Raw genomic sequence first — 228666 nt, forward strand, 5'->3', positions numbered from 1 at the left:
TCACGTCTGCGTCGTGGACGTCAGACCCGCATCAAGATCTCGCAGCTGGGCGTGAACCGTTTGTCGGTTCATCGCACCAACCTGCATATCTATGCGAACCTGATCAGCCCGGACGCAAAAGTACTGGTGTCGGCTTCGACTCTGGAAGCTGAAGTGCGCGCCGAGCTGGCAGGTCAGACTGGCGCCGGCGGCAACGCTGCAGCAGCCGCTCTGGTCGGCAAGCGCGTCGCAGAAAAAGCACTGCAAGCTGGAATCACCGAAGTCGCGTTCGATCGCTCCGGTTTCCGTTACCACGGTCGGGTGAAGGCGCTGGCTGAAGCCGCGCGTGAAGCCGGTCTGAAGTTCTAAGGAAGAATCGTCATGGCAAAAATGCAAGCGAAAATGGCAAGCGACAAGCCGGATGATGGCATGCGCGAGAAAATGATCGCGATCAACCGCGTGACCAAAGTGGTCAAGGGTGGTCGTATCATGGGTTTTGCAGCGCTGACCGTTGTCGGTGACGGCGATGGCCGCATCGGCATGGGCAAAGGCAAGTCGAAGGAAGTTCCAGTCGGCGTGCAAAAAGCGATGGAAGAAGCCCGCCGCAACCTGATCAAGGTGCCACTCAAGAACGGTACCCTGCATCACACCGTGTCCGGTCGTCACGGCGCCTCGCGCGTCATGATGATGCCAGCTAAGCCTGGTACCGGCGTGATCGCTGGTGGCGCAATGCGCGCTATCTTCGAAGTGATGGGTGTGACGGACGTGGTCGCGAAATCGACCGGCTCGTCGAATCCATACAACCTGGTGCGCGCAACTCTCGACGGTCTGTCGAAAATGAGCACTGCTTCCGACATCGCCGCCAAGCGTGGCAAGTCGGTCGAAGACATCCTGGGTTAAGGGGAAATCACATGGCTAACACCGTTAAAGTTCAGCTCGTCAAGGGCCTGATCGGTACCCGTCAGGATCACCGTGCCACCGTGCGCGGTCTGGGTCTGCGTCGCGTCAACTCGGTCTCCGAGTTGCAAGACACCCCGTCCGTGCGTGGCATGATCAACAAAGTATCGTACCTCGTGAAAGTGGTTTCGTAAGCCCTCGGGCTTGCGAACGGAGAAATCAATGGAACTCAATACCATTCAACCAGCTGACGGCGCCAAGCACTACAAGCGTCGCGTCGGCCGCGGTATCGGCTCCGGCATCGGCAAAACTGCCGGCCGTGGTCACAAGGGTCAAAAGTCGCGTTCGGGCGGCTTCCACAAAGTCGGCTTCGAAGGCGGTCAAATGCCTCTGCAGCGTCGTCTGCCAAAGCGTGGTTTCAAATCGCTGAACGCAACGTTCAAGGCTGAAGTGCGTCTGTCCGATCTGAACAACCTGGCCGTCGGCGAAGTCGACATCCTGGTGCTCAAAGCGGCTGGCGTCCTGTCGGTTCTGGCACGTGACGTGCGCGTCATCCTGTCCGGCGAGATCACCAAAGCGGTGAACCTCAAAGGCCTGAAAGTGAGCGCCGGCGCTAAAGCGGCAATCGAAGCAGCTGGCGGCTCGGTCGCGTAAAGCGATCGCTGCCTGATCGGAGCAAAAATTGGCGACTAATTCACAACTTGGTAAAAGCGCCGCTTCCGGATTCCCATGGGCCCGGCTGTGGTTTTTGCTTGGCGCGTTGGTCGTGTACCGCATCGGTGCTCATATTCCGGTCCCCGGGATTGACCCGGTGCAGCTCGCTGCGCTGTTCAAGCAGAACGAAGGCGGCATCCTGGGCATGTTCAACATGTTCTCGGGTGGCGCCTTGTCCCGCTTTACCGTGTTCGCGCTCGGCATCATGCCTTATATTTCGGCTTCGATCATCATGCAGCTCGCATCGATCGTTTCGCCGCAACTCGAGGCGTTGAAGAAAGAGGGCGAGTCCGGCCGTCGCAAGATTACCCAGTACACCCGTTATTTCACGGTTGCGCTGGCACTCTTCCAGGCGTTCGGTATCGCTGTCGCGCTCGAAGCGCAGCCTGGCCTGGTCATTGACCCTGGTCTCGGCTTCCGTTTCGTCACCATCGTGACCCTCTTGACCGGCACCATGTTCCTGATGTGGCTGGGCGAGCAAATTACCGAGCGTGGTCTTGGCAATGGCATTTCGATCATCATCTTTGCCGGCATCGCAGCAGGTTTGCCGTCGGCACTGGGTGGCTTGTTCACCCTGGTGTCAAACGGTTCGATCGGCAGCTTCTCGGCCATCCTGATCGTTCTGCTGATCGCTGCGGTGACGTATGCGGTGGTGTTCGTGGAACGCGGACAGCGCAAGATTCTGGTTAATTACGCGAAACGCCAGGTCGGCAACAAGATCTACGGTGGCCAAACCAGCCACCTGCCCTTGAAGCTGAACATGGCAGGCGTGATCCCGCCGATCTTCGCGTCGTCGATCATTCTGTTCCCGGCGACGATTGTCGACTGGTTCACCCGTGGCAAGGATTCCAGCGGCCCGGTGATCGGGTTCCTGAAGGATCTGGCGGCGTCGATGGCGCCGGGCGAACCAATCCACGCGTTGCTGTATGCGGTGGCGATCGTGTTCTTCTGCTTCTTCTATACCGCGCTGGTATTTAACAGCAAGGAAACGGCGGACAACTTGAAGAAAAGTGGCGCGTTTGTACCGGGCATCCGTCCGGGTGATCAGACCGCTCGCTATATCGACAAGATCCTGATGCGCCTGACCCTGGCTGGTGCTGTCTACATCACCCTGGTGTGCCTGGTGCCGGAGTTCATGACCGCCCAGTGGAAGGTTCCCTTCTACTTCGGTGGCACGTCGCTCCTGATCATCGTTGTGGTGACGATGGACTTCATGGCACAAGTACAGAACTACGTCATGTCGCAGCAATATGATTCACTGCTGCGCAAGGCGAACTTCAAGGGTGGTGTCCCGACGCGATAAGTAGTCGGGTGCATGGCGCGAATGGCAGAAGACGATGTCATCCGAATGCAAGGGGAGGGTCGAAAGACTCTCCCAAACGCGACGTTCCGCGTGAAGCTGGAAAACGAAATGTGAGCCTGGGGTCGATCTCGGGTAGAATGCGTGTTCGCTTCTGCCTGCGTGACCCGGTAATGGTGAAGTTGACCCCGTTATCGTGGTCCCGGGCCCGCATCGTATTCGGCACCAAGTAAAAACACATCATCAAGTAAACGAACCGAAGAGAGTGCAAAATGAAAGTTAACGCTTCAGTCAAGCGGATCTGCCGCAACTGCAAGATCATCAAGCGCAAGGGCGTGGTCCGTGTGATCTGCGTCGAGCCGCGTCACAAGCAGCGTCAAGGTTAATTTCGAGGAATAACGAATGGCACGTATTGCAGGGGTTAACATCCCAAATCATCAGCACACTGTTATCGGCCTGACGGCGATCTACGGTGTTGGCCGTCCGCGTTCGCAGAAAATCTGCGACGCAACCGGTATCGCGACCACCAAAAAAGTCAAGGACCTGGACGATAACGAACTCGAGAAGCTGCGTGACGAAGTCGCGAAGTTTGTCGTGGAAGGCGATCTTCGCCGCGAACTGTCCATGAACATCAAGCGTCTGATGGACTTGGGCTGCTACCGCGGCATGCGTCACCGTAAGGGCCTGCCGGTCCGCGGTCAGCGTACCCGCACCAACGCGCGTACCCGTAAGGGCCCGCGTAAGGCAGCTCAATCGCTCAAGAAATAATCTAGGAACCGACTATGGCCAAGCAACAAAGCAGCGCGGCAGCAGCGCGCGTCCGCAAGAAAGTCAAGAAGAACGTTGCCGAGGGCATCGCCCACGTGCACGCGTCCTTCAACAACACGATCATTACGATCACCGATCGTCAGGGCAATGCTCTGTCGTGGGCAACTTCCGGCGGCGCCGGCTTCAAGGGTTCGCGCAAATCGACCCCGTTCGCAGCGCAGGTTGCTGCCGAAGCTGCTGGCAAGGTCGCTCAGGAATCGGGCGTGAAGAATCTGGAAGTGCGTATCAAGGGCCCAGGCCCAGGCCGTGAATCGGCTGTGCGCGCACTGAACAACCTCGGCATCAAGATCACCGAGATCCAGGACGTCACCCCAGTTCCACACAACGGTTGCCGTCCACCAAAGCGTCGCCGTATCTAAGTTGCAGGGGAGGGCGGCTTGCCGCCAGCCCATGTACTTGGTAATCGATGCTCGGGGCGCATAGCCCCGTTGTGTTTTCAAGAAAAGCCGGTGCAGTTGCCCGTAAATGGGATATACTGCCCGGCTCTTGTCGCCTGCTGATCTAGCGGTGGGTGATGCAAGCCACGTCCGGCCTGACTTTCCAGAGCTGGACTAGCGCCTGGGTGCTTCTGCACTCTGGGGCGTGATTAATTATTAAAGGAATCTAACGTGGCACGTTATATCGGACCAAAAGCAAAACTGTCGCGCCGTGAAGGCACTGACCTGTTCCTCAAGAGCGCACGTCGCTCGCTCGACTCGAAGTGCAAACTGGACATCAAGCCAGGCCAGCACGGTGTCAAGTCGGGTGCCCGCACCTCGGACTACGGCAACCAACTGCGCGAAAAGCAAAAAGTCAAGCGCATGTACGGCATCCTGGAACGCCAGTTCCGCCGCTACTTCGCAGAAGCGTCGCGTCGCAAGGGTAACACCGGCGAAACGCTGCTGAAGCTGCTGGAAGCGCGTCTGGACAACGTGACGTACCGCATGGGTTTCGGTTCGACCCGCGCTGAAGCACGTCAGCTGGTCAGCCACAAAGCCTTCACCGTCAACGGCCAGGTCGTGAACATTGCTTCGTACCAGGTCAAGACCGGCGACGTCGTCGCTGTGCGCGAAAAAGCCAAGAAGCAAGTACGTATCGCTGAAGCCCTGTCGCTGGCTGAGCAAATCGGTTTCCCAAGCTGGGTGTCGGTCGATGCCAAGAAGCTGGAAGGCACCTTCCGTTCGTTCCCAGAGCGTAACGAAATCGCTGCTGACGTCAACGAAGCGCTGATCGTCGAACTGTACTCGCGTTAATCGACCGCGTCAGAGCCGACTTTGTCGGCTCCCAGCGGTCGTCCCCGCGCAGGCGGGGATCCAAGTTTTGCATTAGAAGTCGCAAACTTGGTTCCCGCCTACGCGGGAACGACGGAGTGGTTGTGCAAGCGCAGCGATCCCGGATCGGCACTTGCAAAGAACAGCGAATTCTCTGGAATCAAAGTTTCCTCTTCACCGTCGTAACCCAATTCGTTTTACCGCCTGCTCCGGCAGGCGTTTTCCATCAAGCCATCAGCCTTATCGGTGTAACGAGCCGAGGGTATTGAAAAGGACTACGTTCATGCAAAATAGTTTGTTGAAGCCACGTATCATCGACGTCGAAGCACTGGGCGCCGGCCACGCGAAAGTCGTGATGGAGCCGTTCGAGCGTGGCTATGGCCACACCCTCGGCAACGCACTGCGTCGCGTGCTGCTGTCGTCGATGGTTGGCTACGCGCCGACCGAAGTGACGATCGCTGGTGTCGTGCATGAATACTCGTCGCTCGATGGCGTTCAGGAAGACGTCGTCGACCTGCTGCTGAACCTGAAGGGCGTGGTCTTCAAAGTCCACAACCGTGACTCGGTGAACCTGACCCTGAAAAAGGAAGGCGAAGGCGCCGTCCTGGCATCGGACATCGACCTGCCGCACGACGTCGAGCTGGTCAACCCGGATCACGTGATTGCTCACCTGACCGCCGGTGGCAAGCTGGACATGCAGATCAAGGTCGAAAAAGGCCGTGGCTATGTGCCAGGTAACGTCCGTCGTCTGTCGGAAGACACCAACAAGACCATCGGCCGCATCATCCTGGACGCTTCGTTCTCGCCAGTGCGCCGCGTGTCGTACGCTGTTGAATCGGCCCGTGTCGAACAGCGTACCGACCTGGACAAGCTGATCATCAACATCGAAACGAACGGCGTCATCACGCCAGAAGAAGCGATCCGCCAGTCGGCCCGCGTTCTGGTCGATCAGCTGAACGTGTTCGCTGCTCTGGAAGGCACCGAAGCTGCCGCGGAAGCGCCATCGCGCGCACCGCTGGTCGATCCGATCCTGCTGCGTCCAGTCGACGACCTGGAACTGACCGTCCGTTCGGCCAACTGCCTGAAAGCAGAAAACATCTACTACATCGGCGACCTGATCCAGCGTTCGGAAAACGAACTGCTCAAGACGCCAAACCTGGGCCGCAAGTCGCTCAACGAAATCAAGGAAGTCCTTGCTTCGCGTGGCTTGACCCTGGGCATGAAGCTCGAGAACTGGCCACCTGCCGGTCTGGAGAAGTAAGAATATTCACCCGAAAGTACACCCCTACTTTCGGGTGGAACAGCCAAAAAAGACTGGCAGAGCCAGATCCTTTTGGATGAAAAAGCGTAGTAAAACAACCCTAACTGAACCGGTCCGCGGACGTGCCCTGAAAACAGGGCATGAACGATCGAAGAACTGGCATTGAAAACACCCGAAAGGAATTACCATGCGTCACCGTCACGGCCTTCGTAAGCTGAATCGTACCTCGTCCCACCGTCTGGCAATGCTGCGCAACATGACTGTTTCGCTGCTGCGTCATGAAGCCATCAAGACCACCGTCCCAAAAGCCAAGGAACTGCGTCGCGTCATCGAACCGATCCTGACCCTGGGCAAGACTGACACCCTGGCAAACAAGCGCCTGGCCTTCGCTCGCCTGCGCGACCGCGAAATGGTCCTGAAGCTGTTCGCTGAGCTGGGTCCACGCTACGCAAACCGCAACGGCGGCTACCTGCGTATCCTGAAGATGGGTTTCCGCGTTGGCGACAATGCACCAATGGCTTACGTTGAACTGCTGGATCGTCCAGAAGTGACTTCGGAAGAAGAAGCACCGACCGCCGAGTAATCGACTGTCGTTGAAAAGACCAGGCTTCGGCCTGGTTTTTTTTCGCCTGTCGATCGAGCCTCTTCTGCGCACCTTTGGCAGCCGGTGTACCATGCCCGTGCCTTATTACAACTGACTCGACCTCCATGCTCCGATTCCCTGCACGGCACTGGCTTGCCGCCTGCCTGACGCTGTTCGCCTTCTTCACGCTGTTCGCCGCCGCGCCAGGCCGTGCCGCCGAGGAATTTCTCGATCCTGCCATCGCCTTCAAGTTCGAAGCGCGCATGGCCGATCCGCAGACGGCCGAAGTCACGTACACGATCGCGCCAAAGTACTACATGTACCGCGAGCGCTTTGCTTTCAAGTCGAGCAACCCGGCGGTCAAGCTTGGCGCGCCGGCCATTCCGCCGGGTACCGTGAAGTACGACCAGACGTTCGAGAAGGACGTGGAAACCTACAAGGGAACACTGACGATCCGCATCCCGGTCGAGGGCGACGGCGCGTTCACATTGACGGCCACCGGCCAGGGCTGTGCCGACGCCGGCCTGTGCTACCCGCCGCAGGATCACACCGCCAGCCTGAGCGCAGGGGAGGGCGGCGCCGCCTCACCGGTGCTGCCAATTGGCGCCGCAGCGTCGCAGGGCGGCATGTCGACACCGTTGTCGGCCACGCCAATGGCCGAGAGCGCGCCGACCGCGCCAGCCACCACCGCCACCCCGCCAGCCCAGGCAGCAGCAGCACCAGCAGCACCAGCACAATCCGACCTCTCCAACATCGCCGGCATCCTCGGCGGCGGCAGCCTGCTGGCCATCATCCCCGCATTCATTCTGCTGGGCCTGGGCCTGGCATTCACGCCATGCGTGCTGCCGATGGTGCCGATCCTGTCGTCGATCATCGTGGGCGAAGGCAAGAACGTCAGCCGTGCACGCGGCTTCCTGCTGTCGGTGACGTACTCGCTGGGCATGGCGATTGTCTACACGCTGCTGGGCGTTGGCGCAGGTCTGGCCGGCGAGGGGCTGGCCGCAGCGTTGCAGAATCCGTGGGTGCTGGGCACCTTCGCGCTGCTGATCGTGGCGATGTCGCTGTCGATGTTCGGTTTCTATCAGTTACAACTTCCAGGCGCATTGCAGACCAGTCTGAGCAATGTGTCGAACCGCCAGCAGTCGGGCAAGCTGGCCGGCGTGTTTGCAATGGGCGCCATTTCGGCGCTGATCGTCGGTCCGTGCGTGGCCGCGCCACTGGCCGGCGCTCTCGTCTACATCAGCCAGACGCGCGACGTGTTCCTGGGGGGCGCGGCGCTGTTCTCGATGGCCGTGGGCATGAGCATTCCGCTGCTGCTGGTGGGCGTGTCGGCCGGCTCGCTGCTGCCGCGCGTGGGTGCCTGGATGGAGTCGGTCAAGCGCCTGTTCGGCGTCCTGATGCTGGCGATGGCGATCTGGCTTGTTTCGCCCGTCATCCCGCCGGTCGCGCAGATGCTGCTGTGGGCCGCGCTGCTGCTGGGTTATGGCTTTTATCTGCTGCGTCACACGCGCCACTGGGCCTCGATGGCCTTTGGCGCCGCGTTCGCGTTGATGGGCGGCATGCAACTGGTGGGCGTGGCCAGCGGCGGACGCGATGCATTCGCACCCCTGGCGCACCTGAGCGGCACGCCGCAACACCACGGGCTGGTGTTCACCCGCATCAAGACGGTGGATCAGCTCGACGCCGCACTGGCCGCAAATGCCGGCAAGACCGTCATGCTCGACTTTTATGCGGACTGGTGCGTGTCTTGCAAGGAGATGGAAAAGTTCACCTTCGTCGATCCGAAGGTGCAGGCCAAGCTGGCCAATACCGCGCTGCTGCAGGTCGACGTGACCGCCAACGATGCGGCCGACAAGGCGATGCTCAAGCGCTTTGGCTTGTTTGGGCCGCCGGGCATCATCCTGTTTGACGATCAAGGCAAGGAAATCGCCGATAGCCGGGTGATCGGCTACCAGAATGCAGAGAAGTTTTCGACGTCGCTGGAACGTCTGGGCAAATAAACGCCGGCGGCGTGGGCCGCCGGCTTCAAGTGAGGCAAGCGCTTATGCGTTGGCGCGATGGTGTTGCTGATGACGTCCGCCGTTGCGCTGCTGGGCCTGCGCATCGAACGTCTTGCGCTGCTCTGGCGTGAGCACCGCGTAGAAGCTGTTCAGGGCCGTGAGGCGCGATTCCATCTGCGCAGTGCGCGCTTTCTGCATCGCGATCTGCTTTTCCATGCGCTGCGGCGCGCTCAGGCTGGCCCAGGCGGCGCGGTCGCCGCGGCCGGCGCGCTCACCGTGTTTCACGGGCGCGCGGCTGGCCACGAAGGCATCCCAGGCCGGTTTTTGCTGGGCCGTCAGATTCAGCGACGCCTGCAGCTTGGCCTGATGCTCGGCGCGCTTTTGCGCCATCTTTGCGTGACGCTCGCCCGCCTTGGCTTGCCACTCGGCCTTCTTGGCCAGGCGTTGTTCCGCCGTCAGCGTGGATGCCTGGCGGCCCTCGGCCGGGGCAGCGCTCTGGGCCTGGGCACCGACGGTGGCGCCGAACAGGCCGGCAGCGGTGAAAGCGATCACGAGGTGTTTGCGAAGGGTGTTCATGGTAGGTCCTTTGTGTGAGAGTCTGGTGAAGTGCATCCGAAACGCTCGCTGCACAGGACCCATCCTGGGTCAAAACTGTAACCATGGGATTTCCCCTGCCGTGCACTTTGTATCCATATGTTTCGCGCCTGTCGGCATATACACAGCGATACAAATACTTCTGCCGGTCTTGTCATAAATTCGGATAATTGCGGTTATGGATAATCCCTCTACGATTCTGATCGTCGACGACGACCGCGACATCCGCACGCTGCTGGCCGACTACCTCGAGTCCAACAGCTACCGGACGCTCGGCGCCGCCGACGGCACCGCGATGTGGAAGACGCTCGACGAAACGCGTCCCGACCTCATCGTGCTCGACCTGAACATGCCCGGCGACGACGGCCTGACGCTGTGCCGCAAGCTGCGCGCCAGCTCGAGCCTGCCCGTCATCATGCTCACCGCCCGCAACGAACCCCTTGACCGCATCCTGGGCCTGGAAATGGGCGCCGATGACTACCTGCCGAAACCGTTCGAGCCGCGCGAGCTGCTGGCGCGCATCCGCAGCGTGCTGCGCCGCTCGCACGCGATGCCGTCGAACACGCCGTCCGAGAACGTGCAGCAGATGCGCTTCTCGGGCTGGACGCTCGATCTGACCGCGCGCCACCTGCTCAACCCGGACGGCATCGTCATCATGCTCTCGGGCGCCGAGTTCCGCCTGCTGCGCGTGTTCCTTGAACACCCGAACCGCGTGCTCAATCGCGACCAGCTGCTCAACCTCACGCAGGGCCGCGACGCCGATCCGTTCGACCGTTCGATCGACATCCAGATCAGCCGCCTGCGCCAGAAGCTCGGCGAAGACGCGCGCATGCCGCAGATTATCAAGACCGTGCGCAACGGCGGCTACGTGCTGGCCGGCCAGGTCACCGTGGAGCCGGCGGCGTGAAAGCCTTCTTCGGGTCGATGACCGGGCGCGTGTTTCTCACGCTGCTGCTGGGCATTTTGACCTCGGCCGCGCTGACCCAACTGGCGGCCGACTACCAGCGCCTGCGCGACTTCGAAAACCAGCGCGATGCGCACGTGCTCGAACGCGCCGAGCAGCTGATCATGGCCACCGAGATCGTCCCGGCGTCGGCCCGCTCGATCTACCTCGATGTCGCCAATCGTCCGGGCCTGCAGCTGCAGGTGGGCGACATGCCGCCAGAAGCGGCGCCCCTGACGCCGTTTGCCGCGTCGCTGGCCAAGCGCCTGGGCAAGGGCTATCTGGTGGCCTCACGCGCCACGCGTCCGACTGCCTGCGGTGTCGTGCAAACGCAGCCCGTGATGTACGGCTTGCTGAGCATGAAGTGGGAGGGGGCCTGCGAGTCGATCGACGTGCGCCTGCGCGATGGCGCCGAACTGCAACTGTCGGTGTTGCCACCGCGGCTGGTCGGTGAGGATGTCGACACGAGCATCATCGTTGGCATGTTCCTGGTCAGCATCGCGGTGCTGGCCTACTTCGTGGCGCGCATGACCGCGCGCCCGTTCAAGCAGCTTGCGCAAGCCGCGCAAGACCTGGGCCAGGACATCAACCGCGCGCCGCTCGACCTGGTCGGCGCGATCGAGATCCGCCAGGCCAGCGCTGCCTTTAATGCGATGCAGGCGCGCATCCGCCAGTACATCTTCCAGCGCACGCAGATGCTCGCCGCGATCACGCATGATTTGCAAACGCCGCTCACGCGCATGCGCCTGCGGCTCGAGAAGGTGGGCGACACCGACCTGCAGGACCGTCTGATCGGCGACCTGTCGGCGATGCAGGAAATGGTGCGCGAAGGCCTGGTGCTGGCGCGCAGCATGGACACGACCGAGACGATGCAGATGCTCGATCTCGATTCGCTGCTCGAAGCCGTGTGCGCCGATGCGACCGATGCCGGCCAGACCGTGACGCTGGCCGGCAAGGCCTCGATCGCGGTGCTGGGCCGGCCGATCGACATGCGCCGCTGCCTGGTCAACCTGATCGACAACGCGGTCAAGTACGGGCGCGATGCGCGCGTCTGCGTCGACCGCACCAATGGCACCGCGCGCATCCGCATCCGCGACAGCGGGCCGGGCATTCCGCGCAGCGAGCTGGTGCGCGTGTTCGATCCGTTCTACCGCGTGGAGACATCGCGCTCGCGCGAATCGGGCGGCACGGGTCTGGGCCTGACGATCGCACGCAATATCACGGAGCAGCACGGCGGCAGCATCAGCCTGGCCAACCATCCTGAAGGTGGACTGGAAGTCACGCTGATGCTGCCCACGTATTACCCGAACAAATAGAAAAAAACCAACAAGCAAAATAAAGCCGTAACGACAGTGTGGGACAATGCGCGCGCGCAATGGCCACATCAACAAGCAACATCACCAGGCAGCATCACTGAGAGAGCCGTCGGCACTGGCGGCAAGGGACAAGCATGAACAAGAAGAATGTCGGCGTCGTCGCCGTCGTGGCGGCGCTGGTCGTCGCGGGCGGCTGGTACTTCAATCAGGGCCATGAGGCCAAGGCCCAGGCGCCAGGCGCCAAAGGGCAGGGCGGCGGCCAGCCACCGGTGACCGTCAACGTGGTCAAGCCCGAGCGGCGCGATGTTGGCGTCGAGCTGTTTGCCAACGGCACCGTCACGCCGGTGCGCACCGTGAACCTGCATCCGCAGACCGTCACCACCATCCGCAAGGTCCATATCCGCGAAGGCCAGTTCGTCAAGGAAGGCGAATTGATGTTCTCGCTCGACGACCGCGCCGACCAGGCCAATGTCGCGCGCGCCGAAGCGCAGGTGGCGCGCGACCGCGCCACGCTGGCCGACCTGGACCGCCAGTACAAGCGCAGCCAGGAACTGGTGTCGCAGAACTTCCTGGCCCAGAGCGCGCTCGACTCGCTGCTGAGCCAGGTGGAAGCCCAGCGCGCGCTGGTGCAATCGAACCAGGCCGCGATGCGCGCCACCCAGGTCAGTGCCAGCTACACCTCCATCCGCGCGCCGATGTCGGGGCGCGTGGGCGCCATCGACGTCCATCCGGGTGCGCTGGTGCAGATGACGACGTCGCTGACCACCGTCACCCAGCTCGACCCGATCAATGTCTCGTTCACGCTGCCGGAATCGACGCTCGGCGCCTTGCTCGGTGCCCAGAAGGCCGGCAATGTTGACGTGCACGTGACGAGCGGCGCCGACGCGAAACCGGTCGCCGGGCGCCTCAGCTTCATCGACAACGCTGTCGATGCGCAGGCTGGCACCATCCGCGTCAAGGGTGAGTTCTCCAACAACAACACCAGCTTGTGGCCGGGCCAGTACGTCACCGCGCGCGTGGTCGTGCAAACGCTCAAGGACGCCCTTGTGATCCCGCAGACGGCGATCATCACGTCGACCAACGGCACGTTCGTCTACGTGCTGGCCGAAGGAAACTCGGCGCGCCAGGTGCCGGTCAAGCGCGTGTATGCGTTTGGCGACCACGCCGCCGTCACGGGCCTGAGCGGCGCCGAGCAGGTGATCACCGAAGGCAAGCAGAACCTGCGGCCGGGCGGCAAGGTGCGCCTGGCACAGGCGGCCAAGCCTGCCACCGACAAGCCGGCTACCACTGCGCAACCCAAGCAGGGTGAACAGGCATGAACCTGTCCGAACTGTGTATCCGCCGTCCCGTGATGGTGGTGCTGCTGTCGATCAGCCTGGTGCTGGTGGGCATCCTGTCGTATATGAAGATCCCGGTCGCCGCGCTGCCGAGCTATAACACGCCGGTCATCAACGTCTCGGCCAACCTGCCGGGCGCGAGTCCCGAGACGATGGCCTCGTCGGTCGCGCTGCCGCTCGAGAAGCAGTTCTCGACCATTGCCGGCATCAAGCTGATCACGTCGAGCAGCACCCAGGGCGACACCAATATCACCCTTGAATTTGACACCGCGATCGATGTCGACAAGGCTGCAGTCGACGTCCAGGCCGCGCTGCTGGTGGCGCAGCGTCGGCTGCCGCTCGAGATGACGGAACTGCCGGCCTACCGCAAGGTCAACCCGGCCGATGCCCCGATCCTGTTCATGCACCTGACCTCGCCGTCGATGGACTTGTCGGAGCTGAACGATTACGCAGAGAATCTGATCTCGCCGGCGATCTCGACCGTGCAGGGCGTCTCGCAAGTCTCGATCAACGGCGGCAAGCGCTTCGCCGTGCGCGTGCGCGCCAAGTCCGACCTGATGAACGCGCGCAATATCTCGATGGACGAGCTGGCAGCAGCGCTGCGCGCGGCCAACTCGAACACGCCGCTGGGCATCCTTGATGGCCCGACCCAGGCGCTGACGATCCAGGGTGGCGGCCAGCTAATGAAGGCGGCCGACTTCGCCAACCTGATCGTCGCCACGCGCGAAGGCATGCCAGTGCGCCTGCGCGACATCGCCGACGTCCAGGACAGCTACCAGTCGGTTAAGGCCATGGGTAGCCTGAACGGCGAGCGCTCCATCTCGCTGATGGTGCAGCGCCAGCCCAACGCCAACACGGTCGAAGTGGTCGACGCCGTGCGCGCGCTGATCCCGCGCTTCGAAGGGCAATTGCCGGCCTCGATCAAGATCGAGCTCGTCAACGACCGTTCGCTGTCGATCCGCGAAGCGATCCACGACGTCAACCTGACGCTGCTGGGCACGGTGATGCTGGTGATCCTGGTGATCTTCCTGTTCCTGCACCGCGCGGCTGCCACGTTCATCCCGGCGGTGACGGTGCCGATCTCGCTGCTGGGCGCGCTCTCGCTGCTGTATTGGCTGGGCTATAGCCTCGACAATATTTCGCTGCTGGGCATCACGCTGGCCGTCGGCCTGGTGGTCGACGATGCGATCGTGGTGCTGGAAAACATCGTGCGCCACATGGAAATGGGCAAGAAGCCGATGCATGCGTCGCTGGTCGGCGCGCGCGAAATGGGCTTTACCATCATCTCGATCTCGATTTCGCTGGTGGCCGTGTTTATCCCGATCTTCTTCATGCCGGGCGTGATCGGCCTGCTGTTCCGCGAATTTGCCGTGATCGTTGGCCTGGCCGTGATGGTGTCGGCGATCGTGTCGCTGACCCTCGTGCCAATGCTGTGCTCGCGCCTGCTCAAGGATGGCGGCCACGTCGATCCGAAAGACATGTCGTGGATCGGTCGTCGTTTCGAAGCCATGTTCACCAATGTGCGCAACGGCTACGGCCGCACCCTCGACACGGCGCTGCGCCACCGTTTGATAGTGTTGATGCTGGCGCTGGGCACCTTCGTGCTGACCGCCGTGCTGTACATGACGATGCCGAAGGGCTTCTTCCCGGAAGAAGACATCGGCCAGATCCGCGTGAACGTCGAGGCGTCCGAAGACACGTCGTCGGTCGCGCTGGCCGAACTGCAGGGCAAGGTGGTCGACATCGTCCGCGCCAATCCGTACGTGCAGGATACGACCTCGTTCAGCGGTGGTGGCAATACCGGCCGCATGTTCCTGGTACTGAAACCCCGCGGCGAGCGCCCACCGATGGACCTCGTGATCGACGACCTGCGCAAGGCAACGCGCGCCGTGCCGGGCGTGCAGGTGTTCATGTCGCCCCAGCAAAACCTGCAACTGGGCGGCCGCCAGAGCAAGGCGCGCTACCAGTACACGCTGCAAAGCGTGTCGGGCGGCGAGATCGGCGGCTGGGCCGAACGGTTCCTGGAAGGCATGCGGCAGGATGCGCGCTTCCGCGACGTCAACAGCGACTCGCAGAACAAGGCGCTGCAAGCGACCGTGGACATCGACCGCGACAAGGCTGCGCTGCTGGGCCTGGAAATGGACGATATCCGCACCGTGATGTACGCGTCGTTTGGCGAGCGCCAGGTCTCGACCATTTACTCGACGGCGGCCAGCTATTACGTGATCCTGGAAGCGGCCGCCAGCGACCGCTACTACGACGAGGCGCTGTCGCGCGTGTCGGTGCGCAGCAAGTCGGGCGATCTGGTCAAGCTGTCGAGTATTGCCACGGTGCGCCGCACGGTTGGCCCGCTGCAAGTGAATCACCAGGGGCAGTTGCAGGCGATCACGCTGTCGTTCAACCTGGCACCGGGCGTACCGCTGGGCGACGCCACGGCCGCCATCGAACAGATGGGCACGGCAATGAAGTTGCCGGCCTCGGTGATTGCCACTTATGGCGGTGACGCGGCCGTGTTCCAGGACACGCAGTCGAGCCAGCTGATCCTGATCCTGACGGCCATCGGCGTCATCTACGTGCTGCTGGGCGTGCTGTACGAAAGCTATATCCACCCGCTGACCATTCTGGCCGGCCTGCCGTCGGCAGCGGTCGGTGCGCTGCTGACGTTGTGGATCTTCGACAAGGATCTGACGCTGATCGCAATGATCGGCATTCTGATGCTGATCGGTATCGTCAAGAAGAACGCCATCATGATGATCGACTTCGCGCTTGATGCGCAGCGCACCCTTGGCATGAGTCCGCAAGAGGCAATCCGCGAAGCGTGCATCCTGCGCTTCCGGCCGATCCTGATGACAACGCTGGCCGCGCTGATGGGCGCGCTGCCGATCGCACTGGGCATCGGCGCCGGCGCCGAGTTGCGCCAGCCACTGGGCCTGGCGGTGTGCGGCGGCTTGATCTTCTCGCAAGTCATCACGCTGTACATCACGCCGGTGATCTACCTGTACCTGGACCGCTTCAGCGGCACGGGACCGATGACGGACGACCAGCTCGCGAAGGCCGACGATGTTCCGGTTGCCCATCATGCTTAACCTTGGAAACATTTGGTAACAACCATCAACGCGAGCAGCGGTGCAGTCCGCTCGCTGGCGTGATGCGTTGGTACTGTAAAACGGTTAGACTGCCCCCTCTGCTGTTTTTTTAGACGTCGCTTCCAGGATACCGATCTACCTTGCGTGACCATCCCCACTCCTACGATCAGGACAGCGAAGTTTGCTCCCACTGCGGGCAGCCACTGGTACGCCCGGGGCCGCATTACGAGCGCGAGGGCTCCAAGCGCGGCGGCCTGATCGGCACGATCGTGCTGCACTTGCTGCTGCTCGCGATCTTCATCTTCAAGCCGCCCGAAAAAGAGCAAAAGACAGCGCGCCCTGCGTCCGACCGCGAAACCGACGTCTTTTTTGTCCAGCCGCTGCAGCAGCCGACCAAGGCGCAGCGCGAGCAAAAGCCCAAGCCAGCGCCAAAGCCAACGCCCCGGCAAGAAACGCCGCGTCCGAAGCAACCGGAGCGCGTGTTCGTCCAGCGCCTGCCCGACACGATCACAATTCCCGACGAAAAGCCGGTCGAACGCAGGCCGTCGCCACCCCAGCCGCCGCAGCCAAAGACCGAAGTCCCGCCCGACATGGACATGGCCGCCTACGTCAAAGCGCAGCGCGAGCGCCGCGGCGCACCGACCGGCAGCGAAGTGGAAACCCCGGAAAGCGACGCCGTGCGCGGCAACCGCAACGCGCTGGCGAACATCGCCGCGATCAACGGCCGCGGCCGCGACGACAGCAACGAGTCGGGCGGCATCTTCTCGGTGTCGAACAAAACGTTCAACACGATGGACCTGAAGTTCCGCGGCTGGAACCCGAGCTTCAAGCGGCGCTGGCTGACAGCGGTAACGGTGGAGCAGGGCAGCGCACGCGACATCGAAACGGCCGTCATCAAGAAGATGATCGAGCTGATCCGCAAGGAAAAGAACGGCGACTTCGAGTGGGATTCGCACCGTCTGGGCCGCGTGGTCAAGCTCAGTGCACGCCCAGCAGACGAAGCGCGCCTGACCGAGTTCTTGTACAAAGAAATGTTCCCTGAGTACCGCCCGCCACCGGGAGGGTGATGAATGTGGCAAAAAAAAGCCGGGGTCAGGTCTGACATTCGGACACGACCTCGACAGTCTGGCAGTCAGGACTAGCTGATACCAGGTCTTGCCGATACTGGGCAAGTCACCGTTAGATGTGGAAAAGGCTGAGTTCGTGTCCGAATGTCAGACCTGACCCCCGCTGTGACCCCCGCTGTGCCGACCCAGCTGTGCTGCCCGGACGTTGATTGGACCGACGTAAAAAAACCGTGCTTTGGCACGGTTTTTTGTTGGGTGTGCGGGTGTTTAACCTGCCTTCAATTTCCGGGCAATATCCAGCGCGAAGTACGTCAGCACCCCATCGGCGCCGGCGCGCTTAAACGCCATCATCGATTCCATCATGACCTTGTCATGGTCCAGCCAGCCGTTGAGTGCGGCTGCCTTGAGCATCGCGTACTCGCCGCTGACCTGGTAGGCAAACGTCGGCACCCTGAACTCATCTTTCACGCGGCGCACGATGTCCAGGTACGGCATGCCTGGTTTCACCATCACCATGTCGGCGCCTTCGGCCAGGTCCAGCGCCACTTCGCGCAGCGCTTCGTCGCTGTTGGCCGGGTCCATCTGGTAGGTGTTCTTGTCGGCCTTGCCGAGATTGGCCGACGAGCCGACCGCATCGCGAAACGGTCCATAGAACGCCGACGCATACTTGGCCGAATACGCCATGATGCGCGTATGAATATGGCCCTGCGCCTCGAACGCGGTGCGGATCGCGCCGATACGCCCGTCCATCATGTCCGATGGCGCGACGATGTCCACGCCGGCGTCGGCGTGGGTGAGTGCTTGCTTGACCAGCATCTCGATCGTCTTTTCATTGACGATATAACCGTTCTCGTCCGGCAGGCCGTCCTGGCCGTGGGTCGTGTACGGGTCGAGCGCGATGTCGGTGATGATGCCCAGCTCGGGGAAGTTGCGCTTGAGCTCGCGGACCACGCGCGGCACCAGCCCGTCCGGGTTCGTTGCTTCGATGCCGTCATAGGTCTTCACCGACTGGTCGACCAGCGGGAACAGCGCCAGCGCGGGAATCCCGAGCGCGACGCATTCTTCGGCCACTTTCAGCAGCAGGTCGAGCGAGACGCGGGCCACGCCCGGCATCGAGCCGACTTCCTGGCGCACGTTCTGGCCTTCCAGAACAAACACGGGATAAATCAGGTCGGATGCGGTAATCGTGTTCTCGCGCATCATGGCGCGGGAGAACGGGTCGCGGCGCATGCGGCGCGGCCGGGCCGCCGGATAGGCGGAAGTGATGATGCTCATCGAATGGCTCCTTGCAGGATCAGGCGGAGGTTTGATCGTCGTCCGCCGACGGCGCGCCAGATTCGTCGTGCTCTTCTTCTTCGTCACCCTCGTACTCGCCGGCAACGCCGTCCAGCCCGGCCAGCGCCAGGATCTTGGCATCGGCTTCTTCGATGCCGATACGCTTGAGTGCCGAGAACAGCTGCACCGTGAACGGGAAGCCCACGCCATCTTCATCGACGTAGCTTTCAAGCACGCCGCGCGCTTCGCGCAGGGCGTTGGTCGACTCGTTGCGGTTGAGCTTATCGGCCTTGGTCAGGATGCAGTGGATCGGCTTGCCGGTAGGGGCGAACCATTCGAGCATCTGGACGTCGAGGTCGGTGAACGGCCGGCGCGAATCCATGATCAGGATGAGCGCAGCGAGCTGGTCGCGGCGCTGGACATAGTCGCCCAGCAGCTTTTGCCAGTGCAGCTTGGCCGTGCCCGACACTTCGGCGTAACCGTAGCCCGGCAAGTCGACCAGCAGCGCTTCGATTTCATCGACCCGGACCGCGTCCTTGCGGTGCTGGCCCACGTGGGCGCCGCCGATCGAGAAATAATTGATGTGCTGCGTGCGACCTGGCGTCTTCGACGCGAACGCCAGACCCTTCTGGTTCGTGAGGATATTGATCGCTGTGGATTTGCCGGCGTTGGAGCGCCCGGCGAAGGCGATTTCCGGCACATTGGTGTCGGGAAGGTCGCGCAACTGATTCACGGTCGTAAAGAACCGGGCTTGCCATAATCTGGACATTGGGGAGAAGGTATAAGAGGACTACGAAATGGCGTTGGAGAAACAAAGCTATTGTACAATAAGGGGTTGATTGCTGCCTGCCAGCCCTATGGCCCAAGCAATCAAGGGCGCTGCACTGAACCTTCAATTATTGACTTTTTCAAGGTGCTAGTATGAACCGCTTGTCGTCCCCCCTGCTCAAAACACTGTTGGTCACACTAACTGTTTTCGGGGGACTCCCGGCGGCAACAGCAGCGGCGCCCGCTGCAGCGCCTGCCGTCAAGGCCGATCCGGCCCGGGGCGGCGCGCTGTACGATGCGGGCGACCCCGCGCGCGGCCTGCCGGCGTGCGTTTCATGCCACGGTGCGGCGGGCAATTCGTCCATCGTTGCCAACCCCAAGCTGTCGGGCCAGTTCGCCAGCTACACACACAAGCAACTGGTCGATTTCACGACCCCGAACCGCCAGCAGCCGATCATGACGACCTACGCCAAGATGCTCACCGACGCCGAGAAGAAAGACATCGCGGCGTGGCTGGCGGCGCAGGTGCACAAACCGGGCGCAGCAAAGAACAAGGACACCGTTGAACTGGGCCGCAAGATCTATCGCGGCGGCATCGCCGAGCGGGGCGTGGCGGCCTGTGCCAGCTGTCATGGCGCCAACGCCAGCGGCATCCCCGTCCAATATCCACGCCTTGCAGGCCAGCACCAGGATTACACGACTGCCCAGCTCGAAGCATTCAAGAGCGGCACCCGCGCCAACAGCCCGCAAATGACCACGCTCTCGCAGCGCATGTCGACGGCTGAAATGCGCGCGGTGGCCGACTATATCGCCGGCTTGCGCTAAGAGACTCCACGATCTCGCATAAGCAATATTGAACGCAGGAAGGGCGGCAGCAACGGGCTGACCCCCTTCCTGCAAGCGGCTACCCGCCGCGCAGGAAGAAAGTTGTAAAGCATGAGCACCACCGGAATCACACTGAACACCCGCCGCCGTGGTCTGGCCGAGGCGGTCGAACTGATCTCATCGATGCGGTTTGCGATCAGTCTTCTCACCATCATCTCCATCTCGTCGATCATTGGCACCGTCCTTAAGCAGGCCGAGCCGATGTCGAATTACGTCAACCAGTTCGGTCCGTTCTGGTTCGAGATTTTCAACAAGTTCGGCCTGTACAGCGTGTATTCCAGCTGGTGGTTCCTGGTGATCCTGGTAGTGCTGGTCATGTCCACCGGGCTGTGCCTGATTCGCAACGCGCCGAAAATGATGCGCGACATGCGCAGCTGGCGCGAAAACGTGCGCTTCGATTCGCTGCGCAACTTCCACCACAAGCTCGAATGGCAGGCGCCGCTGCCCCAAAACGCGCTGGCCGAGCAGAGCGCACTGCGCCTGCGCCACGCCGGCTACGCCACCAAGATTGTCGAGAAGGATGGCGGCACGCTGGTCACGGCCAAGAAGGGCGCGGGCAATAAATTCGGCTACATCTTCGCGCACTCGTCGATCATCGTGATCCTGGTGGGCAGCATGCTCGACTCGGATCTGCCGGTGCGCATCCAGCAGTGGCTGTTCAACAAGACGCCATTCACCGGCAGCGGCGTGATCGCCGACATTCCGGCCCAGCACCGCCTGGGCACGGGCAACCCGACCTTCCGTGGCAATACCGCTATTGCCGAAGGGCAGGCCAGCCGCACGGCGATCCTGAACCAGCCGACGGGCGTCCTGGTGCAGGAGCTGCCGTTCTCGCTGCAGCTCAAGAAATTCCATATCGAGTTCTATTCGACCGGCATGCCGAAACTGTTTGCCAGCGACGTGGTCGTGCGCGACCTGGAAAACGGCCACACGTTCGAATCGACCATCAAGGTCAATCATCCGCTGATCTACAAGGGCATCGCCGTCTACCAGTCGAGCTTTGACGATGGCGGCAGCAAACTGCGGCTGACGGGGTACCCGATGAACGGCGCCGCCAGCGCCAGTTTCCCGATCGAAGGCGAAGTCAACAGCGCCACCGAGCTGAAAATCGGCGGCGAGACCTATGCGGTCGAGTGGTCGGGTTTCCGTCCGTTCAACGTCGAAAACATCAGCCAGGGCAATGACGTGCGCGCGGTGAGCAAGGGCAAAACGTTCAACGAACAGTTCGCAGCCACGCTGGGCAAGGCCTCGGGCGCGGCTGCCAATCCGGACGCCACGAAAGACCTCAAGAACGTCGGCCCCAGCGTGCAATACAAGCTGCGCGACGCCAGCGGCCAGGCACGCGAATTCATGAACTACATGCAGCCGATGACGCTCGATGGCGCGCAAGTCTATCTGGCGGGCGTACGCGCGAACCCGTCGGAAAGCTTCAGCTTCCTGCGTATTCCGGTGGACGAGCGCTACGGCGTGGGCGACTGGATGCGCCTGCGCGCGGCGCTGGCCGATCCCGAAGCACGCGCCGTGGCGGCGCGCCGCTATGCCGCGCGGGCGCTGGGCGGCAACCAGGGCAGCGCCCTGGCTGGCCAGTTGCAAGAGTCGGCTGCGCGCACTCTCGGGATTTTTGCCGGCGGCGACGGCCGTGGTGGCTTCGTTGGCGTGGCCCAGTTCCTGGAAAAGATTCCGCAGGCCGAGCAGGAAAAAGCAGCCGGTATCTTCATGAAGATGCTCAACGGCACGCTGTGGGAGCTGTGGCAAGTGGCGCGCGAAAAGCACGGCGACGCCGCGGCCGCGCCCACGGACGCCAATGGCCGCTTCCTGCAACTGGCCACCAATGCGTTGTCGGACAGTTATCTGTACGGCGCGCCGGTGTATCTGCAGCTCGACGATTTCACCGAAGTGAAGGCCTCGGTGCTGCAATTGACGCGCTCGCCGGGCAAGAACGTGGTCTACTTCGGCTGTGTCCTGCTCGTGCTGGGCGTGTTCGCGATGTTCTACATTCGCGAGCGGCGCGTCTGGATCTGGGTGCGCGACGTGCCGGGTAACCCGGAGGCTGGCGCCGAGGCGCTGATGGCCATGAGCACGCAACGCAAGACGCTCGATTTCGAGCGCGAGTACGAAGACTTGACTGTAAAGCTGCCACAACCGGCGTAAGCTGCGCGGGCCTGGAGAAAACGATGGAACTGTCACAACCCAAAACTGGCGCCCCGGCGCGCCCGACCGACCAATATCAGGAGGCGCCGGGCTATTTCCGTCGTCTGGGCCCGCTTGACTGGCTGTACGCGCTTGCCCTGTGCGCCGCGGCGCTGTTCGCGCTGAACCGGTACGGCCACTTCATGGACATCTATGAAGAGGTGATCCTGGTGTGCACGGCGCCCGTGTTTGCCGTGCTGGGCTGGTACTGGAAACCGATGCGCTGGCTGCTGCCGCTGGTGGCCGTGCTGTCGCTGGGCGCGATCGCGCTGTACGACGGCAACCTGGCCGCTGCCGAGCAAAAATTCTTCCTGAAATACATGCTGTCGAGCCAGTCGGCGATCCTGTGGATGAGCGCGCTGTTCGTGTTCTCGACCGTGTTCTACTGGGTTGGCCTGTTAAGCCGCGGCAAGTTTGGCGGCGGCGTGGGCGCGGCGTTGTGCTGGGCCGCAGTCGTGATCGGCGCGGTCGGCATGATGGTGCGCTGGTACGAGTCGTATCTGATCGGCCCGGACGTCGGCCATATCCCGGTGTCGAACCTGTACGAAGTGTTCATCCTGTTCGCCCTCATCACCGCGCTGTTCCACCTGTATTACGAAGAACACTACGCCACGCGCCAGCTGGGCCCGTTCGTAATGCTGATCATTGGCGCCGCCGTCGGCTTCCTGCTGTGGTACACGGTCTCGCGCGACGCTGCCCAGATCCAGCCGCTCGTGCCGGCGCTGCAGAGCTGGTGGATGAAAATCCACGTGCCGGCCAACTTCATCGGCTACGGCACCTTTGCACTGGCCGCGATGGTCGCGTCGGCCTACCTGCTCAAGTCGCACGGCATGCTGGTCGACCGCCTGCCTTCGCTCGAGGTGCTCGACGACGTGATGTACAAGTCGATCTCGGTCGGTTTCGCGTTCTTCACCGTCGCCACCATTCTCGGCGCGCTGTGGGCCGCTGAAGCATGGGGCGGCTACTGGTCGTGGGATCCGAAAGAAACGTGGGCGCTGATCGTGTGGCTCAATTACGCGGCGTGGCTGCACATGCGCCTGATGACGGGCCTGCGCGGCCGTGTCGCGGCCTGGTGGGCAGTGGTCGGCTTGCTGGTGACCACATTCGCGTTCCTGGGCGTGAACATGTTCCTGTCGGGCCTGCACTCATACGGTGAGCTGTAAAGACGGGCGGGCGCTGACCCGATAGTGTTGGCCGCCTAACGCAAGCTTAAGGGAACTTCGTGTAATGTGAAGCTTCCCAAGCTCGCGAGGCCAGCCATGCTCTTCAAACGCAATCCCAACGGACTCGATCTTCCGTACCCTTCCGAAATCACGCCGCAAGAGATTTATACCGGCCGGCGTGAATTCATCACCCGCATGGCCGCCACGGCCGCTGTCGGCAGCGGCGTCTGGGAGATGGCCAACCGCGAAGCCTTTGCCCAGACTGCGGGCCAGAAGCTCGCGGCGCGCGCCAATGTGGCGCTGTCGACCGACGAAAAGCAGACCCCGTTCAAGGACGCTGCCGGCTACAACAATTTCTATGAATTTGGCCTCGACAAGGGCGATCCGGCCGAGAACGCGCACACGCTGCGTACCCGGCCCTGGACCGTGCGCATCGAGGGCGAGGTCAAGAAGCCCCTCACGCTCGACATCGACAGCCTGCTGAAACTCGCGCCGCTCGAGGAGCGCGTGTACCGTCTGCGCTGCGTCGAAGGCTGGTCGATGGTGATTCCATGGGTCGGCTATTCGCTGTCGAACCTGCTCAAGCAGGTGGAACCGACCGGCAACGCCAAGTTCGTTGAATTCACGACGCTGGCCGACGCCAAGCAGATGCCGGGCCTGCGCAGTGGCGTGCTGGACTGGCCGTATGTCGAGGGCTTGCGCATCGACGAAGCCATGCACCCGCTGACGATGCTCACGATGGGCATGTATGGCCAGGTGCTGCCGAACCAGAACGGCGCGCCGGTGCGCCTCGTCGTGCCATGGAAGTACGGTTTCAAGTCGGCCAAGTCGCTGGTGCGCATTCGCCTGCTCTCGCGCCAGCCGAAGACCGCCTGGAACGACATGGCGCCGCGCGAATACGGCTTCTTCTCGAACGTGAATCCGAACGTGGACCACCCGCGCTGGTCGCAGGCCAGCGAGCGCCGCATCGGTGAATCGGGCCTGTTTGCACCGAAACGCAAAACCCTGATGTTCAATGGCTACGACCAGGTGTCGTCGCTGTATACCGGCCTGGATCTGAAGCGTTATTTCTGATGGCGGGGTTGAACAGCAAACAGGTCGGGTGGGTCAAGGCGCTGGTGTTCGTATTGGCGTTGATCCCCTTCGCGCGCCTGGTGTGGGGCACTGCCAGCGGCAGTTTTTCGGATCCGCTGGCGGCGATTACCAAGGGCAGCGGCGAATGGGCGCTGTACTTCCTGTGCATCACGCTGGCAGTGACGCCGCTGCGGCGCCTGACGGGCTGGAACTGGCTCGTCAAGCTGCGCCGCATGATTGGCCTGTTCATGTTTTTCTATGCACTCGTGCACTTCACGGCATTCCTGTGGTTTGACCATTTCTTCGACGTGCCGGCGATGCTGGCCGACGTCATCAAGCGGCCATTCATCCTGGTGGGCTTCATCGCCTTCGTGCTGCTCATTCCACTGGCCGCTACGTCGACCAACGCGATGATCAAGCGCCTGGGCGGCAAGCGCTGGCAATGGCTGCACCGCCTGATTTACGTGATCGCGCCGCTGTCGATCCTGCACTTCTGGTGGATGAAAGAGGGCAAGAACGATTTCGCCAGACCGATCATCTTCGGCTCGATCATTGCGCTGCTGCTTGCATGGCGCGTGTGGTGGAATGTCAGGGGCAAGTCGCAGCCAGTACGCCCATAAAAAAAGCCCGCATCGCGCGGGCTTTGTTTTATTTGATGAGCGTCTCGAGCGCGAAGGTCTCGCTTGGCGTTTCGCGGCGGCGCACCAGGTGGATGACGTCGCCATCGACGATCACTTCGGCTGCGCGGCCACGCGTGTTGTAGTTCGACGCCATCGTCATGCCGTAGGCGCCGGCCGTCATCATGGCCAGCAGGTCGCCCGGTTCCAGTGCCAGCTCGCGCTCGCGCGCCAGCCAGTCACCCGATTCGCAGATCGGTCCCACGACATCCCACATCAGTGCTTCGCTCTCGCGCTGCGTCACTGTCTGCAGGCCCATCCAGGCACCGTACAGCGTCGGGCGCATCATGTCGTTCATGGCGGCGTCGACGATGCAGAAGTTCTTCTCGGCGCCAGGTTTGAGGTATTCCACGCGCGTGAGCAGCACGCCGGCCTCGGCGACGATCGAGCGGCCCGGCTCGAAGATCACCTTGAGCGGCTGGCCGTTGTACTTTGCTGCGCGCCAGGCGTCGATGCGCGCGAACAGGCGCGCCAGGTAGTCGCCCACCGGCACTGGCGGCGCGTCGCCGGCCACGCCGTAGTCGACGCCGATGCCGCCGCCGATGTCCAGGTGGTGCAGGTGGATGCCTTCGGCGTGCAGCGTGTCGATCAGGTCGATCAGCTTGTCGAGCGCCTCGAGCAGCGGGGCGTCGTCCAGCAACTGTGAGCCGATATGGCAGTCGATGCCGACCACGTCCAGGTGTGGCAGCGCAGCGGCTGCACGGTAGGTGTCGAGCGCTTCGTCGAAGGCAACGCCGAATTTATTGGCCTTCAGGCCAGTGGCGATGTACGGGTGGGTCTTGGCGTCCACGTTCGGGTTCACGCGCAGCGAGACCGGTGCGCGCATGCCGAGTTTGCCGGCCACGGCGTTCAGGCGGTGCAGCTCGGGGATCGATTCCACGTTGAAGCACAGGATGCCTTTTTCCAGTGCCAGCGTCATCTCGGCCTCGGTCTTGCCCACGCCCGAGAAAATGGTCTTGCCCGGGTCGCCACCGGCGGCGATCACGCGCAGCAGTTCGCCGCCCGAGACGATGTCGAAGCCCGCGCCCTGGCGCGCCAGCAGGTCGAGCACGGCGAGGTTCGAGTTGGCCTTCATCGCATAGCAGACCAGCGCGTCGCGGCCGGCGCAGGCATCCTGGTAGGCGTTGAAGTTCTCGAGCAGCGTGGCCTTGGAATAGACATAGGTCGGCGTGCCGAATTCGTCGGCGATGGCGGACAGGGAAGCGCCTTCGGCGTGCAGCACGCCGTCCTGGTACAAGAAATGGGGCATAAGGTGGGAACTAAGGTGGAAGCGGACGGTTAGCGGTACGGCGCCGGGGTGGACGCATTGTTCGACGGGACGGGCTGGGCTGGCTGGTCGACGACGACCGGCGCGGGCCTGGCGGGTGGGTTGGGCATGTACAGCGGGCCGGTCTGGCCGCAGCCGGCGAGGGCTCCGGCGAGCAGCGCAGCGCCGAAAGGAAGCGCGAGGGAGGACTTCACGATTAGAATCAAGGTTTGATTAGCAGATTTGGAGTGTAGCATGACCGAAACCGAATTTTTGGACCTGGCCGACCTGACCCTGAAACGGATCGAAACGGCCTTCGATCGCCTGAACGACGAGGACATCGTCGACGTCGAGTGCAAGCGCAGCGGCAATGTGCTCGAAATCGAGTTCATCGACAACGGCACCAAGATCATCATCAACAGCCAAGCCCCGCTGCAAGAGATGTGGCTGGCGGCGCGCTCGGGTGGCTACCACTACAAGCGCGTGGGTGACGAGTGGCGCAACACGCGCGACGACAGCGAGTTCTTTGCGGCGCTCGGGCGCTATGCGAGCGAGCAGGGCGGAGCGCCGGTCAACCTGGTGTAACGCGATCTCGCACTAAAAACAAAGGCGGCCATTGGCCGCCTTTGTTATTTGGTCCGGTAGGGTGGACGGGTATCCCGTCCACGCGTTCAAAGAACAATGCCGCACCACGAAGCCAGCCTCGTTTGAACGCGTGGACGGCGTAGCCGTCCACCCTACCTTTCAATAACCAATAGCCGCCATTGGCGGTTTACAAGCTGCTGATCAGAACAACTCGTTGCGCACCGCGTCGCGTTCCTGCTGTTGCTGCGCCGGCGGCGGCTGGCCCACGTCGAGCGCTTCGACGCCGCTGCCCGGTGGCGTCTCGGCGTAGTAATACTCGGACCCGTACTGCACCAGGCCCGCCGGCACCTCGCGTTCGACCATCGGCTGATCCTTCAGCGCCTTTTGCATGTAGCCGATCCAGATCGGCAGGGCCAGGCCGCCACCGGTCTCGCGCGCGCCCAGGTTGCGCGGCTTGTCGTAGCCCATCCAGGCAATGCCCACCAGCTTTGGCTGGTAGCCGGCGAACCAGGCGTCGATCGAGTCGTTGGTGGTACCGGTCTTGCCGGCCAGGTCGGTGCGCTTCAGGGCCATCGCCTTGACCGCGGTGCCGTGGCGAACCACGTCCTTGAGCATGCTGTCCATCAGGAAGGCATTGCGCGCATCGATCACGCGGTTCGCTTCGTCGCCCGCGCGCGCCGGCCGCGCTTCGGACAGCACCTTGCCGTCGCTGTCGGTGACCTTCGAGATCAGGTACGGGCTGACGCGGTAGCCGCCGTTGGCGAACACCGCGTAGGCGCCCGCCATCTGCAGCGGATTGGTCGCACCCGCGCCCAGGGCCAGCGTCAGGTAGGCTGGATTGCGCTCCGGATCGAAGCCGAAGCGGGCCGCGTATTCCTGGCCGTAGCGCGCGCCGATCTTGTTCAGGATGCGGATCGAGATCATGTTCTTCGACTGCTGCAGGCCGCGGCGCATCGTCATCGGACCATCGTACTTGCTGTCGTAGTTCTTCGGTTCCCACGCCTGGCCGCCGGTCTGGCCGGCATCGAAACTGATCGGCGCATCGTTGATGATGGTGGCCGGCGACAGGCCACGCTCGAGCGAAGCCGAATAGATGAACGGCTTGAACGACGAACCGGGCTGGCGCCAGGCTTGCGTCACGTGGTTGAACTTGTTGCGGTTGAAGTCGAAGCCGCCCACCAGCGCGCGGATCGCGCCGTCTTCGGTATTGGCCGCCACGAAGGCCGATTCCACTTCGGGCATCTGCGTGATCAGCCACTTCGATTCGTCGTCCTGCATCACGCGGATCACGGCGCCGCGGCGCACGCGCCGGTTTGGCGCCGCCTTGTCGGACAGCCAGGCTTTGGCGAACGCCAGGCCCGGGCCCGACAGCGTGATCGTCTCGCCCGACGCGATCGCTGCCTGGACCTGCGTGCTCGACGCCTGCAGCACGACGGCGGCGATGATGTTGTCGCTGTCCGGATGCTCGGCCAGCTCGGCTTCGATCGCTTCGTCGGCCGCCGCTTTACCCGATGGCAGGTCGATGAACGATTCCGGGCCACGATAGGCGCGGCGGCGTTCGTAGTCCATCACGCCACGGCGCAACGCCAGGTAGGCCGCATCCTGGTCAGCCTTGGTGATGGTCGTAAACACGTTCAGACCGCGCGTGTAGGTGTCTTCCTTGAACTGTTCGTATACCAGCTGACGTGCCATTTCGGCCACGTACTCGGCGTGCACGCCGAAGGCGGCGCTGTCGGTCTTGATCTTGAGCGGCTCGACCTTGGCCTGGGCGAACTGGGCGTCGCTGATATAGCCCAGCTGGTGCATGCGCACCAGGATGTATTGCTGGCGCGTCTTGGCGCGGGTCGGATTGACCACGGGGTTGTAGGCCGACGGCGCTTTCGGCAGACCGGCCAGCATGGCTGCTTCTGCCACGGTGATGTCGCGCAGGTCCTTGCCGAAATAGATCTGGGCCGCCGACTGGAAGCCGAAGGCGCGCTGGCCCAGGTAGATCTGGTTCATGTACAGCTCGAGAATCTGGTCCTTGGACAGGTTCTTCTCGATCTTCCAGGCCAGCATCGCTTCATACGCCTTGCGCTTGAAGGTCTGTTCCGACGACAGGAAGAAGTTGCGCGCCACCTGCTGGGTGATGGTCGAGGCGCCCTGGCGCGCGCCGCCGGTGGCGTTGCGCACGGCCGCGCGCAGGATGCCCAGGTAATCGATGCCGCTGTGTTCATAGAAGCGGTCGTCTTCGATCGACAGCACGGCCTTTTTCATAACATCGGGGATGTCCTTGAAGTGGACCAGCGTGCGGCGCTCTTCGCCGAATTCGCCGATCAGGACGTTATCGGCCGTGAAGATCCGCAGTGGCATCTTGGGCCGGTAATCGGTGATCGTGTCCAGCGCCGGCAGGTTCGGGTACGCCATGGCCAGGGCGAACACGAGCACGAGTACGCCAATCGCACCCAGACCGAACAGGCTGGCGAATGCAATGAGGATCAGGCGCTTTGGGCTGAACTTCGAGGAGGAAGAAGGTGCTGCCTGTTTCTCTTTCATGCTGACTTTCGCTTTGTTGATCCGCCTCATTATAAGACAGCAGTTTGGCACCCGATACTGGCCCGAGCTTAATCGAACTACAGAGCAATATTTAGCTGGCAACGAATCGACAAAGTGTGGTGCGCATGCCCCGCATTCTGATGTTCCCAAGTAGAAATATCTTGTCCGGCATCATCCTTTATTGCTACGATCCGAGACGGTGCTTTCACGTAAGTATCGGATTTTTATAAGAAAATAACAGGTGTTTGGTTAACGACAACGACCCTTGCAAGGGCGTCTACAGCCAGATTCTGCCCCAATCGGTGTCAAGGAGTGTTTTGGTGATCAATCTGGGTTCCTTGTTTGGAAAGTCGAGTCCGCCAATGATCGGGCTCGATATCAGCACGTCCGGCGTTCGCCTGGTCGAGCTGGCCGACGCCGGCAAGGGACTCGTGCGTCTCGAGCGCTATGCGACCGAATCGCTGCCGCGCGGCGCCGTGGTCGATGGCAATATCGAAAACATGGACCAGGTGGCCGACGCCGTGCGCCGGGTCTGGAAAAAGAGCGGCACGCGCGCCAAGCACGTCGCGCTCGGCATGCCGCCAGCGGCCGTGATCACCAAGAAAATCATCCTGCCGGCCGGTTTGTCGGAAGACCAGCTTGAAGTGCAGGTCGAGTCCGAAGCCAGCCAGTACATCCCGTTCGCGCTCGATGAAGTCAGCCTCGACTTCGACGTGATCGGCCCGGCGCTCAACTCGGCGGACGACATGGAAGTGATGCTGGCCGCCGCCCGCCGCGAAAAAGTCGAAGACCGCATCGCCATCGCCGAAGGTGCCGGCCTGCTGGCGACCGTGATGGACATCGAATCGTACGCCGCGCGCAGTGCGCTGGAAAACGCCGCCGGCCTGATGCGCGACCAGATCGTCGCGCTGTTCCAGATCGGCGCCCAGGCCACCCACGTGTCGGTGCTGTTCAATGGCGAAGCGGTCTACGAGCGCGAGCAGCCGTTCGGCGGCAATACGCTCACGCAGGACATCGTGCGCGCCTATGGCATGGCCTTCGAGGAAGCCGAAACGCGCAAGAAGGCGGGCGACCTGCCGGAAAACTACCGCGCCGACCTGCTCGCCCCGTTCCTGGAAAACGCAGCGCTGGAAGTCACGCGCGCGATCCAGTTCTTCTATACGTCGACGCCGTACACGCGCATCGACCGCATCTACCTGGCCGGCGGCTGCGCGCTGCTGCCGGGCATCATGGACATCGTGGCCGGCCGCACCCGCATCGCCACCAGTCTGGCCTCGCCCTTTGACAATATGGCGTTCGGCCCAGGCGTGCGTGAACACCAGCTGCGCCAGGAAGCGCCGGCCTACCTGGTCGCCTGTGGCCTGGCGCTGCGGAGGTTCGGCTGATGATCCGCATTAACCTGCTGCCTCACCGCGAGGCAAAACGCAAGCAGAAGCAATCGGCGTTCGTGGCGCTGATGGCGCTTGGCGGCCTGGTCGGCGCTGGCATCGTGCTGCTGGTGGGTGGCTACAACGCCAGCCAGATTTCGGTCCAGAACGAGCGCAACGAGGTGCTCAAGCAGGCCAGCGCCGAACTGGACAAGAAAATCGGCGAGATCACGACGCTGAAGGAAGAAATCGCCGCCCTGCAGGCACGCCAGCAGGCGGTCGAAGACTTGCAGGGCGACCGCAACCAGCCGGTCTACCTGCTCGACGAACTGGTGCGCCAGGCGCCCGACGGCGTGCACCTCAAGACCGTCAAGCAGGATGGCCAGCGCGTGATCCTGACCGGCGCCGCCCAGTCGCAGGAGCGCGTCGCCGAACTGTTGCGCAATCTGTCGAGCCAGTCGGCGTGGCTGGAAAAGCCCGACCTGACCGAAGTGCGCGCCGCCACCATGACGCAAAGCAAGAGCGCGCGCAAGGTGGTGGAATTCACGCTGGCCGTGTCGATCAAGCGCGCCCGCAACAGCGATGCGCAGGAAGACGGCGCCGCAGCCAAACCTGGCGCGTCGGGGAAATCATGAACATCGATATCAAGGCGCAGTTTGCCCAGCTCGCGGCGCAATTCGAGGACCTTCAAGGTCGCCAGCCGGGCCAGTGGCCGCTGGCGCCGCGCCTGTTGTGCGCGGCCGGCGTGGTGGCGCTGGTGGTCGGCCTGGGTTACTACTTCTACTGGAGCGACCAGTTCGCCGAGCAGGAAACCCTCGCGCAGGAAGAAGTGCGGCTGCGCAGCGAGTACGAAACCAAGATGGCGCAGGCGATCAACCTCGAAGCGCTCAAGGCGCAGAAGGCCCAGGTCGACCAGTACGTGGTGCGCCTGGAGAAGCAGTTGCCGAGCAAGTCGGAAATGGCTGCGCTGCTGTCGGACATCAACCAGGCGGGCGTGGGCCGCGGCCTGCAGTTCGAGCTGTTCAAGCCGGGCCAGGAAGTGGTGCGCGACTACTACGCCGAGCTGCCGATCAGTATCAAGGTGAGCGGGCAATACCACGACATGGGCGCGTTCGCCGCCGACATGGCCAATCTGCCGCGCATCGTTACGCTCAACAACCTGTCGCTGGTGAGCGTCAAGGAAGGCAATCTCGAGATGGAGGCGATCGCCAAGACCTTCCGCTATCTCGACCAGGAAGAACTGATCGCCCAGCGCGCCGCACGCGCGGCCGAGAAGAAGGCCGCCAAAGGCAAGGGTAAAGGCAAGTGATGATACGAGCTCACGTGATTGCGCTGCTCGCCATGGCAGCCTTGCTGGCCGCTTGCGGCGATGGGGGCGTCGGCGAAACGCGCGCCTGGATGAAAGAGGTCGAGGGCCGCACCGTCTCGAAGGTCAAGCCGCTGCCGGAACCGAAGACGTTCCAGCCGCACGCCTACCTGCCGGGCGCAGCGCTCGACCCGTTCGACCAGACCAAGCTGCTGGGCGAACTGGCGCGCATGGCGCAGTCCAGCCCCAACGCCAACCAGCCTGACCTGAACCGCCCGAAAGAGCCGCTCGAGAACTTCCCGCTCGACACAATGCGGATGGTCGGCACGATGAAAAAAGGTGGCGTGAGCTACGCGCTGGTGCAGATCGACCGGGCGCTGTACCGCGTCCGGCCCGGCCAGCGGCTGGGACAGAATTATGGCCGCGTCACCCGCGTGAGTGACGAGGCAATCGAAATCAGGGAATCGGTGCAGGACGCCACCGGCGATTGGGTGGAACGACTAGCCAACATCGAGCTGCAGCACAACCAGGAGAGCAGTAAATGACCCCCAACGTCCAGATTCGCTTCGCCATGCCGGCCTGGCTGGCGCGCGCTGCCACCGCACTCGTGCTGTTGACGTGCGCCGGCGCCGCCCTGGCCCAGGGCAATGCGATCGAATCGATCACGGCCAACCAACAAGGCAGCAACGTGGTCATCAACGTGACCATGCGCGATGCGCCAAGCCGCGCGCCGATCGGTTTTGCCATCACCAACCCGGCGCGCATCGCGCTCGACTTCGGCGCCACCGCGAACGCCACCGGCAAGAACATGCAGGAGCTGAACCTGGGCGACGTGCGCAGCCTGAACCTGGTGCAGGCCGGCGAGCGCACCCGCATGGTCGTCAACCTGGCGCGCGCGCTGAACTACGCAACGGCCATCGACGGCAAATCGATCATCGTGACCGTCGAAGGCACGGGCGGCGTGGCACGCGCGGTCAACGCCAGCGGCCTGCCGGTCGCGGCGCCCGCCCCACCGGTTGCTGCGGCGCTGGCCGCGCGGCCGCAACTGCGCGACCTCGATTTCAAGCGCGGCGCCAATGGCGCTGGCCGGGTTGTGGTCGACCTGCCGAACAACCAGGTCGCCGTCGACGTGCGCCAGACCGGCACCGGCGTGACGGTCGACTTCATCGGCGCGCGCCTGCCCGAATCGCTGCGCCGCCGCCTGGACGTGACCGACTTCGGCACGCCCGTCACCCGCGTGGCCACCAGCGCCCAGGGCGACAACGTGCGCATGACGATCGAGGCGCAGGGCGCCTGGGAGCAGTCGGTATTCCAGAGCGACTCGCAACTGGTGGTCGAAGTGCGTCCGGTCGTGGAAGACCCGAACCGCAACAGCCCCGGCTCGAGCAACAACCCGCAGGGCTACCGCGGCGAAAAACTCTCGTTCGATTTCCAGAACGTCGAAGTGCGCGCCGCACTGCAGGCCGTGGCCGACATCTCGGGCCTGAACATCATCGCCAGCGACTCGGTGGCGGGCTTTCTGACGCTGCGTCTGAAGGACGTGCCATGGGACCAGGCGCTGGACGTGATCCTGACCGCCAAGGGCCTGGACATGCGCAAGAACGGCACCGTGCTGTGGATCGCGCCGAAGGAAGAACTGCTGACCAAGGAAAAGCTCGAACTCGAGCAGCGCGCCCAGATCGCCGAACTCGAGCCGCTGCGCTCCGAGATCTTCCAGCTCAATTACCAGAAAGCCGAATCGTTCCGCAACGTGTTCGGCCTGGACCAGGGCGGCGTCGGCGCCGGTGCTGGCGCTGCCGGCGATGCGGGCCGCAACCGCGTGCTGTCCCGGCGCGGCAGCGCGATCATCGATCCGCGCACCAACCAGCTGTTCGTGACCGACATCGCGTCGAAGATCGAAGACATCCGCAAGCTGATCCAGAAAACCGACGTCGCCTCGAAGCAGGTCCTGATCGAAGCGCGTCTGGTGGAAGCCAATGACGGCTTCTCGCGCAACCTCGGCGCCAAGCTGGGCTTTGCCGACATGCGCACGATGCGCGGCGGCGATTCGGGCTGGCAGGTCAATGGCAACGAGCGCATCGCCATCGGCGGCAACCTGGTCGGCGTGGGCCAGACCACGGGCCAGGTGGCCAACAGCGCCGACAGCTTCAACAACACGACGATGGTCAACCTGCCGGCGGCCGGCATCGGCGGCATTCCCGCCTCGTCGCTGGCGTTCTCGCTGTTCTCGTCGGCGGCCAACCGTTTTTTGAATTTGGAACTGTCGGCGCTGGAAGCGGACGGCAAAGGCAAGATCATCTCGAGCCCGCGCGTGGTCACCGAAGACAAGCAGGTCGCGCTGATCGAGCAGGGCGTCGAACTGCCTTACGAAAACAGCACCAGCAGCGGCGCCACCGCGATCGAATTCAAGAAGGCCAATCTGCGCCTGGAAGTCACGCCGCAGATCACGCCGGACGGCAACGTGGTGCTCGAAGTGGACGTGAGCAAGGATTCGAAGGGCGAAGACACCCGCGCGGGCTTTGCCATCAATACCCAGCACGTCAAGACCAAGGTGATGGTCGAAAACGGCGGCACCGTGGTACTGGGCGGGATTTACCAGCAGACCGAGCGTACCAACGAGAGCAAGGTGCCGTTCCTGGGCGACGTGCCGCTGCTGGGTTACCTGTTCAAGACCACTGCACGTGAAAGCAGCAAGACCGAACTGCTGGTCTTCATCACCCCGAAGATCGTGAACGACAACGTGGCGGGCGCACGCTGATTCTTGTTTCATCAACGACCGATAACAACAACGAACCGATATGAAAAACCAGACAATCTCCTACAGCAGCCTGGCGCTGCTCCTGGCTGCCACCCTCAGTGCATGCGGCGGCGGCGGCGGCAGCCCGGGCACCACCGGGGGTACCGGCACCGGCACGACGCCGGGAACGCCAGCCACGCCGGCCACGCCCACCGTCGGCGTGAGCTTCGCGAATGGCAATTCGCTGAGCGGCGCGACGCCGCTGACGGTGCGCGCCCTGGTGCTTGACGCGAACAAGAAGCCATTGCCGAATGCGCTGGTCACGTTCACCACCGATGCGGCGCTGGGTGCATTCACCCCGAGCGCCGGCACCGCACTGACCGATGCCACCGGCACCGCCAGCATCACCCTGCGCGCGGCCAGCCTGGCTGCCAGCGGCGCCGGCAAGGTCAGCGCCACCACGAGCGTGGCCGGTGCCGCCATCACGGGCGAGGCGAATTATTCGATCGTCGCGACCTCGCTGACCTTCAGCGCGCTGACACTGGCACCGGCCAGCATCGAGGCCTATGGTTCCAGCGTGGTGTCGGTCGACCTGCTGGCCAATGGTGCCAAGTACACGGCGCAACAGGTTACGGTCAATTTCAGCTCGGCTTGCGTCACCGCCGGCAAGGCGACCCTGGCCGCTACCGCAACGACCAATAACGGTACCGTCCAGGCGGTCTACCGCGATCAGGGTTGCGGCAACAACGACGTGATCACCGCCACTGCCGACGGCGTCGCCACGGCTGCCACCGGCTCGCTGACAATCGCCACGCCAAGCGCGTCGTCGGTGCAATTCGTCGAAGCGATTCCAACCGATAAATCGATCGTGATTCGCGGCCAGGGCGGCATCAACCGCACCGAGACGGCAACACTGCGCTTCCGCGTGTTCGACGTGTTCAACCGGCCGCTGGCTGGCAAGCAGGTCAACTTCAGCGTCGTGCCAAACGGCGCCGTCAAGTTGAACAAGGTCACCGACAGCACCGACCAGAACGGCGAAGTCATCACCACCGTCAATTCGCTCGACACGCCGACCACGTTCCGTGTGCAGGCCGTATTGCCGGGCACCGCAACGGCCGGCCGGGCGGACATCTCGACCGCCTCGGACTCCATCGTCGTGACCACCGGCCTGCCGGTGCAGCGCGCGTTCTCGCTGGGCGTCTCGCAGGGCAACGTGGACGGCTGGTCATACAACAGCGGCACCGCCACCCCGGCCGCCGTCGTCACGGTGCTGCTGGCCGACGGCTTCGGCAACCCAGTAGCAGACGGCACGCCAGTCGTGTTCCAGACCAATCTGGGCGCCGTTGGCTCGTCGAGCACCGGCGGCTGCACCACTGTCAACGGTGGTTGCTCGGTACCGTTCCGTACCCAGAATCCCCGCGTGGCAACGCCAGGCACCCCGGCCACGCCATGCAATACCGGCACCGGCTCCAGTCCGGACACCACCCGTACCGGGGTAGCCACGATCTGCGCCAGCACGACCGACGGCACCAACACCCAGTTCGCCAAGACCACGATCACGTTCAGTGATGAAACCCTGGCGCGCGCCTATGTGAATGGCAGCACGACACCATCGACCGGCGACCTGGGCAACACGAGTGCCAATGACCCGTTCGTGTTCCTGCTCCAGCTGACCGACCTGAACGGCAATCCGCTGCCGGCCGATTCGACCGTGGGGATCACGGGCCTGGCCAATGCCGCACTGGTGGAAATCAGCCCGGCCAAGGTCCCGAGCATTTTCGCTGAACCAGGCACCGGGCCACAGGGCTCGCTGCACCGGGTCACGCTCAATGCCACCAGTGCCAAGCCATGCACGGCCGGAAGCCGGGCCACGTTCAACGTGACCGCCACCACCCCGCGCGGCGACGTCAGCTCGCTGCCGTTCACGCTGAACTTCACCTGCCCGTAAAATTGGCGGAATGAGAGGCGGCCAGTCTATACTGGCCGTCTTTTTCATCTCAACGGGTCTGGTTGTGCCACATCCCAAGAACAACAATATCTTCCTTGTTGGCCTGATGGGGGCAGGGAAGACCACGATCGGTCGATTGCTTGCTCGCAAGCTCAATCGCCGCTTCGTCGACGCCGATCACGAGATCGAAGCGCGCACCGGTGCGACCATCCCGTGGATCTTCGAGATCGAGGGCGAAGCCTGCTTTCGCCGGCGCGAAGCCGATGTGATCCGCGATCTCTCGGCCCAGCAGGGGCTGGTGCTGGCCACCGGCGGGGGCGCCGTGCTCGACCCGAAGAGCCGCGCGCTGCTGGCCGAACGTGGCACTGTGATCTACCTGCGCGCGTCGATCGGCAGCATCCTGCAGCGCACCGCGCACGACAAGAACCGCCCGCTGCTGCAGACCGCCGACCCGCGCGGCAAACTCGAGCAGCTCTGGACCGAACGCGATCCGCTGTACCGCGAGATCGCCGACCTCGTCATCGACACCGGCAGGCCTAACGTACAATCGATGGTTCAAACCATATTGGACCAGCTGGCCGCGCAGGAACACGCCCGCGCGCGCAAGCATGCAAGGACAGCAATGAACGAACAGGCACACATTACCCTCAACGTCGAACTTGGCGAACGCAGCTACCCGATCGAGATCGGCGCCGGCTTGCTGGACGACGCCGCGCTGCTGGCGCGCCACATCGGCGGCCACAAGGTGGCCATCGTCACCAACACCACGGTTGCCCCGCTGTACCTCGACAAGGTCGCGGGCCACCTGCGCGCGGCGGGCCGCGACGTGCTCGAAATCGTTCTGCCCGACGGCGAAGAACACAAAAACTGGCAGTCGCTGAACCTCGTCTACGACGCGCTGCTACAACACAAATGCGACCGCAAGACCACGCTGGTGGCGCTGGGCGGCGGCGTGATCGGCGACCTGACCGGCTTTGCCGCGTCGAGCTATATGCGCGGCGTGCCGTTCGTGCAGATTCCGACCACGCTCCTGGCGCAGGTCGACTCGTCAGTGGGCGGCAAGACCGGCATCAACCACCCGCTGGGCAAGAACATGATCGGCGCGTTCTACCAGCCGCGGGCCGTGATTGCCGATACCGCCACGCTGGCAACGCTGCCGGCGCGCGAGCTGTCGGCCGGCCTGGCCGAAGTGATCAAGCATGGCGCGATCCTCGACGCCGATTTCTTCGACTGGATCGAAGCGAACATCGAGCCGCTGATCGCGCGCGACCGTCACGCCATCGGCTACGCGATCGCCCGTTCGTGCGAAATCAAATCCGACGTCGTGCGCAAGGACGAGCGCGAAGGCGGTCTGCGCGCGGTGCTCAACTTCGGCCATACTTTCGGCCACGCGATCGAAAATGGCCTCGGCTACGGCGCCTGGCTGCACGGCGAAGCCGTCGGCTGCGGCATGGTGATGGCCGCCGACATGTCGGCGCGCCTGGGCCTGATCGAGCCGGCCGCCGTAGAGCGGGTGCGCGCGCTGGTGCGCGCCGCCGGCCTGCCGGCCGTTGCCCCGGATCTCGGTGAGGCGCGCTGGATCGAGCTGATGGAAGTCGACAAGAAGAACGAGGGCGGCGAAATCCGCTTCATTTTGCTCAAGCCGCTGGGCAGCCCGTCGATCACGACCGCGCCGCTGGACGTGCTGCGCTCGACGCTTGCGGCCTGCAGCGCATGAGTAGCCTGATGCGCGACTTCGACGCCGGCCTCGCCCCATATGCGGCGCATTCGGCCCAGTCGCGCGGGCGCACGCATGCCGAGCCGGGGCCCGGTTCGCGCAGCGAGTACCAGCGTGACCGTGACCGCATCATCCATTCGACCGCGTTCCGGCGCCTTGAATACAAGACGCAGGTCTTCATCAACCACGAAGGCGACCTGTTTCGTACGCGCCTGACGCACAGCATCGAAGTGGCCCAGATCGGCCGCACGCTGGCGCGCAGCCTGCGCCTGAACGAAGACCTGGTCGAAGCGACGGCGCTGGCGCACGATCTTGGCCATACGCCGTTCGGCCACGTGGGCCAGGACGTGCTCAACGAATGCATGAAGGACTTCGGCGGGTTCGAGCACAACCTGCAAAGCCTGCGCGTGGTCGACCACCTCGAAGAACACTACGGCGCCTTCGATGGCCTGAACCTGACGTTCGAGACGCGCGAAGGCATCCTCAAGCACTGCTCGCTGAACAACGCGCGCCAGCTGGGCGACCTGGGCCAGCGCTTCATCGAGCGCAGCCAGCCCAGCCTCGAAGCGCAGCTGACCAACCTGGCCGACGAGATCGCGTACAACAACCACGACATCGACGACGGCCTGCGTTCGGGCCTGATCACGATGGCGCAGATGGAAGAAGTCGAGCTGTTCGCGCGCCTGCATCGCGAGGTCGAGGCGCGCTATCCGGGCTTGCCGGGCCGGCGCGCGCTGTATGAGACGATCCGCCTGATGATCACCGCGATGACGGCCGACCTGGTCGAAACATCAGCGCGCCTGATCGCCGAGGCGGCGCCAGCGACCATCGACGACGTGCGCGCTGCGCCGCCGCTGATCCGCTTTTCGGATGCGATGCGCGCCGAGACCGTGGCGCTGAAACGCTTCTTGTACGCGAACCTGTACCGCCACTTCCAGGTCAACCGCATGCGCGTGAAAGCCAGCCGCATCGTGCGCGAACTGTTCGAAGCGTTTCTTGCGGATCCGGTGCTGCTGCCGGGCGACTACCAGGTGCAGGGCGACCCGCACAAGCAGGCGCGCAAGATCGCCGATTACATCGCGGGCATGACCGATCGTTATGCGATCCGCGAGCACCGGCGCATTTTCTCGCTCGATCACTTCTAGGGCTCTCGCCTGTCGCTGCATCAGGCGAGAGCCCGTTGCAAAAGCCGCAGTCGTTTATCGACATGGCCTTCTGCGTCTTCCAGATGGCGCATCGTTTTTGTCATCTGATGCGCCAGACGATCAAAGTCACGTTCGATGATATGTCGGACTATATCGAGCGTGTCAGTGCTGGCCACGCGCCGGATATCCTTGCCCAGCAAATAGACGCCCGCCAGATCCGGATCGTACTCGCCTGCGTCGATGACGCCATCTTCATCGTAGACCCGATCGACGTTGCCGGCTGCGGCATAGCTGTTCATCAGATGGATGAGATCGTGCGCATCCTTTGGATCGACTCTCCCGCGATCCGACCATGCGACCAACTTCAGTATGGCGAGACCGGGAAGAGACACGACCTTGCCGTCAAAGTCAGGCGCAAATGTCACCAGTTCAGCCGCTGCAAGGACATCATCGTAACCGGCGATGTTCATGATGATCTTCATGTCCGGCGGCCAGGCGATTGCATTCGTCCCTTCAGAGATGCCGCCGAATGGCACCAGATCCAGCTGGTACGCCAGATTGCTATCTGGCGCCTGGTAATAAAGCCGCTGTTGCGCTTTGTCGGTTGCGTTAAATGCCCCGCGCGCTATCAGCCTTGTTCGCAAGGCAGCGAATTGATCCCAGTTCTTGACGGCGACAGCGAAGTCCACATCGTACGTTGCACGCCTGCTGGCGAGTCCATGCACATGCGTGAGCAGGACGTCTCGTGCGGTTGCCCCGACGAGCAGGTAGTCGATTCCTTCTGCCTGTGTTTCTTCGGCTACTGCGCGAAGAATGTCCACTGTGACGGGGTCAACCGGAAGGTCCGGCTTGATCGAACGCGGTATCAATGAATTTCTCCTTGATCATCCGGGCTGTTTCTTGTGTGCGTGGATCGAGGATTGCGAGCAGTTCAGAGTAGATCAGCAAGGGGGGAGCAAGTTCCGGAACACTGGCAGCATCCCAATGCCAGAATTTTTCCAGTATCTTGAGCTCGCCAGCCTCGTCAGGCCTGATACGATGCTGCTTGACCAGCATCTTGATCACCTTGTCCATGTCATCAGGCCCGACATACAAGGTTTGAGTCCCTGGCTTAAGGTAGCCAGTCATTTTTGCCGCTGCGACCTCCGCGCTCCACGCATGGTCGAATTCAGTCAGATCGACATTCTTCCACCATGATGATTCTGGCGCGCTGAAGCGGCGCCCATGGAGTTTGTTGCGCAAGGTAGTTGGATAATTGATTGCCCACTCGTCAATCAGGCGCCCGGCTTCCAATAGTCTCCTGCGGCTTCCGGCCTCTTTTTTACTGATGAGATAGCCGCGATGTTCGAGGTCCTCAAGCACGTTGTACGCCGTTCCGAGTGAAACACCTGCATGACGGGCAATGTCTTTGTACGGGGAATCGAGATCATCCCGGTTTGCCAACAGCGTGAACACCACACGCAATGCGGCTGGATTCGTCAGCCCTTTCGGGGTGCGCGAGCTAGACGGTTTGTGTTCACCCTTTTCGCCAGTGATGAAGACGAACAGGCCAGCGGCCTGCAAATAAGCGTTGCCACTGGTGTCGATGAACTGGAGTCCTGTCGCCCTGCAATAATGGGCGAGCTCTCTCGTGATGTGGGCAGTAATCAAGAGACCTGGTGTTCTGCCGGTTACCAGTTGCTGACGAATCTTGTCGACCTGCGCCTTGCGGTCCAGTGAAAACTTGCACTCGGCAAGGTAATGAATCGAGTTGCCGTCATATGAAAGGATAACTCTGGCGTCGCCAGAGTTTCTTCTGGAGGATTCAGGCTGCGAGTCGATCAACTTGCCATCGATACCTGCTTTTGTTCTCAGCGCGACAAGCGCATCGAGGATCAAACGCTCCTCAGTTCCCGCAAAATCTGGAGAAAACGCATGGTTATTCATTCATTTTTCCTCGTTTTCACGGCCCGTGAACGATTCTATTTTATGAATATTACTCTCAATTTTCAATATATTTTGTTTTTCACGGAGCGTGAAAACTCATGAAAATTGAAATTCATGCCCAGTATCTGGTTTCGTTAGCTGAACAGGTTCGGCGTCGCCAGATCCAGCAACAACTTCTTGACCGGCGCCGGCAACGGCGCATCGGCAATCGCATCGAGCTTCCACCACACGTGCCCAGCGCCATGCTCACCACGCGTGGCCAGCGTCACGGCGAACGGCGCGATGTGCAGCTTGTAGTGCGTGAACCCGTGCATCAACGGCGTGAGCGCGCGCACTTCGTCAATCGTGCCGAACGCGCTGCTGGCCGCGGCGATGTCCGCCGTGCAGACGGGATCGGCGTCGCCGTCCATCGCCACATGACCGCCCACTTCCGGCAGCGACAAGAGGCCGCCCCAGATGCCCGTTTGCGGACGCTGTTCCAGCAGCACCTCGCCGCGGTCGATCAGCACCAGCATCGCGGTGCGTTTTTCGGGCGTCGTCTTCTTCGGTTTGCGCACCGGCAGTTCAGCCGTGCGGCCGGTGGCGAAGGCCACGCAGCGGACCTGCAGCGGGCAGCGGCCGCAGTCGGGGCGCGAGCGCGTGCACAGCGTGGCGCCCAGGTCCATCAGGCCCTGTGTATACGATTCGATGCCGCCATCTTCCGGCAGCAGCGCTTCGGCGCGGCGCCACAGCGCATCCTCGACCGGCTTGATGCCGGGGTAGGCGTCGATCCCGAACACGCGCGCGAAGACGCGCTTGACGTTGCCGTCCATGATCGCGGCGCGCACGCCGCCCGAGAAGGCGGCGATGGCGGCGGCAGTCGAGCGGCCGATGCCGGGCAGGTCGGCCAGCAGCGCCGGGTCGCTCGGGAACACGCCGTCGTAATCCGCCACGACGCGCTTGGCGCAGGCGTGCAGGTTGCGCGCGCGGGTGTAGTAACCCAGGCCGCTCCAGTGGGCCATCACGTCCTCCGCCGGGGCTTCGGCCAAGGCGTGCACGGTCGGGAAACGTTCCAGGAAGCGGGCGTAGTAGCCCAGCACCGCGGCGACCTGCGTCTGCTGCAGCATGATTTCGGAGAGCCACACGCGATACGCGTCGGTGGTGTTTTGCCATGGCAGGGTGTGGCGGCCATGGCTGCGCTGCCAGTCGATCACGGCCCGGGAAAAGGTCGGATCGGCCAGCTGGTCAAACTCGGTCAGTCGCTTCATGCAGTCGTGTAGTGGGCTTCGGCGCTGGTGGCCGTCGCGGAGTTAGGTAGGTTGTCGGACAAGGTTGCGCTCACGCCGGCGGCCAGTGAACCAAGGCGCGTGCGCGTGACGTCGAGTTCGGCCTGGCCGCTCTCGAAGACACCGATTTTCTGTTCCAGGCTGTCGCTGGCTTCGTGGATGCGTTTCACGGTCGCCTGGCGCTGGCGCAGGTTGTCGCGGTGCTGGCGGATCTGCGCTTCGAGCGGTGCGTTGGCCACTTTCAGCCATGCTTCGATATCGGCGTTGGCAGCGCGATACACGCGGCGCACGCGCGAGGCGATCGAATCGAAGAAGCGCTCAAGCAGCGTGGCGCGGCTGTTCATCCACAAGGTGGCGGTGCCGAACTGGCGCGAAAAGAGTTCTTCGATGGCGTCGATCTCGTCGCGGTGGCGCGCCAGCGACAGGGTCGGCGGCAGGCCCAGGCTCATGCCATGCTCGGCGGCGAACTTGCGGTGCATCGCGTCCATCATCGACGTGATTTCCGTGAGCTTGGCGTCGGCGTCGGCCAGGCCGGCGCGGGCGCCGTCGAAGTAGTTGCGTACCGGCGCGCGCATGCCGGTGGCAAAGCGCACCGCGCTCATCGCCACGCGCACGGTCTCGGTCCGGTCCTGCAGCACGTCCATGCCCAGCAGCGTGTACAGCTCGGTCGACAGGCGCGTGAACACGGCGCGCGTGCCCTGCAGCTTGAACAGGCCGGCGTCGAATTCCTTCTTCTCGGCCTCGACCCGGCGCACCATGTGCGCGATCACGCCCTGGTTCTTGCCGCGCAGGCTGCGCAGTTCCTGCAATTGCTCGACCAGCTCGCGCAGGCGCGTGGCCACCAGCATCTGCTGGCTGGCCACCAGCGCATCGAGGTCGGCGTGCAGCTGGCGCTCGACGATCGCGCGCCGCGCCGGAATCAATTCGTGGAACAGCGCCGCTTCGAGCGCGCCCAGGCGGCTGCGCTCGAACAGGGCCATGTCGCCGCCGATGCGCCCGACCAGCGCCTTGTGCGCCGATACCGGATACACCTGGCTGGCCGCCAGACCCAGTTGGCGCGCCACGTCGTGCTGCTGGCGCGCGATGTCGGCGTCGACGGCCTCTGGTGACTTGAGCTCGTCCCACATGGCGTCGATCTTGTTGAGCACGGCCAGGCGCCCCGGCCCGGCGCCGATATGCGTGCGCCAGACTTCGATGTCGCTCTTGGTCACACCCGTCTCGGCGGCCAGCACGAACAGCACCGCGTGGGCGTTCGGGATCAGGTTCAGCGTCAGCTCGGGCTCGGTGCCGATGGCGTTCAGGCCCGGCGTATCGAGAATCACCAAACCCTGCTTGAGCAGTGGGTGCGGCAGGTTGATGATTGCGTGGCGCCAGCGCGGGATTTCGATCGTGCCGTCCGGGTCGAGGCTGGCGGCCAGGTCAGGGTCGTCAGCATCGTACAGGCCGTAGCGCTGCGCTTCGACGGTCGAGACGCGCCGCGTCTGGCTGACCTGGCGCAGCGTCTCGTGCATGGCCGCCGGCGAGTCGAGATCGAGCGGGAACACGGTCCAGGCGGCGGGATCGTCGCGGTAGTCGCCGGTGGACAGGTGGCCGGCGCGCGTGTCGATCGGCAGCAGGCGCAGGCAGGGCGGCAGGCTCGCATCCCACAGCAGTTCGGTCGGGCACATGGTGGTGCGGCCGGCGCTGGACGGCAGGATGCGCTGGCCGTAGTCGGCGAAGAACAGTGCGTTGATCAGCTCGGTTTTACCGCGCGAGAACTCGGCCACGAAGGCCACCGACAGGCGGTCGTCACGCAGGCGCCCCAGCGCGCGCGCCAGCAGCTGCTCGCCGGCCGCATCGATCAGCCCGGCGTCGCGCAGTGCGCTGCCGTAACCGGTGAGGGAGGCGGCGACCCGGGCGCGCCAGGCGCCGTACTGTTGTAAATCCTGCATCGTGTTTGCTCGTAGGGATGACTAGCGCTGGCACTGGGCGCAGTAGAACGTCGAACGTTGCCCCTGCTTGATCTGGCGTACCGGCAGCGCGCATTGGCGGCAGGGCACGCCTGCACGATCATAGACGAAATATGTCTGCTGGAAATATCCAGACTGGCCATTTACAGCAATAAAGTCACGCAGCGTGCTGCCGCCCTGGACGATCGCTTCGGCCAGGATGACGCGGATCGCTTCGGCCAGCCGGTCGTAGCGCACGCGGCTGATGCGCGAAGCCGCCGTCTTCGGGTTGATGCCGGCCCGGAACAGGCTTTCGCACGCGTAGATATTGCCCACGCCAACGACGATGTCGCCGGCCAGCAGCACCTGCTTGATCGGGGCGCTGCGGCGGCGCGTTTCGCGAAACAGCAGGGCGCCGTCGAAGCCATCGGCCAGCGGCTCCACGCCCAGGCCGCGCAGCAGCACGTGCTCGGCCAGCGGGCCGTCTTCGTTGGCATGCCACAGCACGGCGCCAAAGCGGCGCGGGTCGTTCAGGCGCAGCACTTGCCGGCCCTCGGGGCCGTCCACGACCAGATCGAAGTGGTCGTGCGTACGCGGCTCGATGCCCGGGGGCAGCACGCGCAGATGGCCCGACATGCCAAGGTGGATGATCAATGTGCCGTGCTCAAAATTGATCAAAAGATATTTGCCGCGCCGCCCGATATCCAGGATGCGGCGACCTTCCAGCAACGCGGACAGGCCGGGCGGGAAGGGCCAGCGCAATCCTTCGCGACGGCAAATGACGTGCTCGACGATGCGGCCTTCGAGATGTGGCGCGACGCCGCGCCGGGTAACTTCGACTTCTGGGAGTTCAGGCATGCCTAAGGGGATTCGTGTAGAGTCAGTTGACGGCGCAGCGCATGCGCGGCAGGTCTGCGCATGAGCGTAGAATCAAACTCACTTTGGACTTCTGGACTTGCTTTGAAAAACGCTTTCGCCATTGTAACCCTCTCCGGTCTGTTGACGGCATGTGCTGCCGCCCCGCAACAGCAATCCGTCGCCGCCGATGTCCAGGCCGCGTCCACCCCCGCCGCCGAGCCCTTGCTCGATGACGAAGCACAGGCCGCCAAGCAAAAAGCCGAGGAAGAAGCCCGCCTGCCGAAAGTCGAAATGACTCCGGTCATGCTCGACCAGTTACTTAAGGCCGAATTTGCGTTTCGCAATGGCGACTGGCAAGGTCCATACCTCACGGTGCTGAGCCTGGCCCAGCAGACGCGCGATCCACGCTTGGCCCGGCGCGCTGCCGAGATGGCAGTCGCTGCCAAGCAGGCCGACGACACGCTCGCCGCGGTGCGCCTGTGGTACCGGCTCGATCCCGAATCCGACGAAGCGACCCAGTATTTCGTCGGCATGGTGGTCACGTCCGAAAAGATCGCCGAGCTCGAGCCCGTGTTCGAGGAGCGCCTGCGCGAAGCGCCGGCGGCCCGGCGCGGCATCCTGATGTTCCAGGTCCAGCAGTTGCTGGGCCGGGCCAAGGACAAGGACGCTGCGCTGGCCATGCTCGAGCGCCTGATCGAGCCCTACGACAAGATGATGGAAGCGCGCATCGTGCGCGCCCAGATCGCGCTGGTGCGCGGCGACAAGGCGCTGGCGCGCACTTACGCGCAGTCGGCGCTGGCCGCCAAGCCCGACGCCGAGATCGCCCTGTTGATGCTGGCGCAGGTCACCGACGACGAGGCGCAGGTGGTGGCCATGATGGAGAAATTCCTCAAGACCTATCCGAAGGCGAACGATGTGCGCGCCGCCTATGCCCGCGTGCTGGTCAACCGCAAGGATTATCCGGCCGCGCGGCGCGAGTTCGAGTCGCTGCTCAAGGTGCAGCCGGACAATGCGGCGACGCTGTATGCGCTGGGCATCCTGGCCACGCAGACGGACGATGCGCCCGGCGCCGAAGCCTATTTCACGCGTTTCGTGGACGTGCTCGGCCGCAATCCGAACGACGAACGCGATCCGTCGCGCGCGCTCCTGATCCTGTCGCAGCTGGCCGAAGAACGGGGCGACCTGGCTGGCGCGCTGCTGTGGCTGAACAAGGTGCCTGAGAACACCGACGAGCAAACCCGTTTCAGTGCGCAATTGCGCCGCGCCCATTTGACGGGCAAGGGCGGCGACCTGGCTGCTGCGCGTGCGCTGCTGGCCGAGGTCAAGCCAACCGACCCGGCGCGCCAGGCCCAGTTGATGGCGGCCGATGCGCAACTGCTGCGTCAGGCGAATCAGCTGCCGGAGGCGTATGCCGTGATGGAAGCGGCGGCGCAGCGCTTCCCGAAAAATCCGGATCTGCTGTATGACTTCGCGCTGCTGGCCGAAAAAATGGGCAAGGTCGATGTGATGGAGGCGCAGTTGCGCGAAGTGATGGCGCAGGCGCCCGACAATCACCATGCCTACAATGCGCTCGGCTATTCGTTGGCTGAACGCAATGTGCGCCTGCAGGAAGCCTACGGGCTCATCGCAAAGGCGCTCGAGATGGCGCCGGACGATCCCTTCATCATGGACAGCATGGGCTGGATTCACTACCGCATGGGCAACTTGAACGAAGCCGAAAAGTTCCTGCGCCGCGCGTATGGCGTGCGCAAGGATGCCGAGATCGGCATTCACCTGGGTGAAGTGCTGTGGCAAAAGGGCGATAAGTCGGCTGCCCAGGCACTCTGGCGCGATGCCCGCGCCAAGGACCCGCAGAACGAGGCTCTGCGCGAGACGCTGACCCGCCTTGGCCTGTCCTTGTGAAATAATCCACCCTTGTTCAATTGTTTTGCTGCCCCATGATGCTGCTTACCCGACGCCTTGCCATCCTCGCCCTTGCCGCCACGGTTTTGACCGGTTGCGCGACAAGCACCGCCAACCTGTCCACCGCCACGGTTGGCGCGTATCGCGAAACCATTGACCTGGCAGGGCGCCTGTCGGTGAATTACCAAAAGGATGGCCGGCCCGAATCGATCAGTGGCAGTTTCAACTGGGAGCAGCGTCCGGGCACGATCGACGTCACCCTGATGTCGCCGCTGGGCCAGACGGTCGCTGCGATCAATGTCACGCCAGGCTCGGCCACGCTCACGCAGGCCGGCCAGGCGCCGCGCACGGCGGCCGACATCGATAGCCTGACCCAGCAGACGCTCGGCTGGCCGCTGCCCGTGTCGGGCTTGCGCGACTGGCTGCAGGGCTATGCGGTCGATGCACAGGGGCAGCGTTTCCGTGCTTCGCCGGCCATCAACAGCGTGACGACGGAGGATGGCTGGCGCCTGCGCTTTGTCGACTGGCAGGCGGCTGTTGGTGGTGATGCAGCGGCCGGTGCTGCTGCGGCGGCGCCAGTGCCGCGCCTGATCCAGGCCGAGCGCGCCGCGTCGGGCGATATCCAGGATCTGGCGATCCGCATCGTCGTCAATCCGGCGGCCTGATTCCATGCGTTCCCTGCACGATTGCCCGGCCCCGGCCAAGCTCAACCTTTTTTTGCACGTCATCGGCCGGCGCGCCGATGGCTACCACCTGCTGCAAAGCGTATTTCAGCTGATCGACCGCGCCGACCGTCTGCACTTCGACCTGCGTGACGATGAACGCATCGTGCGCACGACCGATGTGCTTGGCGTGCCGCACGACCAGGACCTGATCGTGCGCGCGCTGCGCTTGCTGCAGGCAGAATTTGCGCGCCGTCATGGGCGCCTGCCGCCCGGCATCGATGTGGCGGTCGAGAAGATCCTGCCGATGGGGGGCGGGCTGGGGGGTGGTTCGTCCGATGCTGCCACGGCGCTGATGGCCGCAAACCACCTGTGGCAGGCAGGCCTCACGCGCGACGAATTGATGGCGCTGGGCTTGCCGCTGGGCGCCGATATCCCATTCTTCCTGTTTGGCGAGACGGCGTTTGCGGAAGGAGTGGGGGAGGCCCTGCAGGCCGTGGAAGGCCCCGATTGCTGGTATGTCGTGCTCGAGCCCGGCGTTGCGGTGCCAACACCTGCGATTTTTTCTGCGGCAGATTTGACAAGAGACGCAAAGCCGGTCAGAATAGCGGACTTTTCCAGCCACACCAATTCAGGCAGCATGGTGGGGTTTGGTAAAAATGATTTGCAGAACGTGGCGATGCGCCTGTTCCCGCCGGTAGCTGAAGCGGTTGAATGGTTGAGCAGCTACGGTGATGCCAGGATGACTGGCTCAGGGGCATGCGTGTTTTGCGCAGTCTCCAGCGAAGACGCTGCCAACCAGGTGTTGGCGCAAGTGCCGAAGAAGTATGCGGCATGGAAAGCGAAGTCGCTGAAGACACACCCACTGAAAAAATCGCTCTTGCAAATCAGTGAGTTGTAGAATAAAATTTTGCCTGTCGCGACGCTGAGCAGCACAGAAGATGTGCAGCACAATGTGAAGCGGCAAGCACTACAGGTCGTGTAGGGGAATCGCCAAGTTGGTTAAGGCACCGGATTTTGATTCCGGCATTCCAAGGTTCGAATCCTTGTTCCCCTGCCAAAGTTTTCTTGTTCTGTCGATGCCGATGCATCCAGCAAGAGAATCGCGATGCGGTGCCAAGCGCCACATCAGCAAGTTAATCAGCCGGTATAGCCGGCTGATTGTTTTTCTACTGTATTAACGCTTCTTACCTTTTGGGACTCCCATGGCTTACGAAAACCTGATGGTTTTTACCGGCAATGCCAATCCGGCGCTAGCAGAAGGGGTCGCAAAAAGCCTCGGTATTCCACTCGGCAAGGCTGTCGTCTCGAAGTTTTCTGACGGCGAAGTCATGGTCGAAATCAATGAGAACGTGCGCGGCAAGGATGTCTTCGTCCTGCAATCGACCTGCGCACCGACCAACGACAGCCTGATGGAAATCATCCTGATGGTCGACGCTCTCAAGCGCGCCTCGGCTGGCCGTATCACTGCAGCGATTCCTTACTTCGGTTATGCCCGTCAAGATCGTCGCCCGCGTTCGGCGCGCGTTGCGATCTCGGCCAAGGTCGTGGCGAACATGCTGGAAAAAGCCGGCGTCGAGCGCGTCCTGATCATGGACCTGCACGCTGACCAGATCCAGGGTTTCTTCGATATCCCGGTCGACAATATCTACGCGTCGCCAATCCTGCTGAGCGATCTGCAGAAGCGCAACTACGACGACCTGCTGGTCGTCTCGCCGGACGTCGGCGGCGTGGTGCGCGCCCGCGCCCTGGCCAAGCGCCTGGGTTGCGACCTGGCGATCATCGACAAGCGTCGCCCGAAGGCGAACGTGTCCGAAGTGATGAACATCATCGGTGAAGTCGAAGGCCGCAACTGCGTGATCATGGATGACATGGTCGACACCGCAGGCACGCTGTGCAAGGCTGCTGAAGTGCTCAAGGAGCGCGGCGCCAAGAAGGTGGTTGCTTACTGTACGCACCCGGTGCTGTCCGGCCCGGCGATCGAACGCATCGCGAACTCGCCGCTGGATGAACTGGTCGTCACCGACACCATCCCGCTCAGCGCCGCCGGCGCCGCTTGCGGCAAGATCCGCCAGCTGACCTGCGCACCGCTGCTGGCCGAGACCTTCAAGCGGATCGTCAAGGGCGACTCGGTGATTTCGCTGTTCGTCGACTAAGTTCATATCGACGTCGTTTTTCACGGCGCGCCTGGCTAAACAGCCGGCGCGCCGTTGGTGTAAATAACACTTGGGTCCCCGCCTGCGCGGGGACGACATGTACGGTGAGGCCGTACATGTCGATTTCCGTATCTTTTGAGCGCGTAACAATGCGCTCTTTCTTGACTGCCCCTGGTCGCGGGGGTGGTCGCCACTTGGCTACCGGGCTGTTGATCGTTTTCTTCGGCATTCGGGCCTGTTTTATTTTTGGAGTATCACATGAAAGTAGTCGCATTCAACCGCACTCTGCAGGGGACCGGAGCGAGCCGCCGCCTGCGTAAAGCTGGTCAAACGCCAGGCATCATCTACGGTGGCGCAGGTACGCCTGAGCTGATCGCCCTGGACGGCAACGCCCTGTGGCACGCGCTGAAAAAAGAAGCGTTCCACGGTTCGGTTCTGGACCTGGAAATCGACGGCAAGACCCAGCAAGTTCTGCTGCGTGACTTCCAGATGCACGCGTTCAAGCAACTGGTCCTGCACGCTGACTTCCAGCGCGTCGATTCGTCGAAGCCAGTGCACACCAAGGTCGCTTTCCACTTCGTCAACGCCGAGAACTCGCCAGCCGTCAAGCTGAACAGCGCTGTCATCTCGCACGTGCTGAACGAGCTGGAAGTGTCGTGCCTGCCAGGCCAACTGCCAGAGTTCATCGAAGTCGACCTGGCAAACCTGGAAGCCGGTAACTCGATCCACACCGACGACCTGGTCCTGCCAGAAGGCGTCACCGCACTGACCCATGGCCAGAACCTGACCATCGTCACCGCAACCATCCCACGCGGCGCAGTCACCGCTGAAGAGACCCCAGCTGCCGAGTAATCACAGCTGACGCGTCGCTCCGGCGACGCATCGCACAGAAACCCGCCGCGGCTTGCCCGGCGGGTTTTTATTTTTTGATTTGCACGTTTCGGCGATAATCGCCTTTTCTCGACAGAATCTCACGCATGTCCATTCGACTGATCGTTGGCCTCGGCAATCCCGGCCCCGAGTACGAACAAACCCGCCACAACGCCGGCTTCTGGCTCGTGGACAATCTGGCCAATGGCTTGCCCGGCTGCCGTCTGCAGCGCGAATCGCGCTTCAATGCGCTGGTTGCCAAGACGTCGATTGCCGGCAACGATGTCTGGCTGCTCGAGCCGCAGACCTATATGAACCGCTCCGGGCAGTCGGTAGGCGGTCTGGCGCGTTTCTATAAAATCAATCCGGATGAAGTACTGGTCGTGCACGACGAACTCGATCTGCCGCCGGGCGTCGCCAAGCTCAAGAAGGGCGGTTCTTCAGGCGGGCACAACGGCCTGAAGGACATCACGGCGGCGCTGGGCACCCAGGATTACTGGCGCCTGCGCCTGGGCATCGGCCACCCGCGCACGATGAATTTGCAGCAGGTGGTGGCCGACTTTGTCCTGCACCGCCCCCGCCGTGAAGAGCAGAGCCTGATCGAAGAATCGATCGACAAGAGCCTGCACATCATTCCACTGGTCTGCGAAGGCAAGTTCGACACGGCCACGATGCGTTTGCATACCGCCTGACAGGCTGGTGCACGGCCAGCTTCAGCCGCGCTGCCGCTTCAGCCGCGCCTGAACACGACCTGCGAGCGCAAGTCGCGCAGCATGCGCTCGAGTGCGGGTCGCATGCGCCGGTAGTCGTCGGGCGTGCAGGTGGCCGCCGTGTGGCGGAACTTGAGCTGACGCTGCACCGTTACCAGCGCGCCGCGCTGCGCATAGCGCGAGTGGTAGGCAAAGTTGGCGTCGTCTACATGCACGGCGCGCGGCAGGGCCTGCACACGCGAGCGCGTCGGAAGATGAAAGCGTAGTTCGTCCTCGGCATTGATCGCCGGACACACGAAGTCCTGGTGTCGCTCGGGTTCCTGCGTGAACGCGAACACGGCCTCGCCCAGGCTACCCCTCAGATCGTAGGTCGTGGCCAGCCGCGCCGGGCCGGGCAGTTGCGTGAAACCGCTGCTGGCGCTGCGCAACGGTATTGCGACATCGCCGCCCGGGACGTCCCGGTACGGTTCTGCCAGGGCGCCGCTACCGGTGCGCGTGACCGTCAAGCGGCTGCTGCCATCGGGCTGGATGGTGAACTGCGTGAGCGTTCGGCTGTGCGCCTGCTGGAACACAGGGAGCATCGCGAATTCGCCCGAGCGCGTCAGCACCGCCGGCTTGCCGAGCAAGGCCGCCGGCAAGAAGCCGCCGGCCACGCTGTCTGCGGTCGAATCGAGATACAGCTGCAGCGACGGCACATAGACGATCGCGTGATTGAGCACGCCCAGCGTGGGCACGGCCGGCAACTGGTAGGCGTTCCCGTTGTTGACGAGGGCAACGGTGCTGTCGATGCCAGTGCTGGCCAGCAGGGCGACGAGCAGCGTTGCGTGGCCCTTGGCGTCGCCGTAGCGATTGGCCAGCACGCTTGCCGCCGCGTGCGGCACCACGCCGCCGTGGCCGAAGTGCATACCCACATAGCGCACGTTGCGGCGTACCCAATCGGATAACGCGATCGCACGCGCACGGGGCTCGACCACATTACCGGTCACGCGCGCTGCAAGCGCCGCCACCGTGTCGTCGGACACCGCGCGTGCGCCCATGCGAGCTTGATAGGCGCGGGCAAGGGCGGCGTAATCGGCGAAAGTGGAGACGGCGAGCCGCTTGCCGTAGTCAAGTTCGCTGACCGAGCCGGCCTCGATCCGGGCATTGTCGCCGTCGAGATAGCGCCAGGCGTAGCGCCGCTTGCCGGCTGCCGGCGCGGGCAGGTCGGCGGTGCTCGTCGGGGCGAACCCGGCGGCGTCGGCATGCAGCAGCATCGTGGCCGGCATGTCATAAACCAGCCGAAAGTCGCGCTGGCGCTGGAACCGGGCACTGGACAGGTCTTCGAAGTGGCCCGGAAACAGCGGCGTGTGGCGCTGCACGACATAGCGCATCGCCACCCGGTCGCCCACGTCGACATCGGGAAACACGACAATCTTCAGGCGTGTGTCCCGAAACATCGGAGAATCGACCGAAGCGGCTTGTTGCTGGTCGCGAATCTGGTGTGGCTGCACAGCGAGCCGGCGCCCGTCGGCCTTTTCGGTATGCGCCTCGACGGCGATGATGTCCTCGAGCACCTGGTTATAGTCGATCTCGTACCGGGCGTAGTCGTGCAGCGCATCGCGCTGGGCAATGGTTCTGGTGTGTTCGACCGTGAGCAGGTAGGCGCCACTGGGCTCGACCACAAAGTGCCGTACGTGGCTGTCGACGCCCGTATCACGCGCGCATGCCGGCTGCAGCCCGAGTAATGGCCACAGAAGCAGACACAGCATGACGACAAAGCGCAGCATCATGGCAATCTCCGATACACGACCGACCCATGGTACGGGGCGCCGTCCGTGCAGGCTTGATGTCGCGCAAGCGGCTGCTGTCAGCCCGACTTCTGCGATAATTTCATGATGAGAGCGCTCACCTTCCAGGCCGGCCCCCTTGCCATGGCCCAGATCGCCGCGCATGGCTTGCGCGCGCAGGACATTGCCATCGTGCCGGCTGCGGCGGGCGGCCCCAAGGGCCTGATCTTCGCCTCGCTCGATGCGTGGCTGTTCGGCGAGTGGTTGCCCACGGCGCCGCGCGAACGGACCCTGATCGGCGCCTCCATCGGCGCCTGGCGCATGGCCGCCGCGTGCCAGAAGGATCCGGCAAAGGCGTTTGCCCGCCTGGCCGAACTCTACACAGGTCAGCGCTACACGCGCCTGAAACCCAGTGCGCAAGAGATCGACGATGTCGTGCAAGCCCTGCTGGCCGAACTGGTAAGCGGGCACGAAGACGACATCATCGGACATCCCCATCACCGCCTGCACATCCTGGCCGACCGTGGCCTGCGTTCGCTCGCCGCGCCGGTCGGCCGCCACGCCGAACTGCGCGGCTTCGCCTCGGCCGCGCTGCACAATGCCGGCTCACGGGCATGGCTGGGGCGCTTGATGGAGAGGGTGGTCATCCATGATGCGCGCAGCCAGGCGCCATGGTTGCACGAGCCGTTCGACCGTTTCACGACGCATTTTTCGGCACTGACGCGCGCCAATCTGGCCTCTGGCCTGCTGGCCTCGGGCACGCTGCCCTTGATCATGAAAGCGGTGACGGACATCGCCGAGACGCCCCCCGGCAGCTACTGGGATGGCGGCATCATCGACTACCACCTGGCCTTGCCGTATGCGCGCGCGGCCGGCGCGGACAAGAGTGAACTGGTGCTGTATCCGCATTTCACCGATCACATCGTGCCAGGCTGGCTCGACAAGAGCATGCCGTGGCGGCGCGCCGCGCGCGGTCCCAACCGCAGCTGGCTGCAGAATGTGCTGCTGGTAACGCCGTCCGCAGAATTCCTGCGCTCGCTGCCGCGCGGCAAATTGCCGGACCGGACCGACTTCACGTCATTCGGCCTCGACCACGACGAGCGCATCCGCGTCTGGCGCCGCGCGATCGGGGAGGGCGAGCGCCTGCGCGATGAGCTGGCCGAATTCGCGCTGCGGCCCGACCTGGCGCGCGTCCAGCCAATCTAGCTTGTCATTGGGGCAACCACGAGCGTTGCAGCACGGGGGCGGTGCGCCTTTTTTTTCAGCAGAAAAGCCGGTCCGGGTTACAATGCAGGGTTTAGAGCGGTTCATTGATCGCTCGCTTTTTACCGAATCAGAAAGAGTTCTCATGACCCTCAAATGCGGCATCGTCGGCCTGCCAAACGTCGGCAAGTCCACCCTGTTCAACGCGCTGACCAAGGCCGGCATTCCGGCTGAAAATTATCCGTTCTGCACCATCGAACCGAACGTCGGCGTCGTCGAAGTGCCGGATCCACGCATGGATGCGTTATCCAGCATCGTCAAGCCTGAGCGCATGGTCAACGCCATCGTCGAATTCGTCGACATCGCCGGCCTGGTCGCCGGTGCATCGAAGGGCGAGGGCCTGGGCAACCAGTTCCTGTCGCACATCCGCGAAACCGACGCCATCATCAACGTCGTGCGCTGCTTCCAGGACGATAACGTGATCCACGTGGCTGGCAAGGTCAGCCCGCTGGACGACATCGAAGTCATCCAGACCGAGCTGGCGCTGGCCGACATGACCGCCGTCGAAAAAGCGATCCACCGCGAAGGCAAGAAAGCGCGTTCGGGCGACAAGGATGCCGCCAAGCTGGTCGCTGTCTGCGAACGCCTGATGCCGCATCTGGACCAGGGCAAACCAGTGCGCACGCTGGGTCTGGACGCCGACGAAATGGAAATGATCAAGACGCTGCACCTGATCACGGCCAAGCCGGCAATGTTCGTGGCCAACGTGTCCGACACTGGCTTCACCAACAACCCGCTGCTGGACCTGCTGACCGCGTACGCCAAGGAGCAGAACGCCCCGATCGTCGCCATCAGCGCCGCGATCGAGTCCGAAATCGCCGAAATGGACGATGCCGACAAGGCCGACTTCCTGTCCGACCTGGGCATGGAAGAGCCAGGCCTGGACCGCCTGATCCGCGCCGCCTACAAGCTGCTCGGCCTGCAGACTTACTTCACCGCCGGTGTGAAGGAAGTGCGCGCCTGGACCATCCACGTGGGCGACACCGCGCCACAGGCGGCCGGCGTGATCCACACCGACTTCGAACGCGGCTTCATCCGCGCGCAGACGATCGCGTATGACGACTTTTTGGCCTACAAGGGCGAGGCCGGCGCGAAAGAAGCGGGCAAGATGCGCGCTGAAGGCAAGGAATATGTTGTCAAGGATGGCGATGTGTTGAACTTCTTGTTCAACGTCTGATCCGCGTCCGGGATAACCGGCGCGCTACGAAAGTAGGGTGGACGGCTATGCCGTCCACGCGTTCAAACCAACATCGCTCCGTGGTATGGCGAAGCAGGTTGAACGCGTGGGCGGGAAACCCGCCCACCCTACGACATTGGCCCACTGGGCCTTTTTTTACGCCGCCCGAGCAGACCACATGGCCACCCTCACCGAACTCGTCATCTACCCGATCAAATCCTGCGCCGGCCTGTCCGTCCCTGAAGCCCGTCTTGCCCTCGACGGCCTCTCGGCCAACGGCGTGCACGACCGCGAATGGATGCTCGTCACGTCCGACGGCCTGTTCCTGACCCAGCGCGAAGTACCGCGCATGGCCACGGTCACGCCGCGCATCGACGCCACAGCGCTGATTGTCAACGCCCCCGGCATGCCACCCCTGCACCTGCCACTGGCGCACGACGCTGCCGCACCCACTGTCGAAGTGCTGCTCTGGGAAGACCGCATCCCCGCCGCCGATTGCGGCGACGCGGCCGCCAGCTGGTTCACCACCGCCCTCAAAGCCCCATGCCGCCTGGTGCGTTTTCGCCCCGACGTCCACCGCCCGACCAGCACTAAATGGACACAAGGCGTCCCGGCCGCCACGCGCTTTTCGGACGGCTATCCAATCCTGCTGATCGGCCAGGCCTCGCTCGACGACATCAACGAAAAACTCGCGCAGGCCGGCCGCGCCAAGCTGCCCATGAACCGCTTCCGCCCGAACGTCGTCGTCGATGGCATCGGCGCGTTCGAGGAAGATTTCGTGGCTGCCTTCCACGGCGACGGAATGACGCTGCGCCCCGTCAAGCCCTGCGCGCGCTGCCCGATTCCGGCGGTTGATCAGGCCACCGGCATTCCCGGCCCCGATCCGCTCGACATCCTGCAAGCCTGGCGCGCCAACCCGCGCATGGACGGCGCCGTCACGGTGGGCATGAACGTGATCGTGCAGGAGGGCATTGGCCAGACGCTGCGCGTCGGCCAGACATTGAACGCCGAGCTGGCTTTCTAGCTCAAGCGCGCCACTGTCGCAAAATCGCCTAACCGCCTGCGTGATCAGGCGGTTTTTCGTATCCAAGCCCAAGAGGATGGCGTAATGTTACGGTTATTGCTGAAAGGAATTCTTCATGCACGAGCCGAGCGTGTCGTCGCGGGAACTGATGGCGGAAAACGAGACCTTGCGCGCACGCATGGCCTATCTGCTCGAACAGGCCGAGCGCAATCACGAGATCATGTGCCGCCACCAGGCGTTCGACCTGCAGATCGTCGGCGCCAGCAGTTTCCCGGACCTGGTCGGCACAATCTTCAGCACGCTGCCCGTGATCTCGGACCTCGATATCGTCACGCTGTCGCTGATCGACCAGAACGCCGATATCTACACGGTCATGCACCGCCTCGGGGTCGATTTCGAAACGCTGCCCAATTTGATGTTCTGCGAGCACGCGGTCGAGCTTGGCTTTGACATGGCACCGGAGCGCCAGCCGCGGCCTATCCTGGGCCCCTATGCGCCGGGCCGGCACCGCGCGATGTTCCCGCAGCCACCGGCCGATCTGCGCAGCGTGGCGCTGGTACCGCTGCTGCGCAACAAGCGCCTGATCGGCAGCCTGAACCTGGGCAGCGTGGACGCAAGCAGGTTCACGCCGGCGCTGGGCACCGATTTCGTCGAGCACATGGGCTCGATCATCGCGATCTGCCTCGAGAACGTGATCAGCAACGAGATGCTCAAGTACATCGGCCTGACCGATTCGCTCACCGGCGCCTACAACCGGCGCTACATGGACCGGCGCCTGGCCGAAGAAATCGCGCGCGCGCGGCGTCAGGGCTACCGCCTGTCCTGCATGTACATCGACATCGACCACTTCAAGCGCGTCAACGACACGGTCGGCCACCAGGGCGGGGACGATGTGCTGCGTGAGGTGTGCACCCGCATCAAGGCCGAACTGCGGATGTCCGATACGCTGTGCCGCTTCGGCGGCGAGGAGTTTGTCGTCGTGCTGATCGACGCCGACCTGGAAAACGCCAGCATCGTCGCCAACCGCATCCGCACGAGCGTGGCCGGCTTGCCGGTGGACCTGAGCACGGGCGAGCAGGTGAGCGTGACGGTGTCGATCGGCGTGGCGGCGCTGACCGATTTCGAGCGCGATCACGCTATCGAAGGCGTCGCGCAGGAGCTGATCGCATCGGCCGACGCGGCGCTGTACCAGGCCAAGGCCGCGGGCCGCAACCAGGTCGTCACGGCCGCCTGATGGCTACAGCAGCCGCTCCTCGGCGCGGCTGACCGCTTCGCTGTCCCCGCGCAGCACCACGACGTCACCCGCCGCCAGCAGCACGGCCGGACCGGGCGCGATGTTCTGACCGCCGCGCCGCAAGGCGGTGACCTCCACCGCCACGTCCTGCAACTGCAACGCGCCCAGCGACAGACCGATTGCGCCGGCCTGCGCGTGCAGGCGCACCGAATGCAGCTTCACCTGGCCATGTTCGAGGTCCGCACCGCTGTCGTCCGCGCCGTGGAAGTAGCCGCGCAGCGTGGCGTAGCGGCCCTTGCGCGCGGCCTGCACGCGGTGCACCACGCGGCGCAGCGGCACGCCCAGTGTGACCAGCGCGTGCGAGGCGAGCATCAGGCTGCTCTCGAGCGCTTCGGGCACCACCTCGGTCGCGCCGGCCGCCTTGAGCACGTCCATGTCGCCGTCGTCGTGGCTGCGCACGATCACGGGCAGGGCGGGCGCCAGTTCGTGCACCAGATGCAGCACCTTCAGTGCCTGGCGCGTGTCGGCGAACGTGATCACGAGCGCGCTGGCGCGGTGTACGCCGGCTGCGATCAGGCTTTCGCGGCGCGCCGCATCGCCGTACGAGACCGACGCGCCGGCCGCCTGCGCTTTCTGCACCCGCTCCGGATCCAGGTCGAGTGCGTACCACGGCAAGGCTTCTTCTTTCAGCAGCGTGGCCAGGCTCTGGCCGCTGCGCCCGAAGCCGGCGATGATCACGTGCTTCTGCGTGGTCATGGTGCGCGTGGCCAGTTGGGTCAGTTGCAGCGACTGCATCATCCACTCGTTGGCCGCGACTTTCATCACGATCCGGTCCATGTAGCCGATGATGAAGGGTGCCAGCAGCATCGACAGTACCATCGAGGCCAGCACCAGCTGCATCACGAACGGGTCGATCAGCTTCGAGCCGGATGCATGGCTGAGCAGCACGAAGCTGAACTCACCGGCCTGCGCCAGCGCGAGACCCGTGCGCAGCGCGGTGCCCAGCGGCGCGCCGAATGCGCGCGCCATCAGCACGATCAGGCCGGCCTTGAGCAGCACCACGAGCGCCAGCAGCAGCGTGACCTGCCACCAGTACTGGCTCACCAGGCGCAGGTCGAGCAGCATGCCGATCGTGATGAAGAACAGGCCAAGCAGCACGTCGCGAAACGGCTTGATGTCTTCTTCCACCTGGTGCTTGTAGGGCGTCTCGGAGATCAGCATGCCGGCGACAAAAGCGCCGAGCGCCAGCGACAGGCCGGCCTGCTCGGTGATCCAGGCCGAACCCAGTGTGACGAGCAGCAGGTTGAGCATGAACAGCTCCTGCGAGCGGCGCTTGGCCACGATCGTGAACCACCGCCCCATCAGCTTCTGGCCAAAGAACAGCAGCAGCGCCAGCACCAGGCCTGCCTTGAGCGCGGCCAGGCCCAGCGTGATGGCCATGTCTTCCGGATCGTGCGCCAGCGCCGGGATCATGATCAACAGCGGCACCACCGCCAGGTCCTGGAACAGCAGGATGCCGATGATGCGCCGCCCATGTTCGCTCTCGAGTTCGAGGCGCTCGGTAAGCAGCTTGACGACAATCGCCGTGGACGACATGGCCAGCGCCCCGCCCAGTGCGAACGCGGCCTGCCAGGCCAGCGTCAGGTGGGGCATCAGGTAGGCCGCCAGCAGGCCGATGCCCATGGCTGCGGCGACCGTCGACACGACCTGGCCGAGCCCCAGTCCGAACACGATGCGCCGCATCGAGCGCAGCTGGCCGAGCGAGAATTCGAGCCCGATCGAAAACATCAAAAAGACGATGCCGAATTCGCCCAGCGCGTGGGTGGTGGGGCTGTCTTCGGCCAGGGCCAGGGCGTGGGGGCCGATCAGGACGCCGACGGCCAGGTAGCCGAGCATCGGCGGCAGCTGCAGGGTACGAAAGGCCACCACGCCGAGGACGGCGCAGCCAAGCAGCAACAGGGTAAGTTCGAGACCAGAATGCATGGGGTGAAGCGGGCGATGGTTGTGGTGGCGATGCGCCGTGTGGCGTGCTTGTCATCGAATGTTACGACTGGCAAGTTTTTTGCTTTCGCAATTCGTTTATACTTCTGGAATGAGTGTAACTGATGACCAAATAATGCTGAAAAGTTTTGACGAAACCCTGGCGCAGCGCGTGCTGGAACTGGGTCGCCAGACGCTTGCCATCGAGGCCGATGCCATCGTTGCATTGCACGCGCGCCTGGGCGACGACAGCAGCTTCGTCGACGCCGCGCAGCTGATCTACGCAGGCACCGGCCGCGTGGTCGTCTCGGGCATGGGCAAGTCGGGGCACATCGGCCGCAAGATCGCCGCTACGCTGTCGTCCACCGGTACGCCGGCGTTCTTCATGCACCCGGGCGAAGCGGCGCACGGCGACCTGGGGATGGTCACCGCGAATGACATCCTGATCGCCATTTCCAATTCGGGCGAATCGTCCGAACTGCTCGACATCCTGCCGGCCGTGAAGCGCCTGGGCGCGCGCGTGATCGCCATGACCGGCAAGCCGGCCTCGCGCCTGGCCAAGCTGGCCGATGTCCACCTGAACATCGCAGTGGCGAAAGAAGCCTGCACGCTCAACCTGGCGCCGACCACCAGCACCACCGTCACGCTGGCCATGGGCGATGCGCTGGCCGTGGCGCTGCTCGACGTGCGGGGTTTTCGCGAGCAGGATTTCGCGCTGTCGCATCCGGGCGGCGCGCTGGGCCGGCGCCTGCTCACGCACGTGCGCGACGTGATGCGCACCGGTGACGCCATTCCGTCGGTGGGCCTGGATGTCCCGCTGGTCAAGGCGCTGCTCGAGATCAGCCAGAAGGGCATGGGCATGACCGCCGTGGTCGACGCCGATGGCCGTCCGCTGGGCGTGTTCACCGACGGCGACTTGCGTCGCGTGATCGAGCGCATGCACGATTTTTCGAACGTGCTGATTCGCGATGTCATGCACGCCAATCCGCGCAGCGTGCGCCCCGAGCAGCTGGCGGTCGACGCGGTCGCCGTGATGGAAGAATTCCGCATCAACCAGATGCTCGTGATCGATGAGGCGGGCCAGCTGGTCGGCGCGCTGCACATCCACGACCTGACCCGCGCAAAGGTAATCTGATGACTACTCCCGCAGTAACTACGCCTGCATTGGCCCACATCGAGCGCGCCGCGCGCATCAAGGTCATGATCTTCGACGTCGACGGTGTACTCACCGACGGCAGCCTGACCTACGGCCCCGATGGCGAAGTCACCAAGACCTTCAATGTGCTCGACGGCTTGGGCATCCAGATGCTGAATAAATCCGGTGTGCAGACCGCGATCATCAGCGCGCGCCTGTCGCCGATCGTCGTGCGGCGCGCTGCCGACCTGGGCATCTCGCATGTCTACCAGGGCAACCACGACAAGCGCATCGGCTTTGCCAATCTGCTCGAGGCCACCGGCTTTACCGCCGACCAATGCGGCTACATCGGCGACGACGTGATCGACCTGCCGCTGTTCGCGCGCGTCGGCTTTGCCGTTGCCGTACCGTCCGGCCACCCGGACGTGCAGCACCGCGCGCATTACGTGACCAAGAACGGTGGTGGGCGTGGCGCGGTGCGCGAGATCTGCGACCTCGTCATGCGCGCGCAGGGCACCTACGACCAGGCGCTCGCGCCATATTTCGCCTGAGCGCCATGGCCACGATCGCCTCCAACAAACGCACCGCGCATCGCTGGAATCTGCTGGCGATGATCGTGATCGGCGTGTTCTTCGCCTTCGGCAGCTTCTGGCTGCTGCAGCTGATGCAGGCGACCGACATCGACGCGCAGCTGGGCGGCCCGCCCGACGAACCGGATTACATCGTCGAAAATTTCTCGTTCGTCCGCATGACGCCCAACGGCCAGCCAAGCTACGTGGTGTCGGGCAAGCGCCTGGCCCATATCCCGCTGGGCGATGTGTCGAACGTCGAGCAGCCGCTGATGCGCGGCGTCGAGCCGGGCCGTCCGCCGATGACGGTGGTGGCCAGGAACGCGCGTATCTTCCACGAAGAACACCGCGTCGAACTGTTCGGCGACGTCGATCTGCAGCGCCCGAAAACGCCCGCCAGCGAAGCGCTGCGCGTGCGCACGCAGGCCATCACCGTATTGCCCGACGAAGAAATCGTCAAGACCGACCAGCCGATCGACATGGAGCTTGGCGCGTCCAGCCTCAAGGCCACCGGCATGATGGCCAACAACGCGACCATGCAGATGCAATTGTCCGGCCGCGGCCGTATCGTCTATCCGCCACGCCAGCGCTGAAGGCCATCAGCCATGCGCGCGTGCTAACCCAGGACCAGCACCATCATGAAAAAACTCTTTGCTGCCGCTTTCTTGTCACTCCTTTCCTTGACCGCCATGGCCGAAAAGGCCGACTCGCTCAAGCAGGCGGCGCTTGAATACGATAATGGCGACCTCGATGGCGTCGCAGGCGTTCGTACCTTCACCGGCAACGTGATCCTGACCCGCGGCACGCTGCTGGTCAAGGCCGAACGCGCCGTCGTCAGGGAAACGCCCGAAGGCTATATGAGCGTGACGCTCACCGCCGCCAACGGCAAGCCCGCCACGTTCCGCCAGAAGCGCGACGGCGGCCCGAACCTGTGGGTCGAGGGCCAGGCCGAACGCATCGAATACGATGAGCGTTCGGAGCTGGTGCGCCTGTACTCGAACGCCGTCGTCAAGGAACTCGAAAACGAACGGATGACCAACCAGATGACCGGTCCGTTCATCTCGTACGACAACCGCAAGGAAGTCGTCGCCGTGCGCAATGACGCCAGCGGCGAGAGCAAGGTTGGCGGCGGACGCGGTACGCTGATCCTGGCGCCCAAGCGTGCGCCGGCCGGAGGCACGCAATGACGGAACTGAACGATCGCAGCACACTGGTCGTCAAGGGCCTGCAGAAAAGCTATGGCAAGCGCCTGGTCGTGCGCGATGTGTCGCTCGACGTCGAATGCGGCGAAGTAGTAGGTTTGCTGGGCCCGAACGGCGCCGGCAAGACCACTTCGTTCTACATGATCGTCGGCCTGGTGCCGTCGGACGCCGGCTCGATCAGCATCAACGGCACCGACATCACCAGCCTGCCGATCCATCGCCGCGCGGTGCTCGGCCTGTCGTACCTGCCGCAGGAAGCGTCGGTGTTTCGCAAGCTGACGGTGGAAGAAAACATCCGCGCCGTGCTCGAACTGCAGAAGGTCAACGGCAAGTCGCTGACCAAAACCGAGATCAGCGACCGCCTCGATACCTTGCTGGCCGACCTGCAGATCGAGAAGCTGCGCGAGAACCCGGCGCTGTCGCTGTCGGGCGGTGAGCGGCGCCGCGTGGAGATCGCGCGCGCACTGGCCACCAACCCGCGCTTCGTGCTGCTCGATGAACCGTTTGCCGGCGTCGATCCGATCGCCGTGATCGAGATCCAGCGCATCGTGCGCTTCCTCAAGGAGCGCAAGATCGGCGTCCTGATCACCGACCACAATGTCCGCGAGACGCTTGGCATCTGCGACCGCGCCTACATCATCAATCAGGGCGCGGTGCTTGCATCCGGCCGCCCCGACGATATCATCGCCGACGAGTCGGTACGGCGCGTGTACCTCGGTGAACATTTCCGCATGTAAGCCATACTCAATTGATGAAACAGTCCCTTCAGCTCCGCACTTCGCAGCACCTGGCGCTCACGCCACAGCTGCAGCAATCGATCCGGTTGCTGCAGCTGTCGACGCTCGAACTGCATCAGGAGATCGAGCAGATACTGGGCGATAACCCGCTGCTCGAAAGGCTCGACGATCCGCTCGATCATTCGGTGCGCTTGCTGGGCGATGGGGCGATCAACAATGCGCCGGCACAGGGCGAGGCGCCGCCGGCGCCGGGCCAGCAGGCCGAAGGCGAGGGTAGCGCGCCGGCCGAGGGCGAGGGCGCTGAAGGCGGCGCGATCGATGGCGACCGGCCCGACACCGACTGGAGCGAAGGCAGCGGCGCATCCTCTGGCAGCAGTAGCAGCAGCGACGACGAAGACGGCCGCCCGCAGCTGGAGGCGTGCGCCATCACGCTGCGCGAACACCTGATGGAACAGGTGCGCGAAACGCTGCTGTCCACCCGCGACCGCGCACTGGCCGAACTGGTGATCGACGCGCTGGACGACAACGGCTACCTGGAAGAACCGCTCGACGACATCCACGCGCGGCTGCCCGAAGAACTCGAGGTCGATCTCGACGAACTGCGCTGCGCGCTGGCGATGGTGCAGAGCATGGACCCGGTGGGCGTGGGCGCGCGCAGCGCGGCCGAATGCCTGGCGCTGCAGATCCGGCGCATGCCGGGCGTGCCGATGGTCACGCGCCGCATGGCCCTGAAGATCGTCGAAGGCTACCTGACCTGGTTCGCGCAGCGCGAATACAGCAAGCTGAAAAAAGCGCTCGATTGCGACGACGAAGACCTGCGCGAAGTGCAGGCCGTGGTCCGCCAGTGCAATCCGCATCCGGGCGCCGCGTTCGCGTCGAACGTGTCGGATTACGTGGTGCCGGACGTGATCGTGCGGCGCGCCAAGAACGGCTGGGCGGTCACGCTGAACCAGGACGTGATGCCGCGCCTGCGCGTCAACAGCCTGTACGCGACCATGCTCAAGCAGGGCCGCAGCGAGAGCCAGATGGGCGCGCAGATGCAAGAGGCGAAGTGGCTCATCAAGAATATGCGCCAGCGTTTCGACACGATCCTGCGTGTGGCCGAGGCGATTGTCGAGCGCCAGCGCAACTTTTTCAGCCACGGCGCGGTTGCCATGCGGCCCCTTGTTTTGCGCGAGATAGCTGATACACTAGGTCTGCACGAGAGCACCATCTCTCGTGTCACAACCCAGAAATACATGCTGACCCCGCACGGCATGTTCGAGTTGAAGTATTTCTTCGGTAGCCACGTTGCCACCGAAGCGGGAGGCGAAGCATCCTCAACGGCAATCCGTGCGCTCATCGCACAATTGACAGGAGCAGAAGACCCTAAGAATCCATTATCCGACAGCAAGATCGCGGAAATGCTCGGGGAACAAGGCATGGTCATTGCGCGCAGGACGGTCGCAAAATACCGTGAAGCGCTCAAGATCCCCCCCGTCAGTCTCCGCAAAGCCTTGTAACAACGCCGCTCATACAGTCTGTGCCTTCAGCTCCTGTGTGGTGCAAGCGACGTGACATCTTCAAAGGAGTGTGTATGAACCTCACCATCAGTGGTCACCATCTCGAAGTAACCCCTGCCATCCGTGAATACGTTCAGAATAAGCTGGAACGCATTATTCGCCATTTCGATCAAGTCATAGATACCCACGTCTTCCTGGCCGTCGATAACCTCACTGAAAAAGAAAAAAGGCAAAAAGCTGAAATCAATGTCCAGGTGTCGGGCAAGACCCTGCACGTGGCGAGCGTCGCACAAGACCTGTATGCCGCGATCGACATGTTGATGGATAAACTGGATCGACAAATTCTGAAGCACAAGCAGATGCTCAAAGACCATAACCGCACAGCGATCAAACGCCTGGACGTCGACGAAGCAGACGTCGCTGCCGCCTGATCGAGCGCAGGTCACCACCGCCAGGGGCGTCTTTTCGGGACGCCCTTTTTGCATCCCGCTGCCGGTAAAATACGTGTTTCCTTTCGATGGATCACGCCATGTCCGAACACGTCCTGACCCGCATCGCCAACCGCACCGGCATCATCACCCTCGACCGTCCCAAGGCGCTCAATTCGCTGTCGCTGGACATGGTGCGCGCGCTGACCGCGATCCTGCTCGACTGGCAGCTTGACGCTGCGGTCGATGCGGTCGTGATCACCAGCAGCAGCGAAAAAGCGCTGTGCGCGGGCGGCGATATCCGCTTCTTCCACGACGTCGGCAACGCCTCGCCGCAAGGCGGCAGCGCACTGCTCGAGGATTTCTTCACCGAAGAATACGCGCTGAATCACCTGATCCATTTTTATCCGAAACCGTACATCGCGCTGATGGATGGCGTGGTCATGGGCGGCGGCATGGGCATCGCGCAGGGCGGGCCCGATTGCGGCCTGCGCATCGTCACCGAGCGCACGAAGATGGCAATGCCAGAGGTGAATATCGGCTTGTTCCCCGATGTCGGCGGCAGCCATTTCCTGTCGCACGCGCCGGGGCAGTTGGGAATGTTCCTGGGCTTGACCGGCCTGACGATCGGCGCGGCCGACGCGCTGTACGTGGGCCTGGCCGACGTGGTCGTACCGGGCACCGATCTGGCGGCATTGCACGCGCTGATTGAGGTGACGCCGGGCGCGGATCTGCCGGCGGCGATCCGCGCATTCGCCAGCCAGCATGCCGGCGAGAGTGAATTGCAGGCCAACCGCACGCGCATCGATGCGCACTTTGGCGCGGACTCGGTGGCGGCGATCATGGCATCGCTCGAGGGTGAAGACACGCCATTCGCGCAGAAGGCATTGAATGCAATGCGTCAGCGCTCGCCGTTGATGATGTGCGTGACGCGCGAGCTGCTGCTGCGCGGCGCGTCACTCGATGTCGCTGACTGTCTGCGCCTGGAGCGCTCGCTCGTGCGCCGCAACTTCGAACATGGTGAGGTACTCGAAGGCGTGCGCGCGCTCGTCATCGACAAGGACAATGCGCCGCAATGGAATCCGCCGTCGCTCGACCTCGTGACCGACGCGATGGTGGCGCACTTCTTCGCGCCGGTGTGGCCGGCGCATGCGCACCCGCTGCGCCATCTCGCGTAAGCCTCTACGTGCATATCCGTTTGCGCGTGACTTTTCGCGCAGGCGGTGCAAACATCGTGGCTTCATGAACCGATGAGGACCCCCGATGCGTATGACCGCCTTGCTGCTATCGATGACCTTGTGCGGCAGCGCCGCGGCCCAGGCCTGGCAGCCTGACTTCAATGCGAGCGCATTCAAGGGGCCGGCCTCCGGGCCTGCCAATGAGGTGCTGGTATTGGGCTCGCCCCATCTGTCGCAGTTGCCGAAAACCTTCCAGGCCGCCAGCCTGACGTTGTTGAACGAGCGCCTGGCCGCATGGAAGCCGCAGGCGATCGCGATCGAGGCGGTATCCGGGCCGCAGTGCGACTTCATGCGACGCTACCCGGCACGCTACAAGGACTCGATCGATTCCTATTGTTGGGATCCCGCACCGGCACGGCTGGCCACGGGGCTGGATGTCGCGGCGGCGACCGAGGCTGCCGACGCCTTGCTGGCTGCCTGGCCTGACGCGCCGACCCCGGCGCAGCGCCGGCATCTGGCGGCGCTGTTCTTTGCTGGCGGCGAGGAGGCATCGGCCCTGGTGCAGTGGCTGCGCCTGCCCGAGGCCGAGCGCCGTGCCGGCGACGGCCTGGACGCTGCACTGGTCGGCGTACTCGTGAAGCTGGAAACCAGGCGCGACGAAAGCCTGATGATCGGTGCGCGCCTGGCCGTCCGGCTTGGCCTTGAACGCCTGTATGCGATGGACGACCACACCGCCGATAGCGCGACGGGAGACGAGAAGGCGTTTGGCGATGCGCTGATGAAAGCGTGGGACAACCCGGCCACGAAGCAGCGCACGGCGGTGGACAAGGCGCAGGAGGGCTTGCTTGCCAGTGCCGAAGGCGTGCTGGCGATGTACCGCGCCGACAATGCACCTGGCCAGGCGGCTTTGGTCTACCGCAGCGACTTCGGCGCGGCGCTCAACGAGCCGTCAGTGCAGCGCTTCGGCCGCCAGTACGTGGGTTACTGGGAAACGCGCAACCTGCGCATGGCGGCCAATATCCGGGGCGTGCTGGGCATGCGGCCCGGTCAGCGCATGCTGGTCATCGTCGGCGCGTCGCACAAGGGGTATCTGGAATCGTATCTGCACCAGATGCATGATGTGCGGATCGTGGATGCGGCACCGGTGCTGAAATAATGTGGCGGTCGCAGTACGTTAAAAGCAGAGCCAGTCAATGAAAATAGTCAGACTATTCCTGTTGTTGTCGATGGTCGCGAGCAGCAAGCTGCAGGCAGCTGATGGCACTATGCAAACGGTCAAGGCTGTCGTGCAGGAGCAAACACTGGCGATGTATTCGTATCCGACCAGGCTGGGCGAGCTGAAGTTCGTTGCCGCTGATGGCAAACCCGGCGCGGATGCACGCACGATCACGCTGAGTGGCAAGCCGCTCTTGGCGATCAAGGACGAGAAGGATGCCCAGGGTAGTGCGCTGTCGCTGATGATCGAAGACTTGAAGCCAGGTTCGACAGAGTACGAAGCGAAGATCGCCGGCCAGGCCGACCGGCCGAAAATCCGCCGCATGGTGGTGTTGCTGGGGCCCGTGGCGAACTGCGTCAAGCAATTCATCATTCTCGACTTTACCGGGAGAGACGCGTTCGTGTCAGAACGCTTCGGCCATAACCCCGGCGCTACCGCCTGCCTTGCATTCAAGCGTGCCAGATGGGGCAAGAAGGAATCGGAAATTACCCTCGGCGGGCCGCTGACCTACGTGTACTACACCGGTGGGAAGGTGATCGGTCCGATCTGACACGACTGCGGCATTCATCAGAGATATTGGTGTCACTGGCATTTCTTCTATTACGTGCGGTTGATCGACACGCCACCATCCACCAACAGCGTCGAGCCAGTGCTGAAGCTGGAGGCATCAGAAGCAATATAAAGTGCCGAGCGGGCGATTTCCTCCGGTAGTGCAATACGTTTGAGGGCGTGCAAGCCTTTTACAAAAGCCAGTGCCTCAGGTGTATTGGCGGTCGCTCGACCCATCGGTGTATCGGTTCCCCCGGGGAGTAAAGCATTGGCGCGAATACCGTGCATGCCATATTCGACGGCGATGACTTGCATCAGACCGATCAGTCCTGCTTTACTGGCAGCGTACGCCCCCATTCCTGGAAAACCCACCGTGCTTCCGACGAATGTCGACGTGAAAATGATCGAACCACCGCCTCGTTTTATCATTGCGGGCAGCTGGTACTTCGCACCAAGAAAAGAACCCGTCAAATTTGTACCGAGCGTAGCTTGCCAGGTGTCAGCCGATATATCCGCTACTGGGGTGGCGTCCCCTGTCGTACCCGCGTTGTTGAAAGCAATGTCGAGCCCGCCAAAGTGGCTTTCTGCCATTTCAACCAATGAGCGCGCAAGGTTCTCGTCCCTGATGTCCCCGGCAATGGCAACTGCCTCACCTCCATGGCGCTCGATGTCCGCGACCAGTTTGGCAAGTTCACCCTGGCGGCGAGCAGTGACGACCAGCTTCGCACCTTCGCTTGCGAATAGCTTGGCCGTTTCGTAGCCAATGCCTGAACTTGCGCCAGTGACGATTGCTACTTTTCCTGATAACTGCAGCATTGTGACTCCTTCAAACGTGTGCGGAGATTCACAGCCTAACCAGCTAACGGGTGACGATCTACTCAGTTATTGCTTTCAAATAATTCGATGATGCGAGCGCTGGTCGTCCACAAACGGAGAAGGTACCAGACCGCGGCAGCGCAGATTCACCGACGCCTGGTTCTGACGTCGAACTAGGCGGCCCGATGCTTCGGCTGCTCGCGATGCCTGACAATCACGCGCTCGGTCGCGCCGAAGTGCGCGCCCAGGTGTTCGGCCATGTACACCGACCGATGCTGTCCACCCGTGCAGCCGATCGCCACCGTCAGATAGCTGCGGTTGTCGGTCTTGAACGATGGCAGCCACTTGGCGACGAAGCCCTGAATGTCGGAAAGCATTTCGACCGCGCTCGGTTGCGCGTCGAGGAAGGCGATCACGGGCGCATCCTTGCCGGTGAGCGGGCGCAGCGCCAGGTCGTAGTAGGGATTCGGGATCGCGCGCACATCGAACACGAAGTCGGCGTCGAGCGGCACGCCGACCTTGAAGGCGAATGACTCAAAGAACAGCGTCAGCGGCGCATGGTCGATCTCGGCAAGTTCCTTGATCCAGCCGCGCAGCTTGTTCGACGACAGCTCGGACGTGTCGATCACGTGGCCCAGGTTCTCGATCGATGACAGGCGCTCACGTTCTTCGGCAATGCACTCGATCAGGGTACGGCGCGATGCCGGGTTTTCGCCCGGACGCAGTTCGTGCGACAGCGGATGGCTGCGGCGCGTCTCGGAAAAACGCGCCACGAGCGAATGGGTGCTTGCGGTCAGGAATATGACCTTGACCGAGTGACCGTCCTCGCGCAGGCGCCGCACGCTCACGGGCAGTTCGGCCAGCGATTCGGCGCTGCGGGCGTCGACCGCGACGGCGATCTTGCCGCCGCCGCTTTCACTGACGGTATTGACGAGGGCCGTCAGCAGGGCCGGCGGCAGGTTGTCGACGCAGTAGTAACCGGCGTCTTCCAGGACATTCAGGGCCACGGATTTACCCGAGCCGGAAATTCCGGTGATGAGGACGATGTGCATAGGGGCGATGATACCGCAAGCGCCGGTCAGCCGTACACCCGCGGGCCGCGGGCACCGGGTCAGTCGGCGCTCATGGCCTGGCGCTGGCGTTCCATGAATTCCTGCAGCGTGTCGATGCCGCGCAGTTGCAGGATCGTGTTGCGCACGGCCGCTTCGAGCAGCACGGCGATGTTGCGGCCGGCCGCCACCGGGATGACAACCTTGCGGATCGGCAGGCCCAGCACGTCTTCGGTTGGGAAATGGAAGGGCAGGCGCTCGACTTCTTCGTCCAGTGCGCCGCGCTTGACCAGGTGGACGATGAGCTTCAGCCGCATCTTGCGGCGCACCGCCGTCTCGCCGAAGATCGCCTTGATGTCCAGCAGGCCCAGGCCGCGCACCTCGAGCAGGTTTTGCAGCAGGGGCGGGCAGCGGCCCTCGATCATGTTCGGCGCGATGCGCGAGAATTCCACCGCATCGTCGGCCACCAGGCCGTGTGAACGCGAAATCAGTTCCAGGCCCAGTTCGCTCTTGCCCAGGCCCGACTCACCGGTGATCAAGACGCCCACACCCAGCACGTCCATGAACACGCCATGCATGATCACGCGCTGGGCCAGCTTCTTGGACAGGTACACGCGCAGGAAGTCGATCACCTGCGCCGCCGGCAGCGGCGTGGAAAACAGCGGGATGTTCTGCTCGTCGCAGATCGCGAGGATGTCGGGCGGGGTTTCCAGCCCCTGCGCGATGATCAGCGCCGGCGGTCCGCCGCCGATCAGTTCGCCAATCACGTGGGTGCGCGAATTGGCTTTCAGGCGGTGGTAGTAATTGAGTTCCTGGTGCCCGAAGACCTGGATGCGGCCCGGGTGGATCAGGTTCAGGTGGCCGACCTGGTCGGCGGCCGACGCGGCATCGCCGGCGATCTGGCGTTCGCCGCCGGGAAAGCCCGCAAACCAGCCGAGCTGCAGGCTGTCGCGGTTATCGTCGTACAGCCGTTGAATGGTCAGCGGGGACTGCAGCATGGGCATCGTCTTCGTCACAAAAAAAGGCGCGCGACATCATTGCCGCGCGTGCAGTGACGTGAAGTTTAACCCAGAGCTTGCAGGCTGGGTTGCCAGTTGATAATGCGCTCGTGGACAGCCTTCGGGTCGGCGTCAGTTGCCAGCGCAGTGCGGATGGCTTCGTCCGAGAACAGCTCGGCGATTTCCGACAGGATCTCGAGGTGCTGCTGCGTGACGTGGTCCGGAATCAGCAGGAAGAACAGCAGGCTCACCGGCTGGCCATCGGGCGATTCGAACGGAATCGGCTCCTTCAGGCGCACGAACGCAGCCAGGGGTGCCTTCAGGCTCTTGCTGCCCTTGATGCGGCCATGCGGCACGGCCACGCCATGGCCGAGGCCAGTGGAGCCGAGACGCTCGCGTGCGAACAGGTTGTCGGACACAATCGAACGGGCAATACCGCAATTGTTCTCGAAGATCAGGCCGGCTTGCTCGAAGGCGCGCTTTTTGCTCGACACTTCGATGTCGAGCTGGACGTTTTCGAGCGAGAGGATTTTGCTTAAATTGGTCATAGCATGGGGTGCGTGGCACAAGTGCGCAGCACAAGTGGCGTGCTTGCGAGCACGGATTATAGGCCTGTTTTCTGCCCGGTACACTCGAAAATCGCGAGCGTCAGGCCAGGTGGCGGGATGGTCGCACGATACCCGTCGAAACAGGGCCGCAGCGGCGTTGATTCATGTTAACGCCACCACGCAATTTTTTTAATAAATCGCAGAACACGGCGAGTAAATACATGCTTGCGTTGAGATTGGCCGATTTTTGCACATGATCTGCTGAAAAAACAAGCAGTGTCAGCAGCGCGTCATGCCTGTGCTTACTGACAGCCACGGCGCACGGCTGTCGCCAAAAACGTACATGCGTGCGAGTCGCATCCTGTCAGAAACGCGATATTTACTGGCGCGCGCCACGCAGATTTGGCGGTTTGCCGGTGGAGAAGTTGGCGCGCCACGGGTTGATATCCAGGCCGCCGCGCCGGGTGTAGCGGGCGTACACGGCCAGTTTGGTCGGCTTGCACTGGCGCAGTACATCCATGAAGATGCGCTCGACACACTGCTCGTGAAACTCGTTGTGTTCACGGAAGCCGATCAGGTACTTCAGCAAGCCTTCCTGGTCGATCTGCGGGCCGACATAGCGGATCTGCACCGTGCCCCAGTCTGGCTGGCCCGTGACCAGACAGTTCGACTTGAGCAGGTGCGACACCAGCGTTTCTTCGACTTGCCCGTTCTCGTCGTCTGCGCCCAGCAGTTCCGGGGACGGCGAATAGCCGTCGATCTCAACATCCAGGCGGTCCAGCAGCACGCCGTCGAGTTCGCCCATCTTGATCGCACCGAACGCTTCCGGGCTGGTCAGCGTGACGTGGACCGGCGCACCGAAGCCGTCCGACAGATCGTCGCGCAGCAGGGCCAGCAGGGCGTCCGGACCGGCCAGGCGGGTCTGGTTGAACGAGTTCAGGTACAGCTTGAACGATTTCGACTCGACGATGTTCGGCGAATCGGCCGGTACCGTAATCGTCGCAATCGCCACCTGCGGCTTGCCGCGCATGTTCAGCCACGACAGTTCGTAGGCATTCCAGATGTCGACACCGAAGAACGGCATGGTGCCGGCATCCGCGAACAGGCCGAGCTCATCGCGCTTTTGCTGGCGCGCGATCGGGAACAGCAGCTCGGGCGTGTACTGGCTCTGGTAGGCGGAGGATTTGCCGAGGGGCGATTGGTCAGGTGTATTCATGGAGATGGGGCGTCAGGCGCCCAAAAACAATTTATAGACGGGATTGCTGCTTTCGTCCCAGTAACGGTAACCAAGCGACGCCAGGAATTGCCGGAACTCGGCCATTTCGGTCGGCGGCACTTGCAGCCCCACGAGAATGCGGCCCACATCGCCGCCTTGGTTGCGATAGTGAAACAGAGAGATATTCCAGTTCGGCGCCATGCTGTCCAGGAAGCGCATCAGCGCGCCCGGCCGTTCAGGGAACTCGAAACGATACAGCAATTCATCGTGGGCCAGCGAACTTTTGCCACCCACCAAGTGGCGGATATGCAGCTTGGCCAGCTCGTCGCCGGTCAGGTCGAGCGTCTTGTAGCCATGCTCTTCGAACGTGCGCGCCAGCAGTCCGGACTCGCTGCGGCTGCCCACCTGCACGCCGACGAACACATGCGCTTCGCTGGCATCGCTGATGCGGTAATTGAATTCAGTCACGTTGCGCGGGCCGACCAGGCCACAAAAACTGCGGAAGCTCCCGCGCTGCTCGGGCACGGTGACCGCGAACACGGCTTCACGCGACTCGCCCAGTTCGGCGCGCTCGGCAACGAAGCGCAGGCGGTCGAAGTTCATGTTGGCGCCGCAGGCCACGGCCACCAGCGTTTCACCTTTGACCGGCTCGCGGTCCATCTGCGAGCGCTCGATATACGCCTTGGCGCCGGCGATGGCCAGCGCGCCGGCTGGCTCGAGAATGCTGCGCGTGTCCTGGAACACGTCCTGGATCGCGGCGCAGATCGCGTCGGTGTCGACCAGGATGATCTCGTCGACCACCATCTGGGCGACGCGGAAGGTTTCTTCGCCCACCAGGCGCACCGCGGTGCCGTCGGAAAACAGGCCAACATCGTTCAGCGTGACGCGGTGCCCGGCCTTCAGGCTGCGCGCCATCGCGTCCGAATCGAGCGTCTGCACGCCGATGATCTTGATGTCCGGACGAATCTCCTTGACGTAGGCGCCGATGCCCGCGATCAGGCCGCCGCCGCCGATGGCGACGAAGATCGCGTGGATCGGGCCGGAATGCTGGCGCAGGATTTCCATGCCGATCGTGCCCTGGCCAGCGATCACGTCCGGATCGTCGAACGGGTGCACGAAGGTCATGCGCTGTTCTTTTTCCAGCAGCAGGGCATGGTTGTAGGCGTCGGTGTACGAGTCGCCGTGCAGCACGATCTCGACGCTGGCGCCGCCGCGCGCCTTGACGGCATCGATCTTGACGCCCGGCGTGGTCGTGGGCATCACGATCAGCGCGCGGCAGCCGAGACGGCAGGCCGACAGGGCCACGCCCTGTGCGTGGTTGCCGGCCGAGGCGCAGATCACGCCGCGGGCGCGCTGCTCGGGCGTCAGGTTGGCCATCTTGTTGTAGGCGCCGCGCAGCTTGAAGCTGAACACGCTCTGCATGTCTTCGCGCTTGAAATAGATGCGGTTGCCCATGCGCGCGGACAGTGTGGGGGCCAGATCGAGGGGCGTTTGTTCGGCAACGTCGTAGACGCGCGCGGTCAGGATTTTTTTGAGATAGTCGGTAGTCATGGTCGAAACACAAGGGTCAGGCCAATGCGGCTGGCGGGACGGACGACGCAAACTGTTCCGCTAGGGTGGGTGACCGTGGCGCGCAGTACGATCCGGCGCGCTGGGTGACAGGCGATCGTATCGTGTCGTGACGAAAGTTCCGGACCATTATAATGGACGCCTATTCCCTCGCCTAAGCTCGCATGATCGAAACCGCTGTCCAATGGCTGCTTGACCTCGTTGCGGCGCCGACTGTCGGGCTGACCTCCGTCTTCATCATCAGTTTTATTTCCGCTACGCTGCTGCCGCTGGGTTCCGAGCCGGCCGTGTTTGCGGTGATCAAGGCCAATCCCGCACTGTTCTGGCCGGCGATTCTGGTCGCGACCATTGGCAATACGCTGGGCGGCGCAGTCGATTATTTCCTTGGCTACCGCGCCAAGGTGGCGTTCGCGAAAGAGCGCCAGAGCCGCTGGTTCGGCTGGCTCAAGCGCTATGGCGCCAAGACGATGCTGCTGTCGTGGCTGCCAGGCGTGGGCGATCCGCTGTGTACGCTGGCTGGCTGGCTGCACCTGCCGTTCTGGCCAAGCCTGATGTATATGGCGATCGGCAAGTTCGCGCGCTACCTGACCATGACGCTGGCGCTGCTGTACGTGCCGGACAGTTTCTGGAAGTCGCTCGGCGACATGCTGACGCGCATTACCGGCTAGACCCGGGGAGGCAGTGCCTGAACAGGTGGGCATCCTGCCGGCACCATCACATCAAGGATACTTGCATGACCAACCGCGTTCCTGTACCCCTCGCAAAAGCCTACCGCCTGATGAACCACGGGCCGACGGTCCTGGTGTCCAGCCGCCACGGCGACGCCGTCAATGTGATGGCGGCCGCCTGGTCGATGCCGCTCGACTTCGATCCGCCCAAGGTGGCGGTGGTGATCGACAAGAACACACTCACCCGCAGCATGATCGAGGCGTCCGGCGAATTCGCGCTGAATATCCCATCGCGCGAGCTGGCGCGTCTGACCCTGCAGGTGGGCTCGACGTCGGGCCGCGAGGTGGACAAGTTCGCGGCGTTCAATGCGGGCGCCTGGACCGGAGAGCAGGTGGGTGCGCCGCTGCTCGACGGCTGCCTGGCCTGGCTCGAATGCCGCGTACTCCCTGAACCGCATATCCAGAACACGTATGACCTGTTCCTGGGTGAGGTCGTGGCGGCTTGGGCCGACCCGGCGGTGTTTGCCGATGGGCACTGGAATATGGCGGCGGGTGGCAAGAAAAGCATTCATTACGTGGCCGGTGGGCATTTCTTCGAGACCGGCGAGGCCTTCGAGGTGCTGGACAGTCCAAGATAACGGTGCAAACCAGGCCGGACGACATATGTCATTCCCGATGTGGTGCTTGATAAATACTGTGCACCCGCGCCTGTAGGTGAATAATGTTTGCATATCCGACACAGTATGAATATTTTGTTGCGTTGCACGCAACGACGAACGGGGCCGCGCCAAGCGTGGTGCAACGCAATACGATAGAATGAACGTCCTTCGGGCCTGTCCGACTGTCGACGAGTATTCATGAACGCCCCCGCACACATCCATACCCTGCTAGCCGATAACGCCCCCGCGCGCCTGCGCGAGATTCCGTACAACTACACCTCGTTCTCGGACCGCGAAATCGTGATCCGGCTGCTCGGTGAGTCGTCGTGGGAGTTGCTGGGCAGCTTGCGCGGCGCCCGCCAGACCGGCCGCTCCGCGCGCATGCTGTACGAGGTGCTGGGCGACATCTGGGTTGTGCGGCGCAATCCGTACCTGCAGGACGACATGCTGGACAACCCGAAGCGCCGGGCCAACCTGATCGAGGCGCTGCACCACCGCCTGGCCGAAGTCGACAAGCGCCGCACCACGGTCGACGCCCAAGATGACGGCGACCCGGCCGTGGCCGCAGCGCGCAGCAGCGCCGTCGAGCAGTTGCTGGCGGCTGCGCGCCGTGCGGTCGACGACTTCGGCCGCGAATTCTCCGAGACCTACGACCTGCGCAAGCGCGCGCTGAAGGTGCTGGGCGCATACACCGACAAGCGCAATATCCGCTTCGACGGCATGCACCGCATCTCGCACGTGACCGACGCCACCGACTGGCGCGTCGAGTATCCGTTCCTGGTGCTGGTGCCGGACACCGAAGACGAGATGGCCGGCCTGGTCAAGGGCTGCATCGAGCTCGGTCTGACCATCATCCCGCGCGGCGGCGGCACCGGCTACACGGGCGGCGCGATTCCGCTCACGCCCATGTCGGCTGTGATCAACACCGAAAAGCTGATCGGCATCGGCGAAGTCGAAATGACTGCCATGCCGGGCCTGGAACAGGATTACGCGACCATCCATACCTATGCGGGCGTGGTCACGCAGCGCGTGTCGCAGGCGGCCGAGAAGGCCGGCTTCGTGTTCGCGGTCGATCCAACCTCGGCGCATGCATCGTGCGTGGGTGGCAATATCGCGATGAACGCGGGCGGCAAGAAGGCCGTGTTGTGGGGCACTGCGCTCGACAACCTGGCCTCGTGGCGCATGGTCGACCCCAACGGCGACTGGCTCGACGTCACGCGCATTGCCCACAACCTGGGCAAGATCCACGATGCGCCGCAGGCCGAGTTTCTGCTCGAATGGACGCATCCGTCGGTCAAGGGCGCACCGAAAGGCGCGCCGTTTCGCACCGAGACCTTGATCATCGACGGCAAGCGATTCCGCAAGGAAGGCCTGGGCAAGGACGTCACCGACAAATTCCTCTCCGGCCTGCCGGGCATCCAGAAAGAGGGCACCGATGGCCTGATCACGTCGGGCCGCTGGATCCTGCACAAGATGCCGAAGTTCACGCGTACCGTGGCCCTCGAATTCTTCGGCCAGGCGCGCGACGCGATTCCGTCGATCGTCGAGATCACGAATTACCTCAATGGCTTGCCGAAGAACGGCGATCCGGCGTTTTCCACGCTGCGCCTGGCGGGCCTGGAACACCTCGACGAGCGTTACCTGCGCGCGGTCGGTTATGCCACCAAGTCCAAGCGCGGCGTGCTGCCGAAGATGGCGCTGTTCGGCGACATCGTCGGCGACGACGAAAATGCGGTGGCGCTGGCTGCGTCAGAAGTCGTGCGCATCGCGAATACCCGCGTGGGCGAAGGCTTTGTCGCCGTCAGCCCCGAAGCGCGCAAGAAATTCTGGCTCGACCGCGCCCGCACGGCGGCGATTGCGCGCCACACCAACGCCTTCAAGATCAACGAAGACGTGGTGATTCCGCTGCCACGCATGGGCGAATACACCGATGGCATCGAGCGCATCAACGTCGAGCTGTCGATCAAGAACAAGTTGCAACTGGCCGACGGCCTGCGCGACTACCTGGCGAGCGACCATCTGCCGCTGGCCAAGAGTGACGACGCCAGCAGCGGCGAAGGCGTCGAGCGCGACGAAATCATGGGCGACCGCCCGCTGCAGGCACGCGCGCTGGTCGATCTGGTGACCAAACGCTGGACCTTCATCCTGGCCAATCTGGATGCGCCACTGGTCGACGTGCGAGAGCAGCTCGAATCGCTCGGGCTCGATCATCTGTCGGCCGCCTTCGATGCGCGCCTGGCGATCCAGCCCGATGCATGCCTGTTCGACCTGGTGCAGGACCACACGGTGCGCATCTCGTGGAAAGCAGAGCTGCGCGCGCCGCTGCGCCAGATCTTCAACGGCAGCGCCTACACCTGCATCCTCGACGAGAGCACGGCGATCCACAAGCGCATCCTGCGTTCGCGCGTGTTCGTCGCGCTGCACATGCACGCCGGCGACGGCAACGTCCACACCAACCTGCCGGTGAACTCGGACGACTACGAGATGCTGCAGGATGCGCACAAGGCGGTCGAGCGCATCATGAAGCTGGCGCGCTCGCTCGACGGCGTGATCTCGGGTGAACACGGGATCGGCATCACCAAGCTCGAATTCCTGAAGGACGAAGAAATCCAGGAATTCCGCGACTATAAGATCCGCGTCGATCCGGAAGGGCGCTTCAACAAGGGCAAGCTGCTCAATCTGGAAGGCGCCCACGCCGACCTGCGCAACGCCTACACGCCGTCGTTCGGCCTGATGGGTCACGAGTCGCTGATCATGCAGCAAAGCGATATCGGCGAGATCGCCCACAGCATCAAGGACTGCCTGCGCTGCGGCAAGTGCAAGCCCGTCTGCACGACGCACGTGCCGCAGGCGAACCTGCTGTATTCGCCGCGCGACAAGATCCTGGCCACGTCGGCGCTGATCGAAGCGTTCCTGTACGAAGAGCAGACCCGCCGCGGCGTCTCGATCCGGCACTGGGAAGAATTCGAGGACGTCTCGGACCACTGCACCGTGTGCCACAAGTGCGTGACGCCATGCCCCGTGAACATCGACTTCGGTGACGTGTCGATGAACATGCGTAACCTGCTGCGCAAGATGGACAAGCGCAGCTTCAAGCCGGCCAACCGCGCGGCGATGTTCTTCCTGAACGCCACCGATCCGACCACCATCAACGCCACGCGCAAGGTGATGGTTGATTTTGGCTTCAAGGCGCAGCGCTTCGGCAACCGCATGCTCAAGGGCTTTGCCAAGCCGCAGCTGGCCGCGCCCGCGCCGACGACCGGCAAGGCGCCCGTGCGCGAGCAGGTCATCCACTTCATCAACAAGAAGATGCCTGGGAATCTGCCGAAGAAAACGGCGCGCGCCTTGCTGGACATCGAAGACGACAAGATCGTCCCGATCATCCGCAACCCCAAGAAGACCAATGCCGACACCGAGGCCGTGTTCTACTTCCCGGGCTGCGGATCCGAGCGCCTGTTCTCGCAGGTGGGCCTGGCCACGCAGGCGATGCTGTGGGAAGTGGGTGTGCAGACCGTGCTGCCGCCGGGTTATCTGTGCTGCGGTTATCCGCAGCGCGGCGCCGGCCAGTTCGACAAGGCCGAGAAGATGGTGACGGACAACCGCGTGCTGTTCCACCGGATGGCCAACACGCTCAACTACCTGGACATCAAGACGGTGCTGGTCTCGTGCGGCACCTGCTACGACCAGCTGGCGACGTACCAGTTCGAGAAGATCTTCCCGGGCTGCCGCATCATGGACATCCATGAATACCTGCTCGAAAAAGGCGTCAAGCTCGAAGGCGTGAACGGCACCCGCTACATGTACCACGAGCCGTGCCACACGCCGATGAAGCTGCAGGATTCGATCAAGACGGTCAACGCGCTGGTGTCGACGGTGGACAACGTGAAGATCGAGAAGAACGACCGCTGCTGCGGCGAGTCGGGCACGTTTGCCGTCTCGCGGCCGGACATCGCGACCCAGGTCCGCTCGCGCAAGGAAGGCGAGATGGTCAAGGGCGCCGACAAGCTGCGCGAAGACGGTTTCAAGGGCGACGTCAAGATCCTGACCAGCTGCCCGTCATGCCTGCAGGGCCTGAGCCGCTACAACGACGATTCGGGCACCACGGCCGACTACATCGTCGTCGAAATCGCCAAGCACCTGCTGGGCGAGAACTGGCTGCCCGAGTACGTCGCACGCGCCAATGCGGGCGGCATCGAGCGGGTGCTGGTATGACGGCGCTGCGCGAACCGGGTTGCGAGTTGTGCGACCTGTCGCTGCCCGCCGCATGGGCCGGCGAGAAGTTCAGCGTCATCGTCGTCGACGACGCGAACTATCCCGGCTTTTGCCGCGTGATCTGGCACGACCATGTGCGTGAGATGAGCGACCTGTCGGCGGATGACCGCTTCTTGATCAACGACGCCGTGTTCCAGGTGGAGACGGCAGTGCGCGAGGTGATGCAGCCATTGAAGGTCAATGTCGCCAGCCTCGGCAACGTGGTGCCGCACCTGCACTGGCACATCATCCCGCGCTACGCCGACGATGCGCACTTTCCGGCGCCTGTATGGGCGCAGGCGGTGCGCGCGACGGAACCTGCTATCCTCGCGGCGCGTCTTGCGCTGCACGACCAATTGGGCGCTGCCATCGCGCGCCGTTTTTCCTGATAAAGAGAGTGCCATGCCACATCCAACCGAATTGACTGTCCACCAGAAATCGCGCGTGCTCGACGTCGCCTACGACGACGGCAGCGCCTTTTCGCTCCCGTTCGAATATCTGCGCGTGTATTCGCCATCGGCCGAAGTGAAGGGCCACGGCCCGGGCCAGGAAGTGCTGCAACTTGGCAAGCGCGAAGTCGGCATCGCCGATGTCGAGCAGGTCGGCAACTACGCAATCAAGCCAACCTTCTCGGACGGTCACGATACCGGCATCTTCAGCTGGGATTACCTGTATGAGCTGGGCCAAAGCCAGCAATCGCTGTGGAAGCAGTACCTAGCGCGCCTGCAGGCCGCTGGCTATGATGAAGAGAGTGGCCGCGCGCCGGTGACGCAGTTCGCAGAAGTGGCGGCGGCGAAGTCGGGTGGCGGTGGTTGCGGCTCGGGCAGCTGCGGCTGCTGATTGCCAGCACGGCGCATTCCCTGCGTCGCACGGGGGCGTGACTGTCGACCGTCGTCGGATACCGTCCCCTCCAGTGCAAGCTTCGACACGCATGTAACGTAAAGTATAGTAAAGTATTATACTGTCGATAACAATTACGTTTCCGCAAAGATTTATTGCTAAGTAGCTGTTTGGTATAGGTTTTCTTCGGTGGCATGCTTAATGCTAATTACGAGGTCTCAACCCACCGGAGACCTATCATGAAAAAAGCCTTGGTTCCTTGCCTGGCATCGGTATTGCTGATGTCAGCTTCTGTAACACAAGCTGTAGAAATCACGTATGCCTCGGCAGTCGCGGCTGACGGGTCTGGCAAGACGAGTCTGCAAACGAACAATGTGTTTGTCGAAACGTTCGATGCCCCTGGTGGTGGTGCAACGATGCCAGCCAATATGGTTGCTATCTCGACCGTATCAGGCGGCGGGCTGGCGTATGGCCAAGGTCACCTGCCTGGCGTGTATGCGGCGCCAGCCAACGACACGACGTATTTCGCCTACGGCCCGGGCGCCGGCAGCGGTGCGAACACATCAGAAGTCAATTTCAATTACACCGGCTTGCTGAACTCCCTGGGCAACGGTGCCACCCTGAACTATCTCGGCCTGTATTACGGCTCGATCGATACGTACAACGACCTGATCTTCTACAACGCTGTCGGCGCTGTCATCCAGACCGTGACGGGCGCGTCGCTGATCGCCATGTTCAACGGCGAGCCGGGTAACCCGAATGCGGATAGCTCGAACATCTACGTCAACCTGTTCTTCACGCCAGAAGAAGAGTTCACGTCGTTCAGTTTCCGCACCACCGCCCATGCGTTCGAGGTGGATAACCTGGTGGTCGGCTATAACGTTGCGCCGGTGCCTGAGCCAGCCTCGCTCGCATTGCTCGGTCTCGGTCTGGCCGGTCTGGGCCTGGCACGTCGCCGCATCGGCAAATAACATTGCTGGCGGCGGATTGAAAACCTCCCTGACGGGAGGTTTTTTTTCGTAGTACACACAAGCACGGACCAACAGCCGCAACAGCCGGGGTCAGGTCTGACATTCAGACACGAACTCAGCCTTAACGTCCAATGGCGTCCTGCTCCGTATTAGCGTGGCCAGGCGCCAGCTGGTTCTGGGTAGCCCAATGTCGAGATCGTGTCCGAATGTCAGACCTGACCCTCGCTTTTTCAGTCGCCACAAAGACAAAGAGCACATCCGAAGATGTGCTCTTTTGCGTTGCTTGCCCGCCGTAGCGGGCCAGCGGACCTTACGCTTGCGGCTGGATGTTCGAAGCCTGCTTGCCTTTAGGACCGGTGGTGACGTCGAACGTCACGCGCTGGTTTTCTTGCAGCGACTTGAAGCCGTTGGCGTTGATCGCCGAGAAGTGCGCGAACAGATCTTCGCCGCCGCCGTCAGGCGTGATGAAACCGAAACCTTTTGCGTCATTGAACCACTTAACAATGCCAGTCGCCATTTTTATTCCCTCAAAAATTAATTTTACGTTGATGCCCTGTTTGCGTACCTAGGACAAAAACCAGGGTGACGCCTTACATTGCGAATCTGATTATAGGGCAAACTCTTAAAACGGAAGCAAGATTTTTCAATCGTCTCCGTATTTACCACAAGTCATCCCCCCTGCATGACCGATTTCAGGAATAAATTTCTGGTTAGAAAGTCATTGGCAAACGCAGCGTCAGCGTCACGTCCGGCGTGTCACGGGTGACGCCGGCGCCGACGGCGATGTTGAGCGAACGCTTTGGACTCAGGCGGTAGGAGTAGCCCAGCAGCAGGGTGCCCAGCTGCGTGCGTACCGAGCCGATCGAGGTCGCGCCGTTCTGGCGCATGCGCCCGATCGTGCTGTGGTCGTAGCCCAGGCTCAGCGACGCCTTGTCGTTGAGCGCCAGGCCCATGCCGAAGTTAAAGCCCAGCACGGCGCCCGGTTGCAGCGAGCCGAGCGGTTCGCGCTCGCCATTGCGTACCAGGCGCGTCACGTCGTCGCGCTTGAAGTTGTGCACGTAGCTCAGGTTGCCAAAGAAGACGGCCGGGTCGGATGGATACAGCCAGGTCAGCGTGGCTTGCAGCGAGTGGAAGCCCGAGCCGGTGGGCAGGTCCAGCGGCAGGCCGGTGCCGGTGACGTTCTCGCCGATGCAGCGGCGCTCGCAATCGGTAACCACTTCGAACGGATCGCGGCCGGTGCGGCTCTTGTAGCGCAGGCCGGCAATGTAATAACCCTTGTCGGCGCCGCCGTTATTGAGCTGATAGCGGCCGGCCACTTCAACGTCGCCCATGCCCTTGCCGGTCGTATCGAACACGCGCTCGACCGCCGTGCCGGTGAATATTTCCCGGCTGACGGTGGCGTCGGAGCGGTACACGTACGGCACCTTGACCTCGACTTCCATCCGGTTGCTGAGGCCGGTGCGGCCGGTGATCGCAGTGGTGAAGGTATTGCGTTTGATTTCACGCACGTCCACCAGGCCGATCAGCAGGGCCGGAATCACCGTGTAGCCGACCAGCGCCACACGGTTGCTCGACGAGTAGCCGTATTGCATCGACGGCTCGAGCACATAGGTCCCAGGCGCCGTGAGCACGCCCGGCTGGTCGCCGATCGGTGCGACTTCCGGCGGCCGGTTCGGTTGCTGGCGGCTGGTGTTTTGCGCCTGCGCCTGCGCAGCGGGCTGGGCCGGTACCGGGGCGGGCACGCCGGGCCGGTCAGGGCGCTGCTGTGGCGGCAGCGGCGCCGGTACGCCCGTCACAGCTGGTGGCAGTACGGGCGGCTCGGCCACCGGCGCCTGGCCGCTCATCGCGCCGCCCATGCCGCGCTGCTGCGACAGCAGGACGCCATCGGCCGGCGTCCCCATGCGCTGCAATTGCTCGCGCTGCGCCTGGACTTCCAGCAGCAGGCGATTGACCAGCGCGCGTTGCTGCGCCAGCTCGTCCTTCAGCTGCGACAGTTCGGTAGAGGATGGCTGTGCGCCATTGTTCGACAGGGGAGCAACTTGTTGAGCGAGTGCAGGCGGCGCCAGAAGGGCCGCCGCCAGGCCCGCAGCGCCGAGCCGCGCGACGTGTGGATACATCCAGATTCTCCAGAGTGAGTGTTGGTGGTGTTGAACATTCATAGCCCGCTCGGGGAACGCACGACGGCGTCCCGGATCGTCGACTGGAAATTGATGTCCTTGATCAGCGACATGCTGTTGACCGTCGACGAAATGGTGGTCGCGGTGCGGATGTCCTGGCCACTCAGCGTGTTCTGGACCAGCGTCGCACCGTTGGGCAGGTTGAGGTCGGCAGCGGCATAGTTGTTGCCGCCGATCTGGATCATCCGCGCTGCGCCGAGCGCGTCCTGGGTCAGGCGCGCCTGCTCGGCCGTCATGGCCGCCAGGTCAGGAATCGCGATATTCGTGCGCGCCATGATTTCGCCGTTGACCGACACGACGCGCTCGATGCCGAGCGACAGTGCCAGGCCGCCAGCCACTTCGAAGCCGCCACGGGCCGCGTCCAGCGTGGCTGCGGCGACCGGCTTGCCAAGTACCGGTACGACCGGCTCGGTGGCCTGGGCGCCCGGTAGAGTGCCCATCATCAGGCTCAGCAGGCCCAGCAGGCCCGGCAAGGCGGTGTGCAAAGGGAAGGTTAGAAAGCGCATGGTGGGTCCCGTTAAAAATCGCCCGGCCCGAACTTGGGCAGGGTCGCGCTGAGCTGGTCCTGGTGCATGCCGGTGCCCAGCGGCGCACGCGGCGCGCCGCGCCAGTCTTCCGGTGTATTGAAGGCAACCTGGTCCTTGTGGCTGTGGATCACGAACAAGATCTTGTTGCGCCAGATTTCCTGGAACCGCTCCATGCTCACGACGCGGTTGCCGGTGGATGGGTCGCCGATCAGGATGCGGCCGTCTTCGGCACCCTTGATGACCACGAAATGGTTGAAGCCGCGGTCGGTGATCAGGACGATGGCCGGCAGTTTTTCGGCGATCAGTTTTTCAATGGGCAGCTTGAAGCCGTCGGCGCGAAAGCCGCGCGTGGCCAGAAAGCGCTGCATGTCGAGCAGCGAAAAACCTTCTTTGTGAATCTTGGCCTGGTCGCCGGTCGCATACATCTGCTGGAACACGTCCTGTTCGGGCGTGGGCGTCTGATAGTGGTGCGACAGCAAGGTGGCCAGCGCGGCGGCGCCGCAGCTGTAGTCATATTGCTGGCGCAGCGTGCGCTGGAATTTGATGTCCTTGAGACTGGTCACCGGCACGTTGACGCGCCCGACGCCGGCCAGATCCAGTGCATGCGCACTGTGCGGCGCCAGCAGGGCGCCGCACAGTGCGATCAGCAGCATCAAGTGAGGGCCGGGTGTCATGCTCATTGCAATTGCAGGTTGATGACGGTCGCGTTCTGGATCAGGACGTTCGCGCCGGAATTCTGGATCACGACCGGCAAGCCCGACGAGTTGGCGAACGAGCCCCCGCTGATCACGTTCATGCCGGTGGTCACATTGATGGCCGTGTTGTTGCCGACGGTGCCGCCCAGCGTCGCTTCGGTGGTGATGATGTCGGTGCCGCCGCGCAGGTCGCCCAGAACAGCGGCGTCTGTGGTCTTGCCCCAGCCGTTCGCGAGATCGTCGCCGGGGGCCGGCGTCACGTTTACGGTCGACAAAAAGCTCACCACTACTGGCAATCTGGCCGGTTCGGTGACCTGGGCTGCCGCTGGCAGAGCAGCGCCTGCCGTCAGCAAGAGAAATCCAATCTGGTGTAGTTGTTTCATGATGCCTCGCTCGAAAGGACCGCCATGCGGGCAAAGCGCCGCATGGCGGGAGTGCAGGGCGCGCAGCGTGACCGCCACGTGTCCTGCACCCACTACCTGATCACTGGCCTGCGCCGCCGACGTTCATGTTCGACTGCACGTTGACGCTTTGCTGGATCAGCGAGGAGAAGCCGTTGTTCTGGCTGATGATCGAGATGCCGGCTGCCGACTGGGCGATGTTGTTCATCGAGTTCGACATGTCGAACGAGCCCGAGCTGACGTTGTTGGTGCCGCCATTGCCGCCGGTGCCGGCGCCGCCGAAGCCGCCGGTACCTGCACCGGCCGTCATTTCGCCGCCCGAGCCGCCTGCGCCTGACGTGGTTGCACCACCAGCGCCGCCGCTGCCGCCAGCGCCCGAGTTTGCGTCACCCGAGGTGGCCGAGCCGCCCGTGGCCGAACCGCCCGTGGCCGCGCCGCCCGCGCCGCTGGCGCCGGTCGATGCGGTCGCTTCCGCGCCCGAACCGCCCATGCCGCCTGCGCCCGCCGTGCCGCCCTGGCCCGCGCCACCAGCGCCACCGGTGCCGGTCGCACCGTTGCCGCCCATCCCGGCCGTGCCTGCTGCGCCCGAGCCGCCGGCGCCTGCTGTGCCGGTGGCGCCTGCGCCGCCCGTGCCGGCCAGTGCCGCGCCGGCGCCGCCGGTGCCGCCGGTCGAGGCGCCGCCTGCTGCGCCGCTACCCGAGGTGTTCGACGATGCAGCGCCCGCGCCGCCCGCGCCGCCAGCCGAACCGGCACCACCCGCGCCCGCCATCGAGTCACCCGCACCGTTGGTGCTGGCGCCGCTGGTCGGGCTGCCGGCTGTGCTGGTGCCGCCGGTATTGGTTGATGCGCCGCTGGCGCCGCCGGCCGCTGCCGGATCGCTGCCTGGCGTGCCGCCGGCACCCGTCGTTGCCATGGCGTCGCCGATGCTGGCGCCGCCGCCGCTGGCGCCGTTCGAGGCCGTCAGGCTTGAACCGGCCGAGGTGCCACCCATGCCGCCCGCGCCGCCCGAGCCGCCTGCACCGCCTGCGCCGCCCCATGCCGAGCCGGTATTGCCACCCGCGCCGCCTGCGCCGCCCGTGGCCGCACCGGTGCCGCCACCATTGCCGCCAGCCAGCGAGCCGGTCGAGCCGCCTGCACCGCCGGTGGCCGCGCCGCCTTCTGCGCCCGAGCCGCCATTGGCCCCGCCGCCCATTGCGCCCGCGCCGCCCGTGCCAGTGCCCCCCGCGGCGCCGTTGCCACCGGCAGCATAGCCACCCATGGCGCCGGACGCGCCCGAGCCACCCGTCGCGCCTGCAGCGCCGGTCGACCCGCCGGCGCCGCCAGCGGCGTTACCGACGCTCGATGAGCCCGTCGAGGCTGTACCAGCAGCAGCGTAGCCGCCTGCGCCGCCTGATGCGCCTGCCGCGCCCGAGGCTGCACCGCCGGCTGCACCGGTGCCGCTGGCCCCGCCGCCATAGCCCACGCCGCCTGCGGCGCCGGAACCGGATGCGCCGTTGGCACCGCCCGTGTTCTGTGCGGTGTTGCCGATATTGCTGATGCTGTTGCCGCTGACGTTGCCGGTCAGGGCGCTGGTCGACGTTGCCGACGAGGTGTTGAACGAGTTCGCCACCGATGAGCTGGCGGTGCCGCCGTTGTTGGCTGCTGCGGCGCCGGCCACTTCGGCATTGGCGTCACCCGAGCTGTTGTTCTGGCCCGAGCTGTCCCGGCTGCTGTCGCTGCTGTTGTTGGTCGTGGTGGTGGTGGCGATGTCGGTCGTGTCGTTGCTGTCGATCTGCATATTGCGCGTATCGGACTGGTTGCTGGTCTGGCTGTTGCTGTTGTTCGTCGTGGTGTTCGTGACGCGGTTGTCCGAGTTGTCCACCTGGTTGTTGCTTGTGGTGTTGGTGGTGTTCGTGTTGGTACGCTGGCTGTTGTCGGTCTGCGTATTGGTGTTGGTGGCCGTGTTGGTATTCGTGTTCGTGCTGTTACTGGTCGACGTATTGTTGCTGTCGGTCTGGCTGTTGTTGGTATTGGTCGCGATGTTGTTGCTGTTGGCCTGGCTGTTGTCAGTGGAGTTGGTGGTCGTCGCGGTGTTGTTGCTGTTACGGGAGTCGCTGACCGAGCTGTTGTCCGTGTTGGTATTGGTGGTATTGGTGATCGTCGACGTTTGGGTATTGCCGCCACGGACGTCGTTCACGGTGTTTTCTTGGGCGTGGGCCATGCTGAAAGCCAGGGCGATCGCGGTTGCCAGGATAGTGCGCTTCATTATTGCTCCCCTAATATCACGGTTTAAGTATCCCGAGGTCTCGTGACGCCCGGTCCACTTCCGTATTAGCAGGTCTTGTGCCAGCACAGGCTGCTTGAGCAAGTCATTGATTTTGTAGGACTAATTTGATGAGCTCGCAAGGCAGATCGCAGAACGATGAAGCACACCAATAGCTGAAACGACAAGTGTCTCTGTCTTGTGACACAGTTGCAGAATTGATCAGGAAACTGTATCAAATTGCAACCGCCAGACGGGGTTGACAGAGTGAGCAAGGCACTTCAGCGTGCTGCCTCTCGGCAAGCACGCTGCATAAAACCCTGTGAATTCAAGGACAAACGCGGTAGGACCTGGCCGACGCCGGGCCAGGAATGGCGCCTACACCGAAATCTCGTGCTTGGCCATCAGGCGATACAGCGTCATGCGCGATACACCCAGTTCGCGCGCTGCCCGGCTGATGTTGTTGCCGCTGCGGGCCAGGCTTTCGCCGATGGCCACGCGTTCAGCGCTCAGGCGCGATGTACCCAGGCCAACGCCGTTCGGGCAGATGGGCCCGACACCCGGCAAATCGAGGTCTTCCGGCATCACGAGGCGATGCTCGGCCAGGACCATGGCGCGGCGCAAGCGGTTGATCAGCTCGCGGACATTGCCGGGCCAGTCGTAGCGCGCCATGGCCTGCAAGGCTTCGCGGCTCACGCCCTTGAGTTGCGGACTGCGTTCGCTGGCGAACTTGTTGAAGATGAGATCGGTCAGCAGCGGCAAGTCTTCCTTGCGCTCCCGCAGCGCCGGTACGCGGATGGGAAACACGCTGAGGCGGTAGTACAAGTCTTCGCGGAAGCGGCCGTCGGCCACGGCCTGGGGCAGGTCGACGTGGGTGGCGGTGATCACGCGCGCATCGACCGCGATGGTGCGCGTGCCGCCGACCCGATAGATCACGCGCTCTTGCAGGAAACGCAGCAGGCTTGCCTGCAGATCCAGCGGCAGGTCACCGATCTCGTCGAGGAAAATGCTGCCGCCCGATGCCGCTTCGAGCAGGCCCTGCTTGTCGCGCATGGCGCCGGTGAAGGCGCCCCGTTCGTGACCGAACAGTTCCGAGTGGATCAGCGCCGGCGCCATGGCTGCGCAATTGATGGCGATGAACGGCCCGGTGGCGCGCGGTGAACGCAGGTGGATTTCCTGCGCTGCCAGCTCCTTGCCGCTGCCGCTTTCGCCGCAGATCAGAACCGGCGCGTCGACGGCGGCGATCTTGTCGATGTGCGAGCGCAGGCGGGCGATCGCGGCCGAGGCGCCGTCGATGTGGCTCACGCGCAGTGCGCCGTCGTGCAGCGCCGGCCGCGTGGCCATGCTCGCCATGCTCGCCATGCCGTGGGCGTGGCCCAGCGAGTGCTGCAGCCGCAGGGTATCAACCGGCAGCGTATGAAAGTCGACCAGATGCGCCGCGATCAGTTCGCGCAGGGCCGGCTGGACGAGGCGGTGCGCGTCGAACACGCCGACCCAGCGCACATGGTGGTGCTGGTGCAGGAAACGTTCGAGCTCGGCATCGTCTGCGCTGTCGCTGCTGTCGAGCAGCAGGCCCACGCCGTAGTGTTGCTGGGACAAGACCTTGCGCGCCGCAGCCAGATGCTCGACGACGCAGACGTCCCAGCCGGGCAGGGCGCCATGGCAGGCGCGGGCGTGCGCACTGCCTTCACGTGTAATGCAAATCAGACGTTTTATAGGCACCGGTATCCTCATCAAACTGGTTGGCACCCGCTACGCTGTGATGCATCCCGGCACACCATGGGAACCATGCAACGTCGATGGGCGCAACGACCGGCGCTTGCCGGCTGGAAGATCGTGTTAATTAAACCAAAAATGCGGTGCGCATGGCGCACAACTATTGATAAAAGTCTAAGGAGAAATGCGATATTGAATTAAAAGTTTGATTTTTCGCATAACAATTTGAAAATAGAGTTTGTCTGTTGCTAATGATCTTAGTCGTGGTGGGCGGCTTGGAAAAGAGGCACGTGCGATGATTTTCTCTTAATCGCACACTGTGGCGCAGATGCGTTGTGGGTAACCAACAAGCGTAAAAAGTTGAATCCAAACGGGCGCAAGGCGCGTAATCCCCCTTGCTGGCGCCTGTGTTGAACGCGCTGGTGACAGTCAGCTCAGCAGCGCGGCCCTCCCGCCGCGTCCTTGTATAATGTGGCAACCCCCAACCTGCATGCCACTATGACAAACACCACCCACTTCGGCTACAAGACCGTCGCCGAGGACCAGAAGGTCCAGGAAGTCGCCAAGGTCTTCCACTCGGTCGCCGCGAAGTACGATGTCATGAACGATCTGATGTCGGCCGGCCTGCACCGCGCCTGGAAGCTGTTCACGATCGCGCAGGCGGGCGTGCGGCCCGGCTTCAAGGTGCTCGATATCGCCGGCGGCACGGGCGACCTGGCCAAGGCCTTTGCAAAACAGGCCGGCAAGACGGGCGAAGTCTGGCTCACCGACATCAACGAGTCGATGCTGCGCGTTGGCCGTGACCGTCTCTTGAATAAAGGACTTGTCACCCCAACCATGTTGTGTAACGCCGAAAAGTTGCCGTTCCCGGACAATTACTTCGACCGGGTCAGTGTCGCCTTCGGCCTGCGCAACATGACGCACAAGGACCAGGCGCTGGCCGAAATGCGCCGCGTGCTCAAGCCGGGCGGCAAGTTGCTGGTGCTCGAATTCTCGAAAGTGATCGCGCCACTGCAAAAGCCGTATGACGTGTATTCGTTCTCGGTGCTGCCATGGCTGGGCCAGCGGATTGCCGGCGATGCCGAAAGCTATCGCTACCTGGCCGAATCGATCCGCATGCACCCCGATCAGGACACTCTGAAGGGCATGCTGGAAGACGCGGGACTGGAGCGGGTCCAGTATTTCAACCTGACGGCGGGTGTGGCCGCTTTGCACACCGGTATCAAGCTGTAGTTTTAACTGAAGTTCCAATAAAGGACGGAGACAATGAAAAAATTCCTGGTCACGACGCTGCTCGCAGTCACCGCATTCTCGATGGTGGCCGAGGCCTACGCACGCCCGATGGGCGGCAAGCGCTCGGTCGGCCGCCAGTCGCAGGCCGTGCGCCAGATGCCGGCCCCGGCACCTGCGCCCGCACAGAGCATGCAGCGCCAGACCCCGAACCAGGCCGCACCAGCTGCTGCCGGCGCGGGCGCCGCGGGTGCTGCGGCGGCCGCCAAGAAGCCAAGCATGATGCGCAACATCCTCGGCGGCGCACTGCTGGGCCTCGGTCTGGGCATGCTGCTGTCGCACCTGGGTATTGGCGGCGCGATGGCCAGCATCATCGCGGGCATCCTGATGTTCGCGCTGTTCGGCCTCGTCATCATGTTCCTGGTGCGCATGTTCCGCCGCAAGGACACGCCGGCCAATCCATCTGCAGCCGGTTTCAGCGGTGGCTTCAAGCCGCAGGCGGCCGGTGGTGTTGGCACGCCTGAAATCGGTTCGGGCCTGCGTCCGCAGCCCACCGCATTCCAGGGCGGCGTCGCACTGGAAAAGGACCGCGGCGGCCTGAATGCATCGGGTTTCGGCAATGCTGCTACTCCAGCAGCGCACCAGCAATGGGGCGTGCCGGCCGACTTCGACAGCGAGAGCTTCCTGCGTCACGCGAAGTCGTCGTTCATCCGCATGCAGGCAGCCTGGGATCGTGGCGACACGAACGATCTGCGCGAATTCACGTCGCCTGAAGTCTTCGCTGAACTCAAGCTGCAGATCCAGGAACGTGGCGCGGTCGCTGATTTCACCGACGTCGTCAATGTCGATGCGCAGTTGCTGGGCATCGAGCAGACGGCCACCGATTACCTGGCCAGCGTGCAGTTCAACGCCATGATCCGTAGCGCGAAAGACGCATTGCCAGAGCCGTTCGTCGAGGTCTGGAACATGTCCAAGCCGCTGTCGGGCGCAGGCGGTTGGGTGCTGGCTGGCATTCAGCAGCCGAACTAAGTGCGCCGCAGGCGAACCGGAATTATTTTGTTTGCCGATTCCGTAACACCGGGTGCATGCCCGGCGAACTGGTAAGATCAAAACCGCCCGAATCACTCCGGGCGGTTTTGTTTTTTGAGGGTAGTCCCGCCATGTTTCCGAATCTTCCATCCCTGTCGACCTTGTCACCCCAGCATGCGCTGACCGTGCCTGCCGTTGCCGCGATCAATCACCTGCTGACCCAGGAAGCCTGGGCCCGCGCTGCGCTCGCGCGCCATGTCGGCAAGCAGGCATGCATCGATGCCGGCGTGGCCCAGCTGCGCGTGCTGGTGGCGCCTGACGGCCTGTTCGAGGCCAGCCAGGATGCAGCGCCGGCCAACGTCACCATCCGCATCAAGCCAGCGGACCTGCCGCTGATCGCGCAAGACCGCACGCGCGCGCTGTCGTACGTGAAGATCGAAGGCGATGCCGAATTTGCCAACGTGATTTCGCAACTGGCCAACGGCCTGCGCTGGGATGCCGAGTACGACCTCGAGCGCGTGGTCGGACCGGTGGCCGCCTACCGCCTGCATCAGGGCGCGCGCCGCACCGTCAGTGGCCTGGGCGAAGCAGGGCGCCGCCTGGCCGAGAATCTCGCTGAATTCCTGGCCGATGAGCGGCCGGTGCTGGTGCGGCCAGTTCAGCGCGACGCCTTTGCCGCCGATGTCGTGCGCCTGCGTGACGACGTCGAGCGCAGCGCCAAGCGCATCGCGCGGCTCGAGGGGGCGCTGGCCCAGCGCAGCGCCGCCCAACCTTCTTCCACCTTTGCTGTAAGCGCAGACCAGAATCCGGATCGTCGATGATATTGAAATTCCTGCGCCTGCTGCGCATTCTCACCGTCTTTACCAAGTACGGCCTGGACGAAATCGCCGTCACCAGCATCAACGCTCCGCGCACCGCGCGCCTGATGAACACGTTCTTCTTCTGGCGCACGATCACGTCGCCGCGCGCCGTGCGGCTGCGCCAGGCGCTCGAAGAACTGGGCCCGATCTTCGTGAAGTTCGGCCAGGTACTGTCGACCCGGCGCGATCTGGTGCCGCCCGATATCGCCGATGAGCTCGCCATGCTGCAGGATCGGGTGCCGCCATTCGGCTCCGACCTGGCGGTGGCGCAGATCACGCGTTCGCTCGGCACCCATCCCGACCAGCTGTTTGCCCATTTCGAGCGCGAGCCGATCGCCTCGGCGTCGATCGCCCAGGTGCACTTCGCCACGCTCAAGAACGGCAAGGAAGTCGCCGTCAAGGTGCTGCGCCCGGGCATGAAGAAGCTGATCGACGAAGACATGGCGCTGATGCGCATGGCTGCGAACCTGATCGAAAAGGTCTGGAGCGAAGCGCGGCGCCTGAAGCCGCGCGAAGTCGTGGCCGAATTCGACAAATACCTGCACGATGAGCTCGACCTGATGCGCGAGGCCGCCAATGCCAGCCAGCTGCGCCGCAACTTCGCCGATTCGACGCTGCTGATGGTGCCCGAGATGTACTGGGACTATTGCTCGAGCAGCGTGATCGTCATGGAGCGCATGCACGGCCTGCCCGTGTCGCAGATCGACCGTCTGGCCGCGGCCGGCGTCGACCTCAAGAAGCTGTCGCGCGATGGCGTGGAGATTTTCTTCACGCAGGTGTTCCGTGACGGCTTTTTCCACGCCGACATGCACCCCGGGAATATCCTGGTCTCGACCGCACCGGAAACGCTGGGCCGCTACATCGCGCTCGACTTCGGCATCGTCGGCACGCTGACCGACTTCGACAAGGATTACCTGTCGCAGAACTTTTTGGCCTTCTTCCAGCGCGACTACAAGCGCGTGGCCGAAGCCCACATCGAATCGGGTTGGGCGCCGCCGAGCACGCGCGTGGACGAACTCGAGTCGGCCGTGCGGGCCTGCTGCGAGCCGATCTTCGACCGCCCACTTAAAGACATCTCGTTCGGCCAGATCCTGCTGCGCCTGTTCCAGACCTCGCGCCGCTTCAATGTCGAAGTGCAGCCACAACTGGTGCTGCTGCAAAAGACGTTGCTCAATATCGAAGGCCTGGGCCGCCAGCTCGATCCTGACCTGGACTTGTGGAAGACGGCCAAGCCGTACCTGGAGCGCTGGATGGCCGAGCAGGTGGGTTGGCAAGGGCTGGTCGAGCGCCTGAAGGCCGAGGCGCCGCGTTACGCCCAGATCTTCCCGCAACTGCCGCGCCTCGTGCACCAGGCGCTGGAGCGTGAGTCGAAAGGGCACCATCCGCACATCGCCAACAGCGAGATGATGGCGATGCTGGTCATGGAGCAGCGCCGCACCAATCGCATGCTGACGTTCCTGACCTTGCTGGCGACGGGCGCCTGCACCGCGCTGGCGGCGCTGTACTTCCTCTGACGCGCGCCCAAGAAAAAAGCCCGCGTGAGCGGGCTTGATAAGCTGTGTTCTTTTATGGGCTGCGCTGATACGAACATCTCGCAGCCTTCTGTTTCTTGTGTTCTCGCAGTGGCAGAGCTTTCCTGCGACCAACATTCGGTAAAGAAGCCGTATTAAATCACCGATGCTGTGCACGAGCAAACAGTTCGCCTGCTGACGTGGTGAAAAACAACACGATGCTGCTGCCGTTTGCCGAATGCGGCGCTGTCTTGTGCCCGGGCCGCCGCAATGCCGTAAATGCTGCGGCAAAAGCTTTATAATTCAGGGTTTTGAAGATTTTTGCGGAGCACCAGAATGCCGATTTATGCCTATCGCTGCGAAGAATGCGGTTTTTCCAAAGATGTACTGCAAAAGATATCGGACCCGGTCCTGACCGTCTGCCCGTCCTGCGCCAAGCCATCGTTCAAGAAGCAGGTGACTGCAGCCGGTTTCCAGCTCAAGGGCTCGGGCTGGTACGTGACCGATTTCCGTGGCGGCACGCCGCCTGCCACCGGTACCGCTGCGGGCACGGGTGGCGCTGACGCAGGCGCAGCGGCCGCACCGGCCGCCGCAGCTGCACCGGCCACGCCAGCGCCTGCCGCGCCTGCTACGGGCAGCAGCAATGGTGGCAACAGCGGTGGCGGCGACAAGAGCAGCACCTGAGCCCGGCGCGTCCCTGCGCCGCGCCAACAAGAATAACGGGATATCCGATGCGTAAATATTTCATCACCGGCCTGCTGGTGCTGGTGCCCCTGGCCATTACGGCCTGGGTCCTGAGCCTGATCATCAGCACGCTCGACCAGTCGCTGATGTTCGTGCCGGCCGCCTGGCAGCCGCGCCAGTTCATCGGCATGGACGTGCCGGGCATCGGCGCGGTGCTGACGCTGGCCATCGTGTTCGTCACGGGCCTGCTGACCAACAACCTGGTCGGCAAGTACATCGTGCGCGTGGGCGAGCGCCTGCTCAAGCGCGTGCCGGTCGTCAGCTCGCTGTATGGCAGCGTCAAGCAGGTGTCGGACACGCTGTTCTCGTCGTCCGGCAATGCCTTCCGCCAGGCGGTGCTGATCCCGTATCCGCACGCCGACTCGTATACGATCGCGTTTCTGACCGGCGTGCCAGGCGGCGACGTGACCAACCACCTGGTGGGCGACTTCGTGAGCGTGTATGTGCCCACGACGCCAAACCCCACCTCGGGCTTTTTCCTGATGATGGAACGCAGCCGTGTGAAAGAACTCGACATGACCGTCGACGCAGCGCTCAAGTACATCGTCTCGATGGGCGTGGTCGCACCGAGCCATGTGCCGCTCGGCGCCGCCAACCCTGCGGCAGTCAAATAACGCATCACAGAATCTGGGCCGCCCGCGATGGCGGCGCCGACAAATCAATCAACCTGGAACGAAAACTATGTCCACCATGCGTACCAATTACTGCGGCCTCGTCACCGAGGAACTGCTGGGCCAAACCGTCAACCTGTGCGGCTGGGTGCATCGCCGCCGCGACCACGGCGGGGTGATCTTCATCGACCTGCGCGACCGCGAAGGCCTGGTGCAGGTGGTCTGCCATCCGGACAACGCGGCCGTCTTCAAGGCAGCCGAGCACGTGCGTAATGAGTATTGCCTGCGCATCGTCGGCACCGTGACCAACCGTCTGGCCGGTACCGTCAACGCCAACCTGGCCTCGGGCAAGATCGAAGTGACCGCGACCGAAGTCGAAGTGCTCAACGCCTCGGTGCCGGTGCCGTTCCAGCTGGACGACGACAACCTGTCGGAAACCACCCGCCTGACGCACCGCGTGCTCGACCTGCGCCGCGGCCAGATGCAGCACAACCTGAAGCTGCGCTACAAGGTCTCGATGGAAGTGCGCAAGTATCTCGATAACCTGGGCTTCATCGACATCGAAACCCCGATGCTGACCAAGTCGACCCCGGAAGGCGCGCGCGATTACCTGGTACCGTCGCGTGTCAACGCGGGCAACTTCTTCGCACTGCCGCAGTCGCCGCAGCTGTTCAAGCAGCTGCTGATGGTCGCCAACTTCGACCGCTACTACCAGATCACCAAGTGCTTCCGCGACGAAGATCTGCGCGCCGACCGCCAGCCTGAATTCACCCAGATCGACTGCGAAACCTCGTTCCTGACCGAACAAGAGATCCGCGACATGTTCGAAGAAATGATGCGCGTCGTGTTCAAGAACACGACCGGCATCGAACTGCCGAACCCGTTCCCGGTGATGGACTTCGCCACCGCGATGGCGATGTACGGTTCGGACAAGCCGGACATGCGCGTCAAGCTCGAATTCACCGAACTGACCGAGCTGATGAAGACGGTCGAGTTCAAGGTGTTCAACAGCGCCGCCAACCTGCCGAACGGCCGTGTGGTCGGCATGCGCGTGCCGCAGGGCGGCTCGATGCCACGCTCGGAAATCGACGCGTACACCCAGTTCGTCGCGATCTATGGCGCCCGTGGCCTGGCGTACATCAAGGTCAACGAGAAGGCCAAGGGCCGTGACGGCCTGCAGTCGCCGATCGTCAAGAACCTGTCCGACGAGGTGCTGGCGCAGATCCTGGAACTGACGGGCGCGCAGGACGGCGACCTGATCTTCTTCGGCGCCGACAAGGCCAAGGTCGTCAACGACGCCCTGGGCGCGCTGCGCGTGAAGATCGGCCACTCGGAGTTCGGCAAGAAGGCCGGCCTGTTCGACGACGTCTGGTCGCCGCTGTGGGTCATCGACTTCCCGATGTTCGAGTACGACGAAGACGGCGATCGCTGGACCGCAACCCACCACCCGTTCACGGCCCCGAAAGACGGCCACGAAGACATGCTCGAGTCCAATCCGGGCGCCTGCATCGCCAAGGCCTACGACATGGTCCTGAACGGCTGGGAACTGGGCGGCGGTTCGATCCGTATCCACCGCGAAGAAGTCCAGAGCAAGGTGTTCCGCGCGCTGAAGATCGACGCCGAAGAAGCCCAGCTCAAGTTCGGCTTCCTGCTGGACGCGCTGCAGTACGGCGCACCGCCGCACGGTGGCCTGGCCTTCGGCCTGGATCGCCTGATCACGCTGATGACGGGCTCCGAGTCGATCCGCGACGTGATCGCGTTCCCGAAAACGCAGCGCGCGCAGTGCTTGCTGACCAATGCACCGTCGGAAGTCGACGAGAAGCAATTGAAAGAGCTGCACATCCGCCTGCGTAACGAGCCAAAGGTCGCGTAATGGCGGGCGGGGGAGGTGGCCTGGCTGCCAACCCCGCTCATCCTGTCATGCAAGCCTACAAGATCCCTGAATCGGTGCTGGTCGTCATCCACACGTCCGAGCTGGACGTGCTGGTGATCGAACGCGCCGGTCAGCCGGGTTTCTGGCAATCGGTCACCGGCTCGCTCGACCGGCTCGACGAGCCGCTGCTGGAGACGGCCGCGCGTGAACTGTTCGAAGAGACTGGCATCGTGGCCGACGGCGAGCAGATCGTCCTGTGTGACTGGCAGTTATCCAATATCTACGAGATCTACCCTCTCTGGCGCCACCGCTACGCCCCCGGCGTGATGCAGAACACCGAGCACGTGTTTTCTGTCTGCGTGCCGCGTGACATCCCCATCATCCTCAGTCCGCGCGAGCACATCGCCCACGCCTGGCTGCCCTATCTGGAGGCGGCCGATCGCTGCTTCTCGGCCTCGAATGCCGAAGCCATCCTGCAGCTGCCACGCCAGCTCGCTTCTGATCCCAAAAGCAAATAAAATTTCTTCAAAGAAGCAGTTTTGCAGTAAATCATCATTGAATATTGCTTGTACGAAGCAATAAAATGACGTTTTACAGCAAAAGTACGTAAGTGCTTTTTTTAATTTGGCTCTGTTCGCTGGCGCTCACATACGCACGGAAAAATGCGCGTTCTCCTATGAAGATACATTTCGAGACACTTGATGACACGTTTTGCAGATGAATTAAATATGGTGGGCATCGGACGGGCACCATATATTCCACGGTTGACAGTCAGAAATCAGTAGTCTAAGGTCAATAGTTCACCCAGTGTGAATTTTCGATGTGCAACTTTTAAGTGGATGATTCTGAGAGAAAAATGGATAACTTCAAACTGAATAGCGACAAGAAAGTAAAAGCAATCACACTCGGCGACGATTGCATCTATATCGACCTGATGGATGGCCTGCGCCTGTGTGGCCCGATGGCACCGCGCGCGCAAAAGGATGAGGCGGCTGCACACCGCCCGCGCCGCATGATCGTCTCGGGCCACGAAGCAGTGTACGACCAGGCGCACGCGATCGCCTGAAGCGAGTTTGTTACTGTCGGTTTCTAAAAAGAGTGCGAGAACTGGCAACCTGCCGAACGCGCCAGCGCTTTAACAAGCGCACGATTGGGTCCGTTTCACGAGAACGGCAGTCCGATCCGGGTAGAATGTTCCCATGAAAATTCGTGTGGCTACCTACAACATTCACAAGGGCGTTTCCTCGCTGCGCAGCACGCCCCGCGTGATCGCACTGAAGAAAGCGATCGCTGAATTCGACGCCAATGTCGTCTTCCTGCAAGAAGTCCAGGGCCGGCACGACCGGCACCAGGCACGCTTCGGCAAGGAAGACCGTGGCCATCGGCACTGGCCTGAAACCGCCCAGTACGATTATTTTGCCTCCGACCTGCACCACACGGCGTATGGCATGAACGCGGTCTACGACCACGGTCACCATGGCAATGCGCTGCTCAGTACCTACCCGATCGAAAACTCGCACAACCACGATGTCTCGGACCATGCCTACGAGCAGCGCGGCATCCTGCACTGCGTGCTGGGTACGCCCGAGTGTCCGGTGCACTGCTATGTCGTGCACCTGGGTCTGTTCGAAGGTGGGCGAGGGCGCCAGACGCAGTCGCTGATCGACGCCGTCAATTCGTCGGCGCCGAACGGCGAGCCGGTCATCATCGCGGGCGACTTCAACGACTGGCGCAACACGCTGAGCGACAAGCTGCGCGCCGGCCTTGGCGTGTGCGAAGTGTTCGACGAGCTGGGCCCGCGCTCGCCGATGGGCGACATGGTGCGCGGCTGGGCCGGGCGCAAGCCGCGCCTGGCACCGGCGCGCACGTTCCCGGCGATGCTGCCGTGGTTCCGCCTGGACCGCATCTACGTGCGCGGCTTCAAGGTCAACTCGGCGCAAGTGATGCACGGTCCCCTGTGGGCCAAGCTGTCCGACCACGCACCGATCGTGGCGGAACTCGAGCTGGCCTGAGGCCATGCGCAGCGTCACCTTCGTCGACGATAACGACATCACGCTGTTGGAGAGCGGCGTTGCGTTCTTCCCGGCGCTGATCGCCGCGCTCGACGCTGCCCGCCACGAAGTCCTGTTCGAAACCTATATTTTTGCCGAAGACGACACGGGCGACGCCGTGCGCGATGCGCTGGCGCGCGCTGCCCAACGTGGCGTCAAGGTGCGGGTGCTGGTCGACTGGTTCGGCACCGGCCACCGCGTCACCTCCCGGCTGGGCCAGGTGCTGACCCTTGCCGGGGCCCAGTACCGCGTCTTCAATCCGTTGTGCAAGCGCGGCATCGCCCGCTCGCACCGCAAGATCACCGTGATCGACCGCGAAGTCGCATTTGTCGGCGGCATCAATGTCAACGACGACTGGCTGTGCGACCACGCCGACGGCCATCGCCTGCCGGCGCCGCGCTGGGATTTCACGGCATTGCTGCGCGGGCCGATCGTCGCGCAGATCCATCACGAGGCGCAGGGCCAGTGGACCCGCACCGGCCGCCTGCGGCTGCGCAAGCGCCTGGAACTGTTCCGCGAAATGCGCAAGCAACCGCCGCCCTCGTGCGCCAGTCCCGCGCGCGCCGCCTTCGTCGTGCGCGACAACCTGCGCAACCGCACCACGATCCAGCGCGCCTACCTGCAGGCGCTGGGCCACGCGCGCCACAGCGTGCTGCTGGCCACGCCATACTTCGCGCCGGGCCGCAAGTTTCGCAAGGCGCTCGCGCATGCGGCGCAGCGCGGCGTCGCCGTCACGCTCTTGATCGGGGTGGGCGAGTTCGCGATCCAGGACGCGGTGGCGCAATCGTTCTATCCGAAACTGCTGGCCGACGGCATCCGCGTGGTCGAATACCGCAAGACACAACTGCATGCGAAGGTGGCGGTGGTGGACGAGCATTGGGCCACGGTCGGCTCGAGCAACTGCGACGGCCTGTCGCTGTTCGTGAACCAGGAAGCCAATATCGTCGTGGACGATCCGGTGTTTGCCGCGTCGATGCGCGCGCACATCGAACGGGGCATCGCGGACGGGGTCGAAGTCTGTCCGCAGGAATTTGCCGACATCGGCTGGCTGCGCCGCGCCGTCAACGGCTGCGCGTATGTCGGCTACAAACTGGTGATGCGCGTGTGCGCCATCGGGTATGCGTAATAAGGGATAACGATGGACAAAGACAAAGAAAACGTCCGGCTGGACAAATGGCTGTGGGCAGCACGCTTTTTCAAGACGCGCTCGCTGGCCCAGGATGCAGTCGAGCGGGGCCGGGTGCGGATTGACGGCGAGCCGGTCAAGCCGGCGCGCACAGTCAAGATCAACGACAAGATGCTGATCGATAACGGCTCGGATCGCTGGGAAATCATCGTCGCCGCCATTTCCGGCGCACGCGGCGGCGCCCCGGTGGCGCGCACGCTGTATTTCGAAACCGACGAGAGCATCGCCAAGCGCGAACTCGATAAGGTCGCGCGGCGCCTGTATCCGGAACCAAGTCTGGAAATCAAGGGGCGGCCGACCAAGCGCGATCGCCGCGCCATGGAGCAGGCGGGCGAATAGACGTGGCAGGCGTTATCGCATGACCAGCAAGGCCACGACCAGCGCGACGACCACCAGCACGATGGCGAATACCCGGATGCTCTTGCCGGATCGGGGGCGCACATGCTGCGCCGGTGGCGCGCTTTCCAGCGCCCGGTTCGACGCGACGACATCGACGGCCTTGTCGACGACGACCTGCGCAGTGCCCTGGTCCAGGCCGCGCCGGACCAGGTCGGCAACCGCGTCGTCCGCCGTCGCGCCGCTGTCCAGCCGCGCACACGCATGGCCGAGCAGTACCAGAAAGTGCTGCATCGAATCCGCGCCGCTCGTTGCTGCCTGAGCTGGCTCGGCGCCACCTTCCTGCAGCGAGAAGGCGCGAATGGCCAGCTGCAGTTCGCTGTCGTCCGGTTCGACGACCTGTTCAATCTGATAGTTGCCGCTCATGCTGTGGACCTTTCGTCTGCGCTGGATGTTGCTCGATTGTTAATGGTAACAGTCAAGCTGCATCGAGGTGCGCCGGGCTTGAAAATCACGCACCGGACACCCCGAAAATGCTGTACCTTTAGCAGATGAAACAACTGTTTTCTGCCGCTCGCCTGCAAGCCGGGCCGTCAGCAAAAGGCGCTTTCTCCGGGTGTCGCGGGTTGTTTTTCATCAATAGAACCGCACCTCTAAGTTCCCGTTTGACATTCCAGGCCCGATAGATAATAGTACGAGCGTTCGGATTTTTTCGAGACCAGGGGAAGCTATCAGTACTTCAGCAAAATTCATGCGCAAGGGCGAGCAGACGCGGGCGGCAATTCTCGACGTCGCGCTTGAGCTCGCCAGCCGCAACGGCCTTGAAGGCTTGACGATCGGTCTGCTGGCCGACCGGATGAGCATGAGCAAGTCCGGCGTGTTCGCGCACTTCGGTTCGCGCGAAGACCTGCAGCTCGAGGTGGTCAAGCTGTACCACCACCGCTTCGAGCAAGAGGTCTTTTACCCGAGCATCAAGGAAGCCCGCGGCCTGCCGCGCCTGGTCGCGATGTACACGCGCTGGGTCAAGCGAGTGTCGGTCGAAATCGCGTCCGGGTGCATCTATATCAGTGGCGCCGTCGAATACGACGACCGCGAAGGCCCGATCCGCGAAGAGCTGGTGTCGATGGTCCGCGCGTGGCAGGGCGCCTTGCTGCGCAGCGTCGAGCAGGCGATCGAGCTGCGGCATCTGCACACCGGTTTCGATGCCGAGCAACTGGTGTTCGAGATGCACGGGCTGATCCTGGCGCTGCACCACGATGCGCGTTTCCTGCGCAATCCGGGCGCCGTCGAGCGGGCCCGGGCCGGCTTTGAACGCCTGATCGAGAATTACCGCAATTCCCAACAATCGCAAGACCACCAGGCGGCATAAGGCCGCCTGTCACGTCCAACAATCGTCACACCTCTTCAGGAGAAAACCATGGGTCAGTACGTCGCGCCAATCCGGGATATGCAGTTCGTTCTGCACGAGTTCCTCAATGTCACCGAAGAATTCAAGGATCTGCCGAAATACCAGGAAATCGATACCGACATCATCAACCAGGTACTCGAAGAAGGTGCAAAATTCACCCAGGAAGTGCTGTTCCCGCTGAACCACTCGGGCGACCGCGAAGGCTGCACCTTCAATGCCGCCGACAAGAGCGTGACCACGCCAAAGGGCTTCAAGCAGGCGTATAAACAGTATGTCGAAGGCGGCTGGGCGGCGCTCGCATGCGATCCGGAATACGGCGGCCAGGGCCTGCCGATCACGCTGAACAACTCGTTCTACGAGATGCTCAATTCGTCGAACCAGGCCTGGTCGATGTACCCGGGCCTGTCGCACGGCGCCTACGAGTGCCTGCTCGAGCACGGCACCGACGACCAGAAACGCCTGTACCTGCCAAAGCTCGTCTCGGGTGAATGGACCGGTACGATGTGCCTGACCGAAGCGCACTGCGGCACCGACCTGGGCCTGTTGCGTTCGAAAGCCGAACCGCAAGGCGACGGCACCTACCTGATCACCGGCTCGAAGATCTTCATCTCGGCCGGCGAACACGATATCTCGGACAACATCGTCCACCTGGTGCTGGCACGTCTGCCGGATGCACCGGAAGGCTCGAAAGGCATCTCGCTGTTCCTGGTGCCGAAGTTCATGCCGAACGAAGACGGCTCGATCGGCGAGCGCAATGGCATCGCCTGCGGCGCCATCGAAGAAAAGATGGGCATCCACGGCAACTCGACCTGCCAGATGAACCTGGACAACGCACGCGCCACGCTGATCGGCCAGCCGCACAAGGGCCTGCAGGCGATGTTCGTGTTCATGAACGCGGCCCGTCTGGGCGTGGGCATGCAGTCGCTCGGCCTGACCGAAGTGGCGTACCAGAACGCGCTGGCGTATGCAAAAGACCGCATCCAGATGCGCAGCCTGTCGGGCGTGAAAGCACCGGACAAGCCAGCCGACCCGATCATCGTGCACCCGGACGTGCGCCGCATGCTGTTGACCGCAAAAGCCTTCGCTGAAGGCGGCCGGGCGTTCTCGTCGTACGTCGCGCTGCAGATCGACCGCGAACTGAACCACACCGATGAAGACGTGCGCAAGGAAGCCGCTGACGAAGTGGCCCTCCTCACGCCAATCATCAAGGCCTTCATCACCGACAACGGCTGGATCGCGACCTCCGAAGCGATGCAGGTCTACGGCGGCCACGGCTACATCGCCGAATGGGGCATGGAGCAGTACGTGCGCGACGCGCGCATCAACATGATCTACGAAGGCACCAACACCATCCAGTCGCTGGACCTCCTGGGCCGCAAGATCCTGATGGACAACGGCGCCAAGCTGCGCAAGTTCGGCGAGAAGATCAAGAACTTTGTTGAAGACAATGGCCTGGACGAGAACATGTCCGAATTCGTCACGCCGCTGGGCGAGCTGGGCGACAAGGTCACCAAGCTGACGATGGAAATCGGCATGAAGGCGTTCCAGAATCCGGACGAAGTGGGCGCCGCCGCCGTGCCTTACCTGCGCGTGGCCGGTCACCTGGTCTACAGCTACCTGTTCGCGCAGCAAGCCAAGATCGCACTGGCCAAGCTCGATTCGGGCGACCGCTTCTATGAATCGAAGCTGGCGACGATCCGCTTCTACTTCGCACGTCTGTATCCAGAGACCGCGATGCTGATCCGCCAGGCACGTTCGGGCGCCGCGAACCTGACGGCGCTGGACGCCGACCTGTTCTAACACTACGTCACGCTGATAGACCATCGCCGTCGTTCCCGCGTAGGCGGGAACCCAAGTTTAGCGCAGCGGTAACGCCGGCAAACTGAGGTTCCCGCCTTCGCGGGAACGACGTGCCAACCAAGGATTAAGGAATATACATGTCCAATTTCATCGTCAAGAAAGTCGCCGTGCTGGGCGCCGGCGTGATGGGCGCGCAAATCGCCGCCCACTGCGTGAACGCCAAGGTGCCAGTCGTGCTGTTCGACCTGCCGGCCAAGGAAGGCCCAAAGAACGGCATCGTCCTGCGCGCCATCGAGAACCTGAAAAAGCTCTCGCCAGCCCCGCTGGGCAACAAGGATGACGCGGCCCTGATCGAAGTGGCCAACTACGAAGACAACCTCGACGTGCTGGCCGGTTGCGACCTGATCATCGAAGCCATCGCCGAGCGCATGGACTGGAAACACGACCTGTACGCGAAAGTCGCGCCGCACATCGCGCCAAACGCGATCTTCGCATCGAACACGTCGGGCCTGTCGATCAACAAGCTGGCCGAAGGCTTCGACTCGGAGCTCAAGGCCCGTTTCTGCGGCGTGCACTTCTTCAACCCACCGCGCTACATGCACCTGGTCGAACTGATTCCGACCACGGACACGCGTCCCGACATCCTGGACCAGCTCGAGACGTTCCTGACCTCGACGCTGGGCAAGGGCGTCGTGCGCGCGAAAGACACCCCGAACTTCATCGCCAACCGCGTCGGCATCTTCGGCATGCTGGCCACGATCGTCGAAGCCGAGAAATTCGGCCTGTCGGTCGACGTGGTCGATGACCTGACCGGCGCCAAGCTCGGTCGTGCCAAGTCGGGCACCTTCCGCACCGCGGACGTGGTCGGCCTGGACACGATGGGCCATGTGATCAAGACCATGCAGGACAACCTGAAGGACGACCCGTTCTTCAGCGTCTACAAGACGCCGGACATCCTGGCCAAGCTGATCGAAAAAGGTGCGCTGGGCCAGAAATCCGGCGCCGGCTTCTACAAGAAGGTCGGCAAGGAGATCCAGCGCCTGGACTTCGCCACGGGCGAGTACGTCACGGGCGGCGCCAAGGCCGCCGACATCGTTGGCCGCATCCTGAAAGAGAAAGACCCGGTCAAGAAGTTCAAGGCCATGCGCGAATCGACCAACCCGCAGGCGCAGTTCCTGTGGGCGATCTTCCGCGACGCCTTCCACTACATCGCATTCCACCTCGAATCGATCGCCGACAACGCGCGCGACATCGACTTCGCAATGCGCTGGGGCTTTGGCTGGAGCGTCGGCCCGTTCGAGACGTGGCAGGGCGCCGGCTGGACGCAGATCGCCCAGTGGGTCAAGGAAGACATCGACGCCGGCAAGGCGCTGTCGACCGCGCCGCTGCCAGCCTGGGTGTTCGAGGGTTCGGTCGCCGAGAAGGGCGTGCATACCCCTGAAGGTTCGTACTCGGTGGCCAAGAGCGGCTATGTGCCGCTGTCGGACCTGCCGGTGTACCAGCGCCAGCAATTCCGCGCACCGGTCGTGGGCCTGGGCGGCGCCGATCCAAAGACCGCTGGCACCACCGTGTTCGAAGACGAGTCCGTGCGCCTGTGGCACTCGGACGACGACGTCCTGGTCGTCTCGCTCAAGACCAAGATGCACGTCATCGGCGATGGCGTCATCAAGGGTCTGCAGCGCGCACTGAAAGAAGCCGAAGCCGGCTTCAAGGGCATCGTGATCTGGAACACCGACGCGGCCGAAGGCGGCGCGTTCTCGGCCGGCGCCGACCTGCAATCGGCACTGCCGGCCTTCATGGCCGGCGGCGCGAAGGCGATGGAGCCGATTGTGCGCGAGCTGCAGGACACCTTCATGGCGCTCAAGTACTCGAACGTGCCGGTCGTTGCCGCAGTAGCGGGCCTGGCGCTGGGCGGCGGCTGCGAGCTGGCGCTGCACGCCAGCAAGCGTGTCGCGTCGATCGAGTCGTACATCGGCCTGGTCGAAGTGGGTGTGGGCCTGGTGCCTGCCGGCGGCGGCCTGAAGGAAGCAGCGCTGCGCGCCGCAACCGAAGCCAAGGGTAACGACATCCTGCAATTCCTGAAGAACGGTTTCATGAACGCGGCCACCGCGCAAGTGTCGAAGTCGGCACTGGAAGCCAAGGCCATGGGTTACCTGAAAGAAGACGACGTGATTGTCTTCAACGCCTACGAACTGCTGCACGTGGCGAAAACCACGGCGCGCGCCATGGCCGATGCTGGCTACCGCGCACCGGCGCGCCGCACGTTCCCGGTCACCGGCCGTTACGGCTGGGGCACGATCCGCGGCCAGATGGTCAATATGCGCGATGGCGGCTTCATCTCGGCCTATGACTACCAGCTGGGCGACACCATCGCCGAGATCGTCACCGGCGGCGACATCGACCAGGGCAGTGTGGTCAGCGAGCAGTGGATCCTCGACCTGGAGCGCAAGGCCTTCGTGGCGCTGCTGAACAATCCGAAAACGCAGGAACGCATCATGGGCATGATGCAGACCGGCAAGCCAGTGCGCAACTAAGCGTCGACAGAACAGGACACTGACATGAGCAAACAACTTCAAGACGCATACATCGTCGCAGCGACCCGCACCCCGATCGGCAAGGCGCCGCGCGGCATGTTCAACAAGACCCGCCCGGACGACCTCCTGGTGCACGCGATCCGCGGCGCCATGGCAGCCGTGCCGAACCTGGATCCGGCGTTGATCATCGATGCGATCATCGGCTGCTCGTTCCCGGAAGCCGAGCAGGGCTTCAACATCGCCCGTAACTCGGTGGTGCTGGCTGGCCTGCCGAACACGGTGGGCGGCGTGACGGTCAACCGTTACTGCGCGTCGGGCATCACCGCACTGGCAATGGCCGCTGACCGTATCCGCGTGGGCGAAGCCGACGTGATGATCGCTGGCGGTGTCGAATCGATGTCGATGGTGCCGATGATGGGCCACCACCCGTCGATCAATATGGACACGTTCAAGGACGAGAACGTGGGCCTGGCCTACGGCATGGGTCTGACGGCCGAGAACGTCGCCAACCAGTGGAAGATCTCGCGCGAAGACCAGGACGCCTTCGGCCTGGAATCGCACCGCCGTGCCATCGCCGCGCAGCAGGCCGGTCACTTCAAGGACGAGATCACGCCGGTCGACGTCATCACCCGCACGCCGAACCTGGCCACCGGCCAGATCGACGTCAAGACCCGCACCGTTGACACCGACGAAGGCCCGCGCGCCGACGCCAGCATGGAAAGCATGGGCAAACTTAAGCCCGTGTTTGCCGCCAAGGGTTCGGTCACCGCCGCCACGTCGTCGCAGATGTCGGATGGCGCCGGCGCCCTGATCGTCGTCAGCGAAAAAATCCTGTGCGAGCACAACCTGACGCCGCTGGCCAAGTTCTCGTCGTTCGCCGTGCGCGGCGTGCCGCCGGAAATCATGGGCATCGGTCCGAAGTTCGCGATTCCTGCAGCGCTGGCCGCCGCCGGCATCACGCAGGACCAGCTGGACTGGATCGAGCTGAACGAAGCCTTCGCCGCGCAGGCGCTGGCCGTGATCCGCGACCTGGGCCTGGATACCAGCAAGGTCAACCCGCTGGGCGGCGCGATTGCCCTGGGTCACCCGCTGGGCGCAACCGGCGCGATCCGCGCCGCGACCGTCGTGCACGCGCTGCGTCGCAATAACCTGAAGTACGGCATGGTGACGATGTGCGTCGGCGCCGGTATGGGCGCTGCGGGCATTATCGAACGCGTCTAAGCAAGCCAGTACGATCACCGCGTGGGCGGGAGACCGGGCCATCCTACAATCGACTATGTAGGGTGGGCGGGTCTCCCGCCCACGCGTCCAACCAGCCCAAGAAACAACGGGAGACAACCACCATGAGCATCCTCACCACGACCGCCGACGGCATCCTCACGATCACCTTCAACCGCCTCGAACGCAAGAACGCGATCACCGGCGCGATGTACCAGACGATGGCCGACGCCTTGCGCGCCGCCGAGCAGGACACCACGGTCCGCGCCATCCTGATCACCGGCCAGCCCGAGATTTTCACCGCCGGTAACGACCTCGACGATTTCCTGAACAACACCGGCGAAGGTGCGATGACGCCGGAGCGCCCGGTGTTCCAGTTCATGCTGGCGCTGGAAGGCTGCACCAAACCGGTGGTGGCGGCCGTGGCCGGCGCCGCCGTCGGCATCGGCACCACGCTCCTGATGCATTGCGACCTGGTCTACGCGGCCGACAACGCCAAATTCTCGATGCCGTTCTCGCAGCTGGGCCTGTGTCCTGAATTTGCCTCGTCGCTGCTGGTCGCGCAGTCGGCCGGCTACACGCGCGCCGCTGAAAAGCTGATGCTGGGCGAGCCATTCCTGGCCCAGGAAGCGCTGGAGATGGGCATCGTCGCGCGCGTGCTGCCGGCCGCAGAACTGCTCGCGTTCGCACAGGCGCAGGCGGCGAAACTGGTCAAGCTGCCCCCAGCCTCGATCCGCACGACCAAGGCGCTGATGCGCCGCGCGCGCACCGCGCACGTCCGGGACACCATCGCGGCTGAAAATGAACAGTTCAGCGCGATGCTGGGCGGCGCCGAAGCGAAGGAAGCATTCACCGCATTCTTCGAGAAGCGCAAGCCGGATTTCAGCAAGTTCGACTGAAGGCGAGGCGGCACCGGGGCGCACCCCCACGGCCGTTCGCCGGTATCATGTGCCGAACCGTGCCCGCCACCGATAACGATCTTCATGCGGCGGGCGCTTGCTAAAAAAAGGGTGATATGAGAACGACGGAAAATACTGCGGTCGCCGAGTTGGCGTTTGAACTTGGCAAGGTAACGCGCAGGGCAATCGATGGCAGTTATGGCAAGGCCGATCCGGTCGAATTGTCGCGGGTGGCCAATGCGCTGCTCGAAGCAGGCCAGGAAAAAATCCTGAATGATGTGCTGCTGGTGTTTGTCGCCGGCTTCGAAGAGGGCGACCCGCCGGAACGGCGTGCGGACCCCGAAAATCGCTGACAGCCGCTGATCGTCCGCCGGCAGTAACGCCTGTCAGCGCACGATCAGCACCGCGCGCACGCTGGGATCCAGCGCCGTGCGCTCGACATAGCCAATCATCCCCGGGTTCTCGGCAATCATTCTGCGCATGGCGGCATTGCCATCGACCTCGGCCGGTGGCTGGCCGCGGCCAGTGAAGATCAGTCTGGCCCAGTGCGCTTTCACGAGCGCCGGGGTGCGGTGCGTGACCTTGCTGTAGAACTCGTCACGCAGCGGCGAACCGAGGTCCTGGTCGATCGGCACCACTTCACTGCCGTTCGGGAAGCGGTTGGTCTGGAACAGGAAGATCTCGGCGACCTGGTCGGCACTGAGCATGCTGATGTTGCTGCGCGCCGAGACGATCACGGCCAGTTCTGCCGCCGGGGCAGCGCCCGGCGCCAGCGCAAGGGCGGGGCCCAGGCACAGGGCCAGCAACAGTGTGGGAAGCGAACGGTTCATCATGGTCAGAAAACGACGTCCATGCCAAGGCTGATGACGTTGAACGCCTGGCCGGAACGGAACCCCGGCTGAACGTTGATCAGGGTGCCGATCGAGCCGCCACGCGGCTTGACGCGGTCAAACTGCCCCTTGAGGGCAATGTTCGGCGCGACGTCCCAGCGCACGCCGACGCTGGCCGTGTCCTGCACGCCAATCTGGCGCAGCTGGTCATTCAATGCATTGTTCAAGAAGCCCGCGACTGCCGCCGCTTCGGGCGGCAAGCCGTCCAGCGGCAGCCCTGCCGTTTGCGTGGCGAGGTTGGCCACCAGGCGCGCATAGGTGACATAGGGCGCCACATTGCCGAAGCGCCGGCCGGCTGACAGATACGAGGCAGTCTGGTCGCCCAGGAGCGAGCCGGTGTTGATGCGCCCGCTCTCGCCGGTGATGAACCAGTTGCCCGGATCGTAGTTGAAGCCGGCGCTGAACACGCGCACATGGCGCTTGGCGATGTCGTAGCGGTCTGCCAGGGCCTCGCCCGGCGGGCCGAAGGCGCGCAAGCCGTCGAACAGTGCTTCCACGCCCGGCACCACCAAGAGTGCCTGGGCCGCCGTGAAGCGCACCGTCAGTGCGCCGGCGGTCGCGCTCTCGGTGAGGCCCACGATGTTGCGGGCCTTGCCGGTGAGGTCCTTGTTCAGGCGTGCGGCCGCATGGCCCAGCGAGAGCGTGGTCTCGTGCTTGACCTGCCCGGTATGCCAGCGGTACGAGGCGTCGACGCCGTCACTGTAGGAAATCGGTATCAGGCTGTACAGTTCGACGGGGGCGCGCATCCAGGGCAGGGCGTAGCCCACCTTGCGATAGTCGGCGGCCAGGAACAGCGGCAGCGCAATGCGTCCGGCGCGCAGCGACAGCTCTGGCGTGGCCTGAAACTTCACATTGGCCCAGGTAAGGTAGGTCTTGTACGAATTCTCGATGCTTTTTTCCTGCGTCGCCTGCACCACGGCCGACCAGCGCTTGTCGAACCGGACATCGAGCTGCGCACCGGCGCGGCTGTCCACGTCGAACGCCCACGCTTTGGAATAGCCCGCCTGGCCGGGCGAGTTGGGGTTGACCGTATAGTCGCCATAGTCTTCTGTGGCATGGACGGCGGCGACGGTGCCGAAGCCGGTCACCTTCCACGTTGGCTGCGCGCGCGCATCGCCCTGCGGCCAGGCCAACAGGCAGAGCAGCAGGGCGACGGGGGCGACGCCACGCGCCGCCGGGGTAGTCAATATGAATGGCATGACGTCGTCATTGTACTGCGCTCAGGGTAGTCCCATCTGCGCCGTGCCTGGCGTGTCGAGCCGGAAGATGCGCACGATCTGCGCCAGACCGTGGGCCCGCTGCTGCAGCGAATCGGCCGCGGCGGCGGTCTTGCTGACCATCTGCGTATTGTGCTGCAACGACCTGTCCATGGCGCCGATGGCGTCGGCCACCGCTTCCACACGCACGGCCTGATCGTCGCCAGCCGCGCTGATCCGGCCGACCATGCCAGTCACGTCGGTCACGCTTTGCACGATGTTGTCCATCGTGCGTCCGGCTTCCTGGGCCAGCGCGCTGCCGGCGCTGACCTGGCGCACCGATTCCTCGATCAGGTCCTTGATTTCGCGGGCGGCCGCGCCCGAGCGCTGGGCCAGTTGCCGCACTTCGGCAGCGACGACCGCGAAACCGCGTCCCTGTTCGCCGGCACGGGCGGCTTCCACCGCAGCGTTGAGGGCCAGGATGTTGGTCTGGAACGCGATGCCGTCGATGACGGCGGTGATCTCGGCGATCTGGCGCGATGACGTGTCGATCAGGCCCATGCGCTCGACGACCGCACTGACCTGGCGCCCGCCAACGACGGCAATCCCCGACGCCTGCGTGGCAAGCGCATTGGCTTGCCGGGCGTGCTCCGCATTGGCGCGGATGATGTCGCCCAGTTCATCGATGGAGGCGGCGGCGCGGCCAAAGGCCTCGGTCTGGTCGCGCGAGTGTTCGAACAGCAGCGCGCTGCCTTCGGCAATGTCGCTGGCGGCGCCGCGCGTGGTCTCGACCGTGTCGCGTACCTGGCCAATCGCCGTCTGCAGCGTGTGCAGCACGTCGCGCAGGGCGCGGCCGCTGCTGCTGGTGACCGGCGCCAGCGAGCGCAGGTCGATGATCCCGTGCTGGGCCTGCAGCATCGAGACGCTGGCGCGCAGTTCGGCCGAGCGCAGCGCTTCGCGTTGCAGCACCAGCGCGATGTAGCACAGCACCATCGTTTCGACGATGACGTAGCCGGCGTGGATGAAGACGATCGCCAGTCCTGGCCTCGTCAGGCAAATGACGCCGTAGCCGAGCTCTTGCAGGTAGTTGAAGGCGAAGTGGTGCACGGCGGTCAGGCCTGCCGCGAACAGAATCACGCGCCAGTCGCGGTAGCACAGCAGGATCGCCAGCGAGACAAAGATCCCGAAGTGCAGTTCTTCCCGGCCATTACCTTGATGGATGTGCAGCGCGCACATGGCCATCACCGCGCCGGCATTGACGAGCCGACTCGTGAGCGTGCCACTGGCCAGGAACGTGACGCCGCTTGCGATCGCCACGATCGGCAGGCCGACGAAAAGCGACCATTTCATGGTGTCGTGCATGCCGGTCAATGCCAGCGAAAAGCCCAGCATCGCCCACAGCACGATGATCAGCAAGCGGTCGGCATGGCGGTAGACAGGCAGCAGGTTGGGTTGAGTCGGCATCAGAGTCTCGTATGGTGATTTTTCACCATTTAACCTGAAAAATATAGATTCAGAGAAACTGTTGGCGACGTTCAATATCTTTCCTTATTGAAAGTCGGCCGGATCGTGCGCCTTCTTGCCATTCTTGTATCTACTGGCAGAACTGAGATCGGTAAATTTGATGAGAAAAGTGAGAAAGTGTGAGTAATTTCCAAACGGAAATTTGGCAGAACCTGCAGTATTGACATGCCTGACTGCCGCATCGTGCAAATCGGCCAGAAGTTATGGCAATTCGTACAGACATGGCAGCCAGTGTCGCAATCAGGTGCTATACGGCTGCGCCGTGGCGTGCGTTGGCATTGCCACGACGGCGGCGCACGGCAACCAGCAAGCCGCCGACGGTGGCAAACATGGCCAGCATGCCAGGCTCCGGCACTTCTTCTGCCTCCAGCTGCGCAGCGGCGAAGCCTTGCAGGGCCAGTGCCGTCGCCACATTGATGCCGAGGTCGCGGGCGACGTAATCGTCGGCGCCCAGCGAGCGTGGATCGAGTCCGGTCACGTTGCCGAAGATGGTCAGCGCTTCCAGGTAGTAGCCATAGTTGCTGCCGTGGTAGGAGTCCGGCGCCCACAGGTTGATCTGGCCGGCGCCGATGCCGTCGTACGGGTTGGCATCGGCCAGGCCGCCTGCGATCGCCTGGTTCCAGGCCTGGCCCACGGGGATCACGCCATTGATAATGCTTGAGGCCGAATCGGCGGCGTCGTAGCCGGCGCGCACGTCTTGCGCCATTGCGTAGATCGACTTGCCAAACCACGGGCTGGTGGCGTTCTTGTACGTCAGGTCGGCGCGCGACCAGGTCGACGTCAGGCGCACGTCGACATCCGGATTCTGCTCGCGAAGCGCATTGGCCAGCAGGCCGGAATAGCGGATCAGCGTTTCCGGGTTGCCCGGCTTGGCGCCGTCGAGCGTGCTGTAGCTTTGCAGCAGCACCATGTCGAACGGCTTCACGATCGTGTTGAAGCGGTTGTTGTAGTGAAAATCCAGGCCCGAGCCGGGCTCGGTTTCCAGGCTCACCTGATAATCCAGGCCGGCCTGCATCGTCATGGCCTTGAACAGCGCCGGTACGCCACCGATGCCCAGACCGTTCAGGTCGGTCACGGTATCGGGACGGTAGTTCTGCACGAGTGGCGGTTTGGCGCCGGCCGGGTCGCCATAGGTGAAGCTGTTGCCGACGAACAGGATCGTCGTGGCGGACGCGGGCAGGGCCAGGCCGCCCAGTGCGACTGCGGCGAAGAGTAGGGTGCCGGAACGGCGCAGGCTGCAAGGAATGGTCATCAAAGTCTCCAGTGTGTTTTTTAGTTGGTGTTCAAAATTAAGCAAGTCGCATGCCGACGACGAATATTACTGAATAATCAGTCAGTTATAGATGCCTGCTGCATACGACGCTATCAGGGTGTAAAGCAGGCCGACACCGCACGTCGCTGTCGATAAGCCCGCCTTCATGTGGCGCTGGCGTCACACTCCTGTAATTTCTCGCGTCGTTTTGTAAAGTTTTGCAAGCAAGCGCCACGCATTTCCTGCGCCTGGCAGCGTCAGGGCACCCCGTTTGTAAAGAAGTGTGAGCAACAGCGGCGGGTGAGCAACCAACAATTCAATGAAATCATGAGGTTATGTGTTTCCTGGCAGCTGGTAGGCGCCCGCTGGCACCGCTGCTAGCATGAATCATCGATAACACGAGGACATTCATGCAACAGTTCAAAACGCTCCCGCACCGCTTGTCGTGCGCACTGTTGGCAGCCATTGACGCAGGTAGCGCAACATGGCTGTGACCCTCGCCAGCGCGCCGGTTGCCGGCAATTCCAGGCGCGACGTTGTCCTCGGCATGGCGTTCGTCGGCCTGCTGTTCTTTATCCTCGGGTTCGTCACCTGGCTCAATGGCTCGCTGGTTCCCTTCTTGAAGATTGTCTGCGGCCTGAACAATTTCCAGGCCCTGTGGGTGACCTTCGCGTTCTACATCGCCTACACGGCCATGGCCCTGCCATCGGCTGCGGTGCTGGTCCGCACCGGCTACAAGAAGGGCATGACGATCGGTCTGGGCATCATGTGCGTGGGCGCACTGCTGTTCATCCCGGCGGCGCAAAGCGCGCGCTACGAACTGTTCCTCGTGGCGCTGTTCACGCTCGCCAGCGGCATGACGCTGATGCAGACCGCGATCAATCCCTACATCGTCTGCCTTGGCCCGCGCGAGAGCGCCGCCATGCGCATCAGCATCATGGGCCTGTTCAACAAGGGCGCCGGGGTCGTGGTGCCGCTCGTGTTCTCCACGCTGATGCTGGCCGACATCGACAGCTTCTCGCACACGGCGCTCGAAGAGCTCGACCCGGTCGCCCGCAGCGCTGCGCGGGCCGGCCTGTCCGAACGCCTGGTGCTGCCGTACATCTGCATGGCCGCGGTGCTGTTCGTGATCATGGTGTTTATCCATTTTTCGAACCTGCGCGATATCGAGCCCGAGGCCGACACGCCCGAGGCTGGCGTCGAGCGCACCGGCGTGCTGCAGTTCCCGCAACTGGTGCTGGGCGCGATGGCGCTGTTTGCCTATGTTGGCGTGGAAGTCATCGCCGGCGACACCATCGGCCTGTATGGGCATGAACTGAACGTGGCCAATTTCGGCGTACTGACGTCCTACACGATGATGTGCATGGTGCTCGGCTACCTGATCGGCGTGGTCGCGATTCCGCGCTACCTGTCGCAGCAGCGCGCCTTGCTGCTCTCGGCCGTGGCCGGCCTGCTGCTGACGATCGGCGTGGCCACCGGCTCGCCCACCGACAGCGGCGTCTCGCAAGCCCTGATCGGCTGGGCCGGCGTGCCAACGGTGCCGGACACGGTCATGTACCTGGCGCTGCTGGGCCTGGCCAACGCGATGGTATGGCCGGCCATCTGGCCGCTGGCCCTGCAGGGCCTGGGCCGCTACACGGCAAGCGGCTCGGCGCTGCTGGTCATGGCGATCTCCGGCGGCGCGGTGCTGCCGCTGCTGTACGGCCACTTCGCCGACCTGAACACCTCGCGCGGTGCTTACTGGATGCTGTTGCCGTGCTACGGCCTGATTCTCTGGTACGCGGCCTACGGCCACAAGATCCGCCGCTGGCGCAATCCGGGCGCATCCGCCCGACCTTGATTTCCACCCCACAGGACTTGTCCGCACGGCGCTGCTGCGCGGTCCATCGTTTTTCATTTCATACCAGGAGCACCGGATGTCTCTACTGAAACCACATACAACGCTGATCAGCGCGGCTGTCGCCAGCGCCTGCATCGCCATGCCGGCCCTGGCGCAGGACACGGCCGGAGCGGCGACGCCCCGGCAAAACACCGGTGAAGCGATCGCCGAGGTGCGGGTGACGGCCACCCGCCATTCGACCTCGCTCCTGCGCACCCCGGTGTCGGTGACCGCCGTCGGCCAGGAAGAACTGACCCGCAAGGGCATCACCGATGTGCGCGGTCTGAGTGGCGAAGTGCCCAACCTGCAACTGGGCAGTGCGACCGATGGCAGCTCGGGCGTGAAGATTTCGGTGCGCGGCGTGAGCAGCAACGACTTTACCGAGATCGGCAATCCGGCGGTCAGCCTGAACGTCGACGGCATCTACACGCCGCGCCCGCAGTCGGCGCTGGCGCTGCTGTTCGACCTGGAGCAGGTCGAAGTGCTGCGGGGTCCGCAAGGCACGCTGTTCGGCCGCAATGCGACGGGCGGCAGCATCAACATCATCCCGAACAAGCCGCAATTCAATTCGACCGAAGGCAATGCCGGCCTCACGCTCGGGCGCTACAACCTGCGCCAGATAACCGCCGTGCAGAACATCCCGGTCAGCGACACCTTCGCGATGCGCGCCACGATGATGGTCATCAAGCGCGACAGCTACCTGAACCAGGAGCAGGATTTCTACGCCGCGAACTTCCCGGAATTCGGCGTGACCCCGGCGCGCGATGCGGCCGGCAACGTCATTCCCGATGTCGACCAGCGCTACAACCGCAAGGTCGGCGCCAGCGACGCTTATGGCAACAAGGACGAATGGGCGGCGCGCCTGCAGGGCCGCTGGAAGATCCGCAACGATCTCGAATGGCTCGGCGCCTACGAGCGCTACACCAACAAGGGCGCCGGCGACATCGCGCTCAAGGATTGCACGATGGCGGCCGGCACGGCCCACGCCTGCCCGGGCGGGCAGTGGGACGTCAAGATCAACCGGCCGGGTGAACTGGACTGGAACATCGACACCTTCCGTAACCGCCTGACCTGGAGCGTGAACGACCACACGACCGTCGAATACAACGTGTCGTATTCGGAGCAGAACCGTCGCCAGATCCGCGACGGCGACTCGGGCTACCAGCCGCTGGCCGAAGACATCAATATCTACGGCGGCTTCGTCAACGATTCGGCCGGCTTTACCAATTCGTCCAAGTTCAAGACCACGGTCCAGGAACTGCAGCTGCGCGGCGAGCAGGGCAATCTGCGCTACGTCACGGGCCTGTTCTGGATGCACGAAAAGAACGCGATCGAGTTCGGCGAAGACTCGATCTCGGCGATGGTCAACGCACCGGGCGCGCCGTACTACGCGCTGTACGACCAGACCGACCGCCAGTCCGAATCGATGGCCGCCTTCGGCCAGGTCGACTGGGCCTTCGCGCCGAAATGGAACCTGACGGTCGGCGGGCGCATGACGCGCGACGAGCGCGAAGACAAGAACGGCAAGTTCTACGACTCGGGCACCACGGGCGATCCGTATTCGTACTTCCAGGGCCAGTACACGCCGATCCCGGGCCGCTTCTTCAACAGCAGCGACCTGAAACCCGGCATGGGTTCGTACTACGGCGTGGCCGGCATGGCCGGCATCACGCCTGACGTGAGCAGCAACCGCGATTCGTGGAACAAGTTCACCTGGCGCCTGGGCCTGAGCTACCAGGTCACGCCGGACGACTTCGTGTTCGGTTCGCTCTCGACCGGCTACAAGGCCGGTGGCTTCAGCGACAAGCAGAACATCTGCGCGCGCGGCCTGGGCGGCAATTGCGCCGACCGCGAGCCGGGCCCGCACTACACGTTCCTGCCATGGAAGCCTGAAACGCTGACCAACTTCGAGGTCGGTTACAAGGGCCGCATGCTGGATAACCGCCTGTCGTTCTCGGCCACTGCCTTCCACAGCCGCTACAAGGACATGCAGATGACCGGCGCGGTCGAGATGGGCAAGATCATCCCGGCGATCCCGTGCACCGCGGCCAATCCATCGTGCGATTCGGCGGTGTTGTACGGCACCACGAATGCGGCCGAAGCGAAGATATCGGGCCTCGAGCTGGAAGGCAAATACCGCCCGTGGGCGGGCGCCGAAGTGAATTTCCAGTACTCGCATCTGCGTGCCAAGGTGGTGTCGTACCCGGATTACACGCAGACCTGGCGTGACGTGCCGTGCGGACCGTTCCGCGCCACTTATGGCGTCGAGCCGTGCGTGCGCTACACGGGGCCGAACCAGGCGCTGGTCGGCCGCTTCCCGGCGAACGTGGTGGGTAATGACTTGCCGAATGCGCCACGCAATTCGGCCCGGATCGAAGTCTCGCAGCGATTCATGCTGACGGGCGACTACGAGCTCACGCCGCGTCTGTCGGCACGCTGGCAGGACAAGATGTACTTCAGCATCCAGAACCTGGACAACCCCAAGGTCGGCAATCAGCAGAACGCCTACGCGACCTATGATGCGTCGCTGCGCCTGACCGCGCCGAGCGGCAACTGGCGCGCCGAGGTGTATGTGAACAACCTGAACGACGTGCTTGCCAAGAACAATGCGCGCATCGTCGACCCGGGGTATGTCATTGGCCAGTACAACGAGCCGCGCATGTTCGGTGTGCGCGTGGGCGTGGACTGGTAATGCGGTGATCATCCGGTCGCCGCCCGGCGGCCGGACAGCAAATGTCAGCAGTGTGTCCTTCAGGAGAATGCGATGCGTGGTGCGAACAATGGTCTGGGTGCGAAAGCGACGGCGGTGGCAACGGCGGTAGCGACGGCGCTGGTGCTGGCCGGTTGTGGCGGTAATGCCGCCGATGGTGGCGTGCAGGCAGGTATGTCGCGGCAGTTGTCGACGGCGCCCGTCGCCGTGGCTGCCGCGTCGCCGTGGCCGGTCTGGTCGGGCTGGGATTTTCCGTACAACGAACCACCGCTGGCCACCACGCCGGCCGTGGCGTTCGGCATCTCGCAACTGACGCAGTCGGCCACGCAGACCGTGTTCCGCGGCGCGCATGCGCTGCCGGCGGGCAGCGTGCAGAACTATCGGCTGGGCGTGTTCATTCACCACGATGTGTTCTATTACCAGGCCGATGCGAGCGCCGTCATCAACGCCGACGGCACGTTCACGCTGACCCTGCCACGTTCGGTGGGCAGCGCCGACCGCGCCGTGCTGGTGCTGCACCCGGCATCTTACAATCCGCTGTCAGGCCCCAACTGCAATGCAGCCGGCGGCTTTTGCAGCGGCCAGATCACGGGCACGACCAAGCTGTCGCTGCCGATCGATCCGGCAGCGGTCACGGCCTACACCGCCGCTTATTTCCCGGCGCCGGCAACGTCGGCCAACGCGCAGATCGCCGCACTGCAGCGCATGATGAATACGCCGCAGGTCACTGGCGGGCCGTATGGTGCGGGGCGCCTGATCCGCAGCTTCCACGACATGGATTCGGCCTTCCTGTACGACCAGGCGCTGGCCGTGATCGCCTTCAGCCTGGCCGGGGAGCAGGCCAGCGCCGAGCAGATCATCAACGCGCTGGCCAGGTCGCAGACAGCGTCCGGCGCGTGGGTGTTTGCCTATCTGGCCGACGGCGCCGACGCCAATCCCGGCGTGGACATGCGCATCGCCGGCGCCAACGCCTGGTTCGGCATGGCGCTCAACGCCTACCAGAAAGCCTTTGGCAGCACGAAGTACCTGGCCATGTCGACGCGCCTGCACGACTACCTGCGCGCAGAAACCGTGGCCGTGACCATCAATGGCGTGGGCCGCCGCGGCTTGCGCTTCGCGCCGACCAACTACGTGGCGGGCCGCACCGGCATCTTCGCGCTGGAGCACCAGCTCGATGCCTACGCCAGCCTGCACCAGTACCACGCGCTCAATGGCGGCAGCCAGTACCTGACCGCCGCCACGCAGTTGCGGCAGACGGCCGAAAGCCTGTGGAACGGCACGCGCTTTTTGGGTGGCTACGATGCCAATACCGGCACCCTGAATACGGGCGAGCGCTATCTCGACACCTATTCGTGGTCGGTGCTGGCGCTGGGGAACACGGGCAGCGCCGGACAGAACTTCGCCGCCGCACTGCCGGGGATGTGCGATTATTTCAATACCGCCGGGCGCCTGGACTACCCATCGCGCAACGTGAGCGGCATCGTCGGCTTCTACGACGTCATCTACGACAACGTGCCGTCCAGCGCGCCGTTCGTCTGGAGCGAGGGCAGCCTGGGCGCGATCATGGCGATGCGCCAGGGCGCGCCCACGATGCAGTGCGCGGGCAACGGGGCCAGCCAGATGCTCGAGTCGCTGAACTACATGATCGACAAGCTGGGCAGCATGCCGTACGCGACGCGTAATACCAATGCGGACTTCACCAGTTCGGGCAGCGTGGCAGGCACCGCCTGGTTGTACTACGCCAACCGGAACAAGAATCCGTACGCGCACTATTGAGAAGGGCAGGTCGATGCACTTTGCCGGATGGATGCTCTGCACACTGTTGACCCTGGTGGTGCCGCTCGCGCACGCCGGCACGCTCGTGATCGAGAGCTGGCGCGTGGACGACAAGGCGCTCTGGGAAAAGGTGCTGATCCCGGCGTTCCAGCGCAGCCATCCCGGCATCGACGTCAAGTTCGCACCCACCGCGCCCACCGACTACGATGGCCGCCTCGCGGCGCGCCTGGCGGACGGCAGCGCCGGCGACCTGGTTGCGTGCCGGCCGTTCGACGCGTCTTTGAGCCTGTACGCGCAGGGGCATCTGGAGCGCCTCGATGGCAAGCCGGGCATGCAGTATTTCGAGCCGGGCGCGATGGTGGCCTGGCAGACGGCCGGCGCCAGGGAAGCCTTCTGCATGCCGGTGGCGTCGGTGATCCACGGCTTCATGTACAACAAGGCGATCTTCCGCAAATACGACCTGCAGGCGCCGCGCACGGTGGATGAATTCTTTCGCGTGCTCGATGTGCTCAAGAAGAACGGCGTCGCACCGCTGGCGCTCGGCATGGCCGATGGCTGGGAAGCGAGCCAGCTGGTGTTTACCAATATCGGGCCGAATTTCTGGCGCGGCGAGGCCGGCCAGAAGGCGCTGGCCGACGGGCGTGCGCGCCTGACCGATCCGCCGTTCGTCGAGGCACTGCGCTTCGGTGCGCGCATGGGCGCCTATCTGCCCGCGGGCGCGGCCACGCAAACCTATGGCCAGAGCCAGGCGATGTTCGCGACGGGCCGCGCCGCGATCTATCCGGCCGGTTCCTGGGATATCGCGCGTTTCAGCAGCGCGCCCGGCCTGGAGCTGGGCGTGTTCGCCGCACCGGTGAAGCGGCGCGGCGACGCCTGCTTCATCTCGGACCACATGGACCTGGGGCTGGGCGTGAACCGCGCATCGAAGAACAAGCAGGATGCTTTTAAATTCCTGGCCTGGGTCGGCTCGCAGGAATTTGCCGACATCTACAGCAACCGGCTGACCGGCTTTTTCACGCTGTCGAATCACCTGATTGCGATGCGCGATCCGGTGGCCAAGCAGATGGTCGAATGGCGCAACAGCTGTGCGTCGACCGTGCGCCTGAATGCGCAGGTGCTGCATCGCGGGCAGCCCAGCATGGAAAGCGTGCTATGGCGCGTCAACGCCGACGTGCTGAAAGGCACGCTGGCGCCCGAACCTGCGGCCGCCCGACTGCAACGTGATTTCGACCGGTGGTACAAGCCTCCGCAACCCTGAACGACGAACCCACTTTTGGCTGGATTGGAGACACTCTTGGATACCTCACACCTGGTTCGACGCTGCGCCCTGGCCTCACTGCTGCTGGCCACGCCGCTGGCCGGCATCGCTGCTGCACCGGCTACCCCGCTGGCAGCATCCGCTGCGGCCAGCATGGACGGCGTCGCCAGCGGCGCCCGGCTGCAGATGCGCTGGGAACTGCTGCGCAACGAGTACACGCCGCAGATGCCCGAGGGCCGCGCCAAGGCGCGCATGACCCTGACCAACAACGACAGCCAGCGCCTGCCGGCCAAGGGCTGGACGCTGTACTTCAACAGCATGGACGGCGTCGTGCAGGGTGCGGTGACGGGCAATCTGCGCATGGAGCAGGTGGCCGGCAATCTGTACCGCCTGCGCCCACAAGCAAACTTTGCGGGCCTGGCGCCGGGGCAGTCGCTCGACATCGATTATTACCACCCGCAGGTGATCATCAAGATGGCGCGCGCGCCCATCGGGCCGTATCTGGTGTACGACGCGCAGCCCGAGGTCGGCGTGGCGATCAGCGATTTCGCGCTGCTGCCGGTGACGCGCCCCGAGCAGCTGGACAAGGGCGATACGGGCGCCCGACCGGTGGTCACCGCTGCCGATACCTACCGCAGCAACCAGCGTGCCGACCTGCTGCCGGCGAGCGCTGTGCCCCTTGTGCTGCCCACGCCCCTGCAACTGACGCAGGGCAGTGGCAAGCTGCGCCTGACGAGCAAGCCATCGGTGAGCGCGTCAAGGGCGCTGGCAGGCGAAGCCGATCTGGCGCGCTCGCTGTTCCCGGCATCGCTGCAGGGCAGCGGGCCTGCGCTGCGCCTGAGCGTGGGCAAGGTCGAAGGACAGACCTCGCCCGAAGCGTACAGCCTTGCAGTGCGCGCCGGCAGCGGCGCCGGTGCGGGCATCACGATCGTCGGCAACAGCCCGGCAGGCGTGGCGTATGGCCTGCAGACCCTGCGCGACCTGCTGCCGTTGCCCGGCGCCGCCGACCAGTCGGTGCCCGAGGTGACGATTGTCGATGCGCCGCGCTTTGCCTATCGCGGCTTCATGCTCGACGTATCGCGCAACTTCCACACCAAGGAAACCGTGTTCAAGTGGCTCGACCTGATGGCGCGCTACAAGATGAACAAGTTCCACTTCCACCTGACCGAAGACGAAGGCTGGCGCCTCGAGATCGCCGGCCTGCCCGGACTGACGTCGATCGGCGCCGTGCGCGGGCACAGCGCCAGGCCGGGCGTGCGCCTGCAGCCGGCCTATGGCTCCGGGCCCGACCCGCGCGATACGGGCGGCAGCGGGTACTACACGCGCGCCGACTACATCGAGATCCTGCGCTACGCGGCGGCGCGGCACATCGAAGTGATTCCCGAGCTCGAAATGCCGGGCCACGCGCGCGCCGCCGTGCAGGCGATGGAAGCGCGCTACCACCGCCTGAAGGCAGCCGGCGACAAGGACGCGGCCAAGTACCTGCTCAATGATTTCGCCGATCGCTCGGTCTACAAGTCGCCGCAGCTGTACAACGATCACGTGCTCAATCCGGGCCTGGAGTCGAGCTTCACGTTCGTCCAGCACGTCGTTGACGAAGTGGTGAAGCTGCACCGCGAAGCGGGCGCACCGCTGCACACGATCCACATGGGCGGTGACGAACTGCCGAACGGCGCGTGGGAACAATCCCCGGCCAGCCGCGCCATGATGGCGCGCGAACACCTCGAATCCACGGCCGACCTGTGGGACTATTTCTATGAACGGGTCGACGGCATGCTGCGCAAGCATGGCCTCTACACATCGGGCTGGGAAGAGCTGGCGGCGCGCAAGACCACGCTGCATGGCAGGAACAAGCTGATCCCGAATCCCCGCTTCACGCAAAAGGGTTTTCTCGCCTGGGTCTGGAACAATACCGAAGGCGCCGAAGACCTGGCCTATCGGCTGGCCAATGCCGGCTACGACATCGTGCTCGCGCCCGTGACCAAGATGTACATGGACATGGCCTACAACGCCAACCCGGAAGAGCCGGGCGTGAACTGGGGCGACTACATTGAACTTGACACCCCCTATGACTTCATCCCGTTCGACTACCTGAAGAACGCCACTGAGGCTGCGCGCGTGGGCAAGGACGGCCTGACCGATTACGGCAAGCGCCGCGTGCGTGGCCTGGAAGCGACCTTGTTTACCGAGACCGTGCGCGACCCGGCCCGCATCGATTACCTGGTCATGCCGCGCCTGCTGGCGGTGGCCGAACGGGCCTGGGCGCCGGATCCGGCCTGGGCCAACGAGCCCGATGCCACGAAGGCAGCGGCGCTGCACCGCACGGCCTGGTCGGGCTTCGTCAATGCGCTGGGCCAGCGCGTGCTGCCGCGGCTCGACCTGGATCGCACCGGCGTGGCGTATCGCATTGCGCCACCGGGCCTGCTGCTCGACGGCGACAAGGTCCTCGTCAATCATGTGTTACCGGGGATCGCGCTGCGCTATACCGTGGACGGCAGCACGCCGACCGCCAGCAGCCGGCCGGTGACCGGGCCGATCACCGAGCGTGGGCTGATCCAGGTTGCCGCCTTCGACCGCAATGGCAGGCCGGGACTCGTGGCGCGCATCGACCGGCGCTGAGGTCGTGGCCGAAATGCCTGCTGGGTAGCGGAACACGGGGCTATAATCAGCGTTTTCTGCGGGATACCGGGTGAGAGCGTCGATCGGAAAAGTGGCAGGGCGTTGGTGCGACTGGCGACGCCTGCGGCTTGGCGCCATCCTGGCCGTCCTGGCCGCAGGCGCCTTGCACGGCGCCGTGCAGGCGGCGGCGCCGATGCTGGCGATCGTGCCACCGGCGCCCGCGATGTCGTCTGCAACGTCGGCCGCGGCGCCATCGTCCGGCCTGCAGGTGCTGCACTGGTGGACCTCGGCCAGCGAGCGCCGCGCGGCCGACCTGCTGGCGCAGCGCCTGGGCAAAGAAGGCGTGCAGTGGGAAGACGCCGCGATTCCCGGTGGCGCCGGTATCGGCGCCGGCAAGGTCCTCAAGGGCAGGGTGCTGGCCGGCGACGCGCCCGAAGTCACGCAGATCATCGGCGTGTCGGTCGCCGAATGGGCCGAGATGGGCCTGCTGCTCGAACTGGACAACGTGGCCGTTGCCGACAACTGGCGCGGCGTGCTGTTCCCCACGGTCCAGAACCTGATCCAGTACCGCAAGCACACGATGGCCGCGCCGCTCGGCATCCATCGCGTCAATACGCTGTTCTACAACCGCGCGCTGTTCGCCCGGCTCAAGCTGACGCCACCCACCACCTGGACCGAATTCGACGCCGTCGCCGCGCGCCTGCTGGCCGCGGGCGTGCAACCGCTGGCGCAAAGCAGCGAAGCCTGGCAGGTGGCGGCGCTGTTCGAGAACCTGGTGCTGGCCGAAAGCGGGCCGGCCTTCTACCGCGCGCTGTTCGTGCGCCGCAGTCCCGCCGCTGCTTTCGATGCGCGCACCGCGCACGCGCTGCAGCGCCTGCGTACGATCAAGGGTTGGGCCGGCGGCCAGCTGGCCGAGCGGCCCTGGACCGAGGTCGTGCGCCGCTTCGCCGCCGGCCAGGCCGGCATGATGATCATGGGCGACTGGGCCAAGCCCGAACTGGCCGAACACCGGATGGTGCTGGACCAGGACTACGGCTGCGTCGGCGCGCCGGGCACCGGCGCATATCACCTGTACAGTGTCGATACGCTGTCGATGTTCGCCGGCGACTACCGGCACCGCGAGGCCCAGGAAAAGATGGCGCGCCTGCTGCTCTCGCCCTCGATCCAGGCCGACTTCAATCTGCTCAAGGGCGCGGTGCCGGTGCGGCGCGATGCCGATCCGGCGCGCATGGACAGTTGCGCGCGGGCGTCGTGGACGACGTTCGCCGGCGGCGAGGCCGTGCAGGCGCCCAGCCTCGTGCACCGCATGGCGACCGACGAAGCAAGCCGCGACGCGATCATCGCCGAGGTGCATCGCTACCTGCTCGACGACGCCGTGCCGGTGGCGGTGGCGCAGCGCCGCCTGGCGGCCTTGTTCAGACTATTCAATCTAACCAGCCAGGGGACGCCGGGTGCGCAAGATACTGATCGTAGACGATGACAAAAAGACCTGCGTGCTGCTCAAGACGTATCTGGAGAAAAACCAGTACGACGTGATCCTGTCGCACAACGGCGAGAGCTTCCTGGCCGAATTCCATGCGCATCTCGAGACGCTGTCGATGGTGATCCTGGACGTGATGCTGCCCGATACCGACGGCTTCGCGCTGTGCAAGCAGGTGCGCCAGCGCTCGAACGTGCCGATCATCATGCTCACGGCCAGCTCGGACGAAACCGACCGCATCGTCGGCCTCGAGCTGGGCGCCGATGACTACATCGCCAAGCCCTACAGCCCGCGCGAGCTGCTGGCGCGCATCAAGGCGATCCTGCGCCGCGCTGCGCCCGAGACGCCATCGGTGCGCTACCACCGGTTTGTCGGCTTCACGCTCGACCTGGTGGAACGCACCGTGACCGACAGCGCCGGCAATCCGGTGGCGCTCACGGGACTCGATTTCCAGCTGCTCAAATACTTCACCGAACACCCCGGCAAGATCCTCGACCGCGGCCTGCTGTGCGAAGAAACGCGCGGGCGCGATGCCGGGCCGCTCGACCGCTCGCTGGACGTGCAGATCAGCCGCCTGCGTCTGCGGCTGAACGACGACGGAAAGCAGCCGGCGCTGATCAAGACCGTGCGCGGGGCCGGCTATGTGTTCTCGGCCGACGTCAGCGTGTCCAGTGTCTAGCCGCAGCGGCGCCAGGCTCGCGCGCATGCTGCACCAGCCGTTGCAGCGCTGGTTGCCGGCATCGCTGCTTGGCCGCCTGACGCTCGTGATGGTGGCCGGCGTGCTGGTGACGCAGCTGGCGGCCAGCGCGATCTGGGCCAGCCAGCTACGCGCCAAATCGCAGGTCGAGGCGCAGTCGTCGGCCCAGTACGTGGCGCACAGCGCGGCGGGCGCGATCCGCTTCTTTCGCAGCCTGCCGCCGGCCTACCGCCTGCTCATCATCCAGCAGTTGCGTGAAATGGGCGGCACGCGCTTTTTCGTCAACCTCAATCATGCCTACGTGCCGATCGAGCAGATCGCGCCGCACCCGCTTGCGCAAAGCGTGATTGCCACCGTCGACGCCACGCTCAGGAGCGACCTGCCGCATTCGCCGGGCTTCCGGCTCGCGTTTGCCCGGCCTGACCGGCTGGTGGTGGCCGAACACGATGTGCGCCTGGATGACCTGCCCAATGCCTGGGTCCAGCACGTGCTGCTGCTCAAGCCCGACCCGGCCCCGATCCTCGTGATCCAGACCGAGATCGAGCCCGGTAACTGGCTGTATATGGCGGCGCTGATGCCGAACCCGTATTTCCTCGACAGCAGCGATCCGTTCGCGTGGGATCGCCTGATGCCGCAGATCCTCTCGCTGGCCGTGGTGCTGCTGCTTTGCCTGCTCGTCGTGCGCTCGATCACGCGGCCGCTGGCGGCGTTGTCCGATGCCGCGTCGGCGCTGGGCCAGGGCCATGACGATGAGGCGCGCCCGCTGCCCGAAACCGGCAGCCGCGAATTCATCAACACCGCGCGCGCCTTCAGCGCGATGCGCGAACGCATCGGGCGCTATATCGACGACCGCGAGCGCCTATTCATCTCGATTTCGCACGATCTGCGCACGCCGATCACGCGCCTCAAGCTGCGCGCCGAATTGCTGGACGACGAAGCCCTGCGCGACGAATTCGAGGAAGACCTCGATGAACTCGACATGATGGTCAAGGGCGCGCTGCAATGCGTGAAGGACAGCGACATCCACGAAAATCCGACCGAGATCAAGCTCGATACGATGCTGGGCCGCATGGTGCGCAGCGCCGAACTGGCGGGGCACGCGGTGGCCTGGCAGCCGTCCGGCGTGACGGTGCGCGGCAAGCCGCTGGCGCTCAAGCGCGCGCTTGGCAATCTGCTCGACAACGCACTGTTCTATGGCGCGCGCGCCGAGATCAGCGTGCGCCAGGAGCCTGGCTGGGTGCTGATCTGCCTGCGCGACCACGGGCCCGGCGTGCCCGATGAAGCGTTTGCCAGCCTGTTCGATCCCTATGTGCGGCTGGCCCATGGGCGCGAGCAGAATGACGGCGGCATGGGGCTGGGCCTGGGCATCGCGCGCGGCGTGATCGAGGCGCATGGCGGCCGGCTGGTGCTGTCGAATCATCCCGAGGGTGGTTTGAATGCGGTGGTGCACTTGCCGGCCGTTTGACTCTTTCATGTTTCAGGAAAGCCGATGCCATTGACCTTTGACGACGCCGCGCTGGACGAAGCGGCACGCTTCAACGTCCGGCTCGCGCACGCGCCGCGCTTCGGCTCGCGCCACCGCTTCATGCCGCCGCTTGTGCAGGGCCTGCTGCGCTTGTCCCAGATCGGCGCCGACCGCAGGCTGCGCCGTGCCGGCCTGCAGGTCGAGACGCGCATGGTGGGGCTGGAGGGAGTGCAGGTGCAGGTCCGGATTATCCGCCCGCGCGGGCCGGTGGCCGGTATCGTGCTCGATATCCACGGCGGCGGCTGGGTGATCGGCAATGCGGCCATGAACGATGCGTTCAATGCGGCCTTCGCCAGTCGCTGTGGCCTGGCCGTGGTGTCGGTCGATTACCGCCTGGCGCCACGCGCATCGGTGCACGAGCAGATGGAAGAATGTCTGGCTGCGGCGCGATGGCTGTTGCAGGATGGCCTGTCCGAGTGTGCGGATCTGCCGGTCATTGTCGTCGGAGAGTCGGCGGGCGCGCACCTGGCTGCGGCTACGCTGCAAGGGCTGCGGGCCTGGCCGGCGCTGCTGGCGCGCATCGCGGGGGCCGTCCTGTACTACGGCGTCTACGATATGGCCGGCACCGACAGCGTGCGCAGGGCAGGGCCCGAAACGCTGGTGCTCGACGGGCCGCGCATGCTGGCCGGGCTGCGCAGGCTCACGCCCGATCTGGACGACGCCGGGCGTCGCCAGTCGCCGCTGTCACCGCTGTTCGGCGAACTGGCCGGCATGCCGCCAGCGTTGATGATCGTTGGTAGCGGCGATCCGCTGCTCGACGACACGCTGAAAATGGCGCAGCGCTGGCAGCAGGTGGCCGACGTCGAATTGAACGTGGCGCCCGAAGCGCCACATGGTTTCATTCATTTTCCGACCGCGATGGCCAGGGTGACGCTGGCGCATGCGCAGGCGTGGGTGCGGCAACGCATCGCAGCGATGCCGCAGCAGAGGCCAGCGCTGCTCAGCGCATCTGCGTCACATGCGCCTCGCGCAGCGGGTGCCAGCCCAGGCGCGCCGCGATGATGCGCCGGTACGCGGTGTCGATATGGGCTGGCGTGCGGCGGATGTAATCCTCGGCGGCGTCGCGCTGCGCGCCGCTGCAGCTATCCAGCCATGCCACGGCTTCGTCGACCGTCGGCACGCGGCCGCTTACGCCATCGAATTTCGGCGGGATCGCGGTCCAGATGGCGGCGTCGATGCCCTTCGCGCGCAGCCAGGCAGCCACGCGCGGATTGTCTGCCGCGCCGTTCTGCGCCGGCACGCTGCCGATCCATTCGGGGAACGCAGCCCGGATCTTTTCGCGCTCGAACAGCATGGCGCGGGCGGTATCCAGGTTATCGGTGGCGACGTAGGCCCAGTAGGTGGGCATGAGACGTGCGCTGTCGCACAGCACGAGTGCCAGTTCGGGACTGTCGTCGCTCTGGCGGGCAAATTCGATGGGCATGGCGGGGCCGCCCGGATGCCATCCGGAGGCGAGCTTCAGGCCCTGGGGTTTCCAGAGCAGAGAGCCCCAGGCGATACAAGCGATATTCATGAACTGGACTGGTAAGAGGAAAAGGAAAAGCCCAGTCTAGCCGGTCGGCCGAAAGAGGCGAGCACGGCTCTGCCGACCGCCTTATTCTTCCGGCGTTTGCTTCGGCGCCTTGCCGTCTTTGGCAGCGAACAGGCGGTCCTTGGCCGAGAGCAGCTTCTGGACTTTGGAACCCATCTTCATCAATTGCGCCATCGACTCGGGCGACAGGCGCTGCAGGTCGTCGAACCAGTTGTTGGCCAGGTCGACCAGCTCGTGCATCTCGCGCATGCGCTCCTGCGCGAACTTGTCTTCGGGGTGGCTGGCATTGGCCATCAGCGACTCGCGCAGCACCGACAGCGTCGGGGCGACTTCGCGCCGGCGCCGCTCGGCGGCGACCACGCGGAAGATTTCCCACACATCGCCCAGCGACGTGAAGTATTCGCGGCGGTCGCCCGGAATGCGCGACAGGCGCACCAGGCCCCACGACTGCAATTCTTTCAGGCCGATGCTTACGTTCGAGCGCGAGATGCCGAGTTTTTCGCCGATGTCGTCGGCATGCAGCTGGTCTTCGGAAACGAAGAGCAGGGCGTAGATTTGCCCTACCGTGCGGTTGATGCCCCAGCGGCTGCCCATCTCGCCGAAGTGACTGACAAACGTTTGGACAAGTGGCGTCATGGTTGCGAACTTTTCGATGCTTGTGAAAGGTGAATTATCCCACGTCACCCGGACACGTACCACGCATGCACGTGTTTGCCGCCATTGTTGTTAATACGTTCGTAATTCCCGACTAACCTGGTCACCCATTACAGACAAACCAGAAGTTTCAGCGCATAATCCGCTTACCTTCCGAAATTACTGAAGTTTTAGAAAATACAAAAAGTTTATTCCGGGGCACGTCCGATGTTGATGGCCATGGCCCCCGTACGTCTGCCGTTTTGTTGCAACAACGTTTGGAGAACCACCATGCACCGCAGCCAACCCCGCCGCCCGGCACTGCATACAGGCCCTGGCCCTGCGCGTGGCGCCACGCTGGCGATGAGCGGTGCGGCGCTGCTGTGGATTCCGCAGGCGGCGCTGCTGGCGCATGCGGTGGGGCGCCTGGCCCAGGGCGCCGGGCTGGCCGCCATGCTGCTGCCAGCACTGGGGTTCCTTGTCCTTGGCGTGCTGCGCGCCAGCAGCGAAGCGTGGGGCGCGCGCCGCTTGTTTGCCGTGTCGCGCAGCCAGCTCACCGCCATGCGCCAGGCAGCCGTGCAAGCCCTGGCCGCGCGCTCGCCGCTGGACCGCGTGCGCCTGCCATCCGGCCAGGCCGCCAGCATCGTCGCTGAGCAGGCCGAAGCGGTGCTGCCATGGCTGCTGCGCTACGGGCCGGCGCGCATGCGGGTGCTGATGGCGCCGCCCGTCATCGCGCTCGTCGTCTGTTACTTCTCGTGGCTTGCTGCGCTGATCCTGGTGCTGGCCGCCCCCCTGATCCCGCTGTTCATGGTCGTCATCGGCTGGCGCGCCAAGGCTGCCAGCGAAGCGCAACTGCAGCTGGTCGGCGGCATGAGCGGTTTTCTGCTCGACCGGCTGCGCGGCCTGTCGACGCTGCGTGCACTGGGCGCTGTTGACGCCACCGCCCGCCGGGTAAGGGCTTCGGGCGAAGCGGTCCGCGCCAGCACCATGCGCGTGCTGCGCATCGCCTTCTTGTCGTCGACCGCGCTTGAACTGTTTTCAGCGCTGGGCGTGGCGCTGGTGGCGGTGTACGTGGGTTTCCACCTGCTCGGCGAAATCGGGCCGGGCAGCTGGGGCAGCCGGTTGACGCTGGCCGAAGGCCTGTTCGTGCTGTTGCTGGCGCCGGCATTTTTTGAACCGCTGCGCGAACTGGCGGCGGTGTGGCACGACAAGGCTGCCGGCGAAGCAGCGCTCGAGGCGCTGGCCAGGCTGCAGGCGGCCGGCTTGCCGTTGCCGGGCGCGCTGCAAGGGCCCGACGCAGCGCTGCGCATTGGCCGTGCGCCATCGGTCGATATCGAGGGCCTGCGCTTTGCGCACCCGGGCGAAACGCCGCTGTTCGACAACCAGGATGTGTATGTGCGCGTCGGCGAGCACGTGGCGCTCGTCGGCCCCAGCGGCAGCGGCAAGACCACGCTGCTGTCGATCATCGCGGGCCTCGTCCCGTTTGACAGCGGCACCGTGCGCATCGGCGGCGTGCCGCTGGACGCCGGTTCGGCGGCCGGCCTGCGCGCGCGCATGGCCTGGATCGGCCAGAAGCCGCACGTGTTTGCCGGCTCGGTGCGCGCCAACGTGGCGCTCGAGCGTGAGGGCGTGACGGTCGACGCCGTCAGCCGCGCCGTGGCGCGCGCAGGCCTTGGCCAGATCGAGCACGCCACGCCCGGCGAGAGCCTGGGCGAGGGCGGCCTTGGCCTGTCGGGCGGCGAACTGGTGCGCCTTGCGCTGGCCCGCGCGATGTGCGCGCCGCATGCCGGCCTGCTGCTGGTCGACGAACCCACTGCCCACCTCGACCGCGACACGGCCGCCGGCGTCATCGACGCGCTGCTGCAGCTGGCGCAGGGCCGCACCATGATCGTCGCCACCCACGATCTGGAACTGGCCGCGCGCCTGGGCCGTGTCGTGCGCCTTGGCGAACCACTGATTCAACGGAGCGCAGCATGAAACGTGGCAAAGACACAAAGCGTGGCAAAGAAACAAAGCGCGGTAACGACATGAAGCGCAATTACGACCTGCAGCCGGTGCTGTCCCTGTTCATCCGCACTGGCGGGCGGCGCCTGGCCCTGGGGGCGGGCCTGTCCACGCTGGTGGTGCTGGCCGGGATGGCGCTGCTGGGCACCTCGGGCTGGTTCATCACCTCGGCGGCCCTGGCCGGCCTGGCCGGCAGCGCCGTCATGTTCAATGTGTTCGTGCCGAGTGCCGCGATTCGCCTGCTGGCGCTGGGTCGCACCTTTGGCCGCTATGCCGAGCGCACGGTGACGCACGACGCCACGTTTGGCGTACTGGCCGCGCTGCGCGAGCGGCTGTTTCGCGGCTGGGCCACGCCGGATGCCGCACGGGCGCTGCTACGTCGGCCGTCGCGCCTGCTGTTTCGCCTGACGGGCGACATCGATGCCCTCGAATCGGTCTATCTGCGCCTGATCGTGCCGGCTGTCGCCGCCTGCGGCGCAGCGCTGCTGGCCGGCCTGGTGCTGGCGAACCTCGACTGGCGCCTTGGCCTGGCGATGTTCGGCTGGCTGCTGGCGGTCGGCTGGGGCGTGACCTTGCTCGTGGCGCGCCTGGCGCGGCCGGTGGCGCTGCGCCGCGTCCGCGCACTGGAACGGCTGCGCGCCCAGGCGATCGACCTGGTCGCCGGCCAGACCGACCTGGCGCTGGCCGGCCGGCTGCCGGCGCAGTGCGACCAGCTGGCGCGCCTCGACATGACCCTGGCGCGCCATGACGCCGCGCTGCACCGGCTGGAAACCGGCGCCGGCTGGCTGTACGCGGTCGGTGGCCATGTCACCGTCGCCGCCGTCCTGCTGGCAGTGGGGGCGCTGGCGCAGCAAACTGCATCGCATCCGGTGCAGCAGCAGGTGCAACAGATACAGACGCAGGTGGGGCAGCTGGGCGCACCCGCCGCGGCGCTGGCGCTCCTGATCGCACTGGCCGCGCTGGAACCGTTTGCCGCGCTGCGGCGCGGCGCGATCGAGGCTGGCCGCAGCTGGCTGGCCATGCGCCGCGTGGCACCGCGCCTGCGCCAGCAGGATAACGCCGCCGTACCAGCGCCGCCCGGCACTGGTACCGGCATCGGCACCGGCGCCGGCATCGGCATAAGCACCAGCACGGCGTTGCTGCTGTACGCCGCCACCGTGTTCCATCCCGGCCGCACCGGCGCGGCCCTGCATGCGGTCGATCTGCACATTGCCGTTGGCGAGCGGGTTGCCGTGGTCGGCAGCAGCGGTGTCGGCAAGTCGACGCTGCTGGCGCTGGCGGCCGGCGAACTGGCCGCCCGGGCGGGCCAGGTATGGGCGCGGCCTGCTACCTGGCTGACCCAGCGCACCGAGCTGTTTTGCGACAGCCTGCGCGACAACCTGCGCCTGGCCGATCCCGCTGCCACCGACGCGCAGTTGTGGGCCGCACTGCAGGCCGCCGGCCTGGAGCAGGACGTGCGCGGCTTCGCACAGGGCCTCGACACCCTGCTGGGCGAGGGAGGCCTTGGCCTGTCGGGTGGCCAGTCGCGCCGCCTGGCACTGGCGCGCTTGCTGTTGCGCGAGGCTGATTTCTGGCTGCTGGATGAGCCGACCGAGGCGCTGGACGGCGCCACCGCAGCCGATGTGCTGGCGCGCCTGGCGCGGCACGCCAGCGGCCGCACGCTGCTGGTGGCCACGCATCTGCGGCGCGAAGCCGCGCTGGCCGACCGGCTGCTCGTGATGAAGGACGGGCGCATCGAGGCCGACCTGCGGCGTGGCACCACTGCATTCGATGCGGCGCTGGACACGCTGCGTCAACACTAAGAATAACCAACCACTGACGTATTCAAGAAGAAAGGATTCACCATGGATCTCGACGTTGTCGGGCTCTCCCGACTGCAGTTTGCCTTGACGGCGCTGTACCACTTTCTGTTTGTCCCCCTGACCCTGGGGTTGTCGATGCTCATCGCCATCATGGAAACCGTGTATGTGATGACCGGGCGCCCCATCTGGCGCCAGATGACCAAGTTCTGGGGCGTGCTGTTCGGGATCAATTTTGCCATCGGCGTCTCGACGGGCCTCGTGATGGAATTCCAGTTCGGCATGAACTGGAGCTACTACAGCCATTACGTGGGTGACGTGTTCGGCGCGCCGCTGGCAATCGAAGGCCTGATGGCGTTCTTCCTTGAGGCGACCTTTGTCGGCCTGTTCTTCTTTGGCTGGGATCGCCTGTCGAAGGTGCAGCACCTGGCCGTGACCTGGCTGATGGCCCTTGGCACCAATTTCTCGGCGCTGTGGATTTTGATCGCCAATGGCTGGATGCAGAACCCGATCGGCGCCACGCTCAACCCGCAGACGATGCGCATGGAAGTGACTGACTTTGGCGCAGTGCTGGCCAATCCGGTGGCGCAGGCCAAGTTTGTGCACACCGTGTCGGCCGGTTATGTGATCGCGGCGCTGTTCGTGCTGGGCATTGCGGCCTGGTACCTGCTCAAGGGCCGCCATGTCGAGCTGGCCAAGCGGTCGATGACGGTGGCCGCGTCGTTCGGCCTGGCCGCCTCGCTGTCGGTGGTGGTGCTGGGTGACGAAAGCGGTTACCTGGCGACCGAGCACCAGCACATGAAGCTCGCTGCCATCGAAGGCATGTGGGAGACGCAGCCTGCGCCCGCCGCCTTTACCGCCTTCGGCTTTCCCGACCAGAACGCGCGCGAGACGCACTATGCGATCCACATCCCGTGGGTGATGGGCTTGATCGGCACGCGTTCGCTGTCGAACCAGATCCCGGGCATTAATGACCTGGTCAAACTGGCCGAGGTGCGCGTGCGCCAGGGCATCGTGGCCTATGGCGCGCTCGAAGAGATTCGCGCGCTCGGCGGCCGCGCACCGGTGCCACCGGCACTGCAGGCGCGCTTTGAAGAGCACAGCGCGGTGCTGGGTTACGCGTTGCTGCTCAAGCGCTACGTGGACGATCCGCGCCAGGCCAGTGAAGCGCAGATCCATCAGGCGGCCCTGGATACCGTGCCGCAGGTCGCGCCGCTGTTCTGGTCGTTCCGCATCATGGTGGGCCTGGGCATCTTCTTCATCGTGCTCACGGCCGTGTTTTTCTGGTTGTCGGCGCGCCGCCGCCTGGATGCCTATCCGTGGCTGCTGAAGGTAGCCGTGTGGTCGATCCCGCTGCCATGGATCGCCGCTGAAGCCGGCTGGGTCGTTGCCGAACTGGGCCGCCAGCCGTGGGCCATCGAGGGCGTGCTGCCGACCGCCGTGGCGGTGTCGAACCTTGGCATCCAGACCGTGCTGACGACCCTGATCGGTTTTGTCGTGCTGTATTCGATCCTGCTCGTCGTGGAAATGAAACTGATGTTCAAGGCCATTCGCAAGGGACCGGAAGACGAACTTGCCCACGCGCCGGGCACCCATAGCCCACTGGTCGGCACCACGCCGGCAATGCGCACTGCGCCCATGATCACTGCGGAGTAACACACCATGATTCTTCATACGCTTCTCGACTACGACACGCTGCGCATCATCTGGTGGCTGCTGCTGGGCATCCTGCTGGTGGGTTTTGCCGTCACCGACGGGTTTGACCTGGGCACCGGCACCTTGCTGCCGTTTGTCGCCAACACCGACCTGGAACGCCGGGTCGTCATCAATGCCGTCGGCCCCGTGTGGGAAGGCAATCAGGTCTGGCTCGTGCTGGGCGGCGGCGCCATTTTTGCGGCCTGGCCGCAGTTGTATGCGGTCTCGTTCTCGGGCTTTTACCTGGCGATGGCGGCCGTGCTGCTGGCGCTGATCCTGCGGCCGGTCGCCTTTAAATACCGCAGCAAGCGTGACAGCATCGCCTGGCGCGCGACCTGGGACTGGGCTCTGTTCGTCGGCGGCTTCGTGCCGGCGCTGATCTTCGGCGTCGCGATGGGCAACGTGCTGCAGGGCGTGCCGTTCCGCCTCGCGCCCGATCAGCAGATCTTTTACGAGGGTGGCTTCTTTGCCCTGCTCAATCCGTTTGCCGTGCTGTGCGGGCTGGTGTCGGTGGCCATGCTCATCATGCACGGTGCGGCCTGGCTGGTGCTCAAGACCGATGGCCTGGTGGCCAGCCGTGCGCGTGCCTGGGGCATCCGCGCCGCGGTTGCCACCGTGGTGCTGTACGCCGTGGCCGGGGTGCTGCTGTGGGGCTTTGTCGATGGCTACCGCATCACGAGCGCGGTGGTGACGACCGGCCCGTCCAATCCGCTGTTCAAGACCGTCGAGGCGGGCGTGGCGGGCAGCTGGTTTGCCAATTACGCCGCGCATCCATGGACCCAGCTGGCGCCAGCGGCCGGCATCGTCGGTGCGCTGCTGACACTGATGGCCCTGGTGCGGCGCCGGGAGGGCGTGGCCATGCTCACGTCGAGCCTGTCGATCGCCGGCATCGTGCTCAGCGTGGGCGCATCGATGTTCCCGTTCATTTTGCCATCGTCGATCCAGCCGCAGGCCAGCCTGACGGTGTGGGATGCGTCGTCGAGCCACCTGACGCTGTTCATCATGCTGGTTGCGACCTGCATCTTTTTGCCCCTGATCCTGGCCTACACGAGCTGGGTCTACAAGGTCTTGTGGGGCAAGGTAGTGCCGGACGATATCAGCGGCGGCAAGAGCCACGCGTATTGACTGAACGAATAACCGCACGAACAACGTAACAAAAAACGCAATCGGAAAGGACTTCATCATGTGGTATTTCGCCTGGCTACTCGGCCTGCCGCTCGCGGCTGCTTTCGCCGTCCTCAATGCAATGTGGTACGAGCTGATGGACGACGCGCAGCGCCAGCAGGCGTGACAACGGGCGTGCCGGCGTGGCTGATTTGCGCCGGCACGCGCCCATGTCATCACCCTGTCAAAGTCATTCGACAGTATTCGAACCGTGGCCCGGCGGTGTAAGCGACCGGGACCCTTGAATCGAACCTTGAATGACCGCATGCAAACCAATCTCGCCATCGTTGCACTCTCCGCGCTTGCCCAGGAATCCCGTTTCGCCGCGTTTCGGCTGCTGGTGCAGGCCGGCCCCCAGGGCCAGTCCGCAAGCCATATTGCAGCAACCCTCGATATGCCGGCATCGTCCCTGTCATTCCATTTGAAGGAACTCACGCACGCGGGGCTGGTCGCGCCGCGCCAGCAAGGCCGTTTCATCTTCTATCGCGCGCGCGTGGAGACCTTGCAGGGCCTGATGGAGTTCCTGTCCGCCACCTGCGGCAACGCAGGTGCACAGTCGATGCAGGAGCGCCTGGCGACGGTATGATCGTCGATGCCGGAATTGCCGGTGCTGCCATCGACGAGGATCACCATGACGTCAACCACCACGCCGCAACGGGTGCAACTGAGCCGCAAGAAAGGTTGGCGCATGCCACCCAACACGATTTCCGTGGCGCGGCCTGGCAAGTGGGGCAATCCATTTTCGGTACTGCCCGAGCTGGCGCCGGGCACACCGGCGGGGCGCTATATCGCGATGCCGACGGTCGAAGAAGCCGTGGCGGCGTATCGCCTGTGGCTGCAGATCGATCCGGCCGGGCAGCAGGTGGCGCAACAGGCGCATGCGTCGCTGCGCGGCCACGACCTGGCATGCTGGTGCCGGCCAGGCACACCGTGTCATGCGCAGGTGCTGATCGATCTGGTGAATACGTAAGAGTTATTTGGCGGCAGTGACGTTGCCGATGCCCGAAACCGACTTGCTCACCGATGCCGGCTTGCCGTAATACGTCAGGTTGCCCAGGCCCTGCACGCTGGCGTTAAGCTTGTTGGTGGCGTGCACGCTCACGTCGCCGATGCCGCGGAAGGTCACATCGGCATCCTGCGCGATCAGGGCTTTGGCATCGACTTCGCCCACGCCCTCGGCATTCAGGCGCAACTGGCCGACCTTGCCGTTCATTTGCAGGCTGCCGGCGCCCCGGTAATTCACGTCGAAGCGCTCGGTGCGGACATTATTCAGGATCATCAGGCCGGCGCCTTCACCGCGAAAACTGGTGAGCTCGGGCATGGTCACGACCACCCGTTCGCCATCGTCGATATTCACGTTCTTGCTGTTCTTGTCCGCGAACGACAGGCGCAGTTCGCCGTTCACGACCTCGCTCTTCACACGGTCGATGAATTTCTGGTTGCCCTCGACCCGCAGCGAATACGCCTTGCCCACCTCGACCACCAGGCTCACCGGGCCCTGTGAATCGATGGTCTTGAACGGCGTCACGCTGCGCACCTGTTCGGCGGCCTGGATCGAGAGGGATGCGAGCGAGAAAAGGGCGACGATGACGGCACGTTTCATGATGTTCTCCAGTGAGTTGATGGAGCCCATTCTAGGCACGGCATCCATCCGCAGCCCCGCCCTTGCGATGGATTGCAAGAAACGGGCGCTGAACTGCACAGACGCCGGAATCAGTGTTTGGTGGCGAGAAACTGGCCTTTGCCGACCCCGACCAGACTGGTGCTCCAGCCCGGCACGCAGCGCAGCGCCTGCATGAACGGCGCCAGTTCCTGTGCGTGCGAGGTGGCGTTGTCCACCACGACCAGCCCGCCCGGTCGCAGGACGCGTTCGATCTGCGGCAGCCAGGCCAGGTAAGCAGTGCGCTCCGAATCCAGAAAAACGAGGTCGAACGCCGCATCGGCGCCGCCGGCCAGCACGTCGCCTGCGTCACCTTCGACCTGATGCACCCGGTCCTGCAGCCCGACGCGTGCGACATTGGCGCGCGCCATCGCCACCTTGGCGGGCGACAGTTCGACCGTCGTGACGAGACCATCGTGCGCCGCGGCTGCATCGGCCAGCCACAGCGTCGAATAACCATTGGATGTGCCGATCTCGAGAATGCGGCGTGCGCCCATCGCCCGCACGATAACGGCCAGGAACTCGCCGGTATCGTGGGTGATGTTCAGCATGCGGCTGGCACGGTTCTCGTGGGCCGCATCGTGACTGGCGCCGAAGGTTTCCAGCTCTTTCAGCAGGGCTTTAAGTGAGGTAGTCAACGGTTGTCTCCATTTTGTCCGGGAATCGAAGCGCACGATTGCGACGTTGCTAATATTGCCGAAGCGATAAGCCTATAATCTTTTCGTCCCTTTAGAAGTCCACATCATGCACATCTCGACCATCACACTACCTGAAATGAAGCTCGCCGGGCTACCAGCAGTTGTGCCAGCTTCAGCACCGGAAACGGATTTGCCCGAGGTCTGGAAAGCCTTCCTCGCCCGTGAAGCCGAGCTGGGCGAGCACAATGGCGTGCGCTATGGCGTGACGCTGCGGCAGGATAATGGTGAACAGGTCGAATGCGTGGCCGTCGAGGTCGCTGACCTCGACCAACTCCCGCCCGGCATGATCGGCATCCAGGTGCCGGCGCGCCGTTATGCGCTGATGACGCACCGCGGCCCGATGGTGCATGCGCAAGCCTCGCGCGTGACCGGCACGGCAGCGATGGAACAACTGGGCATGGAAGCCGATGAAGAGGGTATCCGCCTGGAACGGTATGACCGACGTTACACGCCCACCGTCGACGATGGCGCGCGGCCGGACAATGCCTACGACATCCTGGTGCCGCTGTACGGCTGAACTGATACGAAGGACAGATAAAGGACACGGCCCGCGTCGGGGCCGTGTCGTGGGGTACATCTCTATAAATTGGTGCCGGTATATTTCCCGACCGCCGGCGCCGGTAGGGCAGCTCGCGCTGCCGCGTTCCCTTCCCAAGGAGCACTTGCATTGTGCTGCTTAAATGTGACAACCGTTTGACGATCCGGACGAATTCGTTTTCTCTTGCTTGTTTCCCTTTGTAAAGCTCACGGATAATGCCTGCTTTGCGGTCGCCTTGACCGCCAGCGACAGGAGCAGCACGTGCACGAGCAAGATTTCGGACCGGACGCGTCCACCCAACCAGGCAACCCCGCGCGCAGGCGCATCTTCCAGGCCGCTGCGGCCGCTGGCGTGGTGGCCGGCGCCGGCACGCTGCCCGGCGTGGCAAGCGCAGCGCCCACCGCGGCGAAGGCGCCAGCCAGGAGTTCGCTCGACGCCAAGCTGCGCGCCCACGTCAAGAACGTGGTCGTGATCTACCTGGAAAACCGCAGCTTCAACAATCTGTTTGCCGATTTCCCCGGCCTGGCCGAGCCGCTGGCAAGCGTGCCTGCGGCGCGCCTGCAACAGCGCGACCGCGACGGCTCGGTCCTGCCGACCCTGCCAAAAATCTGGGGCGGCATGGTGCCGGGCCGCCAGAATATTGGTGGCAAGGATTACCTGATCGATGAGAAGCAATTGACCGGACTGCCGAATGCGCCGTTCAAGCTGACCGACGGCGACGGCAAGCCGCTGCCGGAGTCCATAATCACGCGCGACCTGGTGCACCAGTTCTATCACAACCAGATGCAGATCAATGGCGGGCGCAACGACGGCTTTGCCGCCTGGTCGGATGCCGGCGGCATGGTGATGGGCTATTACGGCGAAACATCGAAGAACCTCGGCCTGTGGCAGATCGCGCGCGAATTCACGCTGTGCGACAACTTTTTCATGGCCGCGTTTGGCGGCTCGTACCTGAACCACCAGTTCCTGATCAGCGGCCGGGTGCCGGAATACTTCGATGCCGCGCAGACAGCGGCCAAATCGAAGATCGCGGTGCTGGCCGATGGCCCGCAGGGTGTACGCCTGGCGCTGGCCCCGGATTCGCCGGCCTCGGCGCTGAGCGGTCCGCCCAAGGTCGTGCGCAACGGCGCGATGACGCCGGACGGTTACGCCGTCAACACGATGGCGCCCCCGTACCAGCCGAGCTGGGTCCGCCCGGCCGTCGATGGCGACCCGCTGCACGCGGATCCGCAGGACGCCAGCGTGTTGCCGCCGCAAACCTATGACACGATCGGCGACCTGCTGTCCCGGCGCGGTGTCAGCTGGGCCTGGTATGGCGGCGGCCAGCAAGCGGCGCTCGATGGCCGCGGCGCCGGCCAGAAGCCCAACTTCCAGTACCACCACCAGCCATTCAATTACTTCAGGCAGTTCGCCCCGGGAACCAAAGCGCGCGCCGAGCACTTGCGCGACGGCGGCCTGGGCGACAGCCCGATCTCGAACCGGTTCATTGCGGACGTGATTGCCGGCAAGCTGCCGGCGGTTGCGTTCTACAAGCCGCAAGGCAACCTGAACCTGCACGCCGGGTACTCGGACATCGAATCGGGCGACGCCCACATCGCCAACGTCATTGAGCACCTGAAAAAGTCACCGCAGTGGAAAGACATGGTGGTGGTGATGACGTTCGATGAGAACGGTGGCTGGTGGGACCATGTGGCCCCGCCGAAGGGCGACCGCTGGGGCCCGGGCTCGCGCATCCCGGCGATCGTTGTGTCACCGCACGCCAAACGGGGCGCGGTCGACCACAACTTCTACGACACGACTTCGGTGCTGCGCTTCATCACGCGCCTGCACGGTCTGCCGCTGCTGGAAGGTCTGGCTGTGCGCAACGCCGCGTTCGAAGGGCGCGGCGCCCGTCCGCCGGGCGATCTGACGGCAACGTTGCAATTCCGGTGATACAAAGCCAGCCGCCGAGGCTGGCTTTTTTGATTAAAAGTTTCCTATTGGCTATCGCGCGCTGGTAACAATGACACAGGTATAAAGTTTGCCTACTCAATGTTGTTTCGTTGATAACCGTCATAACGATGGGTTCGACAAGCAGTGTTGAATTGCCCAAACATACAGGGAAGAAGCGCAAGCCATCGTGCAGCGTCCAACCCAATCCTACAATGTCAAGAACCAGGAGATACACCATGCAGAAAACTCAACTCATCAAGCGCTTGTTGGCAGTGTCGGTTGCAGCAGCCATGTTCGGTTCGGTTGGCGCCCAGGCGCAAACCGCCAACTCCACCCAGATGGGTGCCAGCGCGACGTCCGCTACCGCCAGTGGCACGGCCAAGCTGGCCGCTGCCGATCGCAAGGCCATCATGGACATGGGCATGTCGAACATGGCTGAGGTCGAAATGGGCAAAATGGCGCAAAGCAAGAGCCAGAATGCTGAAGTAAAAGCATTCGCCCAGAAGATGGTCGATGACCATGGCAAGGCGCTGACCGAAGTGCAGACCCTGGCGCAATCGAAGGGCGTGACCCTGCCAACCGAACTTGATGCCAAGCACAAGGCGATGGCGGCCAAGCTGGAAAAGGCCAATGGCGACGCGTTCGACAAGGCCTACACGAAGCAGGGCGGCGTGGCAGCACACAAGGAAACGCTGGCCAAGCTGCAAAAAGCCTCGAAAGCGGCCAAGGATGCTGACGTCAAGGGTCAGGTCGACAAGATGATCCCGGTCGTGCAAGAGCACCTGAAGCACGCCGAGCAAGTTGCTAGCGGCAAGATGGGCAGCACCGGCAGCTCGGGCGCCGCAGGTCATACCGGCGCCAGCCACTAAGATCAGGCATTGATCGCGCCGCCACCAGGGGTGGTTCGCACCCTTGGCGGCGGCTCGGTTTTCCATTTCCCTTCGATCCGATCGATCGCGATCTCGATGCCGACGATGGCGTTCAGCATCCCTTCGATGTAATCGTTCGGCGCGTCGCTGACCGCCCATGGTTCAGCTTGCATGTGTTCCATGCGGTCGGTCAGGCGCGTCACCTGCGCCAGCAGCCAGGCTGGCTCGTCGATCGTGCGCAGCCGCCCGTGCACATGCACAACGTTGTAGGTCCAGGTAGGCACCACGCGGCCACCAGTTTCTTCTTTTTCCACGCGATCCGGCGTGGCATACCCCGATGGTCCGCGAAACACGACCAGCACCTGCTGCCCGTCGCGTCGCCAGACGGGATTGCGGCGCGCGACGTGCGTGCGCAATACCCCCTCGTTGGCGTACACATCAAATGGCAGGTGATCAGCGTCCGGCAGGCCGTCGCTGTGCGTCACCAGCATGCCCAATGGGTGGGCGGCAATCAGGTCATGCAGGCTAGTGCTGTCAGGCTGGGCAAAACGGGCAGGGCAATACATGCAATGTGTCTCCAGGATAAGCGTATGACGTGATCGGGATGCAGTGGCCGGCCAGCGTGCGCTGCCGCAAGGTATGATGCGCCCAATGCCACCGAGACCCACATCATGACCGATCCCGAACGTCTTTCTCCCGATAATATCAGCGCCTTGCAGGCTCGCTTCCAGGATCATTCGCGCAAGGCCCAGACCCATTACGCGGTCATGCACGAGGTGCGCCAGGTGCTCGGCAGCATTGACGCCGCAGACGCCTGGATGACCACGCCCCAGCCGGCGCTTGGCGATAGCACGCCTGCGCAGCTGGTCGCTGCCGGCCGCGTCGATGACGCGCTGGCCTGCCTGCGCCAGATGCCGCCGCGCGGCGCGAAACGATGACCATCACCCGCTGCTCCTGGGCCAATATGGCCAACCCGCGCTACATCGCCTACCACGACAACGAGTGGGGCGTGCCGTGCCACGATGAAACCACGCTGTTCGAGATGCTCAACCTCGAGGGTGCGCAGGCCGGCCTGTCGTGGGAAACCATCCTGAACAAGCGCGACACGTACCGCGCCGCCTTCGATGGCTGGGATGCGCACAAGATCGCGGCCTACGGCGACGACAAGAAGGCCGAGCTGCTGGCCAATCCCGGCATCGTGCGCAACCGCCTCAAGGTGGCGGCGGCGATTACCAATGCGCGCGCCTACCTGGCCATGCGCGAGCAGGGCCTGACGCTCGATGCCTACCTGTGGGGCTTTGTCGATGGGGCGCCGATCGTCAATGACTGGCCGGACGGCGCCCGCCCGGCGCGCACCGACCTGTCCGACGGCCTGTCCAAAGACCTGGGCAAGCGCGGTTTCAAATTCGTCGGTTCGACCATCGTCTACGCCTACATGCAGGGCATCGGCATGGTGGATGACCATGACCGCGACTGCATCTGTCGCACGCGGCGCTGATATGCCGATGCAGGACCACTGGCGCGGCCGCGCGCGCTACACCGTCTTCGACAGCGAGCATGGCGATGGCGCACGTGTCGCCGCCCTGATCGCGGCCTGGCGCGCCGACCCGCAGCGTCCGCAGCACCTGCACATCGTGGCGTTGGCGTCCGATCTGCAACCGGGCTTTCACCGCATCCCACAAGCAGAAGCCGGCATCACGCTGGACCTGCTGGCGGCGCCGCTCGAGAGCGCGCTGGCCGAACTCAATGCGCACCTGGACTGCATCCGGCTGCACACCCCCGTCGGCAGCGCCTTTGCCCGACCGCTGGCACGCCTGACGACACTCGGCGCGCGCCTGAACGCAACCGGCCTGGATGACGCGCAGAGAACAGCTCTGGCGGCGCAAGGCTTCGTGTTCGAGAACGACGACAACGCAGTCTTCGCCAGCCGCAAACCGCGCCTGCCCGTCACGCCGGAACCCATCCGCCACGCGCTCGTGCTGGGGGCGGGGCTGGCCGGCTGCGCGCTGGCGGCGCGCCTGTGCGCGCGCGGCTGGCAAGTCACGCTGATCGAGCGTCATTCAGAGGTGGCAATGGAAGCGTCGGGCAATCTGGCCGGCATCTTCATGCCGCTGCTCTCGCGCGACGACAACGTGCCGACGCGCCTGACACGCGCCGCCTACCTGTACGCGCTGCGCCTGTGGGAGCAGCTGGGCGGCGTCGGCCAGGCCTTTGACGGCGCTGCCTGCGGCGTGCTGCAACTGGCGCGCGACGCCGGTCATGCGGCGGTCTCGCGCGCCATCGCGAACGATGGCAGCGTACCGCCTGACTTCGCGCGCTGGCTCGAATCGCTCGATGCCGAAGCATTGCTTGGCTTGCCGGCACCGGACGGCGGCTGGCTATTCCCGCAAGGCGGCTGGGCGCGCCCGGGCAGCGTCTGCGAGGCGCTGCTGGCCTCGTGCGGCGCACGCCTGACGCGCTGCTTTGGCGCGGGTGACGTGATGCTGGAGCGAGAAGACGATAACTGGCTGGCGCGCGCGCCCGATGGTGCCGTGCTGGCCACGGCGCCGACGGCCGTCCTGGCCAGTGGCGCCGGCGCACGCCGCATGGCGCTGACCGCCGATCTGCCGCTGCAGGCCTTGCGCGGCCAGGTCACGCATCTGCCGCCGGGTGCGGCGCCGCAGTTGCCGCTGGTGCTGTGCCGCGAAGCCTACCTGACGCCATCCGCGCAGGGCGTGCTGTGCGCCGGCGCGACGTATGACCTCGACGCCGATCCCGCGCTGCGCGCCAGCAGCCAGCTGGAAAACGTGACGCGCCTGCGCGCGCTGGTGTCCGATCCGCTTGCGGCTGACGACGCGCCACTGGCGGGCCGCGTGGGCTTTCGCTGCGTGGCGCCGGACCGCCTGCCGCTCGTCGGCCGCCTGCCCGACGTCGCCGCCGCCGGCAGCACCGAGCGCCTGCGCGATGTGCCGCGCCATCCGGGGCTGTACGGCCTTCTGGGCTATGCCTCGCGTGGCCTGATCTGGGCGCCGCTGGCAGCCGAGCTGTTGGCAGCGCAGTTGGAAGGCGAGCCGCTGCCGCTGGAGATGATGCTGGTCGATGCGCTCGATCCGGCCCGCTTCGTGCTGCGTGCACGGCGCGGCGCCCGGCAGCCGGCCAGCAGCGCGGGAGAACTCTAGCTGTTGTGTTGCCGCAAATGTGCGCTCATCCGGGGCAATCGCGTCCAGACTGTGCTGGTCGAGCCGGTATAATTTACCGGTAGCAACTGATAACCGCCGAAGGAGGCTGGTCCGCGATGGAAGATGCACCACATTCGCCCGAGCTGTTCCTGTTTCTCGCGGTGACTGCCCACGACATGAAGAACTCGATCAGCGTGCTGTCCGGCACGCTCGAGCGGCTGCTCGACGGTGCCACGCCCGAAACCGAGAAAGCCTATGGCCAGATGGGGCAGATGCTGTACCAGACGCGCCGCCTGAACGACAATCTGATGCAACTCCTCGCGCTCTACAAGCAGGTCGGCAAGCCTGGCTACCCGTTCGATGCGCAGCCGCTCGAAGTGGGGCAGGTCGTCGAGCAGGTCGTGGCGCTCTCGCGCGTGCTGCTCGACTCGCGCGGCATCCGGCTCGAACTCGATATCGACTCTGACCTGATTGCCCACGTCGACGAAGACCTGATCGTCGGTGTTGTGTCGCATGCAGTCAACAACGCGCTGCACTACACGCGCGACCGCATCCTGCTGGCGGCGCGCGAGGTCGATGGCCAGTTAGAAATCCGGGTGGAAGACAATGGCGCCGGTTTTCCGCCAGCCCTGCTGGCGGCCGGCGCACCCGCGAGCGGCGACATCGGCGTCAACTTCGCCACCAACAGCGCGGGCCTGGGCCTGTATTTTTCGAGCGAGGTGGCGCGCATGCACCACCATCGCGGGCGCCATGGCGCCGTGCGGCTCGAGAACGGCGGCCAGCTGGGCGGCGGCTGCTTCATCCTGACGCTGCCATGACCATGCCTGCTGCGCTGGTGCAGACACCCGCCACACCGCCGGCCGCGCCCACGCCGGCGCTGCCCAAGGTCCTTGAGCAGATCGACTGGGCCGGCAAGCACTACCTGATCGTCGACGACTTCGCCGGGATCCGCCAGCTGCTGCGCGAAAGCCTGCGCAGCCTGGGCGCGCGCAATATCGACCAGGCCTCGAGCGGCGGCGAAGCCATGAGCCTCCTGACCAAGACGCGCTACGACGTCGTGCTGTGCGATTACAACCTGGGCGAGGGCAAGAACGGCCAGCAGGTGCTGGAAGAAGCGCGCATCCGCCAGTTGCTGCTGCCGTCGAGCGTGTTCGTGATGGTCTCGGCCGAAAAAAGCGTCGAATCGGTGATGGGCGCGGCCGAGCACCAGCCGGACGCCTACCTGGTCAAGCCGATCACCGAAGGCGTGTTGCTGTCGCGCCTGAACCGCGTGTGGCGCCGCAAGCAGATCTTCCGTCTGATCGACCAGGCGTTCATGGAAAAGGATTACCTGCGCGCCGCAACCCTGTGCGACGAGCAGATCGCGGCCAACCGCGTGCACGTGATCGAGCTGCTGCGCATGAAGGCGCGCATGCTCGAGCGCAGCGGCCAGCCTGCGCTGGCGCGCGCCGTGTACGAGCAGGTGCTGGGTCAGCGCGAATACCACTGGGCCCGCGCGGGCCTGGGCAAGATCCGCCTGGCCGATGGCGACTTCGAGCAGGCGCGCCAGATGTTCCAGACCGTGATCGCCGAGAACCGCCACTACATCGACGCCTACGACCAGCTGGCGCAGGCCTACCAGGGCCTGGGCCGGCACGACGAAGCGGCCGCGATCCTGGAACGCGCGGCCAAGCTCTCGCCCAACTCGGTGCCGCGCCAGCGCAACTTGGGCCAGGCCGCGCTCAAGCTGGGCAACGTGGTGCTGGCCGAAAAGGCGTTTCGCAAGTGCCTGGTGATCGGGGAATACTCGATCCGCAAGACGCCCGATGCCTACCTTGGGCTGGCGCGCGTGTGCGGCCTGAAAAACAATACCAAGGATGCGCTGCAACTGCTGCAACTGGCCCAGCGCGACTTCGGCGGCGACTACGACGACATGGCGCTGCGCGCCAAGATCACGGAAGGCCTGATCCACCACGAGAGCGGCGACTACCGCAACGCGCGCCGCGCCGGCGACGAGCTCGAAGCGATGCTGGGCGAGGACCCGAAGCGCCCCGGCACGGCGATCTGCATCGAGATGGCGATCCTGCTGTTTGCGGTGGGCGTGAAGGACACGCCGGGCGAGGTGCTGGCCCACGTGGTGCGCAACAACCACGACAACAACCTGCTGCAGGACGAGGTCCAGGCGATCTTCGACAAGGCGCGCCTGAGCGAAGAGGGCGCCGCCATCATCCGCGCCGCGCGCAAGGAAGCGGTGGACCTGATGAACCAGGGTGTCGTGCTGTGGAAGAGCGGGAAGCTGCCCGACGCCGTCAAGTGGATGCGCATGGCGCGCGAACGGGTGCCGGACAATGTGCGGGTGCTGTTCAACGCCGTGCAGATTTCGATCTCGCACATGCAGCAGGAAGGCTATGACGAAGAACTCGACGTCGAGGCGCGCATGGTGCTCGAACACGTCGACAAGCTGCAGCCGGGGCAGCAGCGCTTCGCGCAGCTGATGGAGCAGTTGCGTGGTTTGCAGCCAAAGGTCGATCCGGCGGCTGCGCCTGCACCCGTGGATGCGGCCGACCAAAAAGAAGCCGTGGCCGATGTGTCGCCCGAACCAGCTCCGGTGGCCAGGCCAACGCACAGCAACCGCTTCTCTTAGCGCGCCGGCCCGTGCCTGCGCAGTAATTCCGCGCACAGCGTTTCAAGATCACAGCCGCCATCGGCCTGCGTTGCCGCCTGCGCTGCGCCCCCCAGCGCGCCCGCCAGCACGTGTTCGCCCAGCGCGCGATAACTCTCGAAGCGCGCCTCATCGAACCAGCCGTCGGCCAGGCTCTCGTGCGGGTAGTCGGGGTGCAGCTTGCGGTAATTGAGCAGGTCGGCGTTTTCAGTCCCGATGATGGCCGGCTTGAGGTACAGGATGACGCCGTCGCCGGCAGCGCCGTCGGCCTGGCTGTAGCGGATGCTCCCGGCGGCGCAGCTGGCGCTGCACATGCCGCTGGCCGGTGCGATGGCAAGGCGCGCCACATCCAGATCGATCTGCACGTGCAGCTCGGTGGCGCAGCGCCGGATCGCGTTGCCCAGATCTTCGAAGGCGTGTTCGCGGTCGCTGCCGACGTCCACCGCGATCACCAGACGGCAGCGGCGCCGTACCAGTTCGTAGATGCCCAGATTGTCGAAGTGGCCGCCATCGCTCAGGTGCACGTAGCCGGCGTCGGCATCGAGCTGGCCAAACAGCTCGGCCAACAGGCTGAAGAGGCCAATGGGCGGGGATGAACTGGTCCAGGTCGGGCGCGCCGGATTCGGGCACCAGCGCCCCAGGCGCACATTGAACATCGTCATCAGGAAATTCAGCGGCGCCGACCAGTGTGCGCCCATGTGCGGACTGGCCGCGGCGCCCGACAACGCCACCGCCATCCCGAGCCGAACGCCGGCGTCGTCGTCCAGCCCGACGCCCGCGTGCGCGGCGTAGGCGGCGGTGGGGCGATAGCAACCGGTACCCCCAGGCCCCGCTTGCTCATAGCCGCACCAGCGCGGCGTGAACGCGAACGACGCAGTGCGCCGCGTCTGCCATGCCAGTTCTTCGCCATCCACCAGGTTCAGCGCGGTGTTGACGATCGGGTAGGGGCGCGCGTTTTTGAGCTCGGCGAGCAGCATGTCGTCGCCCGGATCGAAGCCGGTGAACGGGTGCGGCCGGCGCGCGCGGTTGGCAGCGCCGAACCAGGCGCGCACGACGCGGTTCCGGTACAGCATGTAGAGCGAAAACTTGTTGATGTCGACGCGCCAGCCGAGTACCAGCGCGGCCCCGAGAAAGCAGGCAAAGGCCAGCAGCAGCGTGCTGCCCCGGGTGGCCAGCGTGGCGGCGGCGTGCGCCTGAAATACGCAGGCGAGCGTCGCACCCGGGCAGTCCAGGTGCGGGCGCGCCACCGTCAGCTGCACCAGGCTGCCGAGCAGCGCGAAGATCCCGATCGTAAAGACGTACGGCGCCAGGCGCGCCACCAGCTCGAGCTTCGGGTCACGCGCGGCGCGGGCGCCGGTGGCGCCGCCGCTGCCGGCTTTCAGGCCGAAGGCGGTCATTGCCAGCCAGCCGACCAGCGTGCCCAGGTTGGACCACGGCGCGTAGGTGAGCCAGGCCCAGTGCAGCAGCGGCGCAAAGAAGAAGCACACGCCGTGCACGGCCAGCCAGCCGAGCGCGAAGATCGCCGTCCATGCGCCCTGGCGGCTCCACCATTCACGGCTCGCGTCGCTGTACTGGCGGCCGACCAGGCCGATCATCAGGTTCATCGTGACGGCAAACAGCGCCATCATCGCTGGCATGCCGAAGGTGGCCAGCGCAATCGCGTTGTTGACCAGCGGATGCGCATCCGGCGCCGGTAGCAGCGCCAGCGCGCACAGCAGCAGCATGGTGCCCAGCGTGAGCGCGCCCATCGCGCAGGCGAAGTGCGACAGGCCTTCGCCCAGCTCCGCGCGCGTCAGGTCGCGCAGCGGCGGGGCGGCGCGCAGGCGCGTGTACATGACCAGCCAGAGCGCAAGCAGCAGCATCAGCGCGATAAAGCCGCACAGCCACCACGACAGCTGCGCACCGCCGTCCGGCAGCCACGCCAGCATCGCCGGTGCGAAGGTGCGCGTGGCGTCGAGCACGACCAGCAGCACCGCCAGGCCACCGGCGCCGCAGACGGTGTAGCCCGCGCCCCGGTACGAACTGGCGCGGTCGTGCGCCAGGTACCAGCCGCAGGCCCAGACAATAAAATAGACCACGCCGGGCGCCAGCAGCCACTGGGGCCGGTCGGCCAGTTGTGGCGGCAGCAGTGTCGCCGGCGTCGCGCCCCCGTGGCGCCATACGGCGAGACTGCCGAGAAAGCCCGCCAGCAGCAGCGGCAGGTTGATGCACCACAGGACGGCGCCCTGCGACAGCGGAAAGCGGCGCCGGCCACGCGAACTTGCCGGCTTGCTGGAAATCGACAGCGCGATGCAGAACACCGCAAACAGGAACAGCAGCACGCCTGCGATCCAGGCGACGTCGCCCAGGTGCGCCCATGGCCCGCCAGGTCCCACGACCCGGTGCACGCCCCAGACGGCAAAGCGCGGCAGCAGCAGCAGGGCGCACAACCAGGCCACCAGCATCGTCAGGTTCAGGCCCGTGTTGCGCACATAGATGCCGAGCAGGGTCCAGGTGTCGGCGCTGAACATGCCGCCCTGCGGCGACAGGTAGTTGCTGTACTGGCGCAGGAAGCGCAGCTCGGGCGCCTCGCCGCTGCCGGCGGGCGGCGCGAGCACCGTTTCGAGCTGGTGGATGTCATTGCCATGCGCGTGCAGGCAGCGCGCCAGCCAGCCGCCGACAAAACCGCCGCCGGACACGGTGGACAGGTAATCGATCCGGCCCAGCAGGCGGCAGCGCGCCAGTGCCTGCAGGGCGCCCAGCCCGAATGTGGCGCTGCGTACGCCGCCGCCGGACAGGGCCAGGCCGGTGAGCATGCCGCCGTGGGCGCGGGCGCGCAGGCGTGCGCGGTCGGGCGGCACGCCGGCGTCGAGCACTTCGCTACTGGCAGGCCGCAGCAGATCGAGTTCGTCGCGCAGCACTTCGCCGAACAGCAGGCCGGCGTCGAGGTCCAGGCAGCGCAGGGTGTCCGCATCGATGGCATTGGACGGCGCCAGGCCGTGCCGGCGGCGCAGCAGCGCGAATGCATCGTGCAGTTCGCTGATCGTGCCGGGGTTGGGGGGCGGCTGGCAGCCGGCGGCGGCCAGCTTGCGGCGCAGGTCGTCGACCTGCGATGGTGTCAGGTGGGACAGGTCACTGGGTAGCATGGGGCGCTCCGGCTGAACTGAGCGGCCGGGAAGGGTGGCCGCCCGGTCAGTTCAGCACGGTTCATGCGCGTGCGCTACCAGCACCGTCAATGGGACACCTCAAGGCATCCCTGCAGCGCTGGTGTCAGGTCTTGTCGGTCTTGCTGCGGCCGTTGCGCCGGGCACGCGCGGCGGGTTCTTCCGATGGTGCATCAGGCGCAGCAGGGGGAGCGTCGGCGGCATGGGCGTCATCGGCAGCCGCCGCGCCTTCGGCCGGTATGGTACTGGCCACGGCGTGACGGAACTGATCCTGCAACAGGTTCCACCACGCCACGGCGGCCGGCATGGCGGCGCCCGCGGCATCGGGTGCGACCTGCGCGGCATCGGGCGCTGGTGGCGGTGGCGGCGTTGGTGTTGGGGTTGGCGGCGTCGGGGCCGGCGTTGCCGTCTGCGCCATCTGGGCAAAGAACTGCGCGAACGGCGCAACTGTCGACTCGCCGACCTTCGTCTGGCCCATCGCCTGGGCCATGCTGTCGCCCATCGCCTTGAGCGTGGCCAGCGTGCCGCGCTGGATTTCCAGGGCCTGGATCGTACCGTGCAACATGTTCTGGTTGAGCGTGAGCCAGGCTTCGACTGCCTTCAGGTCGGCGATCTTCTTGTCGAGGTCTTCCACCGACATGCCCGCGCCGGGCAGCGGCGGCATGCCCGGCATGGTGCCGGGGATCTGCATGCCGCCCCACAGGTTCTTGACGAATTCGAGGGTGTCGGTCATTCCTGGCATGGGCGGCTTGAGCATGTGGCGTCTCCTGTGGTGGTGCGGCTAGCGTAGCAGATAACGCCGGGGCGGACCACGCCCCGTGCACCACGGCTGCTTACTGCGCTGTCGCGCCGGACTGCTTGACGATCTTGCCCCACTTGACCGTCTCGCTGGCGATGAAGGCCGCGAACTGCGCCGGCGTCTCGCCAGCTGGTTCGGCGCCTTGCTCCAGCAGCTTTTTCTTGACGTCGGGGTCGGCCAGCGCCTTGAGGATCGACGCGTTCAGCTTTGCCACGACCGGGGCCGGCGTCCTGGCCGGCGCCAGCAGGCCGAACCACGATGTGGCTTCGTAGCCAGGCACGCCGGCTTCGGCGATTGTCGGCACGTCGGGCAGTGCCGGCGAGCGCTGCGCCGTGGTGACGGCCAGGGGGCGCAGCTTGCCGGCTTTGACGTGGCCGATCGCCGACGGCATATTGTCGAACATGATCGCGATGTGGTTGCCCAGCAGGTCATTGACGGCCGGCGCACTGCCCTTGTAGGCCACGTGCTGGATGTCGACCCCGGCCATCTGCTTGAACAATTCGCCGGACAGGTGGATCGACGTGCCGCTGCCCGACGAGCCGAACGTGACCTTGCCTGGGTTCGCCTTGGCATACGCCATCAACTCCTTGACGGTCTTGAACGGCTGCGCCGGATTGGCCACCAGCAGGTTCGGCACCAGGGCCACGCGCGTGAGCGGGGCGAAATCCTTGATCGGGTCGAACGCCAGTTTCGGGTACAGGCTCTGGTTGATGGCATGGGTGCCGACCGTGCCCATGAGGATCGTGTGGCCGTCGGGCGCGGCGCGCGCCACGAGCTGGGTGCCGATATTGCCGCCTGCGCCCGCGCGGTTGTCGATGATGACCGGCTGGCCAAGGTCCTTGCTGATGAATTGCCCCAGCACGCGTGCCAGGATGTCGGTCGTGCCGCCGGCCGAGAACGGGACGATGATCGTGATGGCCTTGGTGGGGAAGGCCTGGGCCTGCGCCGCCAGCGGCGTCAGGGCCAGCAGGCCGAGGGCCGACGCAGCGGCGAGGGTGAGGGTACGGCGGGTCGACAAAAAGGTGCGTGACATGATGTGTCTCCAATAAGGACAACGGATGCGGCGAAATGGACCGGGCATACGCGCGGACGGCAGCCAGGCCTTGTTGCGGATCGAATCAGACCGGGGCCACGCCCAGCGTGGTGCCGCCACACACATACAGCACCTGGCCGGTGACGAAACCGTTGTCGGGCGACAGGAAAAAGGCGGCGGCGCGCGCCACGTCGGCCGGCGTGCCGAGGCGGCCCACCACGATGCTGTCGATGATGCGCCGGGTCTGTGGTGCACCGTCGGGATTGCTGTTGTGGAAAAGCTCGGTCGCGATCGGCCCCGGCGCCACGGCATTGACGGTGATGCCGTCGCCGCCCAGTTCGAGCGCCAGCGTGCGCGTCAGGCCGATCAGGCCGGCCTTGGTGGCGGCGTACACGATGCGCTCGGCCTTGCCCAGCGCCGCGCGCGAGGCGATATTGACGACGCGGCCCTGTCCCGACGCGCGCAGCGCCGGCAGGAAGGCCTGGACCAGCAGGATGGCGGCTTTCAGATGCAGGTCCACGACATGGTCGAGATCCTCCATCGTGGCCGTGTCGATGGTACCGGGGCGGGTGGCGCCCGCATTGTTGACCAGCGCCGTCACGTTGTAGGCGGCCGCGATCTGCTGCGCGATCATGCGGGTCTCGTTCTGGCGCGTCAGGTCGGCCTGGAACGACACGAGCCGGTCATGCCGCCAGTCGGGCTGGCGGTAGTCGAGATTGACGACCGTGCGGCCTTGCTCGATCAGCGTTTCGCAGATGGCCCGGCCAATGCCGGCGCTGCCGCCGGTGACCAGGGTCACGTCTTGTCGATGCATATTGTCTCCTTGTATTTTTATAGGAAAGCGCCTGGCGTCGGGCGCCGGCTGCTTGACAAACCAGGGTAGGGCGGGCTTCTCCTTCGTGGTCAGACGCGTTGGGTGATTGGGGGGAGGTCGCCGGCGCGCGCCTGCGTCGCATCCGTCAAGGCCAGCCCGGTGATGTGTTCGAGTTCGGCGAACGACAGGCCGTCGACGATGTCACGCACCGCCAGGCCAGCGGGCGTCACATCGAGCACGGCCAGGTCGGTATAGATGCGGCTCACGCACGCGAGGCCCGTGAGCGGATAGGTGCAGCGCTCGACGATCTTGCTAACGCCGTCGCGCGTCTGGTGCTCCATCATGACGAACACGCGCTTGGCGCCGATGGCCAGGTCCATCGCGCCGCCCACGGCCGGAATCGCATCCGGCGCACCGGTATGCCAGTTGGCCAGGTCGCCCTGCACGGACACCTGGAACGCGCCGAGCACGCAGATGTCGAGGTGCCCGCCGCGCATCATCGCGAACGAATCGGCATGGTGGAAGTAGCTGCCGCCGGCCAGCAGCGTCACCGGCTGCTTGCCGGCGTTGATCAGGTCTTCGTCTTCGTCGCCAGGGGCGGGCGGCGGGCCCATGCCGAGCAGGCCGTTCTCGCTGTGCAGAAAAATCTCGCGGTCCGGGGGCAGGTGCGCACCGACCAGCGTCGGCAGGCCGATCCCCAGGTTCACGTAAGCGCCTTCGGGAATGTCACGCGCGACGCGCGCGGCGATCTGGTCGCGGCTCAAGCGTTGCATGCGGCATCTCCCTGTACGACACGCTGCACAAAAATGCCGGGCGTGACGATGGCTTCCGGATCGAGTTCGCCCAGTTCGACCACGCGGGTGACCTGAGCGATGGTGCAGCGCGCGGCCATCGCCATGATTGGGCCGAAGTTGCGCGCGGTCTTGCGGTACACCAGGTTGCCCCAGCGGTCGCCGTGGAAAGCCTTGATCAGTGCGAAGTCGGCGTGGATGGGCGATTCGAGCACATAGTGGCGGCCGTCGATGAGGCGCGTTTCCTTGCCGGCTGCCAGATCGGTGCCGTAGCCGGTGGGCGAAAAAAAGCCGCCGATGCCAGCGCCGGCGGCGCGGATGCGCTCGGCCAGATTGCCCTGCGGTGTGAGTTCGAGCTCGATCTCGCCGGCCCGGTACAGCGCGTCGAACACGTGCGAATCGGCCTGGCGCGGGAACGAGCAGATGATCTTGCGCACGCGGCGTGCCTTGAGCAGCGCCGCCAGGCCCGTGTCGCCGTTGCCGGCATTGTTGTTGACGATGACGAGGTCGCGCGCCCCTTGGGCGATCAGTGCGTCGATCAGGGCGGCCGGCATGCCGGCGGTGCCGAAGCCACCGATCAGGATGGTCGCGCCATCGGGGATGTCGGCCACCGCCGCGGCCACCGACGGGGAAATCTTGTCGATCATGGTGCAGGTCCTTTCCAGCGCAACGCGCGTTGACACTGTTCGATAATCGCCCTAATGTCTGATCACTGAACAGATGAACCGAGTGTAGGAGGGTGCTGGCCCGCGGCGCAAGACAGCTCGGTGGAATGTGTTCGATTGCCGAACGGTTTATCACGTCATTGCCAAGGAGCACCATGAGCACGCCACACGAGACTGAACTGCCAGCGGACCCCATCGCCAGCGACCCGAATTTCATGCTGTCGCTGGCGCGCGGGCTGGCGGTGCTGCAGGCGTTCAGCGACCAGCGCCGCAGCCTGACCATTGCCCAGATCAGTCACCGCACGGCGATCCCGCGCGCGTCAGTGCGGCGCTGCCTGCACACGCTGATCGCGCTGGGTTATGCCAGCGCGGACGGCAATCAGTTTTCGCTCAAGCCCAAGGTGCTGTCGCTCGGTTACTCATACCTGTCGTCGACGCCGCTCACGGTCTCGGCCCACCCCTACCTGAACCAGGTCAGCCGCAGCCTGAACGAATCGTGCTCGCTCGGCGTGCTGCAGGACGACGAAGTGCTGTACGTGGGGCGCTCGGCCGCCTCGCGCATCATGTCGGTGTCGCTGACCACCGGCAGCCGCCTGCCGGCGTACTGCACGGCGCTGGGCCGCATGCTGCTGGCGCATCTGCCGGCGCCGGACCTGGACGACTACCTGGCGCGCGTGCCGCTCAAGGCCATGACCGAGCGCACGGTGGTCAATCCCGAGCGGCTCAGGGCCATCCTGGCGGATGTGCGCACCGCCGGCTACGTGCTGGTCGAAGAAGAGCTGGAAGTCGGCCTGCGCTCGATCTCGGTCCCGGTGCGTGGCGCCTCGGGCAATGTGCTGGCGGCGCTGAACATCGGGGCGCACGCGGCGCGGGTGTCGCGGCGCAAGATGGAAGAAGAGTTCCTGCCGGTCCTGCGCGCGAGCGCGCAAGAGCTGTCGATCCTGTTGCCCTGATCCCGGCACCCGTGTCCATTCCGGCGCCCGCGCTACACTAGCGTCATGCCATCCGCACCGATTCTTCTTCCCCGTCGCCACCGGCTGCTGCCTGTGGTGCTGGTCGTGCTGCTGCACTGGATCGTCCTGACCGAGCTGGGGCACGTCAGCCCGGTCCTGCCGCCGGCGGCCACGCCAGGTGGCGCGCCTGTGACGCTGGTGGCTCAACTGCTGCCCGCCCCTGCGCCAGAGCCTGCGCCCGAATCGGTGCCGGTGCCCGAGGCCAGTCCGCCGCCACTGCCCCGGATGCCGCCGGTGCCGGTGGAGATTGCGGTGCCCGACCGGCCAGGGGACATCACGCCGGTGACCGAGACGGCGCCTTCCGGGGCCGGTGCGGGCACAGCGCCGGCCACGCCGGCAGCCGAGCCCACGCCCGCGGCGCCAGCCCCGCCGGTGCCGCCAGCGTCCACGCCGGCAGCGGCGCCGCCACCACCGCCGCCACCGGCAGCACCGGAAGCGCGCCGCTACGTCATCGACATGCCGCCGCCCGCGAAGATCACGCTCGACGTCACGCGCACCGATGCCGATGGCACCGAGTGGTCGGGCGAGGCGCTGCTGGCCTGGCAACTGAACGCGGACAGCTACCGCATCCAGATCGAAGCGGGCATCCGCGTCGTGTTCGCGCGGGTCAATCTGGTGGTATTAAAGAGCGAGGGGGCAGTGGCCGCAACGGGCTTCGCGCCGATCACGATGACGGAAAAGCGGCGCGGCCGCGCCATGACGGCCACCCATTTCAACTGGGGCAAGGGCGTGATCACGTTTTCGGCATCGGAAGCGACGCACCAATTGCCGGCCGGCGCCCAGGACAAGGCCAGCATCCCGCTGCAACTGGCGGCGATCGCGCGCGGCGACCCGAAGCAGCTCACCGGCGCCATCGATATTTTCGTTGGTGAAGACCGCGATGCGGCGATCTACCGCTTCACGGTGGTGGGGCAGGAAGCGATCGATACCAAACTCGGCACACTGCAAACCTGGCACCTGACGCGCCCGCCGCAGCCGGGCTCGTACAAGTCACGCCTGGACATCTGGCTGGCTCCGGCGCATGGCTGGTATCCGGTGCGGATTCGCAATAGCGAGCCCAACGGAGCAGTAACCACGCAAACAGTGAATAATATCGTCTTGGACCATTCAGGATCTTGATATGCCTATGAACAACATTCGACACATCGGTGCAGCCCTGGCGCTGACCTTCGCACTGGGTGGCGCGTCCGCCCAGCCCGCCCATCAGGCCGTCAAGCGCGCGTTCGAATTGCCGCCATCGGCCGATCTGGCCTACGACCTGGCCGCGCGCCAGAAGGGCCTGGCCCTGAAAGGCGACGCTACTGTTACCTGGCGCGCCGGCGACGGCAAATACGACGTGCGCTTCGAATCGCGCGTGGCGATCCTGGGCACGCTGCTCGACAACCGCAGCCAGGGCGTCATCGACGCCTACGGCCTGGCGCCGACCGAGTTTTCCGAAAAGCGCATGCGCAAGGACCCCACCTCGATCACGTTCGACCGCGCCGCCAAGACGATGCGGTTCTCGGAAGGCGAGAAGACCTATCCGCTCAAGGGCGGGGAGCAGGACCGCGTGTCGGTCACCTGGCAACTGGCCGCCGTGGCGCGCGCCGCTGGCGACAAGTTCAAGCCGGGCTCCGAGTGGCCGTTCTTCGTGGCGGGGCGCAGCAGCGCCGAGACCTGGACCTTCAAGGTCGTGCGGAGCGAAAAAGTCAAAACGGGCCTGGGCGAAGTCGACGCGATTCTGGTCACGCGCGCCGCCTTGAAAGGCAGCCGCGACCAGAGCGTCGACGTCTGGCTGGCGCCGGCGCACGAGTACTATCCGGTCAAGATCCGCTTCACCGAAGGCGACAGGGAAACCATCGAGCAGACGCTCAAGAGCGTGACCAAGTCTTGAGCCTGACCTGAGCCGCAGTGGTGTTGCAGAGGCTGCCCTGGCAGGCAGCCATTCCGGAATTGCCCAGTCTTAACTGTTATACTGACGCCCCCGCGAAGCTGGCCGGGTCTGTGGTAACAAATGCAATGCAGACCCGTCTCGGCCGCGCACGAGACTGGTTATTAACACGATGATCGACCCCCAAGCCGGCGCGGCGCACGCTGCCGACGCCTCGACGACAGCGCAGGAACTTGATCCGCTGCAGGTACACTTCCAGGATGGCATTGCTCCCGACGAAATCGAGCAAGTCTTCCACCTCAAGCGTGCCCAGCCAATGCTGTCGGCCTTCACGGCCCTGTTCCACGGCACGCAGGACGGTGTGCTGGTGCGTCTGCTCGTCCTGCGCGAACTCGCCGGCGATGCGTCCACGTCCGCCTTCTCGCGCGCCGACATCAACCAGAAGCTGGCCTATCTCGTCCCCGAAAGCCTGGAAACGGTGCTCAACCGCCTGCGTGGCCACGGCCTGCTGGCCTGGGACGCCCCGGCGGCCGTCTACCGCATCACGCCGCTGGCCCGCAACGTGCTGTCCGCGCTGGAAACCCTGCTGGCGCTGGGCAAGCCGGAAGGCGACGAAGCCGAGATGGGCTTTTTGCTGTCGCAGGTGGCCGGGGCCCAGGCCGTGGGCGGCGTCACCGTCGACCAGCTGAAACACCTGCTGGGCCGCCTGGTCGAACTGACCGAGGAATTTCGCGATGCGATCGCGTCCGGCTCCGAGTTTCGCCTGCGCACCTCGCAGGCAAAGTGGCACATGGCCTGCGACTGGGTCGAGAAGGGCTCGGTCATCCTGCGCGCGATCACGTCCGACGAACGGGCCGACGCCGCCACGCACCGCGCGGCGCAGGCAATCGGCCGCGCCCAGAGCGCACTGCTGAACATGCAGGGCATGTTCTCGCGCGCGCTGAACCAGATCGAGCGCCAGCGCGTGCACCTGGGCCAGTCGGGCCTGTCGACCACCGACGTGAAGCGCTGGCTGCTGGCGCACGACGACCTGGCGAGCCTGGCCGCCGGCGCGATCGACCGCCCGGTCACGCCGCTGTTCGGTACCCCGGCCGAGATGATCGACGTGGCCGAGACCGAACTGCTGGCCGAGCGCATCATCTCGACCGGCCCGAAAGGCCTGCCGAGCGGTCAGGATGCGCCGCTGACGGTCAACGACAATCCGGCCATGCAGCTCGAGCTGAACGACTGGATCAACAAGCTGGCCGACTTTGCCAACCTGGGCAACTTCCCCGAATTTTCGAGTGTCGGCCCGCGCCGGGTGCAGCTGCACGAATCGCTGCTGCCGGCCACGTTCGCGCTGGCCTCGTACCGCGCGTCGCTGCTGCCGCTGCTGGGCGACGCATCCGAAGCGAGCCTGCAGGGAGCGACGGCCGAACTGGCGCGCCTGCCGCTCACGTTCGTTTCGCTCGACGAGATGGTCCAGCTGAACGACCCGGAAGTGGCGGCCATGTCGGTCGCGACCCTTTCACTGAATGCCGATCCCACTCCTGATGGACAGCCTGCCCCATGAATGACGATGCACAAATCCTGATCGCGCGCCTGCTGACGCACCAGACCCTGCGCCGCGACGACAAGATGGTCAAGCGCGCGCTGTCGGACGACCAGTTCCGCGCCGAGGTCGACAAGCGCCTGCTCGAATCGGGCCTGAAGCTGCTCGATAACGTGTATGCCGACCACGTCACCGTGGCCCTGCACCGCAACGTCGAGCCGAAGATCTTCGGGGCCAAGGACATCTGGCAGAACAATAACTTTGGCCTGACGCGCGATGGCGTGGCGCTGCTCGTCGTGCTGTGGGCGCAGATCATCCTGCCCAAGCGCGAGCGCCAGGAAACCCACACGACGATCGACGACGACCAGAACGACATGTTCGAGAAGGAGTTGTCGATCCCGCGCGCCGAAGACACCTCGATCGGCATTTCGTACACGGCGCTGCTGTCGGACTTCGGCGACAAGCTGGGCAAGAAGACGCGCATGGACATGAACCTGGGCGTGCTGTCGAAACTGGGCTTTATAGAACGCCGCGGCGACGTGATCCTGGAAGGCCCGCTGCTCGACCTGATGATGGACACCGACGTGCTCAAGGAACGCATCATCAACGGCGCGCTGTCCGAAGTGTTCAAGCGCGCGCCACTGGCGGCCGCGCCGCGCCGCGTGGCCCCGGTCGATGCCGACGCCGCCAACGATGCCCTGGCGCCCGACGGCGCCCTTGATGTCCCTGACACCCCGAATTGAGATAGCCGATGTTCCACATTAAATCACTCGAACTGGTCCACTGGGATTACTGGCAGCGGATCAAGAAAATCCCGCTCGACGCCAAGATCATCACGATCGCCGGCCAGAACGGCTCGGGCAAGACCACGCTGCTCGACGCGATGCGCACGCTGTTCGGGCTCGATTGCTCGATGGGCCGCACGTACAAACACTATGCGCGCCACTCGGGCCAGCAAAGCGCCTGGCTGCGCGCCGTCGTTGACAACAAGCCGGTAGGCCGCCAGTTGTCGAACCGGCCGTTTCGACATTCGGGCTTTTTCGCCGACGATGAAGTGACGCTCTTTTGCCAGGTGCAGAAGAACGGCGGCGACTGGAAGCGCCAGTACCTGATGCGGCCCGGGAACGTCGAAATCGAGGAAGTGACCGAAGCGACCGACTGGCTGGGCGTGGAAAACTACCGCAAGCGCCTGGCGTCGGCGGGGCTGTCGCCGGCCATGTCGAAAGTGCTGGCGCTGGAGCAGGGCGAGACCGACAAGCTGTGCGAATACGCGCCCCGCCAGTTGCTCGACCTGGTGTTCCAGGTCTTTGGCGACAAGGAAGTGCTGGACGCCTACGACGAAGCCAAGCGCCACCAGCGCGATACCGAGACCGAGCTGAAACGCTTCGAGGCCGAACTGGAAGCCTCGCGCACCAACCTCGAAGGCTTGCGCCTGCGCGTGGCCAACCACCATCAGTGGTCCGACCTGCACAAGGAAAAGCGCGAGCTGCACGAAGAAGTGCTGCCGGCGCTGCAGTACCACGAAGCGCGCGAGAAAGCGCTGCTGGTCTCGCGCACGCTGCGCGAAGCAAAAAAGCCGCTGGTCCAGGCCGACGGCCAGTTGGCCGAGAAACGCAGCCAGCTGGCCAGCCAGCAGCGCGCGCTGACCGAAGCGCAAAAACAGGAAACGCAGCTCGAACAGGAAGGCGGCGAACTGGCCAAACGCCTGACCGAAGTGAACACGCGCCTGAAACCGCTGGAAAGCCTGCTGGAACAGCGCGATCGCCTGCAAAAGCTGTCGGCGGATGCGGGCGCGGACATCGCCGAAGTGGGCAAGCAGCTGGGTGAAAAAGAAGCCGAGCTGGCGCGTCAGAAGAGCGCGCGCGAAGCCGTGTCGACCAAGATTGCGGGCGAGCTGGCGACGATCTCCCAGCTGCAGGGCAAGAGCGCGATGCCCGAGCCCGAAGCGCAGCGCCTGATGCGCCGCGCGCTGCGCGACGAAGGCATTGCGCACGCCATGCTGTCGGACATCGTCGAAGTGACCGATCCGAAGTGGCAGGGCGCGGTCGAAGGTGTACTCGGTGGTTACGCCTCGGTCGTGCTGCTCGAAAAAGCGTCGGATGCGGCGAACGCCTACCGCCTGGCCGAGAAGGAGCGCTATCGCCACTTCATCGTGCCCGATTGCGTGACGGCGCCGGTCGTCAAGGATGACAGCCTGCTGTCGGTAGTGAGTTTCTCGGGCAAGGCGCCAGGCTGGCTGATCGACCAGCTGGAACGCATCGTGCGGGTTGACTCGGTCGACGACGGCTTCAAGAGCCGCTCGGACGAGTGGATCACGCCGGACGCCTACCACCGTGAGCGCCGCGGTGGCCGCTCGCTGTTCGTCGAAGCATCGCGTTATCGCTTCGGCGCCGCCGGCAAGACGCAGCGCCTGGAAGCGATCCAGAAATCGCTGCCGGCGCTGGAACAGAAGGAAGACGCGCTGACGCTGGCGATCTCGAAGCTGGCCGCCGAAGTGGGCGGCCTGAAGGCGCGCATTGCGGGCGTGGACGCGGCCAAGGAACTGTCGGCCCGTCAGGAAGAATTCGAGGAAGCCGCGCGCGCACTGGCGCCGCTCAAGGCCGAGCGGATGGAAGTGGGCGCGCGCCTGGGCGAGCTGCAAACGCTGAGCAAGAACGCGACCGTCGCGCGCACCCGCGCCGACACCGTGTGGCAGAACGCGCGCATGGCGCTGTCGGAAGCCGAGGCAGGCATGCGCCTGAACCATCGCCGCCAGATCGACCAGCGCACCGAGCACGCCAAAGCACTGCTGGAATTGCGCCGCAGCTGGCGCGCCGTGCCGGGCGCGTGGAAGAATCCGCTCTGGCGCGGCGACCTGGTGGCCAGGCACCAGAACGCGCACCAGGTCAATCTGCGCCTGGGGTCTCTTGAAGGCTCGCTGGCGCGTGACGACTGGGAACTCGACCCGACCGTGGTCGACCAGTACGCGCGCCTGCACGACCAGCTCGAAAGCCGCCAGACGGAGACCGAAGAGCGCCGCTACCAGAACAACCGCGCGATCGAAGCGACCGGCAATGCGCGCGGCGCCTACATCGAGCGCCTGCGCTACACGATCAAGACCTATACCAAGAACATCCGCGAACTGGGTGGCCTGGCCGGGATCGACGTGCAGGCGGATCCGGTGCGGTTGGAGAACGACGACGTGCAGCTGTCGCAGGCTGGCCTGCATGTGCGCTTCAAGTTCGACGGCAAGGACCAGATCGGGATGAACGACGGCGAAGCGTCGGGCGGCCAGCAGGTCATGAAGTCGCTGGTGCTGCTGATTGGTCTGCTCAAGTCCGAAGAAGGCTCGGGCGGCTTCGTGTTCATCGATGAACCGTTTGCCCACCTGGATATCCGCAACATCCAGCTGGTCGGCGAGTTTTTGAAGAACACCGACGCCCAGTACCTGATGACGACCCCGCTGACGCACAACACGGACGTCTACGACCCGTCGGAACTGACGCTCATCACGAGCAAGAAGAAGAAGGACCAGCAGTGGGCGCAGCCGATCTTCGTGCTGCAGCGCCGGAAGGAAGACGCGAAGGCGGCTTGATGAAAAAAGGGATCCGATGTGGATCCCTTTTTTATGCCTGCAAGCTCTCGCGCCTGGCCCGCCGCCGCCAGCGCAGCAGTCCGGCCGAATAGCAGGCGAAGTAGCCACTGGTCAGACCCACGCACAGCATGGTCAGCGGGCTGTCGCTCAGCTGGGGCGTGGGCAAGCCCTTGCCCTGGTTGGCGTAGATCTCGACGCCGATGTACAGGATGCGCGCCACCAGGATCATTGCCATCACCAGGCCCAGACGGGCGTTCGGCGTGAAGAAATAACCCTCGGGCGTGGCCTCAAAGCGCGACAGCTTCAGGCCCCACACGCCGTAGCCGATGCCGCCGGCCGCGCCCACCAGCAAGGCTGCCAGGTTGTACGGGCTGGCGAATAGCTGCGCTGCCGGCACCAGGATCATCGCGCCAAACACCAGGATGCCCGTGTAATGGCGCTGGTAGATCGAGCGCTGGCGCAGCATCTGCTTCTTGATGCGCGCGTAGATGCGCCAGACCAGCAGCGGGGTCAGGACGAGCAGGGCCAGGGTGGTGATCGAAAGTTCCATGGGGACGGTCAGCAGGCGGTGTTCGGAAAGACCGCATTGTAGCCCACTGCCGGCGCGCGCCGCGCCGCAGGAGCGCATGCTAAGGTGGGCCAATCAGCCAATCGAGGAGGACCGCATCATGCAAGCAGCCCATACCGCGCCATCAGCGCCGCCGTTTTCCATCCACGCCCATCGCGCGCCCGATCCGGCACCCGTCGACGATCCGATGCCCGATCCGTTCGAGGCGCCGCATCCGCATCCGCACCACCAGCCGGGCCATCTGCCGCACGATGACGAGCCGGTGCCGGATCCGAACCCCAGCTGACGCAGCTTGGCGGCGGGTGCTACCATGCAGCATTGCCGCTTTACTGTTGGACGCAATGAAACACCGACTTTTCCTGTTTGACCTCGACGACACCCTGCTCGATTTCCGGGCTTCCGAACAAGCTTCCTTCCAGCGCACGATGGCGCACCTCGATCTGCGTGAGGGCCTTGACGTCCTGTTCGCGCAGTACCAGATGACCAACGTTGCGCTGTGGCGCCTCTTTGAACAGGGCGCCGTGTCGAAGGACTTCCTGCGCATCGAACGCTTTCGCAAGACCTTCGCCGACAACGGGATCGATCTCGATCCACACGTTGCCAGCGATGTGTACAGCGAATCCCTTGCCGATACCGTCGTGCTGGTCGATGGCGCCGTAGCGCTGTGCGAAACGCTGGCCGGCATCGGCGAAGTGGGCATCATCACCAACGGCGCGCACGCGATCCAGCACCGGCGCATCGCCAGCTCGGGCCTGGCCCCGTCGCTGTCGTTCGTCGCGACGTCCGAAGCCTGCGGCTTCGCCAAGCCGGACACCCGCTTCTTCGAATACACCAGCAAGATGGCGCGCACCTTCACCAAGCCCGATACGGTGATCGTGGGCGACCGCCTGGACGCCGACATCCTCGGCGCGAACCGCTTCGGCATCGACAGCGTCTGGTTCAATCCGGGCCGCCTGACCAACGAATCGCTCGCCATTCCCACCTGCGAAGTCGACAGCCTGCACGACATCGCCGCCTCATTGCGCCGCCTGGCCCTCGCCTGAGCCGGCGTCGGCGCCGGTGGCGCTGAAGGCTGCGCCGGATACCCGGTTGCGGCCCGTGGCCTTGGCCTGGTAGAGCTGCATGTCCGCGCGCACGACCAGGTCGGCGGTGGTCAAGGACTCCTTGCCGCCAGGCTCGAAGGAGGCCACGCCGAGACTGGCCGTGATGGTCTCGAAAGGCGATTCCACATGCGCGATGGAGAGGCCAAAAATGTCCTGGCGCATGCGTTCGGCAACGGCCAGTGCGCCCTGCAGGTCGGTCGCCGGCAGGATGATGGCGAATTCTTCGCCGCCGTAGCGGGCGGGCAGGTCACCGGTGCGATTCAGGCTGGCGGCCAGCACGCCGCCCACGCCCTGCAGGCAGGCGTCACCGGCCGGATGGCCGTAATGGTCGTTGTATTTCTTGAAGTAGTCGATGTCGAGCAGGATCAGCGCCAGCGGCGCATTGCTGCGCTGCGCGCGGCGCCATTCGTGGTCCAGCATGTCATCGAAGCGGCGCCGGTTGGCCAGTTGCGTGAGCTTGTCGGTGTGCGCCAGTTCGTGCAGCCCCAGGTTATCGCGCTGCAGGTCTTCGGAATAGGCGCGCAGCGTCTGGTCGAGCCGGTCGCGGATCGCGATCTGCCGCACCAGCTTGCGCCCGAACAGCGTGAACAGCGCCGCGATCAGCAGCGTGACCGCGCCGATCAAAAAGCTCGAACGCTTCCAGTCGCCCAGCAGCTCGTCCTTGGTCTGGCCGACGGCGATCACGAATGGAAAACGGTCGAGCCGGCGATAGCTGTACAGGCGCTCGATCCTGTCGATCGAGGCGGTCAGGAATTCGGCGCCGGCCGACTTGTTGCGGATCGCCTGGAACACCGCGCCATGCGACAGGTTGGTGCCGATGATCTTTTCGTCGAACGGGCGCCGGTAGACCACCGTGCCGTCGTCCAGCGCCAGCAGCACTGTGCCGGTGCGTCCGACATCCAGATCGTCGTAGATCTGTTCGAAAAAGTTGACCTTCAGCGTGCCCAGCACGACGCCGGCAAAGCTGCCGTCGGCATGGTCGATGCGGCGCGAGACCGGCAATACCCAGATGCCGCTCGAGCGGCTGCGCACCGGATGGGCCACGTGGATGCCGCGCCCCGGATGCTCGCGGTGGTACTGAAAATACGCGCGGTCGGCATTGTTGGCCACGAACGGCTGGTCGAGCGACGTGGCCAGCCAGACGCCATCTTCGCCATACACGAAGATGCCATGCAGCTCAGGTGTCGTGTGGGTCAGTTCGACCAGGTGCGCCTGCAACCGCGCCAGCGCTGCGGGGCGCGTGCCATCGTGTTCGACGCGTTCGGCGACGTTGGCCAGCGCCATGCTCGTGGTCTTCATGGCCGATTCGACCTGGGCCCCGACCATGCGCGCGACATTGCTGGTGGCGACCGTGGTCTGCGCGATCTGCGCCTGGCGCGTCGTCTCGATGAACCACGCGGCAAAGGCCACCAGCAGGATGCAGGCCAGTACCGTCGCGGCGACCACGAAGCGCACCACGGGCCTGCGCTTGCTGGACAAGCGCAGGAAATCGAGGGCGGGATTGTCGTTGGATGGTGTCAATGCGCCTGCGCTCCATGGAATGCGACCGGGGTGACGCATCAGCCTTGTGTGATGCAACGTTTTCCCGACCATATTGTGCCACCGGCGCGGGTGTCATGGCGCAAGACGCCGCCTGCTGGGCCGGCGTATTCATGGGCTAGCGTCATATGCCCAATGCGTGAACGGGTCTTTATCCCGACTGAGCCAGGTTTTATATTGCTCCCTTGTTTATCGATCAGCGCCGCCCGCGCCGCTGATCGCATCACCACAAGGATTCCCATGACTGTCAAAGCCTATGGCGCCTACGCGCCCGACCAAGCCCTCGAATCGATGGACATCACGCGCCGCGCACCTGGCGCGCACGACGTGCAGATCGCAATCGACTTCTGCGGCGTCTGCCACTCCGACCTGCACACCGTGCGCGGCGAATGGGCCGGCTCGCAATTCCCCTGCGTGCCAGGCCACGAGATCGTCGGCCGCGTGTCGGCCATCGGCGCGCACGTCACGCAGCACAAGGTCGGTGACCTGGTCGGTGTCGGCTGCATGGTCGACTCGTGCAAGGCCTGCGCCGATTGCGGCGAAGGCCTCGAAAACTACTGCGACAATATGGTCGGCACCTACAACGGGCCGACCCCGGACGCACCGGGCCACACGCTGGGCGGCTACTCCGAGCAGATCGTCGTGCACGAACGCTTCGTGCTGCGCGTGACGCACCCGCAAGAGCAGCTGGCCGCCGTGGCGCCGCTGCTGTGCGCCGGCATCACCGTCTGGTCGCCGCTGCGCCACTGGAACGCCGGTCCCGGCAAGAAGGTCGGCATCGTCGGCATCGGTGGCCTGGGCCATATGGGCATCAAGCTGGCCCACGCCATGGGCGCGCATGTCGTGGCGTTCACGACGTCGGCGTCCAAGCGCGACGATGCGCTGGCACTGGGCGCCGATGAAGTCGTGATCTCGAAGGATGCCGACGCCATGGCGGCGCAGGCCAAGACCCTCGACCTGATCATCAACACGGTGGCCGCGCCGCACGACCTGGACGCGTTCCTGCAGATCCTCAAGCGCGACGGCACCATGGTGCTGGTTGGCGCGCCGGATTCGCCGCACCCATCGCCGCAGGTGTTCAACCTGATCATGAAGCGCCGCGCGATTGCCGGTTCGATGATCGGCGGGATCCCGGAAACCCAGGAGATGCTCGACTTCTGCGCCGAACACGGCATCGTGTCGGACATCGAGATGATCCGCGCCGACGAGATCAACGGCGCCTACGAGCGCATGCTCAAGGGCGACGTCAAGTACCGCTTCGTGATCGACAGCGCCACGCTGGCCGCGTAGGGTGGACGCGACCGGCGAGGCGGCGGCGCCGTCCACGCGGTGATCGGCGTCGTTTGCATGCCGGATGATCTTGCGGCCAACCATCGACGCGTGGACGGGGTACCCGTCCACCCTACGCCTGCTGCCTCGCAGCAGGCTGTTTTCCTCCTCCTGCATCATTAATGAATCCAACCATTTCCGTCGCTTGCGACAGCAAGCCGGCAGCGCCCGCGGCGTGGGGCGCCGTGCTGGCGATGTCGCTTGCCGCCTTTGCCCTCGTCGCATCCGAATTCATGCCGGTCAGCCTGCTCACGCCCTTGGCGGCCGACCTGCGCATCACCGAAGGCCAGGCCGGGCAGTCGATCGCCATTTCCGGCGCGTTCGCGCTCCTGACCAGTCTGTGTCTGACATCGGTCGTGGGGCGGCTTGACCGCAAGACGCTGTTGCTGGCCCTGACCGGCCTGATGATCGCCTCGGGCACCGTGGCCGCATTTGCGCCGAACTATCCGCTGTTCATGGTCGGCCGCGCGCTGATCGGCGTGGCCATCGGCGGCTTCTGGTCGATGTCGGCGGCCACCGCGATGCGTCTGGTACCCGCGGCCGACGTGCCGCGCGCGCTGGCCATCCTCAATGGCGGCAATGCGCTGGCCACGGTGATTGCCGCGCCGGCGGGCAGTTATCTGGGCGGCGTGATCGGCTGGCGCGGCGCCTTCTTTTGCCTGGTGCCGGTGGCGACGCTGGCCCTGGCCTGGCTCTGGTTCAGCCTTCCGGCGCTGCGCCCCGAGAACCGGCAGGCGCCGGCCAGCATGGTCGCGTTGCTCAAGCGTTCCGCGGTCTGCCTGGGCATGGCGGCGGCGAGCCTGTTCTTCATGGGGCAGTTTGCATTGTTCACCTATCTGCGGCCGTTCCTCGAAACCGTCACCCGCGTCGATGTGGCAACGCTGTCGCTGATGCTGCTGGTGCTGGGTGTGGCCGGATTCATCGGCACGACGCTGATCGGGTCCGTGCTCAAGGCGCGCATGTACCCCGTCCTGATCGCGATCCCGCTCATCATGGCGACGATCGCGGCGGGGCTGCTCATCGTCGGCCAGTCAGTCGCGGCAACGACGGTGCTGCTGGCCATCTGGGGACTGGTGGCGACGGCGGCACCGGTGGGCTGGTGGACCTGGCTTGCGCGTACGCTGCCGCGCGATGCCGAAGCCGGCGGCGGCCTGATGGTGGCGGTGGTACAACTGGCGATCATGCTGGGCGCCACTGGCGGCGGTCTGCTGTTCGACGCCAGCGGCCACGGCGCCACGTTCGGGTTCAGCGCCGCCGTGCTGGTAGCGGCCAGCTTGCTGGCGCTGCTGGCGTCACGCGCTGGCCGCGTGGTTCAACCCGCATAACGTAGCGCGTCGATCACGAGGCCCAGCGCGCGCGACGAATGGCGCCGGCTCGGGTAGTAGGCGTGCAGGCCGGGAAAGCTGGGACACCAGTCTTCCATCACGCTGACCAGGCGCCCGGCCTCTACATGCGGCGCGATCAGGCTCTCGGGCAGGAAGGTCACGCCCACGCCATCGAGCGCCGCAGCGAGCATGTGATGGACGTTGGTAAACACCGCCTGGCCGCGCACGCGCGCCTCGATCGGCTGGCCGTCATGCAGCAACTCCCACGCATACAGCCCGCCGCTGCTGGCCAGCCGCAGATTGATGCAGTTGTGCGTCATGAGATCCTGCAGCGAGGCCGGCGCCGGCTGGCGCGCGAAGTAGGCAGGTGCGCCGACGATCCGCATCGGCACGTCGGCCGTCAGGCGCACGGCGATCATGTCCTTTTCTACCTGGTCGCCATGGCGCACGCCGATGTCGAAGCGCTCGGCCGCGATGTCCACCAAACGGTAGTCCGAGCTGATTTCGATGTGCAGCTCGGGATACTGCGGCAGCAGTGGGGCGATGCGTGGCCACAGCACCGTGTCGATCACATGGTCAATCGCCGTGATGCGCACGGTGCCGGCGGGCTTGTCGCCCAGGTCGGTGATGGCCGTGATTTCGGCATCGATTTCTTCCAGTCGTGGCCCCACGTTCTGCAGCAGGCGCTCGCCCGCTTCGGTGGGCGAGACACTGCGCGTCGTGCGCGTAAGCAGGCGCACGCCCAGGCGTTCCTCGAGCCCGCGCACGATGTGGCTGAGCGCCGATTGGCTCATGCCCAGCTTGGCGGCGGCGCGCGTGAAGCTGCGCTCGCGCGCAACGGCGATGAAGACGAGGATATCGTTGATGTTGTCGCGGGCCATACAGACTGGGACCTAACTGGCCTCGCCGCCGCTGCGCGTGCTGCGCAGCCAGTCGCTGCCCTTGCCAGCCAGCGCCGTATCGATGACGCCCTGCGGCAGGCTGTAGACGGTGGCCCAGGTGGCGCGCCCGTCGATATCGTTGGACGGGAAGCTGGTGGTCTCGATCGGCCAGTGGTACTTGCGTTTCAGCGCGCGCACGATCGCGGCCAGCGTCACGCGTCCGCGCAGCGGCTCGCTGCCGGCCTGGTCGGCGTTCGACAACAGGACGGCGAGCACTGCGCCGCGTGCGGTGCGTGGGCCGGGAAAGATGGGATGTTTGCTTGCCATGGCCAGATTCTACCCGGCCAGCGCAAAATTCGCGCCGCGCGGCAGGCGGTTCGCGCCGCCGGGGCGCCACTTCGTCGCACCGGATGCCGCGACGCCCGGCGTGTCCGCACAATGCATGCACCTTCTACCTGCCAAGGAGTTTGCCATGCTAATCCAGATCCTGACCCACACGCCCCTGTACGTCTGGGCTATCCTCGCGTTCCTGCTCTGGCGCGGCGTCGACGAGATGCGCGATCGCGAACTGACGCTGCGCCGGATGCTGATCCTGCCGCTGGTGATGCTGGGATTGTCGCTGAACGATATGGCGCTGAAATTCGATCTGGGTGCGCTCTTGATCGCCGCCTGGAGTGCCGGCTGTGCGGTGGCGATGCTGCTGGCCTGGCGATTCGGCCGCACGCGCATCGCGGCCGGCACGGCGCCGGACCGGGTGCTGGTGCATGGCAGCGTGATGCCATTGATCCTGATGCTCGCGATTTTTCTGACCAAGTACATCACGTCGGTCGTGCTGGTGATCCAGCCGCAACTGGCGCACCAGCTTGCGGTGGCCGCGACGATCTGCCTCGTATTCGGTGTGTTCAATGGGGTGCTGCTTGGTCGCCTGGCGCGCATGGCGGGCGCCGTGGGACAGCAGCGGACAGGGTTGCCCGCTGCTGTCTAGACCAAATCAGTCAAACGCCCACGAATAGAGAATATCAAGCGCACTGTTGGTCCCGGTCTGGAACTGCAGCGAGATACGCGGCGTGAGCTTGTAGCGCAGGCGCACCAGGCTCGATGCGGTGCTGGTGCCTTGCTCGAAGCTCAGGTAGGCACGCTGCGAGATGCGCTTGCCGACCGTGACCACGGTGCTTTCCAGTCCCGAACCGCTGCCGCCGTTAGCGCCCTGTTTCAGGCCCAGTTCATCCACGCCGAGCGAGTTGGCGATCTTCGACTGGATGCCGCCGGTGCCGCCACTGCCGCCCAGCAGGGCGCTGGCAGCTGCTGTCAGCACGCCTTTCTGGTCGCCGCTGGCTGCTTCCATGCCCTGACCCAGCACGAGCCACGACAGCTTGTCGCTGTCGGACACGTTCGGCGTCGACACCAGCCGCGCCGTCGGCGATTGCGCCGTGCCACGGACCTGCACGCCCGCTTCGACGTTGGTCTCGGACAGCTGCTCGCCTTCGGGGCGTTTGCGCACCGCGAGGATATCGAGCGACGGGTTGTCGTACGGGCCGCTGAAGGTCATCACGGCGCGTTCGATCGACAGGTTCTGGCCATACGCGGCGTAAGTGCCGTTCAGCGCGCGGATGGTGCCGTTGATGCGCGGCTGGCCGCTGCCCGTCATGCGCACGCGGGCGGTGCCGGCCAGGTAGGCGTCGATGCCCATCGCGCGGATGTGGAAGTCGTCGCCCAGGTCGGCTGCGAGATCCACCGTCAGCGGCACTTCCTTTTCGCTGGTCTTCGGCGTTGGCTTGGTGGTGGCGCGGCCCAGCACGATGACGTCGTCCGAGATCGTCGGCGTGCCTTGCGGTGCGAATTCGATCAGGGCGCGGTCGGCGCGGAATTTGCCTTCCAGTGCGAAGCGGCTGGCGTCGCGCACGAGCGACGCCTGGCCGCTCAGGATCACGGTGCGATCCGGGCGCGACAGGGCTTCGAGCCTGTCCATGTTCAGGCGAATGTCCATCGTCGGCGCGCCGTCGGCAAAGCGCACGTAGCCGCTGGCGGCAGCGCCGCCCTGGCGGCCCTGGAACGACAGCTTCTCGATGCGCAGCTGGTCGCCGCCGAGCAGCGCGCGCAGTTCGCCGTTACGCAGGTTCACGCCCTGTTCGGCCCAGCGCACGCCCAGCTTGTCGCCATCGAGATTGCCGTTCAGGCTCGGCTTGCCGATCGTGCCGCCACCCGTCATCGCCACGCGCAGCGCGCCGTCGAGTTCCAGGCCCGGCTGGCCGGCCAGTGCCGCGAGCCAGGCGATCGACGGGATATTGGCATTGGCCGTCATGCGCAGCGGGCTGGCGCTCTCCAGGCGACCGTTGATCATCTGCGCATTGGCGTCGATCTTGGCCACGCCGGTGCGGGCGCCGTCCAAATCCAGGTTCACGCGCAGGCTGCTGCCGACCACTTCGGCGCGCGCCTCCAGCTGGCGCAGGCCAAGCGGCACGGGCGTGTCGCCACCGACGATGGCGTCGCCCTTTTCGCGGAACACGCGCACATTGCCGGCCAGCGAAGGCGCGGCGCCTTGCGCCTGCGGCGCGCGCATGTCGACCGACCAGGCCGCGCCCAGCGTCAGGTCGCCGCGCGCGTTGTCGGCCAGCGCTGGCGAGAATTGGGCCAGGTACGTCAGAGGCACATTGTCGGCATGGCCGCGGCTGGCCCAGCGCGGGCCGTCCTTGGTCAGCGCGTCGACCGTGATGCTGCCGTTCGGCAGGGCAATCACGGCGCCATTGAATGCGATACGCTCCGGGCTGGCCAGGCCGGCAAGACCGCCGCCCGGCGCGCCGCTGACCGTCAACGGCACCGGCTTTTGCAGGTTCATCGCATAACGGCCGCGATTTTGCAGCGCAGCCAGCGTGCCGCTCCAGGTGTCCTTCGAGAAGGCGCCACGCAGTTCGGCATTGGCATCGAACGCGTCGCCCAGCGCCGACAGGCGCAGCGTGTGCGCGCCGCGCGTGCCGTCGGTTTTCAGGCGCACGGACGCCACGCGCGTGTCGCCGTTGACGTAGTCGAGCACCTCGACATCGGTCACCAATGGGTCGCTTGCGCCACGGCCGGAACCGAGGTTGGCGCTGGCTTTCAGTGAGCGCACCGTGTGCGTGCCCATGGCGCGCAGGTTCTGGCCGGCGATGGTCGCCGTGAGCGATGGCGTGTCGGCCGTGCCGGACAGGACGCCCGAGCCGCGCAGCACGCCGCCGTACTCGGGGCCGAACGCGGCCAGTTGCGGCGCATCGATGCGCCAGTTGAGCGCATCGCGCGCGGCACCAAAACTGCCGGTAGCGGCGATGACGTTCGGACCCACGTGCAGGTCGACGTTGGCGTCGGACACGTGACGGCGGTCGGCCGCCAGGCGCGCATGGCCCCAGAACGGCGAATTGGCCAGCGTCGAGTCGACCACCTTCAGGTCCAGCGCGCCGCGCCAGTCAGCGCCCGCACGGCCGCTGCCAGTGAAGGTCGAGTTGATATTGCCGGCGAGCGGCGAACCGAAGGCAGCCGGGTTGAAGCGTTCGGTCGCGCCGGTGGCCTTGACTTCGACCACGCGTGCAGCCTCGGGGCCGCCCAGCCAGGCTTCACCCTGGGCACGCACGACGCCGCTGTTGTTCTTGCGCTGGGCGTCGACCCAGCCCAGGTTGCGCGCGTTGACGTCGAACGTCGTGCGCGGCGCCGCCATGGTGCCGGTGACGACGCCGTTGGCCACCACCGCGCCATACAGGTCGGCGCGCACGGCGGCGAGCTGGCGGCCGTCCAGACGCCATTGCAGGCGGTCGCCGGCGCCGCCAAACGCGCCTTTCAGGTCGACCGTGTTCTGGCCCAGCGCCAGGTTGGCGTCGATGCCGGCAAAGCGCTTGGCGTCGGCCGTCAGTTTGCCCTTGCCGCTGAGCGGCTGGTTCATCAGGCGGCTCTGACGCACGGCGAAGTCGGCGTCGACCTTCCATGCGGGCGTCAGAACGCCGGCAGCATTGACCGTGGCGTTGATGTCGGCCGCCGGCAGGTCGCCGAATTCGGACGGGTCGAAGCGGCTGGCGTTGGCCGTGGCCTTGAAGGCCTGGTCGCCTTCGAGGTTCATGGTGCCGCTGGCCGTGACGCTGCCGCGCCCGGCGCGCAGCGTCGCTTCACGCAGCGTGGCCACATTGTTTTCCAGCGTGGCCAGGGCCGTCAGGCGCAGGCCGGCATCGATCAGGTTCGCCTCGAGCGTCTGGCGCGTCGCTTCGTTGGTGACCGCGATATCGCCCTTGATCGCTGTCGGCTTCATGGCCGAATGCACTTCGCGCAAGTTGAAGCGGTCGGTGTGCAGCGCAAAGCGCGCGGTACCGATGCCTTCTTCGTCCTTCGTGCGCTGCACGCCGCCGGTGCCGGTGAATGTGCCGGCCGCGCCGAAGTCGAGCAGCACGTTCGAGACGTTCAGCGCTGACAGGTTGCCGCCCAGTTGCCCACGCGCCGCGCGCAGCGGCAGGCGTTGCTGGTCGATCGTGCCTTCCGGCCCGGTGTTGGTGATGTCGACGCTGCCGCTGATATTGCGTTGTTCGTCCAGCTTGCCGACGACCGCGAAGGTCAGATCGGCCGTCGGCAGGGCAGGGTTGAAGAAGCCCGGATCGACGTTGCGGCCATTGATGCGCAGCGCGCGCAGCGGGATCTCGGCGTACGGTGCGAGCGTGAAGTGGGCGTCGCCGATGGCGCGTCCGGCGGTGCCGGTGGCGTCGATCTGCGTGGCGTTTTGAATGTCGCCGCCAACCTTGATCTGCAACTGCGCGGCGCGCGCGCCGGCGCTGGCCTGCGATTGCGTCAGGCTGCCTGCCGCGTCGATCTTGAAGGGACGGGCCGCGCCGACGGTGGCTTTGGCAGCGACCTGGCCCCATGGCGTGGCCGCCGTCGCGTTCTGCACGACCCAGCTGCGCTTGTCGCCCTTGGCGCGCACGCGGATATTGTCGATGCGCGTTTCGGCGCCGCCGATGTTCACCATCGTCATATTGGCCAGGCGGGCGTCGTCGACCTCGATGCGGAATGGCGGCGCCAGGCTGGTCGGGAGCACGGACGGTTCGTCGGTTTCCTTCAGCGTCTGCATGCGCACGCTGGCGGCCCACAGCTGGTCGATCAGGATGCCGCCCGACAGCACCTGGCCCGGCGACCAGTCGATGTCGATCTTGTTGGCGGTGATGACCTGTTCCTCGGTGCGCCAGATCAGGCGTTCGATGTGCATCTTGCCGTACAGGGTGCCGCTCACGCCCGTGAGCGTGAGTTTGCCCCCGGTGGCGCTGGCAACGCGCTGGGCGATCATCTGCAGCGTGGTTTCGCGGCCCAGGTACCAGAGCGTGCCGCCGACGATGACGCCGGTGGCGACAAGGCCGATCGCGACGCGGCGCGGCCAGCGGCGTTGGTTGGTCTGGGCTTGGTCGGGCGTCGGCGCCGGGTTGTTTTCAGGTGTATCCATCAGAACGTGAATCCGAGTGAGAAGTGCAGGCGCGCCTTGCGCACCGCGTGGCCGTAGGCCAGGTCGACATTGATCGGACCGACCGGGCTGCGCCAGCGCGCGCCCACGCCGTAGCCCGACTTGGGATTGAGGTCGCCGAACTTGTCGGCGGCATTGCCGACGTCATAGAAGACGGCCACGCCCCAGGGCGGCTTGAACCAGTACTGGTATTCGGCGCTGGCGGTGGCCAGGTAGCGCCCGCCCACGGTGGCGCCGTTTTCCTGCACGCCCAGCTCCTGATAGCCGTAGCCGCGCACCGACTGGTCGCCGCCGGCGCGGAACAGGAAAGTGCTCGGCACGCCAAGCTTCTCTTTCGAGGCCACGGCGCCGGTTTCGCCGCGCAGGATCAGCGTGCCGGCCGGGCCCAGCGGCTTGTAGTAAATGCCGCGCAGGTACATGCGCAGGAATTTTTCGTCCGTCAGGATCGGCAGCACGGCGCCGCCGAATTGCGCGTTGACCACATAGCCGTTGGTCGGCAGGATCAGGCTGTCGAGCTTGCGGCGCGTGACGCTGTAGGTCAGCGGCAGGCTCTTGGTGCGGGTCGGCTCCAGGCCTTGCACTTCGCGTTCCTCGGTCAGCGCTTCGAGCGTGACGCTTTGTTCCAGCAGCGGCGAACCCCAGGCGCGGCGCGCCGCGACGCTGGCCAGCGTGGTCAGTTCGCCGCGCAGGTCTTCGCGTGCGACGCCGGCGCTGATGCTGTCGTTGTAACCCTTGGCCGTGGTTGGCCAGAACAGTTCGCCCTTGGCGGTCTGGCGCTTCTGTTCGTAGATCAGGTCGCTCTTGAAGCGCTTGCCGAACACGTTCAGGTCGTCGTAGCTCAGCTGCGCGCGGCCGCCCGTGTCGGTCGAGAAGCCCACACCGGCCTCGACGTTCTTCTGCTTGTTTTCGGTGACCCTGACGACTACCGGCAGCGTGGTCGGACCGGTCGCCGGCTCCGGCGTGGCCGGATTGGCGTCGCTGTCGGCGTCTTCCTTGATGTCGGCGATTTCGGCATTGAGCACGGCGCGCATGTCGGCGCTGACTTCGACGCTGGCGAAGTAGCCGGTGTCCTGCACGCGCGATTGCAGCGCCTGCAGCGCGGCTTCGCTGTACTGGTCGCCCGGATTGATCTTGTTGAGGTTGGTGATGACCTCTGCCGGATAACGTTTCAGGCCGCGGATACGCAGATTCCCGAAGCGCATCTCGGGGCCCGAATCGATCACCACGCGCAGCAGCGCGCGGCGCGAATCCGGATCGACGGTTGCGCTGGTTTCGACCAGGCGTGCGCGCGGGAAGCGGCTTTGCGCGATGTCGCGCACGAGGCCTTTCTTGGCGCCTTCCCAGTCGGACTGGCGGAACTGGCTGCCCACCGGCAGCGTCCAGCGGTTGCGCAGGGCACCGGCGTCGAACGGGGCGCCGCTTTCTTCAAAGGCGGCAAAGCCCTGTAACACCAGGTCGACGTCGCCAACCAGCACCGGCTCGCCCGGATCGACGATCACGCGCGCGACCGGACGCGCACCGCTGGTATCCAGGCCAACCGAGACTTTCGGTGAGTAATAACCTTCGGTGGCGATCAGGCTGGTGGCTTGCGCCGGCGCTTCTTTGACCAGGCGCTGTAGCTGGTCGATGTCGACGCGCGAATTGCCGCGCCAGCGCATCAGGTCGAGGTTCTCTTCAAGCAGCGTCTCGAGCGCGCGCGGTGCGTCGATGCGCACCGTGTAATCGACGCCCGTCGTACTTTGCGCATAAACAGTAGTGGCAAACACGAATGCGCCGACACCCAGCAGGGAGCGTTGCAACAGCGGAGGAAGTGTGCGCTGGCGGGGACCCTTGCGCGGGTGGGGATTCGATCGTGACAACGTGACGCTCCATTGGGTGACTCGTTCGCATCTTAACTGATTGGCAAAGTCGATGGCGGACGTGAAATGTTGCGCGCGCGCGTCTGGACAAACACGGTTTTATCGGCCACGGTGCCCGCGATCTGTGCCAGAATTGACGGTTGACCCCTGCCTTTTTACCTTCTTTTACCACCATGACCATCCTCTCTACCGATACCGCGCTCGTCCTGTTCAGTGGCGGCCAAGACTCCACCACTTGCCTGGCCTGGGCGCTGCAGCGCTATGCGCGGGTCGAGACGATCGGCTTCGATTATGGCCAGCGCCATGCGATCGAGCTGGCCGTGCGCCCCGGCGTGCTGGCCAAGCTGCGCGCGCTCAATCCCGACTGGGACACACGCCTGGGCGACGATCACATGATCGACCTGTCCCTGATCTCCAAAATCTCCGACACGGCCTTGACCAGCAATGTCGCGATCGAGATGCAGGAAAACGGTTTGCCGAATACGTTCGTGCCGGGCCGCAACCTGATGTTCATGACAGTGGCGGCCACGGTGGCCTACCGGCGCGGACTGAACGTGCTGGTGGGCGGGATGTGCGAGACGGATTTCTCGGGCTATCCGGATTGCCGCGACGACACGATGAAGGCGCTGCAGGTGGCGCTGAACCTCGGCATGGCCACCAGGCTGAAGGTCGAGACGCCGCTGATGTGGATCGACAAGGCCCAGACCTGGGAACTGGCGGAGCAGGAGGGTGGCGCAGCGCTGGTCGATCTGATCCGCTTCGATACGCACACCTGCTACCTGGGGGAGCGGGGCGAGGCGCACGCCTGGGGTCACGGTTGTGGCACGTGCCCGGCGTGCGCCCTGCGTGCGCGGGGTTACGCGCAGTACGTGGCGCGCTAAGTTTTTACGCTGCCGCGGCCTTGTCCAGCGTGACAGGGCGCGGCCGGCGCATGGCGTACCACACGAGCGCCACGACAAGTACCAGCGGCAGCAGCAGCGGCGACATCGCCAGCGCCAGCACGAGGGCGCCGATCGCCAGCGAGCCGATCAGAATCACGCCGACCCCGGCGAATACCACTGCCAGCACCGCCACCGTGATCACCGAGATGAACACGGCCAGCAGCATGCCGCCACCCGTGAACAGCGTGGCCAGCAGGAAGCCCAGCGGGCCATCGATCTGGTCGCCATCGAGATTGACCGTCATGTCGCCGCTCCAGTCGAACAGATTCCACAGCATGGCGGCAAACAGGAACAGGATGACGTAGGGGGCGTATTTTTTCATGGCAGTCCTCGCGAATGGTTGGGTTGAGCTGTTTGGTCTTGCATGCTCGAACTGTAGGCGCGGCGCACGTGCGCTGCCACTCGCGTGCGACAGGCTGCATGTTTAACGGGATGAAATGTGCATGCGCCGGGTCGGGCAGAATCGCTGCCAATTCCGACCTTGTAATCACGGCAGCGTTTCCTATACTGACAGCCTGCTCTGTTTCAGGGGGACCCCATGTACGCTGTGCCCAACGCCTTCCACGACCTGGCCCGCGCGTCCGGTGGACCGAAGGATCCGCCCTCGGCGCCACCGGCCATTCCGCCCATCATCATCACGCCGTTCAACCGCGATACGCCGGCGCCCAACGGCGATCCGCGCCCGATCCCCGTTGGCCCGCCGATCATGCCGCCACCCGGCCCGTCGTGGCGCTGTCCGCGCATCGTCGACGATTGTCCGGCCTAGCGATTTCCGGCCTGGTTCCAGACTATTTCAGCCAATCGCCCGCAGCAGTGCCGTGCGGCCTTTTTCATGGGGCCGGTTTCCTCTATGATCGTGGTTTTGGGCGCGCAAGCGCCGAGGACACCGACCCATGAACGACCAGATGCTGGACCCCGACAGCGACGACGGCAGCGAGGACACCGGCCCCGTGCAGCAACCCCGGCTGTGGCAGGGCAATGGCTGGACCGCGCGCGTGATCAAGAACGACGACGATGAAGGCTGGGCCGTGGCAATGTACAAGGATGGCGAGCCCGAACCGGCGCTGGTCGGTCCCTGGACCATGGGCCGCGACAAGAAAAATCCGAAGCCGCTCGACACCAATGCCTTCAACACGCTGATCAAGACGGCGTCCGAAGTCATTCGCCGCCACGAGCAGCACATGCACGCGATCCTGCACAAGAACCTGTACATCTTCACCGAGCAGGGCGAACTGAAGGTCACGCTCGATATTGTCCCGGACGACGACGATCCGTACGCGATGCTGGCCGCCACCGACGAGATGGGCGAGCAGGTTGCGCGCGTGCGCGTGGCGCCGACCTTCAAGCTCACGCCGAGTTCGGCGCAGGCCTGGGTCGAGAACGACTTCCGCGCGCCGCGCTAAAAAGCCACAGCCGGGCGCGGCAGGCTGCTGCGTCCGGCCCCAAGCTGCTACTATTTCCTCTGCGCATCATCAGATGCATTCTGTGAACAGGTGGGGGAAAGTATGGAACGTCTTGACCGGCTTGACCGGCTGGAAGCGGTGCAGTCGATGTTGCTCGATATCGGGCAACTCTCGACCAGCTGCAGCGACATCACCGCATTCATCCGGGCCGTGCACGGCGCGCTGGGCCGTATCATGTATGCGGCCAACTTCTATGTGGCGCTGGCCGACCGCGAAGACGGCACCGTGCGCTTTCCCTATTTTGTCGACGAAGCCGACGGCGCGCGCGATCCGCTCGAGCGCATCCGGCTGGCTTCGCCCGACCAGTCGCCCACGGCCTGGGTACTGCTCAATCGCCAGAGGCTGGTGCTGACGGCGGCCGATTTCAACGAGCGCCATCGCAAGGCGGCCGGGCGCTGGGGCAATGGCAGCACGCCGGAGCATTTCGTCGCCTGTCCGCTGCTCGACCAGAACCAGCAGGCACTGGGCGCGATCGTCATCCAGAGCTACTCTGCCGACCAGACCTATAGCGAAGAAGACATTGCGCTGTTCGGGCTGATCGCCAACCACGTCTCGAATGCGCTGCAGGGCCTGCAAAGCATGGACCGGCTGGAACGCGCGGTGTCGGCGCGCACGGCTGCGCTGGCGCACGAGGTGGCCGAGCGTCGCCGCGCCGAAAAGATTCAGCATGCGCTGTACGAGATCGCTGACCTGTCGGCGCAGGCGCTCGACACCGACCAGCTCAGCGCCAGCCTGCACCGCATCATCGGCGAGCTGATGGTGGCCGACAACTTCCTGATCGGCCTGTACCACCAGCGCACGCAAGAGATCAGCATCCCGTACTTCGTCGACCAGAAAGACAGCACGCCACCGCTGCTGCGCTTCCCGTTCGGCAAGGCAATGTGTTCGCACATCCTGGCGACCAAGCAGGCGCAGTTGCACGACGTGGCCAGCTTCAGGGCGCTGGTGGACGCCGGCACCGTGGCCGAGCCGCTGGGCAGCACCGATATTGCCAGCTGGATGGGCGCGCCGATGCTGGTCAACGACCAGCCGTACGGCGTGATCGTGGTGCAGAGCTACGACCCGGCGATCGTCTACAGCAAGGCCGACCTCGACCTGCTGGCATTCATGGCCAGCCACGTGGCCGTTGCGATTGCGCGCATGCAGGCCGACCGCAGGATCCGCAAGACCAAGGAAGCCCTCGAGCAGCAGAACGCGGCGCTGAACGACGCGCTGCACGCGCTGCAGGAGGCGCAGTCCGAACTGGTGCGGCAGGAAAAGCTCGCTTCGCTCGGCCGCCTGGTGGCCGGCGTGGCGCACGAGATCAACACGCCGCTGGGCATTTGCGTGACGGCCACGAGCCACCTGGTGCAGGAGCTGAAACTCACGCGCGAAGAACTGGCAGCGGGCGAGATGACGGCAGAGAGCCTGGAGAGCTTCTTCGACATCGTCGACCAGTCGCTGCGCATCATGACCACCAATACGCAGCGCGCAGCGAACCTGGTACGCAGCTTCAAGCAGGTGGCGGTGGACCAGTCGTCGGACGATATCCGCAGCTTCAACCTGGGCGCGTACCTGAACGAGGTGCTCCTGTCGCTGCACCCGAAGCTCAAGGGCCGTCCGGTGAAGGTGGCGGTCGATTGCGCACCCGACCTGATGCTCGACAGCTTCCCTGGGGCCGTGTCCCAGATCCTCACCAATATGGTCATGAATTCGCTCGTGCACGGCTTCGAGCACGAGCAGGCCGGCAATATCACGCTGCGCGCCGCGCTGGGCAGCGACGGCTGGGTGGTGATGGAGTACGCCGACGACGGGGCAGGGATGGATGCCGCCACGCTCGACAAATTGTTCGATCCGTTCTTCACCACGCGGCGCGGGACCGGTGGCAGTGGCCTGGGCGCCCACATCCTGTACAACCTGGTGACCGGCGCGCTGGGCGGGACGGTGCGGGCCACGAGCGCGCCGGGGCAGGGGCTGACGTACCACCTGCGCTTTCCCCGTTCGCAGCGCAAGGAAAAACTGGCGGCCTAGTGCCACGATCGAGCGGGCACGTGCGTCGCCGTACAGATCGGTTGCTGCAGGTTCTTTACCCTTGGCTCCCCATTTGGAGAGTCCATGAACGAAAACAAGCAAGACGCGCCACGCCAGGGCTCGCAAAAAGTCATCTATGCGGCAATTGCCGCCAACCTGGGCATCGCGGTCGCCAAGTTCATCGTCGCCGGCATCACCGGCAGTGCGGCGATGGTGGCCGAGGGCATCCACTCGGCTGTCGACACCGGCAATGAATTCCTGTTGCTGCTGGGCGAACGCCGCAGCGCCCGCGCGCCCGACCGCAAGCATCCGTTCGGCTACGGCAAGTCGCTGTATTTCTGGGCGCTGATCGTTGCGCTGTCGGTGTTTTCGCTGGGCGGCGGATTATCGATCTACCACGGCGTCGATGCGCTGCAGAACCCGCCGCCACTGGAAGACCCGATGTGGAGCTACGTCGTGCTTGGCGTGGCTGCCTTGTTCGAAGGGTATAGCTGGAACGTGTCGCGCAAGGAACTCAACACGGCGCGCAAACCCGGTGCGACGCTGTGGCAAGCCGTCCGTGCGAGCAAGGATGCATCGGTCTTCACGATCTTCATCGAGGATTCCGCCGCGCTGCTGGGCCTTGGAATTGCCGCCGCCGGCATCGCGCTGGGCCACTATTTCAATAATCCGTACATCGACCCGGCCGCTTCGATCGTGATCGGCCTGCTGCTGATCGGCGCCGCCTTCATGCTGGCGCGCGAGACCGGTGGCCTCCTCGTGGGCGAAGCGATCGACCACGACGAGCTGGCCGCACTGAAGGCGCTGTTCCTGCGCGAGCCGGCGCTGGACAGCGTGGCAAGCCTGCGCACGATGCAGCTGGGGCCGGAAGAAGTGCTGCTGGCCGCCTCGGTCCAGTTTCGCCGGGGGCTGTCGATCGACAAGGTGGAGGCGGCGATCGGCCGCATCGAGACTGCGGTAGCCGCCGAGCATCCGGTAATCCGTCAAATCTATTTCGATGCGTCGGCGCTGCGCGCTGCGTTCAAGTGAGCAGGAGGCGATCCGGTGCGCTGCTCAGTCGCGCCACTCAGTCGGGCCACTGCGCGTTGATCGCCAGCGCCTTGTCCATATTCCGGATCAAGAGGTCGACATAGGTCGGGTCGAGGTGGTGTCCGGCCACTTCGCGCAGGTGCTCGGTTACCTTGGCGGCCGGCCACGCTTCCTTGTAGCAGCGCGCGTGGCTCAGCGCGTCGAACACGTCGGCCACCGCCACGATGCGCGCGTACGGGTGGATGTCCTGCCCGCGCAGTCCTTGCGGATAGCCGGTGCCGTCGAATTTTTCGTGGTGCTGGTGCGCGATGACCGCCGCCGCCTTCAGGATCGGGCGCTGCGAGCCGTCCAGGATCTGCAGCCCCACGGTCGGGTGCTGCTTCATGATGGCCCACTCCGCATCGGTCAGCTTGCCCGGCTTGAGCAGCACCGCATCGGGCGTCGCGATCTTGCCGATGTCGTGCATCGGCGCGGCGTGCATCAGCACTGCCGTCTCGTCTTCGGGCATGCCCGAGGCCTGGGCCAGCATGTAGCAGACCTGGGACATGCGGCGCACGTGGTTGCCCGCCTCGTGCGAGCGCGATTCGACGACGTCGCCCAGGCGCAGGATCAGCTCGGCCTGGGTATCGGTGATTTCCTGGTTCAGCAAAATATTGTCGAACGCGATGGCCACGCCCGAGCAGAACACCTCCAGCATTTGCGCATCGATGTCCGAAATCTCATCCACGCCCTTGAGCACCAGCAGCGACGCCTTGCCGCTGTTGTTCGGGAAGTAGCCGACATAGGTGTCGCCGTGCAGGCGCGAGATGCGGTTGTGGCGCGCGTCGTCCAACTGGGCCACCAGTTCCGGACCGATCTCGTCGCCCTCCATGTCGCCGATCTGGGCCAGCACTTCGTACTGGCTCTGGCCGGTGATCACGCTGGCCGCCTTCAGGCGCAGCAGCATGCTCTGTTCCAGGCGCAGCAGGGCCACGACCTGCAGCAAGAGGCCGTTGGCGAAGTCCTTCAGGTTGCGTTGCTGGAAGATGTGGGCGGACGCGGCGATCACGCGTTCCAGGCCTTCGCGGTAGGTTTGCTGGACGCGGCGCGATTCCTCGACCTTCATGATGTCGCGGTAGGCGCGCAGCGCGGCGAAGGTCGTCGTAAACAGCTTGGTGCGATCGAGCTCGGTCTTTTCCTTGTAGTCGTTGATGTCGTAGTCGACGATCACGCGTTCTTCCGGCGCCTGGCCGGGCTGGCCGGTGCGCAGCACGATGCGGGTGAACTGGTTGTCCAGATCCTGGCGCATCCAGCGCGCCACTTCCAGGCCACTGTCTTCGCGCTCCATCACCACGTCGAGGAACACCAGTGCGATGTCCTTTTCACGCGCCAGGATTTCCTTGGCTTCGGCGCCGCTGTAGGCATGCACGAACGACAGTGCGCGCCCGTCGAGGCGAAAGCGCGTCAGCGTTAGCTTGGTGATGTCGTGGATGTCGGGTTCGTCGTCCACCAGCAAGACTTTCCAGGGTGCGAGTTTGGGCGCAGCGGACGACAAGAAGGACATGGACGATTCCGATATTGGGAGGGTCGAGGTTAAGTGAACAGACTATTTTTTTTCACAACAAAAGTAGCCTGGAGTCAAGCCGATTGTAGTACGGCGCATGATCCTTAACAAGAAGCAATAACAAAATGGTGACTGACAGAAGTAACACCTGCCCTGTGGTAACGCTGTTGCAGTGGCGTGACAAGGCGCGTCACGTATAGCGTTTCTGGCAACGTTCGCAGTAGAAGCTGCGCCGGTCTGAGGTGCCGAGCTTGGCTTTGGAAAACGGAATGTCGCAGCGCGGGCAGATCTTCTTTGCGTGGGCCAGCCAGTGCTCCTTGAGCGTAAACGCTTTTTTCCAGCCCAGGAAGTCGAAGCTGTACTGCCGCGCTTCTTCCACCAGTGCGCGCAGCTTGGGTGCAGGCAGCGCGCCCATTGTCGAGAGGGGATGGACGCGGATCCTGAACAGCACCTCGTTCTTGATGATATTGCCCACACCCGAGAAGATGGCCTGATCGAGCAGGGCGTCGCAGGCCAGCATGTCCGGTGCGGCGCGCAGCTTCTTGCGCGCCTTGACCGGGTCCCAGGCCGCGCCCATCACGTCAGCGCTGAAGTCATAGGCGTCGAAGGTGGCGCGGTCGATCTCGCGGATTGCGCAGGCATAGAAATTCATGGCGCCGCCGTCTTCCACGCCGATGGACAGGCGCGGCGGCTTGTCGCGGTCCTCGTCGATGCGGTAGGTGCCGAACAGCAGAAAGTGGACGCGCAGGATGACGTCGGGCGTCTCGATCAGGAAGTGCTTGCCCCATGTATGCAGTCCGGTGATGCGCTGGCCCACGAGGCGCGCCGGATCGAGCGTCTTCAGGTTGCCGCTGGCGCGCACGATGGTCTGCCCCACGAAGCGCGTCGTCTGTTCCTTGAGCATGTACAGCGTTGGACCTTCTGGCATGGTTGCCTCCTTGATGCATTCTTATATGGCACCATCTTTTGGTCATGTTCGGGACCTAACATTTGGATACAAGTTCCAACGTTTCGCCACGAGCAGAGCAAGGCGAAGCGGCGTATATTGGTAAGCGAAGATCGCATACGAAACGCATACAGAAGGAGAGGCAGCAATGAAATCCACCCTGATAAAAACCGCCCTGGCTGGCCTGTTCGCGCTGGCCACCGGCGCCGCCTCGGCGGGCGTGACCGTCAATTACATCGAGTCCGACAAGTTCGCTGACCTGCCATTTGCCCCATGGGAGCGCAAGCAGGTGCTGGAAGAACTGAGCACGTATTTCACCAAGCTTGGCGAGAAACTGCCTGCGGGTCAGGACCTGGTGATCGAAGTGACCGACATCGATCTGGCCGGCCGTGAGTACCCGAATGTCAGCAACGGGCGCGATCTGCGCATCCTGAAAGGCACGGCCGACTGGCCGATCATCAACCTGCGCTATTCGCTGACGCAGAACGGGCAGGTGCTCAAGGGCGGCGATGCACGCCTGGCCGACATGAACTACATGCAGCGCATCGGCCGCTTCAGCGATAACGACAGCCTGCGCGCCGAAAAGCGCATGATCGATGAGTGGTTCGACGCAACGATCATCGGCAAGAAGCGCGGCGGTTAAGCCATTTTTATCGCGCGTGTAAAAAAACGGCGCCCTGCGGGGCGCCGTTTTATTGTGGTCTAGTCGACCCGGTTGACACGCTCGAACCTGGCGCGAAAGTCGTCCGGCATCGGGCATACCCGGCCCGCCTTGTAGTCGTAGAACACAAAGCCGGTCTTGGCCATGGCGATCAGCTTTTCGTCGCGCGGCCGCGTGATGCGGTAGATCAGGTCGCCGCCATACTTGTTGAAGTCCATGACGCCCACGTCGAACAGCAGCTCATCTCGGCGATGCGCCTCGGCGCGGTAGATGGTGGCCAGGTCGGTGACGATGATGCCAGGGCCATCGAGGCTGGTTTCCGGCACGCCGAACTCGAACAGGAAGCGCGATCTGGCCTCGGACACCATCGCGATCATCGATTCATTGCCGACATGATTCGCCGCATTGATGTCGGTGGCTCGCACCGTGAGCACGGTCGAAAAGTAGAACTGGTCGTCGGGAAAGTCGAGTTGTACGCGGGGCATGGGCCATCCTGTTAATGGGCGGGATAGATGGACAGGATACAGGACGGCGCACGCATACTGCGCCGCTCCGACCGCGGGTGATGCGGAAGTTAGACCTTCGCTTCCACGCCCGGCGTTGCCGAGCGCGTCAGGAAGGCCTGCGTGACTTGCGGCAGGTGCTCCAGCAGCCAGGCTGCCATTGCCTTTTCTTGCACCAGGATCTGTTCGCACGAAGCGGCAGTGGCGCTGTCGCCAGCCGCCTTGGCCGCTGCGATCAGCGACGTGTAGGTGGCGATTTCGAGGTTCTCGAACACGTAGCCGGCCATCGCGCCCTTGACCACTTCATCGCTGACGGTCATGCCGCCAACAGCCTGACCAAATGCCATCAGCTTGGCGCCGATATCCTTGACCACTGAATTGCTGATGTCACGGCGCGCCAGGATCTCGTCCAGCACGCCACGCTGCCAGCGCGTTTCTTCGATGTGCTGGACGATGCGCGCGCGCAGTTCCGGATAGTGCTCGAGGCGGTCCGCCTGCGCGTTGAGCATCTTGTCTGCCTGCTCTTCCATTGCATGAGCGTCACGTAGCCAGTCGTTCAGATTGTCGTCGATTGCAGTTGCCATGAAATTCTCCGCTGGTGAATAGGTGCAACCAGAATGGCAGAATTGATGGGTACTGTTTGTTAGGTATGACACATTTGCGCGTCACTCCTTAACAAAAAACGATCAGCGTGCCGGGACCGGCGCGCGTGTCCGTGTTTTTGCGACGACGCCGGCCGGATCGATCAGCACGACAAACTCGGCAAACTGGCCAGCGCCCGCCGGCGACTGGTAGACCCAGGTTTCGAAACCGCTGTCGAAGCGCACGTTTTTCGTCGGCCCGAACGCGGCCAGCAATTGCGCCCTGGTGGTCTGCCCGGCCACGACAGTCTGTTGCAGCCGCTCGGCCGGCACTTGCGCGCCGGGTGGCGCGGCATTCTGCGTGGCGCAGCCAGCCAGCAGCGCGGCGCACAGGATCAGAGTTGCTTTCATGGCGTCACCCCGGCTGGCGCATCAACCATGTACGTGAATTCGACGAGCGTGTCGTCCGGCCAGCTGGCATCCCACAACGGCACGTAATAGGTGCGGTCGAGCAGCACCTGGCAATCGCAGAACGGCAGCATGTCGGGCGTCTGGTCGCCGCCCGCGTACAGCATCGAAAACGGCAGCGTTTCACTGCGTTCACCGGCGCGCAGCGTGACCGCGAAGATCGGGCGCTCGGCGAAGAACAGGTAATTGCCATCCGGGCTCGTGCAGACGCCTTCAGGCGAGTCGAGCGCATCCGAGATCCAGCCGAACAGCGGCGAGCTGTTGGAGACGAGGCCGGCTTCCTTGCCCACGCGGCATTCCAGGCGTAGATCGCCCAGGCGGCGCGTGCCGGCCGGGACGCCCGGCGTTTCGATGCGTGCGCGCCAGGTCATGCTGGCGGTCTTGCGACTGGCAAGCACGGCAGCGTCTTCCTGCAAGGCTTGCGCGTTGCGCGGCAGGACAAAGAAATTGTTCTCATCGACGGGGACGGGCACCGATACCGTATCGCCCGCCACGCGCAGCGTGACGCCGCGCATGTCGACGTTCGGCAGGCGCGGCAGCAACTGGAAGCGCAGGGAGGCGTTCGGCGCGAAGGCGCGCTCGCGCTCGAAGCGTTCCATGCCGCGGATCATTTTGCGGTATGACTTGTCGACCGGGTCGCGGGTGGACTTGACGGTGACGGTGCTCTGGCCGGCGGCCTGCGCCGGCAGGCCTGCAGCCGCAGCCATGAACAGGCCGCTCATGGCCAGTCCGGCAACGACACGGACGATGGACGGCCGCATCAACCGATTACCAATACCGCACGCGGCCGGTATCCATGTGGACGAACTGCGAGCTGGCGTAATAGCCGACGCCGCCGCCCTGGAGCGACATGGCCGCCTTTTGCAGGTTGCGCAGATCGGTGCCCGGCAGGCGGATGTCGATAGCCTTGCCTTCCATGTGCAGGCTGCGTTTGGCGACGCCGCCGCTGCCATGGCCACGCAGGAACGCATTCGATTCCGGCGCGCGGTAGCCCGAAATGATGTGCAATTCCTTGCTGTTGCCAAGCTTGCCATTGAGCTGGCCCAGCAGCAGCAGCAGTTCCGGATCGATGTCCGCAATCTTGTTGGTGCGGTGGTCGCGCAGCACCTTGTTGATGTCGCCCAGCGCATCAGGGATGAACTCGCCTTGCGCCCAGAACGTGCTCGTCAGCTTTTCACCCGTGTGCGTATTGTAGAAACGCAGACAGCAATCGCCGGTGGCAATCGATGAATTTTTGGCAAGGGTAGGAAGGCTGAGGGAGGATGCTGCGAGGAGGAGACCGCTTTTGAGGATGGTACGTCGTTGAATCATTGAAGGGAGTCCTTGCGCTGGTTCAGTGAGCAATCGATGATACGCCATTTGCCGCAATCGTGCAGACAATGTACAGAAAATCGCGACATTTCAGCTACGATGTCAAGTATTTAACTGTTTTTGAGAGATTTGCGTATGCTGACGCCGGCAAGCCGGTTGGGACCGGCGCGGCCCAAGCGCAGCTCGACCGTCTGGCCAGAATCTACAGCCACAGTCCCCACTCTGTGCAGAGCCTGGCGCTCGATCTGAAAAACCGGCCATGTCGAACACGGCTCGCGCCACGGCGATTCCATGCGCCATGCGTCACGCGCGATGCGCCGCGCATGGTTTGTCGCTCCGCGAGACATGCATACGCTGTTTTGTTTGTTGACTAAGTGAAACGTGCCTAGAATGGTTCTTTCCCGACCCATTCAGGAGGCGCAGCATGGCAGTTCTCGTTCGTCGCACCACTTACCTCGCGGCAGCGCTTGCGCTGATGTTCGGCGTGTCCACAGTACAGGCCGCACCGAAGGCCGCGCCTGCCGCCCCCGCCAGCACGCCCGACATTCCGATCCCGGACATCAAGTACACCAAGTTCACGCTGAAAAACGGCTTGACCGTGCTGGTGCACGAAGACCGCAAGACGCCGGTGGTGGCCGTCAATACCTGGTATCACGTCGGCTCGAAGAACGAGCAGCGGGGCAAGACCGGTTTTGCGCACCTGTTCGAACACCTGATGTTCAGCGGCAGCGACAACTTCAAGAAGACTTACCTGAATGCGATGGAGCAGGTCGGCGCGACTGATCTGAACGGCACCACCAGCCAGGACCGCACGAATTACTTCCAGAACGTGCCGACCTCGATGCTCGACTACGCGCTGTTCGCCGAGAGCGACCGCATGGGTTATCTGCTGGGCACGGTCGACAAGACGAAACTCGATATCCAGCGCGGCGTCGTGCAGAACGAAAAGCGCCAGGGCGAGAACCAGCCCTACGGCATCGCCTACGAGCTGCTGGTCGAAAACACCTATCCGGTCGGCCACCCGTATTCCTGGACCGTGATCGGCAAGATGGCCGATCTCGATGCGGCCTCGATGACGGACGTGCAGGACTGGTTCAAGCAGAACTACGGCCCGAACAACACGGTACTGGTGCTGTCGGGTGATATCTCGCCGGAAGAAGCGCGCAAGAAAGTCGAGCAATACTACGGCGCGATTCCGCCAGGCCCGCCGCTTGCCAAGCACGATGCCTGGATCGCCAAGCGCACCGGCACGCACCGCACGCTGGCGCAGGACCGCGTACCGCAAACGCGCATCTACCGTACCTGGAACGTACCGGGCGCGAACACGCCCGAAGAAGCGCTGCTCGACCTGGGCGCGCGCGTGCTGGGCGGCGGCAAAACGTCGCGCCTGTACAAGCGCCTGGTCTACAAGGATCAACTGGCCACCAGCGCGACCGCAAGCGACGATGCATCCGAGATTGGCGGGCAGTTCGACCTGACGCTGACGGCCCGTCCCGGCGCCGACGTCAAAAAGATGGAGCAGGCTGCCGACGACGAACTGCGCGCGCTGATGAAGAGCGGCCCGACAGACGCCGAGCTGCGCCTGGCCAAGACCACGATCCTGGCGCAGTACACGCGCATGATCGAGCGCGTCGGCGGCTTCGGCGGCAAGAGCGACCTGCTGGCCTCGTGCCAGACCTTCACCGGCAATCCGGACTGCTATAAGGTCTATTTGCAGCGCATCAAGGACGCGACGCCCGCCACGGTGAAAAAGGCGATGAACGACTGGCTCAGCGACGGCGACTACGTGCTGCAGATCGATCCGTTCCCGACCGGCCTGGCCGCCACCGATACGGGGCTCGATCGCAGCAAGGAACCGGTCGCCGGCAAGGCGATGTCCCTCAAATTGCCGCCGATGCACCGCATCACGCTGTCCAACGGCCTGAAGGTGGTACTGGCCGAGCGCCATGAAGCGCCGGTCGTCAACCTGCAGATGATGGTCGACAGCGGTTACGCCGCGGACAGCGCCGCCTTGCCGGGCGTGGCCAGCCTTACGCTGCGCATGCTCGAAGAAGGCACGGCCACGCGCAAGTCGCTCGAGATCGGCGAAGAACTCGAACGCCTGGGCGCGACCTTTGGCGCCAGCATCAATCTCGATGGCGCCTTTGTCGGCATGAATGCGCTCAAGGCGACGCTGCCGCAGGCGCTCGGCCTGTACGCGGACCTGGTGCGCAATCCGGCGTTCCCGCAGAACGAATTCGCGCGCCTGCAGAAAGACCGCCTGGCCGCGATCGCACGCGAGAAGGTCGATCCGCAGGGCATCGCGCTGCGCGTCGTGCCGGCGCTGATGTACGGCCAGGGCCACGTGTATGCGCGCACCGCCAACGGCACCGAGGATGCCGTGGGCCGCATGACCCGGGGCGACCTGGCCAATTACCATGCAACGTGGTTCAAGCCGAACAACGCGACGCTGCTGGTCGTGGGCGACACGACGCTGGCCGAGATCACGCCGATGCTCGAGAAAACCTTCGGCGGCTGGAAGGGCGGCGAGGTGCCGAAGAAAGTGATCGCCACCGTGCCCGCACCAGGCAAGCCCCTCGTGTACCTGATCGACCGGCCGGGCGCGCTGCAAAGCGTGATTGTCGGCGCGCAACTGGCGCCGCCGCGCAACAGCCCCGAGTCGCTGCCGCTGGAAATCGTCAACGACGTGTTCGGCGGCACCTTCAGCTCGCGCATCAACATGAACCTGCGTGAAGACAAGCACTGGTCGTATGGCGTACGCAGCCTGGTGCAGCCGGCCGTTGGCCAGCGTACGTTCATGAGCATCTCGCCGGTACAGACCGACAAGACCGGCGACGCGCTCAAGGAACTGGTGCGCGAATACAAGGGCGTGGCAGGTGAGCGCCAGATCACCGGCGCCGAGCTGAAATTCGCGCAGGACAACCGCACGCTGCGCCTGCCGGGCAGCTTCGAGACAGCCGGCCAGCTGGGCGGCGCCTACACGACCATCCTGCAATATGGCTTACCGGACGACTACTACAACACCTACACCGAGAAGGCGCTGGCGCTCACGCCGGAGCAGGCCAATACCCTGGCCGCGCGCAGCTTCCTGACCGATCGCCTGGTGTGGGTTGTGGTGGGGGACATGAGCAAGGTCGAGAAGGACGTGCGCACGCTGAACCTGGGCGAGGTGCGCCGCATCGATGCGGATGGCAAGGCGTTGTAATCACGTGGTACGAACGTAAAAAAGCCCACCCGGCACGCGCCGGGTGGGCTTTTTTATCGTTGCAACATCAGCGCTGGGGTCAGCTGTTGCGCCGGATGTCGGCCGTGATTTCGTACGCATGCAGGCGGGCGGCGTGGTCGTAGATCTGCGACGTGATCATCATCTCGTCCGGCTTGGTCTTCTCGATGAACGCGTGCAGCTGGGCGGCCACAGTGTCGCGCGAGCCGATCGCCGAGCAGGCCAGTACGCTGTCGAGCATCATGCGCTCGGGCGTGTCCAGCGCCTCCAGGTAGCCGCTGACCGGCGGCTTGAGTTTGCCTGGATTGCCCGTGCGCAGCGCGACAAACGCCTGCTGCATCGAGGTGGCCAGCAGATGCGCTTCTTCGTCGGTATCGGCCGCGAACACATTGAAACCAAGCATCACGTACGGCTCGGCCAGCTGCGCCGATGGACGGAAGTTACTGCGGTACATGTCAATCGCCTGCATCATCATCTGCGGTGCGAAGTGCGACGCAAATGCATACGGCAGGCCGAGGTGCGCCGCCAGTTGCGCGCCGAACAGGCTCGAACCGAGAATCCACAGCGGCACGTCCAGGCCAGCGCCCGGCACGGCCAGCACCTGCCGGCGGCTCGAGCCGGCGAAGTAATCCATCAGTTCCACGACGTCCTGCGGGAACTCGTCGGCGTCCGACGCCAGGTTGCGGCGCAGCGCGCGCGCCGTGGTATGGTCGGAGCCAGGCGCGCGGCCCAGGCCCAGGTCGATCCGGCCCGGATGAAGCGAGGCGAGCGTGCCGAATTGTTCGGCGATCACGAGCGGTGAATGATTCGGCAGCATGATGCCGCCGGCGCCCACGCGGATCGTGGACGTGCCGGCCGCCACATGGGCGATCAGAACCGCAGTAGCGGCGCTCGCAATGCCTGGCATGCCGTGGTGTTCGGCGAGCCAGTAACGGTTGTAACCCCAGCGCTCGCCATGCTGGGCGAGGTCGAGGGAGCTTTTGAAGGAAGTTGCCGCATCGCTGCCTTGAACGATCGGCGAGAGGTCGAGTATCGATAAAGGGATCATGGAACAATGATACGCCGATGCGAAAAAACGCGTGCAAGGGTGCCCAAAACTGCACCGGCCGCTTGTCAATACGACATGTCGCCATGAGCGTGCAACATGGCTTCAACGCGCATCATCTGGCCGCAATCGACGCTGCGATCGGCACTGCCGTCGCGGCCTGTTTGCTGCCCGGCGCCGTGTACTGGCTCGAACGCGGCGCCGCGCATGCCGAGCGCGCGTACGGGCGACTCGACTTCGGGCCGGCGGCAGCGCCCGTCACCCTCGACACCGTGTTTGACGTCGCCTCGCTGACGAAAGTACTGGTCACGGCGCCGGCGATCCTGCTGCTGCACGAGGCCGGCCAGATCGACCTCGAAGCGCCGCTGCTGCGCTACCTGCCCGACTGCGCGGGCGGCGGCAAGGACGCGATCACGGTGCGCCAGTTGTTGACGCATACGTCGGGCTTGCTGGCTGGGTTGCCGGCAAGTCCCGCGTGGGAGGGCAGGGAGGCGGCGTTGCTGCTGGCCTCGCTCGAACGCGTGACGCATGTGCCGGGTAGTGCCTTTCGCTATTCGGACATCAATTACATCCTGCTTGGCCTGATCATCGAACGCGTGGCTGGCATGCCGCTCGATGCGTTTGCCGAGAAACATCTCTTTGCGCCACTGGGCATGCAGGACACCGGCTATCGGCCGCTGGCGCGCGGCGACGGGCGGACGATCGCGCCCACCCAGCGTGGCGCGGTGGATGCAAACGCGGTGCTGTCGAAAGCGCAGCGTGGCCTGGCGCCTGGCGCCGTGCTGCAAGGCCAGGTGCATGATCCGACCGTGCGCCGGATGGGCGGCGTGGCCGGCTCGGCCGGTGTATTTTCGACCGCGCGGGATATCGCACGCTTTGCCCGCATGCTGCTTGCGGGCGGTGAACTCGATGGCGTGCGCGTGCTGCATCCCGACAGCGTGCGCCTGCTGTGCACCGCCCAGTCGCCACCAGGCATTGCTGCACTGCGCGGCATGGGCATGGACATCGATTCGCCATTTGCACGCCGGCCGCGGGGCCGGCATTACCGGCTCGGCAGCTACGGGCACACGGGCTTTACCGGCTGCATCCTGTGGATCGATCCGCAGTCGCAAAGCTTTTATATCTTCCTGTCCAACCGGGTCTATCCGGATGACCGCAACAGCATCCTGCCGCTCTACGCCGAGCTCGGAACGCTGTCGGCAGAAGCCGTATTATCAGCTCAACAATAAACGAAAAAATGCGTGCAATTGCGCGCAAAATAGATGACGTTGGGCGACGATTAATATTTCCGCGCGGTACTGTGCGCGCCCATATCTGCTGTCGACCTACACTGAACGCCTGACTTGACGCACTGATGTGTCGAGTACGCACTACAAAACATATTCAGGAGAACACCATGAACAAGCTACTCAAAGGAATGATCGGCGCATCGATGACGGTTGCCATGCTGGGTGCTACTGCAGTCCATGCACAAACGAGCACCACGGCAGGCGCGACGGGCCGCACGGCAACCGGCACCACTGGCACCGGCATGGCAGGCACGTCGGGCCAGGTCGGTAGCCAGACCGGCAGCAGCATGCAGGATGCAACGGGCCGCTCGTCGATGAGCGCCACCGGCACCAGCAGCATGAACCAGCAAAACGATCGCCGCAGCAGCACCAGCCCGATGACCGGCACCACCGGCTCGGCAGGCGTGGTTGACAGTCGCGCAGGCACGGTCGGCACCACAGGCCGCACTGGCACCACGGGCGTCACCGGCAGCACCAGCGGCGCAATGGGTAACAGCGGTATGACCGGCACGACCGGCAGCGCCACCGGTACCAGCGGCACCACCGGCGTGACGGGCAGCACCACCGGCGCGGCTGGCACCACCGGTATGACCGGCTCGATGGGCACGGGTACCAGCGGCGCAGCAGGCACGGGCGCGACGGGCACCACCGGAACGGGTACGACTGGCACCGGCGCCACGGGGACTACTGGTACCGGTACCACCGGCAGCACCGGCCGCGGTTATTGATAACACCAGCAATGCGTCAGCAATAAGGGTGGTTTAGCCGCCACCAATACAACACCGGCCCCGCGCCGGTGTTGTCGTTTTGTCTGTGGTATCCACGCCGCATCCGTTGTCAATATTATGGAGCGGGTGATTTTCCACGAAGGTTGTGGCGTACCATTCATAATTATTGCCTTACGGAACTAATTATGATGCACCCCGACGCGCCGCAGGAGATGCTGGCCCCCAGCGCCATGAAGCTCTCCGAGCTGATTGGCGCGTTGAGCTATGCGCTCGACATCACCGAAGGCCAGCCGGCTGGCCACTGCGTGCGCTGCTGCTGGATCGGGATGCATATCGGCCGTGTCGCGGGCCTGAACGACGATCAGTTGTGGGAGTTGTATTACACGCTGCTGCTGAAAGACCTTGGCTGCAGCAGCAATGCCGCCCGCATTTGCGAGCTGTACCTGACGGACGATCTCGACTTCAAGCGCAGCTTCAAGACGGTGGGCGACAGCCTGCCGCAGGTACTCGGTTTCGTGCTCAAGCACACGGGCCTCAAAGCAGGCCTGGCCGAACGGTTCCGCAGCGTGATGACCATCCTGCGCGATGGCCCCGAGATCGCGCAGGGCCTGATCGCCACCCGCTGCCAGCGCGGCGCCGACATCGCGCGCCTGCTGCGCTTCCCGGAGGGCGTGGCCGAAGGCATTTATTCGCTCGATGAACACGTGAATGGCAAGGGCAAACCGGCCCAGCTCGTGGGCGACGCGATCCCCGTGTATGCGCGCATTGCGCTGCTTGCGCAAGTGATCGACGTGTTCCACACCGATGGCGGGCGCGAGGCTGCGCTGCACGAAGCGACCGCGCGCGCCGGCAGCTGGTTCGATCCGCGGCTGGTCGCGGCGTTCGAGCAGGTCGCGCTGGAGGATGCCTTCTGGCGCAAGCTGGCCGCGCCCGACCTGGACCGCGCCGTGTTCGCACTGGAGCCCGCCGGCCACGAAGTCGCGCTCGACGAAGACTACCTCGACGATATCGCCACCGCCTTCGGCCAGGTGGTCGACGCCAAGAGCCCGTACACGAGCGGCCACAGCGCACGCGTGGCGCTGTACACCGACATGATCGGCGAGGCGCTTGGGCTGTCGGCGCAGCGGCGCCGCTGGCTCAAGCGTGGCGCGCTGCTGCACGATGTCGGCAAGCTGGGCGTGAGCAACAGCGTGCTCGACAAGGCAGGCTCGCTCGACCGCGACGAATGGACCGCCGTGCGCCAGCACGCCGAGTACACCGAAACGATCCTGGGCCGCATCGCGGCGTTTGCCGAACTGGCGTCGATTGCCGGCGCCCACCACGAGCGCCTTGACGGCAATGGCTATCCGCGCGGCCTGCATGCCGACGACATCCGCCTCGAGACGCGCATCATCACCACCGCCGACATTTTTGATGCCATCACCGCCGAGCGCCCGTACCGCGGCGCGATCCCGATCCCGCAGGCGCTCGAGATGATGGAAAAGACCGTGGGCACCGCGCTCGATCCGGCCTGCTTCGATGCGCTCAAACGCGGGTTGGCGCTGGTCCCGTTCCCGTCGCCCTGAATCTGCTGCTATGTTCCCTGCCACACTCACATGTCAGTGTGATGAATTCCTCTTCCGGATAGCAAGATTTGACAAACATGGCATCCCGGATGCCACCACAATGCGCTCACTGAGAGCCTGTCCGGATTGCTTGGGACTGGCTCCAACACCCGATGGCCAACCTGGTTTGGAGCGCACATGAATGAGTTGAAGGCACGGCAGTATCAGCGGACCGCGATCGCAGCGGCGGTGACAATCCTGGCGATGAGCGGGGCGGGCGCGCAGGAAGCGCCGGTACTGGCGCCGCAGACTGTGGTGGTGACGGGCGTGCGCGCCGCGCTTGAACAGTCGCTGCGCCAGAAGCGCGACAGCGACGCCGTCGTCGAGGTGGTCACGGCCGAAGACATCGGCAAGATGCCCGATAAAAACGTGGCCGACGCCATCCAGCGCCTGCCTGGTGTGAACACGCAATCGTCTGCCGGCGGCGAAGGCGGCTTTGGCGAGAACGACCGCGTCAGCCTGCGCGGCACCAGCCCGAGCCTGCAGCAGACGCTGTTCAACGGCCACGCGATCAGCACCGGCGACTGGTTCGTGCTGAACCAGATCGGCGGCAATGTCGGCCGCTCCAGCAGCTTTTCGCTGTTGCCGTCCGAGCTGGTCGGCTCGATCGTGGTCCAGAAAAGCCCCACCGCCGATTTGGTCGAAGGCGGCGTCTCCGGTGCCATCAACGTCATCACGCGCCGCCCGCTCGATTTCCGCCAGCAGCTCACCGTCGAAGGCTCGGTCCAGGCCAACTACAATGATTTGTCCGGCGAGACCAAGCCGCATCTGTCGGGCCTCGTGAACTGGAAGAACGCCGCCAACACGGCCGGCATCCTGATCCAGGGGTTCTCCGAAAAATCATCCGTGCGGCGCGATGGCCAGGAAATCCTCGGCTACACCCCGATCAGTGCGACCAGCGCGGCGGCGCTCGCCAACCCGGCGCTGGCCGGCGTGGTCGTGCCGACCTTCATCGGCGCTGCGCTGTTCGAGCAGGAGAAGAAGCGCGAAGGCGGCGCCTTCGACGTCGAGGTGCGTCCGAACCGCGACCTGACGCTGGACGTCAACGGCTTTTATTCGAAGCTCGAAGCGCCGCACCAGAACACCAACTGGCTGGCCGCGCCGGCCAACTCGATCAATAGCCTGAACCTGATTCCACTGAACCCGGTCGTGCGCAACAACACGCTGGTGGGGGCCGGGTTCACGCGCAACGCGGGCGAGGTCGATAATATCTATCGTCCGGATGCGGGCGGCGAATCGTGGTACCTGGACTTCAACGGCAAGTGGCGCGTCAACGAGCGCTTCTCGCTCTCGGGCAAGCTTGGCAAGACCCACGGCGTGGGCTGGGACCGCGACGACGTCTACTACCAGAACAATGTCGATGGTGGCATGGTGTACGGCTTGAACGGCCTGTCGCCGGCATCGGTCAGCTACCCCGGCGGCAACACGGTCTCGCCCGGCTCGACCGCCTGGGCCGGCGGCGGCGAATCGCAGTCGGTGGACAAGGAACAGTACGCGCAGGTCGATGGCGAGCTGCGCCTGGACAATCCGACCTTCCAGGCCGTGCGCTTTGGCGCGCGCTGGACCGACCACCAGCGCAATGCCGAGCATCCGCTGGAAACCCGGCCCGGCCCGCTGGGCTTTACCAATCCGGGCCCGGCCTGGAACGGCCAGCTGTACCCGAGCGACTTCGCCAATGACCTGGGCGGCAATCTGGCGTCGAACTACTTCAAGTACGACGGCGCAGCATTGGGCGCCTGGGGCGCGATCCCCGGCAACCGTCTGCTCGACTACGTCCTGCGCCATAACTGGATGAACGAATTCGAAGTGGGTGAGAAGACGGCGGCGCTGTACGGCATGGTCGACTTCGGCGGCGACGGCTGGAGCGGCAATGTCGGCCTGCGCGCCGTCGAGACGCGCCAGAACACGATCGTCAATCTGCCGGGCGGCCCGGCGCCGATCACCGGTTCGGCCTTTGGCGCCTACACGCCGACGACGTTCAAGCGCACCTACCGCGACTACCTGCCAAGCGCCAACCTGAAGTACAACGTGACGCCCGACCTGGTCCTGCGCACGGCGCTGGCCAAGACCATCGCGCGCCCCGACTACAGCGCGCTGGGCGGCTCGGTGTCACTCAACGACGACGCGCTGAGCGGCAACGGCGGCAACGTCAACCTCGAACCGGTGCGCTCGACCAACTTCGACATCGGCGCCGAATGGTATTACGCACCGAAAGCGCTGCTGTCGGCGGGCCTGTTCTACATGGACCTGCGCTCGATCGTGGCGCAGGGCACGTCGACCGGCACCTATTACAACAACAAGCGCAGCACGCTGACCGAATACCAGATCACGTCGCCGTACAACACGAGCGGGCGCAATCGCGGGGTGGAGCTGAGCTGGCAGCAGCCGGTGGCGCGTGACTTCGGCTTCCTGGTCAACTACACGTTCGCCGATGGTGAACTCGACGATGGTGGTGAACTGATCAACTCGTCGCGCAACACCTACAACGTGACCGGCTACTTCGAGAATGAACGCTTCTCGGCGCGCCTGGCCTACAACTGGCGCTCGAAGTACAAAGCCGGCGTGGACCGTGGCGCGAGCCAGCACGTGGACGACATGCCGTCGCTGGCCGGCTCGATCAACGTCAAGCTGAGCGAACGCTTCACGCTTACGTTCGACGCGCTCAATCTCACCAACGAGACCATCAAGATGTACGCCGAAAACGAGGACCGGCCACGCGCCTTCTACTCGAACGGCCGTACCTTCTACCTCGGCCTGCGCGGCAAGCTGTAATCAGCCCAGGGGTGGCTTCGGCCGCCCCGCCTTCACCTGGACACCCATGACGGACCGATCCGATGGCGGCCCGGCGATCCACATCGCCTGGGAATGCCTGAGCAATTTCATACGCGACGACGCGTTTGCCGCGCGCCTCGTGCTGCGCAACGATGGCGCCTCCCCCATCGCGCCCGGCTGGACGCTGTGCTTCAACACCTGCCGCAAGATCCTGGCCGAGACCGTCAGCGCCGGCTACGCCATCGCGCACGTCAATGGCGACCTGTTCGCGCTGTCGATGCCGGGGGGCGATGCCTGGTTGCCGGGGCAGACGCACACGCTCGACTACGAGGCGCTGCACTGGGCGATCAGCATCACCGATGCGCCGCTGGGCTTTTTCCTGGTGCCGGGGCAGGGCGGGGCGGCCGTCGATCTGGGCGACCCGGTCATTGCGCCGTTCGTACGGCCCGAGCAACGGCACCGCAACCGGGGCGACGCGGTGCCTACCGCCGATGCGGCCTGGCGTTTTGCGCAGAATGCGGCGTTGTCGTACCTGCCCGAGGACGAGGTCGGACGCATCACGCCGCGTCCACGCTCGGCGCGATTCAAGGGCGGCCAGTACCAGCTGGGACGCGACGCGGCGGTCGTGCATGGAGCAGGGCTGGACAATGAAGTGCGCTTCCTGCGCGCGTTGCTGGCCGACCTGCCGTCGGGCGAGGGCGCGGTGACGCTCGCCATCGGACCGGTGACTGAAGCCGGCGATGAAGCGTATTCGCTCGACATCGACGATCAGGGTGTGGTGCTCAGGGGCGCCAGTGCGCACGGCGTCTTCAACGGCCTGCAAAGCCTGGCGCAGCTGGTCTCGCCCGATGGCGCGCTGCCGCTGGGCGCGGTGCAGGATGCGCCGCGCTACGCCTATCGGGGCATGATGCTCGACGTTGCCCGCCACTTTTCCAGCGTCGACACCGTGCTGCGCCTGCTCGACTGCATGGCCGCGTATAAACTCAACCGCTTCCATTTTCACCTGACCGACGACGAGGGCTGGCGCCTGGCGATTGCCGCCTTGCCAGAACTCACCGCCATTGGCGCGCAGCGTGGCGTTGGCGCTTGTTTACCACCGTCGTTCGGCTCCGGCGCCGCCGTCGCTGCATCCAGCGGCAGCGGGTTTTATACGGCCGACGAGTTCGTCACGATCCTGCGCCATGCGAAAGCGCGCCACATCGACGTCATCCCCGAATTCAATCTGCCGGGCCACGCGCGTGCGGCGGTCGAAGCGATGCGCGTACGCCATGCGCGCCTGATGGCAGCGGGCGACCTTGCCGGCGCCGACGAATACCTGCTCAGCGACCCGGCCGACACGTCGGCCTACGAATCGGTGCAGCTGTGGCATGACAACGTGATGTGCATTGCGCTGCCATCGGTCGACCGCTTTATCGACACCGTCGTCGCCGAGGTGGCTGCGCTGTACCGCGCAGCAGAGGTGCCGCTGCAGGTGCTGCACACCGGTGGCGACGAAGTGCCTGGCGGCGCCTGGATCGGTTCGCCCGTCTGCCAGGCCAGCATGCGCGCGCATGGCTGGACGGATGTGCGCGAGTTGCGCGACGACTTCCAGGCGCGCTGCCGCGCGATCCTGGCGCGTCACGGCATTGCCTTTGCGGGCTGGGAAGAAACGGCGCTGACGCCGCGCGCCGATGGCGTGCTGGCGCCCGACCGGCGCCAGGCCGGGCGCGACTTCCATGTCTACGTCTGGAACAACGGCGGCTTGCCGCACGAACGCGATTGCGCCACCGAACTGGCTGCAGCCGGTTTCAACGTCGTGCTGGCCAATGCCACGAGTTTGTATTTCGATTTCGCACACGCCAAGCATCCGCTGGAACCGGGCTACTACTGGGCCGGTTTCGTCGGCACGCGCGATGCATTCGATCTGGCGCCGAGTGCCGGCGTCACGGGCCTGCAAGGGCAGCTATGGGGCGAGAACGTGTGCTCGCGCGCGCGGCTCGAGTATCTCGCCATGCCGCGCCTGCTCGGCCTGGCCGAACGCGCGTGGTCGCCACAGGACACGAATCCCGACTGGAATGAATTCGCCAACCGACTCGGCCGGCGCGAATTGCCGCGTCTGGACCGGCAGGGCTGGCACTACCGCCTGCCGCCGCCGGGCGCCCGCGTGGAGAACGGCATGCTGCAGGCGAATACCGCCTTTCCCGGCCTGGGCCTGCATTACACTGTCGATGGCCGCGACCCGGACGCGGGCAGCCCCCGTTACGTTCACCCGGTGCCGCTGCACGGCGCAGGCGTCGTGAAACTGGCCAGCATCGACACGCACGGTCGCGTGAGCCGCATCGTCACCCTACATCTGGAATCGCCATGAACGAGACGCTGGTCGCTGCTCCGGTCCACCATGCGCCACGGCGCCATCCGCTGTCGTGGGTGCCCACGCTGTACCTGGCGCAGGGCTTGCCGTTCTATGCGGTGGCGCTGGTCGCCGGCCAGATGCTCAAGAGCATGGGCGTGCCGAACGACCAGATCGCCCGCTGGACGGGCCTGCTCGGTCTGGCCTGGGCCTTCAAGGCGCTGTGGAGTCCGTTCCTGGAACTGGCCCCGAGCCGGCGCATGGCCGTCGTTACCTGCCAGATTTTTGGCGGCGCCTGCCTGGCCCTGGTCGCGCTGGCCCTGCAACTGCCGATGTGGTTTGCCCTGTGCCTCGCGCTGCTGGCGATCGTGTCGCTGGCCTCGAGCACCCACGACATCGTTGCCGACGGCATCTATATCAGCAGCCTGACAGCGCGCGAGCAGGCGGCGTATGCCGGCTGGCAGGGCGCTTTCTTCAACGCCGCCAAGTTCCTCTCGCTCGGCGGTCTCTTGATCCTGGCGGGCGAGCTCGAGGAACGCTTTGGCATCGCTTCCGCCTGGACCGTCGTGTTCCTGCTGCTTGGTGGCCTGATGGTGACACTGGGCCTGTACCACTGGCACGCGCTGCCGGCCACGCCCAAGCTCGCGGGGCGGATCCGTCATGCGCGCGACGTCAAGGCCACCCTGGTCGACGTGTTCAAGACGTTCTTTGCCAAGCGGGGGATCTGGATGGCGATCCTGTTCATCATCCTGTTTCGCGCCGGGGAAGGGCAGATCCAGTCGATCGGCCCGCTGTTCCTGCGCGACGCGCGCGAGGCTGGCGGCCTGGGCTTGACCACCGCGCAGGTGGGTTGGGTGTACGGCACGGTTGGCACCGCCGCCTTTTTGATCGGCAGCATCGCGGGCGGCTACTTCACGGCCTGGCTGGGCCTCAAGCGCGCGCTGCCGCTCTTGATTCTGGCGATGAACGTGCCCAATGCGGTGTTCTGGTACCTGAGCGACGCGCAGCCTGTCTCGATGCCGCTGATCGTCAGTGCGCTGGGGCTCGAGATGTTTGGCTACGGCTTCGGTTTTGTCGGCGTGATCCTGTTCATCATGCAGGTGGTCGCCAGCGGTCCGTACCAGGCGGCGCACTACGCGTTGGGGACCGGCTTCATGCAACTGGGTTTTGTGCTGTTTCGCACGATCAGCGGCGACATCCAGCAGGCGCTGGGTTATCGGGATTTCTTTCTGTGGGTGCTGGTGGCGGCGCTGCCGGTGCTGGTGCTGAGCCGCTTCATGCGCATCGAGGCGCCCGATAACGCGGTGGAGAACAACTAGCGCCGCTTGACCGGCAGGGCCAGCCAGCCCTGCCACCCGCCATCGTCGGTGCGCGCAACCTTCTGGACATGGGGCCGCGTTGCATCGAGCCGCCACACGCTCTGGTGTTCAAGCCAGTCTTCGTACATCGCCCGAAAGCGCGGCCACTCGCCGTGAAATTCAAGGATCGCCACCATTCCGGCCGGCAGCACGCGCAGTCCCAGGCCCGGGTCGGCCAGCACGCCGGCGTCGAAGCCGAAGTCATAGCAGTATTCGCGCTCGCCCGTAAACCCCGGATCTTCGTCGAATACGCCGTACCACGGCGCCCCGCGTGGGATGCCGGCGCTTTCCTGTGCGCAGATGAAGGCATTGCAGGCCAGCGACAGCGCCGCGCCGGACTGGCCAAAGAAGCGCTGGTAGCGCAGCTGCACGGCCGGTAACTGGCGCAGCGTGACGCGCGCGGCAACGCTGCCAGGCGCGGGCGCGCAATAAGGGGCGTTCAGCGCGGTGAGTTCGCCCGGCTCGGCGACAAAGAAACTGACATCGCTTTCGCGCCCGACCTGGGCATCCATATAGATGCGCCAGCCGCCGTCGCGCCAGGATTTGGCCGGCATGCCGAACTGCTGGCGGAAGGCCTTGGCGAACGCTGCATTGGACGGAAAGCCGCAATCCTGCGCAATGCGCCCGACTGGCACGTCCGGTTCATGGCGCAGCAGGTGGGCGGCGCGGCGCAGGCGCCGCTTGCGCTGGTATTCCACCGCCGAAAAGCCGGTCAGTTCACGAAAGATGCGGTCGAAGTGGTAGCTCGAATAGCTGGCCGATGCGGCCAGGCTGCCCAGGGCCAGCGGATCGCCGACCGAATCGAGCATCAGGTCCATGACTTCGTACAGGCGCGACAGACGCGACACCGACACCCGGGGCGCCACGCAGGCGGCAGCAGGTGACATGCGGTGCGTAAGGGCGGCGTGGGCGGCGTGGGTCAGTGGCATATCGAAGATCGTCATGACAGCGTTGATGAATTATGCGACCAAACCCGCTGCCGTGGCGAACTATGTGTAGCCTGAAAAATACAGAAATGGCACGTATGGACAGGTAACACGGGAGAATTGTTGCGCCGCAGCAAGTTAGCAATTGATTTACAATTGCGTGGTCATTTAACTATCACAACGCCCCGCGCGTTCTGTCTCTGGAGAAATTATGCAGACAGCATTATCGGCGGGCTTCATCCTCGCCATTGTTCTGTGGGGTGTCATTTCGCCCGACACCATGGGCCCGGTCTTCGACACCGCGCTTGCTACCGTCACCCGCAATTTTGGCTGGTTCTACCTCTGGGTGGTTCTCGGCATGGTGGTCTTTGTTGCCTTCCTGGCGTTCAGCCGTTACGGCAACCTGAAACTCGGCGGTGATGACGACGAGCCGGAATTCGCGCTCGGCAGCTGGTTCTCGATGCTGTTTGCCGCCGGCATGGGCATCGGCCTCGTGTTCTTTGGCGTGGCCGAGCCGATCTCGCACTACATCGAAGCGCCGCCCGGCACCGTGTCGAACACGCCGGAAGCAGCGGGCGCCGCCATGCGCTATACCTTCTTCCATTGGGGCATTCACCCGTGGGCCGTGTACAGCGCCGTGGCGCTGGCCATCGCCTTCTTCCAGTACCGGCGCGGCGGTGTCGCCCTGGTCAGCACTGTAACGGACGCGCTGCCGTGGCCGATCGTCAAGCACATGGGCGGGTTTTTCAACGGGCTGGCCGTGGTCGCGACCGCCTTTGGCGTGGCAGCCTCGCTTGGCGTGGGAGCGCTGCAGATCAACAACGGCCTGAACACCGTGTTCGGCGTGCAAGTGAGCGAGGCGTCGCAGATCGGCATCATCGTGCTGGCTACCGTGATGTTCCTGGGTTCGGCCGTCAGCGGCGTCACGCGCGGCGTCAAGATCCTTTCGAACGCCAACATGACTCTGGCGGCGCTGCTGGCGCTGGCCGTGTTCATCCTCGGCCCGACCGTGGCGATCATCGACACGCTGACCAGCACGCTGGGCAACTACGTTACCGAATTCGTCCGCATGAGCCTGCGCGCGACGCCGTTCCGCGACAGCACCTGGGTCGGCAGCTGGACCATCTTCTACTGGGCCTGGTGGATTTCATGGTCGCCATTCGTGGGCCTGTTCATCGCCCGCGTCTCGCGTGGCCGCACGATCCGTGAATTCATCCTGGGCACGATGCTGGCGCCGACGCTGGCGGCGTTCATCTGGTTCTCGATCTTTGGCGGCACCGCGCTGCACATGCAGATCTGGCAGCAGATCCCGATTGCCGACGCCGTGCGCGCCGATACGGCCACTGCGCTGTTCGCGATGTTCGACGCCATGCCATTCGGCATGCTGATGTCGGGCGTGGCCACGATCCTGGTGCTGGTGTTCTTTGTTACGTCGGGCGATTCGGCGGTGCTGGTGCTGGGCATGATGAGCAGCGGTGGCAATCCGAATCCGTCGACCCGCAGCAAGCTGCTGTGGGGTGGCCTGATCGCCGGTATTGCGATCAGCCTGTTGCTGGCAGGGGGTCTGAAGGCGCTGCAGACAGCGACCATCGTGTTTGCCGTGCCGTTCTCTCTGGTGATTATCCTGATGCTGATCTCGCTCTGGCGTGGGGTGCGCGAAGACTGGACAGCGCACGAGAAACAGGAACGCGAACTGCGCCGCCGCGTGCGCCAGATCGTCGAAAAGTAAGCGTTCATCTCGTACGACACGTACGGCCAGCCGCAGCTGCGGGCTGGCCGTTTTTTTTAGGCGCTGAGGCTCTGGCGCGCTGTCAAATTTCCTCCCGTTATCGACTCAGCGCGCTGACGCGCAATGTCACGTAGGCGCATGCGCCGCTGCCGCCCGGTCTGTGACCTGGCGAACAGAGCATCAATCGTGCGGCTCCCAAAGTAGATGTTTTATTCACTGAACGCCTCACGAAGGGAACCCAATGAAAGCACTTGTCTACAACGGACCATGCGATGTCCAGATCAAGAACGTGCCGGACGCCACGATCGAGAAGCCGACCGATGTGCTGGTGCGCATCACGACCACCAACATCTGCGGCTCTGACCTGCACATGTATGAAGGTCGCACCAGCATGGAAACGGGCCGCATTCTCGGTCACGAGAACATGGGTGAAGTCATCGCCGTCGGCAAGGCCGTCGACCGCGTCAAGGTCGGCGACATGGTCTGCCTGCCATTCAATATCGGTTGCGGCTTTTGCGAAAGCTGCGAGCGCGGCCTGACCGGTTTTTGCCTGACCTGCAATCCGGGCAGCGCGGGCGCGGCCTACGGCTTTGCCGGCATGGGTCCGTACAGCGGTGGCCAGGCTGAACTGCTGCGCGTGCCATATGGCGACTTCAATTGCCTGGTGCTGCCAAAGGATGCGCAGGAAAAGGAAAACGATTACGTGATGCTGTCGGATATTTTCCCGACCGGCTATCACGCGACCGAACTGGCGCAGATGAAGCCGGGCGACTCGGTAGCCATCTATGGCGCCGGTCCGGTGGGCCTGATGGCGGCGATGTCGGCGTTCCTCAAGGGTGCAAGCCGCGTGTTCGTGGTCGACCCGAACAAGGACCGCCTGGCGCTGGCCGAGAAGATGGGCGCGATCGGCATCAATGACATCGAAGGCGATGGCGCGGCGCAGATCAAGGAACTGACGGACGGCCAGGGCGCCGACTGCGGTTGCGAATGCGTGGGCTACCAGTGCTGCGACAAGCACGGCAAGGAAGTGCCAAACCTGACCATGAACAATCTGGTTGAAGCGGTCAAGCCAACCGGCGGTATCGGTGTAGTCGGCGTGTTCCTGCCGGAAGATCCGGGTGCGAAGGACGAGCTGGCCAAGGAAGGCAAGCTGGCGTTCGACTACGGCAAATTGTGGTTCAAGGGCCAGCGCATCGGCAATGGCCAGGCCAACGTCAAGGCGTACAACCGCAGCCTCGCCAAGCTGATCCACGCCGGCCGCGCCAAGCCGTCGCAGATCATCTCGCATGAGCTGTCGCTGGACGAAGCGCCGCACGCCTACAAGAAGTTCGATGAGCGTGCTGATGGCTGGACCAAGGTGATTCTCAAGCCGGGCCAGTAAGTTGCAACGTGAACCGGGGCGTCCCGGTTCACGTCATTGCTGAAAGGAGCAGGGGCATGACGACGACGTTCAAGGCCGGCGACAAGGTGGAGTGGGAGTCATCCCAGGGCACGGTCACCGGCAAGATCAAAAAGAAATTGACGGCGCCAACCGACATCAAGAGTCACCATGTCGCGGCGTCCAAAGAGCATCCTGAATACCTGGTGGTCAGTGACAAGACTGGGGCCGAGGCGGCGCACAAGGCGTCGGCGCTGAAGAAAGCGTAACGCCTGCGCTGTGCCAAGGATCAGCGCTGCGCCGGTGCAGCCTGCTGTTTCGTCGCGGTCTGGATGAGGCAGCTGCGTGTGCACTGCTGATACGCCTTGTCACAGGCGCCAGCGCGGTCGAGCCGGCGATGCGTGTCGCCTGCAGCCTGCAGGGCGCGTGCACCCTGGCCCGGAACTGCACCTTCGGCCGTTCGCGCCAGCGGATTACGGGCAGCGGTCTCAGGCGGTGGCACGAAGCGTTCCTTGCCGCCCGAGCTCGCCTCGGCGCGGCATTCGCGCTGCGTCGATTCGCACATCGATGTACAAAAATTCGTTTCAGCAGCCAGCGCCGAGCCGGTTGTCAGCATGCCGAGGCACGTTATCAACGAGGCTGCCGGCATAGCAAGGCGAGTCAATGCAAATCGAAATGTCATGGCTTGAAGTCGAATGTGGAAAATTGCCAGTCTACGGCATCGACATCATTCAAAACTCACGCATTCTCATCCGCGTCGCCAATACTTTAAGATTCGGTTCATCTTGCGGCGCAAGCATGGCAAGGTAAGTCATTCCATCTACTGATTCCATACCATGCGCATTCTGCTCGTCGAAGACGACCTCTCCCTTGGCGACACCATCCAGGCCTGGTTACGTCTTGATGGCCACGCCGTCGACTGGGTCCAGCGCGGCGACTCGGCGCAGACGGCCCTGATGACCCATCGCTACGACTGCGTGCTGCTCGACCGCGGCTTGCCTGGCCTGTCCGGCGACGCGTTGCTCGGGCAGCTGCGCGCCGCCGGCAATGGCGTGGCCGTCATCCTGATTACGGCCTTCAATGCCCTGGCCGATCGCGTAGAGGGCCTGGACCTGGGCGCTGACGATTACCTGGTCAAGCCGTTCGAACTCGAGGAAATGTCGGCCCGCATCCGCGCGGCCGTGCGCCGTGGCGCGAACCAGGTGAGCAATGACCTCGTGCATGGCGAGATCGCCCTGAACCTGGACACCAAGGCGGCCAGCCTGCGCGGCGTGCCCGTCGCGCTGACGGCGCGCGAGTACAACGTGCTGTACGCGCTGCTGCTGCGCAAGAACAGCATCGTCACCCGGGCCCAGATCGAAGAGACGCTGTATGGCTGGGGCGACGAAGTCGAGAGCAATGCCATCGAAGTCTACGTGCACAACCTGCGCAAGAAGTTCGGCAGCGACAGCATCGTTACTGTGCGCGGGCTGGGCTACCGGATGAAGACCGATGGTGAATGATGCCCCGGTGCAGCCGTGGTCACTGCGCCGGCGCCTCTTGATCGCCATCGTGGCCGCCAGCACCGTGCTGTGGCTGGCCAGCCTGGGCATCGTCACCGTCATCGCCTGGCAGGAAACCAATGACGTGTTCGACGATGCGCTCGAGGAATCGGGCCACATGATCATGGCCGCCACCACCGACTGGAACGAGCGCGGCCTGTTGCTGCGGCCCGGGCTCGAGAGCCGGCCCGGCCGCAAGGTCGACATGCAGTACCAGATCGTGGCCCACGGGCGCGTCATCCAGCGCACCGGCGGTGCGCCTGCCCAGCCGTTCGTGACGGATTTTGATGAGCAGGACGGCTTTGCCGACGTGCGCAACAACGGCGATCCGTGGCGCGTGTTCGTCGTGCGCGACGCGGCGCGCAGCGTCGAGGTCCAGGTCGGCCAGCAACAGAGCAAGCGCTTCGACATCCTGGAAGAGCTGGCCGAATCGCTGTGGCTGCCCGTGCTGGGCTTCCTGCTGCTGCTGGCGCTCGTGTGCTGGGTGCTGACCGGGCGCGTGCTGAAACCCTTGCGCCAGACGGCGGCAAGTATCGCGGCCAAGACACCGCACGACCTGACGCAGGTGCCCACCGCCGGCCAGGCGCGCGAAGTGCTGCCGATCGTGCAGGCGCTCAACGGCGTGCTGGGCCGCCTGGAAGCGGCGCTGCAGGCCGAGCGTCGCTTCACGGCCGACGCCGCGCACGAGCTGCGCACACCGCTGGCGGGCCTGCACATGCACGTGCAACTGCTGCAGCGCCAGCATCCCGAACTGGCCGCGCCGTTCCAGAAACTGCGCCACGATATCGCGCGCACGACCGGGCTGGTCGACAGTCTCCTCATGCTGGCACGCCTGGACCCGCTGGCGCGCGAACAGCTGGTGCGCCAGCCCGTGCCCTTGCCGGCGCTGCTCGAGCGCCTCATCGGCGCGCATGCACAAGAAGCCGCGGAGCGCGGCATCACCATCGCCGTGCACTGCGAGCTCGAACATGTAGAGGCCGACCCGCAGATGCTCGACATCGTGCTGCGCAACCTGCTCGACAATGCGCTGCGCTATTGCCCGGATGGCAGCCGCATCGCCATCGATGCGCGCCGGCACGGCGGTTTCGACCGCATCGCCGTGCGCGACAATGGCCCGGGAGTCGATGAAGCCAGCCGCGCGCGCCTGAGCGAGCGCTTCTTTCGCGTGTTGGGTCAGGGCCAGCCGGGCAGCGGGCTCGGGCTGTCGATCGTCAGGCGCATCGCCGATCTGCATGGCATCGCGCTGACTTTCGGCGCTGGCCTGGACGGGCGCGGTCTTGGTGTCACGCTCGACTTCGACGCGTCCTTAAGATCGGTTTAATGTCCCGCCGGTGTAATGCGTTTGTGCCTGCCAACGCTGTGCAGGCAACGACCCACCAACTACCGAGGACTGACCATGAAACGTATTTCGCACATCGCCTGCATCGCCCTGTTGATCACCGGTTCGGCCGCTGCTGTCGCCCAGACCACTGCAACCCAGACGGCAACCCCGGCTGCAACCGCCACCGTAGCGCCAACCACCGCCCCGGCCAGCAAGGCCGCGCCATCGGGCTATGCCGGCCCATCGGGCGCGCCGTTGATGACCGCCAAAGATTTGCTGGCCAATGGCAAGGACGACCAGTACGTGCGCCTCAAGGGCAAGCTCACCAGCCACAAGGGCGACGAGAACTACGAGTTCACCGACGCCAGCGGCAAGATCATGGTCGAGATCGACGCTGATCGATTTCCGGCCGGCGTGACGGTCGATCACAACACGCTGGTGGAACTCACCGGCGAGTTCGACAAGGAAATGTTTGGTGACTCTACCGTGGACGTCGAGCAGATCAAGGTCGTCGCGCAGTAAGAACTGACGTGTTCGGGCGATAATGGTGGCTTCGCCGCCATGATTGTCCGATTCGCCCATGCATTACGATTACGCCGACCTGACGTACAACTTCGACTCCGGCGCCCTGAAGCGTGGCCACGATTACGCCGATGACGGCCATGTCCTGGTCGCGCAGTGGCAGGCCGACCGGCTGATTGGCGAAGTCGCCGGCAGTGGCGGGGCGATCTACCATCAGACTATCCGCGTGTTCACGCGCCGCGAGCAGGTCAACTTCGACGGTCGCTGCACCTGTCCGGTGGGCTACAACTGCAAGCACGTGGTGGCGGTCCTGATCAAGGACATCGAGTGCCGCGAACGCGAAGCCCGGCAAGCGCCCGGCGCGGCCAACGCCGTCGCGCAGCACTGGCTCATGCAACTCTCGCAGCTGAGCCAGATCACGCAGCCGGCGCTGGCGGGCACGGGCGCCGTGACCATCCTGGCCTGGGTCCTGGTGCCGGATCTGCACGGCCACTCCCGGCTGCACCTGCGCAAGGGCCGCCAGGGCAAGCGCGGCGGCATCGGCGCCAGTTCCAGCGACGTCAACCATCACGGCCTGCTGCGCGATCCCCCAGCCTGGATCGCGACCGGCGACGTCGAGCTGCTGCGCCAGTTTGCCGGCCTGGCCGCTGCTTCGGGCGGCCTGGGCGTCGCGCGGCCGCAAGGCGCGCTGGGCGCACGCCTGCTGGCCCAGCTGGTTGCACAAGACCGGCTACTGCGCGCCCACACGCCAGAGGATCTGGCGCGTGGCCGGGTCGCGCCGCTGCTGGCCGGCCCGAAGCGCGCGGCCGTGATCGACTGGCATCCGCTCGACGGCGATCCCGATGCGCTTCAGCTGAGCTGGCAGTTTGCCGGCGGCGGTGCGCGCGAGCAGCAGATTCCCGACGAGGTACTGCCAACCGAACCGGTCTGCTACATCGATGGCGACCTGATCGGAGAGCTGACGCTGCCGGCTTTGCTGGCGCCCTTGCCGCTGGAGATGCTGCTTGGCGCGGTGGAGCAGGCACCGCTGCTGTGGCCCGAGCACCGCGCCAGCGTGGCGACGCGCATGGCCGAGCTTGGCCTGGATGGGGTGTTCCCGTTGCCACAGGTGCTGGAAACCAATGAGCGCAGCGACGTGGCGCCCGTGCCCCTGCTGGTGCTCGACAGCATGCTGGCCAGGCAGCGCGGCGACTACCGCTGGTACGACCATGCCACCTTGATGTTCGACTACGACGGCTGGATCGCGGAGCCCGACGACGGGCCGGTGCTGCGCCGCGTCGAGAACACCAGGGTCCAGCTCATCGTACGCGATGCCGCGCTCGAGGCGGCGGCGCGCGCGCTGCTGCTTGGGCTCGGGTTTGCCGAACCGCCGCCCGACTCGCCACTGCTGGATCTGCCTGGCGCCTTGCAGCTTGCGGACGAGGCGGCCTGGGTCGGCTTCGTGCGCGACGCGCTGCCGCGCCTGGAGGCGGCCGGCTGGCAGGTCGAGATCGAAGGCGATTATCGCTATCACCTGGCCGAGGTCGACGACTGGTACGCCGAACTCGATGAAGAAGGCGAGGGCGGGCAGGCCTGGTTCGCGCTCGAGCTGGGCATCGTCGTGAACGGCCAGCGGCACGCGCTGCTGCCCTTGCTGCTCAAGATGATCCGCGCTGCGCCGCAGGAGTTCGACCCGGTGGTCCTGGCCACACGCGCCGACGAGGGCGACCTGGTGATCGAACTCGACGACGAAACACGTGTGGCCGTGACCTGGGGCCGCATCAAGCCGATCCTGGTCACGCTGGGCGAGCTGTATTTCAGCGAACGCATGGGCAGCCGGGTGCGCCTGCCGGTGATGGATGCGGCGCGCCTGGCCGAACTCGAACGCGCCGCGCACCTGCGCTGGATGGGCGGCGAGCGCCTGCGCGCACTGGGCCGCAAGCTCAACGATTTCGACGGCATCCGGCCGGTCGCGCTGCCCGCCGGGCTGAAGGCCGACCTGCGGCCCTACCAGCGCAGCGGCCTGGACTGGCTGCAGTTCCTGCGCGAGTACGAATTCGGCGGCATCCTGGCCGACGACATGGGCCTGGGCAAGACGATCCAGGCACTGGCCCACATCCTGGTCGAGAAAGAAGCGGGGCGGCTCGACCGCCCGGCGCTGGTCGTGGCGCCCACGAGCCTGATGCCCAACTGGCAGGCCGAGGCGGCCCGCTTCACGCCCGGCCTGCGCGTGCTGCTGTTGCACGGCAAGGAGCGCACGGCGCTGTTCAATGGCATCGGCGACGTCGACGTCGTCCTGACCACCTACGCGCTGCTCGGACGCGACGAAGTGGCGCTGCGTGATCATCGCTATCACCTGTTGATCCTCGATGAAGCGCAGTACATCAAGAACAGCCGCAGCAAGGCGGCGCAAACGGCGCGCCTGCTCGACGCGCGCCATCGCCTGTGCCTGACCGGCACGCCGGTGCAGAACCATCTGGGCGAACTGTGGTCGCAGTTCCATTTCCTGATGCCGGGCTTGCTGGGCGACGAGCGGGGCTTCAACACCGTGTTTCGCAAACCGATCGAGCAGGGCGCCGACATGGGCCGCAAGGACCTGCTGGTGCGGCGCCTGAAACCGTTCATGCTGCGCCGGACCAAGGACAAGGTGGCGACCGAATTGCCGCCCAAGACCGAGATCATCCTGCCGGTCGAGCTCGGTGGCGTGCAGCGCGACCTGTACGAAACGGTGCGCGTGGCGATGGACCGCAAGGTGCGCGACGAGATCGACCGCAAGGGCCTGGCGCGCAGCCATATCGTCATTCTCGAGGCGCTGCTCAAGCTGCGCCAGGTATGCTGCGATCCGCGCCTGCTCAAGACGGGCGCGGCGGGTGGCTCGGCCAAGCTCGAGGCGCTGATGGAATTGCTTGATACGCTCATCAGCGAAGGGCGCAAGGTGCTGGTGTTTTCACAGTTCACGAGCATGCTGGCGCTGATTGCCGATGAACTCAACGCGCGCAGCATCGCCTACGTCGAACTCACCGGCAGCACGGTCGACCGCGCCGCGCCGGTCGCTGCGTTCCAGGCGGGGCAGGTGGGCGTGTTCCTGATCAGCCTGAAGGCCGGCGGCGTGGGCCTCAATCTCACGGCGGCCGATACCGTCATCCACTACGATCCCTGGTGGAATCCGGCCAGCGAAAACCAGGCCACCGACCGCGCCTGGCGCATTGGCCAGACGCAGCCGGTGTTCGTCTACAAGCTGATCGCGCGCGGCACGCTGGAAGAAAAAATTCAGGACATGCAGCGCCGCAAAGGCGATCTGGCCAATGCCCTGCTCGCGGGCGATACCGAACTGGCGCCCGCCATCGGGGCTGACGACCTGCGCGAGATCTTCTCACCGGTCGAGCACGCACGGCCATAACGCAACAGGCCCGCCAAAGTGGCGGGCCTGTCAGGCTGTAACTACCTTGCGGTCTTCAGATCTCAGGCTTTTTCGAGATGCGAAGCGAGTTGGCCGCGCAGTTCGTGACCGCTCGAGTGCGTGTAATCCTTGTTGAGCTCATGCGTGATCAGCGCCTTGACCTGCGGATCGATTGCGGTGCGCAGCAAGCCCAGGAACTCGGGCGATGCGGACACGATCAGATGCTGGTACTGGCCCTTCTGGTGGCCTTGCAACAGGTACGCGGCGACGTCCTTGGCAAACTTTTGCGCTTCGTGCTCGGCTGGCGTGACGGCTGGCTGGTAGTCGCTGCCCGGCGCGCCCGCCTGTGCTGCGTGCTCGAAGCCGCCGCCCTGGCCGCCGCCGATATTGTGGCCGCTATTGCCGGCCGAGCGTGGGCTCAGGCGGTCGGTCACGATGTCGCTGACGCGCCCCTGCGCGGCGGGATTGACCATGTCTTCCACTTCTTGCAGCGACTTGGCAGATTTGGCATCGGCAAAAATACGTGCACGACCGGCATTGGCCGCGATAATCCAGGTTGTAGGCATAGAGTCCCCTGATTGAATGGTGGGTGGGCGCATCTAGCGCTGCGGAGCCTGGGCCCCGGCTGGCGCGATGCGCACGAAGGCCATCGCCGGCAATGGCGGACACGAACGATGCACAGCATCGGCCCGCGTTCCCTGCCTGGCGACAAGTGATGATTTAGTATAGCCCTGTCAAAAAATCCACGTCGCACCGCGTTTCTGCCGTGCGCGCCTGACGAGGTAGCGAGATACCAAATGGATCAATTTTCTGGTGGACGTGCAGTAGCGTACTGAACGGGAACGCTGCGGGGTGCAAGATGGACCCATCGACACTGCAAACACGGAAGGAACACTATCATGGGTAAATTTTTCATTGGCTGGCTCCTGGGCATCCCGGTCGTTGTACTGGTCATCCTGTACCTGATCTTCTAATCGACGATCGCGGTAGCAGCAATAAAAACGCCACCTTGCGAGGTGGCGTTTTTATTTGCACGCTTCACGGCGCTTGGCGCCGTGAAGCGTTTTATCCAACGATTACCAGCCGATATCCTTCAGCAGTGGCAGCGTCAGATCCTGCGGTGGCGACACCGACAGGGTCAGGTCCGAATTGATGCTTGGCTCCATCAGCAGGTTTGGCGATGCCGTCACGTCCCAGTGCGAGACCGACGAGCCCGGCGCCAGCGTGGCTGGGGTGTACAGCAGCGGACGACCGAGCGAATCGGCGCCGGCCTTGCGGGTCGGATCCGTGGCCAGCGACGCGAGCACGACGCCAGGCTGCGAACGCGTACCGTATGGCTTGGCAGCAGCGACTGCAGCTTTCAGTGCATCGCCAGCAGCTTGCGTGATACCGGCCGACGGGATGGTGACGGTTGGATCGGTGCCGCCCGGTGCGATGTCGCCGGCAACGTTGTTGGCCAGCAGAACGCCGACCGCACCAGCATTTTGCGCATTCTTCACCTTGACGGCAAAGCCGCACGAGCCGCGGCTGATGATCGGCACCTTGCCGCGGACTGCTGCGGCATTGGCGGCATTGAACGGGTCGCAGCCAGGACCGATTTCACCATCCTGTGGCGTGATCGTAGCCAAGGCACCGAGCGAGGCAACGGCAGGCAGGGTCGGACCGAAGGTCGACGCCGTATAGCTGATGGCTGGCAGCACGCCAGTTGGCGTCGCCGCTTTCAGGATCGGCTGTGAGCGCAGGATGCTGGCGCCGGCGACCGAGTTGGCGCCGGTCCAGGCCAGGCCCAGCGGGTTGATGGCCGAGACGCGGCGTTCGGCCGACGTCATGTTCAGCCAGTTCTTGCGAGCCGTGTTGTCATACATGAACTCTTCCCAGACGCTTGGCAGGCCGCCATTGGCGACATACGCCGAGCCATCCGCACTGATGCGGTAGCCAGTCGAGGTCTGCACGCTGACGACCGAGAAGCCCAGGCCGTGGCCCAGTTCGTGCAGCAGGGTTGCTGCGAAGTTCACATTGCTGCCGGCATTGCCGTCCAGGCCCAGGTAGAAGCTGCTGCCTGCGAGGCAGTTAGGCTGGCCGAGGTTCACGTTGAACTGGGTCTTGATGTCGACGTTGCCGTAGCCCGTGCCGTCATCAGGGATGCCGGCGGTCAGGTTGACACCGGCCAGCTTGTTGGCCAGTGCTGCTGGATACCAGGTATTTGGCTTGCCACCTGGGAAGTTATTCCAGATGTTCCAGGCGCCAGCGCTGCCCAGCGTGGCCGAGGTGGCGGTGCAGGTCAGCGCTTCCCAGCCAGCCGACACGGTGATCGTTACATTGCTCTGGAGGTTGCGTTCCCAGATATCGGCAACGTGGCGGTACACGTTCATGCGTTGCTGGCCGAGCGTCGTGCCTGTATTACCGCCAACCGGCGCCACCGGGGTCGGATCGTTGAAGCCGAAGCCAGCTGGATCGCGGCTCTGGATGGTGATGGTTGCAGCTTGTGCAGCGATGCAGGTCAGGATGCTGGCGGTGGCCAGCACGGTGCGTGCAGCGGTAAGCGAGAAGGATGGGGTGCGCATGATTACTCCGTGACAGGCGTAATGGTGTGAACGTGGCCGGTCGAATCGGCATTCTGGGTGTCGCCGTGCGTGACGGTGATGCTGCCGTCGGCATTACGAACTGCTACCGACGTGGTCATGAATTCGTCGGTCAGGCGGGCGCCGCGCGCGCCACTGCTGTGGGATTTTTGCAGCGTTGCCTTCGGTGCGATGCGTGCGTTGGCCTTGACGGACTGCGCTTTCAGCGCGACTGCTTCGGCAGGGGTGGCGCCGCGCAGCTTGCCGGTTTCGGCGTCGCGCACGACGGTCAGCGACTCATTCGAGACAACAGCTTCCTGGGCAATGGCGGACTGGCCGGAGAAACCCATCAGGGCAAGGGCAATGCCGGCGGCGCGCAGTGCGCGCAGGCCGGTTTGTTGTTTCTGGAACATGACAATCTCCTGGAAAAACATATTCGATGCAAAATGTGCGAAGCGCAGCGCGCTTCGGCAGACAACATGGCGTGGAGCGCTCAGGCGCGTTTGCGGCGACGTGCGGCAACCAGGCCCATGGCGCCGGCGGCCAGGATCAGGATGCTGGCCGGTTCCGGCACTTCGGCGGCGTCAGGTGCCGAGATCGACAGCGTATCGAGACCGACATAGTTCGACGTGGCTTGCGCACCGGTGTGCTGGAATGCGAAACGGGTCATGCCTGCTGCGGCAGCGATATTCGCGGTGTATTGCTTCCAGCCGCCGGTCGAGACGGTGAAGGCCGGCATCAGGCTGACCAGGACGCCATCGGCGCCGGTGTAGCCGAACGAGAAGCTGTCGCTGAAGCCGGCTTCGTCGACGGCATTCAGCCAGAACGAGACGGTTGCGCCCAGCGCGGTCGAGAATTCGGGGGTGTACAGCCAGTTGTTGATGATGCCATTTTCACCGGCAACGTTGTAATTCGACGCGGCGTAGCTGTTAGCGTCGCCGCTCTGCGACGTGAAGCCGGTGTTGCCTTGGAACCAGCCCGGCGTCGCGCCGCCAGGGGTGCTAGTATTTTCCAGAATCCAGCCCTTGCTCTGGAGGCTGCTTACATCATCAAAACCTTCTTCAATCACGACCCCGGCAAACGCCGAGGACATCATTCCGGAAACCAGCAATGCAACAAGTGCTTTCTTCATTCTGATGCGCTCCAAGTATGTTCGATGAACGGCGCTGCATTCGTGTCACAGCCCCTGTATCGGATGTCGTAACGATCATTCGACGACTATCGAGGCCAATGCATATTACGTGCCAGCAAAACAAGACGTTGATTTCTATGAGGAATATTTTTCAAGATGAAAATTTCGTAATTAATTGTAAGATTTTCCGACAAATTTCATACGCTTGTCACATGAATAACGACACTTTATTTTTCATTTGATGAATACGCGCTATTTTGTTGCTATAGGGTAGGTTTTCTTGCTGTTTTTGCAGCGAAGATGTTTTTCAGTATCTTGACCGTCAAGACGTTGATTAGAGGACGATCTCACCCCGTTCGACACCGTTGCATGCCATAGCGACAAGATAATTTTTAGATAGCTATAATCAATCGGTCGGCGTCTTCGTCCCAATGAAAGAGCTTCATGCGCTTCAGATCCATTCAATTGTCCCTGCGGTTCATCGTTCCCCTTGCCCTCGTGCTGGCGCTATTCGGGTACTTTGCCATTCCGTGGATGGAAAATCTCACCCAGCGCTGGTTCGTGCGTGACTTGGACACGCGCTCGCGTCTGGTGTCGAGCACGCTGCAACAGCCTTTGCTGACCTATCTCGAAGATGGTTCCGGCGAACGCATCAACGACGCGTTCGAGCGCGCGATCCAGGATGAGCGCCTGTACGCGCTGGCCCTGTGCTCGACCGACGGCATGCTGCTGTACAAGACCTCGACCTATCCGGCCACGCTCGGTTGCCGCGAGGGGCAGGTCAGTAACGAAGAAGATGGCGCGACGTCCAATCCGGTCGTGCGCCTGGCAGAAGGACCGGTTCACGTTTCCACGCGCGAACTGCTGCAGGACGGCGTGTCTGCCGGCCGCCTGGTGCTGGTACAGGACATGAGCTTCATCGAGCGCCGCAGCGCCGACACCAAGAAATACATCCTCGGCCTGTTCGTACTGATGGCTGGCGCGATTTCCATGATCACCGTGATCATCGCCCACCTGAGCTGGCATGGCTGGGTGGCCGGCATGCGTGAAATGCTGCGCGGCGAGCTGTTGCCGCGCTCGCCACGTCCCGGTGCGACCGAGCCCGTGCCCGCCGAAGGCGACATGGCGCCGCTGGCCAGCGAGTTCCGCGCCATGCTCAATGATTACCAGCGCGAGCTGGCTGCCAGCCCGGTCGAGTCAACGACCTGGAGTCCCGAAACGCTCAAGCTGCTGCTGAACCAGGACCTGGCTGGCGACCAGATCCTCGTGGTATCGAACCGCGAGCCCTATATCCACGTGGCCACACCCAATGGTGTGAAAGTGCAGCGTCCGGCCAGCGGCCTGGTCACGGCGGTGGAAGCCGTGATGCGCGCCTGCTCCGGCACCTGGATCGCGCACGGCGCCGGTTCGGCCGACCGCGAGACGGTCGACGCCAACGACCACGTGCCGGTCCCGCCCGACAACCCGAGCTACACGCTGCGCCGCGTCTGGCTGTCGAAAGAAGAAGAGCAGGGCTATTACTATGGCTTTGCCAACGAAGGTCTGTGGCCGCTGTGCCATATCGCCCACGTGCGCCCCGTGTTCCGCTCGACCGACTGGGCCGAGTATGTGCGCGTGAATCAGCGCTTTGCCGACGCCGTGATCGCCGAAGCGCGCTCCGACAACCCGGTCGTGCTGGTGCAGGATTATCACTTCGCCCTGCTGCCACGCATGGTGCGCGCGGTGCTGCCAAAGGCAACCATCATCACGTTCTGGCACATCCCATGGCCAAATCCGGAGTCGTTCGGCATCTGCCCATGGCGCGAAGAAATCCTTGACGGCATGCTGGGCAGCACGATCCTGGGCTTCCACACGCCGTTCCACCGCAAGAATTTCCTCGACACGGTCGACCGCTACCTGGAAACCCGCATCGAAGACGAAGCCTCGACCGTCAGCTACGGCAACCAGCTCACGCAAGTAAAGCCGTATCCGATTTCCATTGCCTGGCCTGACGAAATTCCGGGCGAACCCGATATCGCTGCCTGCCGCGCCGAGATCCGCCAGGCGCTGTCGCTGCCGGCCGACCAGTTGCTGGGCATCGGCGTCGACCGCCTCGACTACACGAAGGGCATCGTCGAGCGCTTTGAAGCCGTCGAGCGCATGTTCGAGCTGTATCCGGAAATGATCGGCAAATTCACGTTCGTGCAGATCGCCGCGCCCACCCGCTCGTCGCTGGACGAATACCAGAACCTGGAAACGCGCGTGCGCGGCCTGGCCCAGCGGATCAATGACCGCTACGCCAGCGGCACCTACCTGCCGATCGTGCTGAAGACCGAGCACCACGAACAGCGCCAGTTGCGCACGTACTTCCGCGCGTCGGACGTTTGCAGCGTGACCAGTCTGCACGACGGCATGAACCTGGTAGCCAAGGAATTCATCGCCGCCCGCGACGATGAAGGCGGCGCGCTGATCCTGAGCCAGTTCACCGGCGCGGCGCGCGAGTTGCATGAAGCGCTGATCGTCAATCCGTACCACATCGAAGAAGGCGCCGAAGCGCTGTACCAGGCGCTGCGCATGCCGCGCGACGAGCAGCGCGAACGGATGCGCAGCATGCGCCGCCGCGTGCGCGACTTCAACGTGTACCGCTGGGCTGGTCGCATGCTGCAGGATGCAGCGCGTCTGCGCCAGCGCGAGCGCGTCAAGTCGCGCATCGTCTCGCTCAGCCAGGACCGCGTGCGCAGGGGGGAAGCATGATCGCTGCCAATGACAACCTGCAGGCCGCACTCGATTTGCTGGCCGCGCCCGATTGCGCGCTGTTTCTCGACTTCGACGGCACGCTGGTGGATATTGCGCCACTGCCCGACCAGGTGATCGTCACCGACATGCTGCGCAGCGCGCTGCCGCTGCTACAGGCGCGCCTGAACGGCCGGCTGGCCCTCGTGTCCGGCCGCCCCATCAACGAGCTCGACAAACTGCTGGCGCCGCTGACGTTCCCTGCGGCCGGCGTGCATGGGATGGAGCGGCGTGGCGTCGACGGCGTCGTGCGCCGCCTGACACCGCCCGACTTCGCCCTGGTGCGCCAGGCTGCGCAGGGGCTGGCGGCGCGTCATCCCGACCTGTGGGTCGAAGAAAAACATGGCGCGCTGGCGCTGCATTTCCGCCAGGCGCCCGAGCTGCAGGCGCTGTGCACCGACGCGATGCGCGTGGCGGTGGACGCCAGCCCGGGCCTCTTGCTGATGGAAGGCAAGATGATCGTCGAGGTCAAGTCGAATGCCGTCAGCAAGGGCACGGCGATCCGCGACTTCCTGGCCGACGCGCCGTTTGCCGGTTACCGGCCCCTGTTCATCGGCGACGACACGACCGACGAAGCAGGTTTTGCACAAGTACAAAGTATTGGCGGGATCGGCCTGAAGGTCGGCCCGGGCCCCACCGTGGCCCAGTGCCGCATCGCGTCGGCGGAACAATTGCGCATCGTACTGTCGCAAGCGGCCGCCGCGCCAACCATTGGAAAGGACATACCCCATGAATGATGATTCCCACGAGTCGACAATGAGTACAGCACTACCGAACGTCCTCGAAGCACGGGGCACCATCGACCCCACCGGTTCGCTCGATTGCGGCGTGATCGGCAATTGCGCCTTCAGCGCCCTGGTCGACCGCATGGGCCGGATGGTCTGGTGCTGCTTGCCGCGCTTTGACGGCGACCCGGTCTTCAATGCCTTGCTCGATCCGAGCGAGAAGGGCAGCCTGTGGAGCGTCGAGCTGGAAGACTTCGCCCGCAGCGAGCAGGTGTATGAACCGAACACGGCCGTGCTGCGTACGCGCCTGTTCGACAGCGGCGGCAACGGCATCGAGATCACCGACTTCGCGCCGCGCTTCCTGAGCCGCGACCGCATGTTCCGCCCCCTGACACTGGTGCGCCGCGTGCGCCCACTGGGCAGCGGGGTGCGCGTGCGCGTGATCATGCGGCCGCGCTTCGAGTACGGCGCCAAGGCGCCCGAGATCACGCAGGGCAGCCACCACATCCGCTACGTCGGCCCCGACCAGACGCTGCGCCTGAACACGGACGCGTCGCTCAATTACGTACTGTCCGAGTCGTTCTTCCTGCTCGACCGGCCGCTGAACTTCATGCTCGGACCGGACGAAACGCTGGCCGACGGCATCAAGGACACCGCGCACCGCTTCGAGCTCGAGACGATTTCGTACTGGCGCACCTGGTCGCGCCGCCTGGCGCTGCCGCTCGAGTGGCAGGATGTCGTCATCCGCGCCGCGATCACGCTGAAGCTCTCGCTGTACGAAGACACCGGCGCGATCATCGCCGCGATGACGACCAGCATCCCGGAAGCCCCGGGAAGCGAGCGCAACTGGGATTACCGCTACTGCTGGCTGCGCGACGCGTTCTTCGTGATCCGGGCGCTGAACAGCCTGTCGGAAGTCGGCACGATGGAAGACTATCTGCGCTGGCTGAGCAATGTCGTGGCGCGTGCCAAGGGCGGGCATATCCAGCCGCTGTACGGCATCGGGCTGGAAGAAGAGCTGCCCGAATCGATCATCGAGCACCTGCCCGGCTACCGCAACAACGGGCCGGTGCGCGTGGGTAACCAGGCGCAGGAGCACTTCCAGCACGACGTGTACGGCAATATCGTGCTCGGCGCGGCGCAGTCCTTCTTCGATCACCGCTTGTTCCGCCGTGCCGGGCATGCCGAGTTCGTGCAACTCGAAGCGGTGGGTGAACAGGCATTCCGCCTGTACGACGAACCGGACGCCGGCATGTGGGAGCTGCGCACGCGCGCCCGCGTACACACCTCGTCGGTGCTGATGAACTGGGCAGCGTGCGACCGCCTGGCCAAGATCGCCGAAGAACTGGACTTGCCCGAGCGCGCCGCGTTCTGGGGCGAGCGCGCGGAAATCATCCGCAACCGCCTGTTGACCGAAGCGTGGAGCGAAGAGCGCCAGGCGTTTGCCGAAAGCCTGGGCGGGCGCGACCTCGACGCCAGCGTGCTCCTGATGGCCGAGATCAACTTCATCGATCCGATGGATCCGCGCTTCGTCGCCACCGTCGATGCGCTGGAAAAATCACTGTGCGACGGCCCGTACATGCGCCGTTATGAAGCGCCGGACGACTTTGGCAAGCCCGAAACAGCCTTCAATATCTGCACGTTCTGGCGCATCGATGCGCTGGCGCGGATCGGCCGCGAGGACGAGGCGCGCGCTGTGTTCGAGGCGATGCTGGCGGCGCGCAATCATCTGGGCCTGCTGTCGGAAGACACGCATCCGGACACCGGCGAAATGTGGGGCAATTTCCCGCAGACGTATTCGATGGTTGGCCTGATCAATTGCGCGATGCGCCTGTCCAAGCCGTGGAACAGCGTCGTCTAACTGCATAGGCGTCATGGCCGGGTCATAATCGGCCTTCACACTTCGTCGCATCACCTTGCGATGGAGTGTGCATGAAGCAGAAATCTTCGCCTGACCGGATGGCAGCCTTGGCACAGGCCGGAAAGCGCCTCTCGTGAAAGAGGGCGAACTCCAGCGCAGCATGGCCGGCAAGACCATCGTCCTGCTCAGCGTCCCGGCTGGCGCCGGCCACACCCGCGTTGCCGAGGCCATCCGCGCCTGCGCCACAGCCGACCACCCCGACGCCACCGTCATCCACCTGGATGCGATGGCGTTTGCCACGCCGCTGCTGCGCAAGGTTTACACGGATTTCTATCTGCGCCTGATCACCCGCGCGCCGGGCTTGTGGCGCTACATCTACCGCTGGACCGATGCGGCTAAACCGGATGGCATGATCAGCCGGCTGCGGCGCCGCATCGAACGGCATGCGTGCCGCGCCCTGACCAATGAGATCGCGGCGCTGCAACCCGACGCGATCATCTGCACCCATTTCCAGCCGGCCGAAGTACTGTCGCAGCAGATCGCCGCCGGAAAAATCACATGCCCGCTCTGGGTACAAGTCACCGACTTCGACCTGCACCGCATGTGGCTGCAGCCGCACGTCACCGGCTATTTTGCCGCCAACGACGAGGTGGCGTTTCGCATGCACGAGCAGGGCGTCGCCGCGCATGCCATCTACGTCGCCGGCATTCCCACGATGCCGGCGTTTTCAACCACCCACGACCGCGCCGACTGTGCCAGAACACTGGGCCTGAATCCGGCGCTGCCGACCTTCCTGCTGATGGGCGGGGGCGCCGGTCTGGGCGGCTTGCACCGCGTGGCGCAGCAGTTGCTGGCGATTCCGGGCAATTTTCAATTGATCGCGCTGGCCGGCAAGAATGCCGCCGAACTGGCCGCGCTGGAGCGGCTGGCCGTGCGCTTTCCGGGCCGGCTGGCGCCGCAGGGCTACACGGACCGCGTCGAGCGCCTGATGGCGTGCGCCGACCTGGTGATCACCAAGCCGGGCGGCGCGACCACGGCCGAATGCCTGGCGATGGGCGTGCCGATGATCGTCAATGCACCGATCCCTGGCCAGGAAGAACACAACGCCAATTATCTGCTCGAGCATGGCGCCGCGCTCAAGGCGGTCGACCTGGCCACGCTCGACTACCGCATCCGCTACCTGATGGCGCACCCGGAAAAGCTGGCCCGGATGGCAGCCTGTGCACGCGCCCTTGGCCGCCCGCAGGCTGCGCGCCACGTTGTCGAGACTGTCCTGGTGCAAGCCGCCCGCCAACGGGATGCCGCCCATGTTTGAATTAGCCGATGGCGCCAGGCTCGTGGCGACCGTGTGCGCCGTGCTGGCGCTGGCGTATCTGTTCGCGCGCGTGGAAGTGGAAATTGAAGGCGAGGCCGGCTGGGCGGCGAATCTGCCGACCTGGCGCATCGAGGAGCATCTGCTGCTCGATATCTTCTGGGGCGGCCGCGCACTGACCGGCTACCACCTGTGGATGTTCTCGTTCATCGGGCTGGTGTTTCACTTTCCGCTGTTCTTCATGGGCCAGTGGTCATGGCAGCTCGAGGCGACGATCATGGCGTCGATCATGCTGTTCTGGATCGTCGAGGATTACCTGTGGTTCGTCATCAATCCGGCCTTCGGCTGGCGCCGCTTCAAGCAGGTACATGTCGCGTGGCACAAGCGCTGGGTGCTGGGCGCACCGGTCGATTACTGGCTGTTCGGCGCCGCCAGCGCGGTGCTATTCTGGTACGGCGCCTGAACCAGATCCAGTGCATGGCGCACGCGATCGCATAATTCGCCCGACGTGCGCGAAATCACCTCCGGGGGAATCGCGAACTTGTTGGTCAGGCGATCGTAGTCCTCGAACCCGTACGACACCATGAACGGGTGCATGCCGGTATGGGCCGCCGCCGTGAAATCCTTGTGCTCGTCGCCGCAGATATAGCCGCGCGCCGGATTGACGCCGAAGCGCTCGCGCACGGCGCGAAACGACGCCGTCTTCTTGTCCTTGAGTGGAATATGCTCCAGAAAATCCAATGCGCCGATATCGATATCGTGGCGCAGGAACAGCTGGCGTAGCGTTTCCAGGGGCTCGATCGTGATGTTGCGCGTGACGATGCCCACCGTGATGCCGGGCGCGGCGATCAGCTCGCGGATCAGGTCGGGGATGCCGTCATACAGCCGGGCTTCTTGCCGGTAGATGTCGGTCAGCGTGTCGACCAGTTTGGCGCGGCTGTTCTTGCGCAGGTTTTTCTTGATAATCGACGGGAATTGTTTCAGGCCGCCCACGTACTTGAGCAGGTGGTGCCGTTTCTGGAATGCCGTTTCGGCGCCGAGTACGCAGCCATGCTGGCCAAAGGCCATGGCGATCGCGGAAAATGCATCGATGGTGGTGCCATCCGCGTCGAGAATGAGAAGCCGTTTATCGCTGTTGTACATGTGTAGCGCTCCCGATGCCGTTGACCGGACCGGCCTGTCAACCTGCCGGTGCCCACTGTGCACCATCATCGGATGCTGGCATGACAGGGGTATGACAACGCACGTGCTGACGTGCTCACGTGGCTGCGAGGTAACGGTCCAGCTCTGCATGGTCCAGCAGGCTGTCGCCCAGACGTGTCGTGGCGATCAGGCCGCGTGCCTGGGCCAGGTCGTACCGCAGACAGGCGCGCAGCGTGTCGAATGCGCGGTCGTTGAAATCGGGCCGTGCTTCGTCGATGGCAATGTCGGTGCTGCTGAAGACGACGGGAACGGGTGGCGTGTCGACCGATTTCTCGAACACGGCGTCGACGAAACGGCGGCGCGCATCGGCATCGTCAAGCCGGTTGACGCAGATGACGGACAGATCGGATGGCAGATGGCGTTCCAGCAGCGTGCGCAGCGGGGTGTAGTAAAAGCTGTTGGAGAGGATGGAAAAAAATGGAAACTGTTTGCGCGACAGGTAGAACGCGAGTTCGTACTCGATGCGCTGCAAGAAGGTATGCGTACGAAGATGTTCCAGTTCACGCCGCGCATAGCTTTCCACGATCAAATGCGAGCGTCTCGGAAAATAGGCCTGGCAGATACGGATCACGGTCACCGAAAACGTGCTGGTATCGCGCGGCGCGCGGCCTGTCCCGTTGTGTTCGGATTGATACGATGAAAAATAGTCCCGTGCCTGGTCCCCGCCCAGGGCGTCGAGCTTGAACATCTTGTAGAAGCTCCACATCCGTTCAAACCCGTTGCGCAGGCACAGGACCAGCCGCGTGTCGTGTTGGGGCAAGCGCTGCACGGTCGCCGGATCGAAGGCATAACCGGCGCTGGCGTCGAGCAGCGGCAAACTGCCCTGGCGCGAGCGCGCCGCGTGTGGCTCGTCGTTCGCATACAGGTAGGGCTCTTTTTCGCCGGGTACGCGGTCTTCGGCCAGGCCGTTGACGACCATCCATTCCGACAGCGCCGTGGTGCCGCATTTTGCGACGCCGACAATGAATACGTGCTTGATCGTCATCGTTCATCTCCCGGAAAACGGTTACGTCACCAGACGATAGTCTCACACACGCACTGCTGGGCGGCGTGTGGCGAACACCGACTCGGTACACTGACATCCTCCCGACCTTATCGAGGCAAGCATGCGTTCCATGGATTTCAGTTCGTGGCAAGGTGCGATGACGACCATCATCGGACTTGCCGTCATCACCTTGCTGGGTGTGGGCATTCGCCTCATCATCATGCAGACGATCCAGCAGCGGCGCGAGCGCATGAACCGCCAGATCAACGAGCGGCTCAAGACGCTGATCGCGGCCTACCGCACGCTGGGCGGCTCGTTCACCGGCCAGCTGACGGTCGACCCGACCCATTTGCGCGACCTGCACGAGCGCGCCCGGGCCGGGGAGGGGGCACCGGCAACGGCCGAGGAAACCTTCAGCTCCGAGCGGTCGCGCCGCATGCGCGACGCCGTCGAGGCGTCACTGGCGGACATCCTGTTGCTGGGCACCGAAGAACATTGCCGGCTGGCGGGGCAGGCCGCGGCCGACATGGCGGCCGGCCGGCCAATCCACACGGCGGACCTGGTAATCAGCCTGCGCGGCTTCATCCGCAGCGCGCTGGACCTGGGGCCAATGCCGGCCGATGTGCTGATTCCGCTGCAGGGGCCGACGCGCACCCAGGGCGGCGCGGCGCGTGGCAAGGGCGAGGCGGGCGGTAACCGGGGCGGTGGCAATGGTGGCGGCAATGCCGATGGCGGTGGCGGCGGTGGCATGGCCATGGGCCTTGGGCCGGGTCTGGGCCGCAGGGATGCCGATCAGGCCGGCTGATGCGCCGCTGATCCGGCAAGCGCTGCGACCGCCTTGGCGGCATACATCGCCTTGTCGGCATGCGCGATGAGTGCTTCACGATTGCCGCCGTGCTCGGGATAATGCGCGACGCCGACGCTGACGGAAATCTGCAGCCGGTGCCCGTCGCCCAGATCGACCGGCGTCGCCAGCGCCAGGTGGATCTTGTCCAGCACCAGTGCCGCATCGGCCGTCAGCACGATGTCTTCCAGCAAGACGACAAATTCATCGCCGCCCAGGCGCGCCAGCGTATCGCTGTTGCGCAGGCAGGCAGAGACACGGCGCGCGACCTCCTGCAGCAAGCGGTCGCCACAGGCGTGACCAAAGCTGTCGTTGACCTGCTTGAAGCGGTTCAGATCGATGAACAGCAGCGACAGGCGCTCCTGCTGGCGGCGGGCATGCGCGAGCGCGGTGTCGAGGCGGTCGTGGAACAGGCGCCGGTTGGGCAGGCGGGTCAGCTCGTCATGCAGGGCCATGAACCGTAGTTGCGCATGCAGTTGCTTGCGTCCGATGGCGGCTGCGAGCTGATCGGCGACGAACACCAGCAAATCGCGGTCCTGCGTCCGGTATGGCGCATCATCCGGGCCATTGCGCAGCACGATGACGCCGACGACGCCGTCGGT

The 228666-nt window shown here is 64.4% G+C and carries 203 protein-coding genes, 1 tRNA gene and 1 pseudogene (2 of these 205 running past the window's edge); 138 read left to right on the top strand and 67 right to left on the bottom strand.

What is annotated here, in order from left to right; all coding sequences use genetic code 11:
• From rplR to dsbD, 13 genes and pseudogenes are all read left to right on the top strand, one after another.
• On the top strand, window positions 1-348 hold the 3' portion of the coding sequence (rplR, locus tag ACZ0AJ_RS21595) for a 50S ribosomal protein L18 (RefSeq protein ID WP_258837174.1). Its footprint begins 15 nt before the window's first position; 348 of the gene's 363 nt are visible here — the last part of the coding sequence; its start codon lies beyond the left edge, outside the window; it ends in the stop codon at window positions 346-348.
• A gap of 12 nt (window positions 349-360) precedes the next feature.
• Window positions 361-879, top strand: a complete 519-nt coding sequence (gene rpsE / locus ACZ0AJ_RS21600; RefSeq protein WP_183554232.1) for a 30S ribosomal protein S5 — start codon at window positions 361-363, stop codon at window positions 877-879.
• Window positions 880-890: 11 nt separating this feature from the next.
• Entirely contained in the window at window positions 891-1070 is a 180-nt protein-coding gene (gene rpmD, locus ACZ0AJ_RS21605) for a 50S ribosomal protein L30 (protein WP_123069947.1), read from the top strand.
• Window positions 1071-1098: 28 nt separating this feature from the next.
• Entirely contained in the window at window positions 1099-1530 is a 432-nt protein-coding gene (rplO, locus tag ACZ0AJ_RS21610; protein ID WP_183554230.1) for a 50S ribosomal protein L15, read from the top strand.
• Between the two features lie 28 nt (window positions 1531-1558).
• Window positions 1559-2893, top strand: coding sequence for a preprotein translocase subunit SecY (secY, locus tag ACZ0AJ_RS21615; protein ID WP_183554228.1), 1335 nt, complete (start codon window positions 1559-1561; stop codon window positions 2891-2893).
• A gap of 21 nt (window positions 2894-2914) precedes the next feature.
• Window positions 2915-3123: pseudogene (locus ACZ0AJ_RS21620) on the top strand (S1 domain-containing protein).
• 39 nt (window positions 3124-3162) lie between these two features.
• Window positions 3163-3276, top strand: a complete 114-nt coding sequence (gene rpmJ / locus ACZ0AJ_RS21625; protein WP_005663407.1) for a 50S ribosomal protein L36 — start codon at window positions 3163-3165, stop codon at window positions 3274-3276.
• Between the two features lie 16 nt (window positions 3277-3292).
• Window positions 3293-3658 (top strand): 30S ribosomal protein S13, encoded by a 366-nt coding sequence (gene rpsM, locus ACZ0AJ_RS21630; RefSeq protein ID WP_183554226.1) that lies wholly within the window; start codon window positions 3293-3295, stop codon window positions 3656-3658.
• Between the two features lie 14 nt (window positions 3659-3672).
• Entirely contained in the window at window positions 3673-4077 is a 405-nt protein-coding gene (gene rpsK, locus ACZ0AJ_RS21635; RefSeq protein WP_005663404.1) for a 30S ribosomal protein S11, read from the top strand.
• A 249-nt stretch (window positions 4078-4326) separates the two neighbouring features.
• Window positions 4327-4950 carry a 30S ribosomal protein S4 gene (rpsD, locus tag ACZ0AJ_RS21640; RefSeq protein WP_183554224.1) on the top strand — a complete coding sequence of 208 codons (624 nt, stop codon included), beginning with the start codon at window positions 4327-4329 and terminating at the stop codon, window positions 4948-4950.
• 301 nt (window positions 4951-5251) lie between these two features.
• Window positions 5252-6229: a DNA-directed RNA polymerase subunit alpha gene (locus tag ACZ0AJ_RS21645; RefSeq protein ID WP_159627930.1), complete on the top strand. Its 978-nt coding sequence runs from the start codon at window positions 5252-5254 to the stop codon at window positions 6227-6229.
• A gap of 187 nt (window positions 6230-6416) precedes the next feature.
• Window positions 6417-6812 carry a 50S ribosomal protein L17 gene (gene rplQ / locus ACZ0AJ_RS21650; protein ID WP_183554222.1) on the top strand — a complete coding sequence of 132 codons (396 nt, stop codon included), beginning with the start codon at window positions 6417-6419 and terminating at the stop codon, window positions 6810-6812.
• Between the two features lie 125 nt (window positions 6813-6937).
• Window positions 6938-8812 carry a protein-disulfide reductase DsbD gene (gene dsbD, locus ACZ0AJ_RS21655; protein ID WP_499456445.1) on the top strand — a complete coding sequence of 625 codons (1875 nt, stop codon included), beginning with the start codon at window positions 6938-6940 and terminating at the stop codon, window positions 8810-8812.
• A 42-nt stretch (window positions 8813-8854) separates the two neighbouring features.
• Here the strand turns inward: dsbD and ACZ0AJ_RS21660 are convergent, their stop codons facing one another.
• Window positions 8855-9388 (bottom strand): Spy/CpxP family protein refolding chaperone, encoded by a 534-nt coding sequence (locus ACZ0AJ_RS21660; protein ID WP_499456446.1) that lies wholly within the window; start codon window positions 9386-9388, stop codon window positions 8855-8857.
• A 196-nt stretch (window positions 9389-9584) separates the two neighbouring features.
• Here ACZ0AJ_RS21660 and ACZ0AJ_RS21665 point away from each other — a divergent pair, with 196 nt between their 5' ends.
• The 5 genes from ACZ0AJ_RS21665 to ACZ0AJ_RS21685 all read left to right on the top strand — a co-directional run bounded on the left by ACZ0AJ_RS21665 (window position 9585) and on the right by ACZ0AJ_RS21685 (window position 17155).
• On the top strand, window positions 9585-10313 hold the full coding sequence (locus tag ACZ0AJ_RS21665) for a response regulator (RefSeq protein WP_499456447.1): 729 nt from the start codon (window positions 9585-9587) through the stop codon (window positions 10311-10313).
• On the top strand, window positions 10310-11665 hold the full coding sequence (locus ACZ0AJ_RS21670; RefSeq protein ID WP_499456448.1) for an ATP-binding protein: 1356 nt from the start codon (window positions 10310-10312) through the stop codon (window positions 11663-11665). The genes ACZ0AJ_RS21665 and ACZ0AJ_RS21670 overlap by 4 nt, the downstream gene beginning before the upstream one ends.
• A gap of 134 nt (window positions 11666-11799) precedes the next feature.
• Window positions 11800-12984 (top strand): efflux RND transporter periplasmic adaptor subunit, encoded by a 1185-nt coding sequence (locus ACZ0AJ_RS21675; RefSeq protein WP_499456449.1) that lies wholly within the window; start codon window positions 11800-11802, stop codon window positions 12982-12984.
• On the top strand, window positions 12981-16088 hold the full coding sequence (locus ACZ0AJ_RS21680; RefSeq protein WP_499456450.1) for an efflux RND transporter permease subunit: 3108 nt from the start codon (window positions 12981-12983) through the stop codon (window positions 16086-16088). The genes ACZ0AJ_RS21675 and ACZ0AJ_RS21680 overlap by 4 nt, the downstream gene beginning before the upstream one ends.
• 140 nt (window positions 16089-16228) lie before the next feature.
• The gene (locus ACZ0AJ_RS21685) at window positions 16229-17155 is read left to right on the top strand and encodes a hypothetical protein (protein WP_499456451.1); all 927 of its coding nucleotides are present in this window, start codon (window positions 16229-16231) and stop codon (window positions 17153-17155) included.
• A 267-nt stretch (window positions 17156-17422) separates the two neighbouring features.
• Here ACZ0AJ_RS21685 and hemB read toward each other — a convergent pair whose 3' ends face one another.
• Window positions 17423-18430, bottom strand: a complete 1008-nt coding sequence (gene hemB, locus ACZ0AJ_RS21690; RefSeq protein ID WP_499456452.1) for a porphobilinogen synthase — start codon at window positions 18428-18430, stop codon at window positions 17423-17425.
• 19 nt (window positions 18431-18449) lie between these two features.
• Entirely contained in the window at window positions 18450-19199 is a 750-nt protein-coding gene (yihA, locus tag ACZ0AJ_RS21695; protein ID WP_183554204.1) for a ribosome biogenesis GTP-binding protein YihA/YsxC, read from the bottom strand.
• A 152-nt stretch (window positions 19200-19351) separates the two neighbouring features.
• On the opposite strand from yihA, the gene ACZ0AJ_RS21700 reads away from it, so the two are divergent.
• From ACZ0AJ_RS21700 to msrQ, 5 genes are all read left to right on the top strand, one after another.
• Window positions 19352-20023, top strand: a complete 672-nt coding sequence (locus ACZ0AJ_RS21700; protein WP_499456453.1) for a c-type cytochrome — start codon at window positions 19352-19354, stop codon at window positions 20021-20023.
• Between the two features lie 111 nt (window positions 20024-20134).
• Entirely contained in the window at window positions 20135-22234 is a 2100-nt protein-coding gene (locus tag ACZ0AJ_RS21705) for a cytochrome c biogenesis protein ResB (protein ID WP_499456454.1), read from the top strand.
• Between the two features lie 23 nt (window positions 22235-22257).
• The gene (gene ccsB / locus ACZ0AJ_RS21710; RefSeq protein WP_499456455.1) at window positions 22258-23436 is read left to right on the top strand and encodes a c-type cytochrome biogenesis protein CcsB; all 1179 of its coding nucleotides are present in this window, start codon (window positions 22258-22260) and stop codon (window positions 23434-23436) included.
• A 96-nt stretch (window positions 23437-23532) separates the two neighbouring features.
• The gene (gene msrP / locus ACZ0AJ_RS21715) at window positions 23533-24510 is read left to right on the top strand and encodes a protein-methionine-sulfoxide reductase catalytic subunit MsrP (RefSeq protein ID WP_258837186.1); all 978 of its coding nucleotides are present in this window, start codon (window positions 23533-23535) and stop codon (window positions 24508-24510) included.
• On the top strand, window positions 24510-25130 hold the full coding sequence (gene msrQ / locus ACZ0AJ_RS21720) for a protein-methionine-sulfoxide reductase heme-binding subunit MsrQ (protein ID WP_499456456.1): 621 nt from the start codon (window positions 24510-24512) through the stop codon (window positions 25128-25130). Before msrP ends, msrQ begins: the two co-directional genes overlap by 1 nt.
• Window positions 25131-25158: 28 nt before the next feature.
• On the opposite strand, the gene lysA is transcribed toward msrQ, so the two are convergent.
• Together lysA and lptM are read right to left on the bottom strand one after the other, a co-directional pair.
• Window positions 25159-26436, bottom strand: coding sequence for a diaminopimelate decarboxylase (gene lysA / locus ACZ0AJ_RS21725; protein WP_499456457.1), 1278 nt, complete (start codon window positions 26434-26436; stop codon window positions 25159-25161).
• A gap of 29 nt (window positions 26437-26465) precedes the next feature.
• Window positions 26466-26648, bottom strand: a complete 183-nt coding sequence (gene lptM / locus ACZ0AJ_RS21730; protein ID WP_499456458.1) for an LPS translocon maturation chaperone LptM — start codon at window positions 26646-26648, stop codon at window positions 26466-26468.
• A 40-nt stretch (window positions 26649-26688) separates the two neighbouring features.
• On the opposite strand from lptM, the gene cyaY reads away from it, so the two are divergent.
• Window positions 26689-27018: an iron donor protein CyaY gene (cyaY, locus tag ACZ0AJ_RS21735; protein ID WP_258837190.1), complete on the top strand. Its 330-nt coding sequence runs from the start codon at window positions 26689-26691 to the stop codon at window positions 27016-27018.
• A 201-nt stretch (window positions 27019-27219) separates the two neighbouring features.
• On the opposite strand, the gene ACZ0AJ_RS21740 is transcribed toward cyaY, so the two are convergent.
• A complete protein-coding gene (locus ACZ0AJ_RS21740) occupies window positions 27220-29553 on the bottom strand; it encodes a penicillin-binding protein 1A (RefSeq protein WP_499456459.1) in 2334 nt (777 codons plus the stop codon).
• 362 nt (window positions 29554-29915) lie between these two features.
• Between ACZ0AJ_RS21740 and ACZ0AJ_RS21745 the strand changes: the two genes are divergently transcribed.
• From ACZ0AJ_RS21745 to ACZ0AJ_RS21780, 8 genes are all read left to right on the top strand, one after another.
• On the top strand, window positions 29916-30938 hold the full coding sequence (locus tag ACZ0AJ_RS21745; protein WP_499456460.1) for a pilus assembly protein PilM: 1023 nt from the start codon (window positions 29916-29918) through the stop codon (window positions 30936-30938).
• Entirely contained in the window at window positions 30938-31555 is a 618-nt protein-coding gene (locus tag ACZ0AJ_RS21750; protein WP_499456461.1) for a PilN domain-containing protein, read from the top strand. Before ACZ0AJ_RS21745 ends, ACZ0AJ_RS21750 begins: the two co-directional genes overlap by 1 nt.
• The gene (locus ACZ0AJ_RS21755) at window positions 31552-32229 is read left to right on the top strand and encodes a type IV pilus inner membrane component PilO (RefSeq protein ID WP_499456462.1); all 678 of its coding nucleotides are present in this window, start codon (window positions 31552-31554) and stop codon (window positions 32227-32229) included. The genes ACZ0AJ_RS21750 and ACZ0AJ_RS21755 overlap by 4 nt, the downstream gene beginning before the upstream one ends.
• A gap of 14 nt (window positions 32230-32243) precedes the next feature.
• Window positions 32244-32771, top strand: coding sequence for a pilus assembly protein PilP (locus ACZ0AJ_RS21760; RefSeq protein ID WP_499456463.1), 528 nt, complete (start codon window positions 32244-32246; stop codon window positions 32769-32771).
• The gene (locus ACZ0AJ_RS21765; protein WP_499456464.1) at window positions 32768-34984 is read left to right on the top strand and encodes a type IV pilus secretin PilQ; all 2217 of its coding nucleotides are present in this window, start codon (window positions 32768-32770) and stop codon (window positions 34982-34984) included. Before ACZ0AJ_RS21760 ends, ACZ0AJ_RS21765 begins: the two co-directional genes overlap by 4 nt.
• A gap of 40 nt (window positions 34985-35024) precedes the next feature.
• Window positions 35025-36911 (top strand): Ig-like domain-containing protein, encoded by a 1887-nt coding sequence (locus ACZ0AJ_RS21770; RefSeq protein WP_499456465.1) that lies wholly within the window; start codon window positions 35025-35027, stop codon window positions 36909-36911.
• 106 nt (window positions 36912-37017) lie between these two features.
• On the top strand, window positions 37018-38628 hold the full coding sequence (gene aroKB, locus ACZ0AJ_RS21775; RefSeq protein ID WP_499456826.1) for a bifunctional shikimate kinase/3-dehydroquinate synthase AroKB: 1611 nt from the start codon (window positions 37018-37020) through the stop codon (window positions 38626-38628).
• On the top strand, window positions 38625-39773 hold the full coding sequence (locus ACZ0AJ_RS21780) for a deoxyguanosinetriphosphate triphosphohydrolase (RefSeq protein WP_499456466.1): 1149 nt from the start codon (window positions 38625-38627) through the stop codon (window positions 39771-39773). Before aroKB ends, ACZ0AJ_RS21780 begins: the two co-directional genes overlap by 4 nt.
• 20 nt (window positions 39774-39793) lie before the next feature.
• Here the strand turns inward: ACZ0AJ_RS21780 and ACZ0AJ_RS21785 are convergent, their stop codons facing one another.
• From ACZ0AJ_RS21785 to mutM, 5 genes are all read right to left on the bottom strand, one after another.
• On the bottom strand, window positions 39794-40642 hold the full coding sequence (locus ACZ0AJ_RS21785; RefSeq protein ID WP_499456467.1) for a nucleotidyl transferase AbiEii/AbiGii toxin family protein: 849 nt from the start codon (window positions 40640-40642) through the stop codon (window positions 39794-39796).
• Window positions 40605-41699, bottom strand: a complete 1095-nt coding sequence (locus tag ACZ0AJ_RS21790) for a type IV toxin-antitoxin system AbiEi family antitoxin (RefSeq protein WP_499456468.1) — start codon at window positions 41697-41699, stop codon at window positions 40605-40607. The genes ACZ0AJ_RS21785 and ACZ0AJ_RS21790 overlap by 38 nt, the downstream gene beginning before the upstream one ends.
• Window positions 41700-41833: 134 nt before the next feature.
• Window positions 41834-42946, bottom strand: coding sequence for an A/G-specific adenine glycosylase (gene mutY / locus ACZ0AJ_RS21795; RefSeq protein WP_499456469.1), 1113 nt, complete (start codon window positions 42944-42946; stop codon window positions 41834-41836).
• Window positions 42943-44895, bottom strand: a complete 1953-nt coding sequence (locus tag ACZ0AJ_RS21800) for a dynamin family protein (protein ID WP_499456470.1) — start codon at window positions 44893-44895, stop codon at window positions 42943-42945. The genes mutY and ACZ0AJ_RS21800 overlap by 4 nt, the downstream gene beginning before the upstream one ends.
• 21 nt (window positions 44896-44916) lie before the next feature.
• Complete coding sequence (gene mutM, locus ACZ0AJ_RS21805; RefSeq protein ID WP_499456471.1) at window positions 44917-45750, bottom strand: bifunctional DNA-formamidopyrimidine glycosylase/DNA-(apurinic or apyrimidinic site) lyase; 834 nt, start codon at window positions 45748-45750, stop codon at window positions 44917-44919.
• Window positions 45751-45810: 60 nt separating this feature from the next.
• Here mutM and ACZ0AJ_RS21810 point away from each other — a divergent pair, with 60 nt between their 5' ends.
• From ACZ0AJ_RS21810 to pth, 7 genes are all read left to right on the top strand, one after another.
• Entirely contained in the window at window positions 45811-47652 is a 1842-nt protein-coding gene (locus tag ACZ0AJ_RS21810; protein WP_499456472.1) for a tetratricopeptide repeat protein, read from the top strand.
• Window positions 47653-47690: 38 nt separating this feature from the next.
• Window positions 47691-48317, top strand: coding sequence for a lipoprotein insertase outer membrane protein LolB (gene lolB, locus ACZ0AJ_RS21815; protein WP_499456645.1), 627 nt, complete (start codon window positions 47691-47693; stop codon window positions 48315-48317).
• 4 nt (window positions 48318-48321) lie between these two features.
• Window positions 48322-49215 carry a 4-(cytidine 5'-diphospho)-2-C-methyl-D-erythritol kinase gene (ispE, locus tag ACZ0AJ_RS21820; protein ID WP_499456473.1) on the top strand — a complete coding sequence of 298 codons (894 nt, stop codon included), beginning with the start codon at window positions 48322-48324 and terminating at the stop codon, window positions 49213-49215.
• Between the two features lie 82 nt (window positions 49216-49297).
• Window positions 49298-49374: transfer RNA gene (locus ACZ0AJ_RS21825), tRNA-Gln, on the top strand.
• A 145-nt stretch (window positions 49375-49519) separates the two neighbouring features.
• Complete coding sequence (locus ACZ0AJ_RS21830; protein ID WP_183554159.1) at window positions 49520-50470, top strand: ribose-phosphate pyrophosphokinase; 951 nt, start codon at window positions 49520-49522, stop codon at window positions 50468-50470.
• Between the two features lie 258 nt (window positions 50471-50728).
• Entirely contained in the window at window positions 50729-51322 is a 594-nt protein-coding gene (locus tag ACZ0AJ_RS21835; RefSeq protein WP_183554157.1) for a 50S ribosomal protein L25/general stress protein Ctc, read from the top strand.
• A gap of 125 nt (window positions 51323-51447) precedes the next feature.
• Window positions 51448-52032: an aminoacyl-tRNA hydrolase gene (gene pth / locus ACZ0AJ_RS21840; RefSeq protein ID WP_258837205.1), complete on the top strand. Its 585-nt coding sequence runs from the start codon at window positions 51448-51450 to the stop codon at window positions 52030-52032.
• A 38-nt stretch (window positions 52033-52070) separates the two neighbouring features.
• Here pth and ACZ0AJ_RS21845 read toward each other — a convergent pair whose 3' ends face one another.
• Window positions 52071-53819 (bottom strand): DUF3857 domain-containing transglutaminase family protein, encoded by a 1749-nt coding sequence (locus ACZ0AJ_RS21845; RefSeq protein WP_499456474.1) that lies wholly within the window; start codon window positions 53817-53819, stop codon window positions 52071-52073.
• A 105-nt stretch (window positions 53820-53924) separates the two neighbouring features.
• Between ACZ0AJ_RS21845 and ACZ0AJ_RS21850 the strand changes: the two genes are divergently transcribed.
• The 4 genes from ACZ0AJ_RS21850 to ACZ0AJ_RS21865 all read left to right on the top strand — a co-directional run bounded on the left by ACZ0AJ_RS21850 (window position 53925) and on the right by ACZ0AJ_RS21865 (window position 58514).
• Window positions 53925-55022, top strand: a complete 1098-nt coding sequence (locus ACZ0AJ_RS21850; RefSeq protein WP_499456648.1) for a patatin-like phospholipase family protein — start codon at window positions 53925-53927, stop codon at window positions 55020-55022.
• Window positions 55023-55164: 142 nt separating this feature from the next.
• The gene (gene ychF, locus ACZ0AJ_RS21855) at window positions 55165-56256 is read left to right on the top strand and encodes a redox-regulated ATPase YchF (protein WP_499456475.1); all 1092 of its coding nucleotides are present in this window, start codon (window positions 55165-55167) and stop codon (window positions 56254-56256) included.
• Window positions 56257-56434: 178 nt separating this feature from the next.
• Entirely contained in the window at window positions 56435-57280 is an 846-nt protein-coding gene (locus ACZ0AJ_RS21860) for an MOSC domain-containing protein (RefSeq protein ID WP_499456476.1), read from the top strand.
• A 115-nt stretch (window positions 57281-57395) separates the two neighbouring features.
• Window positions 57396-58514, top strand: a complete 1119-nt coding sequence (locus ACZ0AJ_RS21865) for a DUF484 family protein (RefSeq protein ID WP_499456477.1) — start codon at window positions 57396-57398, stop codon at window positions 58512-58514.
• Window positions 58515-58517: 3 nt separating this feature from the next.
• Here the strand turns inward: ACZ0AJ_RS21865 and ACZ0AJ_RS21870 are convergent, their stop codons facing one another.
• Window positions 58518-60497: a monovalent cation:proton antiporter family protein gene (locus ACZ0AJ_RS21870; protein WP_499456478.1), complete on the bottom strand. Its 1980-nt coding sequence runs from the start codon at window positions 60495-60497 to the stop codon at window positions 58518-58520.
• Window positions 60498-60606: 109 nt separating this feature from the next.
• Between ACZ0AJ_RS21870 and ACZ0AJ_RS21875 the strand changes: the two genes are divergently transcribed.
• From ACZ0AJ_RS21875 to ACZ0AJ_RS21920, 10 genes are all read left to right on the top strand, one after another.
• Complete coding sequence (locus ACZ0AJ_RS21875; protein WP_307732298.1) at window positions 60607-61629, top strand: KpsF/GutQ family sugar-phosphate isomerase; 1023 nt, start codon at window positions 60607-60609, stop codon at window positions 61627-61629.
• Window positions 61629-62180, top strand: a complete 552-nt coding sequence (locus tag ACZ0AJ_RS21880; RefSeq protein WP_499456479.1) for a KdsC family phosphatase — start codon at window positions 61629-61631, stop codon at window positions 62178-62180. Before ACZ0AJ_RS21875 ends, ACZ0AJ_RS21880 begins: the two co-directional genes overlap by 1 nt.
• Window positions 62181-62185: 5 nt before the next feature.
• Window positions 62186-62791 (top strand): LPS export ABC transporter periplasmic protein LptC, encoded by a 606-nt coding sequence (gene lptC / locus ACZ0AJ_RS21885; RefSeq protein ID WP_499456480.1) that lies wholly within the window; start codon window positions 62186-62188, stop codon window positions 62789-62791.
• Window positions 62792-62836: 45 nt separating this feature from the next.
• Complete coding sequence (gene lptA / locus ACZ0AJ_RS21890; protein WP_183554135.1) at window positions 62837-63385, top strand: lipopolysaccharide transport periplasmic protein LptA; 549 nt, start codon at window positions 62837-62839, stop codon at window positions 63383-63385.
• Complete coding sequence (gene lptB, locus ACZ0AJ_RS21895) at window positions 63382-64137, top strand: LPS export ABC transporter ATP-binding protein (RefSeq protein WP_183554134.1); 756 nt, start codon at window positions 63382-63384, stop codon at window positions 64135-64137. The genes lptA and lptB overlap by 4 nt, the downstream gene beginning before the upstream one ends.
• 14 nt (window positions 64138-64151) lie before the next feature.
• On the top strand, window positions 64152-65639 hold the full coding sequence (locus ACZ0AJ_RS21900) for an RNA polymerase factor sigma-54 (protein ID WP_499456481.1): 1488 nt from the start codon (window positions 64152-64154) through the stop codon (window positions 65637-65639).
• Window positions 65640-65713: 74 nt separating this feature from the next.
• Window positions 65714-66070, top strand: coding sequence for a ribosome hibernation-promoting factor, HPF/YfiA family (gene hpf / locus ACZ0AJ_RS21905; RefSeq protein ID WP_183554132.1), 357 nt, complete (start codon window positions 65714-65716; stop codon window positions 66068-66070).
• A 98-nt stretch (window positions 66071-66168) separates the two neighbouring features.
• Window positions 66169-67245: an enoyl-CoA hydratase/isomerase family protein gene (locus ACZ0AJ_RS21910; RefSeq protein ID WP_499456482.1), complete on the top strand. Its 1077-nt coding sequence runs from the start codon at window positions 66169-66171 to the stop codon at window positions 67243-67245.
• An 85-nt stretch (window positions 67246-67330) separates the two neighbouring features.
• The gene (locus tag ACZ0AJ_RS21915; protein WP_499456483.1) at window positions 67331-68401 is read left to right on the top strand and encodes a DUF5694 domain-containing protein; all 1071 of its coding nucleotides are present in this window, start codon (window positions 67331-67333) and stop codon (window positions 68399-68401) included.
• Window positions 68402-68438: 37 nt separating this feature from the next.
• On the top strand, window positions 68439-69011 hold the full coding sequence (locus ACZ0AJ_RS21920) for a hypothetical protein (RefSeq protein ID WP_499456484.1): 573 nt from the start codon (window positions 68439-68441) through the stop codon (window positions 69009-69011).
• 50 nt (window positions 69012-69061) lie between these two features.
• Here ACZ0AJ_RS21920 and ACZ0AJ_RS21925 read toward each other — a convergent pair whose 3' ends face one another.
• The 7 genes from ACZ0AJ_RS21925 to ilvA form a co-directional block, all read right to left on the bottom strand.
• The gene (locus tag ACZ0AJ_RS21925; RefSeq protein ID WP_499456485.1) at window positions 69062-69826 is read right to left on the bottom strand and encodes an SDR family oxidoreductase; all 765 of its coding nucleotides are present in this window, start codon (window positions 69824-69826) and stop codon (window positions 69062-69064) included.
• 173 nt (window positions 69827-69999) lie between these two features.
• Window positions 70000-70878: an RNase adapter RapZ gene (rapZ, locus tag ACZ0AJ_RS21930; RefSeq protein WP_499456486.1), complete on the bottom strand. Its 879-nt coding sequence runs from the start codon at window positions 70876-70878 to the stop codon at window positions 70000-70002.
• Between the two features lie 59 nt (window positions 70879-70937).
• Complete coding sequence (gene hprK, locus ACZ0AJ_RS21935) at window positions 70938-71873, bottom strand: HPr(Ser) kinase/phosphatase (RefSeq protein WP_183554122.1); 936 nt, start codon at window positions 71871-71873, stop codon at window positions 70938-70940.
• Window positions 71874-71938: 65 nt separating this feature from the next.
• Window positions 71939-72421, bottom strand: a complete 483-nt coding sequence (locus ACZ0AJ_RS21940; RefSeq protein ID WP_183554119.1) for a PTS sugar transporter subunit IIA — start codon at window positions 72419-72421, stop codon at window positions 71939-71941.
• Between the two features lie 100 nt (window positions 72422-72521).
• Window positions 72522-72737 carry a hypothetical protein gene (locus ACZ0AJ_RS21945; protein WP_499456487.1) on the bottom strand — a complete coding sequence of 72 codons (216 nt, stop codon included), beginning with the start codon at window positions 72735-72737 and terminating at the stop codon, window positions 72522-72524.
• A 63-nt stretch (window positions 72738-72800) separates the two neighbouring features.
• Window positions 72801-73637, bottom strand: a complete 837-nt coding sequence (queF, locus tag ACZ0AJ_RS21950) for an NADPH-dependent 7-cyano-7-deazaguanine reductase QueF (RefSeq protein WP_499456488.1) — start codon at window positions 73635-73637, stop codon at window positions 72801-72803.
• A 12-nt stretch (window positions 73638-73649) separates the two neighbouring features.
• Window positions 73650-75188: a threonine ammonia-lyase, biosynthetic gene (gene ilvA / locus ACZ0AJ_RS21955; protein WP_499456489.1), complete on the bottom strand. Its 1539-nt coding sequence runs from the start codon at window positions 75186-75188 to the stop codon at window positions 73650-73652.
• Window positions 75189-75370: 182 nt separating this feature from the next.
• On the opposite strand from ilvA, the gene ACZ0AJ_RS21960 reads away from it, so the two are divergent.
• The 6 genes from ACZ0AJ_RS21960 to ACZ0AJ_RS21985 all read left to right on the top strand — a co-directional run bounded on the left by ACZ0AJ_RS21960 (window position 75371) and on the right by ACZ0AJ_RS21985 (window position 82595).
• Window positions 75371-75874 (top strand): YqaA family protein, encoded by a 504-nt coding sequence (locus ACZ0AJ_RS21960; RefSeq protein WP_258837230.1) that lies wholly within the window; start codon window positions 75371-75373, stop codon window positions 75872-75874.
• A 65-nt stretch (window positions 75875-75939) separates the two neighbouring features.
• Complete coding sequence (locus ACZ0AJ_RS21965; protein WP_499456490.1) at window positions 75940-76512, top strand: flavin reductase family protein; 573 nt, start codon at window positions 75940-75942, stop codon at window positions 76510-76512.
• A 219-nt stretch (window positions 76513-76731) separates the two neighbouring features.
• A complete protein-coding gene (locus ACZ0AJ_RS21970) occupies window positions 76732-80745 on the top strand; it encodes a DUF3683 domain-containing protein (protein ID WP_499456491.1) in 4014 nt (1337 codons plus the stop codon).
• Window positions 80742-81173 carry an HIT family protein gene (locus tag ACZ0AJ_RS21975; RefSeq protein WP_499456492.1) on the top strand — a complete coding sequence of 144 codons (432 nt, stop codon included), beginning with the start codon at window positions 80742-80744 and terminating at the stop codon, window positions 81171-81173. Before ACZ0AJ_RS21970 ends, ACZ0AJ_RS21975 begins: the two co-directional genes overlap by 4 nt.
• Before the next feature lie 13 nt (window positions 81174-81186).
• Entirely contained in the window at window positions 81187-81624 is a 438-nt protein-coding gene (locus ACZ0AJ_RS21980; protein ID WP_499456493.1) for a gamma-butyrobetaine hydroxylase family protein, read from the top strand.
• A gap of 281 nt (window positions 81625-81905) precedes the next feature.
• On the top strand, window positions 81906-82595 hold the full coding sequence (locus ACZ0AJ_RS21985) for an Npun_F0296 family exosortase-dependent surface protein (protein WP_499456494.1): 690 nt from the start codon (window positions 81906-81908) through the stop codon (window positions 82593-82595).
• A 310-nt stretch (window positions 82596-82905) separates the two neighbouring features.
• On the opposite strand, the gene ACZ0AJ_RS21990 is transcribed toward ACZ0AJ_RS21985, so the two are convergent.
• The 7 genes from ACZ0AJ_RS21990 to ACZ0AJ_RS22020 all read right to left on the bottom strand — a co-directional run bounded on the left by ACZ0AJ_RS21990 (window position 82906) and on the right by ACZ0AJ_RS22020 (window position 90359).
• On the bottom strand, window positions 82906-83112 hold the full coding sequence (locus ACZ0AJ_RS21990; protein WP_183554103.1) for a cold-shock protein: 207 nt from the start codon (window positions 83110-83112) through the stop codon (window positions 82906-82908).
• Window positions 83113-83305: 193 nt separating this feature from the next.
• Window positions 83306-84712, bottom strand: coding sequence for a hypothetical protein (locus ACZ0AJ_RS21995; RefSeq protein WP_499456495.1), 1407 nt, complete (start codon window positions 84710-84712; stop codon window positions 83306-83308).
• A gap of 38 nt (window positions 84713-84750) precedes the next feature.
• Complete coding sequence (locus ACZ0AJ_RS22000; RefSeq protein ID WP_499456496.1) at window positions 84751-85278, bottom strand: hypothetical protein; 528 nt, start codon at window positions 85276-85278, stop codon at window positions 84751-84753.
• 11 nt (window positions 85279-85289) lie between these two features.
• Window positions 85290-85973 carry a C39 family peptidase gene (locus ACZ0AJ_RS22005; protein WP_499456497.1) on the bottom strand — a complete coding sequence of 228 codons (684 nt, stop codon included), beginning with the start codon at window positions 85971-85973 and terminating at the stop codon, window positions 85290-85292.
• A 2-nt stretch (window positions 85974-85975) separates the two neighbouring features.
• Window positions 85976-86377: a hypothetical protein gene (locus ACZ0AJ_RS22010; protein ID WP_499456498.1), complete on the bottom strand. Its 402-nt coding sequence runs from the start codon at window positions 86375-86377 to the stop codon at window positions 85976-85978.
• 100 nt (window positions 86378-86477) lie between these two features.
• Entirely contained in the window at window positions 86478-88640 is a 2163-nt protein-coding gene (locus ACZ0AJ_RS22015) for a hypothetical protein (RefSeq protein ID WP_499456499.1), read from the bottom strand.
• 375 nt (window positions 88641-89015) lie between these two features.
• Window positions 89016-90359, bottom strand: a complete 1344-nt coding sequence (locus ACZ0AJ_RS22020) for a sigma-54 dependent transcriptional regulator (protein ID WP_499456500.1) — start codon at window positions 90357-90359, stop codon at window positions 89016-89018.
• Between the two features lie 492 nt (window positions 90360-90851).
• On the opposite strand from ACZ0AJ_RS22020, the gene ubiE reads away from it, so the two are divergent.
• From ubiE to ACZ0AJ_RS22080, 12 genes are all read left to right on the top strand, one after another.
• Window positions 90852-91586 carry a bifunctional demethylmenaquinone methyltransferase/2-methoxy-6-polyprenyl-1,4-benzoquinol methylase UbiE gene (gene ubiE / locus ACZ0AJ_RS22025; RefSeq protein ID WP_183554091.1) on the top strand — a complete coding sequence of 245 codons (735 nt, stop codon included), beginning with the start codon at window positions 90852-90854 and terminating at the stop codon, window positions 91584-91586.
• Window positions 91587-91619: 33 nt separating this feature from the next.
• Window positions 91620-92612, top strand: coding sequence for a Tim44 domain-containing protein (locus ACZ0AJ_RS22030; protein ID WP_499456501.1), 993 nt, complete (start codon window positions 91620-91622; stop codon window positions 92610-92612).
• A 131-nt stretch (window positions 92613-92743) separates the two neighbouring features.
• Entirely contained in the window at window positions 92744-93433 is a 690-nt protein-coding gene (locus ACZ0AJ_RS22035) for a ubiquinone biosynthesis accessory factor UbiJ (protein ID WP_499456502.1), read from the top strand.
• A complete protein-coding gene (gene ubiB, locus ACZ0AJ_RS22040) occupies window positions 93430-94986 on the top strand; it encodes a ubiquinone biosynthesis regulatory protein kinase UbiB (protein WP_499456503.1) in 1557 nt (518 codons plus the stop codon). Before ACZ0AJ_RS22035 ends, ubiB begins: the two co-directional genes overlap by 4 nt.
• A gap of 333 nt (window positions 94987-95319) precedes the next feature.
• Window positions 95320-95667: an FmdB family zinc ribbon protein gene (locus tag ACZ0AJ_RS22045; protein ID WP_499456504.1), complete on the top strand. Its 348-nt coding sequence runs from the start codon at window positions 95320-95322 to the stop codon at window positions 95665-95667.
• Between the two features lie 47 nt (window positions 95668-95714).
• Window positions 95715-96341 (top strand): DUF502 domain-containing protein, encoded by a 627-nt coding sequence (locus tag ACZ0AJ_RS22050; RefSeq protein ID WP_183554081.1) that lies wholly within the window; start codon window positions 95715-95717, stop codon window positions 96339-96341.
• A 67-nt stretch (window positions 96342-96408) separates the two neighbouring features.
• Window positions 96409-98211, top strand: coding sequence for an aspartate--tRNA ligase (gene aspS, locus ACZ0AJ_RS22055; protein ID WP_499456505.1), 1803 nt, complete (start codon window positions 96409-96411; stop codon window positions 98209-98211).
• A 47-nt stretch (window positions 98212-98258) separates the two neighbouring features.
• Window positions 98259-98729 (top strand): dihydroneopterin triphosphate diphosphatase, encoded by a 471-nt coding sequence (nudB, locus tag ACZ0AJ_RS22060; RefSeq protein ID WP_499456506.1) that lies wholly within the window; start codon window positions 98259-98261, stop codon window positions 98727-98729.
• Window positions 98730-99067: 338 nt separating this feature from the next.
• Complete coding sequence (locus ACZ0AJ_RS22065) at window positions 99068-99277, top strand: hypothetical protein (RefSeq protein ID WP_183554079.1); 210 nt, start codon at window positions 99068-99070, stop codon at window positions 99275-99277.
• A 133-nt stretch (window positions 99278-99410) separates the two neighbouring features.
• Window positions 99411-100223: an endonuclease/exonuclease/phosphatase family protein gene (locus tag ACZ0AJ_RS22070; RefSeq protein WP_499456507.1), complete on the top strand. Its 813-nt coding sequence runs from the start codon at window positions 99411-99413 to the stop codon at window positions 100221-100223.
• A gap of 4 nt (window positions 100224-100227) precedes the next feature.
• Window positions 100228-101388, top strand: a complete 1161-nt coding sequence (gene clsB / locus ACZ0AJ_RS22075) for a cardiolipin synthase ClsB (protein WP_499456508.1) — start codon at window positions 100228-100230, stop codon at window positions 101386-101388.
• Between the two features lie 12 nt (window positions 101389-101400).
• Window positions 101401-101787, top strand: a complete 387-nt coding sequence (locus tag ACZ0AJ_RS22080; protein WP_183554073.1) for an RNA-binding S4 domain-containing protein — start codon at window positions 101401-101403, stop codon at window positions 101785-101787.
• Between the two features lie 12 nt (window positions 101788-101799).
• On the opposite strand, the gene ACZ0AJ_RS22085 is transcribed toward ACZ0AJ_RS22080, so the two are convergent.
• On the bottom strand, window positions 101800-102210 hold the full coding sequence (locus ACZ0AJ_RS22085) for a hypothetical protein (protein ID WP_499456509.1): 411 nt from the start codon (window positions 102208-102210) through the stop codon (window positions 101800-101802).
• 325 nt (window positions 102211-102535) lie between these two features.
• Between ACZ0AJ_RS22085 and ACZ0AJ_RS22090 the strand changes: the two genes are divergently transcribed.
• From ACZ0AJ_RS22090 to ACZ0AJ_RS22115, 6 genes are all read left to right on the top strand, one after another.
• Window positions 102536-103153, top strand: coding sequence for a TetR/AcrR family transcriptional regulator (locus ACZ0AJ_RS22090; protein WP_499456510.1), 618 nt, complete (start codon window positions 102536-102538; stop codon window positions 103151-103153).
• A gap of 48 nt (window positions 103154-103201) precedes the next feature.
• Window positions 103202-104992 carry an acyl-CoA dehydrogenase C-terminal domain-containing protein gene (locus ACZ0AJ_RS22095; RefSeq protein WP_499456511.1) on the top strand — a complete coding sequence of 597 codons (1791 nt, stop codon included), beginning with the start codon at window positions 103202-103204 and terminating at the stop codon, window positions 104990-104992.
• Window positions 104993-105129: 137 nt separating this feature from the next.
• A complete protein-coding gene (locus ACZ0AJ_RS22100) occupies window positions 105130-107526 on the top strand; it encodes a 3-hydroxyacyl-CoA dehydrogenase/enoyl-CoA hydratase family protein (RefSeq protein WP_499456512.1) in 2397 nt (798 codons plus the stop codon).
• A gap of 24 nt (window positions 107527-107550) precedes the next feature.
• Window positions 107551-108747, top strand: coding sequence for an acetyl-CoA C-acyltransferase (locus tag ACZ0AJ_RS22105; protein ID WP_499456513.1), 1197 nt, complete (start codon window positions 107551-107553; stop codon window positions 108745-108747).
• 122 nt (window positions 108748-108869) lie between these two features.
• A complete protein-coding gene (locus ACZ0AJ_RS22110; RefSeq protein ID WP_499456514.1) occupies window positions 108870-109643 on the top strand; it encodes an enoyl-CoA hydratase in 774 nt (257 codons plus the stop codon).
• 116 nt (window positions 109644-109759) lie between these two features.
• A complete protein-coding gene (locus ACZ0AJ_RS22115) occupies window positions 109760-109996 on the top strand; it encodes a hypothetical protein (protein WP_183554058.1) in 237 nt (78 codons plus the stop codon).
• Window positions 109997-110029: 33 nt separating this feature from the next.
• Here ACZ0AJ_RS22115 and ACZ0AJ_RS22120 read toward each other — a convergent pair whose 3' ends face one another.
• The 4 genes from ACZ0AJ_RS22120 to ACZ0AJ_RS22135 form a co-directional block, all read right to left on the bottom strand.
• Complete coding sequence (locus ACZ0AJ_RS22120) at window positions 110030-110476, bottom strand: type 2 periplasmic-binding domain-containing protein (protein WP_499456515.1); 447 nt, start codon at window positions 110474-110476, stop codon at window positions 110030-110032.
• A gap of 2 nt (window positions 110477-110478) precedes the next feature.
• The gene (locus ACZ0AJ_RS22125; protein WP_499456516.1) at window positions 110479-111732 is read right to left on the bottom strand and encodes a hypothetical protein; all 1254 of its coding nucleotides are present in this window, start codon (window positions 111730-111732) and stop codon (window positions 110479-110481) included.
• Between the two features lie 21 nt (window positions 111733-111753).
• The gene (locus ACZ0AJ_RS22130; protein WP_499456517.1) at window positions 111754-113193 is read right to left on the bottom strand and encodes a methyl-accepting chemotaxis protein; all 1440 of its coding nucleotides are present in this window, start codon (window positions 113191-113193) and stop codon (window positions 111754-111756) included.
• A 307-nt stretch (window positions 113194-113500) separates the two neighbouring features.
• Window positions 113501-114505, bottom strand: coding sequence for a PEP-CTERM sorting domain-containing protein (locus ACZ0AJ_RS22135; protein WP_499456518.1), 1005 nt, complete (start codon window positions 114503-114505; stop codon window positions 113501-113503).
• Between the two features lie 484 nt (window positions 114506-114989).
• Here ACZ0AJ_RS22135 and ACZ0AJ_RS22140 point away from each other — a divergent pair, with 484 nt between their 5' ends.
• From ACZ0AJ_RS22140 to ACZ0AJ_RS22180, 9 genes are all read left to right on the top strand, one after another.
• Window positions 114990-116345 (top strand): sugar MFS transporter, encoded by a 1356-nt coding sequence (locus tag ACZ0AJ_RS22140; RefSeq protein WP_499456519.1) that lies wholly within the window; start codon window positions 114990-114992, stop codon window positions 116343-116345.
• Window positions 116346-116421: 76 nt separating this feature from the next.
• The gene (locus tag ACZ0AJ_RS22145; protein ID WP_499456520.1) at window positions 116422-119076 is read left to right on the top strand and encodes a TonB-dependent receptor; all 2655 of its coding nucleotides are present in this window, start codon (window positions 116422-116424) and stop codon (window positions 119074-119076) included.
• A 72-nt stretch (window positions 119077-119148) separates the two neighbouring features.
• On the top strand, window positions 119149-120870 hold the full coding sequence (locus ACZ0AJ_RS22150) for a hypothetical protein (RefSeq protein WP_499456521.1): 1722 nt from the start codon (window positions 119149-119151) through the stop codon (window positions 120868-120870).
• Between the two features lie 13 nt (window positions 120871-120883).
• The gene (locus ACZ0AJ_RS22155) at window positions 120884-122128 is read left to right on the top strand and encodes an ABC transporter substrate-binding protein (protein WP_499456522.1); all 1245 of its coding nucleotides are present in this window, start codon (window positions 120884-120886) and stop codon (window positions 122126-122128) included.
• 36 nt (window positions 122129-122164) lie between these two features.
• Complete coding sequence (locus ACZ0AJ_RS22160) at window positions 122165-124747, top strand: family 20 glycosylhydrolase (protein WP_499456523.1); 2583 nt, start codon at window positions 122165-122167, stop codon at window positions 124745-124747.
• A 91-nt stretch (window positions 124748-124838) separates the two neighbouring features.
• Window positions 124839-126227, top strand: coding sequence for an ABC transporter substrate-binding protein (locus ACZ0AJ_RS22165; RefSeq protein WP_499456524.1), 1389 nt, complete (start codon window positions 124839-124841; stop codon window positions 126225-126227).
• The gene (locus ACZ0AJ_RS22170) at window positions 126199-126906 is read left to right on the top strand and encodes a response regulator (protein WP_499456525.1); all 708 of its coding nucleotides are present in this window, start codon (window positions 126199-126201) and stop codon (window positions 126904-126906) included. The genes ACZ0AJ_RS22165 and ACZ0AJ_RS22170 overlap by 29 nt, the downstream gene beginning before the upstream one ends.
• 25 nt (window positions 126907-126931) lie before the next feature.
• Window positions 126932-128389, top strand: coding sequence for an ATP-binding protein (locus ACZ0AJ_RS22175; protein WP_499456827.1), 1458 nt, complete (start codon window positions 126932-126934; stop codon window positions 128387-128389).
• A gap of 24 nt (window positions 128390-128413) precedes the next feature.
• On the top strand, window positions 128414-129451 hold the full coding sequence (locus ACZ0AJ_RS22180) for an alpha/beta hydrolase (protein ID WP_499456526.1): 1038 nt from the start codon (window positions 128414-128416) through the stop codon (window positions 129449-129451).
• Here ACZ0AJ_RS22180 and ACZ0AJ_RS22185 read toward each other — a convergent pair.
• Together ACZ0AJ_RS22185 and ACZ0AJ_RS22190 are read right to left on the bottom strand one after the other, a co-directional pair.
• The gene (locus ACZ0AJ_RS22185) at window positions 129390-129962 is read right to left on the bottom strand and encodes a hypothetical protein (protein WP_499456527.1); all 573 of its coding nucleotides are present in this window, start codon (window positions 129960-129962) and stop codon (window positions 129390-129392) included. The genes ACZ0AJ_RS22180 and ACZ0AJ_RS22185 overlap by 62 nt on opposite strands.
• 81 nt (window positions 129963-130043) lie before the next feature.
• Window positions 130044-130616: a GbsR/MarR family transcriptional regulator gene (locus ACZ0AJ_RS22190; protein ID WP_183554028.1), complete on the bottom strand. Its 573-nt coding sequence runs from the start codon at window positions 130614-130616 to the stop codon at window positions 130044-130046.
• Between the two features lie 288 nt (window positions 130617-130904).
• Between ACZ0AJ_RS22190 and cydD the strand changes: the two genes are divergently transcribed.
• The 7 genes from cydD to ACZ0AJ_RS22225 all read left to right on the top strand — a co-directional run bounded on the left by cydD (window position 130905) and on the right by ACZ0AJ_RS22225 (window position 138245).
• The gene (gene cydD, locus ACZ0AJ_RS22195) at window positions 130905-132590 is read left to right on the top strand and encodes a thiol reductant ABC exporter subunit CydD (protein ID WP_499456528.1); all 1686 of its coding nucleotides are present in this window, start codon (window positions 130905-130907) and stop codon (window positions 132588-132590) included.
• 50 nt (window positions 132591-132640) lie between these two features.
• A complete protein-coding gene (locus ACZ0AJ_RS22200) occupies window positions 132641-134419 on the top strand; it encodes an amino acid ABC transporter ATP-binding/permease protein (protein WP_499456529.1) in 1779 nt (592 codons plus the stop codon).
• A gap of 42 nt (window positions 134420-134461) precedes the next feature.
• The gene (locus tag ACZ0AJ_RS22205; RefSeq protein ID WP_499456530.1) at window positions 134462-136072 is read left to right on the top strand and encodes a cytochrome ubiquinol oxidase subunit I; all 1611 of its coding nucleotides are present in this window, start codon (window positions 134462-134464) and stop codon (window positions 136070-136072) included.
• A gap of 6 nt (window positions 136073-136078) precedes the next feature.
• A complete protein-coding gene (gene cydB, locus ACZ0AJ_RS22210) occupies window positions 136079-137236 on the top strand; it encodes a cytochrome d ubiquinol oxidase subunit II (RefSeq protein ID WP_499456531.1) in 1158 nt (385 codons plus the stop codon).
• Window positions 137237-137294: 58 nt separating this feature from the next.
• Window positions 137295-137402: a cytochrome bd-I oxidase subunit CydX gene (gene cydX, locus ACZ0AJ_RS22215; RefSeq protein ID WP_183554018.1), complete on the top strand. Its 108-nt coding sequence runs from the start codon at window positions 137295-137297 to the stop codon at window positions 137400-137402.
• Window positions 137403-137540: 138 nt separating this feature from the next.
• Window positions 137541-137861, top strand: a complete 321-nt coding sequence (locus tag ACZ0AJ_RS22220; RefSeq protein WP_183554016.1) for an ArsR/SmtB family transcription factor — start codon at window positions 137541-137543, stop codon at window positions 137859-137861.
• A gap of 45 nt (window positions 137862-137906) precedes the next feature.
• Entirely contained in the window at window positions 137907-138245 is a 339-nt protein-coding gene (locus ACZ0AJ_RS22225; RefSeq protein WP_499456532.1) for a DUF4326 domain-containing protein, read from the top strand.
• 3 nt (window positions 138246-138248) lie between these two features.
• On the opposite strand, the gene ACZ0AJ_RS22230 is transcribed toward ACZ0AJ_RS22225, so the two are convergent.
• The gene (locus ACZ0AJ_RS22230; protein WP_499456533.1) at window positions 138249-138878 is read right to left on the bottom strand and encodes a head GIN domain-containing protein; all 630 of its coding nucleotides are present in this window, start codon (window positions 138876-138878) and stop codon (window positions 138249-138251) included.
• A gap of 110 nt (window positions 138879-138988) precedes the next feature.
• Window positions 138989-139573: an O-methyltransferase gene (locus tag ACZ0AJ_RS22235; RefSeq protein ID WP_499456534.1), complete on the bottom strand. Its 585-nt coding sequence runs from the start codon at window positions 139571-139573 to the stop codon at window positions 138989-138991.
• A 106-nt stretch (window positions 139574-139679) separates the two neighbouring features.
• On the opposite strand from ACZ0AJ_RS22235, the gene ACZ0AJ_RS22240 reads away from it, so the two are divergent.
• The 3 genes from ACZ0AJ_RS22240 to ACZ0AJ_RS22250 all read left to right on the top strand — a co-directional run bounded on the left by ACZ0AJ_RS22240 (window position 139680) and on the right by ACZ0AJ_RS22250 (window position 142972).
• Window positions 139680-140150, top strand: coding sequence for a GyrI-like domain-containing protein (locus ACZ0AJ_RS22240; protein WP_499456535.1), 471 nt, complete (start codon window positions 139680-139682; stop codon window positions 140148-140150).
• Between the two features lie 282 nt (window positions 140151-140432).
• Window positions 140433-142103 carry an acid phosphatase gene (locus tag ACZ0AJ_RS22245; RefSeq protein ID WP_499456536.1) on the top strand — a complete coding sequence of 557 codons (1671 nt, stop codon included), beginning with the start codon at window positions 140433-140435 and terminating at the stop codon, window positions 142101-142103.
• A 236-nt stretch (window positions 142104-142339) separates the two neighbouring features.
• Complete coding sequence (locus ACZ0AJ_RS22250; RefSeq protein WP_499456538.1) at window positions 142340-142972, top strand: DUF4142 domain-containing protein; 633 nt, start codon at window positions 142340-142342, stop codon at window positions 142970-142972.
• A gap of 2 nt (window positions 142973-142974) precedes the next feature.
• Here the strand turns inward: ACZ0AJ_RS22250 and ACZ0AJ_RS22255 are convergent, their stop codons facing one another.
• On the bottom strand, window positions 142975-143538 hold the full coding sequence (locus tag ACZ0AJ_RS22255; protein ID WP_499456539.1) for an FMN-binding negative transcriptional regulator: 564 nt from the start codon (window positions 143536-143538) through the stop codon (window positions 142975-142977).
• A 105-nt stretch (window positions 143539-143643) separates the two neighbouring features.
• Here ACZ0AJ_RS22255 and ACZ0AJ_RS22260 point away from each other — a divergent pair, with 105 nt between their 5' ends.
• From ACZ0AJ_RS22260 to ACZ0AJ_RS22280, 5 genes are all read left to right on the top strand, one after another.
• A complete protein-coding gene (locus ACZ0AJ_RS22260) occupies window positions 143644-143910 on the top strand; it encodes an antitoxin Xre/MbcA/ParS toxin-binding domain-containing protein (protein ID WP_499456541.1) in 267 nt (88 codons plus the stop codon).
• A complete protein-coding gene (locus ACZ0AJ_RS22265; RefSeq protein ID WP_499456543.1) occupies window positions 143907-144470 on the top strand; it encodes a DNA-3-methyladenine glycosylase I in 564 nt (187 codons plus the stop codon). The genes ACZ0AJ_RS22260 and ACZ0AJ_RS22265 overlap by 4 nt, the downstream gene beginning before the upstream one ends.
• The gene (mnmC1, locus tag ACZ0AJ_RS22270) at window positions 144436-146130 is read left to right on the top strand and encodes an FAD-dependent 5-carboxymethylaminomethyl-2-thiouridine(34) oxidoreductase MnmC1 (protein WP_499456544.1); all 1695 of its coding nucleotides are present in this window, start codon (window positions 144436-144438) and stop codon (window positions 146128-146130) included. Before ACZ0AJ_RS22265 ends, mnmC1 begins: the two co-directional genes overlap by 35 nt.
• Before the next feature lie 116 nt (window positions 146131-146246).
• Window positions 146247-146948, top strand: coding sequence for a sensor histidine kinase (locus ACZ0AJ_RS22275; RefSeq protein WP_499456545.1), 702 nt, complete (start codon window positions 146247-146249; stop codon window positions 146946-146948).
• On the top strand, window positions 146945-148753 hold the full coding sequence (locus ACZ0AJ_RS22280; protein ID WP_499456547.1) for a tetratricopeptide repeat protein: 1809 nt from the start codon (window positions 146945-146947) through the stop codon (window positions 148751-148753). Before ACZ0AJ_RS22275 ends, ACZ0AJ_RS22280 begins: the two co-directional genes overlap by 4 nt.
• On the opposite strand, the gene ACZ0AJ_RS22285 is transcribed toward ACZ0AJ_RS22280, so the two are convergent.
• The 6 genes from ACZ0AJ_RS22285 to ACZ0AJ_RS22310 all read right to left on the bottom strand — a co-directional run bounded on the left by ACZ0AJ_RS22285 (window position 148750) and on the right by ACZ0AJ_RS22310 (window position 155998).
• On the bottom strand, window positions 148750-151896 hold the full coding sequence (locus ACZ0AJ_RS22285) for a patatin-like phospholipase family protein (RefSeq protein WP_499456548.1): 3147 nt from the start codon (window positions 151894-151896) through the stop codon (window positions 148750-148752). The genes ACZ0AJ_RS22280 and ACZ0AJ_RS22285 overlap by 4 nt on opposite strands.
• A gap of 124 nt (window positions 151897-152020) precedes the next feature.
• Window positions 152021-152671 carry a PhaM family polyhydroxyalkanoate granule multifunctional regulatory protein gene (locus ACZ0AJ_RS22290; RefSeq protein WP_499456550.1) on the bottom strand — a complete coding sequence of 217 codons (651 nt, stop codon included), beginning with the start codon at window positions 152669-152671 and terminating at the stop codon, window positions 152021-152023.
• Window positions 152672-152747: 76 nt separating this feature from the next.
• Entirely contained in the window at window positions 152748-153746 is a 999-nt protein-coding gene (locus ACZ0AJ_RS22295; RefSeq protein WP_499456552.1) for a Bug family tripartite tricarboxylate transporter substrate binding protein, read from the bottom strand.
• An 85-nt stretch (window positions 153747-153831) separates the two neighbouring features.
• Window positions 153832-154560: an SDR family NAD(P)-dependent oxidoreductase gene (locus tag ACZ0AJ_RS22300; protein ID WP_499456554.1), complete on the bottom strand. Its 729-nt coding sequence runs from the start codon at window positions 154558-154560 to the stop codon at window positions 153832-153834.
• 89 nt (window positions 154561-154649) lie between these two features.
• A complete protein-coding gene (locus ACZ0AJ_RS22305) occupies window positions 154650-155333 on the bottom strand; it encodes a 3-oxoacid CoA-transferase subunit B (protein ID WP_499456555.1) in 684 nt (227 codons plus the stop codon).
• The gene (locus ACZ0AJ_RS22310) at window positions 155321-155998 is read right to left on the bottom strand and encodes a 3-oxoacid CoA-transferase subunit A (protein ID WP_499456556.1); all 678 of its coding nucleotides are present in this window, start codon (window positions 155996-155998) and stop codon (window positions 155321-155323) included. The genes ACZ0AJ_RS22305 and ACZ0AJ_RS22310 overlap by 13 nt, the downstream gene beginning before the upstream one ends.
• 173 nt (window positions 155999-156171) lie before the next feature.
• Here ACZ0AJ_RS22310 and ACZ0AJ_RS22315 point away from each other — a divergent pair, with 173 nt between their 5' ends.
• The 6 genes from ACZ0AJ_RS22315 (at window position 156172) to ACZ0AJ_RS22340 (ending at window position 164004) form a co-directional block, all read left to right on the top strand.
• Window positions 156172-156969, top strand: coding sequence for an IclR family transcriptional regulator domain-containing protein (locus ACZ0AJ_RS22315; protein ID WP_499456557.1), 798 nt, complete (start codon window positions 156172-156174; stop codon window positions 156967-156969).
• 45 nt (window positions 156970-157014) lie between these two features.
• Window positions 157015-158148, top strand: a complete 1134-nt coding sequence (locus tag ACZ0AJ_RS22320; protein ID WP_499456559.1) for a DUF3108 domain-containing protein — start codon at window positions 157015-157017, stop codon at window positions 158146-158148.
• Window positions 158149-158155: 7 nt separating this feature from the next.
• Window positions 158156-158902: a DUF3108 domain-containing protein gene (locus ACZ0AJ_RS22325; RefSeq protein ID WP_499456560.1), complete on the top strand. Its 747-nt coding sequence runs from the start codon at window positions 158156-158158 to the stop codon at window positions 158900-158902.
• Between the two features lie 169 nt (window positions 158903-159071).
• Entirely contained in the window at window positions 159072-160451 is a 1380-nt protein-coding gene (locus ACZ0AJ_RS22330) for a hypothetical protein (protein ID WP_183553976.1), read from the top strand.
• Entirely contained in the window at window positions 160448-161173 is a 726-nt protein-coding gene (locus ACZ0AJ_RS22335) for a hypothetical protein (protein ID WP_183553974.1), read from the top strand. The genes ACZ0AJ_RS22330 and ACZ0AJ_RS22335 overlap by 4 nt, the downstream gene beginning before the upstream one ends.
• Window positions 161174-161181: 8 nt before the next feature.
• Window positions 161182-164004 carry an ATP-binding protein gene (locus tag ACZ0AJ_RS22340; protein ID WP_499456562.1) on the top strand — a complete coding sequence of 941 codons (2823 nt, stop codon included), beginning with the start codon at window positions 161182-161184 and terminating at the stop codon, window positions 164002-164004.
• 31 nt (window positions 164005-164035) lie between these two features.
• On the opposite strand, the gene ACZ0AJ_RS22345 is transcribed toward ACZ0AJ_RS22340, so the two are convergent.
• Entirely contained in the window at window positions 164036-164554 is a 519-nt protein-coding gene (locus ACZ0AJ_RS22345) for a CcdC protein domain-containing protein (RefSeq protein ID WP_499456563.1), read from the bottom strand.
• Between the two features lie 118 nt (window positions 164555-164672).
• Here ACZ0AJ_RS22345 and ACZ0AJ_RS22350 point away from each other — a divergent pair, with 118 nt between their 5' ends.
• Together ACZ0AJ_RS22350 and ACZ0AJ_RS22355 are read left to right on the top strand one after the other, a co-directional pair.
• Window positions 164673-164858 carry a hypothetical protein gene (locus ACZ0AJ_RS22350; protein ID WP_499456564.1) on the top strand — a complete coding sequence of 62 codons (186 nt, stop codon included), beginning with the start codon at window positions 164673-164675 and terminating at the stop codon, window positions 164856-164858.
• Window positions 164859-164913: 55 nt separating this feature from the next.
• The gene (locus tag ACZ0AJ_RS22355; RefSeq protein WP_499456565.1) at window positions 164914-165615 is read left to right on the top strand and encodes a YjjG family noncanonical pyrimidine nucleotidase; all 702 of its coding nucleotides are present in this window, start codon (window positions 164914-164916) and stop codon (window positions 165613-165615) included.
• Here ACZ0AJ_RS22355 and ACZ0AJ_RS22360 read toward each other — a convergent pair.
• Entirely contained in the window at window positions 165589-167196 is a 1608-nt protein-coding gene (locus tag ACZ0AJ_RS22360; RefSeq protein ID WP_499456566.1) for a GGDEF domain-containing protein, read from the bottom strand. The two genes, ACZ0AJ_RS22355 and ACZ0AJ_RS22360, sit on opposite strands and share 27 nt — an antisense overlap.
• A 258-nt stretch (window positions 167197-167454) precedes the next feature.
• Between ACZ0AJ_RS22360 and ACZ0AJ_RS22365 the strand changes: the two genes are divergently transcribed.
• Together ACZ0AJ_RS22365 and ACZ0AJ_RS22370 are read left to right on the top strand one after the other, a co-directional pair.
• The gene (locus ACZ0AJ_RS22365) at window positions 167455-168504 is read left to right on the top strand and encodes an NAD(P)-dependent alcohol dehydrogenase (RefSeq protein ID WP_183553964.1); all 1050 of its coding nucleotides are present in this window, start codon (window positions 167455-167457) and stop codon (window positions 168502-168504) included.
• Between the two features lie 161 nt (window positions 168505-168665).
• Complete coding sequence (locus ACZ0AJ_RS22370; RefSeq protein WP_499456567.1) at window positions 168666-169868, top strand: MFS transporter; 1203 nt, start codon at window positions 168666-168668, stop codon at window positions 169866-169868.
• On the opposite strand, the gene ACZ0AJ_RS22375 is transcribed toward ACZ0AJ_RS22370, so the two are convergent.
• Both ACZ0AJ_RS22375 and ACZ0AJ_RS22380 read right to left on the bottom strand, forming a co-directional pair.
• Window positions 169856-170749 carry a LysR family transcriptional regulator gene (locus ACZ0AJ_RS22375; RefSeq protein WP_499456568.1) on the bottom strand — a complete coding sequence of 298 codons (894 nt, stop codon included), beginning with the start codon at window positions 170747-170749 and terminating at the stop codon, window positions 169856-169858. The two genes, ACZ0AJ_RS22370 and ACZ0AJ_RS22375, sit on opposite strands and share 13 nt — an antisense overlap.
• Window positions 170750-170761: 12 nt before the next feature.
• Window positions 170762-171076 (bottom strand): hypothetical protein, encoded by a 315-nt coding sequence (locus ACZ0AJ_RS22380; RefSeq protein WP_499456569.1) that lies wholly within the window; start codon window positions 171074-171076, stop codon window positions 170762-170764.
• Between the two features lie 115 nt (window positions 171077-171191).
• Between ACZ0AJ_RS22380 and ACZ0AJ_RS22385 the strand changes: the two genes are divergently transcribed.
• Entirely contained in the window at window positions 171192-171734 is a 543-nt protein-coding gene (locus ACZ0AJ_RS22385) for a DUF6622 family protein (protein ID WP_499456828.1), read from the top strand.
• A 6-nt stretch (window positions 171735-171740) separates the two neighbouring features.
• On the opposite strand, the gene ACZ0AJ_RS22390 is transcribed toward ACZ0AJ_RS22385, so the two are convergent.
• Window positions 171741-176192, bottom strand: a complete 4452-nt coding sequence (locus ACZ0AJ_RS22390) for a translocation/assembly module TamB domain-containing protein (protein WP_499456570.1) — start codon at window positions 176190-176192, stop codon at window positions 171741-171743.
• Window positions 176192-177976: an autotransporter assembly complex protein TamA gene (locus ACZ0AJ_RS22395; protein ID WP_499456572.1), complete on the bottom strand. Its 1785-nt coding sequence runs from the start codon at window positions 177974-177976 to the stop codon at window positions 176192-176194. Before ACZ0AJ_RS22395 ends, ACZ0AJ_RS22390 begins: the two co-directional genes overlap by 1 nt.
• Before the next feature lie 266 nt (window positions 177977-178242).
• Between ACZ0AJ_RS22395 and queC the strand changes: the two genes are divergently transcribed.
• Window positions 178243-178950 carry a 7-cyano-7-deazaguanine synthase QueC gene (queC, locus tag ACZ0AJ_RS22400; RefSeq protein ID WP_499456574.1) on the top strand — a complete coding sequence of 236 codons (708 nt, stop codon included), beginning with the start codon at window positions 178243-178245 and terminating at the stop codon, window positions 178948-178950.
• Between the two features lie 4 nt (window positions 178951-178954).
• Here queC and ACZ0AJ_RS22405 read toward each other — a convergent pair whose 3' ends face one another.
• Window positions 178955-179332 carry a hypothetical protein gene (locus ACZ0AJ_RS22405; protein ID WP_499456575.1) on the bottom strand — a complete coding sequence of 126 codons (378 nt, stop codon included), beginning with the start codon at window positions 179330-179332 and terminating at the stop codon, window positions 178955-178957.
• 216 nt (window positions 179333-179548) lie between these two features.
• On the opposite strand from ACZ0AJ_RS22405, the gene ACZ0AJ_RS22410 reads away from it, so the two are divergent.
• The 4 genes from ACZ0AJ_RS22410 to ACZ0AJ_RS22425 all read left to right on the top strand — a co-directional run bounded on the left by ACZ0AJ_RS22410 (window position 179549) and on the right by ACZ0AJ_RS22425 (window position 183512).
• A complete protein-coding gene (locus tag ACZ0AJ_RS22410; protein ID WP_258837310.1) occupies window positions 179549-179776 on the top strand; it encodes a hypothetical protein in 228 nt (75 codons plus the stop codon).
• A 127-nt stretch (window positions 179777-179903) separates the two neighbouring features.
• Window positions 179904-180413 (top strand): hypothetical protein, encoded by a 510-nt coding sequence (locus ACZ0AJ_RS22415; RefSeq protein WP_229424703.1) that lies wholly within the window; start codon window positions 179904-179906, stop codon window positions 180411-180413.
• 102 nt (window positions 180414-180515) lie between these two features.
• Window positions 180516-182483, top strand: a complete 1968-nt coding sequence (locus tag ACZ0AJ_RS22420) for a GAF domain-containing sensor histidine kinase (protein WP_499456577.1) — start codon at window positions 180516-180518, stop codon at window positions 182481-182483.
• 84 nt (window positions 182484-182567) lie between these two features.
• Window positions 182568-183512, top strand: coding sequence for a cation diffusion facilitator family transporter (locus tag ACZ0AJ_RS22425; protein ID WP_258837312.1), 945 nt, complete (start codon window positions 182568-182570; stop codon window positions 183510-183512).
• Between the two features lie 37 nt (window positions 183513-183549).
• Here ACZ0AJ_RS22425 and ACZ0AJ_RS22430 read toward each other — a convergent pair whose 3' ends face one another.
• Both ACZ0AJ_RS22430 and ACZ0AJ_RS22435 read right to left on the bottom strand, forming a co-directional pair.
• The gene (locus ACZ0AJ_RS22430) at window positions 183550-185055 is read right to left on the bottom strand and encodes an HD domain-containing phosphohydrolase (RefSeq protein WP_499456578.1); all 1506 of its coding nucleotides are present in this window, start codon (window positions 185053-185055) and stop codon (window positions 183550-183552) included.
• Between the two features lie 190 nt (window positions 185056-185245).
• Window positions 185246-185983 (bottom strand): DNA-formamidopyrimidine glycosylase family protein, encoded by a 738-nt coding sequence (locus ACZ0AJ_RS22435; RefSeq protein ID WP_499456580.1) that lies wholly within the window; start codon window positions 185981-185983, stop codon window positions 185246-185248.
• Window positions 185984-186149: 166 nt separating this feature from the next.
• Here ACZ0AJ_RS22435 and ACZ0AJ_RS22440 point away from each other — a divergent pair, with 166 nt between their 5' ends.
• Complete coding sequence (locus tag ACZ0AJ_RS22440; RefSeq protein ID WP_499456581.1) at window positions 186150-186644, top strand: DUF3016 domain-containing protein; 495 nt, start codon at window positions 186150-186152, stop codon at window positions 186642-186644.
• Between the two features lie 59 nt (window positions 186645-186703).
• On the opposite strand, the gene ACZ0AJ_RS22445 is transcribed toward ACZ0AJ_RS22440, so the two are convergent.
• From ACZ0AJ_RS22445 to mepK, 5 genes are all read right to left on the bottom strand, one after another.
• On the bottom strand, window positions 186704-187147 hold the full coding sequence (locus ACZ0AJ_RS22445; RefSeq protein WP_499456582.1) for a thioesterase family protein: 444 nt from the start codon (window positions 187145-187147) through the stop codon (window positions 186704-186706).
• A gap of 89 nt (window positions 187148-187236) precedes the next feature.
• Window positions 187237-187749, bottom strand: coding sequence for a ferritin-like domain-containing protein (locus tag ACZ0AJ_RS22450; RefSeq protein ID WP_258837317.1), 513 nt, complete (start codon window positions 187747-187749; stop codon window positions 187237-187239).
• Between the two features lie 102 nt (window positions 187750-187851).
• On the bottom strand, window positions 187852-188157 hold the full coding sequence (locus tag ACZ0AJ_RS22455; protein WP_499456585.1) for a hypothetical protein: 306 nt from the start codon (window positions 188155-188157) through the stop codon (window positions 187852-187854).
• Window positions 188154-188975, bottom strand: a complete 822-nt coding sequence (locus tag ACZ0AJ_RS22460) for a hypothetical protein (RefSeq protein WP_499456586.1) — start codon at window positions 188973-188975, stop codon at window positions 188154-188156. The genes ACZ0AJ_RS22455 and ACZ0AJ_RS22460 overlap by 4 nt, the downstream gene beginning before the upstream one ends.
• A gap of 7 nt (window positions 188976-188982) precedes the next feature.
• Window positions 188983-189525, bottom strand: coding sequence for a peptidoglycan L,D-endopeptidase MepK (mepK, locus tag ACZ0AJ_RS22465; protein WP_499456587.1), 543 nt, complete (start codon window positions 189523-189525; stop codon window positions 188983-188985).
• 424 nt (window positions 189526-189949) lie between these two features.
• Here mepK and ACZ0AJ_RS22470 point away from each other — a divergent pair, with 424 nt between their 5' ends.
• A complete protein-coding gene (locus tag ACZ0AJ_RS22470; protein WP_499456588.1) occupies window positions 189950-192730 on the top strand; it encodes a M16 family metallopeptidase in 2781 nt (926 codons plus the stop codon).
• Between the two features lie 79 nt (window positions 192731-192809).
• Here the strand turns inward: ACZ0AJ_RS22470 and ACZ0AJ_RS22475 are convergent, their stop codons facing one another.
• A complete protein-coding gene (locus ACZ0AJ_RS22475) occupies window positions 192810-193796 on the bottom strand; it encodes an LLM class flavin-dependent oxidoreductase (protein ID WP_499456590.1) in 987 nt (328 codons plus the stop codon).
• A gap of 83 nt (window positions 193797-193879) precedes the next feature.
• Here ACZ0AJ_RS22475 and ACZ0AJ_RS22480 point away from each other — a divergent pair, with 83 nt between their 5' ends.
• From ACZ0AJ_RS22480 to ACZ0AJ_RS22505, 6 genes are all read left to right on the top strand, one after another.
• On the top strand, window positions 193880-195022 hold the full coding sequence (locus ACZ0AJ_RS22480) for a serine hydrolase domain-containing protein (protein ID WP_499456592.1): 1143 nt from the start codon (window positions 193880-193882) through the stop codon (window positions 195020-195022).
• A 167-nt stretch (window positions 195023-195189) separates the two neighbouring features.
• Window positions 195190-195810, top strand: coding sequence for a hypothetical protein (locus ACZ0AJ_RS22485; RefSeq protein WP_499456593.1), 621 nt, complete (start codon window positions 195190-195192; stop codon window positions 195808-195810).
• Window positions 195811-195995: 185 nt separating this feature from the next.
• Window positions 195996-197375: an HD-GYP domain-containing protein gene (locus ACZ0AJ_RS22490; RefSeq protein WP_499456594.1), complete on the top strand. Its 1380-nt coding sequence runs from the start codon at window positions 195996-195998 to the stop codon at window positions 197373-197375.
• A 177-nt stretch (window positions 197376-197552) separates the two neighbouring features.
• Window positions 197553-200186 (top strand): TonB-dependent receptor, encoded by a 2634-nt coding sequence (locus tag ACZ0AJ_RS22495; RefSeq protein WP_499456596.1) that lies wholly within the window; start codon window positions 197553-197555, stop codon window positions 200184-200186.
• A gap of 46 nt (window positions 200187-200232) precedes the next feature.
• Window positions 200233-202533 carry a family 20 glycosylhydrolase gene (locus ACZ0AJ_RS22500; RefSeq protein ID WP_499456597.1) on the top strand — a complete coding sequence of 767 codons (2301 nt, stop codon included), beginning with the start codon at window positions 200233-200235 and terminating at the stop codon, window positions 202531-202533.
• Window positions 202530-203834, top strand: coding sequence for an MFS transporter (locus ACZ0AJ_RS22505; RefSeq protein ID WP_499456599.1), 1305 nt, complete (start codon window positions 202530-202532; stop codon window positions 203832-203834). Before ACZ0AJ_RS22500 ends, ACZ0AJ_RS22505 begins: the two co-directional genes overlap by 4 nt.
• Here the strand turns inward: ACZ0AJ_RS22505 and ACZ0AJ_RS22510 are convergent.
• Window positions 203831-204817 carry a helix-turn-helix domain-containing protein gene (locus tag ACZ0AJ_RS22510; protein WP_499456600.1) on the bottom strand — a complete coding sequence of 329 codons (987 nt, stop codon included), beginning with the start codon at window positions 204815-204817 and terminating at the stop codon, window positions 203831-203833. The two genes, ACZ0AJ_RS22505 and ACZ0AJ_RS22510, sit on opposite strands and share 4 nt — an antisense overlap.
• Before the next feature lie 193 nt (window positions 204818-205010).
• On the opposite strand from ACZ0AJ_RS22510, the gene ACZ0AJ_RS22515 reads away from it, so the two are divergent.
• The 3 genes from ACZ0AJ_RS22515 (at window position 205011) to ACZ0AJ_RS22525 (ending at window position 208175) form a co-directional block, all read left to right on the top strand.
• A complete protein-coding gene (locus ACZ0AJ_RS22515) occupies window positions 205011-206528 on the top strand; it encodes a BCCT family transporter (protein ID WP_499456601.1) in 1518 nt (505 codons plus the stop codon).
• A gap of 241 nt (window positions 206529-206769) precedes the next feature.
• A complete protein-coding gene (locus ACZ0AJ_RS22520; RefSeq protein ID WP_183553909.1) occupies window positions 206770-207909 on the top strand; it encodes a glutathione-independent formaldehyde dehydrogenase in 1140 nt (379 codons plus the stop codon).
• A gap of 56 nt (window positions 207910-207965) precedes the next feature.
• Window positions 207966-208175 carry a hypervirulence associated TUDOR domain-containing protein gene (locus ACZ0AJ_RS22525; protein WP_332530512.1) on the top strand — a complete coding sequence of 70 codons (210 nt, stop codon included), beginning with the start codon at window positions 207966-207968 and terminating at the stop codon, window positions 208173-208175.
• A 20-nt stretch (window positions 208176-208195) separates the two neighbouring features.
• Here the strand turns inward: ACZ0AJ_RS22525 and ACZ0AJ_RS22530 are convergent, their stop codons facing one another.
• Window positions 208196-208522 carry a hypothetical protein gene (locus ACZ0AJ_RS22530; RefSeq protein WP_499456602.1) on the bottom strand — a complete coding sequence of 109 codons (327 nt, stop codon included), beginning with the start codon at window positions 208520-208522 and terminating at the stop codon, window positions 208196-208198.
• A 220-nt stretch (window positions 208523-208742) separates the two neighbouring features.
• Here ACZ0AJ_RS22530 and ACZ0AJ_RS22535 point away from each other — a divergent pair, with 220 nt between their 5' ends.
• The 4 genes from ACZ0AJ_RS22535 (at window position 208743) to ACZ0AJ_RS22550 (ending at window position 214669) form a co-directional block, all read left to right on the top strand.
• Complete coding sequence (locus tag ACZ0AJ_RS22535) at window positions 208743-209408, top strand: response regulator transcription factor (protein WP_183553903.1); 666 nt, start codon at window positions 208743-208745, stop codon at window positions 209406-209408.
• Complete coding sequence (locus ACZ0AJ_RS22540; protein WP_499456604.1) at window positions 209398-210768, top strand: ATP-binding protein; 1371 nt, start codon at window positions 209398-209400, stop codon at window positions 210766-210768. The genes ACZ0AJ_RS22535 and ACZ0AJ_RS22540 overlap by 11 nt, the downstream gene beginning before the upstream one ends.
• A 75-nt stretch (window positions 210769-210843) precedes the next feature.
• A complete protein-coding gene (locus tag ACZ0AJ_RS22545) occupies window positions 210844-211290 on the top strand; it encodes a YgiW/YdeI family stress tolerance OB fold protein (protein ID WP_499456606.1) in 447 nt (148 codons plus the stop codon).
• 58 nt (window positions 211291-211348) lie between these two features.
• Entirely contained in the window at window positions 211349-214669 is a 3321-nt protein-coding gene (locus tag ACZ0AJ_RS22550) for a DEAD/DEAH box helicase (protein WP_499456608.1), read from the top strand.
• Window positions 214670-214731: 62 nt separating this feature from the next.
• Here ACZ0AJ_RS22550 and ACZ0AJ_RS22555 read toward each other — a convergent pair whose 3' ends face one another.
• The 4 genes from ACZ0AJ_RS22555 to ACZ0AJ_RS22570 form a co-directional block, all read right to left on the bottom strand.
• Complete coding sequence (locus tag ACZ0AJ_RS22555; RefSeq protein ID WP_258837336.1) at window positions 214732-215235, bottom strand: host attachment protein; 504 nt, start codon at window positions 215233-215235, stop codon at window positions 214732-214734.
• Between the two features lie 510 nt (window positions 215236-215745).
• Window positions 215746-217233: a PA domain-containing protein gene (locus tag ACZ0AJ_RS22560; RefSeq protein WP_499456610.1), complete on the bottom strand. Its 1488-nt coding sequence runs from the start codon at window positions 217231-217233 to the stop codon at window positions 215746-215748.
• A gap of 2 nt (window positions 217234-217235) precedes the next feature.
• The gene (locus tag ACZ0AJ_RS22565; protein WP_499456612.1) at window positions 217236-217643 is read right to left on the bottom strand and encodes a post-PEP-CTERM-1 domain-containing protein; all 408 of its coding nucleotides are present in this window, start codon (window positions 217641-217643) and stop codon (window positions 217236-217238) included.
• An 80-nt stretch (window positions 217644-217723) separates the two neighbouring features.
• On the bottom strand, window positions 217724-218362 hold the full coding sequence (locus tag ACZ0AJ_RS22570) for a choice-of-anchor J domain-containing protein (protein WP_499456613.1): 639 nt from the start codon (window positions 218360-218362) through the stop codon (window positions 217724-217726).
• A 444-nt stretch (window positions 218363-218806) separates the two neighbouring features.
• On the opposite strand from ACZ0AJ_RS22570, the gene ACZ0AJ_RS22575 reads away from it, so the two are divergent.
• From ACZ0AJ_RS22575 to ACZ0AJ_RS22595, 5 genes are all read left to right on the top strand, one after another.
• Window positions 218807-221095: an alpha,alpha-trehalose-phosphate synthase (UDP-forming) gene (locus ACZ0AJ_RS22575; protein ID WP_499456615.1), complete on the top strand. Its 2289-nt coding sequence runs from the start codon at window positions 218807-218809 to the stop codon at window positions 221093-221095.
• Entirely contained in the window at window positions 221092-221871 is a 780-nt protein-coding gene (otsB, locus tag ACZ0AJ_RS22580; RefSeq protein WP_183553885.1) for a trehalose-phosphatase, read from the top strand. Before ACZ0AJ_RS22575 ends, otsB begins: the two co-directional genes overlap by 4 nt.
• A 19-nt stretch (window positions 221872-221890) precedes the next feature.
• Window positions 221891-223720 (top strand): glycoside hydrolase family 15 protein, encoded by a 1830-nt coding sequence (locus ACZ0AJ_RS22585; RefSeq protein ID WP_499456617.1) that lies wholly within the window; start codon window positions 221891-221893, stop codon window positions 223718-223720.
• 160 nt (window positions 223721-223880) lie between these two features.
• Window positions 223881-225035 carry an MGDG synthase family glycosyltransferase gene (locus ACZ0AJ_RS22590; RefSeq protein WP_499456829.1) on the top strand — a complete coding sequence of 385 codons (1155 nt, stop codon included), beginning with the start codon at window positions 223881-223883 and terminating at the stop codon, window positions 225033-225035.
• Window positions 225028-225495, top strand: a complete 468-nt coding sequence (locus ACZ0AJ_RS22595; protein WP_499456618.1) for a hypothetical protein — start codon at window positions 225028-225030, stop codon at window positions 225493-225495. The genes ACZ0AJ_RS22590 and ACZ0AJ_RS22595 overlap by 8 nt, the downstream gene beginning before the upstream one ends.
• On the opposite strand, the gene ACZ0AJ_RS22600 is transcribed toward ACZ0AJ_RS22595, so the two are convergent.
• Both ACZ0AJ_RS22600 and ACZ0AJ_RS22605 read right to left on the bottom strand, forming a co-directional pair.
• On the bottom strand, window positions 225444-226175 hold the full coding sequence (locus ACZ0AJ_RS22600; protein ID WP_499456619.1) for an HAD family hydrolase: 732 nt from the start codon (window positions 226173-226175) through the stop codon (window positions 225444-225446). The genes ACZ0AJ_RS22595 and ACZ0AJ_RS22600 overlap by 52 nt on opposite strands.
• 115 nt (window positions 226176-226290) lie before the next feature.
• Window positions 226291-227220 (bottom strand): sulfotransferase family protein, encoded by a 930-nt coding sequence (locus ACZ0AJ_RS22605; RefSeq protein WP_499456620.1) that lies wholly within the window; start codon window positions 227218-227220, stop codon window positions 226291-226293.
• Between the two features lie 121 nt (window positions 227221-227341).
• On the opposite strand from ACZ0AJ_RS22605, the gene ACZ0AJ_RS22610 reads away from it, so the two are divergent.
• A complete protein-coding gene (locus ACZ0AJ_RS22610; RefSeq protein ID WP_499456621.1) occupies window positions 227342-228025 on the top strand; it encodes a hypothetical protein in 684 nt (227 codons plus the stop codon).
• Here the strand turns inward: ACZ0AJ_RS22610 and ACZ0AJ_RS22615 are convergent.
• Window positions 228013-228666 carry the end of a diguanylate cyclase domain-containing protein gene (locus ACZ0AJ_RS22615; RefSeq protein WP_499456622.1) on the bottom strand. 705 nt of this gene lie beyond the right edge of the window, so only the last 654 of its 1359 coding nucleotides appear in the window; the start codon falls outside the window, past its right edge; its stop codon occupies window positions 228013-228015. The two genes, ACZ0AJ_RS22610 and ACZ0AJ_RS22615, sit on opposite strands and share 13 nt — an antisense overlap.

This window comes from Telluria sp. AC161 (assembly GCF_979258535.1).

Coding starts and splice junctions, on each gene's coding strand:
- rpsE (WP_183554232.1), top strand. CDS start 361: ATGGCAAAAATGCAAGCGAAAATGGCAAGCGACAAGCCGGATGATGGC.
- rpmD (WP_123069947.1), top strand. CDS start 891: ATGGCTAACACCGTTAAAGTTCAGCTCGTCAAGGGCCTGATCGGTACC.
- rplO (WP_183554230.1), top strand. CDS start 1,099: ATGGAACTCAATACCATTCAACCAGCTGACGGCGCCAAGCACTACAAG.
- rpmJ (WP_005663407.1), top strand. CDS start 3,163: ATGAAAGTTAACGCTTCAGTCAAGCGGATCTGCCGCAACTGCAAGATC.
- rpsM (WP_183554226.1), top strand. CDS start 3,293: ATGGCACGTATTGCAGGGGTTAACATCCCAAATCATCAGCACACTGTT.
- rpsK (WP_005663404.1), top strand. CDS start 3,673: ATGGCCAAGCAACAAAGCAGCGCGGCAGCAGCGCGCGTCCGCAAGAAA.
- ACZ0AJ_RS21645 (WP_159627930.1), top strand. CDS start 5,252: ATGCAAAATAGTTTGTTGAAGCCACGTATCATCGACGTCGAAGCACTG.
- rplQ (WP_183554222.1), top strand. CDS start 6,417: ATGCGTCACCGTCACGGCCTTCGTAAGCTGAATCGTACCTCGTCCCAC.
- dsbD (WP_499456445.1), top strand. CDS start 6,938: ATGCTCCGATTCCCTGCACGGCACTGGCTTGCCGCCTGCCTGACGCTG.
- ACZ0AJ_RS21660 (WP_499456446.1), bottom strand. CDS start 9,388: ATGAACACCCTTCGCAAACACCTCGTGATCGCTTTCACCGCTGCCGGC.
- ACZ0AJ_RS21665 (WP_499456447.1), top strand. CDS start 9,585: ATGGATAATCCCTCTACGATTCTGATCGTCGACGACGACCGCGACATC.
- ACZ0AJ_RS21675 (WP_499456449.1), top strand. CDS start 11,800: ATGAACAAGAAGAATGTCGGCGTCGTCGCCGTCGTGGCGGCGCTGGTC.
- ACZ0AJ_RS21680 (WP_499456450.1), top strand. CDS start 12,981: ATGAACCTGTCCGAACTGTGTATCCGCCGTCCCGTGATGGTGGTGCTG.
- hemB (WP_499456452.1), bottom strand. CDS start 18,430: ATGAGCATCATCACTTCCGCCTATCCGGCGGCCCGGCCGCGCCGCATG.
- yihA (WP_183554204.1), bottom strand. CDS start 19,199: ATGTCCAGATTATGGCAAGCCCGGTTCTTTACGACCGTGAATCAGTTG.
- ACZ0AJ_RS21700 (WP_499456453.1), top strand. CDS start 19,352: ATGAACCGCTTGTCGTCCCCCCTGCTCAAAACACTGTTGGTCACACTA.
- ACZ0AJ_RS21705 (WP_499456454.1), top strand. CDS start 20,135: ATGAGCACCACCGGAATCACACTGAACACCCGCCGCCGTGGTCTGGCC.
- ccsB (WP_499456455.1), top strand. CDS start 22,258: ATGGAACTGTCACAACCCAAAACTGGCGCCCCGGCGCGCCCGACCGAC.
- msrP (WP_258837186.1), top strand. CDS start 23,533: ATGCTCTTCAAACGCAATCCCAACGGACTCGATCTTCCGTACCCTTCC.
- msrQ (WP_499456456.1), top strand. CDS start 24,510: ATGGCGGGGTTGAACAGCAAACAGGTCGGGTGGGTCAAGGCGCTGGTG.
- lysA (WP_499456457.1), bottom strand. CDS start 26,436: ATGCCCCATTTCTTGTACCAGGACGGCGTGCTGCACGCCGAAGGCGCT.
- cyaY (WP_258837190.1), top strand. CDS start 26,689: ATGACCGAAACCGAATTTTTGGACCTGGCCGACCTGACCCTGAAACGG.
- ACZ0AJ_RS21740 (WP_499456459.1), bottom strand. CDS start 29,553: ATGAAAGAGAAACAGGCAGCACCTTCTTCCTCCTCGAAGTTCAGCCCA.
- ACZ0AJ_RS21745 (WP_499456460.1), top strand. CDS start 29,916: ATGATCGGGCTCGATATCAGCACGTCCGGCGTTCGCCTGGTCGAGCTG.
- ACZ0AJ_RS21750 (WP_499456461.1), top strand. CDS start 30,938: ATGATCCGCATTAACCTGCTGCCTCACCGCGAGGCAAAACGCAAGCAG.
- ACZ0AJ_RS21755 (WP_499456462.1), top strand. CDS start 31,552: ATGAACATCGATATCAAGGCGCAGTTTGCCCAGCTCGCGGCGCAATTC.
- ACZ0AJ_RS21765 (WP_499456464.1), top strand. CDS start 32,768: ATGACCCCCAACGTCCAGATTCGCTTCGCCATGCCGGCCTGGCTGGCG.
- ACZ0AJ_RS21770 (WP_499456465.1), top strand. CDS start 35,025: ATGAAAAACCAGACAATCTCCTACAGCAGCCTGGCGCTGCTCCTGGCT.
- aroKB (WP_499456826.1), top strand. CDS start 37,018: ATGGGGGCAGGGAAGACCACGATCGGTCGATTGCTTGCTCGCAAGCTC.
- ACZ0AJ_RS21780 (WP_499456466.1), top strand. CDS start 38,625: ATGAGTAGCCTGATGCGCGACTTCGACGCCGGCCTCGCCCCATATGCG.
- ACZ0AJ_RS21790 (WP_499456468.1), bottom strand. CDS start 41,699: ATGAATAACCATGCGTTTTCTCCAGATTTTGCGGGAACTGAGGAGCGT.
- mutY (WP_499456469.1), bottom strand. CDS start 42,946: ATGAAGCGACTGACCGAGTTTGACCAGCTGGCCGATCCGACCTTTTCC.
- ACZ0AJ_RS21800 (WP_499456470.1), bottom strand. CDS start 44,895: ATGCAGGATTTACAACAGTACGGCGCCTGGCGCGCCCGGGTCGCCGCC.
- mutM (WP_499456471.1), bottom strand. CDS start 45,750: ATGCCTGAACTCCCAGAAGTCGAAGTTACCCGGCGCGGCGTCGCGCCA.
- ACZ0AJ_RS21810 (WP_499456472.1), top strand. CDS start 45,811: ATGAGCGTAGAATCAAACTCACTTTGGACTTCTGGACTTGCTTTGAAA.
- lolB (WP_499456645.1), top strand. CDS start 47,691: ATGCTGCTTACCCGACGCCTTGCCATCCTCGCCCTTGCCGCCACGGTT.
- ispE (WP_499456473.1), top strand. CDS start 48,322: ATGCGTTCCCTGCACGATTGCCCGGCCCCGGCCAAGCTCAACCTTTTT.
- ACZ0AJ_RS21830 (WP_183554159.1), top strand. CDS start 49,520: ATGGCTTACGAAAACCTGATGGTTTTTACCGGCAATGCCAATCCGGCG.
- ACZ0AJ_RS21835 (WP_183554157.1), top strand. CDS start 50,729: ATGAAAGTAGTCGCATTCAACCGCACTCTGCAGGGGACCGGAGCGAGC.
- pth (WP_258837205.1), top strand. CDS start 51,448: ATGTCCATTCGACTGATCGTTGGCCTCGGCAATCCCGGCCCCGAGTAC.
- ACZ0AJ_RS21845 (WP_499456474.1), bottom strand. CDS start 53,819: ATGATGCTGCGCTTTGTCGTCATGCTGTGTCTGCTTCTGTGGCCATTA.
- ACZ0AJ_RS21850 (WP_499456648.1), top strand. CDS start 53,925: ATGAGAGCGCTCACCTTCCAGGCCGGCCCCCTTGCCATGGCCCAGATC.
- ychF (WP_499456475.1), top strand. CDS start 55,165: ATGACCCTCAAATGCGGCATCGTCGGCCTGCCAAACGTCGGCAAGTCC.
- ACZ0AJ_RS21860 (WP_499456476.1), top strand. CDS start 56,435: ATGGCCACCCTCACCGAACTCGTCATCTACCCGATCAAATCCTGCGCC.
- ACZ0AJ_RS21865 (WP_499456477.1), top strand. CDS start 57,396: ATGCACGAGCCGAGCGTGTCGTCGCGGGAACTGATGGCGGAAAACGAG.
- ACZ0AJ_RS21870 (WP_499456478.1), bottom strand. CDS start 60,497: ATGCATTCTGGTCTCGAACTTACCCTGTTGCTGCTTGGCTGCGCCGTC.
- ACZ0AJ_RS21875 (WP_307732298.1), top strand. CDS start 60,607: ATGAGTGTAACTGATGACCAAATAATGCTGAAAAGTTTTGACGAAACC.
- ACZ0AJ_RS21880 (WP_499456479.1), top strand. CDS start 61,629: ATGACTACTCCCGCAGTAACTACGCCTGCATTGGCCCACATCGAGCGC.
- lptC (WP_499456480.1), top strand. CDS start 62,186: ATGGCCACGATCGCCTCCAACAAACGCACCGCGCATCGCTGGAATCTG.
- lptA (WP_183554135.1), top strand. CDS start 62,837: ATGAAAAAACTCTTTGCTGCCGCTTTCTTGTCACTCCTTTCCTTGACC.
- lptB (WP_183554134.1), top strand. CDS start 63,382: ATGACGGAACTGAACGATCGCAGCACACTGGTCGTCAAGGGCCTGCAG.
- ACZ0AJ_RS21900 (WP_499456481.1), top strand. CDS start 64,152: ATGAAACAGTCCCTTCAGCTCCGCACTTCGCAGCACCTGGCGCTCACG.
- hpf (WP_183554132.1), top strand. CDS start 65,714: ATGAACCTCACCATCAGTGGTCACCATCTCGAAGTAACCCCTGCCATC.
- ACZ0AJ_RS21910 (WP_499456482.1), top strand. CDS start 66,169: ATGTCCGAACACGTCCTGACCCGCATCGCCAACCGCACCGGCATCATC.
- ACZ0AJ_RS21915 (WP_499456483.1), top strand. CDS start 67,331: ATGCGTATGACCGCCTTGCTGCTATCGATGACCTTGTGCGGCAGCGCC.
- ACZ0AJ_RS21920 (WP_499456484.1), top strand. CDS start 68,439: ATGAAAATAGTCAGACTATTCCTGTTGTTGTCGATGGTCGCGAGCAGC.
- ACZ0AJ_RS21925 (WP_499456485.1), bottom strand. CDS start 69,826: ATGCTGCAGTTATCAGGAAAAGTAGCAATCGTCACTGGCGCAAGTTCA.
- rapZ (WP_499456486.1), bottom strand. CDS start 70,878: ATGCACATCGTCCTCATCACCGGAATTTCCGGCTCGGGTAAATCCGTG.
- hprK (WP_183554122.1), bottom strand. CDS start 71,873: ATGCTGCAGTCCCCGCTGACCATTCAACGGCTGTACGACGATAACCGC.
- ACZ0AJ_RS21940 (WP_183554119.1), bottom strand. CDS start 72,421: ATGACCAATTTAAGCAAAATCCTCTCGCTCGAAAACGTCCAGCTCGAC.
- queF (WP_499456488.1), bottom strand. CDS start 73,637: ATGAATACACCTGACCAATCGCCCCTCGGCAAATCCTCCGCCTACCAG.
- ilvA (WP_499456489.1), bottom strand. CDS start 75,188: ATGACTACCGACTATCTCAAAAAAATCCTGACCGCGCGCGTCTACGAC.
- ACZ0AJ_RS21960 (WP_258837230.1), top strand. CDS start 75,371: ATGATCGAAACCGCTGTCCAATGGCTGCTTGACCTCGTTGCGGCGCCG.
- ACZ0AJ_RS21965 (WP_499456490.1), top strand. CDS start 75,940: ATGACCAACCGCGTTCCTGTACCCCTCGCAAAAGCCTACCGCCTGATG.
- ACZ0AJ_RS21970 (WP_499456491.1), top strand. CDS start 76,732: ATGAACGCCCCCGCACACATCCATACCCTGCTAGCCGATAACGCCCCC.
- ACZ0AJ_RS21975 (WP_499456492.1), top strand. CDS start 80,742: ATGACGGCGCTGCGCGAACCGGGTTGCGAGTTGTGCGACCTGTCGCTG.
- ACZ0AJ_RS21980 (WP_499456493.1), top strand. CDS start 81,187: ATGCCACATCCAACCGAATTGACTGTCCACCAGAAATCGCGCGTGCTC.
- ACZ0AJ_RS21985 (WP_499456494.1), top strand. CDS start 81,906: ATGTCAGCTTCTGTAACACAAGCTGTAGAAATCACGTATGCCTCGGCA.
- ACZ0AJ_RS21990 (WP_183554103.1), bottom strand. CDS start 83,112: ATGGCGACTGGCATTGTTAAGTGGTTCAATGACGCAAAAGGTTTCGGT.
- ACZ0AJ_RS21995 (WP_499456495.1), bottom strand. CDS start 84,712: ATGTATCCACACGTCGCGCGGCTCGGCGCTGCGGGCCTGGCGGCGGCC.
- ACZ0AJ_RS22000 (WP_499456496.1), bottom strand. CDS start 85,278: ATGCGCTTTCTAACCTTCCCTTTGCACACCGCCTTGCCGGGCCTGCTG.
- ACZ0AJ_RS22005 (WP_499456497.1), bottom strand. CDS start 85,973: ATGACACCCGGCCCTCACTTGATGCTGCTGATCGCACTGTGCGGCGCC.
- ACZ0AJ_RS22010 (WP_499456498.1), bottom strand. CDS start 86,377: ATGAAACAACTACACCAGATTGGATTTCTCTTGCTGACGGCAGGCGCT.
- ACZ0AJ_RS22015 (WP_499456499.1), bottom strand. CDS start 88,640: ATGAAGCGCACTATCCTGGCAACCGCGATCGCCCTGGCTTTCAGCATG.
- ubiE (WP_183554091.1), top strand. CDS start 90,852: ATGACAAACACCACCCACTTCGGCTACAAGACCGTCGCCGAGGACCAG.
- ACZ0AJ_RS22030 (WP_499456501.1), top strand. CDS start 91,620: ATGAAAAAATTCCTGGTCACGACGCTGCTCGCAGTCACCGCATTCTCG.
- ACZ0AJ_RS22035 (WP_499456502.1), top strand. CDS start 92,744: ATGTTTCCGAATCTTCCATCCCTGTCGACCTTGTCACCCCAGCATGCG.
- ubiB (WP_499456503.1), top strand. CDS start 93,430: ATGATATTGAAATTCCTGCGCCTGCTGCGCATTCTCACCGTCTTTACC.
- ACZ0AJ_RS22045 (WP_499456504.1), top strand. CDS start 95,320: ATGCCGATTTATGCCTATCGCTGCGAAGAATGCGGTTTTTCCAAAGAT.
- ACZ0AJ_RS22050 (WP_183554081.1), top strand. CDS start 95,715: ATGCGTAAATATTTCATCACCGGCCTGCTGGTGCTGGTGCCCCTGGCC.
- aspS (WP_499456505.1), top strand. CDS start 96,409: ATGTCCACCATGCGTACCAATTACTGCGGCCTCGTCACCGAGGAACTG.
- nudB (WP_499456506.1), top strand. CDS start 98,259: ATGCAAGCCTACAAGATCCCTGAATCGGTGCTGGTCGTCATCCACACG.
- ACZ0AJ_RS22065 (WP_183554079.1), top strand. CDS start 99,068: ATGGATAACTTCAAACTGAATAGCGACAAGAAAGTAAAAGCAATCACA.
- ACZ0AJ_RS22070 (WP_499456507.1), top strand. CDS start 99,411: ATGAAAATTCGTGTGGCTACCTACAACATTCACAAGGGCGTTTCCTCG.
- clsB (WP_499456508.1), top strand. CDS start 100,228: ATGCGCAGCGTCACCTTCGTCGACGATAACGACATCACGCTGTTGGAG.
- ACZ0AJ_RS22080 (WP_183554073.1), top strand. CDS start 101,401: ATGGACAAAGACAAAGAAAACGTCCGGCTGGACAAATGGCTGTGGGCA.
- ACZ0AJ_RS22085 (WP_499456509.1), bottom strand. CDS start 102,210: ATGAGCGGCAACTATCAGATTGAACAGGTCGTCGAACCGGACGACAGC.
- ACZ0AJ_RS22090 (WP_499456510.1), top strand. CDS start 102,536: ATGCGCAAGGGCGAGCAGACGCGGGCGGCAATTCTCGACGTCGCGCTT.
- ACZ0AJ_RS22095 (WP_499456511.1), top strand. CDS start 103,202: ATGGGTCAGTACGTCGCGCCAATCCGGGATATGCAGTTCGTTCTGCAC.
- ACZ0AJ_RS22100 (WP_499456512.1), top strand. CDS start 105,130: ATGTCCAATTTCATCGTCAAGAAAGTCGCCGTGCTGGGCGCCGGCGTG.
- ACZ0AJ_RS22105 (WP_499456513.1), top strand. CDS start 107,551: ATGAGCAAACAACTTCAAGACGCATACATCGTCGCAGCGACCCGCACC.
- ACZ0AJ_RS22110 (WP_499456514.1), top strand. CDS start 108,870: ATGAGCATCCTCACCACGACCGCCGACGGCATCCTCACGATCACCTTC.
- ACZ0AJ_RS22115 (WP_183554058.1), top strand. CDS start 109,760: ATGAGAACGACGGAAAATACTGCGGTCGCCGAGTTGGCGTTTGAACTT.
- ACZ0AJ_RS22120 (WP_499456515.1), bottom strand. CDS start 110,476: ATGATGAACCGTTCGCTTCCCACACTGTTGCTGGCCCTGTGCCTGGGC.
- ACZ0AJ_RS22125 (WP_499456516.1), bottom strand. CDS start 111,732: ATGCCATTCATATTGACTACCCCGGCGGCGCGTGGCGTCGCCCCCGTC.
- ACZ0AJ_RS22130 (WP_499456517.1), bottom strand. CDS start 113,193: ATGCCGACTCAACCCAACCTGCTGCCTGTCTACCGCCATGCCGACCGC.
- ACZ0AJ_RS22135 (WP_499456518.1), bottom strand. CDS start 114,505: ATGACCATTCCTTGCAGCCTGCGCCGTTCCGGCACCCTACTCTTCGCC.
- ACZ0AJ_RS22140 (WP_499456519.1), top strand. CDS start 114,990: ATGGCTGTGACCCTCGCCAGCGCGCCGGTTGCCGGCAATTCCAGGCGC.
- ACZ0AJ_RS22145 (WP_499456520.1), top strand. CDS start 116,422: ATGTCTCTACTGAAACCACATACAACGCTGATCAGCGCGGCTGTCGCC.
- ACZ0AJ_RS22150 (WP_499456521.1), top strand. CDS start 119,149: ATGCGTGGTGCGAACAATGGTCTGGGTGCGAAAGCGACGGCGGTGGCA.
- ACZ0AJ_RS22155 (WP_499456522.1), top strand. CDS start 120,884: ATGCACTTTGCCGGATGGATGCTCTGCACACTGTTGACCCTGGTGGTG.
- ACZ0AJ_RS22175 (WP_499456827.1), top strand. CDS start 126,932: ATGCTGCACCAGCCGTTGCAGCGCTGGTTGCCGGCATCGCTGCTTGGC.
- ACZ0AJ_RS22180 (WP_499456526.1), top strand. CDS start 128,414: ATGCCATTGACCTTTGACGACGCCGCGCTGGACGAAGCGGCACGCTTC.
- ACZ0AJ_RS22185 (WP_499456527.1), bottom strand. CDS start 129,962: ATGAATATCGCTTGTATCGCCTGGGGCTCTCTGCTCTGGAAACCCCAG.
- ACZ0AJ_RS22190 (WP_183554028.1), bottom strand. CDS start 130,616: ATGACGCCACTTGTCCAAACGTTTGTCAGTCACTTCGGCGAGATGGGC.
- cydD (WP_499456528.1), top strand. CDS start 130,905: ATGCACCGCAGCCAACCCCGCCGCCCGGCACTGCATACAGGCCCTGGC.
- ACZ0AJ_RS22200 (WP_499456529.1), top strand. CDS start 132,641: ATGAAGCGCAATTACGACCTGCAGCCGGTGCTGTCCCTGTTCATCCGC.
- ACZ0AJ_RS22205 (WP_499456530.1), top strand. CDS start 134,462: ATGGATCTCGACGTTGTCGGGCTCTCCCGACTGCAGTTTGCCTTGACG.
- cydB (WP_499456531.1), top strand. CDS start 136,079: ATGATTCTTCATACGCTTCTCGACTACGACACGCTGCGCATCATCTGG.
- cydX (WP_183554018.1), top strand. CDS start 137,295: ATGTGGTATTTCGCCTGGCTACTCGGCCTGCCGCTCGCGGCTGCTTTC.
- ACZ0AJ_RS22220 (WP_183554016.1), top strand. CDS start 137,541: ATGCAAACCAATCTCGCCATCGTTGCACTCTCCGCGCTTGCCCAGGAA.
- ACZ0AJ_RS22225 (WP_499456532.1), top strand. CDS start 137,907: ATGACGTCAACCACCACGCCGCAACGGGTGCAACTGAGCCGCAAGAAA.
- ACZ0AJ_RS22230 (WP_499456533.1), bottom strand. CDS start 138,878: ATGAAACGTGCCGTCATCGTCGCCCTTTTCTCGCTCGCATCCCTCTCG.
- ACZ0AJ_RS22240 (WP_499456535.1), top strand. CDS start 139,680: ATGCACATCTCGACCATCACACTACCTGAAATGAAGCTCGCCGGGCTA.
- ACZ0AJ_RS22250 (WP_499456538.1), top strand. CDS start 142,340: ATGCAGAAAACTCAACTCATCAAGCGCTTGTTGGCAGTGTCGGTTGCA.
- ACZ0AJ_RS22255 (WP_499456539.1), bottom strand. CDS start 143,538: ATGTATTGCCCTGCCCGTTTTGCCCAGCCTGACAGCACTAGCCTGCAT.
- ACZ0AJ_RS22260 (WP_499456541.1), top strand. CDS start 143,644: ATGACCGATCCCGAACGTCTTTCTCCCGATAATATCAGCGCCTTGCAG.
- ACZ0AJ_RS22265 (WP_499456543.1), top strand. CDS start 143,907: ATGACCATCACCCGCTGCTCCTGGGCCAATATGGCCAACCCGCGCTAC.
- mnmC1 (WP_499456544.1), top strand. CDS start 144,436: ATGACCGCGACTGCATCTGTCGCACGCGGCGCTGATATGCCGATGCAG.
- ACZ0AJ_RS22275 (WP_499456545.1), top strand. CDS start 146,247: ATGGAAGATGCACCACATTCGCCCGAGCTGTTCCTGTTTCTCGCGGTG.
- ACZ0AJ_RS22280 (WP_499456547.1), top strand. CDS start 146,945: ATGACCATGCCTGCTGCGCTGGTGCAGACACCCGCCACACCGCCGGCC.
- ACZ0AJ_RS22285 (WP_499456548.1), bottom strand. CDS start 151,896: ATGCTACCCAGTGACCTGTCCCACCTGACACCATCGCAGGTCGACGAC.
- ACZ0AJ_RS22290 (WP_499456550.1), bottom strand. CDS start 152,671: ATGCTCAAGCCGCCCATGCCAGGAATGACCGACACCCTCGAATTCGTC.
- ACZ0AJ_RS22295 (WP_499456552.1), bottom strand. CDS start 153,746: ATGTCACGCACCTTTTTGTCGACCCGCCGTACCCTCACCCTCGCCGCT.
- ACZ0AJ_RS22300 (WP_499456554.1), bottom strand. CDS start 154,560: ATGCATCGACAAGACGTGACCCTGGTCACCGGCGGCAGCGCCGGCATT.
- ACZ0AJ_RS22305 (WP_499456555.1), bottom strand. CDS start 155,333: ATGCAACGCTTGAGCCGCGACCAGATCGCCGCGCGCGTCGCGCGTGAC.
- ACZ0AJ_RS22310 (WP_499456556.1), bottom strand. CDS start 155,998: ATGATCGACAAGATTTCCCCGTCGGTGGCCGCGGCGGTGGCCGACATC.
- ACZ0AJ_RS22315 (WP_499456557.1), top strand. CDS start 156,172: ATGAGCACGCCACACGAGACTGAACTGCCAGCGGACCCCATCGCCAGC.
- ACZ0AJ_RS22320 (WP_499456559.1), top strand. CDS start 157,015: ATGCCATCCGCACCGATTCTTCTTCCCCGTCGCCACCGGCTGCTGCCT.
- ACZ0AJ_RS22325 (WP_499456560.1), top strand. CDS start 158,156: ATGAACAACATTCGACACATCGGTGCAGCCCTGGCGCTGACCTTCGCA.
- ACZ0AJ_RS22330 (WP_183553976.1), top strand. CDS start 159,072: ATGATCGACCCCCAAGCCGGCGCGGCGCACGCTGCCGACGCCTCGACG.
- ACZ0AJ_RS22335 (WP_183553974.1), top strand. CDS start 160,448: ATGAATGACGATGCACAAATCCTGATCGCGCGCCTGCTGACGCACCAG.
- ACZ0AJ_RS22340 (WP_499456562.1), top strand. CDS start 161,182: ATGTTCCACATTAAATCACTCGAACTGGTCCACTGGGATTACTGGCAG.
- ACZ0AJ_RS22345 (WP_499456563.1), bottom strand. CDS start 164,554: ATGGAACTTTCGATCACCACCCTGGCCCTGCTCGTCCTGACCCCGCTG.
- ACZ0AJ_RS22350 (WP_499456564.1), top strand. CDS start 164,673: ATGCAAGCAGCCCATACCGCGCCATCAGCGCCGCCGTTTTCCATCCAC.
- ACZ0AJ_RS22355 (WP_499456565.1), top strand. CDS start 164,914: ATGAAACACCGACTTTTCCTGTTTGACCTCGACGACACCCTGCTCGAT.
- ACZ0AJ_RS22365 (WP_183553964.1), top strand. CDS start 167,455: ATGACTGTCAAAGCCTATGGCGCCTACGCGCCCGACCAAGCCCTCGAA.
- ACZ0AJ_RS22370 (WP_499456567.1), top strand. CDS start 168,666: ATGAATCCAACCATTTCCGTCGCTTGCGACAGCAAGCCGGCAGCGCCC.
- ACZ0AJ_RS22375 (WP_499456568.1), bottom strand. CDS start 170,749: ATGGCCCGCGACAACATCAACGATATCCTCGTCTTCATCGCCGTTGCG.
- ACZ0AJ_RS22380 (WP_499456569.1), bottom strand. CDS start 171,076: ATGGCAAGCAAACATCCCATCTTTCCCGGCCCACGCACCGCACGCGGC.
- ACZ0AJ_RS22385 (WP_499456828.1), top strand. CDS start 171,192: ATGCACCTTCTACCTGCCAAGGAGTTTGCCATGCTAATCCAGATCCTG.
- ACZ0AJ_RS22390 (WP_499456570.1), bottom strand. CDS start 176,192: ATGGATACACCTGAAAACAACCCGGCGCCGACGCCCGACCAAGCCCAG.
- queC (WP_499456574.1), top strand. CDS start 178,243: ATGACCATCCTCTCTACCGATACCGCGCTCGTCCTGTTCAGTGGCGGC.
- ACZ0AJ_RS22405 (WP_499456575.1), bottom strand. CDS start 179,332: ATGAAAAAATACGCCCCCTACGTCATCCTGTTCCTGTTTGCCGCCATG.
- ACZ0AJ_RS22410 (WP_258837310.1), top strand. CDS start 179,549: ATGTACGCTGTGCCCAACGCCTTCCACGACCTGGCCCGCGCGTCCGGT.
- ACZ0AJ_RS22415 (WP_229424703.1), top strand. CDS start 179,904: ATGAACGACCAGATGCTGGACCCCGACAGCGACGACGGCAGCGAGGAC.
- ACZ0AJ_RS22420 (WP_499456577.1), top strand. CDS start 180,516: ATGGAACGTCTTGACCGGCTTGACCGGCTGGAAGCGGTGCAGTCGATG.
- ACZ0AJ_RS22425 (WP_258837312.1), top strand. CDS start 182,568: ATGAACGAAAACAAGCAAGACGCGCCACGCCAGGGCTCGCAAAAAGTC.
- ACZ0AJ_RS22430 (WP_499456578.1), bottom strand. CDS start 185,055: ATGTCCTTCTTGTCGTCCGCTGCGCCCAAACTCGCACCCTGGAAAGTC.
- ACZ0AJ_RS22435 (WP_499456580.1), bottom strand. CDS start 185,983: ATGCCAGAAGGTCCAACGCTGTACATGCTCAAGGAACAGACGACGCGC.
- ACZ0AJ_RS22440 (WP_499456581.1), top strand. CDS start 186,150: ATGAAATCCACCCTGATAAAAACCGCCCTGGCTGGCCTGTTCGCGCTG.
- ACZ0AJ_RS22445 (WP_499456582.1), bottom strand. CDS start 187,147: ATGCCCCGCGTACAACTCGACTTTCCCGACGACCAGTTCTACTTTTCG.
- ACZ0AJ_RS22450 (WP_258837317.1), bottom strand. CDS start 187,749: ATGGCAACTGCAATCGACGACAATCTGAACGACTGGCTACGTGACGCT.
- ACZ0AJ_RS22455 (WP_499456585.1), bottom strand. CDS start 188,157: ATGAAAGCAACTCTGATCCTGTGCGCCGCGCTGCTGGCTGGCTGCGCC.
- ACZ0AJ_RS22460 (WP_499456586.1), bottom strand. CDS start 188,975: ATGCGGCCGTCCATCGTCCGTGTCGTTGCCGGACTGGCCATGAGCGGC.
- mepK (WP_499456587.1), bottom strand. CDS start 189,525: ATGATTCAACGACGTACCATCCTCAAAAGCGGTCTCCTCCTCGCAGCA.
- ACZ0AJ_RS22470 (WP_499456588.1), top strand. CDS start 189,950: ATGGCAGTTCTCGTTCGTCGCACCACTTACCTCGCGGCAGCGCTTGCG.
- ACZ0AJ_RS22475 (WP_499456590.1), bottom strand. CDS start 193,796: ATGATCCCTTTATCGATACTCGACCTCTCGCCGATCGTTCAAGGCAGC.
- ACZ0AJ_RS22480 (WP_499456592.1), top strand. CDS start 193,880: ATGAGCGTGCAACATGGCTTCAACGCGCATCATCTGGCCGCAATCGAC.
- ACZ0AJ_RS22485 (WP_499456593.1), top strand. CDS start 195,190: ATGAACAAGCTACTCAAAGGAATGATCGGCGCATCGATGACGGTTGCC.
- ACZ0AJ_RS22490 (WP_499456594.1), top strand. CDS start 195,996: ATGATGCACCCCGACGCGCCGCAGGAGATGCTGGCCCCCAGCGCCATG.
- ACZ0AJ_RS22495 (WP_499456596.1), top strand. CDS start 197,553: ATGAATGAGTTGAAGGCACGGCAGTATCAGCGGACCGCGATCGCAGCG.
- ACZ0AJ_RS22500 (WP_499456597.1), top strand. CDS start 200,233: ATGACGGACCGATCCGATGGCGGCCCGGCGATCCACATCGCCTGGGAA.
- ACZ0AJ_RS22505 (WP_499456599.1), top strand. CDS start 202,530: ATGAACGAGACGCTGGTCGCTGCTCCGGTCCACCATGCGCCACGGCGC.
- ACZ0AJ_RS22510 (WP_499456600.1), bottom strand. CDS start 204,817: ATGACGATCTTCGATATGCCACTGACCCACGCCGCCCACGCCGCCCTT.
- ACZ0AJ_RS22515 (WP_499456601.1), top strand. CDS start 205,011: ATGCAGACAGCATTATCGGCGGGCTTCATCCTCGCCATTGTTCTGTGG.
- ACZ0AJ_RS22520 (WP_183553909.1), top strand. CDS start 206,770: ATGAAAGCACTTGTCTACAACGGACCATGCGATGTCCAGATCAAGAAC.
- ACZ0AJ_RS22525 (WP_332530512.1), top strand. CDS start 207,966: ATGACGACGACGTTCAAGGCCGGCGACAAGGTGGAGTGGGAGTCATCC.
- ACZ0AJ_RS22530 (WP_499456602.1), bottom strand. CDS start 208,522: ATGCTGACAACCGGCTCGGCGCTGGCTGCTGAAACGAATTTTTGTACA.
- ACZ0AJ_RS22535 (WP_183553903.1), top strand. CDS start 208,743: ATGCGCATTCTGCTCGTCGAAGACGACCTCTCCCTTGGCGACACCATC.
- ACZ0AJ_RS22540 (WP_499456604.1), top strand. CDS start 209,398: ATGGTGAATGATGCCCCGGTGCAGCCGTGGTCACTGCGCCGGCGCCTC.
- ACZ0AJ_RS22545 (WP_499456606.1), top strand. CDS start 210,844: ATGAAACGTATTTCGCACATCGCCTGCATCGCCCTGTTGATCACCGGT.
- ACZ0AJ_RS22550 (WP_499456608.1), top strand. CDS start 211,349: ATGCATTACGATTACGCCGACCTGACGTACAACTTCGACTCCGGCGCC.
- ACZ0AJ_RS22555 (WP_258837336.1), bottom strand. CDS start 215,235: ATGCCTACAACCTGGATTATCGCGGCCAATGCCGGTCGTGCACGTATT.
- ACZ0AJ_RS22560 (WP_499456610.1), bottom strand. CDS start 217,233: ATGCGCACCCCATCCTTCTCGCTTACCGCTGCACGCACCGTGCTGGCC.
- ACZ0AJ_RS22565 (WP_499456612.1), bottom strand. CDS start 217,643: ATGTTCCAGAAACAACAAACCGGCCTGCGCGCACTGCGCGCCGCCGGC.
- ACZ0AJ_RS22570 (WP_499456613.1), bottom strand. CDS start 218,362: ATGAAGAAAGCACTTGTTGCATTGCTGGTTTCCGGAATGATGTCCTCG.
- ACZ0AJ_RS22575 (WP_499456615.1), top strand. CDS start 218,807: ATGCGCTTCAGATCCATTCAATTGTCCCTGCGGTTCATCGTTCCCCTT.
- otsB (WP_183553885.1), top strand. CDS start 221,092: ATGATCGCTGCCAATGACAACCTGCAGGCCGCACTCGATTTGCTGGCC.
- ACZ0AJ_RS22585 (WP_499456617.1), top strand. CDS start 221,891: ATGAGTACAGCACTACCGAACGTCCTCGAAGCACGGGGCACCATCGAC.
- ACZ0AJ_RS22590 (WP_499456829.1), top strand. CDS start 223,881: ATGGCCGGCAAGACCATCGTCCTGCTCAGCGTCCCGGCTGGCGCCGGC.
- ACZ0AJ_RS22595 (WP_499456618.1), top strand. CDS start 225,028: ATGTTTGAATTAGCCGATGGCGCCAGGCTCGTGGCGACCGTGTGCGCC.
- ACZ0AJ_RS22600 (WP_499456619.1), bottom strand. CDS start 226,175: ATGTACAACAGCGATAAACGGCTTCTCATTCTCGACGCGGATGGCACC.
- ACZ0AJ_RS22605 (WP_499456620.1), bottom strand. CDS start 227,220: ATGACGATCAAGCACGTATTCATTGTCGGCGTCGCAAAATGCGGCACC.
- ACZ0AJ_RS22610 (WP_499456621.1), top strand. CDS start 227,342: ATGCGTTCCATGGATTTCAGTTCGTGGCAAGGTGCGATGACGACCATC.